Origin of the sequence: Bacillus sp. 22190 (assembly GCF_052045575.1) — a bacterium.
In the GTDB taxonomy this organism is placed as follows: Bacteria; Bacillota; Bacilli; order Bacillales; family Bacillaceae; genus Bacillus; species Bacillus altitudinis.
Window position 1 is genome coordinate 1 of the sequence record NZ_JBQEPF010000005.1, and the last position, 230,686, is coordinate 230,686.

A 230,686-nucleotide genomic window follows, 5' to 3' on the forward strand; every position below is an offset into this window, starting at 1 on the left:
CAAATTTTTTCTCTAATGGTCCGGTAGTTCAGTTGGTTAGAATGCCTGCCTGTCACGCAGGAGGTCGCGGGTTCGAGTCCCGTCCGGACCGCCATTTTCAAATGAATACTTGGCTCGGTAGCTCAGTTGGTAGAGCAACGGACTGAAAATCCGTGTGTCGGCGGTTCGATTCCGTCCCGAGCCACTTTTACAAATAAATATCAGTATGGCGGTTGTGGCGAAGTGGTTAACGCACCAGATTGTGGCTCTGGCACTCGTGGGTTCGATTCCCATCAATCGCCCCATACATATAATTGCGGGTGTAGTTTAGTGGTAAAACCTCAGCCTTCCAAGCTGATGTCGTGGGTTCGATTCCCATCACCCGCTCCATTTGCATATCGTTCATGGGCCTGTAGCTCAGCTGGTTAGAGCGCACGCCTGATAAGCGTGAGGTCGGTGGTTCGAGTCCACTCAGGCCCACCATGACTTTCCGCAGTAGCTCAGTGGTAGAGCTATCGGCTGTTAACCGATCGGTCGTAGGTTCGAATCCTACCTGCGGAGCCAAATGGAGAAGTACTCAAGTGGCTGAAGAGGCGCCCCTGCTAAGGGTGTAGGTCGCGCAAGCGGCGCGAGGGTTCAAATCCCTCCTTCTCCGCCATTTTTCTGGCCCGTTGGTCAAGCGGTTAAGACACCGCCCTTTCACGGCGGTAACACGGGTTCGAATCCCGTACGGGTCATTTTTTTAAAGAGGTCTAATAAAGACCTCTTTTTTATTTTCCGCAAAACGAAAGACCGCCATCATAGCGGTCTTTTCTTACATATTCATGGAATAGATCGTATAAGACAAGTATGTCGCAAAGAATCCCCATAAAACATAGGGAATCAATAAAATTGGAACAACATTGCTTAGTTTACGTGAGACGATGACAAGCGCGAGTGCTGTCAGTGCTACAAGCAGGCAGTCGATCGTAGCTGCAAATAAATCTTTTTGTGTAAACTGAAAAAAGCTAAAGGCTTGATTGAATACATAATTTAAAAGAAACAGAATCCAAAATGGTAATGTGATTTTTTGAAAACCATACTTTGCATAAATGATGGCGGCAGATAACGAAATGAGGGCGAATAAGACAGCCCAGACCGCACCGATGACACCACCACTAGGTGTCCATTCAGGTTTATTTAGTGCGTCATACCATTCTCTGTCGATAGGGAACAGGAACCCTGCAATAGAAAATAATGCGTATGTAATAAAGAAGACGATAACCGCCCAAATGATACTTTTTTTAGCCATCCAGAAATCTCCTCCCAATCAATTCACTCTTCAACTTATTTCCCAATTATTACATGATATAAACATCAAGCCCCCAATATGTGGGGACTAATGATTTTTTTTAGTATAAGGATCTTCTTCGTAAGGCTTCAAGTCACCAAACACCGTCATGACGCCTTCTTCATCTAATGCTTCTTCATAAGCTTCGTGTGCTTTATTTGGATAGACCTTGCTTGCTTTTCCTTCAATATCAGCAGCTGCAAACCCTTCGTAGTCTTCCACATAATCTTCATCTTCTGATTGTGTATACACATCATCGTATGTCAATGGAGGAAATTCCATATCGGACGGGGTATCAGAGTTCCCATAGCGTTCTACATCTTGGTAGGCATCTTCGCCATCATATGCAGCACTTTCTTCATTTTCAAATTGCCCTGAGGGCGGACTTAATAAGTCCTCTTCAATGGGTCGGTTTTGTGAAACGGTCTGTTCTTTTGAATGCTCTGTGCATGTGATGGCGGTGGGAAGGGCTTCTAAGCGTTCTTTAGGAATAGGGGCTTTACACACTTTACACAAACCATAAGAGCCGTCTGCCATTGCTTGGAGTGCTTCATTGATATCGGACAGATGCTCATGTTCCAAACTGTTTAAGGCAATGTCTTTTCCGCGTTCGAATAGTTCTGTCCCTTGGTCGCCAGGGTGGTTATCATAGGCTGACAGTTCGCCCACTGAATCATAAGGAAATGATACTTTCTGTTCATCGTCATGGCTTTTGGCTTCAATTTCTTGTTTTTCATCGAGAAGTCGCTGCTTCAACAGATGTAATTCGTTTTTAGACAACAAAGCGATCATCCTTTCATATCAAACATATTGTTAGTATGAGCAAATTTTTATGTAAGACTTGTGCCAATTTGAAGCAATTTTTCAATAAAAAACGCCTGCGGCTGCAGGCGTTTCGTGTTATGCGAGATAGTATTGTAAGATCAATGCGATCGTTAACAGGAAACCAAAAAACGTATTGGTTTGTGCTGTCGACTTCATAGCATTCATTAATTCAATTGGTTTTTCTTTTTGCTTAAATTCTTTAATGGCTGTATAAGCTTTTGGCACACTGAGTAAGACAAGAAGACTCCAAAGACCCACGATATCCATAAAGATATAAACAAAAATGAGTACATATGAGATCACAAACATGGAAAGTAGGATGTTGACGGCCGCTTTACGTCCAGCTAGGATAGCAAGTGTCTTTCGTCCATTCTCTTTATCACCGTCTAAATCACGGATATTGTTCGACAGTAAGATGGCACCAACTAAAATAGAGATGGGTAATGAAATGAGCACAGCTTTTGATGTCAATGTTCCTGTTTGGATATAGAAACTAATTAAAATGATGCCTAGTCCCATAAAAGCACCTGATACAAGTTCTCCAAATGGTGTATAAGCAATTGGTACAGGGCCGCCGGTATAAAAATAGCCTGCTGCCATACAAATTAGTCCTATGAGTGCAATCCACCAGCTAGACATCATGCAAATATAGATCCCAAGTAATAAAGAAAGCGCGAATAAGGCATAAGCGAGGCCTAAAACTGTTTTTGGTTTTACACCGTTTCTCACGATCGCTCCGCCGATACCGACAGATTTCTCATTGTCCAATCCGCGAACATAATCAAAGTACTCATTAAACATGTTTGTTGCAATTTGGATAAACATCGATGCAAATAGCATAGCTAAAAATAGCCCAACATGTATTTGACCACTCGGAAGTGCTAGGACAGTTCCTAAAGTAACGGGAATAAATGCCGCTGTTAATGTATGCGGTCGTAGTAAATTCCACCAAATCCGCCAGTTCTTATCAGGCTTAATTGGTGAAAGCTGATCTGATATCGATTGATGCTGCATAAAATATACTCCTTTAAATAAAAAAATACGTACACGTCCAAATTCCAGTTTAGCAAAGTTCAAAAAGGTGTCAATATATTGATGCGATGAAACAAGAAAAAGATGTTTGCTAATCGTTCCCATATAGAGAGAAAGCTTGATCTTCGAACAGGTCTTACCATTTTTTAAGAGATGTTCTCATTTCAATAAGCGGGAGCGAAAAAATCTTGAAAGCGTGATATAATAAGGATTCGAGGTTTTAAAAGCTGTTTTCTTTACTAAGTTCATCTGTTAAGGTTTATAATAGAAAAGCAGGTCATTCGACATACTCGAATGTTCATGTATTTTTTACATGATGGTTTTATTTTTATATGTTATTTCATGGATTTTGGAGGAATGTATCATGGTGACAACAGTGCAAAGTACTTTCCGGCAGGAAGCGCTTGCGACATTAGAAGAAGCGAATAACGTCAACCATGCTGTTTTGATAAGCTACTCCAGAAGAGTTGACGATCTGGATCCTCTTGCCTTTTTCCAAAGCGGCGAAGCGGATTTTTTAGGCGAGCGGTTTTTTTGGTCTGATCCAGAAAGCCAAATGATATTTTCTGGACTTGGCAGAGCGGCCGTGATTAAATCATCAGAGCAAGGCAAAGAACGATTCAATATCGTCCATCAAGAATGGGAGCAGCTGAAACAGCATATGTTCCATTTTCATGATGAGAAGGAGTTAAAGCAAGCGGCAGTTGGTCCGCTTTTATTTGGAGGATTTTCATTTGATCCATATGAAGAGAAGGCGCGTCACTGGGAAGCATTTGGCGAGGCTCATTTTTTTGTGCCATCGATGATGCTGACTGTTTCCAAAGAAGGCACGTTTCTAACGATCAATGAATGGAACGAGGTGGACGGGAATGTTCATCAGCTCATTCAAGAGTTAGAACAGAAAGCTTCTAATTTTGATGCATTGCCTGTCAGAAATCATGGACAAGCTGAGCTTGTGCATATGGAAGAGTTAGATGTCCAGGAATGGATGAAAGCAATCCATGAAGCGACAGAACACATTCGTGTGAACGAATATGAAAAGGTTGTTATAGCAAGAGAAGTCTTGCTTCACTATAAAAATCAAATAGAACTCGCTCCACTATTAGCAGAATTACTAAAACATCAAACAACGAGTTATGTATTTGCTATAGAGCAGGGAAGACAAGCATTTGTCGGGGCGACGCCTGAACGTTTAGTGAAAAAAAGCGGTGGTGAAGTCTTTTCATCGTGTTTGGCAGGTTCCATTGTTCGTGGTCAAGATGAAGTAGAAGATCAGGCACTAGGTGAGGAACTGCTTTGTGATGAGAAAAATTTGATTGAACATCAAATTGTCGTGAATATGATTGAGCAGGCATTTGAAGCAAACTGCCATCATGTGCATAAGCCAAATCAACCAAGTCTTTATAAAACGAAAAACATTCAGCATTTATTTACACCCATTGTGGGAGAAATTAAAAGCAGCTGTTCACTCTTTTCATTAATTGAACAGCTTCATCCAACACCAGCGCTTGGAGGATATCCTAAGGAAAAAGCGGTAGAGGTGATTCGTGAAATCGAACCGTTGAAACGCGGTTGGTATGCGGCGCCAGTGGGATGGATTGACTCTAAGGACAATGGGGAATTTGCTGTAGCCATTCGATCAGGTCTTATTGAGGAAGACCAAGTTCGTTTGTTTGCTGGATGTGGAATTGTAGAGGATTCCCTTGCAAAACAGGAGTATGAAGAAACGCAAGTGAAATTAAGACCAATGCTGTCTGCTCTTGGAGGTCGTCCTATTGAATAATCAAATCATGACAAGATATATTGGCAGATTAATGGATGAATTTGTGCAAAGTGGTGTGAAGGAGGCAGTTGTTTGTCCTGGCTCCCGTTCAACACCGCTTGCGATGCTCGCTCTTGCTCATCGAGAAATCAATGTCCATGTGTTAGTGGATGAACGGTCTGCTGCTTTTTATGCACTGGGTCTTGCGAAAGCGAGCCAAACACCAGTGCTACTCATTTGTACATCAGGTACGGCAGCAGCTAACTTTTACCCAGCTGTTGTCGAGGCACATTATTCTCGGGTACCACTGATTGTTTTAACTGCTGATCGGCCGCACGAATTGAGGGAGGTTGGGGCACCTCAAGCGATTGATCAGCAATTCTTATTCGGTAAGTTTGTTAAATGGTTCACAGACTTAGCTTTGCCAGAAGAAAGCCAAACGATGCTGCGGTATGTCCAGACTGCTGCTGCTAGGGCAAGTCATGTGTCAACGCAGGAGCCAAAGGGACCAGTTCAAGTGAATGTGCCGCTGAGAGAACCATTGCTACCTGACTTGTCTATCGATCCTTTTGATAGAGAAGAAGGAGCTGCGAACAAAGTTTTAGCAGCAGGTCAAGCTCGTCCTGATGATCGGGTTATGTCAGAATTAGTGTCTATCATGAACAAAGCGGCAAAAGGAATCATTGTTGCTGGTGAACTTCACTCGGCGGAAGAGCAGGCGTCAGTGTTACGTCTTGCAAAAGCTTTGCATCTGCCAATTTTAGCTGACCCGCTTTCTCTTTTGCGAAATGGACATGAAAGTGAAGAATACATTATAGATGCATACGATTCTTTGTTAAAAGATGAGGCATTGCAGCAGCATCTCTTGCCTGAAATGGTCATTCGTTTTGGACCGATGCCTGTGTCTAAGCCTTTATTTAAGTGGCTGGAAAAGCATGCGGAAGTGAAGCAGATTGTCGTCGATGCTGCGGGTGGTTATCGAGATCCTGGTTTAAGCGCATCATACATGATTGAAAGTCATGCAGCCTCTTTTGTAGAAGAAGTCTTGATGAGAGCGGAAAAGCGTCAGGATACATCTAATTTACGACGCTGGCAGAGTGTCAATTCTTCTTTTAGAATGCATGCAAATCAATACAATGATGAGGACCTGACATTTGAGGGAAATGTGTATCGTCAGCTGCAGCACCTTTTGCCAAAAGAGAGTGTGCTCTTTATCGGAAATAGTATGCCTATTCGAGATGTCGATACCTTTTTTGAAACGCAGTCAAAACCGTTTCGGATGATGGCGAATCGCGGAGCAAATGGTATTGATGGTGTTGTGTCCACAGCTCTTGGAACATATGCAGCCTTGAAACAACCCATCACTTTAGTCATCGGCGATTTGTCTTTTTACCATGATATGAACGGTCTTCTTGCAGCTAAGCTAATGGGCATTCCGCTCACGGTTGTGTTGTTAAACAATGATGGTGGAGGAATCTTTTCTTTCCTTCCGCAGGCATCCGATGAACCGTATTATGAAAAGCTCTTTGGTACGCCGACTGGGTTGAATTTTGAGTATGCATCAAAGCTATATGGGGGAACCTATTCGAAGCCGACAACGAAAGAAGAGTTAAAAGATGTGTACTTGGCGCATATCCAAGAACCAGGGCTTCATTTAATTGAGATTGAAACTGACCGGCATTCTCGCGTGGGCAAACATCGCCAAATGATGGACGAGATATTGAGGGAAGTGAAAAAAGAATGCCTTCACTCATAATACGAATGCACGATGGTGTGGCGTATGAGGTGATAGACCATAACCCATCTGCTGAAAATGCCACGTTATGTTTACATGGCTTTACAGGGAGTGCAGCTTCTTGGGCTTTTTTGAATACTTATACAGAAAAACATACGAGATTGATTCAGGTCAGCTTGCTTGGACATGGCCGCACAGACTCACCAAAGAGTATAAGAAGATATGCAATGTCCCAGCAGCTGGCAGATCTTGCTGAGATTTTAGATCAATTAAAGCTTCACAAAGTGAACATTCTCGGATATTCTATGGGAGGGCGTATTGCTTTATCATTTGCCTCCCGTTATCCAGAACGTGTAAACAAACTGATTCTTGAGAGTACATCTCCAGGGCTGAACTCTTTTAAAGAGCGGATGGCGAGGCTGAATCATGATCATCAGCTAGCTCAAAAGATCAGACATGAAGGATTAGCACAGTTTGTGGATTTTTGGGAGAACATTCCGCTGTTTGCTTCGCAGAAATCCTTGCCAGCGGACAGGCTAACGCAACTGAGAGAGGGAAGGCTAAAAGCCGATCCTAACGGGCTTGCTCGCAGCTTAGAAGGTATAGGAACCGGCTCACAGCCGTCTATGTGGGAAGCATTAAAGCAGATAAAACAGCCTGTTTTACTCATTTGCGGAACACTTGATAAAAAGTTCTGTCACATCGCCAAACGTATGCAGCAGGCGCTTGAATACAGTCAATTCACAGTAGTAGAGCATGCCGGGCATACAGTTCATGTGGAACAACCACATTTTTTTGGTAAAATAGTAAGTGAGTTTATTTTATCGCAAGATTAGAGGAGGAAATATTGATGGCTATTGAATGGCAAACTGAGCGTCAGTATGACGAAATTTTATATGAAACATATAATGGGATTGCAAAAATTACCATTAACCGTCCGCATGTACATAATGCATTTACACCAAAGACTGTAAGTGAATTAATTGATGCATTCTCACGTGCTCGCGACAATTCAGATGTTGGTGTCATTGTCCTTGCAGGTGCTGGAGGAAAAGCATTCTGTTCAGGTGGAGACCAAAAAGTACGCGGTCATGGCGGCTATGTAGGAGACGATCAAATTCCACGTCTAAACGTCCTAGACTTACAGCGTTTAATTCGTGTCATTCCAAAACCAGTTATTGCGATGGTTGCGGGCTATGCGATTGGCGGCGGGCATGTGCTTCATGTCGTGTGTGACCTCACGATTGCAGCAGACAATGCGATTTTTGGACAAACAGGACCAAAAGTGGGCAGCTTTGATGCTGGTTATGGATCTGGCTATCTTGCACGTATTGTGGGTCATAAGAAAGCAAGAGAGATCTGGTACTTATGCCGTCAATACAATGCACAAGAAGCGCTTGATATGGGACTTGTCAACACAGTTGTACCATTAGAGCAGCTGGAAGAAGAAACAGTGAAGTGGTGTGAGGACATGCTAGAAAAGAGCCCGACTGCTTTACGATTCTTGAAAGCTGCATTTAATGCGGACACAGATGGATTAGCTGGTATTCAGCAATTTGCAGGAGATGCGACCCTTCTTTATTACACAACAGATGAAGCAAAAGAAGGACGCGATTCCTTTAAGGAAAAACGGAAGCCAGACTTCGGTCAGTTCCCTCGTTTCCCTTGATTCAATGATATGGATGAAAACAGCTTAGTGCATCAGACTGAGCTGTTTTCTTTTATGAAAAGGAGGTGTCATGATGAAGCAACCGAATTGGCTGCTGCACCGTGCGTATTTAACGCCAGACCGGGTCGCACTCATTTATCAAGACAACGAGTGGACATTTCGTGATTTAGCGAATGATGTAGACCAACTTGCAAATCGACTGACACGTGCATCTTTTAAAAAAGGGGATACGGTTGCGATTTTAATGAACAACCATCCTCACATGGTCATGCTTGTTCACGCTTGTTTTTTATTAGGCTTCAAGATTGTGTTATTGAACAATAAGTTAACAAAAGCAGAGAGACGTTTTCAGCTGAAAGATGCGAAAGTCATGGCTTTATTAACAGAGCCTGCATATGCAAATGAGCATCATGGTGATTTACCTGTTTATACAATAGAGACTTTACCTGATGCAGATCATGATATGGAAAAGAAGGTCGTACATGATATTGATTTAAATGAGACGGCGACGATTATGTATACATCTGGAACGACAGGACGCCCTAAAGGGGTGGAGCAAACGTTTGGCAATCATTTTCATAGTGCTGTTTCCTCGGCATTGAATTTAGGGATCAGGGAGGACGACCGCTGGCTCATTGCCTTGCCTCTTTTTCATATAAGCGGTTTATCCGCTATATTTAAATCTGTCATATACGGTATGACTGTCGTGCTTCATCAAAAGTTTGATGTCGATGAAGTCAAGGATGCTATTGAACAGCATCGAGTGACGATGGTGTCAGTTGTACAAACCATGCTGTCCCGTTTATTAAGTGGACTTGAAGAATGTCCGTCATCTTTGCGCTGCCTGCTGTTAGGCGGAGGCCCTGCGCCTTATGCGATGCTTCAAGAGAGTAAGGAGAAAGGATTTCCTGTGTTTCAATCGTACGGTATGACGGAGACCTGCTCACAAATTGTGACACTTGCGCCCGAATTTAGTGTGGAAAAGCTTGGATCAGCGGGAAAGCCCCTTTTTGGGTGTGAATTAAAGATTCAAGATGAGAACCGTCCGTGTCGTCCTTTTGAGCATGGTGAAATCATGGTAAAAGGTGCAAATGTCATGAAAGGCTACCTTTATCGTCAAGAGGCAACAGCTGCTGCATTTGAGCAGGGCTGGCTGAAAACGGGTGATATTGGCTATGTAGATGAGGACGGATTCTTATTTGTGCTTGATCGGCGGTCAGACTTAATTATTTCTGGCGGAGAAAATATTTATCCAGCAGAAATTGAAGCAGTTCTTTTAACACATCCAAATGTAAAGGAAGCCGGAGTGACGGGTATGTATGATAAAAAATGGGGAGAGGTACCTGCTGCCTTCCTTGTGACAGATGAGCAGATTCCGGAGAATGAGCTCTATGCTTTATGTCAGTCGCAATTAGCCAAGTATAAATGGCCCGCCGCTTTTCACTTTGTGGATGAGCTGCCAAGGAATGCGTCGAATAAATTGCAGAGGCACAGACTCAAATCAAAGGGGTTTTTAGATGATTCAAATTGAACGTGTGATCTTATATCATGTCACGATGAAACTCAAACAGCCGTTTACAACGAGCCTTGGGACCATTTCAGAGCGTGAGTTTATTATTGTCGAGGTCAAAGATCAAACAGGATTAACTGGATGGGGAGAGGTATCTGCCTTCTCTTCTCCGTGGTATACAGAAGAAACCATCGAGACCTGCTATCACATGCTGAGGGCTTTCTTTATCCCGAACGTGCTGACCCGATCTTTTACACATCCTTCGGACATACCAGACAGCTTGTACCATTTTAAAGGCAATAGAATGGCCAAAGCGGGAATTGAGGCAGCTGTGTGGGATATTTATGCGAAGCGAGAAAATAAGTCCTTACGTGACGTCTTAGGCGGTACTAGAGATAGAATTCCATCTGGTGTCGTTGCGGGGTTAGGACCAATAGATGATATGATTCAGCAAATAGAGCAGTTTGTTGATCAAGGCTATCAGCGTGTGAAAGTGAAGATTAAGCCTGGACAAGATATTGGACTTCTACAAAAGATAAGAGAGTCTTTCCCTCACCTTCCGTTAATGGCGGATGCAAACTCTGCGTATGAATTAAAGGATATTAGCAAACTGAAGCAGCTCGACGATATTCGTTTATTAATGATTGAACAGCCTTTAGCTGCAGATGACATTGTCGATCATCGGCATTTGCAAAAGCATTTAAAAACACCAATCTGTTTGGATGAAAGTATTTGTTCTTTAGATGATGCGAGAAAAGCTGTAGAACTTGGAAGCTGTCAGATTATTAATGTGAAGCCTTCACGAGTTGGAGGGCTGACTGAAGCTCTTAAGATTCATGCGTTCTGCAAGGAGCAGCAGATTCCGTTATGGTGCGGGGGAATGATTGAAACAGGCATTTCTCGCGCGCAAAACGTGGCACTTGCATCACTTCCGCAATTTACGATTCCTGGGGATATTTCAGCATCGTCGAAATATTGGGAGCAGGATATCATTTTTCCTGAAATCAAAGTTGAAAATGGGTTTATTGAGGTGCCTCGTTCTCCAGGTATGGGCGTAGAAGTTGATTATCAAGCGCTTCGTTCTTTCTCAGATAAAATTGATGTGTTTACAAAACATGATTTTGTGAAATGAAAACAAATGAATCGCCATTTGCACCATCCATAGAACCACTGTATAGTTGAGGAAAGTTTTTCCTTCCTGTCTGAACAAAAAGAAAGAGCGGTCATCCGCTCTTTCTTACTCTTCTACAAGCCCGCTGTCGTAAGCAAGCTGTCCAATATACTGATACATGTCATTGGGCATGTCGGAAACATGTCCGTATTCATAATCCCAAAGATTTAAAAAGGAGTGAGCTGCTTGATAAAATGCAGCCTCGTCCGCGTCCTGAATTTCTTCAAGAAACGTTTGAGCAAGCCGATCGTTTTTCAAAGCGAAGCGCCTCCTTTAATGAGACTTAAAGGTCTTGAGGTTTAAACGTTTTACAGTCAGTTTCTTCACTTTTCTCAGCCGTATTTCCTGTATGGCTGACGACATAAATTGCATCTGCACCACAACGATTTCCAGTATTCCAGTAGGAACAGTTGTTTACTTCACAAAGGATTTTTTGACTCATACAGATGACCTCCTTTTGAGTATGTCTTTCATCTATAATGTAACCGAAGCACGGGTCGTTCATTCATGTTAATCTTCCTGACGAATATAACGCTTATCTTTCATAAACAATTTCCAGAAGAAGTAGAACCCAGGGAATAGGATGATAAACCCTACAATATACGTAATAAATAATGCCCTAAATGTGACGGGATCTGTAAATCCAGACATAATGGTAATATCAGGATAGGCCATATAGGGCAAATGCGCATGTCCATACACATAGCTTGCTAAGAAATATTGAATTGTAATGGCGATAACCGCTAAACGTGGTCTCCCTTTCCGATGTTTAAAGCGGCTGTTTGGTAAAAATAGAGCCAAACCTGCAAGCAAAAACATGAGCAGAGAAACAAGCAGGATCGGGATGTTCTGCATCATTTTTGTGAACAGCCAATTGGCCTCACTTCTCAGTGTGAGCATGATAAAGAAAGCCATCATGAGAGAAAGCGGACCTGTAATCAGTGCTCCTCTTCTATAAATGTTATAAGCCTCATCTTCGTTTGCAACATTAGAAAAATCAGCTAAAAGTAAAGATGAGAGGAAAAGGGTACTGAAAATCGCAAAACCTACGAAAGAATAGACATTTGCGCTTGTAAAGACCAATCCTAAATCTAATGAGTAGACATTATTCTCCTGAAAGATGAATCCACCATGTGTAATGGGGAGAACCATGATGAGGATGGACGGAATAATAAAGCCGCTAATTCCTGAAATATATGTCACGGCTTTTCTATATTTTTTAGGCAGTGAATGAGAGAAGACGAGAAATCCGCTTCGCAGTGCAAGAAGCAACAAAATAATGCTGCCGGGTATTAATAGAACAGTGCCTAGCACAAATGTTGCACCTGGAAACAGGCTAAACAAGGCAACGACGATGGCTACAATGAAGACGTTTGTTACTTCCCAAGTTGGAGAAAGATACTTATTTGCGATATTTGCGGCCTTTGTCTGCTCTTTGTTCATGTAAATCATTGACCAAAATCCTGCACCGAAATCCATTGATGCCATCACTGCATAGATAAACACGAATCCCCATAAGATGGTGATTGCAATGAGTGCATCAGTTGTTACATCCATTTGCATCAAGATCGCTCCCTTTTTAAGATTCTGTTAACCGTAAGTCTTCTTCAATTGAATGTTTTCTAAAGTAGTACGTCAGTACAATCACAGTTGCGATGCCTAAAATGAGATAGACAATGGCAAAAAGGATGAAAAGTGTACCGATAGATCCTGATGATGTGACGACTTCAGAGGTTTTGAGCATTCGATAAATCACCCATGGCTGACGGCCTGTACAGGCAAAGATCCAGCCAAATTCAATCGCCAAGAGACTAAGGGGCCCGCCAAATAAATAAAGGACAAGCAGCCATTTTGGATAATGTTCGCGTTTTAAAATTTTGCGGTAAAACAGTGCTAACACAGCAAAGAAAATGAGCAATGAGCCGATAATGACCATTCCATTAAATAATGTGTGAATAAATAAAGGCGGCCACTCGTCCCTAGGAAAATCATTTAACCCTTTAACCACAGTATCAAAGCTATTTCCTGCAAGAAAACTAAGCGCCCAAGGGATTTCGATAGCTCCTTTGATTTCTTGCGTATTGGCATCAGTAAAACCGCCAATGGCAAGAGGCGCATGCGATTGCGTTTCAAATAAACCTTCAGCACCCGCTAATTTTTCAGGCTGATATTCATACAGAAGCTGAGCTGATTCGTGACCGTTTAAGGCTGTGAGAAAAGAGAAAAGTCCACCAACAATCAGTCCAAGAAAAAGGGCTTTTCGATGAAAGGTATAGAGCTTTTCGTTTTTTCTTGTTTTCAACATTTTAAATGCAGCGACAGAAGCAATGACAAAAGCGCCTGTTGTAAAAGCAGACAGTACTACATGTGTAGCAGTGACAACAAAACTTGGATTGAAAAAGGCCTTCCAAGGTTCGATATTCGTTATTTCTCCATTGACCATTTGAAAGCCAGCGGGTGTTCCTTCAAAAGCATGTACGTTTGTAATGAGAATCGCTGAAGCTGCTGCACCAATGACAACGAAAATAACGGTAATGATGCGCATGGCTGGTGATAAACGATCTGCTGCGTACACATAAATAGACATAAATAATGCTTCAATAAAGAAAGCATAAATTTCTATTTGAAATGGCAGTGACATGACCTTTCCGATGACCTCCATAAAACCAGGCCATAGAAGGGCAAGCTGCGTACCAGCAATGGTACCGGTTGGAATGGCGACCCCTAACAGAACAGCCTGCGCTTTTGTCCATCGTTTGGCCATGATGGCATAATGCGGGTCCTTCGTTTTTTGAAAGATGAGTTCAGCTAACAAAATCATTAGCGGGATGCCTACGCCAAGCGAGGCATAAATAATATGGAAGCCCATTGTTGTGCCGAACAGACTTCTAGCTAAAACGAGATCAGTCAATTTTTTCTCCGCCTTTCTTATCGCATCTCTTTTGATGGTGTTTATTATTCTCCACCATTTTTAGATTATTCTTCCTGATTAAGAAAGCTTGTTTTTTGACAAGTTGTAAAAGAGGGAGTAGAATATAATTATAAAACGTAATCGTTACGTTTTAATGATGAAGGGAGTTTTGACATTGAAAAGAGATATTCATCCAACCTCACATGAAGTTGTATTTATGGACGTAAACAGCGGTTACCGCTTCTTAAGTAGATCAACAAAGACATCACATGAGACCGTAGAGTGGGAAGATGGGAAGGCTTATCCTGTCATTAAAGTAGAGACAAGCTCAGATACGCATCCATTTTATACAGGACGCCAGAAATTCGGAGAAAAAGGCGGCAGAGCGGAGCAGTTTAAGAAAAAATATCAAATGTAAACAAAGAAACACACCTGATCATGGTGTGTTTTTTTGTGCAGTAAAAAACCCCGGCTGATCGCACAGGGTTCATGAATTCATTCAACATTTAAAGCTGTTTTTAATGTGTTTAAATTTTGTTTCATTAAGCTGACATAGCTTTCGCCATTTTTAGCATCATCTTCTGTAATGGATTCTAGATTTTTCAGTGTAAGGCTTTTTGCTCCAATTTCACTGCGAATCGTATCTGATACTTTACTGCTGACGTTATTTTCAAAAATGACATACTTGATGTGATGCTTTTCTGCCTGTTGTACGATATTTTCAAGCTGTTTTTGGGAAGGCTCTTCAGAAGCAGAGAGTCCTAGTACACTGATTTGCTCAATGCCATAGCGTTTTTCCCAGTAGCCGTATGCTGCGTGAGAAACAAGAATTTCTTTATGTTTTGCTTTAGATAACGTTGTTTTGAATTCCTGATCTAACGATTGTAATTCTTTTTTTAGTGATTCATAGTTTTTTGTGTATTCGTCTTTATGATCTGGATCTAGTGAAACGAGTGTGTCTTTAATATTTTTTGCCATTTGCTGTGCATAAACAGGGTCTAGCCATGCATGGGGATCTTTATCTCCGTGGTCGTGTCCATCATGGTCATGATCTTCACCTTCATGATCGTGATCATGGTCCTCACCTTCTTCATGAGCATGTTCTTCTTGTGTTGATAATAGCTTGATGCCTTCGGCTGCTTTCACTGTTTTCACGCCTTGGTCTTTTAACGTAGAAGCCGTTTTATCAGCAAATGCTTCAGCACCTGTTCCGCTGTAAATAAAGGCATCTCCTTCAGCCATTTCAACCATCGTTTTTGAACTTGGTTCAAAGCTGTGTGCATCTGCATTGGCAGGGTACACACTTTGAGCGTTCACGTGAGAGCCGCCAATTTTTTCAGTGAAATTTTGAATAGGGAAGATCGTCGTGTAAATGGTTAATTTCCCGTCTGCTTTTCCTTTTGAAGCATTTGTCCCCGCACTGCTTGAGCAAGCGGCAAGACCGACTGCTAATAAAGCAGCTGTTAAAATAAAAAAGATTTTTTTCATCTAAGAATGTCTCCTCTCAACCTATTAGATAGAAATGATTACGATTTAATGTCCTGAGTTATTGTATCGTAATAATTACGATTTGAAAAGAGGAAAATAAAAAATTTTCATCAGAAGATGTTTCCTCTAAAAAAATAGACGTCAAAACGTGACGAAATTTAAAACATTGTGCTATATTTATTTTTAAAAAAAGAAAAAGGAATGGACAAACTTATGAAACTTTTAGACGAAATCATCGAATATAACCAACAATTTATTGAAGAGAAGCGATATGAAGAGTTTACAACAACGAAGTTTCCACAGAAAAAAGCTGTCATTCTATCATGTATGGATACAAGACTTGTTGAACTGCTTCCGCGCGCCATGAACATGAAAAATGGCGATATTAAAATTGTCAAAAGTGCTGGCGCTCTTGTTTCTCACCCATTTGGAAGTATTATGCGAAGCATTTTAGTGGCTGTTTATGAATTGAATGCTGACGAGGTGTACGTCATTGGGCATCACGATTGTGGTATGAGTAAAATAGACAGCGAAACACTCTTAAATAAAGCCATTGAGCGTGGTATTCCAGAAAAACGAATTGAAGTACTGGAATACTCAGGAATCGATTTTAAACAGTGGCTCAAAAGCTTTAGCTCAGTTGAAGAAAGTGTGAAAGACAGTGTATCTGTCGTTAAGAATCATCCGCTTCTTCCATCTAATGTGCCTGTACATGGTCTTGTCATTGATCCTGGAACAGGTAAGCTTGACTTAGTTGTCAATGGTTATGAAGAAAAGTAAGTTATTTTTCCTTTTTAGGTGGGACTGGATCCATGCCTCCAGGATGCAGCGGGTGACATTTTAAAATTCGCTTGATTGTGAGCCAGCCGCCTTTTAAAGCGCCATGCGTTTTGATCGCCTCTAGCCCATAGTTTGAACAGGTGGGATAAAACCTGCAGCTCGGCGGTGTCAGAGGGGAAATGCATTTTTGATAAAAGCGAATGATGCCGATAAAAATTTGTTTCATAGAGGTTCCTCCTTGTCTGTCTTTTCACAGTATAAGAAAAAAGGACAAGGAAGGGAAGTTTTATAAACTAAACTGGTCGGAGCAATATGTTATAATATAGGAAATTGCAATTATAGGAGTGGTGATTAATGCCTTCAGTTGAAAGCTTTGAACTTGACCATAATGCTGTAAAAGCACCTTACGTTCGTCATTGCGGCGTTCATAAAGTGGGATCAGATGGGGAAGTGAACAAATTTGATATCCGTTTTTGTCAGCCGAACAAGCAGGCAATGAAACCTGATACGATTCATACATTAGAGCATTTACTTGCGTTTAATATTAGAACACACTCAGAGAAATACGATCATTTTGATATCATTGATATTTCTCCAATGGGTTGCCAGACTGGCTACTATTTAGTTGTCAGCGGTGCACCGACACCAAGAGAGATCGTTGAACTGCTTGATGCAACATTCAAAGATGCAGTGGAGGTAACAGAAATTCCTGCTGCAAATGAAGAGCAGTGCGGTCAAGCGAAGCTTCATGATCTTGAAGGAGCAAAACGTTTAATGCGTTTCTGGCTGTCTCAGGATCAAGAAGAGCTATTAAAAGTATTTGGATAATCAGTAATATGATGAACCGGACATATTGAATGTCCGGTTTTTTATATGAAATGAAACGAGAGCTGTTAAAATAGGGGATATTTGTTAAAATGGACATGTCAGTAAAAAAAGGGGGATACACGAATGCGGAAAATGGTAGGAATCATTTTGATGCTCGCATTACTTAGTGCATGTGGAAACTCGGCAGCGAGCAATGACAAGGGAGAAGTGCCTGAGCTATTAGAAGTCAAACTAACAGGGCCGGAGCAAGTGGAGAAAAATGAAAACGTTATCGTAAAAGCAGCTGTCACATATGGTGATACGCCTGTTGATGATGCAGATGATGTTGAATTTGAAGTGTGGAAAGATGGCGACAAGGATAACAGCAAGATGATTCAGCCAAAGAAAAAGGAGAAAGGTGTATATGAATTGCATACAGCTTTCAAACAAGATGGCCTTTATATCATACAAGTCCATGTGACAGCTAAACAGCAGCATAATATGCCGAAGACAAACATCCATGTAGGTGATGTGAAAAAAGAGAGTTCATCTACTGAAGAAGAAGATACCTCACATCATTGAAAGCGGTTTTATTTTGGGTTAGGACGTTGGTTTGGTTCAGCATCCTGTGGTGAATCGACTTTATGCTTGTAATCATAAGCCTTTGATGTCGTCCACAGTGATAAAAAGACAACGATTGAGATAATGATAAAGCTGATAATCCCAAGTAACAGCATCTAACTCCCTCCTTATTTCCATATTAACATATATTTCATGCGGTCAAAATAGAAGAAAATGATGGCAGGTTTCAGTATAATAAAAAAAGGGTAATCCCATACTAAACGCAACTACATAAGGAGGAATCAACATGTCTGAAAAATTATTAAACGTCGTCAATAAACAAGTAGCAGATTGGACTGTGCTTTACGTAAAATTACATAACTATCACTGGTATGTAAAGGGAAAAGACTTCTTTACACTCCATGAAAAATTCGAGGAATTATATACAGAAACAGCCACTTATATCGATGATTTGGCTGAACGTATGCTCGCATTAAATGGACAACCTGTTGCGACAATGAAAGAGTGCTTAGAAATTTCTAGCATTCAAGAAGCGGAAGGCAATGAATCAGCCGAGCAAATGGTGAAAAATCTGTATGATGATTTCTCTAATATTGCAGAAGAACTTAAGCAAGGCATGGAGCTGGCTGCAGAAGTTGGCGATGAAACAACAGGTGATATGCTGCTTGCGATTCATCAATCCATTGAAAAACACAACTGGATGCTCAAAGCATACTTAGGATAAGCGAATGTGAAAGGAATGTCGATCATCAAACAGATCGGCATTCTTTTTTTGTGGATTTGTGACAGACAGCCCATTGAATTGATGGGTCTTTTAGCCGAAGAGAAAAGGGAAGGGAGGGGAGAAGATGTCCTCAATTGCAGGAATGATGAGTCAGCAAGTGGCGAGTATTCAAAAAACACTCAATATCAGTTTATTGAATTCACAGCTTGCCACGAACACAGCCCAAGCTATGGTGATGCTCGATCAAGTGCAGCAGCAGCCTCAAGCTGTTCAGCCCAAAGATTCAGACGCTACGTTTATTGATGTCAGAGTTTAACCAAGAAAGCCGCCGTCACAGGCGGCTCTTTTTATGCGCTTCACGAGTTTTTTGAGCAGCTGACCATGCCTTTATTTTTTGTCGTCCAAGCTATTCATCAAATGCGGCATATACTATTGAGGTAAGAAGTTCCACTATGAAAGGATGTTGATGCCAAGTGAGCAAGGATTTAGGCATCTTTTCGTTGTTTACAGTCAGTTTGTCGGCAATGGGCTTTCTGTTTGGTGGAGCAGGATATTTACTCATGATATTAGTGACACTCATGGCTATAGAATTAATTTGTTCAAGCCTAAGAGAATCTGTGACTGGACAACTTACGATGAAGCGTTTTTTGACCAGGCTTGTTCGAAAGGTTGTGACGATTTCTTTAATATCCATGGCACATTTCTTCGATGTCATGCTGAAGACTGGGGGGACAATTAAGGATTTAGCGCTCATCTTTTATATTATTTATGAATCGTACCAGATTGTCTCAACAGCCAGAGCTCTCGGAATTCCTATTCCACAGTTGTTTATTGATGTGTTAGACATGATGAAAAATAAATTGCGCAAAAAGCCGTAATTTCTTCATATCTGGTCATACTAAAGGAAAAAGGATGAATCAGATGGCGACACACACATACTATGTATCCGTTCAAGACGGATCAATCTCACAGCACAGAGACGCGGCTGCTTGGCAATTTCAGATAGAAGCAGATGATGACCAAATCTTGCAGTTAAGAGAGTATTTTGATGAACAGTATATGACAGATTGGAAAGGTTTCTTTCGGGCGCATGTTCCATTTCTTGAATATCATTATGATAGTCCAAACGACGAAATGGACAGGAAAAGAAAAGAGATTTACTCGATGATTCATGATCTCGGTAACGAAGAGACAAAGAACTTTATTGAGACCAATGGACTGATGAATTGAAAAAGCATGTAGACAAACCCTCGCATCCTTTGTCAGGTGCTCATGAATGTCAAATTCGCTCTGCGCCAGTACTCGTCCTTCCTAGACTGCAAAGGTTTTCTATCACGCTGAAAAGAAGACAAAAGGCTAAAAGAAAGTTCATTTTAGCCTTTTGTCAACGATCTGAAAGTATGTAGAGACATTCTACATGCTTTTATTTTCGAGGCTGTAAGATACCCCCGATTAGATCACTGATTCCGCCTCTATTTTCCTGCTGTGAGTTGGTGATTTCGTGTGAGGTACTCTGACTCTGGGGTTTGTACCGGTTATCATCTATCCCGACCCGCATTCCAGATGTTCGTTCAGATGGCTGGATAATCACAATTTGGTCCTGTTCATGAAATTCAAACAAGTAGGATTCGCCCGATGTTTGTCCAATGAACGTTTTCCAGTTCACATCTAATTTGACTTTCGGTGCTTTGCCCGTCCAAGCGACAATAGCGTCAGGATCTACACGGCAAGGTGCTTTTAAAATCAGCGGGTTTCCATTTGTTTTGATGGCAACCTGCGCCCCGTGACCTTGATACGAGAGCTTTGAAGTAAATAGCCCTTTCTGTGATAAGATCCCAACGCCTACTGGTGTCACGCCATAGTGACATTCTTCAGTAAAGGCAAGTAAATCTTCACTTTCCACGCTAACATGTTGCCAAGGACCGTTCGGCTCAAGATTGATGACGGTCACATGCTCGCTAGAATCAGCCAAGTAGCAAGTGCCTTGTCCACTCACTTCCATCATCTCAAGGTTTTCACCTGTTAATTTTCTGCTAATATGATTAAATACTTGGCTGACCACATTTCCTTTATTCGTCCCAAGTAATCGTTTACGGTATTGAAATGTACCTTGATCGGCAATCATAGCGCCTTTTTTAGCAAAAAAGATCCCGTTGCCTTCTGCTTGTAAGGTCAGTTCTTCGATCGTGTTGAAATGAAATCCCATTTGTGCCAGCTCCTTTTCTTTGTCAAGATGTGAATCCGTAGATGCGGCATAGGTCGTTTAAATCAAGGGTCGTACCTTGTCCGGTAGCGGTGATTTTCCATTCGTTCTCAACTCTCGTTAGTTCAGCACAAATGATGGAGGTACAAAATGAATAATCTTCTGTTAACTGAAAGGTACAAATCTCCTGTTGTGTGATTTGATCTGAAAGGCGCAAGTAGGCATTGGTCACCTGTCCGAAATGATGTGCCCGCTCGTGTGCATCATGTATGGTGGCAGTTACGACGATTTTATGAATATCGGGTGAGACTCTGCTTAGCTGCATAATGATGATCTCATTGTCCCGATGGCCTCCGCCGACCTGATGATCACCTAGATGGCGAACAGCTCCATCTAAGCTTTGCTGCTGATGATAATAGATGAGGTGTTTTGGAGACAGAAGCTTGTCCTCTTCATTTAAGAGAAACACTTGCGTATCTAAATCAATTGGCTGACCACATAAGTCCCAGCCAAGTCCGATATGAACTTGATCTACATTTGGATTGTCTTTTGTTAAATCTAACTTTTGTCCTTTCATGAGGTGTTTCTTAACTGCCTCAAGAGAAGCGTCTTCTTTCTCATGTTGCCTCATTGGCCATGCTTTGTTATTTTCTTGTTTTGATCCATTTGTGATGCTCATGCTGGTTTCCTCCTCGTCTGTGTAGGACAAACACTTATTGATTTACGTCATCATGGGCAAAAGGTTTCATGATTAAAATGGGATGAGGATGGAGATGATAAAAAGGTTTTAGCAAGAATACTTATTTTACATACAGACGAGATAGAAGCACTCGTTTGTTTCACTTTTCATAAAAATTCTTCAGAGAAATGTGATCTGTGGTATGATGTTTTACAAGAAGCAAGGACAGGATATGAGGGATTTCACATGCATGTATTTAAAGACTATTATCATAATACGGTCAAGCTCTCTTTTGAAGAGCAGCCTTTTTCAAGTCATCCTAAGCATGTTTGGGCTATTTGCCGCTATCAAGGAAAATGGCTACTTACTGAACATGAGGATCGTGGCTACGAATTTCCAGGAGGGAAAGTAGAGCCAAATGAAGAAGCAGATCAAGCCGCTATACGAGAGATTCACGAAGAGACGGGTGCTGTTGTTCGTGAATTAACGTATATTGGTCAATATCAGGTGCTTGGCAGAGAGAAAGTCATTGTCAAAAATATTTATTTCGCTGATATTGAAAGGCTCGTCAAGCAGGACACGTATTTTGAAACGAAAGGACCCGTTCTTTTCGCAGACTTACCAAGATCCATCGCAAAAAATAAAAATTTCAGTTTTATTATGAAAGATGATGTTTTAAGACAAAGTCTGGCTTATTTAGAAAAGAACGGTTTGATTCGTTAAAAAAAGCGCAGGGAAATGACCCTGCGCTTTTTATTTTTGCAGAAAACGGCGCTCCAGCCATTCAACAAGCTGATACATGATGGTGGCGAAGACAGCGATAATGAAAAGACTTAAGAACACGAGTGTAAAGTTGAAGACTTGAAAGCCATAGATGATCATATAGCCGAGTCCTTTTGAGGAAACAAGGAATTCTCCCACAATGACCCCAACCCAAGAAAGACCAACATTGACCTTAATGGCAGAGATCATCGTTGGAATACTTGCTGGCAAAATGACCTCACGGAAGACCGTTCTTTTTTTCGCGCCAAAGGTTTTCATGACTTTTAAATAATTCTCATCGACTTCTTGAAAGGCTGTATAAATGACGATGGTGGTAATGATCACACTGATAATGGCACCCATCGCGACAATGCTGATCATGCCTGGTCCAAGGGCAACAATTAAAATGGGGGCGAGAGCGACTTTCGGCATCGCATTTAAAATAACCAAATAAGGATCAAGTACATTTGCAAGACGGGTGGACCACCATAAGGCGGCGGCTAATAAAATGCCGCAAAAAGTACCAAGTAGAAAGCCGAGCACTGTTTCAAACAGCGTAATGCTCATATGATTAATTAATGAACCATCTGATAATTTTTGTACAAACAATTGGCAGACGGCAGATGGTGAACTGAAAATGAGCGGGTCAATCAGTCTGAAATGGCTCGCAAGCTCCCAAAGTGAAAAGAAACTGGCGAAAATGATCAACTGGTAGACTCGCGTCATGCGTTTTTCCATTCGAACTTTTTTTCGATAGGCTTCATGTAAAAGATCACTGTGTTTCAACTGTCTTCAGCTCCTTCCAAATCGTTTGAAAGAGCTCTTGGAAACTTGCTGTCTGTCTCGCTTCAAAAGGAGAGAGCGTCCTCAGATCATCTGGAACGGTAAACATTCGCTGGATAGAGCCGGGATGCTTTGAGAATAAGAAAATGCGATCACTCATCGCAATGGCTTCGCCGATGTCATGCGTGACAAGAACAGCCGTTTTTTGATAGTTTTTTAATGTGTGAAAGACGAGGTCTTCTAATGTCAGTTTCGTCTGGTAATCTAGTGCTGAAAATGGCTCATCTAGCAGAAGCAGGCCGGGATCAACTGCAAGCGTTCGGGCGAGAGCCGCACGCTGCCTCATCCCACCTGACAGCTCTTTCGGGTATTTTTCTTCGACATCATTGAGTCCAAGCTTTGGCAGTAAGCTAAGGGCGGCTGAGGTGGCTTCATGTGAATCTTGTTTTGCAATTTTTAACCCGAGAATGACATTTTCCTTGATCGTTTTCCATGGGAACAAATAATCTTGCTGGAGCATATAACCGATTTGATGCTCCTGTTGATTCGGTTCTTTTCCTTCGATTAAAATTCGACCTTCAGAGGGTGGCGTAATGCCTGCGATGATGGAAAGCAAGGTTGTTTTCCCGCAGCCGCTAGGACCAATAAATGAGATGAATTCACCTTGAGTGATCTCCATATTGATGTGCTGTATGGCCGTTGTTTTTTCTTTTAAAGAGAAGTATGTGTGGGTCACATGGTCAATTTGAAGGAAAGACATGTGCTACCTCCTGTTCTATTTGTGATCTGTGACCTTCTTGGCAATGGATGAATCGACAAGTTGTTTGTACGGGATAAATTCCGGTAGTTCACCACTTGCCTTCATGATTTCCTGTAATTTGTTCCATTCCTCTTCATTTAGAAGGGGATCTGTTGCATAGGAGTTCTGCTGTTTGTAGCGTTTGATAGCTGTTGATAAGACATCAAGGTCTGTATCAGGAAATTGAGATTGGATTGTCTCGGCAATCTCCTCTGGGCTCTTTGCTTTGACCCATTTTTGCGCTTTGTAAATGGCACGAGTAAAGGCTTCAGCTGTCTCTTTGTTTTCTTCTAAGTAACTCTTCTTTGCCATAAAGGTGGTATAAGGCACCTTGCCGGAAGCCTCACCAAAGGAGGCGGTAATGTACCCTTTGCCTTCTTTTTCGATTAAGGAAGCTGTCGGTTCGAATAACTGCACAAAATCGCCAGTTCCAGAGGAAAAAGCACCTGAAATGTTGGCAAAATCAATATTTTGAATCATGCGAAGATCCTGTTTCAAATCAATGCCTTCTTTTTTCAGGACATATTCACCGACCATTTGCGGCATGCCGCCTTTCCGTTGTCCGAGAAAGTCCTTTCCTTTCAATTGATCCCAAGAGAATTGATTGATTTTCTCCCTTGAAACAAGAAATGTACCGTCTGTTTGTGTCAGCTGTGCAAAGTTCATGACAGAGTCTTTCGTGTCTTGTGCTTCCACATAAATAGAAGATTCAGATCCGGTCAGAGCGATATCAGCGCCGCCGGATAAGAGAGCTGTCATTGTTTTATCGCCGCCCCAAGTGGTTTTTAATTCAACCTCTAAGCCTTCATCTTTGAAAAATCCTTCGGATAGGGCGACATAAAGCGGTGCATAAAAGACCGAATGGGTCACCTCGGCTACTTGTACGGTCTGCTCTTGGTCTTTTTTACAGGCGACAAATGGAATAAAGAGCAGGACAACGAATATGAATGCCAGTCTGACTTTAATGGAACGATTCAAGAGTAATTCGCCTCCTTTGTTCTAGGTCACTAATTAAAGTATGTCAAAAGGGATTTTTGGTGAGTGCCTAGATGAAATAAGAAGCGCATTGTTTATTTATAGAACGTGTCTTTTTTTCTATACTAGAAGCATGAATGCTTTCTTGTATTTGGAAGAAATAAAGGAGCGGTTTCGTGTATAGATTGAGTTGGGTATTTGTTGGTTGGTATGTAGTGGGTCTTATTTTAATGGTCTTTTTTGAAGTGCCGGCATGGCTTCAGTTTGCGAATGGTATCTTTCTTGTGCTTTACGCCTGCTGCGTCATTGAGATTGGCCGAAATATTTACGGGACATGGAGCTTTGTGATCGTAAGAGCAGCCATTGTGGGTGTGTTGACGTTTACGGTTGAATGGGTGGGGATCACAACTGATTTTCCATTTGGGGCTTATGATTATTATCCGACGCTTGGATTTCTTGTGGCGGGAGTGCCTTTGACGATCGCTTTTGCATGGGTTGGTGTGTTTTTAAATAGTCTTTTTTTATCAAGACAACAATCGAAGTGGAAACGAGCCGTCGAAACCGGTATATGGATTGTGCTGCTTGATCTCATATTAGATCCGGTAGCGGCTGAACGAAAGTTTTGGGTGTGGTATGACGGCGGAGGTTTCTTTGGTATCCCTTTTGAGAATTTTGTCAGCTGGGGTATCATTGGAGCAGGACTTTCATTTCTGTTCCCGCTCGTCTCCATTGATCAGCAGGCATTGCGCTGGAATGGGCGTATTTATCAGGCCATGGTGTTCTTCTTTGGTCTTTTAGCATTAAAGGGCGGGCTGGATGTCATTTTTTATTTAGCACTGATCATTGTCATCTTGTGTGAAGGAAGGGTTCGATTTGAAAGAAAGCGACAAAAACCGATCGTTTAGACGACTCTTTTATTTTTATCTTAAACGATATTTACTGAACAAACATTTTCGCTGTGTCATGATGAAAGGTACGGTTGACCCAAAGGAGAAGCATCCTGTTCTTTATCTTGCTAATCACAGTTCATGGTGGGATGGACTGATCATTTTTCTTTTAATAGAACAAATGTCTGAGCTGGATCATGCCATGATGATGGAAGAGAAGCAGTTGAAGCAATATGCTTTTTTTCAAAAACTTGGTGCATTTCCAGTTCATAAAGAGAAGCTGAAAAGTGTCAAGCAGGCATTAATGACTGCAAAGGAGAAGATGGAGGCTGGCGGGGCTGTGTGGCTCTTCCCGCAGGGGAAAATTATGCACCAAGACACACGGCCGCTTGAACTGGAAGGCGGAGCTTCTTTTTTAGTCAGGCAATTTGAGCAGGTCGTCATCAAACCTGTGACGCTGCATTATACATTTAATCAATTTCAAAAACCGACGGTATCGGTTGAGTTTGGAGAAGATGTCCTAGTAGCTGGCGGATCACTTCGCAGTAAGGAAGTAACAAGTTTACTCGGAGACCTGCTTGAAACACAGTTAAACGCACATCAAGCACAGGTTATTGCTGATCCAGATTTTTCAACAAACGAACAATTTAGGCAGGTGACAAGGACAAGCCGGTCAACTAGTGATGCGTTTGATTCCTTTAAAAAGTGGGTGAAAACATGGCGGTCTTCTTAATTGTCATCAGCGTTTTGCTGCTCTGCCAATTGATGTTTACGATTTGGAATATGAAGCAATTTCCTGTACTCAAGCCGGCATCTCTTTCACCTGATGAACCCATTTCATTATCGATCCTCATTCCAGCGAGAAATGAAGAAAAACGGCTGGAAGCCTGCCTTCAGTCGATTGTTGATCAGCGTCTCCATCCGAAAGAGCTGATCGTGCTGGATGATCACTCGACAGATCAGACGAGAATGATTGCAGAGGGCTTCGCAGAGACATATCCATGGATTCGTGTGCAGTCAGGTCAAGTATTGAAGCGCGGCTGGCTTGGAAAATCATATGCTTGTTCCCAGCTTGCTGAGGCAGCATCTTCTGATTGGCTGTTATTTTTAGATGCAGATGTCCGCTTAAAACAAGGTGCTATTGAAGCGGTGTACAAGCAGTTATGCATACAAAAAACGGGCATGCTTTCAGGTTTCCCAGAGCAAAAAACGGGAACGCCTTTTGAGCATCTTGTCGTTCCTATGATGATGTTTACGATTGGCTGTCATCTGCCAGTGAAGTGGGTCAGAACATCTCAACATCCTGCTTTTGCCGCAGCACATGGCGGTTTTATTGCCATTGAAAAGAACTGTTATCACGAAATAGGTGGTCATGAAGCGATCAAGGATTCTCTTGTGGATGATATGGCTTTGGCTAAACGAGTGAAAGCGAAGGGCTTTCCGTTCACACTGGCAAGTATTCATTCTTTTGTCTACATGAGAATGTATGAGAGTGGACAGGAAGTATGGGAAGGATATCGGAAAAATTTGTTCCCGGGAGTGAATCGAAACATTGCTTTGTTAAGCAGTGTCTTTTGTTTATACTCCGTCCTTTATGTAGTTCCTGTTATTTGCTTTATGATCGCACTGATTCATTTTGATGTGGTCAATCTCTGTTTAGCCCTTCTCTGCTACGGGCTGGGTGTATCCATTAAAGCGGTCATTGATATCGAAAATGGAAGAACGTCTACGATGGCCTTTTTATTGCCGGTCAGTATTATAAGCCTGATGGCCATTGGTTTTGCTTCTATGAAAATTGGGCTGAAAAAAGAAGGCTATGAATGGAAAGGAAGAAGGTACGAATGAAAAAAGTGATCATTATTGGCGGCGGACTTGGCGGGTTATCGGCTGCGATTCGCTTACAGTCACGCGGTTTCCAGGTCACCATTTTAGAAAAAGAAGCTTCTTTAGGCGGGAAATTACAACGCCATCAAGCGTCTGGCTACTCTTTTGATTTAGGGCCGAGTACCATTACAATGAAGGCGTATTTTGAGGAAGTATTTACCTCCTGTCATAGACGAATGGAGGATTATGTGACGTTTTATCCGATTTTCCCGCTTACTAAAAACGTTTTTTCAGATGGACATACGGTCGAGTTTACGCCAGATATTGAGCAAATGGAATCACAAATTGCAGTTTTTAGTCCAGAGGATGCAAAGCGATACCGGGCATTTTTACAGGAATCGAAGAAGCTTTTTCAAATGGCAGAGGATCAGTTTTTAAATCGTTTATTATTGAGCTGGAAGGATAAAGCGGATATCAAGTTAATGAAAGCCCTTCTTGCAGTCAAACCTTTTACATCCGTTCAGCGCTTGCTGCGTCAATATTTTCGTCATCCTCATACATTGGCGATGTTTGGCCGGTATGCGACTTACATTGGCTCTTCTCCATACGAGGCACCTGCTATTTTTAATATGATGGCTTATTTAGAAGGAGAAAAAGGCATTTACGGTATTAAGGGCGGTACGTATCGTTTAGTTGAGGCATTTGAGACACTAGCAAAGGAATTGGGTGTCCAAATTCATCTTAATGAATCAGTCAAAAAGATTCATGTAAAGAATAAGCGAATCCAAGGAGTTGAAACGGATCAACAGTTATATGAAGCAGATCAAGTCATTGCGGGGGCAGATGCACTGACTGTTTATCGCCAATTAATTGATGAAGAAGACCGCCCGAGCTTTGGAAATCAAAAACTGGCAAACATTGAGCCATCGTTATCAGGTTTTGTTCTTTTGTTGGGCGTCCCTAAAGTCTATGAACAATTGTCTCATCACAACGTGTTTTTTCCAGAGAATTATGAACAAGAATTCAAGGATATTTTTCAGAAAAAACAGCTTCCTCATGATCCGACGCTTTACATCTGTTATTCAGGTCATTCAGAGCCAGCTTTAAGCGGAGGGCCAGGAAGAAGTAACTTGTTTGTATTGGCCAATGCGCCATATGTGACAAAAGAGCAAAATTGGGACATGCTAAAGGAGACATATGGCCAGCATATGAAAACAAAACTAAAGGAAAAGGGTCTCTTTGATCTTGACCAGCTTGTAGAATTTGAAGCGGTACAAACCCCGCTTGATTTACAGCAAAAAACGGGAGCGTATCATGGGGCCATTTATGGCATGTCGTCAAACTCATTCAAGCAGGCATTTTTTCGCATCAATAATCAATCAAAGGATATTGAAGGACTTTGGTTTGTTGGCGGCACAAGTCATCCAGGCGGCGGCACTCCGATGGTGACAAAATCAGGACAGCTCGTCGCAGAGGCCATTATCAAGCATTTGACGTAACACCGAATGAAAAGGAGAGAATTCAAGTGATTGTGGAAAAGAGAAGGTTCCCGTCGCCACATCCGCATATTCACTTATATACAGTGACATATGAGGCCGATGGACTTCGGATGAAGGGGCTGCTCGCTGAACCGGCCGGAGAAGGTCTCTATGACGGTTTTTTATATTTACGGGGCGGCATTAAAAATGTGGGAATGGTTAGACCTGGCCGAATTGTGCAATTTGCTGCGCAAGGGTTTGTCGTCTTTGCGCCCTTCTACCGAGGGAATCAAGGAGGCGAAGGGAACGAGGATTTTGCCGGAGAAGACCGGAAAGATGCATTTGCTGCATTTCAGCTGTTGAAACATCATCAAAAGGTGAAGCAGGAGCGCATTCATATCTTTGGTTTTTCCCGCGGCGGAATTATGGGCATATGGACCGCTGTTGAAATGAAGCATGAGGCCGCTTCCTTTGTGACATGGGGAGGCGTAAGTGATATGAAGCTCACCTATGAAGAACGTGTGGATATGAGAAGAATGATGAAGCGTGTGATAGGAGGTCCTCCGCATAAGATACCAGAAGCATATGAGGCTAGAACGCCTTTGAATCATGTGCACCAAATTGAAGCACCTGTCCTAATCATTCATGGGGAGCTGGATGAGAATGTATCCATTGAGCATGCGTATTTATTAGAAGATGCCCTGCGTCAGCATGGCAAGTCTGTGGAAACATGGTATTTTCACGGATATCATCATTATTTCCCGCCACAGCATAACCGGGAGATTGTCAGACGGTTGACGACATGGATGCACAGCCGAAAAGGCGGAAATGTGGTAAAATAAACGGTAGAAAGAAATATAGAAAGTAGGGGGATTTTCATTATGGGAATGCCTGTTGAATTTAATACAATGATTGTCACAAAAGGAAAAGAGACAAGAATTGAAGAAAATGTGTTTGAGCTCATGAAGGAAGGGTACCGCATTTATCCATTAAATATTCCGCTTGAGGTGCGTAAAACGAAAGACGGAGAAAAAACGGGAACAGCACATGTTGAAAAGCTGGAGCTCACAGACAATATCACGAAGGTGACATACCGTCTTATGTCATTGCATTCAACGAACTAAAAAAGCTGAGGGATTCATTCCCTCAGCTTTTTCCTTTTGATTAGACGAGTGGTCCGCCTTTTGCTTCAATATCACTTGCTGCATGGCTGAATTTTTTAAAGTTCTTTTTAAATTCATTTGCAAGGAAGTTTGCTTTTTCTTTGTAAGCCTCTTGATCGTCCCATGTTTTAGCAGGCTGAAGCACTTCATCTGGCACTCCCGGAATATGAAGCGGGATGTGTAATCCGAAGATGTCGTCAGTGATCATTTCAGCGTTGTCAAGATCGCCTTCGATCGCTGCCTGCACCATTGCTCTTGTATGAGCAAGATTCATTCGTTTGCCCGTACCGTAGCCGCCGCCAGTCCAGCCTGTATTCACAAGGAATACTTTTGCGCCGTGCTCATCGATTTTTTTACCAAGCATTTCAGCATAGACATGAGCAGGAAGTGGCAAGAATGGTGAACCAAAGCAAGTAGAGAACGTTGTTTCTGGTGACGTCACGCCACGCTCAGTTCCCGCTAATTTACTTGTGTAACCGCTCAAGAAGTGGTACATCGCTTGTTCTTTCGTTAAACGGCTGATTGGAGGTAAAACGCCGAATGCATCAGCTGTTAAAAAGACGATAGCAGATGGGTGACCTGCAATACTTGGTTTCACGATGTTATCAATCATTTCGATTGGGTAAGCCGCACGTGTATTTTCAGTAAAGAATGTGTCATCATAATCTGCTTCACGTGTTTCTTCATCAAGTACTACATTTTCAAGCACTGATCCGAAGCTGATGGCTTTGTAAATTTGGGGTTCTTTTTCTTCACTTAAGTTCACGCATTTTGCATAGCATCCGCCTTCAATATTGAAGACACCTGTGTTAGACCAGCCGTGCTCATCGTCTCCAATCAGCTTACGGCTTGCACTTGCAGAAAGCGTCGTTTTTCCAGTACCTGAAAGGCCGAAAAATAAAGCAACATCGCCTTCTTGACCGACGTTAGCAGAGCAGTGCATTGATAAAATATCTTGTTCAGGAAGCAGGTAGTTCATAACAGAGAAAATGGATTTTTTCATCTCTCCTGCATATTCTGTTCCACCGATCAGAATCGTCCGTTTTTCAAAAGAAACGATAATAAACGTTTCAGAGTTTGTGCCATCTGTTTCAGGATCTGCTTTAAAGTGAGGTGCAGATAAGATGGTGAAAGGTTTTTCGTTTGATGATGGTGTTGATCCATCAGGTCTGATGAATAGCTGCTTTGCAAAAAGATTGTGCCAAGCGAATTCATTTACAACTGTAATTGGCATACGGTATTTTTCGTCAGCACCGGCAAAACCATCAAAGACAAATAGTTCATCACGTTCTTTTAAGTATGACACAACCTTTGTATATAAACGATCAAATGCCTCTTTTGAGATCGGCTGATTGACTTGACCCCAATCAATTTTATGTTCAGAGTTTTCTTCTTTTACGATGAATTTATCTTTAGGCGAACGTCCAGTGTAGGCACCCGTTGTGGCGCGGACAGCACCAGTTGAAGTTAAAACGCCTTCATTACGTGCCAAAATCTTTTCAACAAGTTTCGGAACAGATAAATTTTGGTGCGTATTTTCTAATGAGAGCAATGACTGCAAATCTTCTTTTAAATCCACTGAGTTCATAAAAAAACCCTTCCTTTACCGTTGAATTTGTTTGTTTCGATTAGTATAACACATTGATAATAATAGTCTATACTATTTAAACATTTTTGTGTGTGTTTTTTCATTTCTGCTATGAAAATATGCTTTTTGGTGATGCTAATGATGAGGTGAAAAAAAGGGGAGATAATTCCTATGAACCATTGACATGACGCAAGGGTTTAAGATAAGATATCTTATTGAACGGATACTCTTATCCCGAGTTGGTGGAGGGACAGGCCCGATGAAGCCCAGCAACCGGTTTCTTATGAAAAAGGCATGAACATGCTGAGAAACCAAGGTGCTAACCTGATGCAAGGTACAAGAACACCTTGAGCGATAAGAGTGAAAGGCATGCGATCTCAGACCCTTTCCTCGCAATGAAGGAAATGGTTTTTTTATTTTTGGGATATCATATGAACAAATTGCCAATAACATCTCTAATATAAACATGTTGAAATATAAGAGGGAACGAGTTCCGTATCATATTGGAGGCCTCATCTTGGGATGATGTGGTCTTGTACAGGAGGAAATAGCCATTATGAGTCAAAATCGTCGTTTATTTACTTCAGAATCAGTGACCGAAGGACATCCAGATAAAATCTGTGATCAAATTTCAGACAGCATTTTGGATGAAATTTTAAAGAAAGATCCAAATGCACGTGTTGCCTGTGAAACTTCTGTAACAACCGGTCTCGTATTAGTAAGCGGTGAGATTACAACGTCTACTTATGTTGACATTCCAAAGACGGTGCGTGACACGATTAAGGAAATTGGCTACACACGTGCGAAATATGGTTTTGATGCGGAAACATGTGCGGTTCTTACATCAATTGATGAACAGTCTGCTGATATTGCGCAAGGTGTAGACAAAGCGCTTGAAGCACGTGAAGGAACAATGACTGAAGAAGAAATTGATGCGATCGGTGCAGGTGACCAAGGTCTGATGTTTGGTTTTGCAAATAACGAAACTGAAGAGCTTATGCCACTGCCGATTTCTCTTGCACATAAATTATCTCGCCGTTTAACAGAAGTACGCAAGAATGAAACACTTGCATACCTTCGTCCAGACGGAAAAACTCAAGTAACAGTTGAATATGATGAACAAAACAAACCAGTTCGTATTGATACGGTGGTTATTTCTACACAGCATGCACCAGAAGTGACGCTTGAACAAATTCAAAGCGACTTAAAAGAGCATGTCATCCGCCCTGTCGTTCCAAGTGAACTGATCGATGAAGAAACAAAATACTTCATCAACCCAACAGGCCGCTTTGTTATCGGTGGACCTCAAGGGGATGCTGGTTTAACTGGACGTAAAATCATCGTTGACACTTATGGCGGGTATGCTCGTCACGGTGGCGGTGCTTTCTCTGGTAAGGATGCAACGAAGGTTGACCGTTCTGCAGCATATGCGGCTCGCTATGTAGCGAAAAACATCGTAGCAGCTGGTCTTGCAGATTCATGTGAAGTGCAGCTTGCTTATGCAATTGGTGTTGCACAGCCTGTCTCCATTTCAATTGATACATTTGGAACAGGAAAAGCCTCTGAAGAGAAATTAATTGAAGTGGTACGTGCAAACTTTGATCTTCGTCCAGCTGGCATTATTAAAATGCTTGACTTACGTCGTCCGATCTATAAACAAACCGCTGCATACGGACATTTTGGCCGTCATGACTTGGATCTTCCGTGGGAAAAAACGGATAAAGCCGACACGCTTCGCAAGGAAGCATTAGGAGAATAACAACATACAAAACCGCTTATTTTAAGCGGTTTTCCTTTTGATTAAAAAAAAATCTACAAAAAGCGTAAAAATGTGAAACAAAATTGGACAAAATACTGTCTAATTATAGGTCTACTTTTAAGAAATAACATAACGTGGAGGCAATAATATGTGTGGGTTTGTTGGTGTATTTAATCACCGTCCATTGTCCGAAACTACTGAGCAGGAAGAGTTAATTAAGCAAATGAATCGTCTCATCGTTCATCGAGGTCCGGATGATGAGGGGTACTTTCATGATGAGCATGTAGGATTTGGATTTAGACGTTTAAGTATTATAGATGTTGAACACGGAAAGCAGCCGCTTTCTTATGAAGATGAAAAATATTGGATTATTTTCAACGGAGAAATTTATAACTATGTGGAGCTGAAAGAAGAGCTTGTGAAAAAAGGCTATACGTTCAGCACAGATTCTGATACGGAAGTCCTTCTTGCCACATATCGTCACTATAAAGAAGAAGCGGCATCGAAGCTTCGCGGCATGTTTGCCTTTTTAATTTGGGATAAAGAAGCGCAGTTATTATATGGCGCAAGAGATCCTTTCGGCATTAAACCGCTCTATTTTACACAAATGGATGACCAAGTGTACTTTGCTTCTGAACGCAAAAGTTTAATGGCTGTGAATGAGAACATTTTATTTGATGAGACTGCTTTGCAGCAGTACATGTCTTTTCAGTTCGTTCCTGAGCCAAATACACTTGATCAAAAAGTGCACAAAGTCGAGCCAGGTCATCAGTTTACACTGCGTCCAGGCCAAGACATTGCATTTAAGACTTACTGGAAAGTTCAATTCAAGCCTGAACAAACACAAGAGCAGAAATTAGTAGAAGAAGTACGTGATGCTATCTATGATTCTGTAAAAGTCCACATGAGAAGTGATGTGCCTGTTGGTTCATTCCTATCAGGCGGGATCGATTCTTCTTTCATCGTGTCGGTCGCAAAGGAATTTCACCCTGAACTGAAGACATTCTCTGTTGGTTTCCAGCAGGATGGATTCAGTGAGGTAGATGTAGCAAAAGAAACAGCTGATAAGCTGGGATTGCAAAACTTTAGTGCTGTGATTTCTCCTGAGGAATATATGAATGAGCTTCCGAAGATCGTCTGGCATTTAGATGATCCTTTGGCTGATCCAGCGGCGATTCCATTGTATTTCGTAGCAAAAGAAGCGAAAAAACAAGTCACAGTTGTTCTTTCAGGTGAGGGAGCAGACGAGCTATTCGGTGGATATAATATTTACCGTGAACCGCTATCTCTAAAGCCTTTTGAATCTGTACCATCCATGCTGAAAAAGCTTCTTCTTCGTCTGGCTCGTTTAATGCCAGAAGGAATGAAAGGGAAGAGCTTTATCGTTCGCGGCTGTACGCCATTAGAGGAACGTTATATCGGCAATGCGAAAATCTTTGAAGAGCCAGTGAAGAAAAACCTCTTAAAGCAGTATGATCCGAACATCACGTATCGTGACGTGACGAAAACATACTTCGAGGAAAGCGCAGGCTACAGTGATATTAACAAAATGCAATATGTTGATATACATACGTGGATGCGCGGGGATATCCTGCTGAAAGCAGATAAGATGACAATGGCGAATTCTCTTGAGCTTCGTGTTCCATTCCTTGATAAGGTCGTATTTGAAGCAGCTTCTAAAATTCCAGAAGAGCTGAAAACGAAAGACGGCACAACGAAATATTTATTGCGTAAAGCAGCAGAAGGCATTGTGCCGGACCATGTGTTAAACCGTAAAAAACTAGGTTTCCCTGTGCCAATTCGTCATTGGCTGAAAAATGAGATGAACGCTTGGGCGAAAGATATCATTAAAAACAGTCAAACAGATGAATACATTAACAAGGCATATGTTCTTGATTTATTAAATGATCATTGTGCTGGAAAAGCCGATCATAGCCGTAAGATTTGGACTGTCCTGATCTTTATGATCTGGCATAGCATCTATGTAGAGCGCAGCATTGATCCAGAGCAGTTGAATCACCAGCCGAAAGAAGTTATTTTTAGCTAATGAAAAAGGTTTTCAGCTTTGTGCTGAAAACCTTTTTTGTCATGATAGAAAGTGGTGGAAAAGGGTAAAATAACAAGTGGTACACAGTTATTGCTTAATATCCTGAAAAAAACATGATAAAGTGAAGATACATGTATGATGTTAACGCGATAAAAGGGAACGATAGTATTGTCCTTTTTCTACATATTCTCTGCGGATACGATCCATGTCTTGGATATCTTCATCTGTTAACTGGCGAACGACTTTGGCTGGGCGGCCAAAAGCGAGTGAACCTTTTGGGATGACTTTTCCTTGCGGGACAAGGCTACCTGCACCAATAAAGGCTCCTTCGCCAATTTCCGCACCATCGAGAATGATGGATCCCATGCCAATGAGGGCATTTTTTCGAATGATAGAGCTATGTAATGTGACTTGGTGTCCAATGGTAGCACCATCTTCAATCAGAAGTGTTTTTCCAGGACTTTGATGCAGACAGGATAAGTCTTGAATGTTGACGTTTTTTCCAATTCTCACAGGAGCTACATCGCCTCTAATGACCGTTTGGAACCAAACGCTTGAATATTCTCCAATTGTGACATCACCTGTAATGGTGGCGTTTTCTGCAACAAAGACCGATTCATGAATCTCAGGTGTAAACTGATGATATGGATAAATCACTTTTTCGACTTCCTTTCTTAATACAACATTTGTGAGGTGTTTACTTTGTGGACTTGGCATGCTGAAAGACCGGTTGGTACAATTGTCATTGTACATGGTGCTAGTGAATATCATGGCCGATATAAATGGCTGATCGAAATGTGGCGAAATGCAGGCTATCACGTCGTCATGGGTGACCTGCCTGGGCAAGGGACATCGACACGTGCGAGAGGCCACATTCGTTCTTTTCAAGAATACATTGATACAGTCGATGAATGGATTGAACATGCGAAGTCGTTCAGACTTCCGACATTTTTACTTGGACATAGTATGGGGGGACTGATTTCGATTGAATGGTTCAAGCAGTATACCCATACGAAGATTGATGGCCTTATTTTATCATCACCTTGTTTAGGTCTGCAATTTAAACCGAAGAAGCTGATGGATTTTGCGTCAAAAGGGCTAAATGTGCTGGCGCCGTCTTTTAAAGTCGAATCTGGGCTGTCGATTGAACTTGCCACGCGGAATCAAGATGTGATAGAGGCAGATTCGAATGATTCGCTTTATGTGACGAAGGTGTCGGTTCGCTGGTATCGAGAACTGGTGAAAAATATCGATGCGGCGATGCAGCCTACGAATGTTTTTCGGTCGATTCCACTCCTGCTCATGCAGGCAGGCGATGACAAGATTGTAGATAAAACAAGAGTGATGAAATGGTTCAATGGCATTGAATCAACCAATAAATCATACCGTGAATGGGAAGGGCTTTATCATGAGATTTTTAATGAGCCCGAGCGAGAAGAAGTGTTTAAGGCGGCAAGAGCCTTTACTGATCAATATATTTGATTGTGAGCTTAAGTTGGGGGTGGATTGATTTGTCAGTACCAGAACGTCCTTTTGCACTGATGACGAAGGTGTATAAAGATATTTTTCCGTTAGTTCATCAGGAGCTAAAAAAGTGGCGGGCGCATGCAGAAATGATTGAAAACGAAGAACTGAGAACGCAGGCACTAGCGAGCATATCCAGTAAAACCTTTCACTGTGAAGGCGGGGGAATTTTATCTCTTCTTGCAGGTGAAGCGAAGGAAACGTGTATTGAATTCATTGTGGCGTACCAAACGATTAGCGATTACTTAGATAATTTGTGTGACCGCAGTACATCACTTGATCCAAAGGATTTTCATATGCTGCATCAGGCAATGAGAGATGCACTCGATATTCATGCGGAGCTTAAGCCGTATTATCAATTCCGTGATGATCAAGAGGATCATGGGTACCTGCATGCGCTAGTCAGGACGTGCCAAGATGTGCTGTCACGTCTAGCGCATTATCCGATCATTCAGCCCTATTTACATACGCTGTGTGATTATTATAGTGATTTACAAGTACATAAGCATGTGGTTCCTCATGAGCGTGAACCCCGATTAGAGTCATGGTTCCGCCAGTATGAAAAGGATTTACCGAAGATGGAGTGGTATGAGTTTTCCGCATGTGCAGGATCAACGCTGGGCATTTTCTGTCTTGTGGCTTATGCACTGCAGCCTGATTTTACAGAGAAGCAGGCGAAGCAAATTTACGAAAGTTATTTCCCTTATATCCAAGGTCTGCACATCTTACTGGACTATTTAATCGACCAAGAAGAGGACAGGCTGGAAGGCGATTTGAATTTTTGCTCGTACTACAACTCTCATCATGAGATGATGGATAGACTACAGCATTTTATTGAAAAAGCGGATGAACAGCTGAAAGGCATTCCACACGAGAACTTTCACAAACTAATCAATAGAGGGTTACTTGCGGTCTATTTGTCTGATGAAAAAGTGACAGCCCAAAAAGAGATGAACAAGCTGGCAAAGCGGTTGATCAAATCAAGCGGGAAAACATCGTTCTTTTTCTATATCAATGGCAGAGCCTATCGCACCTATCAGAAAATGCCTTGGATGAAATCTTCATAAAGGATAAAGTAAGCTCATCAGCTTGTAGAAAACAAAATGGTTTTCTACAAGCTTTTTTGTTTTGAACGGTTTTGCTTGGGCGATGTACCCTTTTTAAGGCGAACCATGATCAGACGTATCCTCTTTTTTCATTACAATCCTCTTATTTGCTGCCGATAATATTCTTAGTGTACGAAAAATAGGAGAAAAGTATGGATTGAATGAATCGTATCTACTCCTTATGACGTATATTTGTTGAAAAACTTAAAAAAGGGGAAGGTCGAATATGTCATTTTTTAAAAAGTTTGCAGCAAGTGTAGGAATCGGTGCAGCAAAAGTGGATACAATTTTGGAGAAAGATGCGTATGAACCGGGAGAAGAAGTAAAGGGAACAGTCCATGTGAAGGGCGGAAAAGTGCCTCAAGATATCCGCTATATTGATTTAAAGTTGAAAACATGGTACACCATTGTAAAAGATGATGAAGAGCAACGAAAACACACAACCATCCATTCTGTCCGAGTGACTGAATCATTCACGATTCAGCCTGGGGAAGCTCAGCAGTTTACATTCTCGTTTCACCTTCCTCTTGATACACCAATGACTGTAGGTAAAGTAGAGGTTGCTGTTGTGACAGACCTTGATATTCAAGGTGGTATTGATAAATTTGATCATGACCGCATTTTTGTAAACGCACACCCTTGGGTGAATCGTGTGCTTGAAGCTGTTGGAAACTTAGGCTTTCACCTTCATGAAGCAGACTGCGAAGAAGCACCTTATTTTAGGCGCCGCCTTCCCTTTGTTCAAGAATTTGAGTTCATACCGACTTCCGACTATTATCGTCAAATGCTTGATGAGTTAGAGGTGATTTTCTTCATTGATGAAGAGGGGTTAGATATCATTTTTGAAGTCGACCGTAGAGCAAGAGGGCTGCGTGGCTGGCTGGAAGAAATGTATAATGACGGAGAACAGCTTGTACGTGTCCGCTTTACTCAATCAGAGCTTGCAGATGTAGAAGAGCTGGAAGTAGTACTTGAAGAAATCATTGACCAATACGCTTATTAAATAAAAAAACTCAAATCCATTAAGAGGATTTGAGTTTTTTTTCGATGGCTACCACGAAGGGCGGATCGTTTTGAATATTCATGTATTGATAAGAGATCACCTGTACTTCTTCGTGATGGAGTGTTTTGCAATAATCAAGAAGGATGTCCTTCTCTTTTTTTCCTTCGGGGTGCCCGTGGTAAATCACAAGAACGATCAGACCTCCAGGCTTAAGCCAATCCATGAGCTGTTTGATCGCTTCAATGGTCGTAGGGGCATGAGTTGTGACGGTTTTATCGCCTCCTGGTAAGTACCCAAGATTGAACACTGCACCAGATATGTGACCATAAGCTTCGGCTGGCAGATGCTCAGCAAGTTGTTCATGTCCGTCATGGATAAGGTGAACGTAAGGGTAGTGCTCACCAAGTCTTTTGCTTGTTTGCTCGATGGCTTCCTTCTGTACATCGAATGCGAAAACTTGTCCATCCTTTCCGACAAGGTCAGCTAAATAGTGTGTATCATGGCCATTTCCCATCGTTGCATCAATGACAATATCTCCTTTTTGACAAGCACGCTCTAACAGCTCTTTACTAAAAGGGAGCATCCGTTTTAAAATCATTTTGCCGCTTCTTCCAATCTGACGAAGCGTTTGCCTTGGTAGCTGTTACGTCTTTCAAGCTCAGCATTAATGGCATTGAGCACTTCCCATTTATTCACACTCCACATTGGACCTACCATTAATTCAATGGGACCATCGCCTGTAATACGATGAATAATCATTTCTGGGGGCAGGATCTCCAGCTGATCACAGACAAGCTGGACATATTCCTCTTGGCTGAGAAATTCTAGTTTGCCTTTCTCATATTGCTTCACCATCGGTGTTCCTTTTAACAGGTGAAGTAGATGAATTTTAATTCCTTGCACATCTAAATCAGCGACAGCTTTTGCTGTTTCCATCATCATATCTCGGTTTTCAAGAGGAAGACCGTTGATGATATGTGAACAGACTCGAATGCCATGTTTTCGCAGTTTTTCTACACCTTCTACGTAGCATTCATAATCATGGGCACGGTTGATGAGCATCGCTGTCCGCTCATGTACAGTTTGTAGACCAAGTTCAACCCATAGATACGTCCGCTCATTTAACTCAGCTAAATATTCCACGACGTCATCTGGCAGACAATCAGGTCTTGTGGCAATCGATAAACCAACCACTCCATCCAGATTCATAACGGTTTCGTATTTTTCTTTTAAAACAGGAAGCGGCGCATGTGTATTTGTGTAAGCTTGGAAATACGCCATGTATTTTCCGTCTTTCCATTTTGTATGCATCCGGTCCTTGATTTCATTAAATTGAGTGATGAGATCATCCGCACGGTTCCCTGCAAAATCACCAGATCCTGCTGCGCTGCAAAATGTGCAACCTCCATGTGCGACAGTACCATCACGGTTTGGACAATCAAAGCCGCCGTCTAATGCGACTTTAAATACTTTATGACCAAAGTGCTCACGCAAATGATAATTCCATGTGTGATAACGTTTTTCGCTGTTTGAATATAAAAAAGGGTTATGCTGATCCAAGTCAGTAACCTCCTTGCATAATAATAGGCATCCTTAAAGTTTAACAAAAATCACGAAAGAGGACAATTGAATCTGTCCAACATTTTCTTTAGTGAAAAAGCTTTACGTGGGCAAAATAGGCGAGAGAAATGATGAAATGGAGGGATGGCTAGATGGCAACTAGAAAATCAATCGATGAATTTGTCCAAAAAAGCACTGAGACTCTTGAGTTTGCAAGCGAACAGTTTGATTTGAGCTCTCGCCAAGAACATTATAACGAGGAAGAATTTTCAAAAGCGCAGCTCATGCTAGAGGATGCAGTGAATGAATTAGAAAAGTTAAAAGATGTCGCCAATGATCAGCAAAGAGAACGTTTAGACAGAACGCGTGTACAAATTCAAAGTCTGCAAAACCAAATGATTTTAGGTATTTCATACGAGAACGAATGATGAACAGATCCTTCTTTTAAGGGTCTGTTTTATTTTTTGGCTGTTTTCGCAAAGATTGTTGTTTTTGGATATATATTTGTCATAGGTTTTTGTTCTGTTAAAGTATGTTATATATAGAAATTGCAAATATCTTCAAGGGGGTAGAAGAAATGTGGGAGACTCTTCCTGATTGGTTTTGGGCATTATATTACTTGTTTTTCTTAGCAACATTAGGAACCGCAATATTCAGTGTTGTGAAAAATAAACATAGGGGATTGTCTATTCTAACCATTGTATTTACTGTTACAATTCCGATGATTAGCCTGATAAATAGCATTGGTAGAGTAGAAGGAATGAATGAATTTGAACACTTATTTAGTCAATTGCGACAGGGTGCAGTTTGGTCTATCTTTACAGTTATAGGCTATATATTTTTATTAGTATGGTGGGTGCTAATCCTGTTCAAAAGCAAGTCCAAAAACAAAGTAATAGTATCTAATTAAAACATTGTAGAGACCTCAATATTCGGGGTCTTTTATTATGCATTTTGACAAGCTAAAACAAGCATTTGCTCTACTCGTTTTTCAAATGCTACATTCTTTTCCTTATCAAGCCATCGGAACCAGCAGAGGTAGTTTTCCAAATATTTTGTTGCAACTCCTTAAAACGCTCCATCCACTTTTTCAGGCGATTATGAAAGTTATGAACGTGTTGAACACCCTAAACCAGAAGAAAACCTGACTTCACGAATGCTTTTGAGTAGTTTCGTAAATTTTATCTGGTTCGTCTGCCTATTTTTTTCTAGAGTCCCTTGACTTTTCAATCAAGTGTCTATATTGTATTAAGTGTACTACATCAACTAATACACTATAGACACTTAAACGTGAAGAAAGGTGTTTAACCATGAAAAAAGAAAAAAAACCAATCAATTTAAAGTGGATGGTGCTGGCTGTTGCGTTAGCATGTACATTTTTTTTCGTTCTCGTTTTCATTGGTTTTGAAGTTCAAAAAGATTTTATTCCAAATTCGGTCCCTTTAATGCAAGGACATGATCAAGCGATAGGACTGCAAAAGCATGAATGAGAAAAGAGGGAGCCATCATGATTCAAATAGATCCAAGAAGCGCTGCACCAATATATGAACAAATCATTGAGCAGTTAAAAATTTTGTGCTTAAAAGGCGTGATGAAACCAGGTGACAAACTGCCCTCTGTGAGAGAGCTTGCCACCATTATTATTGCGAATCCAAACACCGTCAGCAAAGCGTATAAAGAGCTTGAACGGGAAGGAATTATTGAAACATTAAGAGGCCGTGGAACGTATGTGACAGAAGGTGCACAGTTAAAGCTGAATGAAGGGAAGGTGTTAGAGATGAAGGAGCAATTAAGGCAACTCATTATTGAAGCTCATTATGCCGGTATTGATATTCATCAACTCAAAGAGTGGTTGGAGGAGATCGGCTCAAGTCTAAAAGGAGGAAACCAAGTTGATTGAGGTCAGAAATGTATCAAAGAAATTAAATGGACGTGAAGTACTCAGCAACGTTTCCTTCAAGATAGGCGAAGGAGAGATCTTTGGTCTGCTTGGCCGGAATGGCTCTGGTAAAACAACACTTCTTCGCTTGATTCAGCAAATCCTTCTTCCAGATGAAGGAGAGATTTATTTTAAAGATGTACTCGTAAAAGACCACCCGTTAGTGAAGCAAAATATTGTGTATATGCCAGTCGTAAATCCCTACTTTGACCGGTACAATTATGGACAGCTTGTGAAGCTGTTAAAACAACTGTATCCAAAGTTTGACGTGACATATGCCAATGAGCTTGTGAACCGGTATGAGATTCCGGAAAAAGTGAAATACCGTGAATTGTCGACAGGTTTAAAGAAACAGCTGTCTCTCATTTTAAGTTTTGCCATCAAACCAGCAGTCATTTTGTTAGATGAGCCGACAGACGGGATTGATGCAGTCACAAGAAATGACGTTCTTCAGCTGATGATTGACGAGGTGGCAGAACGACAAACAACGATTTTAATTACATCACACCGTTTAGAGGATATTGAGCGTATGTGTAACCGAATCGGGTTTTTGGAAGGAAATCAGCTCACAAGTGTTATGGATTTAGATGAATTAAAGAATGACTACGTCAAAATCCAGATGGCATTTGAAGAGGATATGAACTTAAGTATTAGAAAAAAAGGCGTTGCCATCTTAGATCAAGCGGGTGTGTTCTATACAGCACTTGTACTCAAAACAGATGAAGAAGCAAAAGAGTATTTGAAATCGCTTGAACCAAAAGTCTGGCATGAACTGCCTGTAAATTTAGAAGAAGTATTCATTGCAAAGTTTGGAGGGAAACGCAGATGGTAAAGCGGCAATTGTTATATAAGGAATGGAAGCAGTCTGAGCTGACATTCATTTTAGTGATGCTTGTTGCGGTCTTTGCGACGCCATTATCCTTTTTAATGGGATACTCATCCTTTCAAACTTGTTTAAACGATCCGACTTGTACACCACTCGATAATTACTTTTATTATGATTTCGGTTCTGATATGTTTATCACCTTTTCATGGACGATGAGTTTAATTTTTGCAATTACCCAGTTGGGTTTTGAAAGAAATAAAGGGCAAATTGATTTTACTTTATCTTTGCCGTTTAGCAGAACGACCATTTATCACACAAAGTTTTTCCTAGGTGCCGGAATTATCACGCTTGTTCATGTATTGTCATATGTCTTTACTTATATACTCATTTTATGCATTCAACCACAATATACGATTGCGTTTAACAGTGGTTATTTGATTGCACTTGTGTCCACCTTAATGTTTTATAGTTTGTGTCTTGCAGCAGGTGCTTTAACAGGAAGCGCAATTAGTCAAGCCATTGTTACATTCAGTACATCAATTTTACCTTATTTATTAATTTGGCTACCGATGTTTCATTTAGACTATTTATTAAAAACGGATAGAAGTTGGGTTGATATCAGTTATGACTACTTTATTATGCCCATAGCTCCAATTACTTATATAACAGACCGTTTTCAATTTCGAAATTTAGTTGAAAATCCAATTTGGTTTACAGGTGTAGAATTCATCGTGCCAATTGTGATGCTAATCGTATTTTATCTCATTGGTTTGTTTAGTTTTATTAAACATCCAGTTGAACGAAATGGACGATTCTTTGTTTACCCTAAAATGGATAGGCCCATTCAGATATTGGTCATTGCCTTCGGTGTTCTAGGATTTGGCTGGGTTGGATTTTCTTCAGACAATTCCATTTTTGGTTATATCGCTGGCATGTTAATCGGTGGAGCTGTAGGCGCGCTGACGAGTTATTTCTTAATCTATCGAAAAAGATAAACAGAGAGCAGGGGAGTAGAGATGATTCAAATTCAATCGTTAGATCATGTGTTTAAAATTGGGAAAAAGGGCAGGGAGAACGAGATTCCTGTGCTCAAAGACATTGATTTGTCTATTAAAAGAGGCGAAATTGCATGTATCGTCGGACGAAGCGGTTCGGGGAAATCAACTTTACTGAATTTAATATCGGGATATATTACGCCAACAAGCGGACAAATTATGGTTGATGGCACCAATGTGACCGGCTTTAATGAGAAAGAATGGGCAGACTTTCGGTTAGATCATTTTGGCTTTATCTTTCAAAGCTTTCAATTGATCGGGAGTTTAACAACATATGAGAACGTTGAACTTCCGCTCACTTTAAAAGGTGTGAAGCCGTCTGAGCGAAAAGTGAAAGTAAAGGAAATGCTGAAACGAGTTGGTCTTGAACATCACGCAGGGCATTATCCTAATGAACTGTCAGGTGGACAGCAGCAGCGTGTGAGTATTGCAAGAGCCTTGATCCTTAATCCGTCAATTATTTTAGCAGATGAACCAACAGGCAGTCTGGATTCAGAAACTGAAGGCGAAATTCTAGCCTTTATCCAGCAGCTTAATCGTGAAAAAGGAATTACATTTGTCATCATTACACATGACGATGAAGTCGCTTCAATCGCAGACACAACGTTCCAGCTTCATGATGGTGTATTAAAGAAAGGGGATCAGTCCATTGAAATTTAGAGATCAGGTCAAATTCATCAGAAGAAATATGAAGAAAAATAGATTGCGTGTGTTTATGACCATACTTGCAACGACAATGGCATGCTCTTTCTTAATCGTTCTAGCGTCAGTTGGTTTTGGTCTGCAAAAATCGGCTCAAGATGAAATCATGAAACAACAAATTATCACAGAAATTAAAGTGTTAGGCAAAGAAAAAGGTGACGTCAAGGTTGACGATTTAAAGAAATATGATCATGCGAAATCTGTCGTTGCGAGAACGTCAATCATTCCATCGGTTCACGTCGAGCTCGATAATCGCTCAAGTGATACGCAGGCTGTACTGACAGATATGAAAGAAGAAAAAGAGGCAGGCCTTGAACTAGACCGTGGAAAAGTCCCAACATCGGCGAATGAAATTGTAGTTGGGTATCAAATGGCAGAACAACTTTGGACGGAAAAAGAACGAAAAGACTATGAAAAAGAAATGAATCAGACATCAAATGGTGAAGATACACCGGAAGAGCCAAAAGGCTATACGAAGGAAATTTTAAACAAAGTCATTCAAATCAAGGTGCCAAAACTGAATGAAGAAAATGAAGTGGTGAAAGAAAAGACGTTCGATTTCCGTGTCGTCGGTGTATTGAAGAAACCGAATTTGGAGTGGCAGCAGGATCATAAAATTCTTATTCCGAATGCTTATGAAAAAGAATTTAGTCAAGTGCTCGATCTGTCTCCTGATGCAGGAAATGTCGAAAAAATGACGTCTGTCTATGCTGATAAGTTCGACAATGTCGGTGCGCTCACAGATAAGCTGACAGATGACGGCTATCAAGTTATCTCTGTGACGAATCAGCTTGAAGGAATGGATATGTTCTTTACAGTCTTTAAAATTGGACTCATCTTTGTTGGATGTATTGCGGTGATTATTTCGGCGATCGGCATTTTCAATACGATGACAATGGCCGTAACAGAGCGGACACAAGAGATTGGGATCATGAAAGCCATCGGTGCGAATCCTTCCATTATTAAGCGAATGTTCCTCATGGAAAGTGCTTATATTGGGGTAATTGGATCGATCATCGGGATTATCATCTCGTACATCGTTAGTTTTGCAGTGAATTTAATCATTCCAGCAATTTTGTCTTCTATGTCTGAAGGGGGATCCAGTGATCAATTCTCGATCACCTTCTCCTATATTCCGCTAAGCCTTGTGGTCACAGCAACAGTGATTAGTGCAGGAGTCGCCATTATTTCTGGACTCAATCCAGCACGTAAGGCGACAAAAACGAATGTATTAACAGCATTAAGAAGAGAAATTTAAAGAAGAACCTCCTGTACCTATAGTGGGCTGACAGGAGGTTTTTTTATCGTCAAAAGATGTCTATTGCTTTGGTGCCCGGTACCCTGCACGCTCAGCTTCTTCTACGGAGCAGAACATTTTGGTCACGTTTTTTGTCCGTGAGTAGTATCTGCTGCTCGGTGTGTGATATATGCCGTTGACACTTCCTTTAATATTACAGGCGGCAGCTTCTTTTTTTGTTTCTTTTTGTGACTCATGACCGCCAGTATTCGACCCATCATCTTTAGGAGCAGATCGCTGGGCCGATGACGTGGTGTCTTTGTTTACTTTCTGGTGTTCTTTTTTGAGTGTTTCGTTTGTAGAGGTGAGCTTGTCTATTTTCTCTTCAAGCTCATGGATGGTTTTTTCTTGCTGTTTGACTGTCTTCTTTTCGGAGGTGATGGTTTCTAATTTCTTGGATAGCTTTTCTTTTTCTTTGGTCACGTCTTCTAAAGAGGCCGTCAGCGTTTCTTTGTCTTCCTTTAGACGAGAAATGTCAGATGCTAATTGTTTTTGCTCTTTCAGCAGCTGTTCAGAAGATGGATCTGCTTGTGCTTTCGGAGCACCTGTGCCGGCAAACGGTAATGACATAATAGAAAAAAGAAGACCAATGGTCAAAAAAGGATAGAAGAGTTTTTTTGAAAAGATTTGTTGATTTTGGTGTTTAAGTAATAAATAATTGACGGCATATCCTATGGCGAAACAAATACATAAAAGACCTATGATGAGTAACATCATCATCTGGCAGCCCCCCTATATCACTATTTACACCTATCATACCTCATTTTTCCATTTTGGGGAGCGGTTCAATTAAAAAAACCCTGTTTAAACAGGGTTTTCAGCGTGTAGACAAACCCTCGCATTCGGTGTCAGTCCTGTGTGCCGGTGCTCACGAATGTGAAATTCGCTCCGCTCCGGTACTCGTCCTTCCTAGACTGCAAAGGTTTTCTATCACGCTGAAAAGAAGACAAAGGGCTAAAATAAAGATCATTTTAGCCCTTTGTCAACAATCTGAAACCCTATTTATACAGGGTTTTCAGCTAATGGCAATCCTTTGATTGCTTCTTTTACCGTTAAATAAGTGATCGTATTCTGGAAGTCTGTATCTAAGTCTTTCATTTTCATCGCAAGCTGTGGTTTGATCCCAGTGATGATGAGTTCAGTTCCAGTTAAGTTCAGCAGGTGATGCAGTTTGAAAATTCGCGCTGCAACGGAATCATCGACATCGATTAAACCAGAAAGATCTACAATTAAATAATCATCCTTTGAATCTTCTAATATACAAGTTAACTTCGCGACGATGGCATCAAAGCGTTCTTCTGATAATTTTCCGATGAGTGGAAGAGCGGAAACACCATTTTTGATTGGGACAATTGGCGTCGACAGAGAGGTGACTTCCTGTAAGGAATCTTCTAGGAGTTGTTCATATTCTTTCTGCTTTGTAATGTCCTTTTGAAAGCCAATAAAAAATGTTTTGTCATCTTGTTCAATGTATAGAGGATCTATATTGAGTTCATTCCAAAAAAAAGTACCGTCTTTTTTATAATTTTTGAGCTGTGTGGTAATAGGTGTTTTGTTTTGAATTCCGTGACGTATTAAGGCAAGTTGCTCTTGATTTGTGTCTTTTCCTTGGAGGAATCGACAATTACGTCCAAGAATCTCATCTGGTTTGTATCCAGTCATTTGTGTAAAGCCATGATTCACATAAACAATAGGGTTATCCTCTAAAGAAGGGTCTGTAATGACAACACCAATCCGCGCATGATCCAGCGCTTTTTTTATGAGTTCAAGCTGTTTTTGCAAGCCGAAGATGTTCGAGCTGACCATATTACCCTCCTTTGCTGCTACTATCAGACATTTAAGATGGTTTTTTTAAAACCAAATGAATTCTTTTTAAACGTAACATAACATATGTTCTGTTTCAATGATTGCAATCGTTTTGTTAAATTTGTCATCATAGTTTGTCCTCCATTAGAATAGAGTAAGTAAGGAGACTTTTCATTAGAAAAAGAAGGGATCATTTGAGGAAAATTCATAAAATGACAAAAATAGTTAATATGGATTAGGTAAAAATGATTCCAATGCATCAAGATTGTTTTTGGGTCATTCACATATAATGGAAGAAACAAGCTTTTTTTCTTCGTTAGAGAGAATAGACCTTTTACATGGATTATGACGGAACAGCAGAATGGCATTACAGGGGGCTGGACAGCCTGAAGTCGCTTTACTATTCTAAGGGCTTTAGGAAGGTGATGAAAATGCTGCAACAAGTCATTATTGCTTGCGCCATTGGAGGGGTCATGGGCATTCTCGGTCACGTAAAGAAAAAAGGCAGGCTAGAGAAGCCCAGAATGACAAAGAAGTTTATTTATCTAGGGTTTATTGAAGATTGGCTCGTTGGGATGATTGCTGCTACACTGCTTGTCTTATCCTCAAATCCCGAATCTAGTCTGCACTTGATCATCTTATCCATTATTTCAGGTTACGGAGGAGAAGCAGTTCTGCGAAGCTTCGATTTTGTGAGAGAAGAACGTTCACAGGATGCAGGCTCCAACCGTCATAACCGATCTCCACACGAATAATATCCTCACTTTACCCTAGTCTAGGGTACATTCCCATTGTATACAAACCTGCTTGCACTTATGATCATAATTCTATAAAATACTACTTAGATGACGGTTACGATAAGAACAGTGAAGAGGAGTAGTAGGAAAGCAGTATTTGTCTTTAGAGAATTGACGGCTGGTGAAAGTCAATCAAATCTGCTTCTGAACTCGCCTCAGAGTTGCAGTTGCGTTAAAGCTTCTGTCGCATGTCTGCGTTAAAGATATTAAGTGAGCGTATGAACAGTTCATGACGCTAACAAGGGTGGTACCGCGGGAACCAAAAAATCTCTCGTCCCTTTCTAGGGATGAGGGTTTTTTGTTGATTTTAGAAAAATCTGAATTCTTGCAGTGGTCATCTGTGCAGATAAAGCCGTACACATTAAAGGAGGTTTTCACATTGAGTTTTCAGCATCGGGAAATTGAAAAGAAGTGGCAGGATTATTGGCTGACACATAAAACATTCGCCACATCTGACTCGGAAGATAAGCCAAAGTTTTATGCGCTAGATATGTTTCCTTATCCATCAGGAGCAGGGCTTCATGTAGGGCATCCTGAAGGATACACAGCAACGGATATTTTATCACGTATGAAACGTATGCAGGGATACGATGTTCTTCATCCAATGGGATGGGACGCATTTGGTCTTCCAGCGGAACAATATGCGCTGGATACAGGAAATGATCCAGCTGCATTTACAGAAGAGAACATTAATAATTTCCGCCGCCAAATTCAATCATTGGGCTTCTCGTATGATTGGGATCGAGAAATTAACACGACAGATCCGAATTATTATAAATGGACGCAGTGGATTTTCTTGAAATTGTACGAAAAAGGATTGGCGTATATTGATGAAGTACCTGTAAACTGGTGCCCAGCACTTGGTACAGTCCTTGCAAATGAAGAAGTCATTGATGGGAAAAGTGAGCGCGGAGGGCATCCTGTTGAAAGACGTCCAATGAAGCAATGGATGCTAAAAATTACAGCATATGCGGACAGGCTATTAGAAGATTTAGAAGACATTGATTGGCCTGAAAGCATCAAAGACATGCAGCGCAACTGGATTGGACGTTCTGAAGGTGCACATGTTCACTTCGAAGTAGAAGGACATGACGAACAGTTTACTGTGTTTACAACACGTCCTGATACACTATTTGGTGCAACATATGCCGTTCTTGCACCAGAGCATACACTAGTTGAAAAAATTACAACAGCTGCTCAAAAAGAAGCAGTTGAAGCATATATCAAAGAAATTCAATCTAAGAGTGACTTAGAGCGAACAGATCTTGCTAAAACGAAAACGGGCATTTTCACAGGTGCTTATGCCATCAATCCATTGAATGGGGAAAAGATGCCGATCTGGATTGCAGATTATGTGTTAGCCACATATGGCACTGGAGCGATTATGGCAGTTCCTGCTCATGATGAGCGTGATTATGAATTCGCCAAAACATTCGATCTTCCCATCAAAGAGGTTGTCGAAGGTGGAGACATTGACAAAGAAGCCTACACAGGTGATGGAAAGCACATCAACTCTGATTTCTTAAACGGCTTAGGGAAAGAAGAAGCAATTGAAAAAGCGATTGCATGGCTGGAAGAACATCAAAAAGGTGAAAAGAAAGTCACTTATCGTTTAAGAGACTGGCTGTTCAGCCGTCAGCGTTACTGGGGAGAGCCAATTCCAATTATTCATTGGGAGGACGGAACATCTTCAGCTGTTTCAGAGGAAGAGCTTCCACTGATTTTGCCTAAGACGACTGAGATTAAGCCAAGCGGAACAGGTGAATCACCTTTAGCCAATATTAAAGACTGGGTTGAGGTTGTAGATCCTGTAACAGGTAAGAAAGGCCGCCGTGAAACGAATACGATGCCACAATGGGCAGGTAGCTGCTGGTACTTCTTACGTTATATTGATCCACATAACACAGAAGAACTTGCATCGCCTGAAAAGCTGAAGAAATGGCTTCCTGTTGATGTGTATATTGGTGGAGCAGAACATGCTGTGCTTCATCTGCTATATGCACGATTCTGGCATAAATTCTTGTATGATATTGGTGTTGTTCCAACAAAAGAACCGTTCATGAAATTGTTCAACCAAGGAATGATTCTTGGTGAAAATAATGAAAAAATGAGTAAATCAAAAGGGAATGTTGTCAACCCAGATGATATCGTAGAATCTCATGGTGCAGATACATTAAGACTGTATGAAATGTTCATGGGGCCTTTAGATGCGTCAATTGCTTGGTCTGAAACAGGTCTTGATGGTGCTCGTCGTTTCCTAGATCGTGTATGGCGTCTGTTTACAAATGAAGATGGCTCCATCAGTGATAAAGTGACAGAGCAATCTGGCGGGCCATTAGAGCGAAGCTACCATGAAACCGTCATGAAGGTAACAGATCATTATGAAGGCTTACGTTTCAATACTGGGATTTCACAATTAATGGTGTTCATCAACGATGCATACAAGGCTGACACACTGCCGAAAGAATATGCAGAAGGCTTTGTGAAACTTCTTTCTCCAATTGCACCGCATGTAGCGGAAGAGCTTTGGAATAAACTTGGTCATGAAGGGTCTATTTCTTATGAAGCATGGCCGCAATATGATGAGTCAAAACTTGTCGATGATGAAGTGGAAATTGTCGTACAGTTAAATGGAAAAGTGAAAGCAAAATTAACGGTTCCTGCTGATGCAACAAAAGAGCAGCTAGAAGAGCTTGCGAAAAATGATGCACGGATAAAAGAACAGCTTGAAGGGAAAACAATCCGTAAAGTGATTGCGGTTCCTGGAAAACTTGTCAATATTGTCGCAAACTAATGAACGCACCCATCGGTATCAGCCGATGGGTGTTGTTTATTTCCCGGGACATAATTTTGTCGAAAACAAGGTAATTCCTCCATCAATCTCGTATTTAACAAGTTGATCAAGAAAATGAGGAGTGACGTCAATGGAAAAGGAAAGCAAACGTGAACAACTGCTCAGTTTATTAGGGGAAATGCCGGAGCGCCATCGTGTAGAGGCGTATACGTTAAAGATTGAGGAACGTGAATCGTACTTAGTAGAAACACTCATTCTCTCTATTCATGGGGTGGAGGAAGTTCCGGCTTATTTTGTGAAGCCGAAAGATACAGTGAAAAAAAGGCCTGTTGTCTTGTTCCAGCATTCTCATGGTGGGAATTATGTGGATGGGAAAGAAGAGTTATTGAAGGGGGCTCATTATTTGCAAGCGCCTTCATACGCAAAAGAATTCACTTCAAAAGGCTATAGTGTGTTGGCGATTGATCATGCGGGATTTGGTGAAAGAAGGGGGAGAACAGAAAGTGAAATTTTCAAAGAAATGCTGTTAACAGGAAAAGTGATGTGGGGCATGATGCTGTATGAGAGCATGTGTGCAATTGATTATTTGCTGTCCCGCTCTGATGTGCTTCCAGAGCGTTTAGCTGTTTTTGGGATGTCAATGGGCGGCCTTCTTTCATGGTGGACGGCAGCACTTGATGAGAGGGTCAGTGTGTGTGTGGATCTTTGCGCACAGGTTGATCATCACACATTGATTGAAACAAATCATTTAGATAGACACGGTTTTTACTATTATGTACCGAGCTTAGCTAAGCACTTTACAGCAGCTGACATCCAAGAAATGATTTTCCCAAGACCGCATTTAAGCTTAGTTGGAAAGCATGATCAGCTTACTCCTGCTGAAGGTGTTGGACGAATTCAACAGACATTAAGTCAAGCCTATCAAGCTGCTTCCTTAAAGGAACGTTATCAGCTTATAGGTCTACATGCAGGTCATTTTGAAACGGCTGCTATGCGCCACGAGGCTACACGTTTTTTGAAAAAGTGGCTGTAATCAATAGACGGCATGGACATACTACTCCGATAGAAGATGAAGGAGGAAACAGATGAAAAAAATCACCATGATTGGCGGATGTGGTGTCATCGGACGTTTATTAACTAAAGAGCTCTCTTCGGAGTATGACCTGACCATCATTGATCAAACAAGATGTGTAGAAGAAGTCATTTTTGCAAATGCGGCAAATGATGTTGAGTTGTTTCAAGCCATTCCAAGAGATACAGATGTGATCATTCATCTTTTAAACATAGACATGACGCATGATGTGATGAATGAAAAGGAGTTTGCAAAAATGAATGAGGTGTTTTGGATAAGCACGTATAATATGTTTCGTTCAGCGACCAGGTTAAGCATTCCAAAAGTCATTTTTGCAAGCAGTAATCATGTGACAGATCGCTATGAAAAAGATGGTCACTCCTTACTAGGGCGAGAAATTACGACTGATGATGTACCAGCAACGAAAAATGTGTATGGCATTTTAAAATTTGCTTCCGAACAGCTTGGGCGTTTGTTTCACGATCAAACAGGTATGTCTGTCATCAATTTGAGAATTGGAACCGTCGTGACAGATGAGATGGAAGGATTGCACACCAAAAAAAGAACGAAACGAACGCTTCTTTCACATGAAGACCTTTTCGGCATGATCAAGGCTGCCATCGAAACGGACGTTCCATTCGGGACTTATTATGCCGTATCAGAAAACGAAGGAAAACCTTGGTCTACTGAGAAAACGAAGCAGGAGTTAGGCTACAGGCCAGATGTCAATACGGCAGAAATTCTGAAAGAAAACGATCAGGCATAGGGCATAATCATGACATTAGCTCATGATCTTTTTCTTTTCATTGATGAGGCTAAAAGCACGAATGGCATGATCATCTCTGTGGTCTGTCATGATGATTATAGACGCTTTCTTCCCCCGTTTGTTACATTTTAATCACGATATCGTCAAAGGCTGCAGCTTATGTTCAGACGAAATGATAACGCTTACAAAGGAAGGGCGTGATGAACATAGATCGTTCTATTAAAGGCCGATTGTTCAATGTATTTAATTACTCTTTTCTACTCATGTTCGCATTAATATGTGTGCTCCCGTTCATCCATGTCATTGCCGCCTCTTTTGCGACAGTAGAAGAGGTCATCTCAAAGAAGTTTATTTTGTTTCCAACGACGTTTTCTCTAGAGGCCTATCGCTATATCTTTTCTACAGATATTGTGTATCGCAGCCTGATTGTATCCATTCTTGTGACACTCGTTGGAACAGCGGTCAGCATGTTTTTATCCTCACTCATGGCGTATGGGCTGTCTCGTCAAGAGCTAAAGGGCCGAAGAACCCTCATGTTTCTCGTTGTCTTCACGATGCTGTTTAGCGGAGGGATGATTCCGACGTTTATTGTCGTGAAAACACTAGGGCTGCTTGATACTTACTGGTCACTCATTCTGCCAGTGGCCATCAATGCATTCAATTTGATCATTTTGAAAAACTTCTTTCAAAACATTCCGGCAAGCCTTGAAGAATCAGCGAAGATGGACGGCTGTAACGATTTAGGGATCTTCTTTAAAATCGTGCTGCCACTTTCTTTGCCAGCTATTGCGACGATTTCACTTTTTTATGCCGTGACGTATTGGAATACGTACATGACAGCCATTTTATATTTAAACGATTCGGTGAAATGGCCAATTCAGGTCCTGTTAAGACAAATCGTCATTGTATCAAGCGGTATGCAGGGAGATATGTCAGATATGGGCTCATCAACACCGCCGCCAGACCAAACCATTAAAATGGCGGTCATCGTCGTGGCGACCATTCCCGTTCTGCTTGTCTATCCATTTATTCAAAAGCATTTCAACAAAGGGGCATTACTAGGTTCTGTAAAGGGTTAAAAAGATGGAATAACGGAGGGATCTTATGGGGAGAAAGAAATTATGGCTGATTGCCTTTGTTTTGTTATTTGCCGCAAGCGGTATTCTGTCAGCTTGTTCAAGTAAAGGAGCAAGCTCATCAGATGAAAAGGTTGATTTAGACAAAAAGGTGAAGCTGTCATGGATGGCGATTTTGTATCATCAGCAGCCGCCAAAAGAATCAGTGTTAGAAGAGATTGAGAAGCTCACAAATACAGAGCTTGATATTACGTGGGTGCCTGATGCGGTGAAAGAAGACCGTTTAAATTCAGCACTTGCCGCAGGGAACCTCCCGCAAATTGTGACGATTCAAGACATTAAGAATTCATCTGCTATCAATGCGTTTAGATCAGGCATGTTCTGGGAAATCGGTCCATACTTAAAGGATTATCCAAATTTAAGTAAGATGAACGAACTGATTAATAAAAATGCCTCTATCGATGGGAAGCTTTATGGCATTTATAGAGAGAGACCACTTTCAAGACAAGGGATTGTCATTCGAAAGGATTGGCTTGAAAATTTAAATTTGGATACACCAAAAACGCTGGATGACCTTTATGAAGTAGCCAAGGCATTTACTGAAAAAGATCCGAACAAAAATGGCAAGGACGATACAATTGGTTTTACAGACCGTAACGATTTGATTTACGGTGCATTTAAAACGCTCGGTTCTTATGAAGGAATGCCAACAGATTGGAAAGAAGAAAACGGCAAATTTACGCCAGACTTTATGACAGATGAGTATATGAATACAATGAAATATATGAAAAAGCTGCGTGACAATGGTTATATAAACAAAGACTTCCCAGTCACAAGCAAAACGCAGCAGCAAGAATTGTTTTCACAAGGAAAAGCGGGTATCTATGTTGGAAATATGGTAGATGCAGTGAACTTAAGAGATGATGCAACAGATAAAAACATGGAAGTGGATATTATCAACCGAATCAAAGGCCCAGATGGCAAAGAACGTGTATGGGCATCAGGCGGCCATAATGGCATCTTCGCCTTCCCAAAAACAAGCGTCAAATCAGAAGCAGAGTTAAAGAGAATTTTGGCTTTCTTTGACCGAATTGCAGAAGAAGACGTGTATGGTCTCATGACGTATGGGATTGATGGAAAGCACTATAACAAACAAGATGGAAATACATTTGTGAGGGAAGAAAGCCAAGTGAAAAGCTGGCAGACAGATGTACAGCCGCTTGTCAGCCTCGTAGGGATTGATAAACGTTACTTGAAAAATAAAGGCGATGCAGTTCGTACAAAATATGAAGAGCTAGAAGAAGACAATAAAAACATCATTGTCGCTAACCCTGCTGAAAGCCTGTATTCAGAAACAGCATCAGAGCGAGGAAATGAATTGAAGAAAATCATCGATGATGCGACCTATAAGTTCATTCTTGGTGATATCAACGAAGAACAATTTAAGAAAGATGTAGAGAAGTGGAAATCAAATGGTGGAAATAAAATCATAGAAGAATATGAAGCTTCCTTTAAAAAATCAAAATGATGAACATGAAGACCCCCGCTTAGTAAAAAGCGGGGGTGTTTTTATTAAAAGTCGAAGTTGTCTGGATCAGGACCAATTCGTTTATTTTCATTTAAGGCAGACAGGCGCTTCATATCCTCATCAGATAGGACAAAATCGAAAATATCGGCATTTTCTTTTAAACGATGAGCTTTCGTTGATTTAGGAATCGTAATGACGCCTTTTTGCACATCCCAGCGCAAAATAATTTGAGCAGGTGTTTTGCTGTATGTGCCCGCAAGCTCCGTGATCAGCGGGTGGTGCAGCAGCTCTCCCTGCATAAGTGGTGACCAGGCTTCCATTTGGATACCATGTGTTTTCAAATACGTAAACAGCGTTTCCTGCGTGAGTTTTGGATGAAACTCGACTTGATTAATTGCTGGAATGATGTCCGCATCTTTCAATAATTCGTCTAGATGATGCGGCTGAAAGTTACTCACACCGATGGCTCTGACTTTTCCTTCACGGTATAGCGTTTCAAGCGCGCGCCATGCTTCCTTGTATTTCCCTTCAACTGGCCAGTGAATTAAATACAGATCAAGGTAATCAAGCTGAAGTTTTTTCAGGCTGTCTTCGTATGCTTTTAGTGTCGCTTCATATCCTAAATCGGCATTCCACACTTTGGATGTCACAAAGATGTCTTCGCGGCGAAGGCCTGTTTCTGCTAGACCAAGTTGTATGCCTCGTCCAACGCCTTCTTCATTGCCGTAAATAGAAGCTGTATCAATACTGCGATATCCTAATTGAATGGCTGTTTTAACAGCTTCAATTAATTCCGTTCCCTCTTCAACCTGAAAGACCCCAAGACCAAATCCTGGCATGCGGACGCCGTTGTTTAATGTTTTTGTACTTTGTAAATCGTTCATATGAAAGTCTCCTTTAAATGGTTTGTTTGTATTCTTTTTGTTCGATTTGATGACTCACCATCGTGAGTATAGCCGCCATGAGCACCATGATGCCGCCAACCCAGCCGGTATGCACAAGCCCAAGGGTATCTGTCACGATGCCGCCTAAAAATGAACCAATGGCGATACCTGCATTAAAGGCAGCGATATTAAGAGCGGAAGCAACATCGACAGCTCCGGGTGTATACCTTTCTGCAAAATCAACGACGGCAACTTGAAGGCCGGGTACGTTCATGAAAGCAAACAGTCCCATCAGCATTACAGTTCCAATCCCGAGTGCCATAAATCCAGCAGTAAAGCTAAGGATAAACAAGATGAGACTTTGAATGATAAACATATAAATCAGTGCTTTCATTGGCTGTTTATTCGCTGCTTTTCCGCCAATGACATTCCCAGCGGCGATGGTCATCCCGTATAACAGCAGGATCAAGGCAACTGTTCCAGGCGCAAGACCTGTCACATGCTGTAAGAGAGGGGATAAATAGGTGAAGACGACAAAGGTTCCTCCATACCCTGTAGCAGTAATGACAAATAAAAGCAACATTCTTTTCGACTTTAATAAGGCTGCTTGATCCTTAAACGTTGTTTTCACGCCCTGTTTCAATTGAGACGGAACAAGGAAATAGTTAGAAATCAGTGCGATTAGGCCAATCATGACAATCACACCAAATGACGTCCGCCAGCCGAGCTCATGACCAAGAAACGTACCGAATGGCACACCGGTCACAGTAGCGACTGTTAAACCAGTGAACATAAAGGCAATAGCGCTTGCCCGCTTTTCTTTCACCACAAGGCTTGCGGCAATGGTCGAGCCAATCGACATAAATACGCCATGTGATAGGGCTGAAATCACTCGTCCGATTAAGAGTACAGAAAAAGTCGGGGCAATCGTGGCGAGTGTATTTCCGATCAAAAAGACGAGCATAATGAGCAGAAGCAATGTCTTTTTTTTCATTGTTGACGTAAGTGAGGTTAGAATTGGTGCGCCAAAGGTAACACCGAGCGCATATAAAGAAACGGTCCAGCCGGCCTGACTGACACTCACGCCAAAGTCTTCTGAGATCATCGGCAGAAGACCTACAGAGATAAATTCAGTTGTACCTATAGCAAATGCACTAATCGCTAGTGCGAGAAGGGCAAAGTGATTTTGTTTGTTTTGCATCGTGATTCACATCCTTCTTTCATGACATTTTGATAGACGAAGCCGATCGGCAAGAGTTATTATCTAACATAGATGACAGAAAAAAAAGTACGTACTTTTTTGTAATATAGGTACTAAAAAGTGCCTGTACAGCATCAAAAGGAGTGAAGAGACGTTGGAAAAGAAGAAATATAATATCTCTGTGGAGGCAACGCTTGAGGTGATCGGCGGGAAATGGAAGTGTGTCATCTTATGTCATTTAACACATGGGAAAAAGCGGACGAGTGAACTGAAGCGCCTCATGCCAAATATCACCCAAAAAATGCTCACACAGCAGCTGCGAGAGCTTGAAAATGACGGTGTGATTAACCGCATTGTATATGAACAAGTGCCGCCTAAAGTGGAGTATGAATTAAGTGAATACGGACAGTCACTTGAGCGAATTTTGAATGCGTTATGTGATTGGGGGGCAGCCCATATTGAACGAGTGTATGGCGAGCCGCTTTCAGTGCTGGAAGACAGTATTCTAAATGAACAGTTTAAATAAAAAAGTCCCGCTTCTTGTGAGAGCGGGACTTTGCTTTATGTGCCTTTTTTCTGATCACGGTATTTTCCAGGCGTCGTGCCTTCCAGCTTTTTAAAGGAGCGGATGAAATTTTGCGGATTTTTGTATTTTAGCTTTTCCGAAATTTCTTTCACCGACATATCCGTCTCTACCAACCAGTTTTTGGCGACATGATGTCTGTAAGACGAGAGATATTCACTAAAGGAGATATCCATTTCTTTTCTAAAAATACTACTTAAATAATTTGGATTGTAGTGCAGGCGTGTAGCGATTTCGTCCAATGTCAGATCTGAGTCAAATTCTTGATGAATGATATGAATGATTTTCTCTGAGATATTTTTATATTGAGAGTCTTCACGTGCGCCGAGCTGATCAATGATGGGTCGAATGATCTCATGTTTCAGCCACGCTTCTGTATCTTCAAACGTTTTAAACTCAAAGATCGTATCATAGAGCATTTTATTATCTTCGACTTCAAACAATTCAATGCCTAGCAAATGCATCAGCTCGATGAGATTGTTTAAAAAACGAGCGAGAGCAATCTGGTACTCATGTGGTCCAGCATTTTTAGAAAAAATGGATTGCAGAAGCACATGTAAATAGTGATCTGCCTTGCCTTGATCGCCTGCTTTAATGGCATCAAATAAATCATGCTGCAGCTGTTTTGGGAAGTGAGTCTTAAACGTCTTTCCTTGCTGAATATGCTCGTATAAAAGAATGGATTTTTTCTCTGCCTTGAGCCTGTATTTTAAGGCTTCTTTTCCCTCAATATAAGCATGTTTGGCCATAGAGAGCTCTTTAAATGAGCGACTGATCCCAATGCTGATCGACAAGCCCAGCTCTTCCTCAATTCGCTGCTGAATTGTTTCGGCTAATTGATTTAAATATTCAGTAAATTCCTCTTCTGACTTCGATTGATTGAGGACAATCGTCGTTTGATGCTGATTGACAACGGTTGGCTGAAGATGCTCCTCTAGCGGAATAATCTGCTCAATCAGTCCATTTATCGCAAATAAAAGCAAGTCTGCATCCTTTTTTTCATACGGCGTTCCTTTTAGTGTATCGATTTGGGTCACAAGCATGGACAAATGGGACCAGTCACGAGGAAAGCCTAGACTTTGAAATCGGTTGTGAATCTCTTCTTCCGTCAGCTTGCCAAGCAGCAGCCGCACCATAAAGTATTGCTGTAAGTGTGTCACTTGCTGTTCAATTCGTTCCTCTAGATCATTGTTTTGATCTTTCATTTGTTTAATGCTCGATTCGATGAGCTCAAATTCATTTTGGAAAGGCTGTTTATGCAAAAACGACTCATTACGTGCAAAGGATTCGTATAATAAGCGAATCGGTTTATAAAAGTGTCTAGAGCCAAACCATGAAAATAATAATGAAAGCGCTAACAAAATAAAGCAAATAATAAAGGTGATCCACCCAATTGATTTCGTTTGCTGCTTTAGTTCTGGAATGGAGACAAAGGATAAGTATGTCCATTCGTTATAATCTGATTTTTGAAACGTAATTTGATAGTTTAGTTCATCGATTTTCATATCAAATTGTCCGGATCGTTCTTCAAGTGACAGGACATGTTTGACGAAATCTTGATTTTTTAACGAGTCACCAATTTGTTCTTTTCGATTATGTAGCAGCACTTTTCCGTTTGTATCAATGACAAACATACTATCAGATTGAGAGAAATCAGGCATGTTGTCAGCAATCACGCAGCTTGGAATGCTGGCTACGGCGATCCCCTTTTTTTGGACACTATTCATCGGAAGCTGCTTGATTAAATTCACATTGTATTTGCAAAAGGATGTCTTTCCTTCTTTTGTTGAGACAAGTGGATTATTTTCTTCAAGTGCCCAGCTGGAATGACTCGGAATATTGAGGTAAGAGGTTAACGCTTTCTCTTGATCTCCGTTTGAGACATGATAAAGACCAGAATTGTTCATATACCAATCTTCCATTTTACTAACAAGTGTAATATTGGAGAGATCGGTGTCGAAGGTTTGCAGGTAATTCAGTTCTTGCTGGACTTGATTATAAAGTTGGAATTGGTCTGGATTTAAAGGTTCTGCCAGTGTTTGAAGGAGAGGCGGCGAACTGACATAGTGAGTGAGAGAATGATCTACTGTCTTTAGAATATGCTCAATATTGGATTGCGTTTGTTTGACGCTGTCCAGCTTTTCATTTGAAATATTTTCGAGTGCAGTTTTTTGCGAATGCTGATAAGAAAAAATACCGACAATAATAACAGGAATCGTACTAAGCACGAAAAAAAACGTCACCAGCTTGTAATAAAATTTATACTGCTTTCTTTTCATAAAACCCCCCATTTCAAACGAAACAATCTTTTCCCCTTAGTTTATTAATCCAAAAATCTGGTAGGTTTGTCAATAATCATTTTCTGAGATTAGGATCATTTTCTTATGTTTTATGTAACGTTTTGAGTAGCTTCCCCTGAGTAAATATGATCTGATGATATGATTGTAGACGGATTTTTCATCCTTAAGATACAGTTAACACATGCATCAGCATGAGGGGAGGCTTTATCTGTGAAAACACAGGATGTCACTGCCAAGGGTGTGCCTGCGGCAGCTTTGAAAAAAGAAAAGAGAAAGCGCTTACTTAACCAATTACTTAGTCAAAAATTTCTGTATTTAATGATTTTGCCAGGGCTCCTTTATTTTCTTGTCTTTAAATATGTCCCTATGTGGGGGCTGATCATTGCCTTTCAAGATTACCAGCCGTTTCTCGGAATTCTTGGCAGTGAGTGGGTTGGCTTCAAACACTTTATTCGCTTATTTACAGAACCAACATTTTTCATCTTATTAAAAAATACGCTCATTTTATTTGCCATGAATGTCGTGATTTTCTTTCCGATTCCGATCTTATTAGCCCTTCTTTTAAACGAGGTCAGATTGGCACTGTTTAAGAAATTTGTTCAGACAATGATTTATATTCCTCATTTCATGTCATGGGTGATTGTCGTGTCCTTATCTTTTGTTTTGTTAACGGTAGATGGCGGGTTGATCAATGAATTGATTGCTTTCTTTGGAGGAGAAAAGATTAACTTCCTTCTTAGTCAAGAATGGTTTAGACCCATGTACATTTTGCAGGTAATCTGGAGAGAAGCGGGTTGGTCAACCATTATTTATCTTGCTGCGATTACAGCAGTGGATCCGCAGCTATATGAAGCAGCAAAAATGGATGGAGCCGGCAGACTTAGACAAATGTGGCACATCACCCTTCCTGCGATTAAAAGTGTCATTGTTGTACTGCTCATTTTAAAAATTGGTGATACATTAGAGCTTGGATTTGAACATGTCTATTTATTACTCAATGCGACCAACAGGGAAGTCGCAGAGATTTTTGATACGTATGTGTATACAGCTGGTCTGAAGCAAGGACAATTCAGCTATAGTACCGCAGTTGGTTTATTTAAAGCAGCCGTTGGACTTATTTTGGTCATGATGGCGAACCGTTTAGCGAAGAAGTTTGGAGAAGAAGGGATTTATTAAAAGGGGAGATGAAGACCAATGACATTATCGATTGAAAAGGGATCACCGCTTGAGCATGCAGAGAAATTAGCACAAACAATAATGAAAGCGTATACACCGATTGAACTTCCGCCAGCTGGAAGGTGGCACTATCATCAAGGGGTTTTCCTTTGCGGAGTGATGAAGCTTTACGAAGCAACAGAAAACGAGGCGTACTTTGATTATGTGAAAAATTATGCTGACTCACTCATTGATGACCATGGGAATCTGTTATTCCGCAGAGACGAGCTTGATGCCATTCAAGCAGGGCTCATTTTATTCCCGCTGATTGAAAGAACGGGAGAGAAGCGGTATGTGAAGGCAGCAGAAAAGCTTCGGGGGCTTTATCGGACGCTGAATCGCACGTCTGAGGGCGGTTTCTGGCATAAAGACAATTATGCTTATCAAATGTGGCTAGATGGTCTTTATATGGGTGGACCTTTTGCTTTAAAGTATGCCCAGTTGACAGGAGAATTGGAGCTGGTGGACATGGTCATCCATCAAGAGCATCTCATGAGAAAGCATACCAAAGATGAAAAAACGGGCCTTTACTATCACGCATGGGATGAACGGAAAGTGATGCCATGGGCTGATCAACAGACGGGCTGTTCCCCAGAATTTTGGGCAAGATCCTTTGGCTGGTATGTCCTTGCGTTAGCCGATATGATCGAAGATTTACCAGAAGGACATGAAGGACGAAAAGTGTGGAAGGACACACTGACAGATATGCTGGAAAGTGTGGCAAAATATCAGGACGACGAAACGGGTCTATGGCATCAAATCATTGATAAAGGAAGTCATAGCGACAACTGGCTTGAAAGCTCAGGGTCATGTCTATTCATGTATGCGATGGCAAAAGCCATGAATGAAGGATATGTCAGTCTTCGATATGTTGATCACGTGGTCAAAGCGTATCAAGGATTGATTCAGTATAAAACGGAGGAAAAAGACAACGGCGATTTTACAGTGAACGATATTTGTATTGGAACATCTGCGGGATTTTATGACTATTACGTTGGCCGAGAGCGGAGCACGAATGATTTGCATGGAGCAGGCGCTTTTATTATGGCGTTAACTGAACTAGAAAAGCTGTCTGTGTTTCAAAAGGTATGAGGCGGCATCAAAGGGCTGCGGCATGGCTCCTCAGCTTCATCGCTGCCTTTTATTTGTCCGCCTGTCAGGGGAAAACAGAGGGGATTGATGTCCTTATTTTTTCTGACATGTCAAAAGCAATGAAAGACCAATTAGTGGAGAAAGCTTTTCAACCAAATCAAGAGACATACGACGTTCACATCTTCCCTGCAATTCCTGAAAAACTTCTTGTTGAAATAACTGCAAAAGAGGGGGACGTGATGTTTGTCCCGGAAGAAATGTTTAGAACATATGATGATCCTGAAAGCTTTCAGCTGCTTGAAGAGATGCGGGTAGATGGCGAAGGGGCAGGACCATATACGGTGGAAGATGCAAAGACGGGAAATACAGTCGATTATGCGGTCCAAATCAAGAAAGGAACAAAGCAGCTAAATGGCTATACCTTTCGATTACACCGAGATATGGTCGCCTTCATACCTGTGTATGCGGAGAAATCTAAAGAGGCACTGTCTCTCATGAAGCAGCTTCGTGAAAACCAATAGAAAAAGGGGTGGGGGAATGTGAAAAGGGTCGCCGTTTGCGGGCTCAGTCACCGTGCTTTTAATATGTTTATCAAACCGCTCACCGAGGATTTCAACGAGCATTACAGGATTACAGGGCTCTTAGATGTAGATGAGAAGCGGTATACACTTTGTCAGGAACGTTTTCCATCACTAAGGGGCGTCTCATTTTTTCATGAGGATGCATTTGATCAGATGGTGAAGGAAGCAAGGCCAGACATCGTCATTGTGGCGGGGCGAGATGATACACATGTCACATATATCCTGCAGGCACTGGATCATGATCTGGATGTCATAACGGAAAAGCCGATGGTCACAACAGCAAAAGACGCCAAACAGGTGATGGAAAAAGAAGCAGAAAGCAAAGGGAAGGTCACCGTCACCTTTAATTATCGCTACAATCCATTCCATCGAAAGATAAAAGAGCTCATTTTAGATGGAAAGATTGGAAGGGTCACGTCTGTTGAGTTAAGCTGGCTCATTGATACGTATCACGGAGCCAGTTATTTTAAAAGGTGGAACCGCTCGCGTCAATATTCAGGCGGTCTGTCTATTCATAAATCGACCCATCACTTTGACTTGGTCAACTGGTGGATTGATCAAAAGCCGAAGCAAGTATTTGCTTATGGGGCACTGAATTATTATGGGGATGAAAGTACTTGGAATCCTTTGCAGGGTGAAGAGAATCGATATTGTGGAACCTGCCATGTAAGAGATACCTGTCATTATGAAGCAAGGTGGAATCCGCGGGTAGAGCGCACAAAGGTGGAGGATGACCATATTGAATCAGGTGAGCAGCAGTCAAAGCAATACTCGAATTATCGCCCGGATGCCTGTATTTTTGATCAAGAAATTGATATTGAGGATACATACGTGGCGTCAGTGGCTTATGATCAGGGGGCTTTGTTAAGTTACTCGATTCAATTTTCAGCGCCATATGAAGGCTACCGGCTTGCGATTAACGGGACGAAGGGACGGATTGAAACAAATGAGTTTCATGTGCCATCGAGAATCCCTTTTCAATTCCCTGAACAGACAATTGCATACTACCCGATGTTTGGTGGAAAAGAAACGATTGAAGTTGTGAAGCAATCAGGTGGTCATGGAGGTGGAGATCCGCTATTATTAGCAGATTTATTTTTAGGAAAAGATCCGCTCATTCCTTATGACATTTCAGCAGGAGCAGAGGCGGGTGCTTATTCCATTGCACTTGGCGAAGGCATGTGGCGCTCAGTTGCAGAAAAACGCCCGATTGAAATAGAAGAATTGTTTCAAAAAGAGACGGTGTAACGAGAAAGAGAGGAGGGACGAGAGATGGATCATGATGGATCAATGAGCAGAATGCTGCGTATGTGTGAGTGGGTGATGAGACTCGCCTATACGAATTTGTTATGGCTTTTGTTCACTTTACTTGGGCTTGGAATCTTTGGCTTCATGCCTGCAACAACAGCGTTATTTTCTGTGATGAGAAAGTGGATACAAGGGCATGAGCAAGTCAGCGTCTTTCAAACCTTTTGGAAAGTATACCGCGAAGAATTTGTACGCTCTAATGTCATTGGAGTGGTGCTGGTCACCATCGGGACGATTATTTATGTAGACCTTGCTTATATTTATCCAACGAGTTGGTTTTTACACGTGCTTCGCTTTGCGATCTATATCTTTGGTTTTCTGTTTATTGTCAGCTTGTTTTATATCTTTCCGCTGCTGGCTCATTATGATTGGAAAAAGCGTCTTTATTTGAAATTTTCCCTTCTGCTTGGCATCTCGTATTTGCAATATACGCTCTCTATGCTCGTTTTCTCGGCTATTCTCTTTATCCTATTTGCTTATTTGCCAGGGATCGTGCCGTTTTTTAGCATCAGCATTCTCGCATATGGCCACATGTGGCTAGCCTATCAAGTGTTTAAAAAGATAGAGTTTGAAAGCGAACAGCCGGCAGTTGATGTGAAGAAACGATTCCCGTCTTTCCTTCAATCCAAGCGGGTGAATACGCAGTGACGTGTATGATTTGCTATAATGGTGTCACCGTGATTAAAAGGAGAGATGAGAGTCGTGTCTGTAAAAGAAATTTCAATAGAAGAATTAAAGCAAAAGCTAGAGCAAGAAGAAGCCATTCAACTCGTCGATGTGCGTGAGGATGAAGAGGTAGCAGAAGGCATGATTCCAGAGGCAGTCCATATTCGAATGGGCGATATTCCTGAGAAGCTAGATGCGTTTGATAAGACGCAAGAGTATTATATTATTTGCCGTTCTGGTAAACGCAGTGAGAATGTCTGCTATTTCTTAGAAGACCAAGGCTATCAAGCAACCAATGTCGTTGGCGGCATGCTTGCATGGACAGGAGAAACAAAACCGAAGCTGTAAAAAGAAGTCCTTTCATCGACAAGATGGAAGGCTTTTTTTGTTCATATGTCCGTCTCTATTTGCATAAAAATAGAGTAGCAAGAGAAGGGAGAGTGGCATATGTGCTGAAGGTAGCTGTATTTGATGAAGAACACGAGAAAGATTTGCAAAGCGAAATCAATCTTTTTTTAAAAGGAATGGACGACGACCAAATTATTGACATCAAATACAATGTGGCGGTGATCTGTGAGCAAGGAGGAGAGCAACTCTACTGTTTTTCAGCGCTCATTTTATATAAAAAATAAAAGGACCTGCTGAAGGTCCTTTTGACATGATCAACTAGCGTCAATATGTAAACGATGCTTTTTGCAGTGAACGCATTGAAAGAGATAGCCTTGCAAGTCTCCTCCGTTCACGAGCCATTGTTTCAGGTTCTCTTTTGTGAAATGTCCACCACTGCAAATCTCTTCAATATCCTCTGAGAGTTCTTCCTCTAAATGCTCAATTTCTTTCCAACCAACATACTGCACAATCGCGCAAAAATCCCCGCAATGGCTTAACCAATATTCCTGCTGCCATCCGCGGTAACCCGGCGTTCTGTAGATCAGTTCATCTATATATTCTTCATGATCGACGTCATCACAACTCACATCGTCTTGAAACATTCCATTATATGTTTGAGCAGCTGATCCATCTTTAATGCACCAAGGACAAATGCCAGAAACGTTTTCAACAGAATAAAAAGGACCATGATATACATAATCTCGTTCTTTCTCACAAACGGGGCATATCGTCTGCTCTTTTTTAATCACATGTAATGAAACTGGGTCTGGGTTGTACTTGAACGTAGGTAACGTCATATAAACCTCCATTATGTAGAAAAGTGATGATTCAACACTATTTTATCGGAATACGCGATGTCATGACAATCTTCAATTATTTCAACGAGAAAAAAAGCCGTTCGGATGAGGAACGACTTTTCTCTTGTGATGATTATGCTTTTTTTACTCTTGGACTTCTTGGTTTATTGTACTTATTTGCTTGTTTAATCGCTCTTCGTTCTTCATTTAATGATTTGTACAGAGATACAATCATTAAAATGATGACAACAGAGAACGGTAAAGCAGCAAGTTTGGCTGTGTTTTGTAAGGCTTCAAGACCGCCTGAAAATAAGAGCACTGCCGCAACTGCTGACTGGATAATACCCCAGCTGATCTTTACACTATTCGCTGGATTTAATGATCCATAGGTTGTCTGCATTCCGAGAACGAATGTAGCTGAGTCTGCTGATGTGATAAAGAATACCGCAATTAAAATAAGAGCTAGAATCGATGTGATCATTGCCAGCGGATATTCATTTAGTACTCCAAATAGCATGGTTTCCGTAGAAAGGCCTGCAACATCGACAATATTCTTTTGCTGTAAGTCCATCGCAGAAACACCGAAAATAGAGAACCAAAGAAATACAAGGATAGATGGAGCAACTAACACACCAACTAAAAACTCTCGAATGGTTCGTCCACGTGATACACGTGCAATAAAGATCCCGACAAATGGTGCCCAAGAGATCCACCATGCCCAATAAAAGATCGTCCATCCGTTAATCCATTCTCTCTTTTCAGGGTCATTTGGAGATAAGCGAAAGCTCATTTGAACGATGTTGGATAAGTATTGTCCAATAGAGTCAGTAAATGAATTTAAAATATAAACTGTTGGACCTACCAAAAGTAAGAAAAACATCAGAACAGCTGCTAATACCATGTTGATATTACTTAAATATTTAATCCCTTTACCAATACCGCTAAGAGCAGATGCAAGGAAGAGCACCGTCACAATGATGATAATAATCAATTGTGTGCTAAAGGCATTTGGAATGTTAAATAGATAATCCAATCCACCATTGATTTGTGCTGCGCCTAATCCTAAGCTCGTTGCAACACCAACAACTGTCGCAAACACAGCAATACAATCGATGGTTTTTCCGATCCATCCGTGCGTTTTATCTCCTAAAACTGGCTGCAGTGTTGCACTGATTAAGCCAGGCGCATCTTTTCTAAATTTAAAGTATGCAATGCAAAGCGCAACAATGGCATAGATCGCCCATGCATGAAGTCCCCAGTGGAAAAAAGTATAACGAAGGGAATCACGGAAGGCTTGTGCAGTTTCAGTGTCACCCGTTGGTGATTGAATCGCATAATGACTGATCGGTTCAGCTGCTCCGTAAAAAACAAGCCCAATGCCCATTCCAGCACTAAATAGCATGGCAAACCAAGAAAAAAGACCAAATTCAGGCTCTTCACCTGGCTTTCCTAACGTAATTTTTCCGATAGGGCTGAAGATAAAGAATAGACAAAAGCCGACTAGCAGTGATACAACTAATAAATAATACCAGCCAAAGTCATTTGTAATGTATGTTTGAATTTGATCTGTCACATTTTGCAGTGATTCTGGAGAAAAGGCTCCCCATAGAACGGCAATAAATGTGATTGCAATCACAATCCAAAATACACTTGATACGTTTTTCACACCATCTCACTCTCCTGTTGTTCTACACGTTTAAGCAGAGGATTTTGTTTAATATCCCCTGTCTCAACTATTTTCAAACAAAAAGAGGCGAGTTTCTCACTCGACCTCTATTTTACCGTAACATGTTTTGCTTCCATTTATCAACCATCGATATGTGAAGATGACTTTTCTTCAATTCGTTTGCGCAGACGGTAGACATATTCTTTTAAACAAACTGCGAAAATCGTAAACGCTAAAACAATGGCGATTTTTAACGGGGTAATGGACAGCTTCATAAAGAAAGCGGCTGTCAAACTAATGACAACTGCAAGGACAATCGGAAGTGCGCGTCTAATCATTGAAATCTCTCCTTTAGTTCTAGTGCGGCATTCATGCCAGCTAACCTGCCTGTCACAAGTGCTGACGTAATATTGTAACCACCTGTGTAACCGTGAATATCTAAAATTTCTCCGCAGAAATAAAGACCGGCCATTTTTTTGGATGCCATTTTCTTCGGTTCAATTTCTTTGACAGAAACGCCGCCACCTGTAACAAAGGCTTTATCTAAAGAAAGCGTCCCATTTGCATGGACGATGAAATGTTTACAATCATGAGCAAAAGCGCGCAGTTTCTCTTTAGCGAGACCAGAAAATGTCTCCTGCGGATCAATGCCATTTCGTTCTAAAAGGAACAATAAATAGCGCTCTTGCATCCAAGATTTCAGGACATTTTTAATGGCTTTTTTTGGTTCATCTTTTAAATCACGATGAAGTTTTTGGAAAAGCTCCTCGTCATTGAGCTTTGGGTATAAGTCAATTTGAAGACGGACGGTCTGTTGCTTTTTTAGTTCCTTCACAACAAATCCGCTGCATCTCAGAACGGCAGGACCTGATAAGCCAAAGTGTGTAAAGATCATATCCATGACATGAGTGACGACGGGTTTTCCTTTTTTATTTAAAACACTCACGGCCACACTTCTTAATGAAAGGCCTTGAAGCACTTTGTCCTTAATAAAACGCTCGTCTGACGTGACGGGTACTTCTGTTGGGAAGAGCTCTGTAATGGTATGGCCAGCGGCTTCTGCCCATGCATAGCCATCGCCAGTAGAGCCTGTATGAGGCACACTTTTCCCGCCAACAGCAATGACAACGGCATGACTTGAAATTTTTTCATCATTATTTGTAACAATTCCAGCTGCTTGTCCGTCTTGATACAGAACGGTTTTAATCTTTTCATTCGTTCGAATGGTCACATTGAGCACGCGGAGCCTATCTAATAGGGCATCCACAACAGATTGTGCTTTGTTTGAGACAGGGAACATACGTCCATGGTCTTCTTCTTTTAGTTCAATACCTAGATTTTCAAAGAACGAAATAATATCCTCGTTATTGAACTCAGAAAATGCACTATATAGAAAACGGCCGTTTCCGGGAATATGCTTGATGATTTCTTCTACTGGAAGGCGATTGGTCACATTGCAGCGTCCACCGCCAGAAATGGCGAGCTTTCTGCCAAGTTTGTTTCCTTTGTCAATTAACAGAACCGATGCACCGTGTTCTGCCGATGCAATCGCGGCCATCAGTCCAGAAGGTCCACCGCCAATGACAATGACATCATAATGTTTCATGTTACATTCCTCTTTCTACTTTCAGTCATTTCTCTATTATAACGAAGATTGGGGAAGGCTGAAATATGAATTGATTGGTTTTGTGACTTCTGTATTGGATTTGTTACCTGTGCGATGAAATGATGTGTTAAAATAGTTAAGTTGAATATTCATTAGAAAAATGGTGGTTAAGCGCATGTCTAATAAACTGCTTCGTGGTACGTTGGTTTTAACGATTGGGACTTATCTCTCTCGTATTCTTGGTATGATTTACTTAATTCCATTTAGCGCAATGGTCGGAGCGACTGGTGGTGCGCTATTCCAATATGGGTACAATCAGTTTACGATTTTCATTAGCATTGCTACTCTGGGTTTTCCAGCAGCGGTGTCTAAATTTGTTTCAAAATATAACGCGATTGGTGACTTTGAGACAACAAGAAAAATGTTTAGAGCCGGCATGTCTGTTATGCTTGTTTCAGGTATCATTGCTTTTAGTATTTTATATTTATCAGCCCCAATTTTTGCTGAGATACAGCTTGGCGGATCAACCGAAACTGGTGGACTAACGGTTGACCAGGTGACATATGTAATTAGAATGGTGAGTTTGGCTCTCTTAGTTGTCCCGATTATGGGTCTTATACGTGGTTTTTTTCAAGGGCATCAAATGATGGGACCAACAGCAGTTTCACAAGTTGTTGAACAGATAGTCCGAATTATCTTCTTGTTGACGGCAACTTATGTCATTTTAAAGGTGCTTAACGGGGGTCTTGTCATCGCAGTAGGATATGCTACTTTTGCTGCTCTGATTGGTTCTTTTGGAGGTTTATTCACGTTATATGTATATTGGATCAAGCGGAAAGATAAATTACTTGCGATGCAGCCTAATTCTGGACCAAATCTAGGTCTTGGATATAAAAAAATATTTATTGAGTTATTTAGTTATGCTGCTCCTTATGTTTTTGTTGGATTAGCTATTCCTCTATACTCTTACATTGATACTAATACTATTAATAAAGCAATGATTAATGCTGGTTTTAAAGATATAAGTACTGCAGTACTTTCTATAGTTACTTTATATTTACCTAAGCTTGTAATGATTCCAGTATCATTAGCGACGGCATTTGGTTTAACATTAATTCCAACTATCACAGAATCTTTTACATCACGAAATTATAAATTATTAAACAGACAAATTGACCAGACGATGCAAGGTGTTCTATTTTTCGTGCTGCCTGCTTCATTTGGTATTTCGGCATTGGCTGGACCAGTTTATTGGTTTTTCTATCCGTCTGTGCATCCTGAGATTGGGACTTCTATTTTGTTTTGGTATGCACCTGTTGCGTTACTGTTTTCTTTATTCACCATTAACGCAGCGATTTTACAAGGGATTAACAAACAAAAATTTGCGATCGTCAGTCTTTTGTTAGGGATTATCATTAAAACGGTTCTCAATATCCCGCTGATTAGCTGGCTGCAAGGAAACGGTTCTGTGCTTGCAACGGCATTAGGCTACAGTGCCTCGATTTTGTATATGTTCATCATGATCAAGCGCCATGCAGGCTATTCGTTCCGCAGGATTTTCAAACGGTTTATTTTAATTGGTATTTTAACGGCAATCATGGCTGTAGTGGCTTATGTGACATGTCAGCTTGTGAGTCAAGTCATTTCATATGAAGGCGGAATCATACAAGCTGGTATTGTTATTTTGATTTCAATGATCACTGGCGGCGGTGTGTATATGTTCTTATCTTATAAAGTTGGATTGTTAGAGCGTGTACTTGGCAGCCGGATGCCATCATTTTTAAGAAAAAAGAGTTAAGAAGAGGTGGAGAAGCATGAGGCTTGATAAATTGCTGGCCAATACCGGCTTTGGTTCAAGGAAAGATGTAAAGAAGCTGGTCAAGGCCCGGGCTGTCACAGTGAATGGAGAAGTGGCGAAGCAGGTGAAAGATCATGTCGATCCAACAAATGATGAAGTGCTCGTGCATGGAGAGCGTGTAGAGTATAAAGAATTCATTTATCTCATGATGAACAAGCCAGACGGTGTCATTTCAGCAACGGAGGATCTGCGAGATGAGACGGTTGTCGATTTACTAGAGCCAGAGGATATGGCAAGGGAGCCATTCCCTGTGGGGAGACTGGATAAGGATACAGTCGGTCTCCTCCTCCTTACAAATGACGGCCAGCTTGCTCATCAATTGTTATCTCCGAAAAAACATGTCCCGAAAACGTATGAAGTTCATCTAAAATACCCGCTTGGAGATCAAGACATCACTCGTCTTGAAGAGGGAGTTGTGATTTTAGACGACTACCGAACGAAGCCGGCGAAGGTTGAAGTAGATGCCAACCAAGAGGCAGATACACGAATCCGTTTAACGATTACTGAAGGGAAGTACCATCAAGTGAAGCTGATGGCACAAGCAGTGGGCAATGAAGTGATCTTTTTAAAACGGCTCTCGATGGGGGCTGTTTCATTAGACGAAGATTTGGCGTCAGGAGAATACCGTGAATTGACGGAAGAAGAGTTAGACAGCTTAATCAATCGTGATTAATATAGAGAAAAAGAAAAGAACCGGCATCCGCCGGTTCTTTTTGTTATATGGAAGTTCATTATTCGCTTATGATGATATTTTTACTTTTTTTCTCGTTGTTTCCCATTTGCCTCTGCTTGGACTATGAACAAGATCGTTATAGGCAAGCACGTTTAAGTCTCTTTGGATGGTTCTAGGTGTGATCCCGAATTCATCAACCAGCTCTTGTGTCGTCACAAGACCTTTCTCTTGAATGAACATATAAACTGATTTTATTCGAGTCATCATACGGTTTGTTGAAGGTTTCAAAAAACCACTCCCTATCAATAAGATCGGATGGACTTGACTAACCACAACTTACTACACTAAAACTGCGAAATAAGGACATGCAACAATGGTAAATGTTCGTGTTTCTTAATGTTTTATTCTATTATACACGTTATTATGCATCTAGTTCCACCAAAAAGTCAACTTTACGTGTTTTTAAACTTGTCTTCATGAATTGAAATATGTTATATATCATGATTTGAATCCGGTTACAACCCAATAAACACAAGGCATATAAAGAAAATTGCCACTTAAGAAAGATCAAAAAATAAACACAGAAAATTTACAAAATAAAAAATCATTCATACAAAAAAGACACATTCAAATGAGAAATGTGTCTTTTTATTTTGGTTATCCTTCTAAGAAAAAGAGCTGCATGAAAAATAAGACGGCGAAAATGAGCACAAGAATATGCACTTCTTTCCATTTTCCTTTTGCCAGCTTCACAAGTGGATATGAAATAAATCCTAGTGAAATTCCTGTAGAGATGCTAGATGTCAGCGGCATGGAAAGAATCACAAGAAAAGCAGGAAATGCTTCGTCAAGCTCATTCCAGCGAATACGTGACACTGAATTCATCATCAAACAGCCGACAATGATTAAGACAGGTGAAGTGATGGACGGCAAAGACGAAATGGCTTGAACGAGCGGACCAAAAAACAAAGCCACAATAAACAATGCAGCAACGGTTAAAGAGGTCAGTCCAGTTCTTCCGCCAGCAGCCACTCCTGATGAGGATTCAATGTAAGCTGTGGTTGGGCTTGTTCCAAACATTGAGCCAATTGTTGTCGCAGCAGAGTCAGCAAGTAAGGCTCTGCGTACTTTTGGGAGCTGACCATTTTTCATTAAACCTGCTTGTTCCGCAACCCCGATCATTGTTCCTGTTGTATCAAAAATCGTCACAAGTAAAAAGGAGAAGACAACAGCATACAAGTGATGGGAAAATACATCGCCAAACGCAGCGAATGGATTTGTAATCAGCATTCCTTCAGGCAGTTCTGGGGTATCCACTAGCACTTTAGGAAAATAAAGCTGGCCTGTTGCAAGTGCAATTAATGTGGTTGCTAACATGCCGATAAACAGCGCTCCATTCACTTGAAGAACCATTAATATGACAGAAATCATTAAACCAACGAGTGTCAAAATGACAACAGGTGAGCTTAAATTGCCAAGCTTCACAAGATTTTGTGGATCAGCAGTGATGATTCCAGACTGTCTTAGCCCAATGAATGCAATAAATAATCCGATACCTGCTGTAATCCCGTACTTTAAATTATCTGGAATCGCCTCAATGAGTTGTTTTCTAAGGGATGTTAACGATAAAATAATAAAGAGTATTCCAGCAACAAATACCGCACTAAATGCTGTTTGATAGCTGAGGCCCCCACCACCGACAACAGTGACGGTGAAATAGACATTCAGCCCCATACCTGGTGCAATGGCAATTGGATAGTTTGCAAAGAGTGCCATCCAGAGTGTACCGACAACAGCAGCGATAATGGTTGCAGTAAAGACTTGGTCAAAAGGAATGCCTGCATCTGAAAGGATTCCTGGATTGACGGCTACAATATATACCATCGTAAAGAATGTCGTCATACCAGCGAGTAATTCTTTCTTTATGTTGGTTTGGTTCTCTTTTAACTGAAACATAAAATCCTCCATTTACGAACATTATTACAAAACACTTAATATAATATTCGTTTTAAGGGTGGATTGCAACCTTTTTTCAAGGAGGAATGGAAAAATGAATTGGGAAGCAGAAGTCATACGAAAAAAAGACAATTTGATTCAGGATACACAATCTTTTTTACAAATTGAAAGTGTCTTGGATGAAGAAGGCGGCACAGCAGGAAAACCGTTCGGTGAAAAAGTGGATGAGGCTCTTCAGTATATGCTCAAAAAAGGGCAGGACGAGGGCTTCAAAGTGAAAAATGTTGATGGTTATGCTGGTCATATTGAATATGGAGAAGGCGAAGATATCGTCGGTGTGCTATGCCATGTGGATGTCGTGCCTGCGGGAGACGACTGGACAACCCCGCCATTTTCAGCGGACATAAGAGAAAATAAAATCTTTGCAAGAGGAGCCATTGATGATAAAGGGCCGACCATGGCGGCGTTTTACGCATTGAAAATGTTAAAAGATGCCGGTCTGCCGCTGTCGAAAAAGATTCGAATCATCATTGGCACAGATGAAGAAAGCGATTGGAGATGCGTCGATCACTATTTCAAGCATGAGGCGATGCCGCAAATTGGCTTTGCACCAGATGCTGATTTTCCAATTATTCATGCTGAAAAAGGGATCATAGATGCCATCGTATCCTTTACATACGAACAATCAGAAGAAAACAAGCGTTACATCCTCAAGCAATTCACATCAGGCATGCGTCTCAATATGGTCCCAGATGAGGCTCGCGCGATTGTGGCAGCAGCAAACGATCACGATGCTGAAGCCTTAAAAACGGCTTTTGCAGCCTATCTTGCGGAAAATCAGTTAACCGGTGAGACAAACCATACAGCAGATGGACTGACATTCACATTAAAAGGTGTATCAGTTCATGCAATGGAGCCGGCGAATGGCACAAATGCGGGCATTCATATGGCGAATTTCTTATGTGCGCATGAATTAGATGAAAGAGGGCTCGCTTTTACATCACAAATTAATGCCTTATTTGATCAAGACACAAGAGGACAAAAACTCGGCATCGCTTGTAAAGATGATATTAGTGGTGACTTGACCTTGAATGTTGGCACAATCCGCTATTCGCAAAACGAAGAAGCGAAGCTTGGACTGAATGTCCGCTATCCCGTAACCGCGGACGGTGAGGAAGTCAAAAAAGGGATTGAACGAATAAAAGGGGCAACGATTGAGAAATTTGATAACAGTCCTCCTCATCACGTCTCAAAAGACCATCCACTTGTGAAAACATTACAGCGTGTCTACGAAGAACAAACAGGAGATCCTGCCCATCTTATTGCGATTGGGGGAGGAACGTATGCAAGGTCATTAGAAGCAGGTGTTGCCTTTGGCCCTCTATTCCCTGGAAGACCTGATTGCGCACACCAAAAGGATGAATATATCGAAATCGATGATTTACTACGAGCAACTGCTCTATATGCACAAGCCATGTATGAATTGGCGAAATAAAAAAGGAAAGAGAAGAGGGGATTCACCGTGAAAAAAATGTTCTTATGCTCTTCATTCAAAGACAGCTATTCTCTCTTGTCTGACTTTGCAGGCGACACCTTAAAAGGAAAAAGTGTGACATTCATTCCGGTAGCCAGTGAAGTGGAAGAAGTCACGCACTATGTCGATGCAGCAAAAGAAGCCTTTCATCAATTAGAAATGCGTGTAGAGACTGTTCAACTGACCGGGCAAACGGTTCAGGAGATCACACAGATCATTAGGAAGAATGATGTCATGTATGTATCTGGCGGCAATACCTTTTATTTGCTGCAAGAATTAAGAAAGCACGGGCTCGATCGTGTATTGAAAGAAGAGATCGGCAAAGGCAAGCTGTATATCGGAGAATCTGCGGGGAGTATTATCATGGCGCCAAGCATTGAATACATCTCACTGATGGATGATCAGGAGAAAGCGCTAGAATTATCTTCCTTTGAAGGATTCAATGAGATCAGCAGCTATCCGGTACCGCATATAAACAATCCTTATTTAGGTGAAGCCGCGCAGCACATCATAGAGAAAGATCAAAATACGCTCTCTTTATGCCCGCTCACTGATGAACAAGTTTTACTTGTGACAGGCGAACAGACTGAGGTCAAGACGGTCTTGTAGGAGTTGTTCATATGAAACGAAGAAAAAGGAACAGGAGCATACGCCCTGTTCCTTTTTTAATCTTGAAACACATCACTTGATAAATAACGTTCACCCGTGTCTGCTGTCATACAAATGACAATGTGATCCTTTGGCATTTGCTTGGCTGCTTCAATCGCTGCATAGCATGCCGCACCAGATGATGGACCGACTAAAATACCTTCAAGACGGGCGAGCTTTCGTGTGATGTCGTAAGCATCTTCATCACTCACTTGCACAATCTCATCATACACCTGTTCGTTTAAAATATGTGGGATAAATCCTGGACTTGTGCCAACAAGCTTATGTTTGCCAGGTTTCCCGCCTGATAAAACAGGAGACCCCTTTGGCTCTGCCACATGTATCGTCAATTCCGGGAATGCTTTTTTGAGTTCCTCTCCAGTGCCTGTAATGGTTCCGCCCGTTCCAGCAGTTGCGACAAAAGCGGCAAGCGGCTGCCCGATCTGTTGCACTGCATCGATAATTTCTACAGCCGTTGTCCCTCTATGAGCATCGGGGTTCGCACCGTTGTCAAATTGCATGGGAATAAAGCTGTTAGGAATTTGAGCAGCTAATTCTTCTGCCTTGCGAATACAGCCTGGCATTTTTTCCTCCCCTGGGGTTAAAACGACCTGTGCGCCGTATGCCTTTAAAATATTGATTCTTTCTTGGGTCATCGTATCAGGCATGATCAGAATGGCTTTGTAGCCTCTTGCAGCAGCGTTCATCGCTAAGCCAATTCCTGTATTCCCGCTCGTTGGTTCAATAATCGTTGCCCCTTTTGTGAGCTTTCCTTGTTTTTCTGCCTCAAGGATCATATTGTAAGCAGCCCGATCTTTTACACTTCCGCTAGGATTAAATGATTCCAGTTTTAAATAAACAGCAGCGCCATGTTCTGGCTGAAGGCGCTGTAATTTTACAAGTGGTGTATGACCTATTAATTCAGCTATATTTTGTGCAACCTTCATCATGTGACACCCTTTCTTCTCATTCCGCATTACTTTAGTTATACTATCATCAATGGGGATTCGTAAAGTTTGTTAAAAAGGACAGGTGAAAATATGGCCGAAAGCCGTCATTATTTTATCGGGATTCCAATCCCTGAACAACTCGCGTATCAATTGAAAGCGGATATAGACAAGAGGAGCGGACTTTCCTTTCAAAAATGGACAGCACCCATTGATTATCATGTCACCCTTGTGTTTTTAGGCGCGATTCCAGAGGACCGTTTAAATAAGATATCTGAGCTGCTTGAACAGCTGTCTCATGAGGTGTCTGCTTTCCCGCTGAAGCTGAATGAGATAGGGGTATTTGGTCAAAAGGAGCGGCCGAGAGTCTTTTTTGCAAAGCCTATTGAAAGTAAGCCTTTGATGGATCTAAGAGAAAAGGTAAAAACAGCCGTTTTGACAGCAGGTCATCCTGTCGAAAAAAGACCCTTTCATCCACATATGACGATTGCGCGCAAATGGAATAGAGAACAGTCCTATATAGAACAAGCGCCCTTACGGAAAGAACCATATTCGATGGAGGTTTCTAGTATCGCTTTATTTGAAATTCGTCTAAAAGAAACCCCACGTTATCACGCGATCAAACAATTTACACTACATAAATGATTCTAGAGGTTGGAGTGAGCAGCAGATGGCGCAAATTATTAAAATCCAAGATTATATATCACGATATGAACAAGACCCGCATCATTACATCAATCAGTTTATTCGGTTGAAAAAACAAAGGTGGGACGAGTTAAAAAAGGCTTCAAAAGAGCAGGTGCAAAAGCAGGCTGACCAAGCCACCGAGCAAGCACCTGAGCAAGAGGAAGAAAAGAGAAAGAAATTCTCCTTAAAAAGAAAGCAAAAAGAAGCCGATATGAAAAAGGAACGTGACCTGAGTCTTTTTAACGAGCCAACAGATATAGAACAAGGTGTTTTTACAAACGTTCCTACCGATGAAACGAAGCTGATTCACTTTTTTAAGGATCATCTTTACGATGTTCAATTAAAATGGGCCAGCTCGACGATCTCTCATATTTCAACTGTCTCTCACCACATTCGATATGATGAAAAGCTGCGGATGCTTGCAAGGCAGCTGCCAGATTCTTATTTTGTGATGTACAAGCCGGTGCTGCTCATTCAAAAAGCTGAGATGGAATTGTGTCCAGTGCTCATTACGCCGCTTGAAGTCATCTGTTTATCTTTCTTAGAAGCAGAGCCAGACAGCGTATATATTGGATCGAAGGAACGTTTTTGGGAAAAGCGGGCGACTGGAAAAGCTGTTCAATCCGTCTTGAACCCTTGCGCAAGCCTTCTTCGCTCTGGAACTGTTGTGTCAAAAATTTTACAGCAAAGTGGTGTAGAGCTTCCTGTGAAAAAAATCCTCATCAGCCGCACCTCGTATATTGATTTGCCCGAAGTTCCATTCGGGATGGAGGTTGTCGATAAGAAGAAAGCGGAGGATTGGTTTGATAAGCAGCGGAAAAACACCGCGCCGACAAAGCATCAGCAATTCAAAGCGACAAAGGCATTGCTCGCTTATGGTGAATCAGACAGCAAAAGAAGGCAGGAATGGCTCGATTAAAGGCATATCAAGGTCACCAAAAAATGAGACCTGAGTGGAGCTAATATATGAATGAATGGTACTTTATCGTCAATCCAGCAGCAGGACAAGGAAAAGGACTCCGCACTTGGAGAAGCATAGAGAAAGAATTACAAAAGGTAGAGATCTCATACAGATCGTTTCTTACCCAGCATGAAGGACATGCCGAAGTTTTGGCGAGACAGATTAGCGCTATGCAAGACGACAGATTGAAACGGCTGATCGTCATTGGCGGTGACGGCACATTTCATGAAGTACTGAATGGTTTAAAAGAAATTGATCATGTGCAGCTAAGCTTTGTCCCAGCAGGTCATTGGAATGATGCTGCGAAGGGGCTGGGCATCCAGCGTCATGATGTGATCAAAGAAGTGAGAAAACAAAAGAGGATGCTGACGAAAACATTTTCTCTCGGTTCCTTTCAAGATCATGCAGAAAGTCCGCAATCTGTTCTTTTTCTCAATCATATTGGTGTTGGGTTTGATGCGCATGTCTTGAAGAGAACGGTACATTTTAGAGGGAAAAAGTGGCTCAACCGACTCAAACTCGGGTTTATCATCTACCCGCTGTCTTTTCTACATTCGTTATGGTCATTCAAACCGTTTGACCTTGCTCTTTTTATTGAAAATGAGAGAAAAGTTTTTCGCCAAGTGTGGTTTGTGATCGTATGTAATCACCCTTACTATGGGGGCGGGCTGGAAGCAGCGCCGGAAGCGAGTGCGAGGCAATCAGGATTTCAAACGCTCGTTGTCACGGATTTGAATCCATTGAAAGTTCTCTTATTTTTAAGTGCAATGGTTTTTAAAAAGCACCTTGTAATGGAAGGAGTCACCCTTTTTCAGCATGAAGAAGCCTACTTGGAGGCAGATGAAAAAATTTTATTTCACGCCGATGGAGAAGTGATTGGCGCCACTCCAGTGTTTGTTAAGGCTAGTGAGCGATCGTTAAAATTACGTGGCTAAGAAGCAGCCAGTGTGCGCACGAGCAAAAGAAACATGAAAAAAGACTTCCTTTTTCATAAGGTTCTTGTCCTGATTTTCTAGTTTTGCTTGACGAGTATAAGAAGGTAGCGATAAAATCTATAGGACGGCTATTGTTTAGCATCTCATTCTCAATAGCTGTCCTTTTTGTTTTTATGATCATATAAATAAAAAATAAACAGCCAATTGATCTCAATCGGCTGAATTTTGTCGACTAAAAAAGCATGATTTAAAATATTTTAAGAAATGATGGGTTGAAAATTGATATGAACTGGTTGGGACAAATATTAGGTAGCGAATGGCACATCTCTCCTGCTGGAGGCGCTACGGGAGATGCGTACTTCGCAACACACAATGACCAAAAGCTATTTTTAAAACGCAATACGTCACCGTTTCTTGCGGTTTTGTCAGCTGAAGGCATTGTGCCGAAGCTTGTCTGGACAAAACGGATGGAAAATGGGGATGTCATTACTGCGCAGCACTGGCTGAGCGGCAGAGAGCTGAAGCCAAAGGACATGAATGACCGTCCTGTAGCGGAGCAGCTAAGAAAAATTCATACATCAAAAGAGCTGCTCGATATGCTGAAACGATTAGAAAAGCACTCGCTTGACCCGGCATCGATCTTGATGCATCTCAAGGCATCGATCTTAAAAGAGCAGATTGACTCACATGATATCACGCGCGCCATCCAGTATTTAGAGAAACATGTGGACGCAGTTCATTTCGAGGATAAGGTCGTATGCCATTGTGACCTCAACCATAATAATTGGCTGCTGACAGATGAAAATCAGCTCTATTTAATTGATTGGGACGGGGCAATGATTGCAGATCCAGCGATTGATCTTGGACCGCTCTTATACCATTATGTTGAAGAAGAGAACTGGGAAAGCTGGCTCTCTATGTATGGTGCTCCGCTGACCGACAACTTGCGAAAACGCATGGCATGGTATGTGCTGGCTGAAACCGTCTCGTTTGTCGTTTGGCATAAAAGAAAAGGAAATGAAAAGGCGCAAAAAGAAGTGCAAGCCGAGCTACATGCACTCTTAAAACGGTTAAACATCCATTAAGACAGTGGAATGTTCTCGACCCAGTCAGATAGATGCGATTGATGCGCTTCGATATGTGCATCAATTGAACTGACAGAGGTACCTTTTTGGCTGTAATCATAAATATCGGATAGTAGCTGACGAACGTCAGCATCCAAATCTTCTTTTGCCAGCATTAATTGAATCACGCGTCCCACCTGTTCATATTCTGCAACAGTCCCGCAGCAATCCAGCTGGTGATCAGTTAAAATATCTTTGATTAATTGAAGCTGATGTTGGCGGTTTAATCCCATACGTATGCTCCTTTCAAGGCGTGTCATTTATGTGGTTAAACTGTGCATTCAGCTTTGATTTTATACATGAAGCAGACCAGCCCAAATAGCAGCTGGTCTTTTTCATATGTGCGGATAAGTTGCTGTCTTGCGGCTCTTTATGTTTCATGGTATCTTGATAAAATGTAAAGAAAATAGAGGTGTATCAAATTGAGAATGCGACATAAACCGTGGGCGGATGATTACTTAGCTGAAAATGCTCATATTGCTTTAGCCAACCCTGAACAATACAAAGGGAAATGGCATGAGCTGTTTGGAAATGATCATCCAATCCATATCGAAGTCGGTACAGGAAAAGGGAGTTTTATTGCCGGAATGGGCAAGCTTCATCCTGAGATAAACTATATCGGCATTGAATTATTTAAAAGTGTCATTGTGACGGCAGTCGATAAAATCAAAGAAACAGATGTAGAAAACGTAAAGCTTCTGAACATCAACGCAGAGACACTGACAGATGTCTTTGCGGAAAATGAGATTGACCGGGTGTATTTAAACTTCTCTGATCCGTGGCCAAAATCAAGGCATGAAAAACGTAGGTTGACGTTTAAAGCCTTTTTAAAGCGATATGAACAGATCCTCCGTCCAGGCGGTGAATTACATTTCAAAACCGATAACCGCGGACTATTTGAATATTCCTTGAAAAGCTTTTCGTCTTACGGACTCCTTTTAACGTATGTGAGCCTTGATTTACATGAGGATGGCCTCGAAGGAAATGTCATGACAGAATATGAAGAGAAATTCTCTTCCATGGGACAACCGATCTATCGATCAGAAGTGAAATTCCCTGAATAACAAGCGAACAAAGCTGGCTGCAACGAACGATTGCGGTCAGCTTTTTTTGATAAAAAGATTAGCACATGCGATTTTCCTTTGTATTTGCTACGATAGAAAAAGGAGGGATGACAGCAATGGAGACAATGAAAATAGGTGAAATGGAACTGTTCTGGTTAAATGGGGGAGATACACACATGGATGGCGGTGCCATGTTTGGCGTGGTGCCAAAGCCATTATGGTCAAAAAAATACCCTGTGAATGATCGAAATCAAATTGAATTACGGTGTGATCCAATGCTCATACGGTGGAACGGTCTTCATCTGTTAGTAGATTCCGGCATCGGATCAGGGAAGCTGACAGAGAAACAAAAACGCAATTATGGCGTCACAGAGGAAACGAAAATAGAAGAATCACTTGCGGCTCTCGGTTTGCGCCCATCTGATATAGATTACGTCTTAATGACTCATTTGCATTTTGATCATGCAAGCGGGCTGACAAAACGTGAAGGCGATGAGCTCGTGTCTGTTTTTCAGCAGGCAAAAATCATCACGTCCAAAATTGAATGGGACGAAATGAGAGCACCGAACATCCGCTCAAGAAATACATATTGGAAAGAAAACTGGGAGCCTGTTGCCGATCAAGTCATGACATTTGAAGATAGCATCGAAGTAACAGAAGGCATTCGCCTGCATCATACAGGTGGACATAGCAATGGGCATAGCATCTTAACGCTCACAAGTCAGGGAGAAACAGCTATTCATTTAGCGGATATCATGCCGACACACGCTCATAAAAACCCGCTTTGGGTCTTGGCATATGATGATTATCCAATGACCTCGATCCCAGCGAAACAAAAATGGCAGGCATTTGCCGAAGAAAACAATGCATGGTACTTGTTTTATCATGATGCCATCTACCGTGCTGTAAAGTGGGATGAAGACGGGGCAATGACCCATGAGGTCAAAAGAGAAACCGGAAGATAAAAGATCATCTGTATGTTTTTTCGCCTTTCACACAAAATAACGACAAAATGAACTTGTGAAAGGAAGAGTGCAGGTGAATCAATTTTATCGTGTACATGGTGATGTCATCGAGACACCGTTAAGAGGGATCGAAGTCATGTCTGTCCCTTATTTAAACAAAGGAGTCGCATTTACAAAGGAAGAGCGGGAAGAGCTTGGGTTAAAGGGATTTCTGCCGCCGAAGGTGTTAACACTAGAAGATCAAGCAAAGCGTGCATATGAACAGTTCAAAGCACAGCCAGATGCACTTGGGAAAAATGTCTATTTAACTGCGCTTCATGACAGAAATGAAGTGCTCTTTTATAAATTATTAAATGAGCATTTGGCAGAAATGCTGCCGATTGTTTACACACCGACCGTAGGAACAGCGATTCAGCGTTACAGCCACGAGTATAGAAAGCCAAGAGGAATTTATTTATCCATTGATGACCTAGAAGGAATGGAAGAAATTTTTGCATCTTACGGAGTGGATGAATCAATTGATCTCATTGTCGCAACAGATGCAGAAGGAATTTTAGGCATCGGTGACTGGGGTGTTGGCGGAATCGCCATTTCAGTCGGAAAACTGGCTGTTTATACAGCTGCAGCAGGTATTGATCCTAGCCGTGTGCTGGCAGTGGTGCTTGATGCTGGGACCAACCAGGAAAGCCTTTTAAATGATCCGCTTTATGTGGGAAATCAGCACTCCCGCGTTCGAGGAGAGCGCTATGATCAGTTTATTGATCAATATGTTGAGCTTGCCCGTGCGACTTTTCCAAATGCACTTCTTCACTGGGAAGACTTCGGTACAAAAAATGCGCGCGCCATTTTGGAAAAATATAAGGACCGTATTTGTACGTTTAATGATGATATTCAAGGAACTGGAGCCGTCTCACTTGCTGCCGTTCTTGCTTGTGCAAAAGCATCGAAGGTTCCGCTGAAAGATCACCGAATCGTGATCTTTGGAGCAGGTACAGCAGGGATTGGTATAGCCGAGCAAATTCGTGATGCCATCGTGCGAGATGGTGTCAAAGAAGAGGAATCATATGATCATTTCTGGTGTATTGATAAAACGGGATTGCTCACAGATGATTCACCTGACATTCAGCCATTCCAAAAGCCGTATGCAAGACGTTCTGATGAAGTGAAGGATTATGCACGTAATGGTCCAAAGCATTCAATTGATTTGTTAGAGGTCGTGAAGCAGGCGAAACCTACGATCTTAATTGGTACCTCAACTGTAGGTGGGGCATTTACAGAGGAAATTGTGAAAGAAATGGCGTCACATGTAGAGCGACCAGCGATTTTACCGATGTCTAACCCAACACCTCTTTCAGAGGCAAAGCCGGAAGATCTCATTGAGTGGACAGAAGGACGTGCGCTTGTCACAACGGGAAGCCCGTTTGATCCAGTTGAATATGGCGGTGTGACATATGAAATTGGGCAGGCAAATAATGCCCTTGTGTTTCCAGGGCTTGGTCTTGGAACGATTGTGTGTAAAGCCCGCCTCATGACAGACAGCATGTTTGTTGCGAGTGCTGAAGCGATTGCGAGCATGGTCAATGTCGGAAAACCGGGTGCTGCGATGCTTCCAAGTGTTGATCAGCTTCGAACAGTTTCAGCGACAGTGGCTGTCCGTGTGGCACAAGCAGCGATTGACGAAGGAATTGCGGAAGAAACCCCTGATGATCTCATTCAGGCTGTGCAAGACGCCATGTGGCACCCTGTATACAAAAAAATCAAAGCCATCTAAAAAAAGCTTCGCAAGGACTTGTCTTTGCGAAGCTTTCTTATTAAGCAACAGAATCAATGACATCAACGATCATGCCTGTTTTTGCATCAATCATGACTTCATACTGTTCAAGCTCGCCAAAGGCGGAGCGTGTAATGCCAGATTTGTACACATCAATCGTTTCACCATTTACGGTATACGGTTCTGGTACAGTATAAATCCAAGAGCCATCAATCGGGCCGCGCTGTTTAAAAGCAGATTTCACAATTTTTAACGCTTTTTCAGACGAGATATACGTAGGGAAAAAGACTTTCTTTGCAACAATTGCAGCGGCTACGCCTATACTCGCACCAATCAGAACATGTTTTAACTTCAACGTGCTGCACCTCCGTATTGCTGTTTTTTCCATTATACAAAACTTGTCCAGCGATGTTAAGAAATCCGAATACTTGAAAGCATATTCAAAATTTCTGGAGAGATACTTGGAAAACCGAAAGAATTCTTATAGTATAAAGTGAGTGTTATTTTTATAGGAATTTATATGGTCATTACATAGAAATGAGGGTAACTGTCAAATGAACGAAGAAACAATGTCGCTTTTCCGAAATTTAACAGAACTACAGGGAACTCCAGGTAATGAGCACCATGTGCGTGCTTTTATGAAAAAGGAACTTGAGAAATATTCCGATGAACTCATACAGGATCGTCTTGGCGGAGTGTTTGGTGTCCGCAAAGGTCCAGAGAACGCGCCGAAGATTATGGTGGCTGGTCATATGGATGAAGTCGGCTTTATGGTGTCATCCATTACGAAAAACGGAATGATTCGTTTTCAAACACTTGGCGGCTGGTGGAGTCAAGTGATGCTTGCGCAGCGCGTGGATGTTCATACGGATCACGGGCCAATTCCGGGCGTTGTATCGAGCACACCTCCTCACCTTCTGACACCAGAACAAAAAAGCAAACCAGTAAAACCGTCAGATATGCTGATTGATATTGGTGCAGACAGTGAAGAAGAAGCGAAAGAGCTTGGCGTTCGCCCAGGGCAGCAAATCGTTCCTGCAACGGTCTTTACCCCAATGGCCAATCCGAAAAAGATTTTAGCCAAAGCTTGGGATAACCGCTATGGGTGCGGACTTGCCATTGAATTATTGAAAGAATTAAAAGACGAAACCCTCTCATGTCAGCTATATTCAGGTGCAACCGTCCAAGAGGAAGTAGGGCTCAGAGGGGCTGAGGTAGCTGCGAATATGATTCAGCCGGATCTGTTCTTTGCTCTAGATGCGAGTCCCGCAAATGATGTGACGGGAGACAAATCACAATTTGGCCAGCTTGGAAAAGGTGCACTTCTTCGTATTTATGATCGCACGATGATTACGCACCGAGGCATGAGAGAATTTGTCCTCGATACAGCCGAAACAAACAATATTCCATACCAATATTTCGTATCGCCAGGCGGTACGGATGCTGGACGTGTCCATATCTCAAATCAAGGTGTACCGTCTGCTGTTATTGGTGTATGCGCGCGTTACATTCATACAAGTCACTCTGTCTTGCATGTGGATGATTATGCAGCGGCAAAAGAATTAATTGTTCGTCTTGTGAAAAATTGTGATCAAAGCACGGTGGATTCGATTTATCAACAAGTGTAAACGATAAGAAAAAGGCTGCCTCATTAAGAGCACAGCCTTTTTCTTATTCCTGTTCAAACACGTATGACAACGCCTTAATTGCTTGATTCACTGTTTCGACAGTGATATTTGCTTTGTTTGATAGTTCCTTTAGGGGATGATGTAATTCTTTAGGACGAATCAAAATAAGGGGTTTTCCTTTGGCGATGGCAGAAGAAGCATCCATTGCCGTGTTCCACTGTTTATATTTCTCACCAAAGCGGGCGATGACAACGTCTGCCTTATTTAATAATAGTTCGGTGCGGAAATTGTTCAAATCAGAAGCCGCATCGTCTTTCAAGATGGCATTTGGCTGCCCGCCTAAAATATCTTCTCCGATGTTATCTGATCGGTCATGATTCTCCATTGGACCAACAAACGTCACTGGTAGTTTCAACGACTGGCTTTTTTCCTTAATTTCATCGCGCCACTGGCTATGAATTTCTCCAGCTAAATAAACCGTTAATTGCATAACAATCTCCTCCTTGTGCACAAACTTAGTAAAGGTTTGCCCTGTTTCTTTTCATGTTACACAAGAAGTGCTTGATAAAGCAAAAAAAATATGATTATGATATTCATGGTAGAGACTATTTTTCATCGTAAGAAGACTACATATAATGGGAAGGACAGGCCTCTTCGTCTTTCCTATGAGAAAGCAGGAAGACGACGTTGATGACTTATTTAAAAAGAAAGGGTATTTCCCTTTCGCCAAAGGTGTATTTTATTGATGCACTCTCTTATATGGCTTTAGGTCTATTTGCTACATTAGTGGTAGGGCTGATTTTAAAAACAGCAGGCGGCCTGTTATCATTTCCTCTCATCGTGGAAATGGGAACGCTCGCAATGGGGCTGATGGGACCAGCAATTGGCGTAGCGGTTGCTTATCGCTTAAACGCTTCTCCTTTAATTATTTTCGCAAGTGTTGTTTCAGGTGCCGCTGGAGCAGAGCTTGGGGGACCTGCTGGAAGCTTCGTGGCTGCTCTCATTGGTGTGGAATTAGGCAAACTGATCAGTGGTGAGACAAGAATTGATATTATTTTAACGCCGCTTGTTACGATTATCACAGGTTTTCTCACCGCTGCTTTCATCGGCCCTGGAATTCAGGCGGTGATGACAGGGCTCGGCAGGCTGATCGTATGGGGGACTGACCAAAGTCCACTCATCATGGGCATGCTGGTTGCAACCATTGTTGGACTTGCTCTTAGCTCACCGATTTCAAGTGCTGCGCTTGCGCTGATGCTTGATTTAAGCGGTCTTGCTGCTGGTGCGGCAACGATTGGCTGCTGCGCGCAGATGGTCGGCTTTGCTGCTGCAGGATTTAGGGAAAATCGTTTTGGCGGTCTTGCTGCGGTAGGCATTGGAACATCAAAACTACAGCTGCCGAACATTGTGAAAAATCCACTCATTCTCATTCCGCCGACGATTGCAGGACTGATTCTTGCGCCAATTGGTATCATTGGCTTTGGGATGGTCAATAATGCGGCAGGAGCGGGTATGGGAACGAGCGGTCTTGTCGGCCAGCTCATGACTCTCACAGTCATGGGATTTCATCCTTCCGTTTTCCTCGCAATTGCTCTCTTGCATATCGTTGGCCCGGCAGTGATTAGTTTGGTAGTATCAGAATGGATGAGAAAGAAAGGCTATATACAATTCGGAGATTTAAGTATACAAACTGGAGGAATCAAACATGAAAAAAATTGAATCAAACGAAGAATTACAAAAAGTGATTCAAGAAGACTTAACCGTATTACTATTTTCAGCTGACTGGTGCCCGGACTGCACATTTATTGAGCCGTTTTTGCCAGAGCTTGAAGCAAACTATCCAGAATTTGAATACTTCTATGTGGATAGAGATCAGTTCATCGACACTTGTGCAGAGTGGGAAATTTACGGAATTCCAAGCTTTTTAGTCTTTAAAAACGGACAAGAGATCAACCGTTTTGTCAGCAAAGATCGTAAGACAAAGGAAGAGATTGAAGCATTTTTAACAGATTCTCTTTCTAAATAACGAAAGGAGGGTCTTATCATGGCGAAAATGACATCAAGACAGCTTGCCAATCAATTGAAAAGCCGTCTGACGAACGACAGCTGGACCCACCAGTTTGACAGGGAAAAAGATACGCTTCGTGTGGAAGATAAACATACAGGAAAGGGCATCACGCTTGAGCTCCCGCCGATTATTGCAAAGTGGGAAGTAAAGCCTGATGAAACACTGGATGAGATCGTTTATTATGTGAAAGAGGCGCTCAGCGCTATGAAAGGTGAAGCGCAGCATATCTCAGGTAAAGAGAAGCACATTTATCCGGTCATTCGTTCAACGTCCTTTCCAGAAACATCGAGTGATGAGATTCCGCTCGTTTTTGATGAGCATACAGCAGAGACAAGAATCTACTATGCACTTGACCTTGGAAGCACCTACAGATTAATTGACGAGAAGATGCTGCAAAAGGAAAACTGGACAAAAGAACGAATCAGAGAAACCGCAAGTTTTAACGTCCGTTCACTAAAGACTGTCGTGAAAATGGATGAAGTGGCGGGCAACCGTTTTTATTTCTTCCGTGCAAACGACGGGTACGATGCAAGCAGAATATTAAATGAATCGATTTTACAAGAATACGCGCAAAAAGTAGAGGGGCAAATGGCTATTTCCGTTCCCCATCAAGATGTGTTCATCATTGCAGATGTACGCAATGAATCAGGCTATGATATTTTAGGGCAAATGTCGATGAGCTTCTTCGCCAGCGGCACGGTTCCGATTACCGCCTTGTCATTTTTATATGACGAAGGCAAGCTTGAACCGATCTTTATTCTTGCAAAAAGCAGACCAAAACAGCAGTAGAAGGGAATTTTGAAGAATGAACGTTTTTTATAATGCAGAAGGTGTCGGCGACACACTCCTTATTTCATTGAAAGATGTAACAAGAGAAGAAGTAGGTCATGAAACGTTTGGAGATGTCGTAAGAATCTTCAATCAAGACACAAAAGAAACAACAGGTTTTAATATTTTCAATGCATCTACTTACATGAAAATTGAAGAAAACGGATCTGTACCGCTTTCTGAAACGCTTGTTCAAGATATCAATGAAATTTTGAACCGCAACGGTGTCAGTGAAACATTAACAGTTGATCTATCACCTAATTTTGTGGTCGGTTATGTGAAGGAAAAAGAAAAACATCCGAATGCAGATAAACTGAACATTTGCCAAGTAGATGTTGGCGATGAAACCTTACAAATCGTGTGCGGTGCACCAAACGTTGATCAAGGTCAATATGTTGTGGTTGCAAAGGTCGGTGCTGTGATGCCGAGCGGTTTGGTGATCAAAGATGCTGAACTAAGAGGTGTTCCTTCAAGCGGAATGATTTGTTCTGCAAAAGAATTAGATCTTCCGAATGCGCCTGCTGAAAAAGGAATCCTTGTTCTAGAAGGAAGTCACCAAGCTGGCGAACCATTTGAAGCGTAACCTCCCATAAACGGGTACAAATGAGCGAAGAATGTGTTATACCAAAAGTCACTAAGTACGTACTTAGTGACTTTTTTTCATCTACAGACAGCATGAACAGCAAAGCGTAGCACTTTTCTCGCTTTTCTGCATGAAAAAGCAATGGTATACTAAAAATCGCCCAAGAAAACGTAAGGGGAGTTAAAGTGAGTGATAAATGATGAGTTGGTTAGATAAATTTTTTAGTGTATTTTTAGGAGAAGAAAAAAAAGAAGAAAAAGCTGAGAGGCCTGAAACAGGTCCGATTGCACCAAAGCAGCCAGCTGTTGAACAGCATAAAGAATATAAAAAAGTTGAAGATACGAAAGTGTATTATGAATATCCAAAAGGCAATTTCCGCTTTCCTCTCGTTCCAGATGAACCTGCACGTGAGGCAGCAAAGCAGCAAGAAAGAAGGCGCACGCGGCCAAGTCAGCCAAAGGCAAAGCAGACGACCTATCAGCCAAAACAAACGGTGCAGCCTGATCTCAATAAAAAGCCTTTTAAACCAGAGCAAATCCCTTCACCCATCTATGGCTACCACCAGGATATGCGTCCAAAACATGCAGCAGCCAAAGAAGACACATCTTCTGTCAAAATGAAATCGGCAGAAGAAACGTCACAGCGTGTCACACTGTTATCAGAAGAAGCAGAGCGTGAACGGAATGTAAGACAGCAAATGAACATCCCGTCTATACGAAAAGAACAACGGTTGGAAGACATGATGTCAGCCCAAACAGAAGAACAAGTACAGAAGCAACCTGTCACGACGCCGCTTACTTTGCAAGAGGAACTCGCTTATCAAGATCACGTTCAATCAACGATGGAACGTTTATATGACGAGCCTTTCAGTGAGACAGAGGATCAAGATCAAGCTTTGTCACAGACCAAAGACGATCGGGAAGCATTCTTACATATGGAGCAAGCTGAAGCATCTAACGAGCCTCTAGAGATGGAGCAAGAACAGGCAGTCACCATTGAACAAGAAGAGCCGATGATTCCGCTTGAAGATGATGCTGAGAAAAAAGAGAGCTTTACATTTGAAACAGCTGAAAGCGCATCACCAGCTCTCGACATGGAGATAGAAAGCCCAGTAGAAGAAACTGCGATGCTGGAAGAGAAGAACATAGAGGCTATGGAGGAAACAACAGAGTCTGCATGGATAGAAGAAAGTCAAGCAGACGTGTCAGCGGCAGCATTTGAACATGAAGAACCGGTGATCATACAGGATTCGCAAGATGATGATTCTATGCCGGAAGAAGAAATAACAGATGATGAAGTCATGCCAGTTGAAGAAGCATCAGATGAATTCGCTGACTCTGGACAAGCAGAGATCGCCGGGGATATGGCAGAGCAGCATGAAGAAACGCCCGAAGTAAAACGAGAAGCACCGAATCGTGAAGAACCAAAACCGTCTTCTCCACAGCCAAAGCGCTCAAGCGGTCAAACCTCCACCGTTCCTTTTAACGTCATGATGTTAAAAAGTGATCAGCGCGTGCAAGGACAGAAGAAAACGGCAGATGCACAAGGATATGTATTTCCGAGTTTAGCCCTTCTAGACGTTCCGCCAGCACAAAAAGAAGAGGACGGAACATGGGTGAAAGAACGGGCAGAACTGCTCAATGCCACACTGAAAAATTTCAATGTCAGAGCAAGTGTTGTTCATGTGACGCAAGGTCCTTCTGTTACAAGATTTGAAGTGCATCCTGAACCAGGCGTGAAAGTGAACAAAATTACAAACCTGTCAGATGATATCAAACTCAGTTTGTCTGCAAAAGATATTCGAATCGAAGCGCCGATTCCTGGGAAGAACACGATTGGAATCGAAGTGCCGAACCTTCACAGTAAAATGGTTTTCTTGAGAGAAATGATCAGAAGCAGTGCTTTTAGAGACAACCCATCTCCATTAACGGCAGCGCTCGGATTGGATATTTCCGGTCAGCCCGTTGTGGTTGATTTGCAAAAAATGCCGCACGGCTTAATTGCCGGAGCAACAGGTTCAGGGAAAAGTGTCTGTATTAATACCATTCTCGTAAGCCTGATGTTTAAAGCCTCACCTGATGAAGTGAAAATGCTGTTAATCGACCCTAAAATGGTCGAACTGGCGCCGTATAATCACATTCCGCATCTTGTGAGCCCAGTTATTACCGATGCCAAGACAGCAACAGCTGCTTTGAAATGGGTAGTAGATGAAATGGAAAGACGCTATGAACTGTTTGCACACTCTGGTGTGAGAGAAATCAAACGATTTAACGAACTGGTGAAAGAAAAACAAATGGGTGAAAAACTGCCATATCTCGTCGTTGTCATTGATGAGCTGGCTGATTTAATGATGGTCGCACCAAATGAAGTCGAAGAAAGCATTTGCCGAATTGCCCAAAAAGCAAGAGCATGCGGGATTCACTTACTCATTGCGACGCAAAGACCTTCTGTTGATGTCATTACAGGCCTCATTAAAGCAAACATCCCAACAAGAATTGCTTTCTCTGTTTCAAGCCAAGTGGATTCAAGAACGATCATTGATATGGCAGGTGCTGAAAAGCTTCTCGGAAAAGGAGACATGCTGTTCTTAGAAAATGGCTCTGGCAAACCGACAAGGCTACAAGGGAACTTTGTATCAGATCGAGAGATTGATGAAGTGGTAGCGCATGTGAGAAAACAGCGCAAACCTGTGTTCCTTTTTGAACAGGAAGAATTGATGCTCCAAGGCTCTGCCATTACAGACGAAGATGAATTGTTTATGGACGCATGCAGGTTCGCCATCGAGCAAAATAGTGCAAGTACATCCAGTTTGCAAAGAAGATTTAGAATTGGCTACAATCGAGCAGCAAGATTAATTGATATGATGGAACGTGAAGGAATGATCTCTGGTGCAAAAGGCAGTAAGCCAAGAGAGGTCCTCATGACACTGAGTGACTTAGAACAATTGATCTAAACAAACCACTTCATTTTTTTGATAAACATGGTATGATAGCACATAGGTGCAATTTTTGAATTGGACGCTTTTCGCATGCCTGTCTGAACGCTTTTTAATGAAAATGAGCGAAAGCAGGTGTTAGAAATGGGAAAGTTGTCGGATACTAATCATAGTTAATATTGATTAGAATAGGAAGATCGGAAAAAAATCTTTATTTGGAGCTGCGATTTGTGATCAGCTAGAGACAAAAATCACAAGTTGCAAATTGAAATGAGCGTCATATACTGTAAGTCAGATAGACGTTTGTTGGAGGTACAATTATGACTGTTTATCATTTTGTTGGAATAAAAGGGACAGGTATGAGTCCACTGGCCCAAATTCTTCATGATACTGGGTATACTGTCCAAGGATCGGATATCGAAAAACATATCTTTACACAAAAAGCATTAGAAGAACGAAATATTAAAATTCTTCCATTTGACCCAGATAATATTCAGCCAGGGATGACGGTGATTGCAGGAAATGCATTCCCAGATACACACCCTGAGATTGAGCGTGCTCTTTCTGAAGGGATTCCTGTCATTCGTTATCATAAATTTCTTGGAGAATACATGGATTCATTCACAAACGTTGCAATTACTGGTGCTCATGGTAAAACATCGACAACAGGTCTACTTGCACATGTGATGCAAGCGGCAAAACCAACTTCCTACTTAATCGGTGATGGATCTGGAATGGGGAAAGAAAACAGCGAGTATTTTGTATTTGAAGCGTGCGAATACCGCAGACATTTCCTCAGCTACCATCCAGACTATGCGATCATGACCAATATTGATTTTGATCACCCTGATTATTTCACGGATATTGATGACGTGTTCGATGCGTTTCAAAACATGGCACTTCAAGTGAAAAAAGCCATCATCGCTTGCGGTGATGACGAGCATCTGCTCAAGATCCAAGCAAAAGTACCTGTTGTGTACTACGGATTCAATGAAGAAAATGATTTCCAAGCACGAAATGTTGTGAAAAACACAGAAGGCACCACATTTGATGTATTTGTACGTAATACGTTTTATGATACCTTCTACATTCCTGCTTACGGAAACCACAATGTCCTTAACTCATTAGCGGTCATTGCATTATGCCACTATGAAGCCATTGATGTAGAGCTCATCAAAGGTGCTTTAACGACATTTGGCGGTGTGAAACGACGCTTTAATGAAAAAGTAGTCGGTGAACAAGTCTTAATTGACGATTATGCTCACCATCCGACTGAAATTGAAGTCACGATCGAAGCAGCCCGCCAGAAGTATCCAGACCGTGATATTGTAGCAGTCTTCCAGCCGCACACTTTCACTCGTACACAGCAATTTTTAAGTGAATTTGCGGACAGTCTGAAAAAAGCAGACTATGTATACCTCTGTGATATTTTCGGTTCAGCTCGTGAAAACATTGGGAAACTAAGCATTGAAGATTTGCGGGAAAAAATTCCGCAAGCCCAATTGATTGAAGAAGAAGAGACATCTGTGCTAAAAGCACATGAAAATGCGATCGTGGTCTTTATGGGGGCAGGAGATATTCAAAAGTATCTTCGTGCTTATGAGAAAGTCGCAGTATAATTGCCTGTCAAAAAGTGCCGATTCAATCGGCACTTTTTTATTTTGAATAAAATGTGACAAAGGGGCTAAATGTGACAAGATGTGCCGCTTTTTTTCGTTCGCTGTGGACAGGAATTGGCGAATAAGTGTAGAATTATTATTCAATCGGTCATTCTAGGCGATGTTTGAATGATACAACGAGAGGGTATTGAATTGAATATGCCCGCAGCAAAGGAGGTATCAGATGATTATTATTCTCTATTTAAGCGTTGCACTCATCGCAATTGCTTTCCTCATTCTTGTCATCTACTTGTCCAAAACATTGAAATCCTTACAGCTGACATTAAAGAATGTTGCATCAACTTTAGAAGGTCTTGAAGGACAGATGCAAGGCATCACCACAGAGACAGCACAGTTGCTACATAAGACCAATCAGCTTGCTGAAGATATTCAAGACAAATCGGCAAAACTTAACACAGTTGTGGATGCGGTGCAGGGAATTGGCGGCTCGATCAACCAATTTAATACAAGCATAAAGCAGGCAGCTGGTGCGGTTACTTCATCCGTTGAACGAAATCAGGAGAAAGTCACGGATGTGGTAAGCTGGAGTAACGCAGCACTTGAAATCTATAAAAAATGGAAACAGCGTAAACAACAATAATCAACCATTTTCGCATAGGAGGAATAATCATGAGCAAAGACGGAATCAATAGCAAAGACTTTTTGATCGGAACACTTATCGGTGGCATTATCGGTGCAACAACGGCATTATTTTTAGCACCAAAGTCAGGGAAAGAGCTTCGCGATGATTTGAACACCCAAGCGAATGCCCTAAAAGAAAAAACAGATCGTCTTACAACAGATGCAAAGGAAAAAGGCACTGAATATGTGACGATTGCGAAAGACAAAACATCTGAATTGTCTCAGCTCGTAGCAGAGCAGTCAAACCAGATTTTAGACAAAGTAAAAGACATAAAAGATCGTACAGCTGGAAAAGCTAAACAAGTAAAAAGCGAAGCAGAAGATGCTGCAGCAAATATTGCAAATGAAGCTTCAGATGTAGCAGATGAAGCAAAAGTAAGAGCACAAGAAGCAAAAGCAGACATTGAAGACGGCATCAAAGATGTCAAAGAAAAAGTAGAACAATCTACGAAAGGCTAACTCGCTGCTTAAGTTAGGAAGGAGCACATCATGTCTAAACAACTCATAGAAACAGAAGAACAGTTTGACCAACTAACAAATCAAGACGGAACCTTTGTCTTTTTTAAGCACAGTTTGACATGTCCAATCAGCCAAGCTGCTTTTCAAGAGTTTGAAGCGTTTGCGTCAGAACATGAGGATGTTCCTGCTTATTTCTTGCAAATTCAAAACACAAGAGAGCTTTCATCCTATGTGACTGAAAAGTCAGGGATCAAGCACGAAAGCCCGCAGGCACTCATCTTTAGCGGTGGCAAAGTAAAGTGGCATGCTTCTCACTCAAGCATTACAAAAGAAGCGCTTGAACATAACATGTAGAAAAACGTCAGCGATTGCTGACGTTTTTTTTATAAAAAAGGTTTACTTGCATCAAAAGTATGCTATAATCTTACACATAATACTTTATCGCTTAAAAGCGTTTGGGTAATAAAGAATTTTTTCGTGACAATTCCGAAATCTTTGTTTATAATAAACCCTATTATAAGAGATCAAAAATAAAAAGCGAGAGCGGGCAGAGGAAAGGATGACAAAAATGAGCAACAATGAATTGGAACAATTGAGACAGCAAGCAGATGAACTAAATCTTCAAATCTTAAAACTGATCAATGAAAGAGGAAACATTGTAAAAGAAATTGGAAAGGCAAAAGAAGCGCAAGGTGTCAACCGTTATGACCCTGTCAGAGAGCGCACAATGCTTAATCAAATTCTTGAAGAAAATGATGGCCCATTTGAAAATTCAACGATTCAACATATTTTCAAAGAAATTTTCAAAGCAGGTTTAGAGCTTCAAGAAGATGACCACAGCAAAGCACTTCTTGTTTCTCGTAAGAAAAAACCTGAAAATACAATTGTAAATATCAATGGAGAAGCGATCGGTGACGGAAAACAACGTTTCATCGTTGGACCATGTGCCGTTGAAAGCTACGAGCAAGTTGCAGAAGTAGCGGCAGCAGCGAAACAGCAGGGACTAAAACTTCTTCGTGGCGGCGCATTTAAGCCTCGCACAAGTCCATACGACTTCCAAGGACTTGGCGTAGACGGTCTAAAAATTCTAAAACGTGTAGCAGATGAATACGGTCTTGCAGTTATTAGTGAAATCGTGAATCCTGCTCATATTGAAGAAGCGATTGAGCATATCGATGTCATCCAAATTGGAGCACGTAACATGCAAAACTTCGAGCTTTTAAAAGAAGCTGGATCAGTGAATAAACCAGTTCTTTTAAAACGCGGTCTAGCAGCAACAATTTCAGAATTCATCAATGCAGCTGAATACATCATCGCACAAGGAAATGACCAAATCATCCTTTGCGAGCGAGGCATCCGCACATACGAAACAGCCACAAGAAATACACTAGATATCTCGGCTGTGCCAATCTTGAAACAAGAGACACATTTACCAGTCTTTGTTGACGTGACACACTCAACTGGACGAAGAGATCTACTTCTTCCAACAGCTAAAGCAGCTCTTGCGATTGGAGCAGACGGTGTGATGGCAGAAGTGCATCCAGATCCATCTGTTGCCCTATCTGATTCAGCGCAGCAAATGGACATTCCACAATTCGAAAAATGGTTAGATGCATTAAGACCACTTGTCAACATTCATGCGTAATCATAAATAGAAAAGCCGCCGGATGACAGCCCGGCGGTTTTTTCATGAAAAAATACGATCAAGATTGGGAATGAAAGGAAGAGAGCACATTGCAAGCTAAAAATATGCTTGTTCACAATGTTTTCATTTTTAAAATTCGATAGAATCTGCTAAGATCATTGTCATAGCTGACGTTCGCGACGATTTTTGGTGAAATATGATTCAATTTACAGGTAACAAGCTCATTAAAGTTTGTTTAATTTAATTATAAAAAGAAAGGGAACGTTTTCATATGAAGAAAAAACGTGTATAATTTCATAAAAGAATGTCATTTTGATGTAGATTGAAAAATTATGTGTCTCTTTTCATCGTTTTAATGACAAATAGGATATTATTTTCCTCGTATCTGACATGTCTCTATCCAATTGGTGAATGCTATAGATATGAAGTGTATTTGAAGGAGTGATTTATGTGAATAATGTTACAATATATGATGTAGCAAGAGAAGCAAACGTAAGTATGGCAACGGTATCACGCGTTGTTAATGGTAATCCAAACGTAAAACCAACAACAAGAAAAAAGGTACTTGAAGCAATTGATCGTCTCGGCTACCGTCCAAACGCAGTCGCACGAGGCCTTGCAAGTAAAAAGACCACAACAGTTGGGGTCATCATCCCTGATATTTCAAGTATCTTCTATTCAGAGCTTGCACGAGGAATTGAAGATATTGCGACGATGTACAAGTACAACATTATTTTGAGCAACTCAGACCAAAATACTGATAAAGAACTTCATTTGTTAAACACAATGCTTGGCAAACAAGTAGATGGAATCGTTTTTATGGGCGGAAACATTACAGATGTGCATGTGGAAGAATTTAAGCGCTCTCCTGTACCCATTGTACTTGCAGCATCTGTTGAAGAGCAGGCACAAACACCATCAGTCAACATTAACTATGAACAAGCCATTTATGATTCAGTTCAGCTATTAGTTGAAAAAGGACATAAACGAATTGCGTTTGTATCTGGACCAATGTCAGAACCAATTAACTCTATGAGAAAGCTTGCTGGTTATAAGCGTGCGCTTGAAGAAGCTGGTATCGCGTTTGACGAAGCGCTTGTTGCTGAAGGAGACTACTCATATGACTCTGGTATTGAAGCGCTCGCTAATCTGCTTGAGCAATCTGACAAGCCGACGGCTGTGATTGCAGCGACTGACGAAATGGCGCTAGGTGTCATTCATGGAGCGCAGGACAGAGGCGTATCAATTCCTGAAGATTTAGAAGTGATTGGCTTTGATAACACAAGACTATCCCTCATGGTGCGCCCTCAATTGACAACAGTTGTTCAGCCGACTTACGATATTGGAGCTGTTGCGATGAGACTTTTGACAAAGCTCATGAACAAAGAACAAGTAGAAGATCAAATTGTTGAATTGCCACATAGAATCGAAGAAAGACAATCGACGAAATAAAAAAGAAAGCAGGCTCACTTGATCAGTGGACGCCTGCTTTTTTTTATGCCTTTTTCTTTTCTCGTCGCACAGGCATGAGTGCTTTTTCTACCGTTTGTGCATTTTTTTCTGTAATTTCTGCTCTTCTTGGAATCGGTGGATATAAATCGTCAGGATCTAGCCAAGTGGATGGAAGCGGAACAGGCGATTGTTTTTCCCATGCCCGAATCCATTCCTGAGGAAGCGCATCTGGTGGTGTGAGGCCTTTCATCTCAAGCCAAATGCGGCTCCATGCTCTTGGAACGACACGCCAAATATCATAGCCGCCTCCGCCCACAGCGATCCATTTTCCATCACAATATTGATGCGCCAGCTCATGGGCAATTCTAGGAATTTCCTCATATATTTTCATAGTAGCAGATAAATGCGTCAAAGGGTCATAATAGTGGGCATCTGCTCCATTTTGCGTCAAAATGACATCTGGTTTAAAAAAAGCAGCAATCTCTGTCACTGCTGTTCGATAGGCTTCTAAAAATGATTCGTCTTCTGTAAATGCGTCAAGCGGGATATTATATGCATAGCCATAGCCTTTATCATGACCCCTTTCCTGTACTTGTCCAGTTCCAGGGAACAAATAGCGTCCTGTTTCATGAATGGAAACAGTACATACCTCTGGATCATCATAGAAGCTAAACTGGACACCATCGCCATGATGAGCATCTGTATCAATATATAAAATTCTAGCGCCATATGTCTTTTGAATATACTGAATGGCCACAGAGCTGTCATTATAAATACAAAAGCCAGAAGCACGCCCTTTAAATCCATGGTGAAGCCCGCCGCCAAGATTGAGCGCATGCTGCGAATGTCCAAGCATCACTTGATCAACTGCTGTTAATGTCCCGCCAACAAGGAGAGAAGCTGCCTCATGCATCCCTGCAAACATCGGGGTATCCTCAGTGCCAAGACCATAACGTTCCCCCTCTGTGGTGGACAGTTTTCCTTCACTTGCCCGCTGCACTGCTTGAATGTAGTCTGCTGTATGGACAAGCTTTAACTCCTCCAGCGTCGCCATACGAGGTGCGACAATCTCATCATCCATTAACGCCTTCATTTTTTGAAGAAGATCATAAGTTAAGTAGACGCGAAGCTGATTGAAGGGATGATCTTGATGAAACTGGTACGTTTGAAAAGATGGTGAAAAAACAAAGGTCGCTTCCTTCATTTGATCGTCTGCTCCATAGGCCATAGCACCTTATAGCCTTTTGCACGAATTAGCTTCGTCACATGATCAGCATGCATCGTTTGAAGGCGGAAGACGAGCACTTTAGAGGATTCATTGGCATGTGGGTACACGAGTACACTCAGCATTTGAATATGCTGCTCTTTTAAAATGGACGTAATGTCTGCAAGACCCTCTGTCACTTGCGCTACTTCAACCTCTAAATGTGATCCAGGCTGATCTGCACCTGTTAGTCTTACAAACGTACGAAGTAAATCTGTTTTTGTGATGATCCCTACAAGCTTGCCGCGTCTCACAACGGGAAGACAGCCAATTCCGTGTTCAAAAAAGACACTTGAAATCTCCTCAACGAAATCAAGCGGATGAGCGGTAATCGTCTCTAGCACCATGATGTCTTCAACCGGCCGCTGAATAAAAAGCTGCCTTTTCTCTGTTTCAAAAATACTTGGACTGGCATTTTTAATATCCCGATCTGTCACCATCCCAATGACAGATCCCTGCTCAGATACGATGGGAATATGCCGAATGTGATGTGCACTCATTTTTTGAATGGCTTCTTCAATCGTATCGGTTTTTCGCAGCGTGATCACATCACGCTCCATAATTTGTTCAATCATCATGTTTACCAATCCCCTTTGCCAAAAAAACGAATTGAACGTTAATACATAAAGCGCTGATGGAAGCGAAGACGATCGAAACGCTCGATCGAATCAGGACTCACATTTTTTCCGATCCGTGCCATTAAACAATTGGCTGGATGTGAGCTAATCTCTGGCTCGTCTGTTGCAAACCAGACAAGACCGCCGGCGTTCATCATTTTCTCCATCATTTTGCGGTACTCCCACACGTTTTTCTTCGTCCCCTTTAAATCCCAATGCCAGTAATATTCAGTTGTAATGATAATGTAACTCTCCATTTGCTCATCCATCATGCTCACATCCAGTAAATGCTTGCCAAGTGAACAGCCTCTGAATGGAGGAGCGACTTCAATGGCACCGAGCTCAATTAAATTGTCCATGTTGCCTTCTGACCAGCGTTCAAGCGGATCAGGGTACAAATACGTGACATAGCCTACGACAAGCTCATCCACCCTAGCAATGATAATACGTCCTTCAGGAAGATCTGCTATTTCAACAAGTGCTTGTTTCTGTTCCTCAGGCGTGCGAAATGCCGTTAGTCCTTCATGAAATGTATAGTTCGCAAGCTCTGATGCAGGTACCGGTCCTTCAATCAGGATGGTGCCTGTTTCTCTCGTAATTGTTTTTGAATAATAAGTTTTAGGATGCTCCACGTATCCACCGCCTCAAATTCTAGTGAGTCGTCTCTATTTTATCTTAAATCTGACAATAATTAAAACGGTTTCATCAGAAGTTTTTTAAAAATTGAGAAAAAAAGTCATCTATACTATAATGGTCATTGTAAACGTATGCAAAGGGGGACTGTTTGATGAAAGTGGAAACGCTACCATCAGTAAAAGGGGACTATCATTTAAATGATTATGAGCAAGCATACAAAGAATTTTCATGGGAGGAAGCGAGAAAAAATTTCTCTTGGTATGAAACAGGAAAAGTAAATGCAGCTTATGAAGCGATTGACAGACATGCGGACTCGTTTCGTAAAAACAAGGTGGCGCTTCACTACAAAGATTCACAGCGGGATGAAAAGTATACGTTCAGGGATATGAAAATCAAGACAAACAAAGCAGGAAATCTATTAAGAGAACAGGCACATGTGCAAAAAGGGGATCGCGTGTTTATCTTTATGCCAAGATCACCTGAGCTCTATTTTCTACTGCTTGGTGCTGTCAAAATTGGTGCGATCGTCGGTCCGTTATTTGAGGCATTTATGGAAGGTGCCGTCAAAGATCGTTTAGAAAATAGTGAGGCAAAAGTGATTGTGACAACGCCTGATCTGCTTGAGCGGATTCCGTTTGCAGAACTTCCAAAGCTTGAATCCGTCATCATTGTCGGTGGTGAAAAAGAGGATGCAGGTGGTGTGCGGACGATTCACTTTGAAGAAGCATTTGAGCAGGCAGCGAAGGAACTTGAAATCGAGTGGATGGATGAAAAAGATGGATACTTGCTTCATTACACGTCAGGGTCCACTGGTACGCCAAAAGGTGTGCTCCATGTTCATGGCGCAATGGTGCAGCAAGGCCAGACGGGTAAATGGGTACTTGATTTGAAAGAAGAAGATGTCTACTGGTGTACAGCTGATCCAGGCTGGGTAACAGGGACGGTGTACGGTATTTTTTCTCCGTGGTTGAATGGAGCGACGAATGTGATTTTAGGCGGCAGGTTCAATCCTGATACGTGGTACGAAACCATTGAATCGCTTGGTGTGACCGTTTGGTACAGTGCACCGACAGCCTTCAGAATGCTGATGGGAGCAGGAGACGATCTCATTCAAAAATATGATCTCAGCTCACTCCGTCATGTGTTAAGTGTAGGAGAGCCACTTAATCCAGAAGTGATCCGCTGGGGAGACGCTGTATTCGGTAAACGAATTCATGATACTTGGTGGATGACAGAAACAGGTGCACAGCTGATTTGTAACTATCCATCCATGGATATCAAACCAGGTTCGATGGGGAAACCAATTCCAGGCGTTGAAGCTGCGATTGTGGATAATGCCGGAAATGAACTTCCGCCATACCGGATGGGGAACCTTGCCATCAAAAAAGGTTGGCCGTCTATGATGCATACGATCTGGAACAATCCTGAAAAATATGAATCTTACTTTATGCCGGGAGATTGGTATGTTTCAGGAGATTCAGCTTATATGGATGAAGACGGATACTTCTGGTTCCAGGGACGTGTCGACGATGTCATTATGACGTCAGGAGAGCGGGTCGGTCCATTTGAGGTAGAAAGTAAACTGGTGGAACATCCGGCCATTGCAGAGGCTGGTGTCATCGGAAAACCAGATCCTGTGCGCGGTGAAATTATTAAAGCATTTATAGCGCTTAGAAGCGGATACGAACCGACAGATGAGCTGAAAGAAGAGATTCGTACGTTTGTGAAAAAAGGACTCGCTGCACATGCAGCACCGAGAGAAATTGAGTTTAAAGACAAACTGCCAAAAACACGCAGCGGTAAAATTATGAGACGTGTGCTAAAAGCGTGGGAACTGAATTTACCTGCTGGCGATCTCTCGACAATGGAAGATTAATCACTTCCGTCAGTTGACTTGATATCAAAAGTATGTTAAAAATGACTTTAGTTGAATATGAAAAGGTTTTGACTGAGATTCAGTAGAATCATCTTTCCCTGTCCAAGAGAGCTGACGGCTGGTGCGAGTCAGTACACAGAGATATTCGAATTACCCTCACGAACCGCTTTTACGAAAAGGAGCATATGCTATCTGATTAGTGAAAGAACGGATCTGTCCGTTATCAGTGTAAGTGAAAAGACGTGTTGTTTTGTCTTTTAAGCAGGGTGGTACCGCGATATATATCGTCCCTTCGTTCATTCGAAGGGGCGTTTTTTATGTTGAATTGTAAAAAAAGGAGATTTGGATATGAGTCAATTGATGGAAGATTTATCATTCAGAGGATTAATTCAGCAACAAACAGATGAAGAAGGTTTAACAAAACTATTAGCAGAAGAAAAAATCAAGCTATACTCCGGCTTTGATCCAACAGCTGACAGCTTGCACATTGGTCACTTACTGCCAATTTTAACATTGCGCAGATTCCAAGAAGCAGGCCATCATCCGATTGCACTTGTTGGCGGCGCAACTGGACTGATTGGTGACCCAAGTTTTAAAAAAGCAGAACGTTCACTAAACCCAGCAGAAATCGTCGAACAGTGGTCAGAGAAAATCAAAGGCCAGCTCTCTCAATTCCTTGATTTTGAAGCAGGTGACAACCCAGCTGTCATCGTCAATAACTATGACTGGATCAGTCAAATGAATGTCATCACGTTCCTTCGTGATATTGGAAAGAACTTCGGTGTCAACTTCATGCTCGCAAAAGATATCGTCAGCTCCCGTATTGAAACAGGGATTTCGTACACAGAATTCAGCTACGTGATTCTGCAATCGTTAGACTTCTTGAACCTTTACAGAAATGAAAACTGTAAGCTGCAAATCGGCGGAAGTGACCAGTGGGGAAATATCACATCTGGACTTGAGTTGATCCGTAAGTCAGAAGCAGAAGGGGCTAAAGCATTCGGTCTCACCATGCCGCTTGTCACAAAAGCAGACGGCACGAAGTTTGGGAAAACAGAAGGCGGTGCCATCTGGTTAGATAAAGAAAAAACATCACCATATGAATTCTACCAATTCTGGATTAACACAGATGACCGTGATGTCGTGAAATACTTAAAATACTTTACGTTCTTATCAAAAGAAGAGATCGCATCGTACGAAGAAAAAGTGCAAACAGCCCCTGAAAAGCGTGAAGCACAGCGCCGTTTGGCAGAAGAAGTCACAACACTTGTGCATGGCCGTGAATCACTAGAACAGGCAGTCAACATCTCAAATGCGCTATTTAAAGGCGAGATCAAATCTCTTACAGCAGAAGAAGTGAAAGTCGGCTTTAAAGATGTGCCATCAATGGAGAAAGACAGTGCAGAAGAATTAACACTTGTTGATGTTCTTGTCGAATCAAAACTGTCTCCATCAAAACGTCAAGCACGTGAAGATATCACAAACGGTGCCGTCTACATCAACGGAGAGAGACAAACCGACAAAGACTATGTCCTTTCAGCTGAAGACCGAATTGAAAACCAATTTACAGTCTTAAGAAGAGGGAAAAAGAAATACTTCCTTGTAACGTATAAATAAATCCTTATGAAACAGTAAGTATCATGAAAAGCACCTCAAATGTTCATATACATTGAGGTGCTTTTCTTTTTTATTCAGAAGTAGGAATTAAGCTTTTACAGAGCGGTTTTCTCTCATTTGTCTGTTTCTTATTCAAGAAGTGAATCTTCGTTTGTATAAGCATGTTCTACCTTACAAATTCGGGTTGTATAGGATTCATACCAATCTTTTTTTCCTTTTTTTTGAACACGCTGATGTGCTGTATGTGCTTTCCATTCTTTGATGGCTGCTAATGAATCCCAGTAAGAGACAGTGATTCCAACACCATGTTCATCTCGTGCACTTTCTATTCCAAGAAACCCGTCTAGTTCTTTCGCTAATTGTTCCATTTTTTGAGCAGCAGCAGCGTATTCTTTCTGCTCAACATTCGTTCGTTTTGATGTGAAAATCACTGCATAGTAAGGTGGTGCAGGTGTTTGAGTAAATAGCATCTAGTAGAACCTCCTTTTGTCTATTCACATTATATATGAAAGATAGAGTGGCTCGTAGTCTTTTTGTTTTAGTTTCAAAAAGACCATGGTGCTTTTTCATTAGGTATTGTGCTGTAAAATCATCTCATAAAACATTACCTTGTTCACTTTTCTGACATATTTTTCTTGTATAAAATAGAGTCGAATAAGATGAATAAGGGGGAATGAAAGTGATTCGATTTAAGAAAAAGAGTTTGCAAATTCTTGTTGCCCTTGCCTTAGTGCTAGGTTCAATGGCCATCATCCAGCCGAAAGAAGTCAAAGCGGCTGCGCATAATCCGGTTGTGATGGTGCATGGTATGGGCGGTGCGTCTTATAACTTTGCTTCGATCAAACGATACTTAGTATCACAGGGCTGGGATCAAAACCAACTTTTTGCAATCGATTTCATAGACAAAACAGGCAATAACCTGAACAATGGCCCGAGGCTCTCTAGATTCGTGAAAGATGTACTAGCCAAAACGGGCGCCAAAAAAGTAGATATTGTGGCTCATAGTATGGGTGGTGCGAACACGTTATACTATATTAAAAACCTAGACGGCGGAGATAAAATTGAAAACGTCGTCACACTTGGTGGAGCGAATGGACTCGTATCACTCAGAGCATTACCAGGCACCGATCCAAATCAAAAAATTCTTTACACATCTGTCTATAGTTCAGCCGATCTCATTGTCGTCAACAGCCTCTCACGTTTAATTGGCGCGAGAAACGTCCTCATCCACGGCGTTGGACATATCGGTCTATTAACCTCAAGCCAAGTCAAAGGCTATGTGAAAGAAGGATTGAATGGCGGAGGACAGAATACGAATTAAAAAATGAAAAAGACAGCGATTTGTGCTGTCTTTTTTGATGTCATGGTTATATAGGGTCTACTAGGTGTTGCAGAAGGTTTTTAGGAGGATAAAAGATGACGCAAAAACTCAAACAATATTTCTTAGGCTACTTTCTCTATTTCCCATGTTCATTTCTGATTATCTATATGATCTGGATGGCAATCGTCAAATCAGTGCAATGGGCAGAAGTCATATCTAATTGTACATCCATCATTGGTATCTATTACTTAATAGCCAGTGTGTGGTTTGTCTTTTTACTGCAAAAACAGACAAAACATCGTACATAGCCAAATAAAAACATGTACAAATCAACCACCATTCCTTACACTACAAGTAATGATTCAGATTCTTTGGAGGTGGGGATTTGTGCAACAACATCAAAAGGCTTTGATTATGGTTGATGTACAGAAAGCATTCGAGCACGAAAAATGGGGAGAACGGAATAACCTAGATGCAGAGAAGAATATCAGTCGTCTATTGACGTTTTGGAGAGAAAAAGGCTGGACAGTCATTCATATTCAGCATACATCGGATCAGCCGCACTCCTTATTTCATCCAGCAAATGAAGGGCACTCCTTCAAAGAGATCGCCAAACCGCTAGATGAAGAAACGGTCATACAAAAGAAAGTCAACAGTAGCTTTATAGGTACAAACTTAGAGGAACAACTAAGATCAAACGAGATCGACACTGTTGTGATCGCTGGACTCACAACACCGCACTGCGTATCTACCACAACAAGAATGAGTGGAAACCTAGGCTTTGATACATACCTCATTTCGGATGCGACAGCCGCCTTTGGACTCGCAGATCAAACCGGTACATATTATGACGCAGAAACGATCCATCGCCTCTCACTTGCAACACTGCATGATGAATTTGCGACTGTCCTGACAACAGAGCAGCTGATCACAAATTGGGCAAGCAAAAGCTCCTAGAATCATCTCTAGGAGCTTTTTGCTTGTTCATCCAGCGGCTGTTTTCGTTGTTCAATACTTGAGTAGATGAGATCAATTCCAATAAATAAGAAGCTGACAAAGAAAGATAAAATGAGTGTGCCGTGCTCCCAAATGGAGACATTGACTAGTTTTATGTAAAGGACATACTTAATCGAGAGGTGTAGAACGATCCAAGAACTGATCCACTCCAAAGCAAAAGTCAGCCATGAAGGGAATTTGAGTAAATAAGCCAGCCCTTTGCCTATGAAAAGAAGAAAAGGCGACCAAAAAACCACGATTCCACTCACCAATAAAGAGAACGAGATGAAAGAAAAAAATGAATCATATGTGATGTAATCTCCAAAAAGATAGTTTATCCCTAAAGCGACGATGCACAGCATGACACTTGGAACAGCGATCACGAGACACAGAGAAAAATAAAGCAGTAATATGAACGATATCGTAGCCAGTAGGTTTGGTGGTGCATCTATGACCTGCTTTTTTCTTAAAAGAGAATAGGCGAAAATAGATAAGAAAAAGAGAACGAAAATCATGATTATGGTAAAAAACATGGAATTCCTCCAGCTTAGTACGTTAGAAAAAAATCTCTATCATCATTGTACCAATAGACAAACGGCAGCTAAATGATATTTTTTTCCTATAGTTGCATGTGGGAATGACAATCACGTCATGAAGCGTGAAGGTGTTTATGCTGCAAAGAAAGGGTTTTGAATATGGAAGGTAACTTCCAATGTTTTCATGTATAATAGAGAGCGTACAAATGTACGGCGTACTCAAAGGTGGTCTTGGCTAAATCCCCTTGAAAGGGGGTGCCGCCTATGTCAACTTTTCAAGCGTTGTCCCTTATGTTTTTATTTGGGATGTTTATTCTTGCTTTGTTGACGTATATAGACAAAAAGAAATAGACCACCCTTTGAGCCTAGACAACTTGTAGGGTAGGTCCATTTATTGTGTACCTTCTAGCCAGCTCACTTTGAGCCAAGCATTTGTGCATTGCCGGGATGTGACAGCATCCTGGCTTCTTTTAATTTACGCTACATCTATTTGTATTATAACATAAAAAAGATTTTGTTAAACACTGTCATACATCCACTCTCATCTAGTTAGGTGTTAGAACATGATAGAATACGAACAAAAAACCCTAGAAATCCTTGAACAATCAAGGTCTCTAGGGTTTGTTTGATCACTCTCTGAGAGAGTCATGAAATTAACGAGAGTAGAACTCAACGATTAGTTGTTCGCTGATTTCAGGCGCTAATTCAGAACGCTCTGGAAGACGAGTGAAAGTTCCTTCAAGCTTTTCAGCATCGAAAGTAAGGTATTCAGGTACGAAGTTGTTCACTTCAACTGATTCTTTCACAACTGCAAGGTTTTGAGATTTCTCACGAAGAGCAATCGTTTGACCTGGTTTCACAGAGAAAGATGGGATGTCTACACGGCTTCCATCAACAAGGATGTGACCATGGTTTACTAGCTGACGAGCTTGGCGGCGCGTACGAGCAAGGCCAAGGCGGTATACTAGGTTGTCAAGGCGAGTTTCAAGAAGGATCATGAAGTTTTCACCTTGTTTACCAGGAAGTTTAGCAGCTCTGTCAAATAGTGTACGGAATTGACGTTCGTTGACACCGTACATGTGACGAAGCTTTTGCTTCTCTTGTAATTGTAAACCGTATTCAGATAGTTTTTTGCGTTGTCCTGGACCATGTGGGCCTGGAGCGTAAGGGCGTTTTTCAAGTTCCTTACCTGTTCCGCTTAATGAAATGCCTAAACGGCGGGAAATCTTCCAACTTGGACCTGTATAGCGAGCCATAATGTGACTCCTCCTTATTGTTTTTATTTGTGAAAAATAAAAACCGTCTGTTCTTTGTCTTTTCCGTCATTATGTTTTCATGCATCCTCGCTCCAGCAGCAGGGAGTTACAAGATGCACCTCCATATAGAAGGAACAAAATGATACAAAAAAGCCGAACAAAAAGGCTGCCATATTTCACACAAACTCTATTATATGACGCCAGATAGGAGAAGTCAACCTATTTAAAGAGGAGAATGTCAAACGTGGTCGGCATTCATCCGGGAAGAAAGCAAAACAAAAAAGCAGACACATTGTCTGCTTTATCAAGCATCATGACGCATCAGTAGAGGCTGATAACGCATTTTGGACAACCTCTGTAAATTGAACTAAGTACGTTTCATCTATTTCATTGAAACGATCTTTCACTGGACTGTCAATATCGAGTACCCCAATGATTTGTCCATTTACTTTAAGTGGGATCACAATTTCAGACTGCGATGCGGCATCACATGCAATATGACCAGGGAATGCATGGACATCAGCGATACGCTGTACATCACCTGTCGCAAATGCTGTACCGCAAACCCCTTTTCCAGAAGGAATGCGTACACATGCGGGCAGTCCATTGAATGGACCAAGCACAAGTTCTCCGCCTTTTGCTAAATAAAATCCTGCCCAATTGACTTCAGGAAGCGAGTGATAAAGTAGCGCCGCAGCATTGGCTAGGTTGGCAATGAGATCAGGTTCACCATCCGTAATCGCTTCTACTTGCTTGATGAGTAATTGATAGTCTTTCGATGGATCGCCAGACTGTTTTTCGACATGAAACATGAAAATCTCCTACTTTCTATCTCAAAAATACATAACTTGCGTTTCGCATGTGGGATTTGTCGAGCAATGATTAAAGGAACTTCCGCCTTCACCTTGAAGTATGTACACATGAAGAGGGGTGAGCGGATGAAAACATCAACAACCGTGCAAACAAAAGACCGTATTATTGAAGCTGCCATCAGACTTTTTAACCAAAAAGGATTTTCTGGAACCTCTGTCCGTGAGATTGCGAAGGAAGCAAACGTCAACGTTGCCCATATATCTTATTACTTTCAAGGAAAAGGAGGGCTGCTCGAGCAGCTCGTATCCGATTTTTATGAAGGCTATATTCAGATGATTGAATCGCACATCCAGCACATGGAAACCCGTCATGCAAAAGAATGTTTACTTCATGTGGTTTTTGATATTTTATCTTATCAGCATGAAAATCGTCAATTAACCCGTTTCGTTTATCGAGAAGTGACCATTGATTCAACGCTGATCAGGGAAATCATGTCCACCTATTTAACAAAGGAAAAATACTTGTTTCAGCTCATCATTGAAAAAGGAAAAAGCACCCATGTGATTTGTAAGCAGCTGTCACTCTCATCATTTATGATCCAGCTAAAATCACTTCTGATGATGCCATATCTGCAGCCGCAATATTTAACAGAGGTGCTTTATATCAACCCAAACGAGCCTTACTTTTATCAAACGTACTATAAGGAACTGAGCCGGTCGCTTCATCATCTGTTAGAACCAAATGAACCCGCACTTGATCCTCACCTGAAACTCATGATGTCTTCAAATTGATCATACGCATATCCGAGATCTTCCGCTTGATGGGCATCAGACCCGAATATGAGCGGAATTTTTTTCTGTTTTGCAAGATCAATCATCCATTGATCTAAATAGATACTTCTGGCATATGTTTTACGAAGACCTGATGTATTAAAATCTAAGGACATGCCTTTTTTTGCCGTTTCTTCAAGACAAAGGGTGACCCTTTGACATAGTTCTGGCGACATTTCGTATGGGAAAAGTTGTTTGAATTTCTGGACAAGGGTGATATGACCGATTCTCTTTGGCTTATATGGACCTAAAGATGATAGAATAGAAGAATGAATTTGGTCATAGTAGCTTTGATAGACGTGTTCGGTGCTGCCATAGATACTGATCAGCTGCTTGAAGGCGTGCTCATCAAAATCAAGACAAATATAATTATTGCCAGCAGGAAGAAAGTGAACAGATAAAATGCTATCGTCTAGTTCAGGGCCGTAGCAGTCTAAAAAGGCACTTGTTTCCTCTTCATACTCTTTGATATAGTCGACCTCAAGCCCAGTTTTTACTATTAACTGTCCTTTGTATTCCTGTTTCAGCTGATCCAGCTTCGTCAAATACGCTTCAAGGTCTTGAAGCTTCATGGCACTATCCTGCTCAGGCGTTGGATCTCGAAACGAAGGAGGCAGCGGGGCATGCTCGGTAAAGGTGATGGAATCAAATCCCTTTTTCATTGCTTTTTCAATATAAGAATGAAAAGGATCAAGCGTACCGTGCGGGCAAAATGGCGTATGTAAATGTGCATCTTGTTTCAACATGTCGTCACCTCTTGTCGATATTTTGAAAAACGTCATGTTTATCAGCGAAAATAATGAAAAATCATGACCAAAAATGCTGGTTACATGGTATCATAATAACAATGAAAACGACAGCTTCCGCATACATAAAAACAGGTCACATCAATACATGTGGCCAAATGATAGAAAGCCTGAATGACTTTCTTGAAAAAACATACATAAAACGGTGAATGGATCGTATTGGAAAAAATACAATCCTGCTTATAAAAAACAAATGCAAAGCGGACACGAAAGGGTTCTCAGGTCTACTCGGGACACTACCCTGACATCACTTAGATCACAACAAGGGGGCTCATTATGGAGTTTATCATCGGTTTAATTGTCATTTTGCTTGCTTTGTTTTCAGTCGGTTATTTCCTCAGAAAAAATATATATAAAGAGATTGACCGATTGGAAGCATGGAAAATTGAAATTTTAAACAGATCAATTGTAGAAGAAATTTCAAAAATCAAACATTTAAAAATGACCGGAGAAACAGAGCAGTTTTTTGAAAGATGGCGTGCAGAGTGGGACGATATCGTCACAGCCCATCTTCCAAAGGTAGAGGAGCTATTATATGATGCAGAGGAGTATTCTGATAAATATCGATTCTCCAAAGCAAAGCAAGTTCTTGCACATATAGGAGATCTGCTCACCGCTGCTGATTCAAACATCGAAGACATTTTAAAAGAGATTGCAGACCTTGTCACAAGTGAAGAGCAAAACCGAAAAGACATCGAGAAGGTCAAAGAGCAATATCAAACGGTACGAAAAAATCTACTTGCTTACAGCCATTTATACGGCACCCTTTATGACAAAATGGAGCAGGACTTGGACGAGGCCTGGGAAGGGATTAAGCAGTACGAGGAAGAGACAGAAAACGGAAACTACATGACAGCAAGGAAAATTTTGCTTGAGCAAGACCGCAGACTCGATCAGCTACAATTATATATCAATGATGTACCGAAGCTCATCGCAGACTGCAAACAAACGGTGCCAGGTCAGCTGACGAAGCTGAAAGACGGTTATAAAGAAATGACAGACAAAGGCTACAAGCTAGAGCACATCCAGATCACAAAAGAGCTGGAGAACTTGAATAAACAGCTGACCCGGGCGGAGAAACTGCTGATTGATGAACTCAATTTAGATGAAGCATCAAGCATTCTGCAAATGATTGATGATGCGATTCAGACGCTGTATGATCAGCTAGAAGCAGAAGTAGAAGCAGGTCAGGAAATCAAGAGCAAAATGCCTGAGCTGACCGAGGCATTTGAAAAACTTGAACAAGACCACACGAAGACTAAGGCAGAAACGGCTCTTGTGAAAGAAAGCTACAAGCTGACAGCAGGAGAACTGGATCAGCAGAAAGCCTTCGAAAAACGATTAGAAGAAATTGAAAAGCTCATGAAGCAAATACGAGAGAAGCTTGATCGTGACCATGTCGCATACACATTATTAATGGATGAAATCAATCAGCTTGAGAACTTTATTGAGGATGCCAAAACGCTTCATGAAGCGTTTAAAGATCACCTTCAATCGTTACGAAAAGAAGAATTACAGGCAAGAGAAACATTGGCTGAACTTAAAACCATGCTGACAGATACAGTGCGCCAGCTGCACAAAAGCAACATTCCAGGTGTACCTGCTGACATCAAAGACCGTGCTGAAAAAGCGCAGGAGATGATTCAGCAAGTGCAGGAGCAGCTAGAAGATTTGCCGCTGAATATGCCAGCAGTGAACCAGCAATTAAAAGAAGCCTCTGAAACAGTCAGACATGTCGTTGATGAAACACATGATATGCTTCGTAAAGTGGATCAAATTGAACGGATTATACAATACGGCAACCGGTTTAGAAGTCAAAACCACATTCTTTCAGAGCAATTAAAAGAGGCAGAACGAAGATTTTATGCCTATGATTATAACGATTCATTTGAAGTGGCAGCAGCTGCTGTCGAAAAAGCATCACCTGGAGCCGTCCAGAAGCTTTTAACTCAGCAAGAAAAAGAATATCAGCATCAATAAAAAAGCTGAAGTCCATTTTAGGACTTCAGCTTTTTCCATGTTATGAAACTTGTTTTTGGCGTTCTTCTGAAGCAGAAGAAGTGAATAGAGAGATAACAAATCCAATCACGATTCCGAGTATGGCAGGTACAATCCAGCCAATGCCAAGGTCATATAGCGGCAAGATCGTTTGAAAGAGATCTTTCACAGGACCGATAGGCAGTTTAGCCGCTGCTAAACCGTCAAACAGACTGACGCAGCCAGTTAAAATCAAAGTAAGGACATACACAGGTCTTCTATGACCAAGCCATTTGTCAGCAAGTGATAAAACGATAATCACAATTGCTAACGGGTAAATCGCAGTTAACACAGGTACTGAAAAAGCGATAATATGAGCAAGTCCAAAATTTGAAATGATAAAACTGAATAATGTGACGAGTGTAACGACCATTTTATAAGAAAGTTTAGGTAATAAATTTGAGAAATACTCTCCGCACGATGTCACGAGACCGATACTTGTGGTTAAACAGGCAACCGTAATCGCCGCGCCTAACACAATATTACCTAAACTGCCAAAAAGAAATTGCGAGGACTGAGCCAAGATTTTACTACCATCTCCAACAAAACCAATGGCGTGTGTACTTGAAGCACCTAAATAAGCAAGTGATAGATAAACAAATGTTAATCCGCAAGCTGCAATTAGACCTGCTTTGATACAAGCAGAAGTGAGTGCCTTTTTACTTGTTATACCACGTCCTTTAATGGCGTTGATGACAACAACCCCAAACACAATAGATGCAAGAGCATCCATGGTTTTATAGCCTTCTAAAAACCCTTTGAAAAATGATCCATTGCTATAGGACACATCAGGTGTGCCAATGACGCCCATCGGTGTCAAAATGGCTTTGACGATAATAATCAAAATGATCGTAAATTTAATCGGTGTTAACACTTTCCCTACACGATCCACAATTTTCGTTGGATTGAGCGCAAGATAATAGGTAATACCAAAAAAGGCCAGTGTAAATAAAAAAAGTGAGAGCCAAGCTGGTACACCAGCTAAAAAGGGTAGTGCACCAATTTCATATGAAACCGTTCCTGTACGAGGAATAGCGAAAAGTGGCCCGATAGATAAATATAAAATGACGGTAAACGCTGTTCCAAAAGCTGGGTGAGCTTTATCAGCTAATCCTTTCGCATCTCGACCTGTCAAAGCGATTGCAATAATCCCTAGAAGAGGTAAACCGACACCTGTTAATAAAAATCCGCCCATTGCTTTCCACACATTTTGCCCAGCATATTGCCCAAGCTCTGGTGGATAAATCATATTACCGGCGCCGAAGAATAGAGCAAACAGCATAAAACCTATGATAACCGTATCTTTCGTCGATAAAGTTGCCTTCATTGCATTTAAAGCCTCCATTATTATGTTGAAATATTCTGTTAATTAGTTGCTAGGTAACCGTTCATCATTAACAATCACTAATTATAAAGGATGTACGCCTGATGTCAACATGTGTTTTCGTACAAAAGTCATGAATTTTTCTATTTTAGTATATGGAGGACAATAAAAAAACATCCCCTTCACTTTGGAAGAGGATGTTTAAAGAATGATTAGGATGCAAGCTGTTTAGGCGGGCCAGTCAACATAGAGATGAGTACGCCAATCCCTGCGCCGATGATCGCTGGTACAACCCACCCAATGCCTAAATCGTAAAATGGAATAAATGAATCTAAGAAGTTAGGTAAACCCCCTAGATTGAATTTGGCAGCAAGTAAGCCGTCAATAATGGCAAAAAATCCAGTGAAGATCAAGGATACGACATAAATCACTCGTCTGCCGTTAATCCAGCGGTCAAGGAACGATAATAAAATAATGACAATGGCCAGTGGATATATCGCTACGAGTACAGGCACCGATAGAGAAATGATTTGTGCCAGTCCGAGGTTTGCAACGAATGTGCTAAATAAAGAAACAATTAGAACGACGGTACGATAAGAAAGTGCTGGGAAAAGCTTTGAAAAATATTCCCCGCATGACGAGACAAGTCCAACACTTGTTGTGAGACAAGCGAATAAAATGGCTGCGCCAAGAACAATGTTACCAGCAGAACCGAATAAAAAGTTTGCAGAAAGTGAAAGTAGTTTTCCTCCTTCATTTGCTCCGACCATTCCAGTTGCATCAGGGCTTGAAGCACCAACATAAGCAAGTGAAATATACACGAGTGCTAGTCCCACTGCTGCAACAAGACCAGCTTTTATACAAGCCGATGCAAGTGATTTTCGTTCTGTGATCCCTCTATCTTTCACAGCTGTTACGACCACGATTCCAAAAACGATAGAAGCAAGAGCATCCATTGTTTTATAACCTTCTAAAAACCCAGTAAAGAGAGGGTTTGCTTTATATGTCGCATCAGGCGCACCGATCATTCCCATCGGTGTAGCAATGGCTTTAAACACAATAATGGCAATAACCGCTAATAAGATTGGTGTCAGCACTTTACCAATTCGATCAACCAGCTTTGAAGGGTTTAAAGCAAGAAGATACGTAATGGTGAAAAACACCAGAGTAAAGATGAATAATGGAATCCATGATTCAGCCTGTCCTTCAGAAAGAAATGGAGCTAATCCAATTTCATAAGAAACCGTACCAGTTCGCGGAATGGCGAAAAATGGTCCAATGGATAAATACAGAATCACGGTGAAGATAGTCCCGAATTTAGGGTGTGCTTTATCGGCAAGGCCTTTGGCTCCGGTACCTGTAAGGGCGACAGCAATAACCCCTAATAGTGGAAGACCTACGCCTGTAAGTAGGAATCCGCCGATGGCAAGCCATACGTTTTCACCAGCATATTGTCCAAGAACAGGCGGGAAAATCATATTTCCTGCGCCAAAGAATAATGCAAAAAGCATTAGTCCAATAGCCAATGTTTCTTTTATACTTAAACTATTTTTCAAAATAGTCCCTCCTCAATCAGTGTATTGTGTCAAATTTAAATATTCTGACAATTTAGGTGTTTATATGACAATTGCACTATGGATGATATAGTGAAAATGAAAAGTTGTCAACTGCCATTTTCAGAAAATTCTCTGTCTGACTTCATTATGGTAACATATAAATGCATTTATTTTTTAAGTTTTTTTGTAAGGAGTTTAAGATATGATTTATCTTGATAATAGTGCCACAACAAAGCCTTATCCAGAGGTTTTACAAGTACATCAGCAAGTGAGTGAGCGTTTTTTTGGGAATCCGTCTTCGCTGCATCAACTTGGAATTGATGCGAGCCGTCTATTAAGTGAAACGCGAAAACAAATCCTTCACTATACAGGCTTTACACAATATGAGATTATTTTTACTTCAGGTGCAACAGAAGCAAATAACATTGCCATCAAAGGGGCTGCTCTTGCCAAGATGAACCGAGGCAGACATATTGTCACAACAGCGATTGAGCATCCATCTGTCATCGAATCGTTTGAACAGATGAAAACATTATTTGGCTTTGATATTTCCTATATTCAAGTAAATGAGCATGGCCGTGCAGATATGACGCATTTAAAAGAAGTGCTTCGCCCTGATACAGTGCTTGTCAGTCTCATGCATGTAAACAATGAAACAGGCGCGATTCAGCCGATAGAGGAAGCGGCAAGCATCATTCGGACGTATGCCAAAGAGGCGATTTTTCATGTCGATGGCGTACAAGGAATTGGCAAGGTTCCGCTGCCTAAAGAGATGGATATTGATCTTTTAACGATGTCAGGCCACAAGATTCACGGCTTGAAGGGAACTGGTGCCCTCTTTTTAAAGAAAGAGATCGTGCTTGCGCCTTTTATCACAGGAGGAGAGCAAGAACTTGGCCTTCGCTCAGGGACTGAGAACCCTGCTGGAGCTGTCAGCTTAGCAAAAGCCATCAAGCAATCATTTGAACATTTAAACAAGCATCATGATGAGATGGTCGCTTTAAAAACGGAGCTAGAGCAGCAGCTTGGAAAGATAGAAGGCGTCGTCATAAACACACCGCTGACGCATAGTGCACCGCACATTGTGAATTTTTCAGTGCCAGGTATTCAAATTGAAGTCCTTCTGCATATGCTCGAAAAAGAAGGCATTTACGTTTCGACAACGTCTGCTTGTTCTGCTAAGAAAAAGGAACCAAGCCGTGTCCTGCTGGCGATGGGAAAATCAGAAGAAGCAGCCAAAAGCAGCATGAGAATCAGTTTGACATATGGACAAGGACCAGAGCTAGCGCCGCAAATCATCACATCGATCGCACAAAGTGTGAAAAAATTAAAAGGAATGAGATAACAACATGAAGTATGACCATATTTTAGTCCGTTTTGGTGAGATTTCAACAAAAGGGAAAAATAGAAAGAAATTTATCGAAAAACTAAGACAGCATATCCGGTTTGTATTAAAAGACTTTGAAGCATTAAAGTATGCATCTGATAGAGACCGCATTACGATCATGCTAAACGGAGAAGACCCTGAACCGATTTCAGAACAGCTTAAAGGTGTATTTGGCATTCAAAGCTTTAGCCTGGCTGTAAAATGTGAGACAAATCTTGATGCCATCAAAGAAGCGGCACTCTCAGCGGTTCAGGAAGTGTATGAACAAGGAAATACATTTAAGGTCTCAACGAAACGCTCTTATAAACAATTTGAGCTTGATTCAAATGAAATGAACCGAGAAATTGGTGGACATGTTTTAAGGAATACAGACAACTTAACCGTTAATGTGAAACAGCCTGATGTTCACTTGCGAATTGAAATAAGAGAACATGCGACGTACATTACATTTAAAGATGTAAAAGGTGCAGGCGGACTGCCAGTTGGTTCAAGCGGAAGAGCGATGCTAATGCTCTCTGGCGGCTTTGACAGCCCAGTGGCCGGCTATCAGGCAATGAAACGAGGCATTCAAATTGAAGCGGTTCATTTCTTTAGCCCACCTTATACAAGTGAACGTGCCAAGCAAAAGGTCATTGATCTAGCGGAATGCTTAGCTGCCTATGGAGGCGAAGTCAAGCTTCACATCGTTCCTTTTACGAAAATCCAAGAGCTCATTCACAAACAAGTACCAGAAAACTATACGATGACTTCAACGAGAAGAATGATGCTCAAAATTGCAGATAAAATAAGAGCCAAGCGTGATGCGCTTGCCATTATTACAGGGGAAAGCCTTGGTCAAGTGGCAAGTCAGACACTTGAAAGCATGTATGCCATTAATCATGTCACAAACACACCGATCATTCGCCCGCTGATTGCCGTGGATAAGAATGACATTATCGAAGAAGCGAGACGAATTGGCACATATGAGACAAGCATTCAGCCATTTGAAGATTGCTGCACGATCTTTACGCCGCCATCTCCAAAAACAAAACCAAAGCTTGAAAAAGTAGAACGCTACGAAAGCTTTGCTGAATTCGAGCCAATGCTTGATGAGGCAGTGGAGCAGATCGAAACAATCGTTGTCACAAATGAAAAGAAAGCAGCTGACAAATTCGCTGATTTATTCTAAATAAAAAATTTCATAATAATTACCATAAAATCAATCGCATGAAGTCATGTGTTTCTACACATTCTATATTCACAAGGAGGTGAGAACACATGGCTCAACAAAACAGACAAAGCAGTTCTAATCAATTAGTCGTTCCAGGCGCTGCACAAGCGATCGACCAAATGAAGTACGAAATCGCTTCAGAATTTGGCGTAAACCTTGGACCAGAAACAACAGCTCGCGCTAACGGATCAGTTGGTGGAGAAATCACTAAGCGTCTTGTATCTTACGCTCAACAACATATGGGTGGCGGATCTTTCTAAGACACACAATTAAAAAGCTATGGCTTATGAGCGGGTTCATTCCCGCTCTTTTTTTGTACATAAATTGTTAGAATATTTTTAAAAAAGAAGACGAAATGAAAAAATTATGGCATAATACTAGGAGTAGGTCCTAATTCAAGCATTTTTCAGTTATGAGTGTTAGAATAGGTAAATTGAAACATGATTCGTTTCATAGAAAGAGGCTAAAAGGAGCTGTACCATGAAAAGAGAAGACTTAATTGCACCAGAACAATATAACTTAGTCAGTGAGATTGAAGCGTTCAGTCATGACCAGGAGAAAAACGCCCTGCACTGGCAGGACGGAAATGGCCATGAAGCACATGTGACATATGCAGCATTAGTGGAAGAGGCGAATAAAATTGGTCATGTTCTATTAAATGCAGGCTTTAAAAAAGGCGATAAAATCATTGTGATGGTGCCTCGTATGCTAGAGGCATACAGCATTTATTTAGCCATTTTAAAAACAGGAATGGTTGTGATTCCTTGTTCAGAAATGCTTCGCGCTAAAGATATAGATTACCGAATTGAACATGCAGAAGCAAAAGGAGCGATTGTTTACGCATCATTCATTCAATCGTTTGAAGGAACCAACCAGCCAAAAGATTTCAAAACATTCTCGATTGGTGAGAATGATCATGGCTGGACAAACATTGTTGCGCAAAAGGAAGAGCAGTCAAGCGAGTTGAAATTGGCAGACACAACACGTACAGACATGGCGTTTCTCTCTTATACATCAGGCACAACAGGTAACCCAAAAGGGGTTGTTCATACACATGGCTGGGCGTATGCACATTTACGTACTGCGGCCAAAGCATGGCTCTCCATTAATGAAGGGGATAAAGTATGGGCAACAGCAGGACCAGGCTGGCAAAAATGGGTGTGGAGTCCTCTCTTATCTGTTTTAGGAAGCGGAGCAGAAGGTTTTGTTTATGGAGGGAAATTTAATCCGAATACGTACTTAGAACTGCTTCAAAAAAATGAAATCAATGTTCTATGCTGTACACCAACAGAATATCGATTTATGGCAAAAGTGGATGACCTCAGTCAGTACGAGCTACCCAAATTGCATAGTGCTGTTTCTGCGGGAGAGCCGCTCAACCGTGAAGTCATCGATACGTTCAAAAAACATTTCGATATCGAAGTGCGAGATGGTTACGGGCAAACAGAAAGCACACTGCTAGTCGGGGTGCTGAAAGGAATGGACATCAAGCCAGGCAGCATGGGCAAACCAACACCTGGAAATGAAGTAGAGATCATTGATGAGAATGGCCAGATCTGTGCTCCAGGAGAAATAGGTGACATTGCCGTTCATCTTGAAACGCCGGCTTTATTCAAGGAATACTACAAAGATGCAGAGCGTACAAAGGCGCAGCGCCGCGGGGATTACTTTATTACCGGTGACCGTGCGAAAAAAGATGAAGACGGGTATTTTTGGTTTGAAAGCCGCAGGGATGACATCATCGTCAGCTCAGGTTATACAATTGGTCCATTTGAAGTCGAAGATGCACTGATTAAACACCCAGCAGTGAAAGAATGTGCGGTTGTGGCAAGTCCAGATGAAATCAGAGGATCAATCGTGAAAGCATACGTCGTCTTGCGTGATGCATCTGCACAAAGCGATGAGCTGATTAAAGAACTGCAAACACACGTGAAAAATACAACAGCACCGTACAAATATCCAAGAGAAATCGAATTCATTGACGAGCTACCAAAAACTCCGTCAGCGAAAATTCGACGTGTTGAGCTGAGAGAAAGAGAGCTTGCACGAAAATCATCATAACAGTAGAAACAATAAGCGTCTGGATGGAAAATCATCCAGCGCTTTTTTTATTGGACAAATCAAATATGTAAAATTCGTTCATGATGTTTTATGTTAAAATGTGTAAGGATGACTTGAAAAGGAGAATGTTCTGAAAATGTCGATTGCGATAATTCATGGGATTGTGCTTGCCTTTGGTCTTATTTTACCTTTGGGCGCACAAAATGTATTTGTATTTCAGCAAGGAGCCCTTCAGCCTCGATTATATCGCGTACTGCCTGTGGTCATTACAGCTGCTCTCTGCGACACACTTTTAATTACTTTAGCTGTCATTGGGGTTTCGGTTGTTGTACTCACCATTCCTATCTTGCAAATGGGTCTTTTTATCATTGGATTTTTCTTTTTACTTTATATGGGTTGGTCGGTTTGGAACACGAGCTCCGCAACAGGTAATCAAGAAACGATAGACCTGATGCCTGTGAGAAAACAAATCATATTTGCCTGTTCCGTTTCACTTTTAAATCCTCACGCGATTCTCGATACAATAGGAGTGATAGGAACGAACTCTCTTCAATATCATGGGGCGGAAAAGGTGGCATTTACCGCAGCCTGTATCATTGTCTCGTGGTTATGGTTTATGGGTCTTGCCCTTCTCGGGAAAATGTTAGGAAAGCTAGATACAAACGGCAAGTGGATGAACCGGATCAATAAAGCCTCTGCGGTCATGATCTGGCTAGTTGCATTATATATCGCCTATCAGCTTATTGGATAAAGGATACATAGAGCAAAAGAGACGTGATGTTGAACATGTCATTTGAAGAAGCGTTGGATGGAAAACATCCGGCGCTTTTTTGTTGTCTACTGTCTCGGGGCAAGCATCAGTTACACACCGTTCATTTATCTCAGACATACTGACGATTCAATTACCTGAAGGAAATGATATCAAGTAGGAGATATGCTACATTATTTATAGTGGTTTTTTTTGGTAAATAAGCCTCTTATGCCATTTTCCATAAAAAGGTATAATTTTTATGGAATTTATTAAAGGAGGCTACATAATGAAAGTAAGGAAGATGCTTGTTGTTTTATTATTCATTTCACTTCTATGCGGACAATATCCTGTGGGGAAAGCTGTTAGCATAGAAGAGGATATGCCTTTTGAAAAGATACAAAACAATAAAGTGGCTGAAAGGCTCATAAAAAAAACAAAAAAGAGCTTTCAATTTTTACAGGCAAAAGAAATAGCCTACAAAAAAGGGTATCAATTAAATGGAGAAAGTGTAGCAGTTCATTTGAATGATGCTAAAGCGAATGTTGTTTATTTTTATCTAACAAAGAAGAAAGCAGATAATCAGCTAGTAAGCACAGCATCATTTATTTCAATTTCACTAAGTCAGATAAAGTCCTATTATATTCAACTTGCGGAATACGATGAGCAAGGTAATTTACACTCATATTTCATTAAAAATGGAAAGTTGAAGAATGAGTTTCATATCAATCCAAATGGGGAGTTTTTAAAAGGATCTTTTACCTATGGTGAAAACGGTGCGAAAAAAGATATGATGGAATTAAATAGAAAAATTATGAATGCTGAAGATTCGGAAATTCAAACGAGCTTTAATTGGAACAAATTTTGGAGTTGTTTAAAAAAGAAAAGTGGCCCGAATGAATCTCTTCCGCTTCGTTCAATGGTTCTTGGGGCTTGTTATTATGTTTGTTTAACAGGACCTGTTGGTTGTATAGCATGTACAGTCATTAATGCAGGAATATCGGCTGGGATAGCAGGTTATTGTGTGAAAAAAGTTTGGTGAATTGGAGGTTTTCAAATGGCTCATAAAGAACAGCGTAAAGGGGCAGTGCTTGCTGTCTTTGATACATTGACGTTTGGTGTACCAGTCTTGTTGTGGAATTTATATAAGAATACGAATAAAACATTGAAGCTGATGATCCCGATTATTCCAATAGTAGGTTTCATCACGTATCTTTTAGCATCTCTTTACTAATGTGTTCAAAAATCATTTGCATGAGCGATACGCTCATGCTTTTTTCATTCGATCATTTTTTGAAGATGGTTTGATTTAATAGACGGAGAGCTTGTACGATATCATCCATTTGATTTTGGTCAGAGGAAGAAAGGCTGTCCATGAGCATGGATTCAATTTGTTGAAATGCTTTGTCCATACACGCACGGCCTTTTTTAGACAGCATAATGACATGTTTTCGCTTGTCATCTTTATCTTCTTGTCTATCAATGAATTGTTTTTCGTGAAGCTTTTTCAATTCTCTGCTGACATTCGGAAGAGACATGTGCTGACAATCGGCGATTTCGCTAGGTGTTAGCGGCTCACTGACGGCTAACTGCTCCAGAATCAAATATTGTAGAGTGGTTAGATCAGATGGTTTGACCTTGCTCATCATAGCATGTTTCAGCTCAGAAAAAGTAGAAGCAAATGTGACAAACTCTTTGAAAAAATGGGGGTTTTTCATCATTTTCACCTCCTACGTACCATACCAAATTTATTATCAAAAAACAATTATCATTTGACAACTAAAAAAGAGAGGTGTATGCTTTTTGTTATCAAATGATAACTAAAGGAGATAAGCCATGAATGTACTCATTATTTATACTCACCCTCATCACAATAGTTTAAATGGTGTTTTTTTTAAAGAAATCCTAAAGGGCAGTGAAGAAAATCCAAACGTTCAAGAAGTGAGAATCATAGATTTATACCAAGACAAATTTGATCCTGTACTTATTTTTAATGAAGAGAAAAAAAGACGTGATATGCATAAGGACCCTGAGATTCAAGAATATCAAGAGAAAATCAAATGGGCAGACAACATCGTGTTTGTTTATCCGATTTGGTGGGGTAGGCCGCCAGCTATGTTGCTTGGTTTTATTGATCGCATGTTTGCAGCGAATTTTGCTTACCGTCAAACTGGCGGTCTGCTTCCAGAAGGCTTGTTAAAAGGAAAGAGGGCTGTATGTGTATCGACAATGCAAGGACCGACCCACTACCCTTTCTTCTTTTTGCAGAATGCCCACAAGGTGTTAATGAAACGAGCTCTTTTACAATATGTCGGGATTAAACCGGTGAAGTTCTTTGAATTTGGCATGATGGAAAGTCCAAAAGGGAAGCATGACGTGAAATTAAAACGGATATACAACTATTTTCGGAATATCAGCTCATAAAACCACATTCCTTGAGTCACTTTTCTTCTAATTTGAACCTGTTATGTCTTAAAATGACAGAGAGGGTGAGTGACTCATTCTCTTTATCTGAAAAGGGGGATATGGATGAAGAAAACATTGTTTAAAGATGCGGCTCTTATCACACTTGATCCATCTTTAGGTTTTCTGGAGAAGGGAGATCTATTAATTGAAGGGGCACATATTGTAGAAGTCGGACCTTCGATTGAAGCAAGCGGTGCTGATGTTGTGGATGCGTCTGACATGGTCATCATGCCAGGGCTTGTGGATACCCATCGTCATGTGTGGCAGTCTGTCATACGGGGGATCGGAACAGATTGGTCTTTGCAAACGTATTTGAGCAAAATTTATTATGGCAACTATGGGGCGATGAGACGTCCATCAGATGATCGAATTGCTAATTATTTAGGCGCATTAGAGGCATTAGATGCAGGAGTGACAACGTTTTTCGACTGGACGATGATCAATTCTATGGATCATACAGAAGAACTCATTGGAGGTTTAAAAGATGCGGGTATTCGAGCGGTCTTTGGTTTTGGTACCTCTGGAGATGCAGCGTATTGGGACAGAGAGAGTACGCTCACGAATATGGAAGACGCAGCCCGCGTGAAACAAAAATATTTTCAATCATCGGATCAGCTGTTGACGATGGGACTTGCCATTCGTGGACCTGAATTTTCTTCATGGGAGACGACCGTCTTTGAAATTGAAACAGCGAGATCACTAGATGCATTATGCAGTATGCACATTGGCTTTGGAAATTGGGGAGCGGCGGATCGATCGATTGAGCGGCTTCATCAAGCAGGGCTGCTCGGGCCTGATTTGAATATGGTGCATATCAATGCAATTGATGCAGATCAAATGAAGATGTTAGCTGACAGCGGAAGCTCCATCTCGATTACACCTGAGATTGAAATGATGATGGGACACGGATATCCTGTCACAGGGCTCGCCATTGAAAATGGCGTTCTGCCAACGCTTGGTGTAGATGTGGTGACAGCGACAAGCGGAGATTTATTTACCCAAATGAAATTCGGACTACAGGCGGAGCGGGCGATTCAAAATCAATCTTTATTGATGGAAGGGACGATGCCAGGGCCTGAACTTGGATTGTCTGCACAGCAAATGCTTGAAGCAGCCACAATAAACGGGGCTCGTGCCTTGAAGCTTGATGACAAAATCGGCTCGCTCACACCTAGAAAAGAAGCTGATTTTATCTTGATCGATCGGACAAGCATGAATCTTCTTCCGATGACAGATCCAGCTGGGGCAGTTGTGCAAACGGCACACCCTTCAAATGTTGATTCTGTCTATGTGGCTGGAAAAGCAGTGAAACAAAATGGGAAGCTAGTTGGAGTGAACTTAGAAGAGATCAAACAAAAAGCTTATGCGGCAAGAGATCATATTTTATCGCACAAGTTTGAATCAACGCCATCATAAACAAACAATCCCCATAGGCAGCTGCCTATGGGGATGAGATTACAAGGATTCTTTAATGACTTTTTTGTAATACTGGACAGATAGGAATCCGAAGATAGAATATAGCACCGTATAAATCGACATGACGATGAGCATTGGTGTCCACAGTTCACCGCCGAAGAAAAACCAGCCTGACTGTACTGCAAAGTAGCTGTGAAGCAACCCGACAACGAGCGGAATCCCAAAGTTAAATAGCTGCTTGAGCCGAATACCTTTTAATAGATCCTTCTCAGTAAAACCAAGCTTACGCAAGATCGTGTAAGAGCTTTGTTCTTCTTCACTTTCATTCATCTGCTTAAAGTATAAAATACAGCCTGATGTGACAAGGAAGCTGAGACCTAAAAATCCGACTATAAACATCATCAGTCCGATGGTTTGTTTTTGTTGCTGAGTGGTAGCCAATTGAGACATGCTGTTGTCACCTAGTTTTAAAGAGGTAAACACATCACTCGCTTGTTCAAGGTTTTGATCATCTTTTATATTGACTGCGTGATATTGATTATTCTCAATCTGAAGTTTAGGGTCTTTCTGCTGGTCAAGCTGCTCAAAGACACTTTGACTGACGACAGCAACAGGTAGACCACCAAACGTAAAGTTGTAAGAAATGAGGTAATCTTTCTTCATATCAATGACCTTTAAATCAAGGGGTTTCTTAATAAGTAGTTTCACATCACCTGAACTTTGAATCGGCATGAATTTCTTCAATAAATCACTGTAGCCGCTTAAGATGACTTCGTTGCTTTTCACATGAATATTTGGTGCGTTTTTCTCACTGATCACAGGTAGAGTTAAGACACCTGGATCATTATTCATATTTTTAATCTCTGAATCCATGATCTTTTTTGCGTCAAACTTCGCTTGAATGACCTTGAACTGCTTTGTTTCATACGCAATATGTTTGTCAGAAAGTGCACGAGTGAAGGTATCGGTATCTTTCTCAGAACCCATGACGAAATGTGATGGGATCTGTTGTTCAGCGGTTTTTTCTGCTGAGTAATAGGAAATGTAGCTTAAAGATAACAACCCGATGGCAAGCGCAGATACCGTTGTAATAATCGTTAAAAGCAGTGCGTTTGATTTTAACCGGAACATAATAGATGACAGAGACAGGACTTCATGAATGGCGAGATAGCCATTTTTCCGTTTGCGTACGATATTGGCAATGAACGAAACAGAGCCTTTATAGAAAAGAAAGGTACCGATAATGACAGAGGCTAGAATATAAATCATCGCTAAAAGTAACGCAAGCATGGACGTATATGTGCCGGTAAAAAGCTGAGAAGAAATATAATAGCCTGAGCTGATGAATGCAATGCCTAGAACCCCAATGATGATTTCAAACACAGAGATTTTTTTCACACGCTGTTCTGTAGAAGACGTGGTTCTAAATAAAGATAAAATCGTCTGTCTATTAATAAACCATCGATTTCTTAACATAATTAATCCATAGATGACGAAAAAGACGATCAGTGTCTGCAAAAGGGCCATGCCTGAAAAATGCAGGTTGGCGATGGCGTTCACGCCGGTTACTTTAAATAGCACCATCAGCATGAGTTTTGAACCGATAAATCCAGCTATGATACCAATAGCCATGGAGACCACGTATAGGATAAAGTTTTCTGCATTGAGTAGTTTGGCAATTTTTTGTTTCGTCATGCCAATGAGCTGCAGGAGACCTATTTCTCTCCCTCTTCGTTTAATAAAAATGCTGTTCGCATATAACAGGAAGATTCCAACAATGGCAATGAGTAGTACTGAAGCGGCTTTAATCGACGCACCGCCCTTAATGGACCCCTTTACATCATCAAGTGCTGGTGAATACTGCAAGGTGACAAAGGAAAAATAGAGCGCCACACTAAATACAAGTGCAAACACGTATAAATAGTAATTTTTTAAGTTTTTCTTCAGATTGCGGAAGACGAGCTGATTAATGTTCATGCTTCACACCGCCTAAAACACCTTGCGTTTTCATAATATCCTCGAAAAACATCTTTCTCTCTAATGCGCCTTTATTCAATTGTGTATAGATCTGTCCATCTTTGATAAAAATCACTCGTCTTGAATAACTGGCTGCAACAGGGTCATGCGTCACCATGACAATGGTTGCTTTGCGCTTGTGATTGAATTCTTGCAGCTTGTTCAGTAAGTCAGACGCAGATTTGGAATCAAGTGCTCCGGTTGGTTCATCAGCAAAAATGAGGCTTGGTTCATGAATAAAGGCACGTACCGCAGATGTCCGTTGCTTTTGTCCACCAGACAGTTCATTTGGATATTTGTCTCTTAGTTCATAAATCCCCATATCCTCTGCAAGCTGTTGAAAGCGTTCAAAAGCTTCTTTTTTAGGCGTTTTAGAGATGGATAATGGCAAGAGGATGTTCTCTTTAACCGTGAGTGTATCAAGTAAGTTATAATCCTGAAAAACAAAGCCAAGCTGTTTCTTTCTAAATTCAGCGAGCTGCTGATCTTTCATTTGCGTCATTTCTGCATCTGCGATCCGAATCGATCCGCTGGACACATGATCAATCGATGACAATACGTTCAAAAGGGTCGTTTTCCCCGAGCCTGATGGCCCCATGATGCTGACAAATTCTCCAGCTTCTATCGTCAAATCAATGCCTTTCAGCACCTCTTGTTTATTGAATTTATTTCCATAGCTTTTATATAACTTGCGAGCTTCTAAAATGTTCATCTGTCGAACCCCTTTTTTATTTAATTGATATCTCTAGTATAAAAAGAAGCCGATCAGACTTCCTGCGATTTGGCGAACAAAACAGACGAGCATGTGACATTGTTGTCACATGCTTGTTTTATATGTCAAAGCCTTATGTAGAATTCAGATTGTTATTCAATTATTTTATCTGTTTTTCGCTATGATGTATCAAATTTCTTGTTTTTTTCTGATGAACCTTTACAGAGTATGTGATTTCATGTAAGATATGCATATTAAATATATGCATAGTAAATCTATGTATTAGAGGTGACGATGGATGAAAGTGAGTAAAGAGCTTCTAAAGGGGAGTACTGCTACCCTTATTTTAAGCTTGCTAAATGAAAAGCCAATGTATGGATATGAAATGATTAAGCAATTAGAGTCGAAATCCGAAGGAATTTTTAGCTTTAAAGAGGGGACGATATATCCTATTTTGCACACTTTGGAGGGGAAAGGATTCATTGTGTCTTACTGGGGCGAAGGGAATGGCAATCGAAAAAGAAAGTATTACAAGATTAATGAACAGGGCAAAGCGTTTATGAAAGAAAAGAAGGAAGAATGGAATGTCTTCAAAGATGCAGTAGATGGCGTTTTGAATGGGGAGAAAGTCGTATGGGACTAGAGAAAAAGTTTGAACAATATATCAAAAATGTGTGTAAACGAATCAAAAATAAAGACGTACATGCAAGTATAAAGCTTGAGCTTCGTGATCATTTATACACGCTGAAAGAGGAAGCGGTCAGTGCGGGCATGTCAGAAGAAGAGGCGGTAAATCAAGCGCTCGATCAAATTGGAGATGCAGCCATACTCGGAATGCAGCTCCATGAAACACACAAAACTCAAGTGGACTTTAAAACGATACTTCTTGTACTAGCTACTTGTTCATTTGGGCTGTTTGTGATGTATTATTTTCAGTTTCATTCTCATTTACTGCATTTTCAAGACACGAATATCTTTTATAAAAGTCTCATTTACTATGTATTTGGTCTTGCGTTGATGCTTGGACTGTTTGCTCTTGATTATCGGCGCTTTTTACCCTATTCATGGCATTTATACATAGGAACGATTGGAATGCTGATTCTTACAATGATGATTGGGACAAGAGTGAACGGTATTCTCTTTTTAAGCTTAAATAATGGATCGATCAATCTGACTGAAATTTTCCCATTTCTGATGATTATTTCGTTAGCTGGCATTTATCAATCTTGGAATTGGAAGAATGGTTTCAAGTCTTGGTTAGGGTTAGCGATTGTCACTTTACCTATTATTTTATTACATATAGTCGGATCTCTTTCTGCAACCATCACCTTTATGGTCATATGCATAACGATGATGTATGTATCTCATGCAAGAATGAGACAGCTTATTCCGTTTACAGCAGCAGGTATTGTCTATCTCATTGTTCAATTATTTTCTCTTTATCAAGCTGATATGTCCCACTTTTACCAATACTCACTTCATGAATTTAGCTCAAATGGTTTTCAGATAAATCCGTACGCATTGTATGATGTTCACACTGATTGGATGTTGACGTATATCATTTATTCATTCGGATGGTTCGCAGGATTGGCCGTTTTTATTTTGTTTGTGACTTTGATTTATAGAGTAGTTCATACAGCGAAACGAGTTCAATCTGCTTATGGCAAAATATTAATGATTGGTTTGGCAACCACATTTGCAGCAAAATTTATCTTAAGTATTTTTACAAACTTTGGATTATTGCCTATATCAGGAGTTTCCATGCCTTTTATGAGCTATGGGGGATCTCATATTCTTCTAGAAATGATGTCAGTCGGGCTACTAATGAGTATTTATAGAAGGAAACAGCTAGGAGAAATATGCCGTGAAGTAGCATGATATGGCTGTATAAAATCACCCAATCTCTTCAATGCATCGTTGGATGAAGAGATTGGGTTTCTTGAACTGCATGTTCACATGCTCGCAATATGCACAAAATCATTCTTTTTCGGAAAGATAAAGGTAAAAGTGGTCCCTTGATCTAATGTGGAGTTGACCTTGATCGTGATATGAAGAGCGTCAGCTCCCTTTTTTGTTAAATAGAGCCCCATGCCTGTGGAGGCCGTGTCATTGTGATGTCTTGTGGAGGTAAAGCCTTTTTCAAAAATACGGGACACGTCTCTTGGGTCAATTCCTCTGCCTTGATCTGTGATGGTGAGCACCACTTGTTCGTTCATTTGTTTGCTTTCGATGATAATGTCAGATGATTGGCTGTACTTGACGGCGTTTGTCAGCACTTGTCTGATCATAAAGGATAACCATTTTGTGTCACTTAATACGTCTCGCTCTTCTAATAAAAGGTCAAAGCCAATTCCTTTTTGCATACACCACGATTGGAGCGCTTTGATTTCTTTCGTTAGCATGTTTTGGAGATCCAGTTTTTCAATAAATAAATCATTTTCAATATGTTGGATCCTGCTTTGATGTAGCTGTGCATCAAGGAGTAAATGTATTCTAAGCCATTCATATGTCATATTTGATTTGAGCGGCTGTTCTGTTATGCGGTCAATCATTAAGTGCATCGCCGTGAGCGGCGTTTTCACCTCATGTATCCATGAGAGCAGTTCATCTTTTTCTTCTTCCAGCGCAGTCTTTTGCTTAGCCGTCATCTGGCGGTATCGGTCAATTTGCTCTGACGCTGCCTCCTGTACAATTTGTTCAAAGGGGGAAGAGGGTTTGAGACGCATTTGATGGTCTATATTTTCGTCCCATTCTTTCAGTTGCATGTAATAAGCAGTTTCTTTCCGGTAACGAAAAAAAAGAAAAATAATGAAGAGTAATGTAGACAAAAGCACGATATAAAAAAGAGAAGCGAGTGGAATAGTTGTATCCAAATATGCAACAAAGAGAATGAGAAGCTGCAAACTAAGAAAGAACAAGATCCAGCTTCTTCGTTCTTTTAGAAATGCTTGCAGCATCATTGATCATCCTTTTCTTTTGCAAGATAACCTTGACCCACCTTTGTTTCAATGAAGGTGCCAAGGGAGATTTCGTCTAGTTTTTTTCTAAGGCGGTTGACGTTTACAGTGAGTGTATTGTCACTCACGAATCGTTCATCGTCCCATAAAGCTTGGATGAGTGATTCCCTTTTGACGATATGGTTTTTATGCTGAATCAATTCTTTGAGAATAAAAAACTCATTTTTTGTTAATTCAATCTCACCGTTTTCATTTGTCACTGTATTATTTTCGAGGTCAAGGGTAGCGCCGCACCAGACTTTTAAGTTGGCTGGTTCCGCATTGTAATCATGGACTCGGCGAAGAACAGCACTTACTTTGGCGATGAGAACGTCAAAGTGAAAGGGCTTTTGTACAAAATCATCAGCTCCAAGCTGCATCGACATGACCATATCAGCAGGGTGATCACGAGAGGAAAGAAAGATGATGGGCACATTAGAATGATGCCGAATCATGCGGCACCAATGAAAGCCATCATACTTTGGCAGCTGAATATCAATAATGACTAAATCAGGCTGGATGGAAGTGAACTCCTGCATGACCTGTTGAAAATTGTTGATCCCATACACATCATAAGACCAGTTGACTAAACGTTCTTTGATTTCTTGGAAGAGGGTTGTATCATCCTCAATCAGCAAAATTTTAAACAAAACGAGCACCACACTTTTTGAATTACTTGTACATCATTGTAGCGGAAAATAGGCACTCCCGCTAGAAGCAGACAGCAAAAAAGCAAGGGAAGAGATCCCTTGCTTCGGTTTATTTACCTAAAAAGTGCTTTTTAAAGAATGATAATTGATATTCAAGTGTGAGCGGGTCATTAAAGTAAAACTCTTCCGCATTTGCTTCATACACACGATGTTTTTTCACAGCAGGAATGGACTTATAGATTTCACTGTTTTGATAGGAATTGTCCATCTCGCTGTTTTTGCTAATGATCATATAGTCTCCGGCAAATTCAGGGATGACTTCTTGTGATACCGCATAATAACCAGCTTTTAATGCTTTTTCTTTTACTTTTTCAGGCATTTTTAGTTTCATTGCTTGGTAGAGGATTTCTGTTCCGCGACCCCATGCATCTCCAAAGACGTAAAGATCTTTTGTGCCGCTTTCAAAGACAGATACGGTTGCATCTTCACCGATTTTTGCTTTGATTTCTTTGCCAGCTTCAGCTGCGCGCTGTTTGAAATCCTTGACCCATGCTTCTGCTTCTTTTTCTTTGTTTAAGACTTTTCCAATTTCAATATGCTGCTGAAGGTAATCGACTTTGTTATACGTGAATAAGACGGTAGGGGCGATTTTTTTCAGTTTTTCTACATTTTTTGCACCGCTTAAACCGATGATGACATCAGGCTTTAGCTTCATGATTTTTTCCACATTTTCATCGGATACTTCTTCCACATTTTTTAATTTCTTTTTGAAACGTGGATTCTTTTTTGACCATGAGTCAACACCCACAAGGTTCACACCAAGTGACAAGACATTTCCTGTATAAGAGGCGAGAACAACAACACGTTTTGGATTTGCTGGCAGCTTCACAGGTCCATTTTCAGATTGATATGTAATCGTGTCTGACGTTGATTGATTTTTTCCTTTATTTGAGGAAGAGTTGCTGCTATTGCCACATGCGCTCAACGCAAGTACGAAGATGAGCATCAGAGGGAACAATATTTTCTTCATGAATGTAGACTCCTTTGAAATCGGCACATCAGCCGTGTATTTGGTTGTATGAGTGATAATGATAATTATTATCACTCAAGTATCATACCATAGAAGTGAGGTTTGTTGTCAATGATATTTTAGCAGTGGATAGAGGAATAATGATAGAAAGAAAAAAAGATCAAGGCAGTGGTATGACCTGATCTTTTTTCTTATTTAAACCAGCCTTTTTCTTTGGAACGAGTGATGGCTTCAATTCGGTTTTTGACTTCTAGTTTATCTAAAATAACGGATATGTAGTTTCGGACAGTGCCGCTTTTAATGCTGAGTTCCTTGGCGATTTCTTTTGTGTTTTTTCCGTCTGCGACGAGTTCTAGAACAGACTTTTCTCGTTCAGTTAAAGGATTTTCGTCGCTGTACAAGTCTTCCATTAATTCAGGGGCGTACACCTTTTTCCCTTTCATCACGCTTCGGATGGCACTTGCCAAATCCTCGCTTGGGCTGTCCTTCAGCATGTAGCCGCTAACGCCAGCTTTCAGTGCTCTTTGAAAATAGCCAGAACGAGCAAAGGTTGTTAAAATGATGATCTTCACATCAGACTTTTTAAGTTCTTCAGCGGCATCGAGCCCAGATTTCCCGGGCATTTCAATATCCATTAAACAAATGTCGACCGGGTGTTTTTTAGCAAAATCTATGGCATCCTGGCCGTTTGTACCTTTTCCAACAACCGTCATATCGTCTTCTAAATCGAGAAGCGATCCAAGAGCACCGAGCAGCATTTGCTGATCCTCTGCGATAAAGATGTTAATCATTTTATTTCCTCCTTATCTTTCGCTGCTGAATCATTTGGAATGCTCATGATCAGCTTCGTCCCGTTTTTTGTCTCAATGTGCAGGCGTCCATTTGCAAATTCCAATCTTTCTCTAATCCCTGCAAGGCCATGTCCCTTCGTTTGAGAGGATGGATGACTGCCTTTAAATGTGCCGTTATCCTCAACTGTAATGACAGCTTCCTTTGACTTTTGATGAATCGTGATTTGACAGACAGTGGCGTCGCTATGCTTGACGACATTCGTCACGGCCTCTTTGATGCACATGCTCACAATGTTTTCGTTTAGAAGAGAGATGTGTTTCGGCGCTTCTTTTTCATCATAAATCATGTCAATATCGGCGGCTTCAAGTATTTGCTTGATGTTCAATATTTCATCTTTGATCCGAATGCCTTTCATGGAAGAAACAATTTTTCGCACTTCATTTAGAGACGTTCTAGCTGTCTGCTGGACGCTTTTTAGTTCGGCACGAGCCTGTTCAGGGTCTTTATACACGAGCTTACGGGCAAGGTCACTTTTTAATCCAATGAGAGAGAGTTTTTGTCCAAGTGTGTCATGCAGATCGCGAGCAATTCGCTGTCTTTCTTCAAGTTTGACAAGATCGGCGATCCGTTCATTGGCATATTCTAATTTCTCTTCTAGCCGTTCACGTTCCTTCCTGCTTCTAATGCTAAGAGGGAGGAGGATGGCGCTGATCAGTGTAATCACGACAAACGGAATTTGTGTGAGAAACCATCCCTTTTTTAAAATCAAGCTAAAGTTCACTGCTACGGCGGCGCTCCCTAGATGAATATAGTATAAGATATAGAAAGGGACTTTTCTTTTGATATGCCCGTTGAAATAGGCGATACAAAAAGCAAAATAAATGTAGCTATAGAGCATCACATAACCAGTCGAAATGGCGATTAATAGAAGGCCGAATACATATAACGACCAGCCCTTTGAGACAAAGGCAAAACGGTAGACCGCAAAAAAAACGACGTTTAAAATAATGCCGATCACAATGCCTAAAGTCGAAGGGGTCTTAAAGATAAAATAAAAGGGCAGGATGAAAAAAATCGCCCAAATATATGGGGAAATCCCATGCAGTTTTTGAATTTTCAGTTGTTTTTTCATCCGTGATTCACCTTTTTCATTTTTTCAGTCTTTTTCACTACTTTATCAAATTGAACAGATGAGCGCATCCTGCAAATACAACAAGCTCCTTCTATTGTAAGAAAGAGCTTGCACCAATTATGCATTTTTCTTCAGAATGTCTCCTTTTATGACAGGTGCGGGCATCTTTTTAGATTGCTGTGCTTCTTTAAAGGTAACGAATGCTTTCGTTTCTTCATCCCAAAGTCTAAATTTCATTGATTCGATACTTGTTTTTAAAGTGATGGTTGGCACATTTTGAAGCGGCTCACTATGATCATGTGCATGCTCCAAGTGATAATTCGGTACCCTCGGACTTAAATGATGAACATGGTGATAGCCGATATTGCCAGTTAACCATTGAAGAAGCTTTGGCAATTTGTAAAAAGAACTGCCTTCTACAGCTGCCTGCACATAATTCCAATGTTCATCTGCTTCAAAGTAAGAATCTTCAAATGTGTGCTGCACGTAAAACAGCCATACGCCGATTGATCCTGAGATCAGGAAGATTGGACCTTGGACAAGCAGGAACTCCTGCCAGCCAAAAAGAAGACACGTTGCAGTTGCTAGCGCAATGATGCTCACGTTTGTGAAATACGTGTTCCAGCGCTCTTTTTTACGAGCATTTTTGACGTTAAAACGGTTTTTTAAGAGAAAAACAAAGATCGGTCCTAAAATAAACATCACAAAAGGATTACGGTAAAATCTGTAGCGAAATTTCGTCCAAGCTGATGCCTCTTGATATTCTTTGACTGTCAGTAGCCAAATGTCGCCAGTACCTCGTTTGTCTAGATTACTGCTTGTGGCATGGTGAATTGAATGATCTCTTTGCCATTGAAGATAAGGGAAAAGGGTGAGTACGCCCGTTACAAAACCGAACAGGTGATTCAGCGGCTTTTGTTTAAAAAAGGATTGATGGCAGCAGTCGTGAAAAATAATAAAGACACGTACTAAAAAACCAGCTGCAATCACCGCAAAGAAGAGGGTTAAAAGGTAGGAGGTGTTCAGGCTATAATAGGCAAGAAACCAAAGCCCCAAAAATGGAATGAATGTATTAAAGAGTTGAATGATACTTTTTTTCGAATTAGCACCAGAGAATTGGCCAACTTGTTTTCTTAAAGTGGCTTGCTGCTGTGTGTTTGTTGAAGTCGTCATGAACGTTCAAGTCCTTTCCGTTTCTTTCTACTTCAAAGTATAGAAGGAAAGGTGTCATGTTCATAGTAGCACCCATCATGTATTCAATATGACATTTGTCATGTTGGACGAGGGAAAGGCTGATGGTTCAAGGGTTGTAAGCTTATTTTATTTTAAATAAAAAAAGTAAAGGCGCTTAGCCTTCACTTTTTATTGACGTGCTTCATGTACTTTTAACTGCTTGCCTTTAATCGTTGTGTGGCGCATGGCATTTAGCACAAGAGGGCCTTTGCCATTTAAAATATCTACATATGTTTTCGTTTCCTGAATGGTAATAATCCCAATGTCATCAAACGCAACGCCGTCTATTTTGGCGATCGTTCCAACGAAATCAACTGCCCGGAGTTTCTTTTTCTTCCCGCCGTTAAAATACAGCTTCATAATATCTTTCTCTATGCCGGCCTGCTTATTTTCCTTTTGAATCGGTGTTTCAATTTTTTCTTCAAAGCTTGCCACATGCTGTTCTGCTTCTTCTTTTGTAGGATAAGGCTGAATTTGAAAATGAATACCAGCTTCCTCTTTTAATTCTTCAATAAGCGGCTGCCCGTGCCTTGTCATAAACGCAATCGTTTTTCCGCTTTTCCCCGCTCTGCCAGTTCTTCCGGTCCGGTGAATATAGCGATCTTTTTCATATGGCAAGTCGTAATGAATGACATGTGTCATATCACTGACATCAATTCCTCGGGCTGCAATATCTGTTGCGATCAAATAACGGAATTCCCCGTTTTTGAATTCATCCATGACAGCAAAGCGGTCTTCCTGCCTCATCCCACCATGAATCTTATCGCAAGGAACATCCCACTCATCCAGCTTCATCGTCAGCTCATTCACTCGCTCCTGCGTATTGCAAAAAATGATACAGCTATCTGGATTTTCAATGACAATCGTTCGTTGAAGTAATGAAAACTTGCCTTCTTCCTCGGTTTCAATCAACGTGTGGGTGATTTGCTGCTTCGTCGTTTCCTCCCGAGCAATCTCTATCACTTTTGGCGATTGTAAAAACTGCTCACTCAAATCCTTCATTTCATCCGACATCGTCGCTGAAAATAACATCGACATGCGCTTTGGCGGCAGATACTGAATTATAGAAGAGACTTGATCAATAAATCCCATGTTCAGCATTTCGTCTGCTTCATCTAACACGAAAAATGACAGATTGTCTAAAGAAAGTGTCCCTTTTTCAAGGTGATCCAATATTCGTCCTGGCGTTCCGCACACAATGTGGTTCTTTTGTGCAAGCTCTATTTTTTGTGCTTGAAATGGAGCTTTCCCGTAAATGGCGGCCGCTTTGATTCGTTTAAATCGTCCGAGGCTGGTCAGATCCTGTTTGACCTGCATGGCAAGTTCTCTTGTTGGGACGAGGATGAGGGCTTGAGGTTTATTCTCAGCCCAATCCACCATTTCACAAATTGGCAGACCGTAGGCTGCTGTTTTGCCACTGCCTGTCTGAGATTTGACAATGAGGTCCTGCTTTGAAAAAGCAACGGATAATGTCTCGTGCTGGACGGGTGTAGGTGTATGGAAATGAAGCGCTTCTAGCGCTTGTTTCAATTCATCGCTTAATGGATATTGATCAAAATGTTGTAATGGCATCGTGTTCTCCTTTTCGTACATGTATACTTGTGACATCATACCATATCTTTTCAAAGACACCATGACCTTGAATGAAAAGGCATGAAAAAAAGCCCCGTAAAGGAGCTTTCAGCGTGTAGACAAACCCTCGCATTCGGTGTCAGATTTGCGCTCCGGTACTCACGAATGTCAAATTCGCTCCGTTCCGGTGCTCACTCTTCCTAGACTTCAAAGGTTTTCTATCACGCTGAAAAGAAAACAAAAGCCCCTTAAAGGAGCTTTTTGATTAAAGGAATCTGCGTTTTACTTTTTCCCAATAGGAGTTATCTTTTAATTTGACCGTTTTGATCACTTTACCAGAAAGGCCAATGTCAATTTGTTTGACATGTTTTGTACCTAGCGCTTCGTTATCAAGACCGATAATCGGATGGTCGTTACCGTCCTGAACAACCTTTAGTGTCAGCTTGCGATCACTGCTTAAAATGAAAGGAGCTCCAAGTGTACGGTATGAGTTGTTATTCAGCGATGCCAGCTCGGTTACTTGCATACACGGAAGCATCGGATCCACCACGGCGCCGTTGACAGATTTATTGTAGGCCGTTGAACCGGTCGGAGTGGAAATAATCATCCCGTCGCCTCTAAAGGTTTCAAAATGGAAATCATCTATATACACATCGATGACAAATGTTTTAATGATGCTAGAGCGGATCGACAGTTCGTTTAAACAATGGAACTGGTTTGTACTGTCAACGCTTACATCGATGATCGGATATTTTCTCACTTCAATTTGTTCAGTGTTCATGGCATCAATCATTTGATCAAAATGTTCTAACGAAAAATCGCAGTATAGGTGCGAATTCTCTGTTTTTGATACCCCTACATACAAGCAGTCATCCCGGAAGTTCGTTTTGCGGACCGCTTGAAGAAATGTACCATCTCCACCAATTGAAGCAATGATATGGGCATCTTCTGCACGCTTTACGACGTGAAAGCCTTGATCGGTAGCGAGCTTCTCCAGAGAAGAAATGTGTCCATCCAATTCATGATCTTTTTTGTAAAAGAAAAATACATTGCGACGATTGTCTGTCATTGACGTTCTCCCCTTTGTTGTCAAAAATAGATTTCGAGTAGTAAAGGGCTTACATAAAAACCCTTGTTCACATTTTACACTTTTTTCATATGAAAGTAAAAATATTAGAAAGACGCTTCATCATGATAGAGGCTTCCATTTGAGAAATGAGTCATTGTAAGTGATTAGACAACGCTGACTTTGAGCATAATTTAATAGCTCATTTTGGAGGCTAGAGAGGTCTGGGCGTTTCGTTGTGGAGATGATCTGATCTATTAGATGTAGGAAGAGGATAAAATAGCCAATTTTTCGTCATGATGAGCAAATGATAGAAGATGTAAAGTTGATCGTCATTTCACATCGGTGCTATCATATGTTGAAATGAAATGTAAAAAAACCACAGTTCCTGTGAAACATTTCATGTGTGTATTCGTATGAACGAAGTGAGACAAAAAGGAGGAGAAAGAAATGAATGCGAAAAGATGGGTAGCCTTAATCATTGCACTTGGTGTTTTCGGCTTTTCGATTGTGATTAGTATCACGACGGCCTTGTTTGAAAGCTTCAATGATAATAAGATGAGCTATCAATTCGGGGACGAAATCGAAGAAAAGGTACTAGAAGATGGCAGCGGAGCGAGTAAAATTGCTGTACTTGAGATTAATGGTACGATTCAAGATAACGGTGGTGCATCCAGCCTTTTAGGCGGGGAAGCATATGATCATCGTGCGTTCTTAAAAGAATTAGATAAAGCAAAAGACGATGCGTCTGTGAAAGGAGTCTTGCTGCGTGTCAACTCTCCTGGCGGCGGTGTCTATGAAAGTGCTGAAATACATAAAAAATTAGAAGAAGTAAAGAAAGCGAAAAAGCCAATTTATGTTTCCATGGGTTCAATGGCGGCTTCTGGCGGCTATTATGTATCCACTCCAGCGAAAAAAATCTTTGCTTCACCTGAAACGTTAACAGGGTCTCTAGGGGTCATCATGCAAAGTTTGAATTATGCAAAGCTGGCAGATAATTTAGGCATTAAATATGAAACCATTAAAAGTGGAAAATTCAAAGACATCATGTCTCCAAATCGTGATATGACAAAAGATGAGCGAGACATCATGCAAAGCATGGTTGACAACTCCTATGAAGGCTTTGTGAAAGTCATCTCAGAAGGACGCGGCATGTCTAAGCAGGACGTCAAGAAAATTGCTGACGGCCGAGTATATGACGGAACACAGGCGAAATCGAACGGATTAGTGGATGAGCTTGGGTACTATGAAGATGCACTAAAAGCAATGAAGAAAAATGAAAAAGGCTTAAAAGGAGCGACAGTGATCAGCTATTCTCAAAGCTTCGGCTGGAACTCTCTCTTCAATATGAGTGCAAGCAAGCTCTTTAAAAGCGAAATTGATTTTCTGAACTTAAAAGAAACACTGGCTGGCTCAAATGGGTCTAAACCGATGTATCTCTATTCAAAATAAAGGAGGGATCATAGATGGATTCTACATTCGATGAAGTAACGGAAAGTCGCAGCCAAGAGGGAGAAGCAAGGCCGACTCTTGCGAAGCGCACTTCAATTGAAGCGCAGGCCTTTGCAGGTTTCTGGATTAGATTCTGGGCATTTATCCTAGATTGGCTCGTCGTATGGGGTGTTAACCATTTGACGGTTTCTCCAATCTTTAGTCTCTTTGGCTGGTCAAAAGGTGGAGGCTGGTTTTCCCCATTTTCCGTCACAACCACAATTGTCTTTCTGCTTTATTTTGCGATCATGACGAAGATTTTCCAACAAACACTTGGAAAGATGGTGTTTGGAATCAAAGTCGTCTCACTTCAGCCGGAGAAGAAGCTGTCATGGGATGTCATTTTCTTTAGAGAAATTGTGGGGCGATATATTAATACGCTTTTTGTTCTCTATGCTGTGGTTGGGTTCACGCCGAAAAAGCAAGGGGTTCATGACTACTTTGCAGATACGGTGGTTGTTCATGAACATTTATATGAAAAAACAGAATCAAACGCATAATCAAAGAGAGTTTGGCCGGGTACCGGTCAAACTCTTTTTTTGGGTGATTGGGTATAAAATCCAGAAGGAGAGCCATAATCGTAGAGGAAGCATCATTTGTTATGGAGGAAGTGAGCACAGTGCTGTACGTTTGGATTGCCGCTTTTTTGTTCCTTGTGATCTTATTGATCTTTATGAAAGTGACCATTTCACTGGACTATTCACATGCAAATGACAATGACCATATTGCGGTGAAGATCATCACCTTATATGGAATCGTCAGACTGAAGAAAGACATTCCGATGGTGAAAGTGAATACGGAAGATCAAACGATTGATATTCGTGAAAAGAAAATGGCCAGCACCAAAACGCCTAATCAAGAAAAAGAAACCATGCATAAAAAAGTGGGAAAACGTGATGTAAAGGAAATCCTTCATCAAATGGAGCGTATTACAAAAGAGATTGTCGATCTAAACCGGATCATGCGAAAGTTCTTCATTCATATAAAAATCGTCTCATTTCACTGGTCCACCTGGATTGGTTTTCATGACGCAGCTTTAACAGGTGTAGCAGCCGGCGGTGTGTGGTCAGTCAAAGGAGCACTTCTTGCCTTTATGCAGGAGCATCTCACCTTTAAGCACAAACCCGTCTATGAAGTGATTCCCGCTTTTCAGCACAATGTGTCACAGACACACTTTGCATGTATAGCTTATTTTCGGATTGGACATGCTATGCTTGCAGCCATTCGATTACTTGTCCATTGGTTAAAAGGGAGAAAGGCGAGAAAAAATGCCTCTCTTCAAGCAACGAAGAATGAATCATCTGTTTAAGGAGGAACCCGAAAATGGCAGATCATCCAATCCAAGGTCTGATGAAGACAGCGATGGAAAACTTAAAAGAAATGATTGATGTGAACACGATCATCGGCGATCCAGTCGAAACCCCTGACGGCAGTGTCATTCTCACTGTGTCAAAGGTTGGTTTTGGATTTGCAGCCGGCGGCAGTGAATTCAACGGTAACCAAAAGAAAGAAAAACGGTCTGATGAACAAGAACGAAAAGAACCGAGACTCCCATTTGGAGGCGGAAGCGGTGGGGGAGTATCGATTACACCAATCGCCTTTTTAATTGTGGGAACAAATGGCGTACGAATGCTTCATTTGGATGAACACACACATCTGCTCGATAAAATATTGGATTCTGCTCCTCAAGCAATTGAACGTCTTCAGCACATGTTTAAGAAGGATGAACGGGAGCATCGTCACAAAGAACGAAAACTAGATGACATAGACCTTTAAAAAGTTAGCTGCCCTGCAGTTAACTTTTTTTTCAAAATGGACGATTAGGCTTTGCAGTTTTTTGCTTTCTCTACTATGATAGAACCATACATTTGATAAGGGAGGAATTGTTTTGGCATCGATCACATTTAAAGGGAGCCCAGTAACGCTTGTAGGAAATGAAGTGAAAGTAGGCGAGCAGGCTCCAGATTTCACGGTATTAACGAACTCACTAGGGGAAGTTTCACTTTCTGATTTAACAGGAAAAGTGACGATTATCTCAGTGATTCCTTCTATTGATACAGGTGTGTGTGACGCACAAACAAGACGTTTCAATGAAGAGGCAGCCGGCTTAGGTCCGGTCAATATTTATACCATTAGTGCAGACCTACCATTTGCACAAGCACGCTGGTGCGGAGCAAACGGAATTGAAAATGTCGAAACATTATCTGATCATAGAGATATGTCATTTGGTGAAGCGTTTGGTTTATATATGAAAGAATTGCGTTTATTGGCGCGTGCGGTCTTCGTATTAGACCCAAGCGGAAAAGTGGTTTACACTGAGTATGTAAGCGAAGCAACCAATCATCCAAATTATGAAAAAGCCATTGAGGCTGCGAAATCACTGTTATAAAAGCAGCATCGACAAGAGCTCCGGCTTCATACTGGGGCTCTTTTCAATGAGAACATATAGCTTTTAACAAAGCGAGGAGAGAAAAGCATTGCAGAAAGATCAAGTGAGTACGATTTTTGAGCTGCTCGATACAGCTTCAATTCGTTTAAAAAAGGAACAGAACATTTCCTATATTGAAGCATTGGCAGAAGCAGGAGAAGCCTTTTTCCAGTCAAATGATCGAAACGGTTTACTAAAAGATTTAATAGAGAAAGCAGATTTCGCCTCTTATGATCATGAGCAGATTCGTAAAGCGTTTCAGCTCGCCGTACTGAAAGGACAAAAAGATATTTCACATCCAAACCGGCAGATGACACCTGATACAATTGGTCTGTTTGTCAGCTATTTGGTCAATAAATTTTTAGAAGGACAAAAAGAGCTGGTTGTCTTTGATCCAGCAGCGGGAACAGGGAATTTACTGCTTGCGGTCCTCAACAATGTAACAGCAGAAACAAAACGTGGTTTTGCCTCTGAAATTGATGACGTGCTCATTAAAATTGCGTGGGCACAAGCGAACTTAGAAGAAAAAGAAGTAGAGCTTTTCCACCAGGACAGCCTTGAGCCGCTTCTTATCTCACCAGCAGATGTTGCTGTATGCAGTCTTCCTGTCGGGTATTATCCAAATGATGAGCGCGCTAAAGACTATGAATTAAAGGCAAAAGAAGGTCATTCCTTTGCGCATTATTTATTCATTGAGCAAAGTCTTCGTTACACGAAAGAAGGCGGCTTCTTATTCTTCATTATTCCAAACGATTTGTTTGAAGGAAAAGAAAGCGTACAATTAAAGGATTTCATCAAAGAACATGCATATATGAATGCGTTAATTCAGCTGCCAGTCTCTATGTTCAAAGACAAAAAGCATGCAAAAAGCTTATTTGTGATGCAAAAGAAAAAAGAGGGGCTCGAAGCACCGAAACGTATGCTATTTGCCAATCTGCCATCTTTCTCACAGAAAGAAGCAATGGTTGGCGTCATGAGAAAATTAGACCAATGGTTTATAGAAGAAAAAGAAACGAAAGAATAGCCAGAGTGATGTCTGGCTATTTTATTATTCAGAAAATAACGACTTATTGATGTAAGCGGTAACAGTTCGAAGGTGTACTTGAAATGCAAAGTTTTCAATGTTTAAATGAAAAAGTCAGATATTTTTCGGACTTATCGTTAAACTATAAAAGACCCGTTCAAACAGGTTGAATATAGCACCGAAAAAACGTGAAACCTTATATAACAACTGAGTAAAAGGAGCGACAGTAATGTCCAAAATTATTGCAATCAACGCAGGAAGCTCATCTCTTAAATTCCAATTGTTCGACATGCCAGAAGAAACCGTTTTAACAAAAGGTCTTGTTGAAAGAATCGGAATGGACAACAGTATCTTCACGATTTCTGTAGATGGAGAAAAGAAAACAGAAGTCACAGATATTCCAGATCATGCAGTAGCGGTTAAAATGCTACTTGAAAAACTAATTGAATTTAACATCATCAAAGACTTTAATGAAATTGATGGCGTAGGACACCGCGTCGTTCACGGCGGAGAAAAATTCAGCGATTCTGTTGTTTTAACAGATGAAGTCATCAATGACATTGATCAGCTTTCAGAGCTTGCACCACTTCACAACCCTGCAAACGTTGTAGGAATCAAAGCATTCAAACAAATTCTGCCTGACGTACCAGCGATTGCTGTGTTCGATACAGCGTTCCACCAAACAATGCCAGAGCAGTCTTACCTATACAGCCTTCCGTACGACTACTACAAAAACTTTGGTATTCGTAAATACGGATTCCACGGGACAAGCCATAAGTTCGTAACAGAGCGTGCAGCAGAGCTATTAGGCCGTCCTCTTGAAGAGCTTCGTTTGATTTCTTGCCACCTTGGAAATGGTGCAAGTATCGCAGCAGTTGAAGGCGGAAAATCAATCGATACGTCAATGGGCTTCACACCACTTGCGGGTGTTGCAATGGGAACACGTTCAGGTAACATTGACCCTGCCCTTATTCCATTTATTATGGAGAAAACAGGACATACAGCTGAAGAAGTACTTTCTACTTTGAATAAGAAGAGTGGTCTTTTAGGTGTGTCTGGTCTTTCAAGTGATCTTCGTGATATCGAAGAAGCGACAGAAGAAGGAAACGACCGTGCAGAAGTAGCACTAGATATTTTTGCAAGCCGTATCCATAAATACATCGGTTCTTATGCAGCGAGAATGAATGGTGTAGATGCCATCATCTTCACAGCTGGAATCGGTGAAAACAGCTCAGAAGTGAGAGCACGTGTACTTCGTGGTCTAGAATTCATGGGCGTATATTGGGATCCATCTCTTAACAACATGAGAGGCGAAGAAGCATTCATCAGCTACCCTCACTCTCCTGTAAAAGTCATCGTGATTCCAACGAACGAAGAAGTTATGATTGCAAGAGACGTTATGCGTTTAGCGTAACATCCTTTTAAAGCTCTTTTCCTCAGCGGAAAAGGGCTTTTTTCTATTGAAATCAGCATGCTATAATGTGAGGCAATATGAAAGGAGCGGTGTGAAGAGATGAGCGTCGAAGAACATAAACGCGAAGCGAAAACGAGGCTTCATGTAAAAGTCATTACCGTCAGTGATACAAGGACAAAAGAAACAGATAAAAGCGGCCGTCTGATGATTGATTTGCTCAAAGAACAAGGGCATCTTATTCTTGCATACGATATTGTGAAAGATCATATTGGGGCGATTCAAGACGCCGTTTTAGAAGGAACAAGCGAAGCGAAGATTGATGCCGTCTTGTTAAACGGGGGAACTGGTATTGCAGCAAGGGACGTCACGATTGAATCCATTACACCTCTTTTCTCAAAAGAGCTGCCGGGCTTTGGAGAAATTTTTCGCATGCTGAGCTATACAGAAGATATTGGATCAGCCGCTATCTTATCTAGAGCGACGGCAGGGGTGATTAACCAAAAAGCCGTTTTTGCCACACCAGGCTCTACCGGAGCAGTTCGGTTAGCCATGACCAAACTCATTATTCCAGAGCTTCCTCATGTCTTGCGAGAGCTTGAAAAAGATCAAAAATAGCCCAAAATGACTCTGCCAAGAAAATTTGGCAGAGTTTTTTTCATAAAGGGGTTGAAAAAACAATTTTTCCTTGTTACAGTGTATACATACTAAATGCATGTTTATAAATTAAAACTTATTTTTATGCAAAAAACATTCACAGAATCAAAACAAGCGAGAGGAGCTTTTCAAACATGTCACAAAATAAAAAAGTCGTATTAGCATATTCCGGAGGTCTTGATACCTCTGTTGCAGTTAAATGGTTACAGGAGCAAGGTTACGAAGTTGTTGCTTGCTGCCTGGACGTAGGTGAAGGAAAAGATTTAGCATTCGTTCAACAAAAAGCACTTCAAGTCGGAGCTGTTCAATCTTACATGATCGACGCAAAAGAAGAGTTTGCTGAAGAATTTGCACTTGCAGCACTGCAAGCACACACGATGTATGAAGGGAAATACCCGTTAGTATCTGCACTATCTCGTCCGCTCATTGCCAAAAAATTAGTGGAAGTCGCAGAGAAAGAAAATGCCGTAGCCGTTGCACACGGATGTACAGGGAAAGGAAACGACCAAGTTCGTTTTGAAGTATCAATCAAAGCATTGAATCCAGACCTAGAAGTTCTTGCACCAGTGCGTGAATGGAAATGGTCTCGTGATGAAGAAATCGACTATGCACAAAAGCACGGTATTCCAATTCCGATTAACCTAGACAGCCCGTATTCAATCGACCAAAACCTTTGGGGCAGAAGTAACGAATGTGGTATTTTAGAAGATCCTTGGGCAGCGCCGCCAGAAGGTGCTTATGATCTGACAAATCCACTTGAAAAAACACCTGACACTCCTGAAATCATTGAAATCACGTTTGAAAAAGGAAAACCAACAGCGATTGACGGAATCCAGTATTCATTATCTGATCTCATCCTTCATTTAAATGAAGTTGCTGGCCAGCATGGTGTAGGCAGAATCGATCATGTTGAAAACCGTCTTGTTGGAATCAAATCTCGTGAAGTATATGAGTGCCCAGGTGCAGTTACCCTATTAAAAGCACACAAAGAACTTGAAGACTTAACGCTTGTCAAAGAAGTAGCACACTTTAAGCCAATCGTTGAACAAAAAATGGCTGAATTAATATACAACGGCTTATGGTTCTCACCACTTAAATCAGCACTAGATGCATTCTTACAAGAAACGCAAAAGAACGTAACAGGTGTTGTACGTGTGAAACTATTTAAAGGCCATGCCATTGTAGAAGGACGTAAATCACCATATTCACTTTATGATGAAAATCTAGCAACTTACACAAAAGCAGATGAATTCGATCATGATGCAGCTGTAGGATTTATTAACCTTTGGGGTTTACCAACAAAAGTAAACAGCATCGTGAACAAAAAGGAGCAGGTTAAAGCATGAAAAAGCTTTGGGGAGGCCGATTTCAAAAAACACCAGAAAAATGGGTCGATGAGTTTGGTGCATCCATTCATTTCGACAAACAATTAGTCAAAGAAGATCTGACCGGCTCCCTTGCCCATGCAAGTATGCTGAATAAATGCGGTATCATCGGTGATGAGGAGGCCGCTGCAATCAAAGACGGACTGAATACGCTCATGAAAAAGGCAGAGGCGGATGAACTCGATTTCTCAGTGGATTATGAGGACATTCATTTAAACCTTGAAAAAATGCTCATTGATGAGATTGGTCCGCTTGGCGGCAAATTGCACACAGCGAGAAGCCGGAATGATCAGGTCGCAACCGATATGCATTTATATTTGAATAACCAAGTAGAGCATATCATTGAGCTGATCTCTTCTTTTCAAACAGTGCTTGTAGAAAAAGCTGAACAGCACGTTGAAACGATTTTTCCAGGATATACGCACTTACAGCGTGCACAGCCTATTTCCTTTGCCCATCATATGCTTGCCTACTTTTGGATGCTTGAGCGGGACAAAGCACGTTTTCAAGATTCATTGAAGCGGATTAATGTGTCACCACTTGGATGCGGGGCGTTAGCAGGAACGACATTCCCAATTGATCGTGAATATACAGCAGAGCTTCTTGGCTTTGACCATATTTACGAGAACAGCCTTGATGGCGTGAGTGATCGTGATTTCATTTTAGAGTTCTTGTCTAATAGCAGCCTTGTGATGATGCACCTCTCACGTCTTTGTGAAGAAATCATTTTATGGTGCTCTCAAGAATTCAAATTTATTGAGCTTGATGACACGTACGCAACAGGCAGCAGCATGATGCCGCAAAAGAAAAACCCAGATATGGCTGAATTGATCCGCGGAAAAACAGGGCGGGTATATGGCAACCTGATGGGGCTGCTCACGATTATGAAAGGCTTGCCGCTTACGTATAACAAAGACTTGCAAGAAGATAAAGAAGGCATGTTTGATACGGTGAAAACGATCGCTGGCAGCCTGCAAATCTTCACAGGCATGATTCAAACAATGACAGTGAACGAAGACGTTATGAAAAAAGCAACAAAAGAAGATTTCTCAAATGCGACCGAAGTGGCAGACTACCTTGCGAAAAAAGGCATGCCATTCCGTGAAGCACACGAAATCGTTGGGAAGCTTGTGTATACATGCATTCAAAAAGGCATCTATTTAAGTGACCTTCCATTTGAAACATTTACAGAAGCAAGCGGCCTCTTTGAACAAGACATTTACACTGTTCTTGATCCGTATGTTGCGGTTGAAAAAAGAACAAGTGCAGGTGGAACTGGATTCAAACAAATTCAGCTCGCTTTAGAAAAAGCAAAAGCCTGCCTAGCATAATTCGCCAAAACCATTCGTTTATACGGATGGTTTTTTTTCATGGGAAAAAGGAGATTGATCTTCACTGGAGAAAATGAAAGCATACCAGTGTCAAGCTGAATAAGGAGTGACAACAGTTCATGAAGAAAACGCTTCAGGCTTTGTTTGATCAGCCTATCGTATCAGTGAAAACGTTAGGAGAACCATACGACGGCCGGGCTAATGATGTGTGGCTGATTTCCTTGCAAGATCAGACGGAATATGTAGTGAAATCTCCAAAAACTGCAAGAGAAGAAAGTGAATTTGTATATGGGATCAACATGATTTATGGAGTAGATGCCCGTACTGTACAGGAGCATCTTGATGAAATCAATGAAAAGTTGGCTCATACGAATTCCTTTCATATTCCGAAAGTTGTTCGTAAAGTGAAGAAGGCGGGGAAACACTTTTATGTCATGGAAAAAGTAGAAGGAATCCCTTTAACATCTTTTGAGGGCCGTTCAGCACAATTCTATAGGGATTACGGGAGGAAACTAGCGCATCTTCATTCATATCAAACAACCTTTTTCGGTGCAGTATACGGGGGAGAAAAGAGACATTTGAGAGAATTCCATGCGCTGTTAAAAAAGACAGTCTCCAAACTCATCAGCCGCTATTACGCTGATCAGCCTGAATATCAGGATTATGCAGAAAAGGTGCAGCAAAAGCTTGAAACGCTAAGTCCTCCTGATGCAGCCAGTCTCATTTTAATTGATTTAGACCCATCGCAATATATTGAAGACGATGATCAAGTGGCGAGTCTAGTTGATACGGAATATGTGGTATTTGGACCAGCTGCGTTTGATTTTATTGCACTCGAATACCTTTTGACGAAAGAAGCTGCACAAGCGGTTCAATTAGGATATGAAGAGATTTGCCCGCTTCCTCGTCAGCTTCATGAGGTGAGAGAATGCTATCGGTTTGTTTCGCTGCTTCTCGATATCCATGGTTCATGGGATATGAAAAAGTGGATGAATCACCCTATACGGTTTTCCCCTCATTGTTAAAGGGTTCAAAAGTGCGAAGGGAGCCGGTTTATAGTAAAGTAAAGATAATAAAAGAAACACATGAACTTGCAACCTTTGCTTTAGGAGGAGATTGTGTGCGACACGCATTAATAACAGCGGGTTCTAAAGGACTTGGCAGGAAAGTCACCGAGTCTTTACTGAATATGGGGTATTCTGTGACAGTGAATTATCGAAGTGATGATGAAGCTGTCCGGCAGATGAAAGAAGAACTGCAAGAATACGAAGAAAAGCTTCAATTTGTCCAAGGCGATGTGACAAACAAAGAAGATTTAAAAAACATGGTCGAGCTGGCAGCAGAGCGATTTGGGCGGATTGATGCCTTGATCAATAATGCTGGACCTTATATTTTTGAACGAAAAAAACTCGCGGATTACTCTGAAGACGAATGGTATCAAATGATGGAAGGTAACCTATCCGCAGTGTTCCATTTGTTCCGAATGGTGATCCCTATGATGAGAAAACAAGGCTTTGGCCGGATTATCACATATGGCTTCCAAGGAGCAGACCATGCGCCAGGCTGGATGCACAGATCAGCTTTCGGAGCGGCAAAAGTGGGCCTTGCGTCATTGACGAAAACCATTGCGATTGAAGAAGCCGAAAACGGCATCACCGCTAATATGGTGTGTCCAGGCAAAATCGTTGGAGTCATGAAAGAATCGACAATAGAGGAAGCCCGCCAAATCAAAGACGATGAAACGCCAATAGGCAGGTCTGGTACTGGAGAGGATATAGGGCGTATCATTTCATTTCTATGTGATGACCGTTCAGACCTCATTACAGGAACCGTCATTGAAGCAACAGGTGGTCTTAATGTCATTCACAGGCACTAAGTTTTTCAGCTTTTTATAGAGGGAATAGAAAAAAATGAGATCAAATTCGAAAGGTGGATATATTTACATGAAAGCTACATATCATGGACATTCAGTCGTACACATTGAAACAAACGGATACCATATTTGGATTGATCCATTTTTAAATGGAAATAAGCACACGGAAATCAAACCGCAAGATGTCAAAGCCGATGTCATTTTGCTCACGCACGGGCATGGAGATCACGTCGGAGACACGATTGAAATCGCTAAAAACAATGACGCACTCGTGATTGCGCCATTCGAACTCGCCATTTATTTAGGCTGGCAAGGGGTGAAAACGCACCCGCTTTCTATAGGCGGCGGACGTGAATTTGAATTTGGTAAAGTCAAGCTGACGCAAGCGTTCCATGGCTCAGCAGTCATTGATGAAGAATCCAAAACGATTACGTATACAGGGATGCCATCCGGTATTTTATTTACTGCTGAAGGCAAAACAATTTATCATGCTGGAGACACGGCTCTCTTCTCGGATATGAAACTCATTGGGGAGCTGAATCATATTGAGCTCGCCTTCCTGCCAATAGGTGATAACTTCACAATGGGACCAGACGATGCGAGAATCGCAGCAGAATGGCTTCGTGCGAAACAAGTCGTACCGATTCATTACAGTACATTCCCGCCGATTGAGCAAGATCCTCATGCGTTTGCAGACAGCTTGCATGGCGGCGTGGGTCACGTATTAAACAGCGGAGAATCCATCGATATTTAATAATAGGAAGAAAAGCCGGCATCCTACCGGCTTTTTTATTTGCCTGTATCATGCTCGTGTAAAAGACAAATTGCTATTAAAAGCCTCCTGCCTTTATAATGAAATATAGATGAAAACGCTGAAAACAAAAAGGGTGAACGGGATTGGCGACAAAGCATGAGCAAATTTTATCGTATATTGATTCATTAGATGTCGGAGAGAAAATTTCTGTCCGGCGTATAGCGAAAGAAATGAAAGTCAGTGAAGGCACGGCTTACCGGGCTATTAAGGATGCTGAAAATAAAGGGTTCGTGAGCACTATTGAACGAGTCGGTACCATTCGAATTGAACAGAAGAAAAAAGAAAATATTGAAAAGCTGACATATGCGGAAGTAGTCAATGTCATTGATGGTCAGGTGCTTGGCGGACGAGCCGGCTTACATAAAACGTTAAATAAATTTGTCATCGGTGCAATGGAACTGGATGCGATGATGCGATACACAGCAGCAGGCAACCTGTTGATCGTCGGAAACCGAATCAATGCTCACCGGCAAGCATTAGAGGCGGGAGCGGCTGTGCTGGTCACGGGCGGATTCTCAACAGATGATGAAATTATTCAGCTCGCAGATGAGCTTGAGCTGCCCATTTTATCAACAAGCTACGATACATTTACCGTAGCGGCTCTCATTAACCGGGCCATTTATGACCAGTTGATTAAAAAAGAAATTGTGCTTGTGGAGGATATTTTAACGCCGATAGAACGGACCGTCTATTTATCGCCAGAAGACAAACTTGAGAAATGGTATGAAAAGAATTATGAAACTGGGCACGGCCGGTTCCCGGTAGCAGACGATCAAATGAAAATTCACGGCATTTTGACCTCAAAAGATATTGCAGGCCATGACCGTTCTACACCGATTGAAAAGGTGATGACAAAAAATCCGCTGACCGTTATTGGCAAAACATCTGTCGCTTCAGCTGCACAAATGATGGTGTGGGAAGGTATTGAGGTGCTGCCAGTTGTAAATGATCATGCGAAGCTGATTGGGATGATTAGCCGTCAGGACGTGCTGAAGGCGCTGCAAATGATTCAAAAGCAGCCGCAGGTCGGTGAAAAGCTGGATGATGTCGTGTCACGAGGATTTAAGGAGACTGAGACAGAAAAACCAAAAACAGATGCGGTGTACCAATATGAAGTCTCACCACAAATGACAAATCAGCTCGGTAATATTTCGTACGGTGTGTTTACACAAATTTTAATCGAATCAGCCAACCGCTTCTTAAAGTCTCATAAAAAAGGCGAACTAATTGTAGAAAGTCTTTCTGTCTATTTCTTAAAACCAGTTCAAATGGAATCCACGATACAGATCAAACCGAATATTTTAGAAGTTGGGCGCAAGTTTGGAAAGCTGGAAGTGGAAGTTTACCATCAGTCAAATATTGTAGGCAAAGCGATGTTGATGGTGCAACTGATGGAGAGAGGATAAATGGCAAAAAAGGGCGGCATGAATGCGCCCTTTCTCTATTATGCATGGTCTTTTTCGCCTTCCTTTAAAAAGAGCGGAAGATAGTGCTTATACGCTTTATACCCGGCCCATGTACTGCCGATACCAACTGCAACAAAAACAAACCCAATGACAAATGCGAGTGACGAGCGGTTTAAAAATAATTGATTCACACCGAAGAGCAGGACAAAGCAGCCAAGTGCCATACTTGATTTAGCAGACCAGAATTTCTTTTCGACCGGCCGGTTCGTACGGACATTCTTTGCTTTGTAGTATAAATAAAACATGGCAGAACAAATAATAAACACAATCAAAACAAGCATGTGCCAAGCCTCCATTGTAAGTGGTTACAACCCTATTTTAAACGTAAATAGGCTTGCTTACTAGAATAAATTGTCTATTCCTCACTTTTCTGTCTGGGTAGATTATGATTTAATAATAAAAAGAGTATCGCATAAGAAGGAGTATTTATGAAAAAAGAACTGATTAGAACCATATCATTATATGACACCATCATCATTCATAGACATGTAAGACCTGATCCAGACGCCTATGGATCACAGTGCGGCCTTACGGAAATCTTGCGTGCCACCTATCCAGAAAAAAATATTTATGCAACAGGAACCCCTGAGCCATCCCTTTCATTTTTATATGAATTAGATGACGTGCCGGATGAAGTGTACAAAGGTGCCCTTGTCATTGTCTGTGACACTGCGAATCAAGCAAGAATTGATGATCAGCGTTATTCAATGGGCGATAAGCTGATGAAAATTGATCATCATCCGAATGAAGATCCGTATGGTGATTTGCTTTGGGTTGATACAGAAGCAAGCTCTGTCAGTGAAATGATTTATGAGCTGTATTTAGAGGGGAAAGAAGAAGGATATCAGCTGAATACAAAGGCGGCAGAACTCATTTATGCCGGCATTGTAGGAGACACAGGCCGTTTCCTTTTCCCAAACACAACGAAAAAGACACTCAAATATGCGGGTGAACTCATCGAATATCCGTTTTCATCATCAGACCTTTTCAATCAATTGTATGAGACAGATTTGAATGTGGTGAAATTAAATGGCTATATTTTTCAACATATCTCTTTATCAGAGAATGGCGTAGCCTCTGTTTTTATTAAACGTGACATTTTGGAGTCATTCCAAACAACAGCGCAGCAAGCCTCACAGCTTGTTGGGACACTTGGAAATATTGCAGGGATTAAGGCATGGGTCTTTTTTGTGGAAGAGAACGATCAGATTCGTGTGAGATTCCGCTCAAAAGGCGTTGTCATTAACACCATTGCTAAAAAATATCATGGCGGAGGTCACCCGCTTGCAGCCGGTGCGTCCATATATGATTGGGCAGTTGCAGATGAGATTTTGCGTGATTTAGAAGAAGTATGTAAATCATCATCGTGAGAGAGGGGCTTCAAGTCCCCCTCTCTTTTTTTGAGCTTTGAGAAAAGGGTTACTTGGATACAGGGATAAACCAGCAGCCGATGTCAGTTGAATCTTCATAGGCTTGGAGATTTTGATGCTTTAATTCTTTTTTAATTAAATGGGCCATCATTTCTGTCTCAGCATAAGCACACATGCCGTCTTTAATCCGGCTTGCTTTGTCTCGTGCCATTTGACGATAGCTGTAAACCTCCATTGTTCTCACCTCTTTCTTTGATCATCTCGTTCTTCTTTTAGTGTATAAAAATAACAAGTGAAAAGCGATCATTGAGTGCAGAAATTCATAAAAATTCCACATCATCTATTATTCAGCAAAGGAAATACGCACTTCAAGCGAAAGTTTTGTATAGATGGTCAGCTCTGTGACTTTGGCGCGGTATGCCTTTTCTCTAATCGTATATTCTTTATTTTCCACGGTCCGTTTTAAGAGCTCTTTTGTTTTATAGACACTTTCAATATCCTTTGTGATCACCTCTGAGATATCCTCTTTCACCTGATCTTCAAATTTCAAGGTATCTGGCTCCGGGATTTTGTACTGCTCACGGTTGACGAGGTGAACGTCTACGCTCTGAATAAGCAGACGCTGCTTATTGTCTTCATTTAATTTATGCAAATCTTCCCGATAGAGTGTGATTTGTTCTTTCAGACTGTCCATATGGTGCTGCTGGCTTCTGAGCAGTGTCACTTGCTTCTCTTGAAAGGTGCCATACGTAAAGAGAAAAATCAGCCAGCTGATAATTGCGCCGAACATCATCCCAGCAAAAAAACGCTGCCAGCCTGGACGTTTATACAGCTCAGGCACCCTCATGATGATACATGCTCCTGAGTGAGCCACGTAATCAGGAGATACCCCGTTTGCGCACCGCCCATAGCAGAGATAATGAGCAAGATCTGCTTGAAAATATCACGTGTGTTCCCTTCGAAAATCCCTCTTTCAAAACTATAGACCGCATCAAAAGTTCCACCGATTGCCGCAACAAGTGCCCAAATTTTTAAGCGGTTGGCAAGACTTGAAATAATTGATAGCGGTGGCTGACCAGATAAATATGCACCTACCCCGCCTATAATGGCACCGCCCAAAATAACCCCTAGTGCGATAAAATAACAGCTAATAAAGTTTGGAATAAAGGCTTCCTTCACATCCATTTTTCCCACCTCACTCTATTCAATATATGGCGAATGCTGGACAAGTATGAACGAGCGGAAAAGAAAGAACATTTGTTTCTCACCGCATCGCGTTTTATAATGAAAGAATGAATTTAGACGAAAGGAGTGGATTAAGCATGTCCTATGTTCATCTTCAGGTCCACAGTGGATACAGCTTATTGAGCAGTGCAGCGAAGGTCAAGGAGCTCGTATTAAAGGCGAAAGAACTTGGCTATCAAGCGCTTGCTCTTACCGATGACCATGTGATGTATGGAACGGTTGAATTTTATAAGGAATGTAAAACACATGGCATCAAGCCGATTATCGGTTTAACAGCTTCTGTCTTCATAGATGAACAAGAGACAGAGGCTTATCCTTTGATCCTCCTTGCTAAAAACAATGAAGGCTATCAAAACTTGATCAAAATTAGCAGTGTCTTGAAATCAAAGTCAAAAACCGGCCTGAAAGAGAAATGGCTGAAAGCCTATCATCATGGCCTTATTGCCATCACACCAGGCGTATCCGGCTATATTGAAACGCTGCTGCAACATGATCAGCTAGATGAAGCAAGGGATGCAGCGATCCATTTAAAAGATCTTTTTGGTGAGGAACATGTGTATTTAGCCGTTCAGCCGTTCCAGCAGGACGAAGAGCTGTCTCATAAGCTCAGGGAACTCTCAAAAAGGGCGAACATCCCGCTTGTGGCAACAGGTGACGTCCACTATATCCATCAAGAGGACAAAACCGCATATACATGTTTAAAAGCCATTAAAGCAGGCCAGCAGTTATCAGAAATTGAGGAAGACCAAGGAGACAAGCATTTCAGATCGATCGAAGAAATGATGAAGTGGTATGGTGATGATCCAAAATTGCTGGCAAGAACGGTTGAGATTGCAAACCGCTGCGAGGTCGATTTAAATCTTGGCCAGACGAAACTGCCAACCTATCCGACACCTGATCAATCAACAGCTGATCAGTTTTTACGAAGAGTGTGCCAAGAAGGCATGAAACGAAGACAGATTGCTTCAAATGACACATATATCAAAAGGCTTGAGTATGAGCTGAGCATCATTCAAAAAATGAATTTCAGTGATTATTTCCTCATTGTGTGGGATTTTATGAAGTATGCTCATGATCATGGCATTGTCACAGGTCCTGGCAGGGGATCAGCAGCAGGCTCTTTAGTTGCGTATGTTCTGTTTATTACAGATGTCGATCCGATCCGTCACGGGCTTTTATTTGAGCGTTTTTTAAATCCTGAACGAATCAGTATGCCGGATATAGATATCGATTTTCCTGACACGAGAAGAGATGAAATCATTTCATACGTAAAAGACAAATATGGGGATATGCATGTGGCGCAAATTGTCACGTTTGGAACACTTGCCGCAAAGGCAGCTTTAAGAGATGTCGGACGTGTGATGGGAATTGATTCAAAAGCAGCAGACCGCCTTGCAAAGCTCATCCCATCAAAGCCAGGGACGACACTGAAAGAAGCGGTGACGATCTCCTCAGAATTAAAAACACTGCTCCAGCAATCTGAAGAGCTGCAAAGAGTGTTTCAAACCGCTTTAAAGGTAGAAGGATTACCAAGACATACGTCAACACATGCAGCCGGCGTTGTTCTAAGTGAGGAGCCGCTCACACAAGTCGTGCCTATTCAAGAAGGCCATGATGGAGTGTATTTGACGCAATATGCGATGAATTATTTAGAAGATCTCGGTCTTTTAAAAATGGATTTTTTAGGTTTGAGAAACTTAACATTAATTGAATCCATTAAAAACCAGATTGAAAGACAGGAAAACGTCCACATTAACTTTAGTGACATTTCATATGAAGATCAGAAAACGTTTGATTTGTTATCAGCGGGAGATACAACGGGGATTTTCCAGCTCGAATCACAAGGTATGCGTCAGGTGCTGAGACGACTGAAACCTTCTAGTCTAGAAGATATCGTGGCTGTCAATGCCTTATACCGCCCGGGTCCGATGGAGAATATCCCGCTCTTTATCGACCGAAAGCATGGCAGAGTGAAAGTCTCCTACCCGCATCCAGATTTGTATGACATCTTAAAGGATACATATGGGGTCATCGTCTATCAGGAGCAAATCATGCTGATTGCAGCAAAGATGGCAGGCTTTAAGCTGGGCGAGGCCGATCTATTAAGAAGAGCCGTTTCAAAGAAGGATAAAAAGGTGCTTGATGAAGAGCGAAGCCATTTTGTTGAAGGATGCCTAAAAAAGGAGTATCCTGTTAACATTGCAAATGACGTTTATGACCTAATCGTCAAATTTGCAAACTATGGTTTTAATAGAAGCCATGCTGTTGCATATAGCATGATCGGCTTTCAGCTTGCTTATTTAAAAGCGCATTATCCGTTATATTTTATGTGCGGTCTTTTAACGAGTGTGATTGGAAATGAAGACAAAGTGGCTCAATATTTCTATGAGGCAAAGGAAAAAGGGATATCTGTGTTGAAGCCTTCTATTAATAAGAGCGAATTTCCATTCACGGTTGAAAAAGGGGAGATCCGCTACAGCTTAAGAGCGATCAAAAATGTCGGAGTGTCAGCTGTAAAGGATATATACAGAGCAAGACAGGAAAAGCCATTTGAAGATTTATTTGATTTTTGCGCAAGGGTATCAACAAAGAGTGTCAACCGAAAAACGATTGAAGCCCTCATTTTCTCAGGGGCAATGGATGAGCTTCATCCAAATCGTGCTTCGTTATTAGCATCGATAGATATTGCGTTAGACCATGTGTCATTTTTAACACCTGAGGATCAATTGGACTTTCTTGGGGATACAACGTTCTCCATTAAGCCAAAATATGCGGAGATAGACGAACTGCCGCTTGTCGATCTCTTGCAATTTGAGAAAGAGGCACTCGGGTTATATTTATCAAATCACCCAGTACAAGCGTATCGAGATCGTTTGAGAGAGAATGGTGCAGTGGAAATCATCAGACTTTCTTCCTATATAAAGCGAAAGGTCTCAATGGGTGGTCTTTTGACAAAGGTGAAATCGATTCGGACAAAAAATGGACAATCGATGGCATTTGTCACATTCGGGGATGAAACGGGAGAAATGGAAGGTGTCGTCTTTCCAGAGCAATTTAGAAAGCTGTCCCCCTTACTTGAGGAGGGCGCAATGCTTTATGTTGAAGGCAGAATAGATGTCAGAAATGAGAGCAGTCAAATCATCGTGCAAGAAGCTGTTCTACTGGAAGAGATGGGCTCTAAAAGAAAAGAATCTGTCTACATTCGAGTCAAAGAAGAGAACCATACGCAGGAACTGCTAGAACAAGTGAAGCGAGTGATCTCCATGCACAGCGGAGAAGCAGATGTCTATTTGTATTATGAAAAGCAAAAAAAGACGATGAGACTTCCAGATGCATACAAAGTTCATGCAGATCATGCGGTCATTTTCCAGTTAAAAGAGCTGCTAGGTGAACAAAACGTTGTGATTAAATGATGACAAATCGTCTGAATATGTTTTACAATTTCACCTATTGTGTTATCATTTTAAAGATTCTGTGTATTTAAACTGCCAAGTATGTGCTTATCAACTTAGCAATTCATTAAATCATTTTCCACTTGAAGGAGTGTTCATCACATGTCATTAAGAGAAGAAGCATTACATATGCACAAAGAGAATCAAGGCAAACTCGAATCAAAATCAAAGGTACAAGTGAAAAATGCGAAAGACTTGAGCTTGGCTTACTCACCAGGTGTAGCAGAGCCATGTAAAGATATTTATGACGACACAAGCAAAGTGTATGATTATACAATGAAAGGCAATATGGTCGCTGTTGTCACAGACGGAAGTGCTGTGTTAGGGCTTGGAAACATTGGGGCAGAAGCATCTCTTCCAGTAATGGAAGGAAAAGCCGTCTTATTCAAAAGCTTTGCAGGTGTTGATGCATTCCCAATCGCACTTGCAACAAACGATGTAGACAAAATTGTTGAAACAGTGAAGCTTCTTGAGCCGACGTTTGGCGGCGTGAACCTTGAAGATATTGCAGCACCAAACTGCTTTATCATTGAAGAGCGTTTGAAAAAAGAGACAAACATTCCTGTTTTCCACGATGATCAGCACGGGACAGCGATTGTAACAGTGGCAGGACTTGTGAATGCACTGAAGCTGTCTGGAAAATCAATGTCTTCAATTAAAGTGGTTGCAAACGGCGCTGGAGCAGCAGGAATTGCGATTATCAAACTTCTTTATCATTTCGGTGTACGTGATATCATCATGTGTGATACAAAAGGCGCTATTTATGAAGGCCGTCCGAATGGTATGAATGCAGTGAAAAATGAAGTAGCTAAATTCACGAACCAAGATCGTAAAGAAGGTTCTTTAGAAGAAGTGATTGAAGGCGCAGATGTCTTTATCGGCGTTTCAGTAGCAGGTGCTTTAACAAAAGAAATGGTTGGGAAAATGGCAAAAGATCCTGTCATCTTCGCAATGGCGAATCCAAACCCAGAGATCATGCCAGAAGATGCACATGCAGCAGGTGCAAGTGTTGTAGGAACTGGCCGTTCTGACTTCCCGAACCAAGTGAACAACGTCCTTGCATTCCCTGGTATTTTCCGTGGAGCGCTTGATGTACGTGCGACACACATTAACGAAGAAATGAAAATTGCAGCTGTTGAAGCGATTGCTTCCCTTGTATCAGATGAAGAGTTGTCAGCGGAATACGTTATCCCTGCACCATTTGATGCACGAGTAGCGCCAGCGGTAGCCAAAGCAGTGGCAAAAGCAGCAATGGAAACGGGCGTTTCAAGAATCAAAGTAGACCCAGAAGCTGTTGCAGAAAAAACAAGAAAATTAACGATTATCGGCGAGTAATCGAATTGGAAAAGTGTGCACGTTCTTTCTGAATTTGGAGGAAAAACGTGCACCATTTCCTCTCTTACACGAAATTTTTTTCATCCTAAATGAGATTTTTTTGTAGACGTTCACAATTCACATATACCAACTACTCAGCGCCCCAAACCTATACTCATTTCTCCTCAATTCCCCACTGAAAAAATTGAATGAAGGATGACAGCGTTTGACAAAAAAAGTACAATAGTTTCGGTACAGTTATGACATGTCCTATAATAGTGGATGTGCGTGTAAAGAAAAAACCCTTCAAAAAGGGAGGTAGTCATTTGTCAATCAAGAATATTTTCAGTAAAAAGAAAAAATATGCATCTGTACCCTCTGAACAGGCAAGTCAAGATGTGCCTGAAGGCATCATGACCAAATGTCCGCAATGTAAAAAAATAATGCTCACCAAAGAACTAGATAAAAATTTACGTGTTTGCATGAATTGCGGCAGACATTTGCAAATGAATGCAAATCAACGTATTGAAAGCCTTGTAGACGAAGGCACATTTGAAGAATTTAACGGTCACCTCATTTCTGAGAACCCGCTCGGTTTCCCAGGCTACGAAGAAAAGCTTCAGAAAGACAGAGAAAAAACATCTTTGAATGAAGCCATCGTAACAGGAAAAGGTGAAATTAAAGGTCAAAGTGCTGTCATTGCTGTCATGGATGCCACGTTCCGTATGGGCAGCATGGGCTCAGTTGTTGGTGAAAAGATTACATTAGCTATTGAGAAAGCAAAAGCGGACAAGGTGCCATTTATCATCTTCACTGCATCTGGAGGAGCAAGAATGCAAGAGGGGATTCTTAGTCTAATGCAGATGGCAAAAACAAGTTCAGCATTAAAGCTGTTCAGCGAGGATCAAGGTCTGATTATCTCTGTGATGACCAATCCGACAACTGGCGGTGTATCAGCTAGTTTTGCGTCTCTCGGTGATTACAACTTTGCAGAGCCTGGTGCATTAATTGGTTTTGCTGGTCGCAGAATCATTGAACAAACCATTCGTGAAGACCTACCAGAGGACTTCCAAACGGCTGAATTTTTAATGAAGCATGGTCAGCTAGATGCTGTGATTCACCGTGCAGAAATGAAAGAAACATTAGGCCAAATCTTAGCATTACACAGCACAGGAGGTGAACGAGAGTGGCTGGAGAACTAGAATTTGAAAAACCTGTCATTGAACTTCGAGCGAAAATTGATGAATTGAAAAAGTTCACACAAAACTCAGAGATGGATTTAAGTGCGGAAATTGAGCGCCTTGAAACGCGTCTGAGTAAGCTTGAAACAGACATTTATACAAATTTAAAGCCGTGGGACAGAGTGCAAATTGCTCGTCATGCGATGCGCCCAACAACTCTCGATTACATTCAAGAGCTGTTTGATCACTTTTTCGAATGTCACGGTGATCGTTTTTATGGCGACGATGAAGCCATCGTTGGAGGAATTGCCACGTTTAAAGGACTTCCTGTCACAGTCATTGGCCATCAGCGCGGAAAAGACACAAAAGAAAACTTGCGCCGTAATTTCGGGATGCCGCATCCAGAAGGTTACCGTAAAGCATTGCGCTTGATGAAACAAGCAGATAAATTTAATCGTCCAATCATTTGCTTTATTGATACAAAAGGAGCTTATCCTGGTAAAGCAGCTGAAGAACGCGGGCAAAGTGAAGCAATTGCGAAAAACCTTTTCGAAATGGCAGGACTTCGTGTACCGGTTGTCTGTATTGTCATTGGAGAAGGCGGAAGTGGCGGAGCACTAGGCTTAGGCGTAGGAAACCACCTATTTATGCTAGAGAACTCAACATATTCAGTGATTTCACCTGAAGGTGCAGCAGCACTGCTCTGGAAGGACTCATCACTTGCGAAAAAAGCTGCAGAATCAATGAAAATTACCGCTCCAGACCTAAAAGAATTAGATATTATAGATGATGTTATTAAAGAAGTGCAAGGTGGAGCACACCGAGACGTGAAACAACAAGCAGCCTACATTGAAAAAACATTAAAACAGTCACTTACATCTTTGCTCAAACAATCGCCTGAAGAATTAGTCGAACAAAGATATCAAAAATACAAAGCAATCGGCAAAGTATCGATTGAAAATCAATATATTGGGGTAAACTAAATAAACGTACAGCCTTTTGGCTGGCGTTTATTTTTTTCGTCTTTTTTCATCAAAACGATCTGATGTAAGCGCTATTTGAAAATAATTTTCTTTTGTTTTCATAAAATTTGAAACGTCTGAAAACGTTGATTTGACAAGGTTTAGAGGACTTGAAACAACTGTTTTTTGAACAAAGTGCTTTCATGACTTTCTTAACTTTTGTTTAAAAACATTTTATTTAATTGTATAATAAGTACGGTTTTAGAAATTCGTATTGAAAACATCCGGTTTTGCTCATGATTGTTTTCAAGCAGTGGAAATGGTATGTTTAATTCATATATGGTCTCTGAGGTGAAAAAGATGAAGCGTATAGGAGTTTTAACGAGCGGTGGGGATTCCCCAGGAATGAATGCAGCTGTGCGCGCAGTTGTAAGGAAAGCAATTTACCATAATGTAGAAGTTTACGGTATTTATAATGGATATTCAGGTCTAATTAACGGTAAAATTGAGAAACTCGAAATAGGTTCAGTAGGCGATATCATTCATCGTGGAGGAACAAAACTTTACACGGCAAGATGTCCTGAATTCAAGACAGTTGAAGGTCGTGAAAAAGGGATTGAGAACTTAAAAAAATTCGGTATTGAAGGACTTGTTGTCATCGGTGGAGATGGCTCATTCATGGGAGCGAAAAAATTAACAGAGCTCGGTTTTCCATGTGTAGGTGTTCCCGGCACGATTGACAATGACATTCCAGGTACTGATTTCACTATTGGCTTTGATACAGCACTAAATACAGTCATTGATGCCATTGATAAAATTCGTGATACAGCCACATCTCATGAACGTACATACGTAGTGGAAGTAATGGGAAGACATGCGGGGGATATTGCCCTTTGGTCAGGTCTTGCAGGCGGAGCTGAATCGATTTTGATTCCTGAAGCAGACTATGACATGGACGAAATTATTGCCAGATTGAGAAGAGGACATGAGCGCGGCAAGAAGCACAGTATCATCATCGTCGCAGAAGGCGTAGGCAGCGGTGTCGAATTTGGTAAGAGAATTGAAGAGGAGACAAGCCTTGAAACGCGTGTATCTGTCTTAGGACATATTCAGCGTGGAGGTTCTCCAAGTGCGTTTGACCGAGTGCTCGCAAGTCGCTTAGGAGCGTATGCAGTAGAACTTCTTCTTGAAGGAAGAGGCGGACGCTGTGTAGGCATTCAAAGCAACGAACTCGTTCATCACGATATTTTAGACATCTTAGATAAAAAGCATACAGTCGATCAAAATATGTACCGACTTTCACAAGAGCTCTCTATATAAAACGAGAAGACCTTAGGAGGAACAGTAATGAGAAAGACAAAAATCGTTTGTACAATCGGTCCAGCAAGTGAAAGCATTGAAAAGCTGACTGAATTGATTGAAGCAGGAATGAATGTAGCCAGACTAAACTTCTCTCATGGAGATTTTGAAGAGCATGGTGCACGTATTGAAAACATTCGCAAAGCAGGTAAAACTTTAGGCAAGGACATTGCGATCCTTCTTGATACAAAAGGTCCAGAGATCCGTACACGTACAGTTGAAAACGGCTCAATTGAGTTAGTTGCTGGTGCTGATCTTATCGTGAGTATGGAAGACATTGTGGGAAACACTGAAAAAATCAGTGTGACGTACGAAGATTTAATTCATGATGTAGAAGTGGGCTCAACCATTTTATTAGATGATGGTCTGATTGGTCTAGAAGTAAAAGAGTTAAATAAGGACCGAAAAGAAATCGTCACAAAAGTAATGAATACAGGCACACTGAAAAACAAAAAAGGTGTCAACGTACCGGGTGTGAGTGTGAACTTGCCGGGTATTACAGAAAAGGATGCCAATGATATTCTGTTCGGAATTGAACAAGGTGTCGATTTCATCGCAGCTTCTTTTGTGAGACGAGCTTCTGATGTTCTTGAAATTCGTGAGCTGCTTGAAAAGAACAACGCAGCTGACATTCAAATCATTCCGAAGATTGAAAACCAAGAGGGCGTTGATAACATCGATGAAATCCTTGAGGTATCAGATGGACTGATGGTCGCGCGTGGAGATCTTGGTGTAGAGATTCCGGCAGAAGAAGTACCACTTGTTCAAAAAATGCTAATCAAAAAATGCAACCGTTTAGGCAAGCCTGTCATCACAGCAACTCAAATGCTGGACAGCATGCAGCGTAACCCGCGTCCAACTCGTGCAGAAGCAAGTGACGTGGCAAATGCTATTTTTGATGGTACAGATGCGATCATGCTATCTGGTGAAACAGCAGCAGGAACATATCCAGTTGAAGCTGTGCAAACAATGCACAACATTGCCTCACGTTCAGAGGAAGCACTTAACTATAAAGCAATCCTTTCTCGCAGAAGCGAAGAGGTAGAGGTCAGCATTACAGATGCGATCGGTCAATCTGTTGCGCACACAGCTATGAAGCTTGATGTGGCAGCGATTGTGACACCTACTGAGAGTGGTCATACAGCAAGAATGATTTCAAAATATAGACCTAAAGCACCAATCGTTGCAGTCACAGCAAACGAATCAGTGGCAAGAAAACTTTCACTCGTATTCGGTGTATTTGCGAAGAGTGGATCAAATACATCATCTACTGATGAAATGCTAGAGAATGCAGTAGAAAAATCTATTGAATCTGGCTATGTAAGACATGGCGACTTGATTGTCATTACAGCTGGTGTACCGGTTGGAGAAGCTGGTACAACGAACTTAATGAAAGTGTATGTTGTCGGTGACATCATTGCGAAGGGTCAAGGAATTGGCCGCAAATCTGCATTTGGACCGGTTGTTATTGCACAAAGCGGAAAAGAAGCAGAGGAAAAAATGTATGATGGTGCTATTCTTGTCGCAAACTGCACAGATCGTGATATGATGGGTGCTTTAGAAAAAGCGTCTGCCCTTATCACAGAAGAAGGCGGTCTAACAAGCCATGCAGCAGTCGTTGGGCTTAGTCTTGGAATTCCAGTGATTGTCGGTCTTGACAGTGCCACAACACTTCTAAAAGAAGGCGAAGAGATTACAGTAGATCCAGCACGCGGAGCGATCTACAAAGGCCGTGCAAGCGTCCTTTAAATCACACACGAGGGGAGTTATCTGACTCCTCTCTTTTTTTATGTTACACTAAAAAAAGTAAACAGCTTTCGATGAAAGAGACCCCATGAGGTGATATGGCTTGAAAAAATATTTTCTACTATTATTGATTCTGTTTCCGGCAGTGGAAATTAGTTTATTTTTAATCTCAAGTAACATCATTGGTATTTTACCAACGATGCTATTCATTGTGCTAACAAGCGCATTAGGTGCTTACTTTGCAAGAAAACAAGGAATAGAAGCATTTCAGAAAGTGCAGCGAGATTTACAGTATGGCAAAATGCCAGGGGCCACCATTGTCGATGGCTTCTGCATTCTGATTGGCGGGTTGCTGCTGCTCATACCTGGATTCCTTTCTGATCTGATTGGGGCTGTGCTGCTCATTCCCATGACAAGAAAACGGATCAAACCGCTCTTTGAGCGCTGGCTTAGAAACATGTCCAATCGCAAACGCTATACGATTATACGCTAAAGAGACCTTCGCATCAGGTCTCTTTTACTTTTGCGCACCATACCGAATGTACTGATAAAGGTCTCTGAAAACCCCTGCATTACGAAACGCCTGCCAAACGACAAGAGAAGCGGGACCGAGTGCAAGTCCAAGAAAACCAAAGCATTTTAACCCGACAAACAGCGCCACAAGTGTTGCTAAAGGATTAAGACCAATTGATTTACTTAAGACTTTTGGCTCTGATATTTGTCTTTGAATGAGCACCACAATATACAAAATGCCTAGTCCAATGGCGAGTGAAAGATTTCCTGTCATGGCGGAGTAAATGATCCACGGAAGAAAAACCGTGCCACTCCCGATGTAAGGAAGTAAATCAACTAGACCAATACATAGAGCAATCACAATCGCATGCTCGACCTTTAAGATGAAAAGTCCAATCAGCACGATCCCAATGGTCATGGCAACAAGGAGAAGCTGGGCTTTCATAAAGCCAGAAATGGCTTTTTTGATTTCAGATAAAATGGCACGTGTATGAAGCATCCATTTGGCGGGAAAGATACGAGAACCATATTTTTTTAACGTAAACCAATCTTTTGTGATAAAAAAAGTCGCTAGTGCGGAAAATAAAAGCGTCGCTGCTGCATCAGGCAAAAGACCTAAAAAAGCTGGAATGAATTCAAGAGTTTTTGAAAGGAAAGTCCCGATTTTTGCCGCTGCTTCGTCACCAAGTGCTTGGATTTGTCCTAAAATCGATTCCTTTTGACCTGCTTGAAGTGTATTAAATTGAGCAGTCAAATCATGATATAAAGGCAAAATCTGATCTGTGAAAAAACGTTCCACGATCCCAATCAGTTGATCAAGATGACCTGGCAGGACCTTTGCTAAATAAGCACTTCCTGAAATGATTTCAGCCACTAAAAGTGTCATGAATCCGGCTGCTACCACTAAAAAGAGTAATAGCACAATGATGACAACAAAACCTCTTGGCATCCCGGTCATGTTTTCGATTTTGCATACGGCTGGATGAATCAAACACGACACGGCAAATGCAATCCAAAATGGATATAAAAACGGAAAAGACTGATATAAAAAAACAACCGCACAAACGGCGATGCTGAAAATCATCAAACTTCGCAAAAAAATGGCCACATACGTGTGATTCACACAATCCCCTCCAAAAAACAAGCATGTCCGATACTTCATTTTATTCAAAAAGATTAGTAATATGAAAAGGTCGCAATAAAAAGAAAGAAAGGAGCGGCGTATGTTTACTCAAGCAAATTTGTTTTTGGTTCTTTTACTCGTTATTGCACTTATTGCAAAAAACAATTCGTTAATTTTAGCGGTCTCTGTGCTGATTGCCATTAAGCTGATTGGCCTGGATCAAAAAATATTCCCGGTTCTGCAATCAAAAGGTATCAATTGGGGTGTGACGGTCATCACGATCGCTGTGCTTGTTCCGATCGCAACAGGGGACATTGGATTTAAACAGCTTGGAGAAGCAATGAAATCTTCCTATGCTTGGATAGCTCTTGGAGCGGGTATATTAGTAGCATTAATTGCAAAAAACGGCATTGTGCTACTCGAAAACGATCCGCATATCACAGCGGCACTTGTATTCGGTACGATTTTGGCAGTCAGCTTATTCAAAGGTGTGGCTGTTGGCCCGCTGATTGGTGCTGGAATTGCCTATTTAGCGATGCAAGCAGTGAAATTTTTCAGCGGTTAAAAAGAGAGTGGCTCATGCCACTTTCTTTTGATTTTTTTTCTGGCGTGAGCTTTTGCAAAAAAACATAATTAAATATATTAAAAGAAGCAAAATCCCTTTATTCCATGCCCGAACCGGAAGGCTGGAAAAAAAAATATCAAAAAAAATTATAGTTAAACATTTAACAAATGTCTGATTATTGTTTATAATGGGAATAGGCTTAATTTTGAACTCATTGATCAAACACGAGATATGAGGCTAAAAGCGCTCTAACCGTATAGGTAAATGTAAGCATTTTCTTTTCTAAACCTGCCAGCCTATTTTGGTTGGATAGCGCTTTCAAAAAGCGAGAATTTTGCAACGAAGGGGAATCTTTTTAAAAAGGGGAGATTGAACATGACAGCAACAAGAGGTCTTGAAGGTATCGTGGCAACAACTTCATCCGTAAGCTCAATTATTGATGATACTCTTACTTATGTAGGGTACAATATCGATGATTTAACTGAAAAAGCGACTTTCGAAGAAATTGTCTACCTGTTATGGCACTTAAAGCTGCCGAATGAGCAGGAGCTAAGCGAGTTAAAGCAGCAGCTCAATGAAAATGCTCATATTCCGCAAGAGATCATTGAGCACTTTAAATCTTATTCGCTGGATGGGGTTCATCCAATGTCTGCGATTCGTACAGCGGTATCCTTATTAGGTTTACTTGATGACGAATCAGAGATTATGGACAAAGAAGCGAATTACAGAAAAGCCATTCGCTTACAAGCGAAAATTTCTGGACTTGTCGCTGCATTCTCACGTATTCGAAAGGGACTTGAGCCTGTACAGCCAAAAGAAGAATACAGCTATGCTGCAAACTTCTTATATATGCTAAACGGCGAAGAGCCTTCACCAGTAGAAATTGAAGCGATTGATAAAGCGCTCATTCTACATGCGGATCACGAATTAAACGCATCGACATTTACAGCACGTGTATGTGTTGCTACACTATCAGATATCTACTCTGGTGTAACAGCGGCTATCGGCGCATTGAAAGGACCACTTCATGGCGGCGCAAATGAAGGCGTAATGAAGATGCTGTCAGAAATTGGCGAAGTTGAAAACGTAGATTCCTATATTCATGGTAAGCTAGAGAAGAAAGAGAAAATTATGGGCTTTGGCCACCGCGTTTACCGCCAGGGTGACCCGCGTGCAAAACATTTAAAAGAAATGAGCCAGCGCTTAACAAATCTCACAGGCGAGCCAAAATGGTATGAAATGTCTGTACGCGCAGAGGAAATCGTGACATCAGAGAAAAATCTTCCACCAAATGTTGATTTTTATTCTGCTTCTGTCTATCACAGTCTTGGGATTGATCATGACTTGTTTACACCAATTTTCGTGATCAGCCGATTCTCTGGATGGATTGCTCACATTTTAGAGCAATATGACAACAACCGTCTGATCCGTCCAAGAGCTGACTATATTGGACCTGATCTTCAAACGTTTGTTCCGATCAGTGAAAGAGACTAATGTTTATAGAATAGCGGAGGCTGATCCATCTAAACCAATCAGCCTCCATATCAACAAAAAACGAATCACGTGAAAAACTTCTTGGCTTGCAGACATCAAGCTTGGAAGTTTCAAATATTCACTACATAACCTGGGAGGTAATATCATTGTCACAAGGCGAAAAAATTACAGTTACTGGCGGCGTATTGAATGTACCAAATAATCCAATTATCCCGTTTATCGAAGGGGACGGAATCGGTCCTGACATTTGGAAAGCAGCATCAAGAGTTCTTGAAGCAGCTGTAGAAAAAGCATATAAAGGTGAAAAGCAAATCACTTGGAAAGAAGTATATGCAGGTGAAAAAGCTTATAATAAAACGGGCGAATGGCTTCCAGAGCAAACACTTGAAGACATTCGTGAATATTTAATCGCGATCAAAGGACCACTGACAACACCAATTGGCGGAGGAATCCGTTCATTGAACGTGGCACTAAGACAAGAGCTTGATTTATTCACATGCTTACGTCCAGTTCGCTGGTTCCAAGGCGTACCATCTCCTGTGAAACGTCCAGAAGACACAGACATGGTCATCTTTCGTGAAAACACTGAAGATATCTATGCAGGAATCGAGTATGCAAAAGGATCAGACGAAGTGAAGAAGTTAATCGACTTCTTGAAAAACGAATTAGGTGTGAATAAAATCCGTTTCCCAGAAACATCAGGTATCGGAATCAAACCAGTTTCTGAAGAAGGAACATCTCGTCTTGTCAGAGCAGCGATCCAATATGCGATTGACCAAGGCCGTAAATCTGTGACACTTGTTCACAAAGGAAACATCATGAAATTTACAGAAGGAGCCTTCAAAAACTGGGGCTACGAAGTGGCTGAAAAAGAGTTTGGCGACAAAGTCTTTACATGGGCACAATATGATCGTATTGTAGAACAAGATGGAAAAGATGCGGCAAACAAAGCGCAAAGTGAAGCAGAAGCTGCTGGCAAAATCATTGTCAAAGACAGCATTGCAGATATTTTCCTTCAACAAATTTTAACTCGTCCAGCTGAGTTCGATGTTGTCGCAACAATGAACTTAAACGGAGACTACATCTCTGATGCACTTGCAGCACAAGTTGGTGGAATTGGTATCGCACCTGGTGCAAACATCAACTACGAAACAGGACACGCTATTTTTGAAGCGACTCACGGAACAGCACCGAAATATGCTGGTCTTGATAAAGTGAATCCATCTTCTGTTCTTCTATCAGGCGTGCTTTTACTTGAGCACCTTGGATGGCAAGAAGCTGCTGATCTAGTGATTCAATCTGTTGAAAAAACAATTGCATCTAAAGTCGTCACGTACGATTTTGCTAGATTAATGGACGGTGCAACAGAAGTGAAATGTTCTGAGTTTGCTGACGAGCTCATCAAAAACTTGTCTTGATTCTTAAACTTTAAAGTTAAAGGGGAAAAAGGAAATGGCAAACAAGCGTAAAAAAGTATCTGTCATCGGAGCAGGCTTTACTGGAGCAACTACAGCATTTCTAACAGCTCAAAAAGAATTAGCGGATGTCGTATTAGTGGATATCCCTCAGCTTGAGAACCCGACAAAAGGGAAGGCACTTGACATGCTGGAAGCAAGCCCTGTTCAAGGCTTCGATGCGAATATTACAGGAACTTCTAACTACGAAGATACAGCCGGTTCTGATGTCGTGGTCATTACGGCAGGAATTGCAAGAAAGCCGGGAATGAGCCGTGACGACCTCGTGTCAACAAATGAAAAAATCATGCGCAGTGTGACACGTGAAATCGTTAAATATTCTCCAGAAGCGATCATTGTTGTGTTAACAAACCCTGTTGATGCAATGACATATGCAGTTTATAAAGAATCAGGATTACCAAAAGAAAGAGTCATCGGACAATCAGGAATTCTTGATACAGCACGTTTCCGTACGTTCGTTGCTCAAGAATTAAACCTATCTGTGAAAGATGTGACGGGCTTTGTTCTTGGCGGACATGGGGACGACATGGTTCCTCTTGTACGTTACTCTTATGCAGGCGGTATCCCGCTGGAAACATTAATTCCTAAAGAGCGAATTGATGCAATTGTTGAAAGAACAAGAAAAGGCGGCGGTGAAATCGTCAACCTATTAGGTAACGGTAGTGCATATTATGCACCTGCTGCTTCACTCGTTGAAATGGTTGAGGCGATCTTAAAAGATCAACGCCGCGTCATGCCGACGATTGCATACCTTGAAGGTGAATATGGCTACGAAGGCATTTACCTTGGAGTTCCAACAATCGTAGGTGGAAACGGCCTTGAGCAGATCATCGAGCTTGAGCTGACAGAAGAAGAAAGAAGTCAGCTTGACCGTTCTGTTGAATCTGTAAAGAACGTCATGAAAGTATTGTCTTAATATGAATAAAAAAGAAGGCTTCTCGTAAGAGAAGTCTTCTTTCAGATTGTTGACAAAGGGCTAAAATGTTGTTTATTTTAGCCCTTTGTCTTCTTTTCAGCGTGATAGAAAACCTTTGCAGTCTAGGAAGGGCGAGTACTGGCGCGGAGCGAATTTGACATTCGTGAGCACCAGCGCGCAGGACTGACACCGAATGCGAGGGTTTGTCTACACGCTGAGAAGGCTTCTCGTATGAGGAGTCTTCTTTTTATTTACAAAACCAATCTTGTCGAAATTTTAAATTGTTCTCTTGTTAAGCTTTCGTTAAAATGAAAGAGAAAGCATGACTTCTCGCTTTTCACATAAGATACAAAAAACCGGATGCAGGGGAAATCACTAATTGGAGGCACAACATGAATAAAAAAATATTAGTTGTGGATGATGAAGAATCAATTGTAACACTTCTAAGCTATAACCTTGAAAGGGCGGGCTACGATGTCGTCACAGCAAAAGACGGAGAAGAAGCGCTTGAAAAAGCAGCAAGTGAACAGCCTGATCTGATTGTGCTTGATTTAATGCTTCCGAAAATGGACGGCATTGAAGTGTGCAAACAACTGAGAATTCAAAAAATGATGTTCCCTATTTTAATGCTGACAGCAAAGGACGATGAATTTGATAAGGTGCTCGGTCTTGAACTTGGAGCCGATGATTACATGACAAAACCTTTCAGTCCTAGAGAAGTGGGTGCTCGGGTAAAAGCCATTTTGAGAAGAGCACAGCAATCTCAGCCGGCTCCCGTGCAAGAAGAGAAGGAAGAGATCATTGCAGACCAAATCAAAATTGGAGACCTGCGCATTTTACCTGAACATTACGAAGTCTATTTCCAAGAAGAACGTCTAGAGCTCACGCCAAAGGAGTTTGAACTGCTTCTTTATTTGGCTAAGCATAAAGGCCGTGTCTTGACGCGTGATCTATTGTTAAGTGCGGTTTGGAATTATGACTTTGCAGGTGATACTCGTATTGTGGATGTGCATATCAGCCACTTGCGGGACAAAATTGAAAAGAACACGAAAAAACCAACATATATTAAAACCATTCGAGGCTTAGGCTACAAATTGGAGGAGCCAAAGCCAAATGAGTAAAGTGAGAACCCGCCTTTTTTCTGGGCTCATTTTTCTCCTGTTTATTGTGTTTGTTGCGCTTGGTCTTTTCTTGGATCATATGTTTCATATTTTCTATGAAACAAAATTAACCGAACGAATGGAAAAGGAATCGAGTTTTCTCCTTTCTTCAATGAATGTTGAAGATTTGAACGCGGAGCAAAACAAGAAGATTCTCAATCAAGCAAAGCAGCATCTCGATATGAATGCGTCGATTGTGGACGTGAAGGGGAATATCATACATACAACGGGTCAAGCAGAACAAAGGGCTGTCATTTTAAACACACTGAAAAGTGAGCAGCTCCAAACAAAAGGAACGTTCATTGAGGATGAGAAGGATGCGCTGTTTCATTATGCAGTTCCAATGATGAAACAAAACGAACCGGCGGGATATTTATTTCTTCATGCTTCATTCCAGCCTTTGAATGAGATTGATGGTCAGCTCTGGCTTGCATTAGCCTTTTGTCTTGGTTCAGCCATCATTATCATCGTCTTTTTTGGCTATCGCATGTCGATGAAGTATGTAAAGCCGATTGATTATGCCACAAAGGTGGCCAAACAGCTTGAACGAGGGAACTATGATACAAATAACTATGAAGAGCTGATCATTGAAACAAGTGAACTCAATACATCAATGAAGCGTCTGGCAGAAAGTCTTCAAGACATGACAAGCGCTGGCGAAATGCAGCGAGATCGTCTGCAAACAGTCATTGAAAACATTGGAGCGGGGATTATTTTGATTGATAAAATGGGCTATATCCACTTAGTCAATCGAACATTCCGCAAGCAATTCAAAGTGCAAAAACACATTTACATGCACAAGCTGTATCATGAAGCCTTTACCCATGAAGAGATTATTGAATTAATAGACGAAATTTTCATGACAGAAACCAAGGTCCGAAAGTTCTTACGTCTCGCTGTTGACATCGAGCGGCGTTATTTCCAAGTCGATGGTGTTCCGATCTTAAGTACGGACGATGAATGGAAAGGAATTGTTCTTGTCTTTCATGATGTGACAGAAACAAAGCAGCTAGAACAGATGCGAAAAGACTTTGTCGCTAACGTGTCACATGAATTAAAGACACCGATCACGTCAATTAAAGGCTTTTCTGAAACACTTCTTGATGGTGCCATTGACGACAAAGAAGCGCTGACACAATTTTTGTCTATCATCCTAAAAGAGAGTATTCGTTTAGAAACGCTCATCCAAGACTTACTTGATCTCTCGAAAATTGAACAGCAGCATTTTAAGCTGAATATTCAAGAAGCCAATGCGACAGAAATCATTCAAGAGATTGAAGTGCTGCTAAAACAAAAGGCTGCTGAAAAAGGCATTGACCTACAAGTGCGTGTCCCGAAAGAGCCGGTCTATGTCATGGCAGATCCGCTGAGATTAAAACAAATTTTCCTCAACCTGATCAATAATGCCCTCACCTATACACCAGAGGGAGGAAATGTCACGATCACAGCAAGACAGAGGAAAGGCAGCTATGAATTTGATGTAGCAGATACAGGGATCGGTATGAAAAAGAGTGAAATTCCAAGAATATTCGAGAGATTTTATCGAATTGATAAAGATCGAAGTAGAAACTCAGGCGGTACAGGGCTGGGTCTTGCCATTGTCAAACACCTTGTCGAAGCACATGAAGGAACGATTTCTGTTCATAGCAAACAAGGCAAAGGGACGACGTTTACCGTGAGTTTAAAGTCAAAATAGAGAAGAATGGAAAGTGGCGTTAAAATTTACATGATCTTTACAATGAATTCATGTTTTGTTAATCAATCATTGGTAGGATGAATAGGAACCCCTTCATCCAAGGAGCCAATTTTGGAAGGACGAAAACACTTGTTGTTTTCGTCCCTTTTTTATGCAGGCTCGTCTATTTTCTTTTCAAAATAAACTTTGATAAAATGAACATACAATGTGCGAAAGAGACGGCTGAGCCGGCTCAGTCGATGGAGGATTAAAAGATGACAGATCAAAAGAAATTAGTACTTGTGGATGGAAACAGTCTCGCTTATCGAGCCTTTTTTGCTTTGCCGCTATTATCCAATGATAAAGGCGTACATACAAATGCCATTTATGGCTTTGCGATGATCTTAATGAAGATGCTGGAAGACGAGAAGCCGACTCATATGCTCGTAGCATTTGATGCGGGTAAAACCACCTTCCGTCACGAGACCTTTAAGGAATATAAAGGCGGAAGACAAAAAACTCCGCCAGAACTATCAGAACAAATGCCGTTCATCCGTGAGCTATTAGATGCTTATCAAGTGAAAAGGTACGAGCTTCCGCAATACGAGGCGGATGACATTATCGGCACATTGGCTGTAGAGGCAGAAAAGGACGGCTTCGAGGTCAAGATCTTCTCAGGAGATAAAGACTTAACGCAGCTTTCAACAGACCATACAACAGTAGCCATTACGAAAAAAGGGATCACAGAAGTAGAATATTACACACCAGCCCATATTGAAGAGAAATACGGCCTCAGACCAGATCAAATCATCGACATGAAAGGGCTGATGGGAGACTCATCAGACAATATCCCAGGCGTGCCTGGTGTCGGTGAAAAAACAGCGATCAAATTACTAAAGCAGTTTGAAACGGTTGAAAATCTGCTTGATCATATTGACGAAGTCAGCGGGAAAAAGCTAAAAGAAAAGCTTGAAGAATATAAAGAACAAGCGGTGATGAGTAAAAAGCTGGCGACGATTCTCGTAGAAGCACCAATAGATGTGTCAAGCAAAGAGCTCGCCTATGAAGGTCCTCACATGGAGCAGGTCATCTCTCTTTATAAAGAACTGGGCTTTCAAACGCTGCTAGAGCGTTTAGGAGAAGCGCCAGAATCAGATGAACCAGTAGAAATAGACGAACTAGACGTGAAGAAAATGACAGATGTCACGGAGGACATGCTGACAGATCACGCTGCACTTGTGGTAGAACAGCTAGGAGACAATTATCACGAAGCCGATTTGATAGGGTTTGCGATCCATAATGAGAACGGTGCATTTTTTATGACAAAAGAAGATGCTCTGCAATCTGAAGCGTTTAAACAATGGGTACAGGATGAAACGAAGAAGAAATGGGTCTTTGATTCCAAAAGAGCGGTTGTTGCGCTCAGATGGCATGGTGTTGATCTTAAAGGTGTCGATAACGATGTCCTGCTCGCTTCCTATGTGGTCAATCCGCAGAAATCTTATGAGGACGTTGCAAGTGTGGCGAAGGAATATGGCCTAAATATTGCCCTTTCCGATGAAAAAGTATACGGAAAAGGAGCGAAACAGGCGATTCCACCTGAAGAAGAGCTAAAAGACCATCTTGGAAGAAAAGCAGCAGCGATCTCTGCGCTGCATGATTTGACCCTTGAAGCGTTAGAAAAAAATGATCAGCATGAGCTGTATGAAGATTTAGAGCTGCCACTTGCCCTCATCTTAGGTGAAATGGAATCTCTTGGGGTAAAAGTGGATGTTGAACGTCTTCAGAAAATGGGTGAAGAACTCACGAAGAAGCTGAAGGAATATGAAGAAACCATTCATCGGTTAGCAGGAGAAACATTTAACATCAATTCACCGAAGCAACTTGGTGTGATTTTATTTGAAAAATTAGGACTGCCGGTTATCAAAAAGACCAAAACAGGCTACTCTACGTCTGCGGATGTCCTTGAAAAGCTTGAAGACAAGCACGAAATTATTCGGTCCATTCTGCATTACCGTCAAATAGGAAAGCTGCAATCCACTTATGTGGAAGGCTTAATGAAAGTGACGCGCAAAGATACGCATAAAGTGCACACAAGATTTAATCAGGCACTTACACAAACAGGAAGACTAAGCTCAACAGACCCAAACCTTCAAAACATCCCGATTCGTTTAGAAGAAGGCCGAAAGATTCGTCAAGCGTTCGTCCCGTCAAAAGAAGGCTGGCTCATGTTTGCGGCTGATTATTCTCAAATTGAGCTGCGTGTACTCGCGCACATTTCTCAAGATGAGAACTTGATTGAAGCCTTTACGCAAGATATGGATATTCACACGAAAACAGCCATGGATGTGTTCCATGTGTCAGAAGAAGAAGTGACTTCCTCTATGAGAAGACAGGCCAAAGCTGTCAACTTCGGAATCGTGTATGGAATTAGTGATTATGGACTGTCTCAAAACCTTGGGATTACAAGAAAAGAAGCAGCGGCCTTCATTGAACGTTATTTAACAAGCTTTAAAGGCGTGAAAACCTATATGGAGGACATCGTGCAGGAAGCAAAACAAAAAGGGTATGTGACCACGCTTCTTAAACGTAGACGATATATTCCAGATATCACAAGCCGTAATTTTAATGTGAAAAGCTTTGCGGAAAGAACGGCAATGAACACACCGATCCAAGGCAGTGCCGCCGATATCATCAAAAAAGCGATGATTGATATGGCACGAAAGTTAAAAGAAGAGAACCTGCAGGCAAATCTGTTATTGCAAGTGCACGATGAACTGATCTTTGAAGCGCCAAAAGAAGAAATCGCCATATTAGAAAAAATCGTCCCTGAAGTCATGGAAAGCGCACTTCAGCTCGATGTGCCGCTAAAAGTCGATTTCGCTTCAGGTCCATCTTGGTACGACGCAAAATAAAGAGAGAGAAAAAGGAGCGAGGAGCATGCCGGAATTACCAGAGGTAGAAACCGTCCGGCGCACTCTTCAGCGGTTAGTCAAAGGAAAAACGATTGAAACGGTCGATATCAAATGGCCAAATATCATCAAACGTCCTGGGGAACCGGAAGAGTTCGCTAGAAGGATGGTAGGAGAAACCATTCAAGCCATTGAAAGAAGAGGAAAGTTTCTACTCTTTCATTTAGACCACTATGTGATGGTCTCCCATTTAAGAATGGAAGGGAAATACCGTGTACATGAAACTGGTGAGCCTTATGATAAACATGTACACGTCGTCTTTACGTTCACAGATCGTACCGAACTTCGGTACCATGATGTCCGTAAATTTGGGACGATGCATCTATTTCAGCCAGGCGAAGAAGAAAAAGAACTTCCGCTATCACAGCTGGGATATGAACCTTTTTCAGACTCATTTACACCAGAATATTTATGGGAGCAATTAAAGAAAACCTCCCGCGTGGTCAAAACGGCTTTACTTGATCAAAAGATTGTGGTTGGCCTTGGTAATATTTATGTAGATGAAGTGCTGTTTAAATCAGGCATTCATCCAGAAACAAAAGCGAATCAGCTAAGTCTTGAATCTTGCAAGGTGCTCCACAAACATATTATTGACACGCTTCAAGTGGCTGTTGATGCAGGAGGTAGCACCATTCGTTCCTACATCAATTCACAAGGTGATATTGGGACTTTTCAATTACAGCTTCTTGTATATGACCGGCGGGGAGAACCTTGCCAGACGTGCGGAAGTATCATAGAAAAAACAGTGGTGGGAGGGCGCGGCACTCATTTTTGTGTGACCTGCCAAAAACGCCCTTCATAAAAGTAAGCCGTCAGCATGCTTCCTTTTTGCCATGCATACGATAAAAAACATTCTTTTTTCAGCAAGGTGTAGACTGACACACAGCCCACCTGCTCTTCATATAGTGAAGAAGAGTCTAAGGACGCCTAGAGACTCTTGATCATCGTTGCATGAACAGAAAGGAAGAGTACAGGTATGATTTCGTTTTCGCTTCTGTTTTTAGCTATTGCCGTCAGCATTGACAGCTTTTCTGTAGGTTTTACGTATGGTCTTCGCAAGATGAGGATTCCATTTAAAGCCATCGTTATTATTGCTTGCTGTTCAGGAATTGTGTTGCTCATTTCCATGCTGATTGGCAGCCTGCTCACAACATTCCTCCCTGTCTCAGTGACAGATAAACTGGGTGGAGGCATCTTAATTGCCATCGGACTTTGGGTTCTGTATCAATTTTATAAACCAGCGAAAGAGCGTGATTTGCTCCTTCATGAAAAAACACTTCTCAATGTAGAAGTGCAGTCTCTTGGGCTTGTCATTCATATTTTGCGAAAGCCTACAAGTGCAGATATTGACCGCTCTGGCACCATTAATGGAATGGAAGCGGTGCTTCTTGGAATTGCTTTATCCATCGATGCATTTGGTGCAGGGATTGGTGCAGCGATTCTTGGTTTTTCTCCAATTGTCATGAGCATCACGGTCGCTGTGATGAGTTCTCTTTTTGTATGCATCGGACTGCGTGCAGGTCATTATTTGGCCAATTGGCGCTGGATCGATAAACTCGCATGCTTACCAGGGCTGTTGCTCATTTTAATTGGGGTGTGGAAGCTGTAAAGGAGGAAACGAATTGACGCTCGTCATTGGATTAACAGGCGGGATTGCTAGCGGAAAAAGCACAGTCTCGCAGATGATAAAAGAGAAAGGCATTCGGGTGGTGGATGCTGATATCATTGCAAAAGAAGCGGTTTCTAAAGGATCGGCTGCCCTTCATCAAATCGTTCAAACTTTTGGTGAAGAGGTTCTTCTGCCAAATGGTGAACTGAACCGGCAGCAGCTTGGAGCGATCATTTTTTCTGATGAAGAGAAAAGAAAAAAGCTCAATGCCATCGTTCATCCTGAAGTCAGAAAAGAAATGCTCGAGCAGCGTGATGAAGGGGTGAGCAACAATGAAACATTTGTTGTGCTTGATATCCCGCTCCTATTCGAGAGCAAGCTGGAAGGGCTAGTCGACCGCATCATCGTTGTGTACACGACGCCTGAATTGCAGCTGTCGCGGCTCATGAATCGAAACGACCTGAGCGAGGAAGAAGCACTGAATCGCATTCACTCCCAGCAGCCTCTTGAGGAAAAATGCCAAAAAGCAGACTGTGTGATAGAAAACACAAAAGATCTTGCTTTTATGAGAAAGCAATTAGAGAACATATTAAACGAATGGGAACATACAGATAAGTAAGAGTACATACAGTACTCTTCTTTTTTTATGCTTTTTTCGTCAATTTCATTGCAAAGAACAGCCCTTTTTTGAAAATATACGTTTATATACTGGCAATTACATTCTAATGTGATATACTAATTTCATAAATAAATTTATTGAGTATAACACATAATAGAGGAGTGACCTGTTCATGAAGGTAAAAGCAGCGATCAATGGGTTTGGCAGAATTGGACGCATGGTCTTCAGAAAAGCAATGCTTGATGATCAAATTCAAATTGTAGCGGTGAACGCAAGCTATCCTGCCGAAACGCTAGCACATTTAATTAAATATGACACAAATCATGGACGTTACGAATGCGATGTGACAGCAGAAGATGACGCGTTGATTGTCAATGGCAAAAGAGTGCTTTTGCTCAATAATAGAGAGCCAAAGCAGCTTCCATGGGGAGAGCTTGGGATTGATATCGTGATCGAAGCAACAGGGAAATTTAATTCAAAAGATCAAGCGATGGGCCATATAGATGCCGGAGCGAAAAAGGTCGTACTTACAGCTCCAGGTAAAAATGAAGACGTTACAATTGTAATGGGTGTCAATGAGGATGATCTTGATCCTGAAAAGCACGTCGTTATTTCAAACGCATCTTGTACAACAAACTGCTTAGCACCAGTTGTCAAGCTGTTAGATGATGAATTTGGCATCGACAACGGCTTAATGACAACGGTTCATGCTTATACAAATGATCAAAAAAATATCGACAACCCCCACAAGGATTTGCGCCGGGCAAGAGCATGTGCCCAGTCCATCATTCCAACGACGACGGGTGCCGCTAAAGCGCTTTCTTTAGTGCTGCCGCACATGAAAGGGAAATTACATGGACTTGCACTTCGCGTACCGGTTTCAAATGTGTCGATGGTTGATCTTGTGGTCGACTTGAAAAAAGATGTCACGGCAGAAGAGGTCAATGCTGCCTTTGCAACGGCTTCAAAAACATCTCTTGCTGGCATATTAGATTACACCGATGAACCACTTGTCTCCACAGACTTTAACACAAACCCTTATTCTGCTGTCGTTGATGGACTCACAACGATGGTGATGGAAGGCAGAAAAGTAAAAGTTCTTGCATGGTATGACAATGAATGGGGCTATTCTTGCAGAGTGGTTGATCTTGTAAAGTTTGTTGGTTCACAGATGAAAGAGCTTTCAGCTGTTTGAAATGAAGAAGACTGAACGTCCCTTTTCAAGAAATGAGAGAAAATCCCACTAAAAACACAGCTTGCAAAATGGGTCTAAACAAAGTATACTATTTTTCGTGAACTTCTTGTTCGCAGACTCATTCGGGTATACTTAAAGGGTTAGGACCTCTTTGGACTAACTTTCCCCCGTGGTATATGTCCGGTCCGGCTGCTTAGAACTTCACTCTTTCATTCTTGTTTAAGGGGGGTCCATGATGGAAACAATCGGACGTCACGTTATCTCCGAGTTATGGGGATGCGACTGTGATAAACTGAACGACATGGATTTTATTGAAAAAACGTTTGTAAATGCAGCTTTGAAATCAGGAGCTGAAGTAAGAGAGGTTGCTTTTCACAAATTTGCACCTCAAGGAGTAAGTGGAGTTGTCATTATTTCTGAATCTCATCTGACAATTCACAGCTTTCCTGAACATGGTTATGCGAGCATAGATGTTTATACTTGCGGCGATCTAGATCCGAATATTGCAGCAGATCATATCGGAGATGAACTAGGTGCTGAAACAAGAGAAAACATCGAAATTCCTCGAGGCATGGGACCTGTACAAGTGAAACAGGCGCAAGCCAAAGCACTGTAAACATAAAAAAGATTGCAATGGGAGCTGGCCAAAAGCATTAAATGCCTTTGTGTTATGCTCCTTTTTATATTTGTTCCATACACGGGCATTCAGCATGATCCAACCTGTCTATACTTTTGTTCTAGGAAAACAAAGGTTTTTTTTATAAAATAAAGAAGAGGGTTTATGACAAAGGGGATACGTGTATGACTTTAGGACAAAAGCTCAAACGATTCATTTCAAATCATACAGAAACATCTGACCATCATCCAGTGTCAGAGCTGAAAAGCCATTACTACAAATCGACACAAACTCAAGTTTTTCAAGCGGTAGAAGCCGTTCTTTCAAGAAACGATTCCTATCAAGTGACATCTGTTTCAGCAGAACGAGGTGAAATCAGCGCAAACATACGAACGCCGAAAAAAGCTTTTCTCGTGGCGACTGTCATTTCAATTCGTCCTTTTGAAACAGCTGTCGATTTTAATGTGACAACAGAAACAGCACTGCCAACAGACTTTGGCTACAGTCAAAAGGCTGTTTTGTCCCTCTATAAAGAACTAGACAAACAACTTCCAAGAAGAGATCGGAGCTGATGAAATGAAATGTCCCACATGTCAGCACCTTGGCACAAGGGTGCTTGATTCAAGACCAGTAGATGAAGGGAAGTCCATCCGTCGGAGAAGAGAGTGTGAAAGCTGTCAATATCGCTTCACGACGTTTGAAAAATTAGAAGAATTGCCATTGATTGTCGTGAAAAAAGAAGGAATTCGAGAAGAATTCAGCCGGGAAAAGATGCTAAGAGGCCTCATCAAAGCGTGTGAAAAACGTCCTGTCGCTTTAAAACAGCTCGAGGATGTCTGCTTTAACATCGAGAAGGAATTGCGTAACCAAGGCATGTCAGAGGTGAAAAGCGAGCTTGTTGGGGAAATGGTGATGGACGAGCTGGCGAAAATTGATGAAGTGTCTTACGTCAGGTTTGCGTCGGTATACCGTCAATTTAAAGATATCAATGTATTTATTGATGAATTAAAAGATTTATTAAAGAAAGAACGCTAAAAAAGAGCTGAAGATTCTTCATGCTCTTTTTCCTGCGTAAAGCGTAAAACGCAAAAAGAGTGTACAATGAAGACAACCGTATTAAGGGAGGATCAGCATATGACAGAGCATTGGAAGGAAGTGCTAGCCGTCGATCCGTATGTCGTCAAAAGCGCTTCATTGCTCGGTGACATCGATAGACAGCTTATTACTCTTTTATATCAGCCGCTTATTGGCATGTCCGCTTTCAGTTTATACATGACGCTGTGGGGAGAGCTGGAACAAAATCGAATGTGGGGGAAACCCGCACCTCACCGTCAGCTGATGGTGATGCTGCAAACGAATTTAAATGATATTTTTGAGGAGCGCTTAAAGCTTGAAGCGATCGGATTACTCCGCACATATGAACAGGAAACGGAAGAAGGCAGACTGTTTACATATGAGCTCGTGCCGCCGCTGAGACCGGATGAATTTTTCCAAGACGGTATGCTGAATGTCCTTTTGTATCATCGGGTAGAGAAAGCAAAATATATGCAGCTTCGTGATTATTTTTCTTATCCAGGAGTTCCTGCTGATGCAAAGAACATCTCCCGATCGTTTGAAGAAGTGTTTCACGTCTTGCAGCCAGGAGAGCGCAAGATGACAGAGGAAATCAATCAGGCGTCATCGCTTGACGAGGGCTACGAATATGTGACAGTTGGCTCAAGTCAGCCTGCACCGCTTTCAGATGAATCTTTTGATTTTGATCTCCTGTTAGCAGGCATGTCGGACATGATGATTCCGAGAAAAGCTTTGACAAAGCAAGTGAAAGAGACAATTAAGAAGTTAGCGGTCGTCTATGGCATCACCCCGCTGCAAATGCAAAATATTGTCGCAGGTGCATGTGGTTCAGATCAGATGATATCAACTGAGGATCTGCGAAAAGCAGCGAGAGACTGGTATCAAATTGAATACAGAGGCGAACAGCCGAAGCTGATTGATCAAAAACAGCCAAGACATTTACGTCACAATGTCACGCAAAATTCAGGTGCAGATGCACCTGATGCGAAATTGATTGAAAAGCTTGATCATATTTCGCCTAGAGAGCTTCTAAAAGATATGGCAGATGGCATTGAGCCGACGTATGCAGACTTAAGAATTGTTGAAGATATTATGCTTGAGCAGCAGCTAGAGCCTGGGGTCATGAATGTCCTGATCTACTATACACTGCTAAAAACGGATATGAAACTGTCCAAAACATATATGCAGAAAATCGCCGCCCACTGGGTGCGAAAGAAAATCAAAACCGTGGCAGCTGCTATGAAAATTGCCAAAGAAGAGAATAGGCAAATGACAGAATGGGCGCAGCAAAAAAATAAGCGTCAATCCTATGGATCAGGAAAAGTGATCCGCGAGGAGAAACTGCCTGACTGGATGAAGGAAGCTGAAACGAAAGAACAGCCAAAAGAACAGACAGATAACTTGTCTACAGAGGACCTCGAACGAGAAAAAGAAAAATTGTTAGATCAGTTTAATAATATGAAAAAGTACAATGCACATTAATGTGAGGTGAGATGGAGATGAAACCGATCGGTCGTTCATTTGATCAGCTAAAAGGGCGGGTAGATTTTCGCGTGAGATACAATCAGATTAAAGAAAGTGTCCTAGCTGATGAAGATGTAAAAGCTTTTTTAAAGGAGCATCAAGAGGACATCCAAGAAGACATGATCAATCGCAGCTTGAACAGGCTCTTTGAATATGTACAACAATCAAAGGGCTGTTCTTACTGCTTAGAGGAAGAGAATGTAAATGTCATTTTAGACGGGTATCACCCGAAGCTTGTGATCAAAGGTCAGAGCATTGATATTGAATATTCCCCTTGTCCTGTCAAACTGCGGCTTGATAGACAGAAAAAACAGCAAGAACTCATGAAAAGCATGTACATTCCGCAGAATGTTCTTCAAGCGACGTTTGCTGATTTAAATGTGGTTGGAAGACAAGAAGTCATTCAAAAAGTAGGTCAATTCCTGCAAAGTTATGATGAAACAGGTAAGGGAAAAGGCCTCTATTTACATGGAAAGTTTGGGGTCGGAAAAACATTTATTCTGGCAGCAATTGCGCAGCAGCTAGCGGTAAAAGAGTATCCATCTCTCCTTGTATACGTGCCTGAATTTGTGAGAGAGTTAAAAAATTCATTAGCTGATCATACACTCGAAGAAAAGCTGAATATGGTCAAATCTACACCAATTTTAATGCTTGATGATATCGGAGCAGAGTCGATGACAAGCTGGGTACGAGATGAACTTTTAGGAACAATCTTGCAATACCGCATGGCAGAGCAGCTGCCGACTTTTTTCTCTTCTAATTTCTCACCGAATGAGTTAAAGCATCACTTTACGTACTCACAGCGCGGGGAAAAAGAAGAGGTGAAGGCAGCTCGATTAATGGAACGTATTCTCTACCTAGCTGAACCAGTTCTGCTTGAAGGGGAAAATCGCCGTCATTTATAAAAAGATAGGTCACGTGAAGGGGAGCGGATGCAATGAATAAAAGAAAATGGCTGCTTTTCCTCGTGATTGGGGTTGTAGCTGCTGTGCTATGGTGGCTCAACAAACAGCATCTTCAACTGTCGCCGAAAGATGTGAAGAATTGGATTCTTCAATTTGGGATGCTGGCTCCCTTTGTCTTTCTTTTCTTATCACTTTTTCGTCCATTTGTGCTTGTCCCTCTCACCGTCTTTTCGCTAGCAGCAGGTTTGGCATTCGGCAGTGTCCTTGGGACCATTTATGCCTTAGCTGGTGCGACAGCAGGTGCAACAGGATCTTTCCTGCTTGCCTCAACCTTCCGTTCAAACAAGCAGGAAACCGAATCAAGCAATCGGAAGCTAAAAGCGGTGACGTCCCGTATTCAAGAGCATGGATTTCTTTATATCCTCTTATTACGCATTGCACCCATTCACTTTGATTTTGTCAGTTATGCCGCAGCAGCTTCACGTGCGAATTATCGTGCATTTGCGGCAGCGACTTTTTTAGGGTTAATACCTGGTACTGTGGCGTTAAATGTCCTTGGATCAAGCTTTGTAAGCGGAAATTATGCCGCCTTAGCGATTGTTTGTTTGATTTATTTGATCTTTATCTCAGTGCCACTGATTTTAAAAAGAAAGATGCCTGATTTATTTTAGGCGTCTATTTTTTATGTTCCCCCCATATATATGTAACAGATGTCGTTAGGGGGGACAAACATGCTTGAAATAATCTTTGAAGATGAATATGATACCGCCGCTTTTTTACATCTTGCTGAACACTTGGACAGTCGGCATCACATTTCGATTCAACAAGGGAAAGATCGGCTTCTCATAGAAGCGAAAAAATCAGGAGAAGCCATAGAGCACATTGTGCGGACATTACTGATTCACTTTTTTTTGGAATGCAAAGAAAATGAACGCATGCGCAGCATCCTTGAAAACACATACTTATTTAAAGATCCAGAAGAGCAGCACCAAATTCTTTCAATCGCACATAGCATCATGAAAGGGGATCTAGATGATATCCCTGGAATTCATCAAGACCCACCGAGGGAGGATCTGTTAAAAAAAGAGCTTGAGACGATTTCTTTACAGAAAGGTGTTTTTTCCATTGGTTCATTTATGACATTTAGGCTCTCAGCGTATGACAGAAGGCTGAAGAACTATGTTGAAGTATCCATCGAAGAGTATAAGATGGAACAAGAATATCAAAACTTTATTCAATCCCTTCGAGACTATGTGATGTCAAGAGAACCTAAGCTTGAAAAAGTACATGTTGTGCATCAGGACCGCCTGATGATTTGGGAATTTCGGTACGCTTCTGAGCGTGATCAAAAACAATACATAGACAGACAGTTTGTAAGAGAGCATCCAATGTATATTGATTCGCAGTTGATTGCACCGCTTGTATCCATTGCGCCACAAAAAATTGACCTATTTACAGATGATACAGGTCACTCGATGGTGCAAACCATTCAAAATATTTTTCAAGAAAGAGTTGAGGTATTCCCTCCTCATTCGTTTCAGGAACAGCATGTTCAATTTGTTCCTAGTCATTTGGAAAAGAAAAGTGAAAAGCTTTCTTGATTTTCACGAAAAAACGTTTTATAATACGGTGTAACTTCATACAGAGACCGTATTGATAAGGACATGAACAAATGAACACCCGCTTAAAGAGAGGGAAGCCGTGGCTGAAAGCTTCCTAGCGTAGGACCATTTGCTTTACCACCTTTGAACATCAGCTGTGAACTGTTTAGTAATAGCTGACGGGAATTCCCGTTATTGAACCACAAGCCGTATTTGCTTTTGACAAAGCAAGCTGCAAATACGGGAAAAAGGGTGGAACCACGATTCCGTTTATTCAACCTCGTCCCTTTCCAGGGGGCGGGGTTTTTATATTGCCAAAAAAAGGAGTGACTAGAGATGTCAGAACAAATTCAACTTACATTTCCAGATGGAGCAGTCAAGGAGTTTGACAAAACAGCTACAACAGAAGACATCGCGGCATCAATTAGCCCAGGCCTAAAGAAAAAAGCGCTTGCCGGTAAATTGAACGGCAAAGAAATAGATCTGCGTACGCCGCTGTTAGAAAGTGGAACAATCGAGATCATCACAGATAAGAGTGAAGAAGCGCTCGATATTATGCGACACAGTACAGCGCATTTACTAGCACAGGCAATCAAACGCATTTATGGAAAAGAGCATCACGTCCAGTTTGGCGTAGGCCCTGTCATCGAAAATGGCTTTTACTATGATGTTGACATCGATGTAGCGATTACACCTGAAGATTTACCAAAGATTGAAAAAGAAATGAAAAAAATCATTAACAGCAATTTGCCGATTGAGCGCATTGAAGTTTCTAGAGAAGAAGCAAAAGCACGCTTTGAAGCAATTGGCGATGAATTGAAGCTAGAGCTGTTAGAAGCAATCCCAGAAGGCGAAGCCGTCACAATTTATGAGCAAGGTGAATTCTTCGATCTATGCCGTGGTATTCACTTGCCGTCTACAGGGAAAATCAAAGAATTCAAGCTGTTAAGCCTTGCAGGTGCTTACTGGAGAGGCGACAGTAACAACCAAATGCTTCAGCGTATTTACGGAACAGCTTTCTTCAGCAAAGAAGAATTAAACGAGCATTTACGTCTGCTTGAAGAAGCAAAAGAGCGCGATCACCGTAAACTAGGAAAAGAATTGAAACTGTTTGCGAACTCTCAAAAGGTGGGCCAAGGTCTTCCGCTCTGGCTGCCAAAAGGGGCAACAATCCGCCGCGTCATTGAGCGTTATATTGTTGATAAAGAAGTACGCCTTGGTTATGAGCATGTGTATACACCCGTTCTTGCGAGTGTAGAATTGTATAAAACATCAGGCCACTGGGCGCATTATCAAGAAGATATGTTCCCAGTCATGGAAATGGACAACGAAGATCTTGTCCTCCGTCCAATGAACTGTCCGCACCATATGATGATTTATAAAAATGAACCTCATAGCTATCGTGAACTGCCAATTCGGATTGCAGAGCTTGGAACAATGCACCGCTATGAAATGTCAGGCGCTTTATCTGGCCTTCAGCGTGTTCGCGGGATGACATTAAACGATGCCCATATCTTTGTTCGTCCAGATCAAATCAAAGACGAATTCATTCGTACAGTTCGCCTAATTGAAGAAGTGTATCAAGACTTTGGCTTGAATGACTACACATTCCGCTTATCTTACCGTGATCCAGAGGATACTGAGAAGTATTTCGACGATGATGCGATGTGGAATAAAGCACAGTCTATGCTGAAAGATGCAATGGACGAGCTTGGACATGACTACTATGAAGCAGAAGGTGAAGCGGCATTTTATGGTCCGAAGCTTGACGTCCAAGTAAAGACAGCTCTTGGAAAAGAAGAGACTTTGTCTACTGTACAGCTAGACTTCTTACTTCCAGAGCGTTTCGATCTCACATATATCGGAGAAGATGGAAAACACCATCGTCCAGTTGTCATTCATAGAGGAGTTGTATCCACAATGGAACGCTTCGTTGCCTTCTTAATTGAAGAATACAAAGGAGCTCTTCCAACATGGCTGGCACCTGTACAATTCCAAGTCATCCCGGTTTCACCATCTGTCCATTTAGACTATGCGAAAAAAGTGCAAGAACGTTTGCAGCTTGAAGGACTGCGTGTAGAACTAGACAGTCGTGATGAAAAAATAGGATACAAAATTAGAGAAGCGCAAATGCAAAAGATTCCGTACATGCTGGTTGTCGGTGATCAAGAAGCAGAAAATGGCGCGGTCAATGTAAGAAAATATGGGGAACAAGATTCAGAAACAATGGACCTCGAAGCTTTTGTGAAACATGCAGTCGCAGAAGCAAAAAAATAATGAAGGCGCACGAAACAGTCAGTGATCTCATCTATTGAGGTTGCTGGCTTTTTTCTTATGGAAAAAATTCTCCACTAGTGATCCATTTGCGCAAATGATACGTTTAGATAGTACGAAAGTATGGGTAAGTATGTACTATTAGAGAGAGGCAAATTGGGGGAATGAAAGTGATGATTCAAACAACAAACACTTCATCAACACAAGTATTGGAGCAATCAGCTGTGCTTCGTGCGTTAGAGCACTCACTGGCGATGATTGAATTTGATGTCACAGGTAAGGTCCTATGGGTCAATGATATTTTTGCAAAAGCCATGAAATATTCAAAGGAAGAAATGATTGGTTTAAAGCATAGACAGTTTTGTCCTCCACATATTGCAGAAGACGCAAGTTATCAAATGTTTTGGAAGCGTTTGAAGAATGGTCAAGTGTTTCAGGAAAAGGTGCAGCGGATCACGAAGTACGGTGACACCTTATGGCTTGAAGCGACGTATACACCAGTGCTCAATGAAGAGGGGAACGTAGTGGCTGTCGTGAAAGTGGCAACAGATATTACGGAGAGAGAAAACACAATGAAGCAGGTAGTAGAAGACCTAAAAGATATGTCTGCAAAATTAATGGAGCGAGCGGAAATCGGCATCCAGCATAGTCAAAGTGTAAATGCTTCTTTTGAACATATTGCGAATGAAACGGATCAAAACATGAGTTTGCTAGAAGGGTTAACAGAGCAGGTGGAGTCGATTAGCTCAATTGCTACAACGATTAACAGTATCGCTTCCCAAACGCAGCTGCTCGCATTGAACGCGGCCATAGAAGCTGCGCATGCGGGTTCCTATGGAAATGGCTTTAGTGTCGTCGCGGCAGAAATCCGTAAGCTTGCGACAGATTCAAAGGAAGCGATCGTAAAGGTAGATCGTTATGTGAAGGCGATCCATTTAGAAGTTGAAAAGGTCAGCAACGGAACAAGCCGTGCAAAGACAAGCGTGTTTACAAACCGGGATCTTGTCAAGCAAGCAAGCGAGGAATTCATGAATGTAGGAGATGCAGCACGCGGCTTAGATCGTCAAGCACAAAGTCTAGCAGCAATTGTATAGCCGAAAACGAAAAAACACCCAATCTCGATCAGGAGAAGGGTGTTTTTCCTATGGTTTATTTTAAAATATCAAACAATTCGTGTAAGTCTTGAATTTCATAATCTGGTGTCACATCTGTTTCATTTTTCTTGCCATGACGATTGATCCAAACGGTTTGGATGCCAGCGCGAGAAGCGCCGAGAATATCTGTTTTTGGATTATCTCCTACCATGATGACATCATCTTTTGTGAGATTTAACAACTGAAGGCAGTGCTCAAAGATGCCAGGATCAGGCTTTCCTTTTCCGTAATCTCCTGAAATCACAATTTCATTAAAGTAAGGGGCAAGTTCCGGAACACCTGCAAGTTTTTCTTTTTGCAGACTAGGATCTCCATTTGTTAAAAGGAGTAATTCATAGGTGCCCTTCAGGCGCTCTAAAACAGGATACGTTTCTTCATAGACATATGGGCGTTTTCTACGCTCTGCTGCAAAGAAGTCTGCTAAGTATTGACCAAATGCTTCATCGTCAATTCCTGCCTCTTTTAAGCCGTTCGTCCAAGCATTTTTGCGATACTCTGGTGCAAGGGCGTTTAGCTTTTGAAAGCCTTCGCTAATCGGCTCACTAAAATTAGACCACAGTCCTTCAAAAGGGTTAATGCCAATCATAACAGTATAATCATATGTTTCATAAGAAGAGTACAGCTTTCTTGCTTCTTCACGCACGATCTGTTCAAACGATTCTGGATCAAGTCCATATTTCTTTTCCGCTTCCCTGCATGTTTCCTGAAAAGTGGTATGAATGCTTTTTTCATCCCAAAGCAAAGTATCATCTAAATCGAAAAATACGGCTTTCATGATCTTCTCCCTTGTTATGTATGTAGTTACCCTCAATTGCATGTGACAGGCTCATGTTCATTTTACAATAGAAGTTTTAGAGTTTAAATAGCTTATTTAGTAATAAAAAAAGTGCACAAAAATGTGCACTCTTACATTATTTTGATAAATCAATGGTCTTATACTTACCGCCAGTCCATCCTAATCCTGATGAGACTTGAAGCGAGAATTTCTTTTCGTTTGGAACTTCAAAAGCAATTCTACCTTTTTTAGATAATTTAGGATTTATTTGTTTTAAGAAGAAACTTGAATCGGTATCATTTACATACATATTATTTGTTGCAAGTGATTTGTATTCTGTGCCGTCTTTGCCAATTAATCTGAACATCTCAGTATCTACCATTCTACCTTTTTTACCTGTATTTGTGACCGTTACTTCAACAATCACAAATTTGCCGTCTGTCGTTACATCGCTCATATACTGTTTTTGTAAAGATTTCGCTTCTGTTACGCTGTTTACTTGATAAGTAAAGTCTTCGACTGCTACTTTATCTCCAATTTTATGCGTTTTTTCTTTATCATTTTTCTTTTCGCTACTCGTTACTGCATTTTTAGAACCAGTGTTTGATGTATTATCTTTTTTGTTGCCGCCCCCAGCCATACAAGATACAAAGATAATAATCAAAATGAGAATAATGATACTAAGACACCCAATCTTAAAAAACTTTTTCAAATAAATCCCCTACTTTTCCTTATTTTATTAAATGAATTTGAATACTTCTCCAATGATAAGTCTAAAGGATTATAAAATCAATCATTTTTTTGAAAAAATAGATATAATATCCTTTTTTATATGGGATATGATTTATATTTTTGTTTATTTATGTATACAACTTGATTTATATCGGTGTGTTAATGAAAAATTGAAGGATTTGAAGAGACTTTATTTCTTTTTAAATAAGGCTTGCCCAAAACGTTTCGTCATGCTAAAATGAAAAAGTTGTTTCAAGAGTTCAGTTACTTGACGGACAAATGAAAATTGTGTAGAATAGTTAACGAATTGAATAGATATCACAAGCAGAAGCACCCGCTTCTCACCTGATTGACACATGTTTGTAGTTGACAGGTTGACCGTACATTTATTTTTTCATGCAAATGTTCGCAGTGTGGGTGTTTTATATGCCCACACTTTTTGTTTGCCTGTAAAACATACAACGAAATGGTCAAAATGAATTGTGAACTCAATTCAAAATCTCATGGAGGTGGCTCACTATTAGCAAAGATCAATTAGTTAATGAAGGTATTCGTGCGCGTGAAGTTCGTTTGATCGGACAAAATGGCGATCAGCTTGGGATTAAAACCCGCCAGGAAGCTCTGGAAATTGCTACGAAAGCCAATCTTGACCTTGTGTTAGTTGCTGCAAATGCAAAACCACCTGTTTGCCGAATCATGGACTACGGTAAGTTCCGATTCGAACAACAGAAGAAGGAAAAAGAGGCACGTAAGAATCAAAAAATCATTAGCTTAAAAGAAGTTCGGTTGAGCCCGACAATCGATGAACATGATTTTAACACGAAGCTCCGTAATGCAATCAAATTCCTTGAAAAGGGAGATAAAGTGAAAGCTTCTATCCGCTTTAAAGGCCGTGCGATTACGCATAAAGAAATCGGACAGCGCGTGTTAGACCGTTTCTCTGAAGCTTGCGCTGAAGTAGCAACAGTAGAAACAAAACCTAAGATGGACGGACGCAGCATGTTCCTCATGCTTGCACCAAAAGTCGAAAAGTAAAAGTAACAGAGGGAGGAAACATCCAATGCCAAAAATGAAAACTCACCGCGGATCTGCTAAACGTTTCAAAAAAACAGGTTCTGGTAAACTTAAACGTTCTCATGCGTACACAAGTCACTTGTTCGCTAACAAATCTACAAAGCAAAAACGTAAATTGCGTAAGAGCGCAATCGTAAGTGCTGGAGATTTCAAACGTATCAAACAACAACTTGCAAACATCAAGTAATCTGGAATAGGAAACATAGGAGGGAATTACAATGCCAAGAGTAAAAGGCGGAACTGTGTCGCGTCAGCGTCGTAAAAAGGTTCTTAAATTAGCAAAAGGTTATTTCGGTTCAAAACATAGATTATATAAAGTAGCAAACCAACAGGTGATGAAATCTGGAAACTACGCTTTCCGTGACCGTCGTCAGAAAAAACGTGACTTCCGTAAACTATGGATCACTCGTATCAATGCTGCAGCTCGTATGAACGGTCTTTCTTACAGCCGTTTAATGCATGGCTTAAAGCTTTCTGGTATCGAAGTAAACCGCAAAATGCTTGCTGATCTTGCTGTGAATGACCTAAACGCATTCAACCAGCTTGCTGATGCTGCAAAAGCACAACTAGACAAGTAAGTCATATAAAAGATCATTCCGCCAAGGAGTGGTCTTTTTTTCTCATCATGTGAGGTGAAATCAATGAATATCGCTCTGATCGTGCTGCTCATCTTGGTCAATGTCTATGGTTTTTTTCTCATGGGAGAGGATAAACGCCGGGCGAAAGCACACAAATGGAGAATATCAGAAGCGCACTTATGGAGTGCCGCAGTACTTTTTGGTGCTGCTGGGTCATTTCTTGGCATGCAGTATTTCCGCCATAAAACGAAGCATCCTGCCTTTCAAATGGGTATGCCTGCTTTAATTGTTGTCCAATTGGTGATATTGGTCTATCTCAATCTCATCTGAAAAGGAGCAGACGCCGTTAAGTCGGCGTGTCTGCTCCCTTTTTTTGTTTGATTTTTTTGATGGGCTGATCCCAATCAATTTTTGTTTGAGGATACCGTTCAATGATGTTTTCCTCAAGTTTTTCAAAGTCTTCTAATGTGAATTCATTTAGCTTCTCAGGTGACTCCGTCCAAACGTAAATGGAGTGGACAAACAGAGGATGATCCTTAGAAGGAACATGCTTCTCCCCTTCAAACAAGACACCTTTATAGACGAAATTAAAATTTTTGCGGGCATTTTGCTGTTCGTCCATAAAATAAAAGCCTTCTTTTAATTGTGCTTGTTTCAGCTTTCTTCTCGGGTTTGAGAAGAATTTTACCGCCATGTAAAAAATATAGACAAGCAATGCAACAAGAGCAAGTCTAATGAGGATGACAAACATGACAGGATGCACCTCCAATACCGTTATCTGATGTACTACGAATGAGAAAGACAAAAGGTTTCAACTTTTTTTAAAAAATATTTCGATTAACGAAAAAATATTCATAAAAAGATCGTATTGAACGAAAGAGGTTTTGTATAATAAGAATGCACCATGAAGAAAAAGGAGGATACACAGAATGACAAAACTAGATCAAACATTAACTATGCTGAAAGACCTAACGGATGCAAAAGGGATTCCAGGAAATGAACGTGATGTAAAAAAAGTCATGCAGTCATACATAGAAACATATGCGGATGAAGTCTCTACAGACCGCCTTGGTAGCATAATTGCTAAGAAGGAAGGAAATGCAAATGGGCCTAAAGTGATGCTTGCTGGTCACTTAGATGAAGTAGGATTCATGGTGACAAAAATCGATGACAAAGGCTATATTCGTTTTCAAACGGTCGGTGGCTGGTGGTCTCAAGTGATGTTGGCGCAGCGTGTCACCATTGTGACGAAAAAAGGAGACATTACAGGTGTGATTGGTTCTAAACCGCCACATGTCTTATCACCAGAAGCACGAAAGAAATCAATCGAAATCACAGATATGTTCATTGATATTGGAGCTTCGAGCAAAGAACAGGCAATGGAATGGGGCGTCCTCCCTGGAGATCAAATCGTACCTTACTTTGAGTTTACGGTAATGAATGACGAAAAAATGCTTCTTGCAAAAGCCTGGGACAACCGTATCGGCTGTGCAGTAGCGATTGATGTCATGAAGAATTTAAAGGATACTCAGCATGAAAATATTGCATACAGTGTAGCAACTGTCCAAGAGGAAGTTGGCTTGCGCGGAGCTAAAACAGCTGCAGCTACCATCCAGCCTGATATTGGATTTGCTATTGATGTTGGAGTAGCAGGTGATACACCAGGTATTACTGAAAAAGAAGCAACAAGCAAACTTGGCAAAGGACCAACGATTGTTGTGTTCGACGCTTCCATGGTTTCTCATAAAGGGCTTCGCGATTTTGTTGTCCAAACTGCAGATGAATTAAACATTCCTTATCAATATGATTCCATGCCAGGTGGAGGAACAGATGCTGGAGGTATTCACTTAACAGGTCATGGCGTTCCATCACTATCCATCGGGATTCCAAGCAGATATATTCATACCCATGCAGCCATGATTCATCGAGATGATTATGAAAATGCGGTGAAGCTTTTAACAGAAGTCATCAAAAGACTTGATCAAAAAACGGTCGAACAAATTACGTACGGTTCTTAATGATAAAACCTTTCCTCAGTATGGGGAAAGGTTTTTTAATTGCGTTGAATTTCCCAGGAAATGAACTTTGGAATGTAAGTTGTGTCAAAAGAACTGTTTTCAGTAAATGAAGTGATATTTTTCTAGTGAGGAAGGCACATGTGATCTATCTTGTATTTATGTAAGATGAAATCAATAAAAAGGACAGAGCCAATTGAGGCTCTGTCAAAAGAGAGTTTATGGAAGTAGGTGAAGCTTATTTTAGATTAAATCAATTATTCCTATTTGTCAACTAGGTTTTAAAAGAAAGAAAAATCACTCAATTTATGTTATATTTGTAACAAATTGTTTATACAAAGGGGATGGTTAAATGAATGCGGTTTCAATTGTGATAGGATCGATGTGTATTTTAGCGATTGCCTATCGCCTCTATGGCACGTTTATGATGGTGAAGGTACTAAAGGTCACAGATGATCATCCTACACCGGCTCATGCACTCGAGGATGGGAAAGATTATGTGCCAACAAACAAATGGGTCACATTTGGGCATCACTTTGCTGCAATTGCCGCTGCTGGTCCATTAGTTGGTCCGATTTTAGCCGCACAATTTGGGTATTTACCTGGTCTCCTTTGGCTCTTAATTGGAGCGGTGATTGGCGGAGCTGTTCATGATCTTGTGGTCTTGTTTGCTTCGATGCGAAAAAAGGGGAAATCACTATCCGAGGTAGCGAAAGAGGAGCTTGGTCCTGTTGCAGGATTTTGCACAGGGCTCGCCATGTTATTTATTATTACAATTACAATGGCAGGACTGTCCATGGTTGTGCTTCATGCTTTAGAACGAAATCCTTGGGGAACCTTTGCAGTTGGTATTACCATTCCAATAGCGATGGGAGTCGGCCTTTATTATAAAAAGACAGGCAATTTAAAGCTGGCGACATCTGCGGGATTCATATTACTGATGTTGGGGGTATTCCTTGGACCGAATATTCAAGGAACAGCACTTGGAGATTTGTTAACACTTGATACAAAAACGCTTGCTCTTGCCCTGCCAATCTATGCGTTCTTTGCTGCGGCCCTGCCGGTTTGGTTGCTTTTGGCACCAAGAGACTATTTAAGCAGTTTTATGAAAATTGGTGTTTTCATCGCGCTGATTGCGGGAATCTTTGTGGTTAATCCAACCATCCAATTTCCGGCGTTTACGGAGTTTGTAAATGGAGGAGGGCCTGTCTTAGCTGGACCTGTATGGCCTTTTATTTCGATTACCATTGCTTGTGGTGCGATTTCTGGTTTTCATGCATTTGTTGGCTCTGGCACAACGCCAAAAATGCTAGATCGTTGGAGTGATATGAAGCCGGTGGCGTTTGGCGCGATGCTCGTAGAATGTTTAGTGGGAATCATGGCGTTAATTGCCGCTACTGCGCTTCATCCGGGAGATTATTTTGCAATTAATAGTACACCTGAAGTGTTCCGTACGCTTGGTATGAGTGTCGAGAATCTTCCTCAACTAAGCAAAGAAATCGGTCTTGACTTAGAAGGAAGAACAGGTGGAGCTGTTACATTAGCTGTAGGGATGGCGTACATCTTTACGGGTATTCCGTTCTTTAGTCATTTGGCCTCTTATTTCTTCCAATTCGTGATTATGTTTGAAGCCGTCTTTATTTTAACGGCGATTGACGCAGGAACCCGTGTCGCGCGATATTTGATCCAAGACTTCTTTGGAGAAGCATATAAACCGCTGAAACGAAATGACTGGGTACCAGGGTCAGTCTTTGCAAGTGCACTTGCTTGTTTTATGTGGGGATACTTGCTTTACTCTGGAGACATTGGGTCCATTTGGGCACTCTTTGGCGTGTCAAACCAGCTAATGGCCTCGGTCGGATTAATCATTGGGGCGACGGTTGTGTTAAAAATTGCGGATAAAAGACGGTATATGTTGACTTGTTTAATTCCACTTGCTTACTTATATGTGACGGTGAATTATGCGGGTTATTGGATGGTTGCGAATGTCTATCTCAATCCTGAAGCATCTGGCTACAGTGTACTGAACGCCGTGCTTTCGATGATTATGCTGATTTTAGGTTTTGTCATTATCGTGTTCGCTATTAAAAAATGGATCGAGATTTGGCGCGATCCAGCTCTTCGAATGGAGACACCAATCACTGGCTAAATGAACAAAGCCGGCTTGCTCATAGATAAGCAAACCGGCTTCTTGTTATTGCTGATGCTCAGGCTTTAAGCCCTGCTCCAATGTTTCAAGAATTTCATTTTTTTCATCTTCTGATGCCTCTTGCCATAACACCTCAAACAAAACGCCAAGACCTGGCAGCATTTTTTCCTCGCCACTTTGAATCGCATCTAAAATCGTATGCTCAAGCTGCTCTTGATTATGGCCAGTGATGTTTTGAATGACTGCGCCTCTTAAATTAAAATCCATTGCCCACACTCCTTTTTTGATGGTGATAGCCCTATTCTGTCTCAAAGACAGGTTTATTATGTAGTGTGCTTGAGATATAATAAATTCATGATATTTAAAGGAGTTAAAGTCGCTTGAAATATATAGAATCAGCTAAAAACGCACACATTAAACAATGGAAAAAGCTCCATACAAAAAAAGAACGAACGAAAACAGGGCTGTTCCTTGTTGAAGGAAAACACTTAGTAGAAGAAGCATTAAAGAGCGGGGTTGTGAAAGAGTTAATGATCACAACACCTGACATGCTCCCTGCTGACATCGAGCCTGACATTGAGCTGTATGAATTAAGTGAAGAGGCTTTTACTGCGATGACGGAAACGGAAACACCTCAGCAAATCGCAGCGGTTTGTACAATTCCTGTATTTGAGGAGAAAAAGTATGAACGAATGCTTCTGTTAGATGCAGTGCAGGATCCGGGGAATTTAGGCACACTCATTCGGACAGCAGATGCAGCGGGGCTTGATGCTGTGATTCTAGGGGATGGAACCGTTGATGCGTTTAACGGAAAAACGCTCCGTTCAGCACAAGGGTCTCATTTTCACCTGCCTATCTTAAAACAAACGCTACAACAGACAATTCCAGCATTAAAGGCGCAAGGTATACCTGTATATGGCACTGCTTTAAAAAATGCGAAAGAGTATAAACACATAGCATCAGAAGGTCCATTTGCGTTAATTGTAGGCAACGAGGGAGCAGGTATTGATCCAGAGATTCTTCAAATCACAGATCAAAATTTATATGTACCGATGTACGGACAAGCGGAATCATTAAATGTGGCTGTGGCAGCAGCGGTTCTTGTCTATCATTTGCGCGGATAGTGTTGCATCACGTCCTATTTTTCACTATAATGAAACTAATATTTAAAAACCATGATAGAGGAAGATTGTTTCACGGAGCGTCCTATTAGGGAGAATGCATCGTAGACTGAAAGTGCATTTAAGGAATGCTGAAACAGGAATTCACCTCTGGAGTTGTCACCGGGACCGCAGGTTTTGCGTAAAGGTGGACCGGATTCGTTTGATTCCGTTATGTCAATGAAGCTTATTCGCACATATATTTGTGCTTAACAAGGGTGGTACCGCGACCACAACTCGTCCCTTCTTTTTTGGAGGGGCGGGTTTTTTTATTGTCTTCAAACAATCAAACACCCGTTTATTCAGACGGTTTTGTATATTAAAAGGAGGATGACACTCATGCAAGAAACGTTAAAACAGCTTGAAACAGAAGCGATAGCGAAGGTAGAAGCAGCCAGCTCGCTCAAAGAAGTCAATGACATTCGTGTTCAATATTTAGGGAAAAAAGGTCCGATTACAGAAGTGCTGCGCGGAATGGGCAAGCTTTCCGCTGAAGAAAGACCAAAAATGGGCGCACTTGCAAATGAAGTGAGAGAGCAGATTGCTGGTGCCATTGCTGAAAAAAATGAGCAGCTAGAAGCAGAAGAAGTGAAAAAGAAACTGGCTTCTCAAACCATTGATGTCACATTACCAGCAAGTCCGATCAAAATCGGGGCAAGACATCCATTAACGATTGTCGTAGAAGATATTGAAGATTTATTTATCGGCATGGGCTATACCGTTGAAGAGGGCCCTGAGGTGGAAACAGATTACTATAACTTTGAAGCGCTCAATCTTCCAAAAGAACATCCGGCACGTGATATGCAGGACAGCTTCTATATTACTGAAGACACACTCATGAGAACACAAACATCACCCGTTCAAGCACGTACACTTGAGAAATATAAAGGCCAAGGCCCTGTGAAAATCATCTGCCCTGGTAAGGTATATAGACGTGACAGCGATGATGCCACTCACTCCCATCAATTCATGCAAATTGAAGGACTTGTGGTCGATCACAATATTAGCATGAGTGACCTCAAAGGGACGCTTGAGACAGTCGCAAGAAAAATGTTTGGTGAGGATCGTGAAATTAGACTGCGCCCAAGCTTTTTCCCATTCACAGAACCTTCCGTTGAAGTTGATGTGTCATGCTTTAAATGCGGCGGGAAAGGCTGTTCCGTATGTAAAGGAACAGGCTGGATTGAAATTTTAGGTGCAGGAATGGTTCACCCGAATGTATTGAAAATGAGCGAATTTGATCCAGATACTTATCAAGGCTTTGCTTTTGGAATGGGTGTTGAACGTATTGCGATGCTGAAATACGGCATAGATGACATTCGTCATTTCTACACAAATGATATTAGATTCACGAAGCAATTTAAGCAGGACTAAGAGGAGGAAATCAACATGTTTGTTTCATATAAATGGTTAGAGGACTATGTCGATTTAGAAGGCATTCAGCCGGATGAATTAGCAGAGAAAATCACAAGAAGCGGAATTGAAGTGGAAGCCGTTGAGTATAAAGGCGAAGGCATCAAAGGTGTTGTCGTTGGACACGTCATTGAACGTGAACAGCATCCGAATGCGGATAAATTAAACAAATGTCTTGTTGATATCGGCGAAGACGCACCGGTGCAAATTATATGCGGGGCTCCAAATGTGGATAAAGGACAGCATGTGGCTGTCGCAACGGTTGGTGCAGTCCTTCCTGGAAACTTTAAAATTAAAAAAGCAAAACTGCGCGGTGAAGAGTCTCATGGCATGATTTGTTCTCTGCAAGAATTAGGCGTAGAGAGTAAGCTCGTACCAAAAGAATATGCAGAAGGTATCTTTGTTTTCCCGAATGACGTGAAACCAGGAGATGATGCCCTTCAAGCGCTTCAATTAGATGACGCGGTACTTGAGCTTGGCTTAACACCAAACCGTGCTGATGCCCTTAATATGCTAGGAGTGGCTTATGAGGTTGCCGCCATTTTAGGGAGAGACATCAAGCTTCCTGATACAGCGCATGACACTTCTTCTGAAAAAGCAGCAGACTATATTTCTGTTAAAATTGAGGATCAAGAAGCGAATCCACTTTATGCAGCGAAGATCATTAAAAATGTAAAGATTGGACCAGCACCACTTTGGATGCAAACAAGATTGATGAATGCAGGTATCCGCCCAATTAACAACGTCGTGGATATTACGAATTTTGTCTTACTTGAATACGGTCAACCACTACATGCCTTTGATTATGACCGGTTTGGTTCAAAGCAGGTGGTTGTACGAAAAGCGGCTGAAAATGAAATGATTCAAACTCTGGATGAACAAGAACGTACATTGTCTTCGAAGCATCTTGTCATTACAAATGGCACAAAAGCGCATGCTGTTGCAGGCGTCATGGGCGGTTTTGAATCAGAGGTGCGTGATGAGACGACAACGATTCTTTTAGAAGCGGCATATTTCAACGGTCAAACCGTCCGTCAAGCATCTAGAGATTTAGGGCTTCGCAGTGAATCAAGCACAAGATTTGAAAAAGGGCTCGATCCGCAGCGGACGAAATCAGCAGCCGAAAGAGCAGCGCAATTGATCAGCACCTATGCAGGCGGTGAAGTGCTAAGTGGTACAGTTGAGGAAAACCACCTTGAAACAAGTATGAATGTCATCCACGTATCAACTGAGCGTGTGAACAAGGTGCTTGGTATGAGCATTTCAAAAGAAGATATGATTCAGATTTTCAACAAACTAGGCTTTACTGTGGGCGAATCAAATGATGTGCTTGTCGTAACGGTTCCTTCCCGCAGAATGGATATTACGATTGAAGAAGACCTCATTGAAGAAGTCGCGAGATTGTACGGCTACGACAATATTCCATCTACACTCCCTGCGACAGCTGGTACCGTTGGTGGTCTTACGCCATACCAAGTGAAGCGCAGAAAGGTGAGACGTTTCTTAGAGGGCGCAGGGCTTTCTCAAGCGATTACGTATTCATTAACGAATCAGCATAAGTCCACAGCCTTTGCTTTAAATCCAGCTTATCAAACAAGACTTTCCTTGCCGATGAGTGAGGAACGAAGTGTGCTGAGACAAAGCCTTCTGCCAAACTTACTTGATTCTGTCGCATATAACTTAGCAAGACAAGCTGATTCTTTTGCCTTTTACGAAACAGGTTCTGTTTTCTTAGCGGAAACGGAAGGCGCAAAACCAGTAGAGAAAGAGCATGTGGCAGGTGCGTTAACAGGTCTTTGGCATAAAAATCTTTGGCAGGGCGAGAAAAAAGCTGTCGATTTTTATGTTGCGAAGGGTATTGCAGAAGGGCTGTTTGAAAAGCTTGGTGTATCAGAAGAGATCACGTATGTTCAAGCAGAGCGTGAGGGCCTTCACCCAGGACGTACAGCCGATGTTCATTTAAATGGAAAAGTGATTGGCTTTGTAGCTGCACTTCATCCAGTAGTGGAAAAGGAATTAGATTTAAAAGAAACGTATGTATTTGAATTTGATTTAACAGATGTGATGACGTCTGAAGCAGAGGATATGAAATATACGGCAATTCCAAGATTCCCAGCAGTGACAAGAGACATCGCACTTGTCGTCGATCAGCATATTTCAAGCGGACAGCTGGAGCAAGTCATTTATGAAGCTGGCGGCCAATTGCTCACAGACCTTTCCGTCTTTGATGTGTATGAGGGGGAGCATATGGAAGAAGGCAAGAAATCTGTTGCATTCTCTCTGCAATATTTAAACCCAGAACAAACGTTGACCGAGGAAGAAGTCACGGCTGTTCATACAAACGTATTGAAAGCATTAGAAGATACGTATCAAGCCGTCTTGCGCGGATAATCAAAAGAGCTATCGCTTTATGGGCGATAGCTCTTAGCGTGTAGACAAACCCTCGCATTCGTTGTCAGTCCCGCGCGCTGGTACTCACGAATGTCAAATTCGCTCTGTGCCAGTGCTCGTCCTTCCTAGGGCTGCAAAGGTTTTCTATCACGCTGAAAAGAAGACAAAGGGCTAAAATCAAGTTCATTTTAGCCCTTTGTCAACAATCTGAGAGCTATCGCTTTATGGGCGATAGCTCTTTTTTGATTATAACCATTTTTTCGCTTTTTGGGTGTTGGCAAAATGAAGTTTTGTAAATTGGCGTAAAGCCTCTTCGCCGTGCTGTTTCATCAGCTTTGCTGCCGCTTTGTCAACATGCGGACCGGCCCCTTTTGGAATGTCAAAGCCCGCTGCTTTTGATAATTTATCCATTTCAATTAAAAAAGCATATCTTGCAATAATAGAAGCTGCAGCAACTGATAAGTGAATGCCTTCTGCTTTCGTACTAAAATATGTACGCTCCCGAATGATCTTTTTCCCCGCAAGGTGCCTGAAATAAATGCCTGGTTCGGCAAATTGGTCAATGAGAATGGCTTCTGGTTTCTTGCCATCCAGTTTTTCTAGCACGGAGGTGATGACTTGGTTATGAAGCAGTGCCTTCATTTTCCCTTGGCTCATGCCCTTTTCCTGCATCGCATTGTATTTTTCATTCCGAAGCACGAGAAGGCTGAACGGGATGGTTTTGATCAAGTCTTTGGCAATGTTGATAATCTGCGGATCTTTGAGTCCTTTTGAGTCTTTCACCCCGAGCTCTTTCATGAGAGCAAGCTGACTGGAATCAACATAAGCCGCACAGACCGTAATGGGTCCAAAATAATCGCCAGTACCGACCTCATCTGAGCCAATAACCGACATGGAAGCGATGCCGGGTGGTGGGCTGTACGGTGTGATGGATGGTGTTTTTTTGCTTTTTGTTTCAGCTGCTTGTAAATGGTTGAACTGACTTGCTTCAGCTTCTGCCTTTTGTCCTTGGAACAGTACTTTTCCAGATTTGTAGGCTGTAATCGTACAGCCGGGAACCTTTGCTTGAAAAAGAGCGCCTGGTGGCAAAGTGTCAGTTAAATGCTGAGCGTACACGCTCTTCATTTTTTTCATGTCTTCTGATGTTGCTTTTAAGACGGATTGGGGCACAGTGGATAACTCCTTTTTACCTTGATATCATTGATTTCTAAAGTGTACCATAACAGGGAAGGGCTCGTCTTTCCATTCAATGTCTAAACATGTTATGATAGAGACTAGGATTCTCGTGGAATGGAGGAGAAACGTTGTCTGACGGCGGTAAAACGAAAACAACAGTTGAGATTTACGGACAGTCCTATACGATCATCGGTCAAGAAACGAAGATGCATATGCGACATGTTGCTTCAATTGTTGATGATAAAATGAGAGAAATCAATGAAAAAAATCCATACCTTGATATAAACAAATTAGCTGTACTGACAGCAGTCAATGTCGTCCACGACTACTTGAAATTAAAAGAGCAATACGAAAAACTAGAGCTTCATCTAAAAGAAAAGGAATGAAATTACCGTGATCGATATCATCATTTTGTTTTTGCTTCTTATGGGAACGCTTGTCGGTCTAAAACGCGGGTTTATTCTTCAATTTATTAAATTGATTAGCTTTGTTGTTTCTATTTTAGTGGCTTCTATGTTTTATCAGTCACTTGCACCACAGCTTACGTGGATTCCAGCACCTAATTTTAGCGGCGGTCAAGCGCAGCTTGCTTTCTTTAGTGGGAATCTAGAAACAGCTTATTATAATACCATTGCGTTTATCATTCTGTTTATCTTGACCAAAATCCTGCTCGCTATCATCGGCGGATTGCTCACAACCATTGCAAGTATCCCTGTGATTAAACAGGTCAACAAACTGCTTGGCGCTGTTTTAGGATTTCTTGAAACCTATCTATTTGTGTTTATTCTATTGTTTGTGGCTGCATTACTTCCAGTCGATGCGCTTCAAACCATGATGAGCAAATCAATGTTAGCAGATGCGATCGTAAGCAACACCCCTTACTTGTCCGGTCTTGTCAAAGACCTCTGGTCGACGTATGGAGTTTAAGAACTTCTCCTTTCCTGGAGAAGTTCTTTCTCATTCCATGACAGAAAGTTGTCGGATGAAGGGAAAGTTTGTATATTTATATAGGAAGATGCCAAAGCGGCTGGAGGATGAGAGATGAATAAAAAAGATATTATCAAACTTCTTGAAACAATTGCAGTCTATATGGAGCTAAAAGGAGATAATCCTTTTAAAATTTCTGCCTTTCGTAAAGCAGCTGCGGCACTAGAACAAGATGACCGCAGTCTTTCTCAAATAGATGACCTATTAGCATTACCCGGCATTGGAAAAGGAACCTTTGCTGTGATCACAGAGTATATCGAAAAAGGACAGTCTGAAACACTCGAACAATTAAAAAAAGAAGTGCCTGAAGGACTTGTCCCGCTCTTAAAATTGCAAGGACTCGGCGGGAAGAAGATTGCTAAGCTCTACCAAGAGCTTGGTGTTCACGATGCACAGTCTTTAAAAGAAGCATGTGAAGCGGAAAAAGTACAAACGCTTGCTGGGTTTGGCAAAAAAACAGAAGAAAAGATTCTTGCCGCTCTTGAGGAGGCAGGAAAGCAGCCAGAACGACTACCAATTGGCTTTGCATTAGATGTGGCAGAGCGAATTGATCATGCACTGGAACAGATGGAGGGAATCATCCGTTTTTCAAGAGCGGGTAGTTTAAGACGTGCGCGTGAAACGGTCAAAGATTTAGATTACATCATTGCGACTGACAACCCTGAACAAGTGAGGAAGCAGCTTGTTGCTCTTGATGATGTCAAAGATGTCATTGCGAGCGGTGATACGAAGGTATCGGTCATTCTTGCACTTGATTTTGAAATCAGTGTAGATTTCCGGCTTGTGACAACAGACCAATTTGCAACAACGCTGCACCATTTCACTGGCTCAAAAGATCATAACATTCGTATGCGACAACTTGCGAAGGAGCGCGGTGAGCGTATTAGTGAATATGGGGTTGAAACGATCGAAACTGGGGATGTGAAAACATTTGAAGACGAAAGCGCTTTTTATGCACATTTCCAACTTCCGCTCATTCCGCCAGAAATTCGTGAAACCGGAGCAGAGATTGATACGTATAAAGAAAGTATGCAATTTGTAGAACGAAAAGATATCAAAGGCGATCTTCATATGCACTCGACATGGAGTGATGGCGCTTTTTCTATTCGCGAAATGGCAGAGGCATGTATCGCAAAAGGCTATGAATACATGGCGATCACAGACCACTCACAATATTTAAAAGTAGCAAACGGTTTAACAAAAGAACGTTTGCGTTTGCAAGCAAAAGAAATTGACAAGCTGAATCAAGAATTCGAGCATTTTTACATTTTCAAAGGGGTCGAAATGGACATTCTGCCGGATGGATCGTTAGATTATGATGATGACTTTCTAGCAGACATGGATTTTGTCATTGCGTCTATTCATTCTAGCTTCTCTCAGCCGGAGGAAGTCATTATGGAGCGCCTAGAAAATGCCTTGAATAATCAGCATGTGGATTTAATTGCCCATCCAACAGGCCGTTTGATTGGTAGACGAGATGGCTATGCCTTAAATATTGATCAGCTAATAGAGCTTGCGAAGAAAACGGGCACTGCACTGGAACTCAACAGCAACCCGTCAAGACTTGATTTAAAAACAGAGCATTTAATGAAAGCAAATGAAGCGGGTGTGAACATCATGATCAACACAGATGCGCACAACATCGCCATGCTCGATCATATGGAAGTCGGTGTCACAGCTGCAAGAAAGGGCTGGACACCAAAAGCAAATGTCGTGAATACATTTTCTCTCGATGAGATGAAAAAGTTTTTAACGCGTGACAGGTAGTCGTTAGGAGGCTGGACCATGCTGCAACAAAAAGTGTTAGCATCATTAGAATTTCATAAAGTAAAAGAAAAAGTCATGTCCTATACTGCATCGACTTTAGGGAAAGAAAAAGCGCAGGACTTAATACCACTCACAGATATCGAGAGCATTCAGCATCTGCTAGAAGAGGTAGCAGAAGCGCAAGATGTGATTCGTTTAAAAGGATCTGCGCCGTTTGGCGGGTTAACGGATATTAGACGAGGAGTCAAACGAGCAGAAATAGGCAGTATATTAAGCCCTGCTGAGCTGATGGAAATTGCGGCGCTGTTATATACCACAAAAAACATGAAGCACTTTCTCGCCTCTATGTATGAGGACGGAGTAGAGATACCGCGTCTTCATACATATGCAGAATCGCTGATTTTACTGCCAGACGTGAGAAAAGAAATCGAAAGCTGTATTGGTGATAATGGAGAAGTGCTTGATCACGCAACGCCAGCCCTCCGCACCATACGAACGCAGTTACGATCACTAGAATCAAAAGTACGAGATAAATTAGAATCAATGATTCGTTCACAATCTGCCTCGAAAATGCTGTCAGACACCATTGTGACTATTCGTAATGATCGGTTTGTCATTCCCGTAAAACAAGAGTACCGCTCGAATTATGGGGGGATTGTTCACGATCAATCTTCTTCAGGCGCAACTCTTTTTATTGAGCCGCAGGTGGTCGTAGATTTAAATAACACCTTGCAGCAAACTCGCCTAAAAGAAAAGCAAGAGATTGAAAAGATTTTGCAAATGCTGACAGCGAGTGTGTCAGAGCACATTGATGAATTGCTTCATAATGTGAATGAACTTCAGACATTAGATTTTATTTTCGCCAAAGCCAAATATGCAAAAGCAGAAAAAGCCACAAAACCTACTGTGAATAACCAAGGGGAGATTTATTTAAAACGGGCAAGACATCCCCTATTGCCCCGAGATCAGGTTGTGGCAAATGATATTGAGCTAGGCAAAGATTTTTCTACGATCGTCATCACAGGTCCAAATACAGGCGGTAAGACCGTCACTTTAAAAACACTTGGACTTCTTACGCTGATGACGCAGGCAGGTCTTCATATTCCAGTCGAAGAAGGATCAGAAGTGGCTGTATTCGATCAAGTCTTTGCTGATATTGGAGACGAGCAGTCTATTGAACAGAGCTTGAGTACATTCTCATCTCATATGGTCAATATTGTGGATATTTTAAAGCATTTGACGTCTAATTCACTTGTGTTATTTGATGAATTAGGTGCGGGGACAGATCCTGCTGAAGGTGCAGCACTTGCGATGAGCATCTTAGATGAAGTTCATCAAACAAATGCGCGCGTCATCGCAACGACTCACTATCCTGAGCTGAAGGCATACGGATATAACCGAGAAGGCGTCACAAATGCGAGTGTAGAGTTTGATATTGAAACCTTATCCCCTACATATCGCTTGCTCATTGGGGTGCCGGGACGAAGTAATGCATTTGAAATTTCCAAGCGTCTAGGACTGCCTCATCATTTAATTGACCGTGCAAAAGCAGATATGCATGCGGAACATAATGAAGTCGATCAGATGATTGCTTCATTAGAAGACAGCAAAAAACAAGCAGAAGAAGAACTGCATGAGACGGAATTCTATAGAAAAGAAGCAGAGAAGCTCCATAAAGAATTGCAAAAACAAATCCTTGAATGGAATGAACAAAAGGACAAACTGCTTGAAGAAGCCGAACAAAAAGCGGCAGAAAAAATTGAACAAGCAACAAAAGAAGCAGAAGAGATTATTCAAGAGCTTCGGTCCATTAAAAGTGAGCATCGCTCGTTCAAAGAACATGAACTCATTGATGCGAGGAAGCGTCTTGAAGAAGCTGTCCCTGAGTTTGACCGTAAGAAAAAACCAGAGCCAGTGAAAAAAGCAGCAAGACAGCTAAAACCAGGCGATGAAGTCAAAGTGCTGACGTTTGGCCAAAAAGGAACGCTCATCGAACAAACGGGTAACAAAGAATGGAGTGTCCAAATGGGCATTCTGAAAATGAAAGTAAAAGAAAAAGATATGGAATTTATCAAATCAGCACCGGAATTTAAACAAGAGAAAGCCATCACGGCGGTCAAAGGAAAAGACTATCATGTATCACTTGAGCTTGATTTAAGAGGAGAGCGTTATGAGAATGCCTTAAGCAGAGTCGAGAAATACTTAGATGATGCCGTCTTAGCTGGCTATCCGCGTGTGTCGATCATTCACGGTAAAGGCACTGGCGCCTTGAGAAAAGGGGTCCAGGAATTATTAAAGCAGCACCGTAGTGTAAAAAATGCTCGTTTTGGAGAACAAGGCGAGGGAGGATCAGGCGTCACCATCGTCGAATTAAAGTAAAAAGGAGAAAACGCATGAAAGCCTTTTGGGAAAATGAACTTGTGGAAATTGCCGCCTATTACAGCGTGGCCGTCCTATGTCTTGTCTTATTTCTTACCATATTTGAACTCGTGACCTCCTATAAAAACTGGGAAGAGATTCAGCGGGGGAACTTAGCTGTTGCTATGGCAACCGGCGGGAAGATTTTTGGGATTGCCAATGTCTTTCAGCATTCCATCGCTCAGCACAACTCCCTTCTTCAAATGATCGGATGGGGCGTATACGGCTTTGTGATGCTGCTTGTCAGCTATTTCATTTTTGAATTTTTAACACCACGATTTAAAGTAGACAAAGAGATTGAGAATGATAATAGAGCGGTCGGGTTTATTTCACTCATTATTTCTGTTGGGCTGTCTTATGTAGTAGCAGCCGGCATTTAAGGAGACGACATGGAAAAACTAGCCAAAGTATTAATTGTAGTTGCCTGCACTTTTGCGGTTATTGGTGCCGTTTACATGTTCCTGTAAAATGAAGAATACATTCTAGAAAGCTGTCAGGGAAAACCTTGACAGCTTTTCACTCATCAAAGGCGGCGAATCAGAATGAATCAAATCTTGCAAAAAGACGAACTCATAAAGCGCATTGACAGTTGTCTCAAAAAGACATCTCTTCCCCAAGACATATATGAACCGTATGTTGCGCGTCCTTTTCAAACGACTGGTTTTTTTGATGATTTGAGTCCATATATCGACATTGATCCATCCGGCTATATTCTTATTCAATATGAACGAGGGATTAAAGTGCTTCATAAAAGAACAAAAGAGGCGGATGAAGTCGTATATTGGATTTTAGAAGACACCATCTTTCTAACTGTGTATCTAGACATGATGAGACAATATCAAGTGGACAACATCCAAACACATTTACCTAATGACCCTAGTATCCATAAACAGATTGTGGAGAGAGTCCATGAGTCATTTCGTGCGATCGGTGGATTATACGAAAAGTGGCATCATGAAGGGAAAAGAGCCTCTATAGAAACACCGGCGAAAAAATGAAGATGTGCCATAGAACGAGCTCGATTTGAAAAAAGCAAACTGCCATAAGGAAAAGTTTGCTATAATAAAATAGTACGAAAGTTCAGGAAGGAGGGTTTTTATGCAGTCAGATAAACGATGGCTTCTGCATTACCCGAATCAAATTCCCCACGAACTCACCATCCCAAATGAAACATTGCAATCTTACTTATTCAGCTCCGCAGAGGCAGCACCTGAGCATACAGCCATTCATTTTTTAGGAAAAAACATCACCTACCAGCAGTTACAAGAAGATGCGCTGAAATTAGCCAGTCACTTGATTGACATCGGTGTCAAAAAAGGCGACAGAGTAGCGATTATGCTGCCAAACTGCCCGCAATCGGTGATTTCTTATTATGCGGTTTTAATAGCAGGCGGCATTGTCGTTCAAACCAATCCGCTTTATACGGAGAAAGAACTGGAATATCAAATGGAGGACAGCGGCTCTAAGGTGCTGATCACTCTCGATCTACTGTATCCAAAGGCCTATAAAATGAAAGCGCTGACAAGTATGGAACATTTGATCATCACAAAATTACAAGATTACTTGCCATTTCCGAAAAACATATTGTTTCCGATTGTCCAGCGAAGGAAAAACAACATGGTCATCCAAGTGGAGAAGAGTGATTCCATTCATCATTTCTCACAGATCATGAAAGAGTCGTCAGGAGAACAGATTCCGCAAATATCCTTTCAACCGAAAGAGGATGTCGCAGTTTTGCAATATACAGGCGGAACGACCGGTTTACCAAAAGGAGTCATGCTCACACACGAAAATATAGTAGCCAATACAGAAATGTGTGCATCCTGGATGTATAAAACGAACCGTGGAAAAGAACGGATTCTAGGGATCATTCCGTTCTTTCATGTATACGGCATGACGACCGTGCTAAACCTTGCAGTCAAAGAAGGTCATCAAATGATTCTTCTTCCGCGTTTTGATGCAGCGGATGCCTTGAAGACTATTGAAAAACAGAAACCGACGCTGTTCCCAGGAGCACCAACGATGTATATTGCCCTGCTTCATCATCCGAATATTGAGAAGTATGACCTATCATCCATCACGGCATGCTTAAGCGGATCGGCCGCTCTTCCTGTTGAAGTCAAACAGAGTTTTGAAAAACTAACAGGAGGAAGGCTGGTGGAGGGATATGGACTTTCAGAAACTTCTCCTGTCACTCATGCCAATTTCTTATGGGGAGCGAACAAAATAGGAAGTATCGGGTGCCCTTGGCCGAATACGGATGCCGGTATTTATTGTGAAGAAACGGGTGGACTCAAAGCGCCATATGAGCATGGAGAGATTATCGTCAAAGGTCCTCAAATCATGAAAGGGTACTGGAATCAGCCGGATGAGACAGCGGCAGTGTTAAGAGACGGCTGGTTTTTCACAGGAGACATTGGGTATATGGATGAGGATGGTTTTTTCTATATCGTAGACCGGAAAAAAGATGTCATCATCGCGAGCGGCTATAATATTTACCCAAGAGAGGTTGAAGAAGCCCTTTATGAGCATGAGCTTGTACAAGAAGTGGTTGTGGCGGGTATTCCAGATCCGTATAGAGGGGAAACAGTAAAAGCCTTTGTTGTCCCGAAAAAGGATGCCTATGTAACAGAGGATGAACTGGATCGTTTTGTTAGAACAAGAATTGCCTCATTTAAAGTGCCGCGTGTCTACGAATTTAAGGAATCACTGCCTAAAACGGCTGTAGGGAAAATCTTGCGCAGAGTGTTAATTGAAGAAGAAAAAAGAAAGCAATCATCTTCAACAGAAGAACCAGTCGATCAATGAGAGAATGAACCAGCATCATCCGGTCAAGCGGCCGGATGATTTGAATTGTACGTGTCTGCTCTGGTATGCTAAAGGTTGAAAAGAAAGAAGAACATCACTTGACAAATCACTCGTTTCTTTTTAACATAAAGTTATGAATGAATGCTCATTCAATTTAGAAAGGGACGAAGCACATTGAAGCAGAAAAGACCGAAGTACATGCAAATTATTGATGCAGCCGTTGTGGTGATTGCAGAGAACGGCTACCATCAATCACAAGTTTCAAAGATTGCCAAACAAGCAGGAGTAGCAGACGGAACCATTTATCTCTATTTCAAAAACAAAGAGGATATTCTGATCTCGTTGTTTAAAGAAAAAATGGGACAATTCATCGAACGGATGGAAAACGATATTCAAAAGAAACCGTCTGCGAAAGAAAAGCTTCTTCTCCTCATTCGAGAACACTTTCGCCTGCTATCGCAAGACCATCATTTGGCCCTTGTGACACAGCTTGAACTCAGGCAGTCAAACCTTGAACTGCGCCAAAAAATCAATGAGGTGCTGAAAGGGTATTTAAATATGCTAGACTCCATTTTAACCGAGGGAAAGAAGACAGGAGAATTTAGACAAAATCTAGATGTCCGCTTAGCGAGACAAATGGTATTTGGGACGATTGATGAAACCGCTACAACATGGGTCATGAATGATCAAAAGTATGACCTGCCAGCACTCGCAGAAAGTGTACATGATCTTCTCTTAAACGGAATACATCAATCTTAAAGACAATTGAAAAAGGATGATTGACATGGAAAAAATACTTAGCTTACACCAAGACGAACAGACAGCACTCATCACGATTCAACACCCGCCTGCAAATGCCTTATCCTCTCAGCTTCTCACTGAACTCAACGACATGTTTGATCAGCTTGAACAAAACAGTGAAGTGAGAGCTATTGTCATTCATGGAGAAGGTAGATTTTTCTCAGCAGGTGCTGATATTAAAGAATTTACGACCTTGCAGGAAGAATCTGATTATGCCAGCCTTGCAGACAGAGGACAGCAAGTGTTTGAACGAATTGAACAATGTCCAAAACCGGTGATTGCTTCCATTCACGGGGCAGCATTAGGCGGCGGGCTTGAGCTGGCGATGTCGTGTGATATTCGAATCGCAACAAAAGATGCAAAGCTGGGACTGCCGGAATTAAATCTCGGTATTATCCCAGGATTCGGCGGAACGCAGCGCCTGCCTCGCTACGTTGGATCAGCTAAAGCACTTGAAATGATGGGAACAGCTGAGCCAATTACAGGAGAAGAAGCATTTGCCTGCGGACTTGTTTCAAAACTTGCGGAAACAGAGGAAGAAGCGCTGGAAACAGCGAAAACATTGGCGGCGAAATTTGCAGCGAAAAGCCCTAAAACGCTTGAGTATGTGCTTGAGTTATTGAATGCGACAAAAGTGTACTCATATGATGGCGGAATGAAGCTGGAAGCCAAAAAGTTTGCTGAGGTGTTCCAGTCGAATGATGCCAAAGAAGGCATCCAAGCTTTTATTGAAAAGCGTAAACCGAATTTTAAAGGGGAATAAGGGATTAGTACGACACAAGGGGGAGAAATGAATGAATATTTTTGTTTTAATGAAGCGTACGTTTGACACGGAAGAGAAAATCTCTATTCAGTCTGGTGCTATTCAAGAAGATGGGGCAGAGTTCATTATTAATCCTTATGATGAGTACGCAATTGAAGAAGCGATTCAGCTTCGGGATGAGCACGGGGGAGAAGTAACGGTCGTGACAGTTGGCAATGAAGATACGGAGAAGCAGCTTAGAACAGCACTTGCAATGGGCTGCGATCAAGCCGTTTTATTAAATGTTGAAGATGATTTGGAGGAGTGGGATCAGTTTTCCGCTTCTACGATTCTATATCACTATCTCAAGGATAAAGAAGCTTCCTTGATCTTAGCAGGGAATGTAGCGATTGACGGCGGGTCTGGACAGGTGGCCCCGCGTCTTGCTGAATTACTCGGTTTTCCATATGTCACAACCATTACAAGTATTCAAATCGACGGCGGCTCAGCTTCAATTGAGCGAGATGCAGAGGGTGATGTGGAAGTGATTTCTGCCGAGCTCCCGCTAGTGGTCACCGCGCAGCAAGGTCTCAATGAGCCTCGTTATCCATCGTTACCAGGCATCATGAAGGCAAAGAAAAAGCCTTTAGAAGAACTGGAATTAGACGATCTAGATCTAGATGAAGACGATGTGCCATTTAAAATCAAAACAATCGAACGTTTCTTACCGGAGAAAAAAGAGGGTGGCAAGGTGTTGAGCGGAGAGCTTCAGGATCAGGTCAAGGAACTGACAGACCTGCTAAGAAATGAAGCAAAAGTCATCTAAACATCCACTTTACGATATCACGAGAACAAGGGGGAGCTTATAGGATGAGTAAAAAAGTTGTTGTACTTGGAGAAAGTCGTGACGGTAAATTAAGAAATGTGACATTTGAAGCGATTGCTGCCGCTCACGAGGTGGCTGATGGCGGTGAAGTGATTGGCGTTTTAATAGGGGATCACGTCAAAGACCAAGCGGATGAACTGCTTTATTATGGAGCGGATCATGTGATGATCGTCGAGCACCCGCATCTTTCTTATTATACGTCTGATGGTTTTGCGCAGGCGCTTCAAGCAATATTAGATCAAGTCAATCCTGATGCAGTGCTCTTCGGTCATACATCAATCGGAAAAGACTTGTCACCAAAAATAGCTGCACGCCTGCAAACTGGCTTAATTTCAGATGCAATAGATGTAAGCGTTACCGGTGAACACCTTGTTTTCACTAGACCGATTTATTCAGGAAAAGCTTTTGAAAAAGTCATTTCAACAGATCGTCTGCTTTTGGCTACTATCCGTCCAAACAACGTGGCACCGCTGGAGCGTGATGCGTCACGCAGCGGAGAAGTGACGCCAGTTTCTGTCGATATTCAAAACCTAAGAACGATCGTGAAGGAAGTCATTAAAAAAACATCAGAAGGTGTAGATTTATCTGAAGCGAAGGTTATTGTCGCAGGAGGCAGGGGGGTCAAGAGCAAAGAAGGCTTTGAACCGCTGAAAGAACTTGCCCAAACACTTGGCGCAGCAGTCGGTGCCTCGCGTGGTGCATGTGACGCTGACTACTGCGATTATGCCCTGCAAATTGGTCAAACCGGTAAAGTGGTCACACCTGACCTTTACATTGCCTGCGGGATTTCAGGAGCTATTCAGCATTTAGCCGGTATGTCCAACAGTAAAGTCATTGTTGCAATCAACAAAGACCCAGAAGCTGAAATCTTCAAAATCGCTGATTACGGAATAGTTGGTGACTTATTCGAAGTCGTTCCGCTTTTAAATGAAGAGTTAAAAAAGATGAATATCCATTCTTAACGCTCATACACTCAGAATGCCTAGGTATTCTGGGTTTTTTTGTATGTTATCACGAAACAAAGGAGCGGTTTACAAGTGAATGGGACAGTAAAAGTCAATGAAGTGATTGGACGCATTTCTAAACACATCTATGGACACTTTCAAGAGCATTTAGGAAGAGGAATTTATGACGGAATTTGGGTAGGGAAAGATTCAGAGATTGATCATGTTGAAGGGATTCGTACTGATGTGCTAAAGGCCCTTCAAGCCTTACATATCCCGGTGCTGAGGTGGTCGGGGGGCTGTTTTGCAGACGAGTATCATTGGGCAAACGGCGTCGGTGATCTGAGTGAACGAAAGCCGATGGTGAATACTCATTGGGGTGGCACCGTTGAATCAAATGCGTTTGGTACACATGAATTTATGAGACTGTGTGAATTACTTGAATGTGAGCCTTATATTTGTGGAAACGTTGGAAGCGGTTCTGTTCAAGAATTAGCAGAATGGATTGAATATATCACATTTCCTAAAGGGACACCTATGTCGGATTGGCGCATTCAAAATGGAAAACAAGAACCGTGGGAGCTGACGTATGTTGGTGTAGGTAATGAAAGCTGGGGATGTGGTGGAAATATGACGCCAGAGTATTATGCAGACTTATATAAACGCTACCAAACGTATGTGAGAGAATTTGCTGGTCAGCGCATTTACAAAATCGCATGCGGTGCGAATTCAAATGATGTGAATTGGACAAAAGTATTAATGGAGCGTGCAGCGCCTTGGATGGATGGGCTCAGTTTGCATTACTATACGGTCCCAGGAACATGGGAGAAAAAAGGGTCTGCGACTGATTTTGATGAGGATGAGTGGTTTACAACGCTGAAAAAGGCGTCTGAAATGGAGCGGCTTGTCGTGGAACACGGAAAAATCATGGATCGTTATGATCCAGACAAGCGAATTGGGATGATTATTGATGAATGGGGGACATGGTATGATCCAGAACCGGGGACAAATCCAGGTTTTTTGTATCAGCAAAACACATTAAGAGATGCCCTAGTCTGTGCCTTGCATTTTCATATTTTTCATCGCCATTGCCAGCGGATTCATATGGCGAATATTGCCCAGACCGTCAATGTGCTGCAAGCGATGGTGTTGACGCAGGACGAAAAGATGCTTCTGACACCTACCTATCATGTATTTCACATGTTTCAAGTGCATCAAGAAGAAGAAGCGCTTGAAGTAGAATTGAATGCTCCTTCGTATGAACGCCGGGGTGAAAAAATCCCTCAAGTCAGTGTGTCAGCCTCGCGGTCATCTGACAAGATGCATATTAGTTTATGTCATGTGAATCCCCATGAAAAAGCAGACGTATCTCTTGCGATAGAGGGAATCGATGCAAAAACGAAGGTCACTGGCCGTGTACTGACTGCTGATCGGATGAATGCGCACAATACGTTCGATGACCCTCATTCCGTTCAGCCTGCGGACTTTCGGCAATTTGCTGTTAAGCACGGCGAGCTGACTATTGATCTGCCGTCTATGTCGGTTGTCATGTTGACCGTCGATCTGGCTTGATCGCATATTTCAATGTTTGATGAGAAGAATGTTGGGGCATCATACATTGTAAATGAAGCGGAAAGGGTGTCATGTCATATGCTTAGAACCATTCTAATGATCATCGGTGCGATTGTTGTTATTGGTGCGATTATACGGTTTGTTTTTTAATTCATTTCATAAAAAATGATTCGTAAGCATTTCATTCGCAAGTCACATTGGTAGATGCTATACTAAAAAGCATAATTTACATTGGAGGAATGAATAATGGCAATCGTAAAAGCTACTGACGCAACATTTTCACAAGAAACTGCAGAAGGTGTTGTTCTTGCAGACTTTTGGGCACCTTGGTGCGGACCTTGTAAAATGATTGCTCCAGTTCTTGAAGAACTTGATCAAGAAATGGGCGATAAAATGAAAATTGTTAAAATTGATGTGGATGATAACCAAGAAACTGCTGGTAAATACGGCGTTATGAGTATCCCAACACTTCTTGTTTTAAAAGACGGTGAAGTCGTCGAAACGTCTGTTGGTTTCAAACCAAAAGAAGCACTAGCTGAGCTTGTAAACAAACATCTATAAACCGATCTATGCCCGCGTGGCATGATCTCAAAAAGCGGTTCTCGTATAGTCGAGAGCCGCTTTTCTTTCATCATGGTATAAAACAAATGTTCGTGATACACTAGAAGGAGTGAAAGCGGAAAACAAGGACGGATGAAAATATGAACAAATTGATCAAAGAAAAGCTGTCAGTCTTACCTGATCAACCAGGCTGTTACTTAATGAAAGATAGACAAAATACGATCATTTATGTGGGAAAGGCAAAGGTATTAAAAAATAGGGTCCGCTCTTATTTTACAGGATCTCATGATGCCAAAACGCAGCGGCTTGTCAGTGAAATCGAAGACTTTGAATACATTGTCACCTCTTCAAATATTGAGGCACTTATTTTAGAGCTGAATTTAATCAAAAAATATGACCCGAAATACAATGTCATGCTCAAGGATGATAAAACGTACCCTTTTATTAAAATTACGAATGAACGTCACCCTAAGCTGATTGTCACTCGCAATGTGAAAAAGGATAAAGGGAAATACTTCGGTCCATATCCGAACGTACAAGCAGCAAGAGAAACGAAAAAGCTGCTCGACCGTTTATATCCACTTAGAAAATGTGCGACACTCCCTGACCGAGTCTGTCTTTATTATCATCTTGGACAATGTCTTGCTCCGTGTGTGTATGACATTTCTGAAGAAACGAATAAACAGCTCGTCGACGAAATCACAAGATTTCTAAACGGAGGACATCAGCAAATCAAGAAAGAATTAACAGAGAAGATGCAAGAAGCGGCCGAACAATTAGAGTTTGAGCGGGCAAAAGAGCTGAGAGATCAAATCGCATACATTGACTCAACGATGGAAAAGCAAAAGATGACGATGAGTGACTTATCTGATCGTGATGTGTTTGCCTATGCTTATGATAAGGGCTGGATGTGTGTCCAAGTCTTCTTCATCAGACAGGGAAAATTAATCGAACGTGATGTCAGCCTATTTCCGATGTATCAAGACCCTGAGGAAGAATTTCTCACGTTTATGGGGCAGTTTTATGAAAAAAACAACCACTTTTTGCCGAAGGAAATTTTGGTGCCAGACAGCGTCGATCAAGAGATGATTGAGCAATTGCTTGAAACGAATGTTCATCAGCCGAAAAAAGGAAAGAAGAAGGATTTGCTTTTACTTGCCCACCAAAATGCCAAAATTGCTCTCAAAGAAAAGTTCTCGCTTATAGAGCGTGATGAAGAACGGACAATTGGTGCAGTGAAGCAGCTTGGAGATGCACTCAATATTTATATGCCATACCGGATTGAGGCTTTTGATAACTCCAATATCCAAGGAGCAGACCCCGTTTCCGCTATGGTTGTCTTCCAAGACGGGAAGCCGTATAAAAAGGAATACCGAAAATACAAAATTAAAACCGTTGAGGGGCCTGATGATTATGCTTCCATGCGTGAAGTCATTAGAAGGCGGTATACCCGTGTGTTAAAAGATGAACTGCCGCTTCCTGACTTGATTTTAATCGACGGAGGAAAAGGACAAATCAACGCAGCCATAGATGTGCTCGAAAATGAATTAAATCTGTCTGTTCCTGTGGCAGGTCTTGTGAAAGATGAAAAACACAGGACATCGAATCTGATGATGGGTGATACGCTTGAAATTGTTGCGCTGGAACGGAATAGTCAGGCCTTTTATTTATTGCAGCGTATTCAAGATGAAGTGCACCGATTTGCGATTAGTTTTCACCGGCAGCTGCGCGGGAAGAATGCTTTTCAGTCTATTCTAGACGATGTCCCAGGTATCGGAGAAAAGCGTAAAAAGCAGTTGCTTAAACATTTTGGCTCTGTGAAAAAGATGAAAGAAGCCTCTATCCAGGATTTTCAGGACGCTGGTATTCCGAAACAAACGGCTGAACTTTTAATGGAGGCATTAAAAAAATAGATTGTACTTTTTCCAAAAGTCTGTTAAGATGTGACTAATTTAATAAATGAACGTGTTGTTTGTTGAAGATAGAGGTGCGAACTTCAAGAGTAAGCCTTCAGAGATCGAGGGGATCTAGGAAGAGGGCTGAAAGGGGAGCGTCGCCGAAGTGAATAAAATCCACTCATTTTATTCGCTGGCTGTACATTGAAGAAATGTAGGGCTGTCAAGAATGTATTTCTTGGAGGGCTATCTCATTGTTTGCATCGTTTGATGATGATTTTAAAGCAATGGGAGATTTGTTCTCTCATTGCTTTTTTATTTGCAGTGCAGAGAGCAGTCTCCGCAGCCTCTTCTCTCACACGTGATCTTTTGAAAAAGGGTGGTAGACATGGGACTAATTGTACAAAAATTTGGTGGAACATCTGTTGGATCGACAGAAAAAATTCGCAATGCCGCAGAGAGAGTCATCGCTGAACGCGAGGCAGGAAATGATGTGGTCGTGGTTGTGTCTGCGATGGGCAAATCAACGGATGTTCTAGTAGACCTAGCGAAAGAACTCACAGATGATCCAAGCAAAAGAGAAATGGATATGCTACTGACAACTGGTGAGCAGGTGACCATTTCATTATTAGCGATGGCGCTGCAAGCAAAAGGTTATGATGCCATTTCCTTTACAGGCTGGCAAGCTGGGATGAAAACAGAGAAGGTGCACGGAAATGCAAGAATCGTGGACATCGATGAAGCAAGAATCCAAGAAGAACTGAGTGCTGGAAAAGTCGTCGTTGTAGCAGGTTTCCAAGGAATTGCGGATGATCTACATATTACAACACTTGGGCGTGGTGGATCAGATACGACAGCAGTGGCACTAGCTGCGGCACTCAAAGCGGACAAATGTGATATTTATACGGACGTACCAGGTGTGTTTACAACAGATCCTCGTTATGTGCCGTCTGCGCGAAAACTTGCAGGAATTTCATACGATGAAATGCTTGAGTTAGCCAATTTAGGAGCAGGTGTGCTGCATCCGAGAGCGGTCGAATTTGCGAAAAATTATCAAATCCCACTAGAAGTCCGTTCTAGTATTGAGAATGAATCGGGTACGTTAATTGAGGAGGAATCATCCATGGAACAAAATTTAGTTGTAAGAGGCATTGCATTTGAAGATCAGATGACACGCGTAACGGTATGCGGCCTTTCAAGCGGTTTAACAACGCTATCGACGATTTTTACGACACTTGCAAAGCAAAATATCAATGTCGATATCATCATTCAGTCTGTCACAAGCACCAATCAGACCTCCATCTCTTTCTCTGTGAAAACGGATGATTTGTCTAAAACAGTTGAAGTATTAGAAGAATACAAAGGTGCGCTTGGTTATGAGCAGATTGAGACAGAAAGCAAATTAGCCAAAGTATCCATCGTTGGCTCTGGTATGGTCTCAAACCCAGGCGTTGCGGCTGAAATGTTCGCTGTGTTAGCTCAAAAAGACATTCAAGTGAAAATGGTCAGTACGTCTGAGATCAAGGTCTCAACAGTCGTTGATCGTGAAGATATGGTGAAAGCTGTAGAAGCCCTTCATGATGCGTTTGAATTATCAAAGGTGAGCGCCGCTGCTCATTCTTAAATCTTCAAAAGAGGTGTATCCCATGAAAAGATACACCTCTTTTTTATATTGGAAATCATCAGCATATGAAGAAAGGAAAACGTGCGTAAACCGGTACGCCAAGTGTGCTATGATAGAAGGACATATAAAAAAGGCGTGACACGAAGTCCACGCCTTTCATAAACATTGTTAGCTAGGGTCTCTTAAATCCCATTTAACGGTCAAAATGACTTTATCAGCACGCTTTTTTACTTGTTCATAGGATTCAGCCACATGCTCATTGAGCAGCTGAATCTGTTCAGCGATAAAACCTGCTTCCATTTGAAAGCATGGCTCCTTTTGATAGCTGAGTCGATTCGATACAAGTGGACCTTCGAGCTCAAACTCAATTTCCTGTTTTTTCGAATGGACCATCGTGAGAGTTCCCCATCCGGCATCATGGAAAAATTCGGGGATCTTCTCCCATGACTCTTGAGGAAATTTACGAGCAAGCAGTTTACCCGCAAAATACATCATAGATGAATGATCCTGACCAAGAATGTCAGGCAGCAGAACTTCGCGTATCAGCTCGTAGGCAAATCCATTGACTTCAATTTCTTTTAGCTGTTCTAAGTTAGATTCGAATTTATTCATTGTATGGCTCCCCTCTTTCAACAATTTATTATAGCTTATGTGGGCATATGATGACAGAGTTTTCCCTGAAGTCTAAGAAATTCTTATTGTAGTAAAACGAATTTTGATTTAAAACTTTTAAATTTCGGAAAATTTTAATTTATGTACGCGGTTTCTTGACGCTTTTTTGACATAGGAGTAAAATGAAATTGTCAATAAATTTGAATAAAGTGCTTACAATTGAAAGAAGCGGGGGTAAGACAATTTTCAAGCAATTGCACTTTTTTTACTAGGGGGTAAAGTAATGTCGGGGAACAAAGAATTTTTTTATCGGAGATTGCATTCTTTGCTTGGCGTCATTCCGGTCGGTCTATTTTTAGTACAGCACTTAGTGATTAACCACTTTGCGACGAATGGACCAGAGGCGTTTAACAAAGCTGCACACTTTATGGAACAGCTTCCATTCAGATATGCACTTGAGCTGTTCGTGATTTTCTTACCACTGATCTATCATGCTGTTTATGGGGTGTACATAGCCTTTACGGCACAAAACAACACGTCTCGCTTCAGTTACTTAAGAAACTGGTTGTTCAGACTGCAACGGATTACAGGTATCATCACATTGATTTTTGTCACTTGGCACGTATGGGAAACACGCATTCAAGCGCAGCTTGGTGCTGAAGTAAACTATGACATGATGGCGAATATTTTAAGCTCTCCATTTATGCTAGGTTTCTATATTGTCGGCGTTTTATCTACTATTTTCCACTTTGCTAATGGCTTGTGGTCATTTGCTGTCAGCTGGGGAATTACAGTTTCACCACGCTCACAAAGAATCTCCACATATGTGACATTAGGTATATTTATAGCGCTTTCATATGTAGGGCTAAGAGCAATTTTCGCTTTTGTTTAAGAGGAAATAGATTAGTAGAAGAGGGAGAGGGGCTACAATGAGTAATTCTAGCATCATCGTTGTCGGAGGCGGCTTAGCTGGTCTCATGGCAACTATCAAAGCAGCAGAAGCGGGAACAGCTGTTAAACTATTTTCAATCGTACCTGTAAAACGTTCGCATTCTGTTTGTGCACAGGGCGGAATTAACGGAGCGGTCAATACAAAAGGTGAAGGAGATTCACCTTATGAGCATTTTGATGACACGGTATATGGCGGAGACTTTTTAGCTAACCAGCCGCCAGTAAAGGCAATGTGTGAAGCAGCGCCGTCCATTATCCACTTACTTGATCGTATGGGTGTAATGTTTAACAGAACACCAGAAGGATTACTGGACTTCCGCCGTTTCGGGGGAACACAGCACCACCGTACAGCATTTGCTGGTGCGACAACAGGTCAGCAGTTATTATACGCACTAGATGAGCAGGTTCGCCGCTATGAAGTAGCGGGGCTTGTGACGAAATATGAAGGCTGGGAATTCCTTGGCGCTGTCTTAGATGACGAAGAAGTATGCCGAGGCATTGTCGCACAGAACTTGACGACAATGGAAATCGAATCCTTCCGTTCAGATGCTGTCATCATGGCAACAGGTGGCCCTGGTATCGTATTCGGTAAATCAACGAACTCCATGATTAATACCGGATCAGCTGCATCGATCGTTTATCAGCAAGGTGCTCATTATGCTAATGGAGAATTCATTCAAATTCACCCAACAGCGATCCCAGGAGATGACAAGCTGCGTCTCATGAGTGAATCAGCTCGTGGTGAAGGTGGACGTGTTTGGACATATAAAGACGGAAAACCTTGGTACTTCCTTGAAGAAAAGTACCCAGCATACGGGAACCTTGTACCGCGTGACATTGCAACGCGTGAAATTTTCGACGTATGTGTCGAGCAAAAGCTTGGCATCAACGGAGAGAACATGGTATACCTTGATCTTTCTCACAAAGATCCGAAAGAGCTAGATATTAAGCTTGGCGGAATCATTGAAATCTATGAGAAATTCATGGGTGATGACCCGCGTAAGCTTCCGATGAAAATTTTCCCGGCTGTTCATTATTCAATGGGCGGATTATGGGTTGATTATGATCAAATGACGAATATCAAGGGCTTGTTTGCTGCAGGAGAATGTGATTACTCTATGCACGGCGGAAACAGACTTGGTGCAAACTCACTGCTTTCTGCGATTTACGGCGGAATGGTTGCTGGACCAAATGCTGTGAAATACATTAGCGGTCTTGAAAAGTCTGCAGAAGATTTATCATCTGCAACATTCGACAGTGCCGTGAAGAAAGAGCAGGAGAAATGGGACAACATCCTTAGCATGGATGGCACAGAAAATGCATATGTGCTTCATAAAGAGCTTGGAGAATGGATGACGGACAACGTGACAGTGGTTCGTTACAACGAGAAGCTCTTAAAAACAGATGAGAAGATTGAAGAACTGATGGAGCGCTATAAGCATATTAACATCAACGATACAGCTTCATGGAGCAACCAAGGCGCTGCCTTCACGCGTCAGCTTGACAACATGCTTCAGCTAGCACGCGTGATTACGATTGGGGCTTACAACCGGAATGAAAGCCGAGGCGCACACTATAAACCGGAATTCCCAGAAAGAAACGATGAAGAATTCCTAAAAACAACGATGGCTACGTTCAAAGGGAAAAACCAAAAACCTGCATTCCACTATGAGGACGTCGATGTATCGTTAATTGCACCTCGTAAACGAGATTACTCGAAGAAAAAGGTGGAGAAATAAGATGAGTGAAAAAAACACGATTCAATTTATTATCACACGTCAAGATACAGCAGATGGCAAGCCTTATGATGAGGAATTCGAAATCCCTTACCGTCCGAATATGAACGTCATTTCTGCTCTCATGGAAATCAGACGTAATCCGGTCAATAAAAAAGGTGAAAAAACAACGGCGATCAACTGGGACATGAACTGTCTTGAAGAAGTATGTGGCGCTTGTTCCATGGTCATTAATGGAACGCCTCGCCAGTCATGTACAGCACTAATTGACAAGCTAGAGCAACCGATTCGTCTTCAGCCGATGAAAACTTTCCCGGTTGTGAGAGACTTGCAGGTTGATCGAAGCCGTATGTTCAATTCATTGAAAAAAGTCAAAGCATGGGTGCCGATCGATGGCACATATGATCTTGGACCTGGACCAAGAATGCCTGAGAAAAAGCGTCAATGGGCGTATGAGCTTTCGAAGTGTATGACATGTGGTGTCTGCCTTGAAGCTTGTCCAAACGTGAATGATAAGTCTTCCTTTATGGGCCCTGCACCGCTTTCACAAGTTCGTCTATTTAACGCACATCCGACAGGTGCAATGAATAAGTCTGACCGTTTAGAAGAAATTATGGGTGATGGCGGTCTTGCAAACTGCGGGAACTCTCAAAACTGTGTGCAGGCTTGTCCGAAAGGAATCCCGCTCACAACATCAATTGCAGCACTTAACCGAGATACAACTTTACAAGCTTTCCGTAACTTCTTCGGAAGCGATCACGCAGAATAACATCACATTCAGTCCTCCTTGCCAATCATGATGAGTGTTTACAAGAGGCTGGATGCAAAACATAACAAACGCCTCTTCCAATACGGGAGAGGCGTTTTGTTTGCGAATAAGGAGTGGATCAAATGAGGCTGCCGTCATATATTGAAGAACCGTTTGAAGAGTGGAGGGCATCGTTTCGATTTTATGTGGAAACAACCGTCCGTTTTTCAGAAACGGATATGTTTGGTCACATGAACAATGTCACCCCGTTTGTGTATTTTGAAGAGGCGCGGATTGCCTTCTTTCAAAAAACAGGAATTGTGGATAAACGAATGAAGCGCGCGAGAGAGACGATTACGGTCGTGGCAAACCTTCAATGTGATTACATCAAGCAAGTGGAGATCGGTGAGAGGCTGCGTGTGTACGTAAAGCCAGAAAAGGTTGGATCAAGCTCCCTCATCCTTCATTATTTAGGAGAAAATGAGCAGCAAGAACCGTGTTTTACAGGCTCTGTCACGATGGTGCAAATAAGTAAAGACACCGGTGCCCCTGTACAGTTTACAGAAGAGGAAAAAGAAACTTTTCAAGCCCAGCGACATTAAAGAATCACGGGTAGATGCTTCATTTTGTTATAATAAAAAAATCAGATGAAGAAGAAACAAAAGGAGATCACATGAAGATTTTTCAATACGACACCATTGATAGTACAAATAATGAAGCGAAAAGGCTCATTCAGCAAGGAGAAACCCCTTCATTTGCTGTGTATGCCCGGCAGCAGACAGCGGGAAGAGGCAGGCTTGGCAGACCGTGGGAAACGCCTACAGGGAATGTGGCTGTCACGATGACAGTAAAACCTCCAGTAGATATCTCCACCCAATCAACGATTGCCCCGCTGACGGCACTCGCCATTTATGATGTACTCAAACCACTCATGAGAGCAGAGGATCAGCTGACAATCAAATGGCCAAATGATCTATTGATTAATGAAGCGAAAGTATCTGGCACATTAATTGAAGCAGATCGCAGCGCCATTTACATCGGTGTGGGCATCAATGTAGTGACAAAGCCAGAGCACGTTCCGTATAAAACCGTTTGCCTATCAGAACTGACTGAGGTGAAAGCGGACCAGCTAGTGAAAGATTTGGCAGAGGCCTTTGAAAAATACCATGCACGCTGGCAAATGGAAGGATTTGAAGCCCTCACTGCCCTTTATAACAAACGATTATATCGGCTGAATCAACCGCTTCGTATTTCATTAGATCGTGAAAAGCAAACATGGCAGGAAGGGATTTGCTGTGGTGTGAACCGTTATGGTCATATTCAGTTAAAAGATGATCAAGGACATATAAAAGCCCATTCAGCAGGAGATATTGATGCACCGCCCAAGTAGACAATTTCTCGTTCGATGAGTGTGTAGAAAACCGTTGCATTCGATGTTAGAACGGAGTGCTTTAAGATCTTTACACTGAAAAAAAGACAAAGAGCTAAAATCAGTTCATTTTAGCTCTTTGTCGACAAGATGACGTCTCATTTATGCTTCTCTTTTTATTTGAGGTTGAACCATGTAGTCTTTTTTTGTAAAGACCACTCCATCTAGGATTTCTCTTGCGGTTCGAATGACTTTCACTCTGTTTTGTGAGATATCAATTTCAGTTTGCATAATACCAGCAGGATGACCAATTCGAAGTGTATCATCTTGACCTTGAAACAGCTGTGCCGGAAGCGTTTGATCCATGAAACAGCTGGCTGACACACAGACAGATCCGGTGATGGCAAGTGCTTGGTGCGGTCTTTGCATCGATAGCATCCGAACAATGATGTCCATATCTGCTGCTCTTCTCAATATTCCATTTGTATCTACATAATCAGCAGGCTCGCTGATGATCGCAAGCTTTGGAACAGCTGGAGACTGTAATGTGGCCAGTTCTTTTGGTGCAAAATGGCACATTTCAGCAGCGATGGAACGAATCTCTTCTAAATCATCCAGCAATTCGTCTGTAAACTCCTCAGGCAATTCAGTTCCTTTTAATTGAATATCTTTGGCACGGACAAAGGCGATTGGATTTGCAATGTCAACGATTGAGATCGGAATCTCTCCAAACTTTGTCTGGATCGTATCCATTTTGTTTCCAGTCGGAAAGGTTTTACCTGTGACAGCGCCTTCAGGTTTCTCAAAGGATAAATAAATGGGAGAACCTGTTCCTTTCACTCCTGGAATTTCTGCCTGTCCTTCAAATTTCACTTCTCCGTTCTCGACTTCTACCTCTGCCACAATGATTTTATTCGTGTTGGTATTCAGAATACGTACCGTTGTGACAGGCTCAACTGCTTGGACAAGTCCTTTAATGATGGCATACGGTCCAACTGCTGATGAGATATTCCCACAGTTTCCTTTAAAGTCGACAAATCTTTCATTGATGCTGACTTGTGCAAACGTATAGTTCACATCCACATCTGGACGAGTGGCTTTATCGATAATGGCCACCTTACTTGTTAAAGAATTACCGCCCCCGATTCCATCAACTTGCAGCCGGTCAGGGCTGCCCATAATGTCTAATAGAAATGCTTCGAGCTCATCGTGTTCGTAAGGTGCATCATTTGCTTGAATGAAGACCCCTTTGCTTGTACCGCCTCGCATGATTGTGATTGGAACTTTTCTCATTGCTCTCACCCTCAATTGTTTAGTTACTATTTATCTAATCAAAATGGTAAAGTAAAATAAGAAATAAGTTAAATACATTATTTTAAGAGAAACCGATAAAATATTTTTATAACAAGGTCAAAAGGAGGGCACACAATGGATGAGAAAGATTGGCGGTTTTTAAAGGTGCTATATGAAGAGAAGAACATCACAAAAGCGGCAGAAAAATTATTTGTATCGCAGCCTGCCTTAAGTTATCGATTGAAACAGCTTGAAGAGGAATTTGACATGAAGCTTTTCTTTAAAAGAAAAAGAGGCATTGAATTTACATCAGAGGGCGAATACTTGGCTAAATACGCAAATGACATGCTCAAGCAGCTCCAGCAAACGAAAGATGGCATGCTCAATATGCAAAAAAAGGTCAAAGGAACGATCAGGTTAGGGGTGTCGAGTAACTTTGCTCAATATAAACTGCCGGAAATTTTAAGAGAGTTTTCTAAGCAGTATCCACATGTTCAATTTATGGTGAACACAGGGTGGAGCACAAAAGTCATGGATTTATTAGGTACATCAAGTGTACATTTAGGGATTTTAAGAGGAGATTACGACTGGAATGGAGAGCGATTCTTGCTTGATAAAGAACGCCTTTGTATCATTTCAAAATCAGAAATACAGCTAAAGGACCTTCCGAAGCTGCCGCTCATTGACTATCACACGGATAGTTCATTAAAACGATTGATTAACAGATGGTGGCAGGAGACGTTCACGATGCCTCCGCTTGTGACAATGGAGACAGACAGGCAAGATACATCAAAAGAGATGGTGAAGCATGGTTTAGGTTATGCCATTGTCCCGGAAATTTGCCTCAGACCAAGTGATGAGCTATTTGTAAAAGGTCTTTCGTATAAAGATGGACAGCCTGTTTTAAGAGATACATGGCTCATGTACCAGCCGGATTCCCTTCATTTGTCTGTTGTGAAAGCATTCATTGAGTTTTTAAGAAGTCAGCAAGGCTAATTATAAAAAAAATTTATTGAATAGACGAAAAAATCGATATTTTCATTATAAAAAAAGCTATTATATCCTTGAAATAGAAAGCGCTAACATTTCGGGCCGCAAGTGCAAAAGGGGCGCTTGTGGATCGTGTAAAGAAGAGGATGGAGGGATATGAAGTGCTAGCTATTTTAGGGATCTTGATGGTCGTGACTTTTACATTTCTTATTATGACAAAACGTATGCATCCGGTGGTGGCTCTAACCGTTGTGCCAATCATCTTTGCATTAATCGGTGGATTTTACAGCGGATTAGGGGACATGATGCTTGATGGACTCAAGACCGTTGCACCATCTGCTGCTTTATTGTTATTTGCCATCTTATTCTTCGGTGTCATGCTGGATGCTGGATTGTTTGACCCATTGATTAAACTGATTTTACGTCTTGTGAAAGGCGATCCGGTGAAAATTGCTTTTGGGGTAGCGATTTTGTCTATGCTTGTTGCATTAGATGGTGATGGGACCACAACGTACATGATTACCGTATCAGCTATGCTGCCACTTTTCTTAAGAATTGGGATGAACCCACTGATTTTAGGGACGATTTCATTATTATCACTAGGCATTATGAGTGGAATGACGCCTTGGGGCGGTCCAGCCACTCGGGCGATTGCTGCACTTGGTTTAGATGCAGCGGAATTCTTCATTCCATTACTCCCGACGATGATAGGGGGCGGTCTTTTTATCCTTTTTACAGCGTATGTTCTTGGAAAAAAAGAACGGAAGCGCATTGGGGTTGCCGAGATTCAGTATAAAGAAGAGGTCTCGATCTCTCCTGAATTGGCGGCATCAATCGAAGATGGCGTTGCAGATATGAAGAGACCAAACCTGATTTGGGTTAACTTCTTCCTGACGATTGCTGTCATGGTGACACTTGTATTGGATATCGTACCGATTCCTGTACTCTTTCTCATTGGCTTTGTCATTGCGCTTATGATCAACTATCCAAAAGTTGAAGATCAGCGTGAGCGGATTTTATCTCATGCAGGAAATGCCTTAACGGTCATTACCCTTGTGTTTGCAGCAGGAATTTTCACAGGCATTTTTTCTGGAACAAAAATGGTGGAGTCCATTGCTAACTTGGTCATTTACATGATTCCGGATTCATACAGCTCATTTTTTCCACTCATTGTCGCTTTGACGAGTATGCCATTTACATTTGTTCTTTCAAATGATGCGTATTATTTCGGGGTGCTGCCAATCTTAGCTGAAGCCGGCGCAGCTTACGGAATTGATCCAGTAGAAATTGCGCGCGCTTCTATTATCGGACAGCCTGTCCATTTACTGAGTCCGCTTGTGGCTTCCACATTACTACTTGTGAGTATGCTGAATAAAGATATAGGTGATTTGCAAAAGTACGCACTGTTATGGACCGTACTCACAGCCCTGTTTACAACACTTATTGCTCTTTTAACAGGAGCCATTTCGATATTTTAAAAGCTTGTTTGATCAAGGACGCTGTCTCTATAGGGGACTCGTCCTTTTTTGTGCGGTTTGAAGGGGAGGAAATTGGACGCTCATCTGCGGGAATTCTCGATTTTAACGTCACCTACCTCAAGTACCCGGCATATGATATCTCGACTATACAGAATCCCATTCTATAGAGACTAGAGCTCTCACCTTAGCAAGGAGGGTTACAATACTTGAAGGAGAAAGAGTTTCAATCCAAGCCGCTATTAACCAAAAGAGAAAGAGAAGTATTCGAATTGCTCGTCCAAGATAAAACAACAAAAGAAATTGCAAGCGAGCTTTTTATTAGCGAAAAGACTGTTCGAAATCATATTTCGAATGCTAAGCATACCTTTTGAAAAAAAGCATTGTTTAACAAATAGCTCCAAAAGTCGTATGTAAACCTATGCCACAAATGGATTATAATACAATTAATTAGCGTGACAAATTTTATTGAAATTTTATACTTATTCGACATTTTATGACAGTATTTTCAGCTTTAGAGTGCTAAATTGATTTTGAAAGGTGAGCATATGCACAGTACAGTTAAAAATGATGATATAAGAGACGTTCTGAAAAAACACCTGGATAAAATGGAGAAATCCCAAAATAGTATCGCCAAAGCAATCGGGATTACAAAAGGTTATATGAGTAAATTTTTTTCGGGGAAA

Annotated in this window: 232 protein-coding genes, 8 tRNA genes, 1 pseudogene, 2 riboswitches and 4 other annotated features (1 of these 247 cut by a window edge); of the genes and pseudogenes, 173 read left to right on the forward strand and 68 right to left on the reverse strand. The window is 41.5% G+C overall.

The window, feature by feature from the left end:
• Window positions 1–17: 17 nt before the first annotated feature.
• The 8 genes from ACTJKA_RS08290 to ACTJKA_RS08325 all read left to right on the forward strand — a co-directional run bounded on the left by ACTJKA_RS08290 (window position 18) and on the right by ACTJKA_RS08325 (window position 716).
• A tRNA-Asp gene (locus tag ACTJKA_RS08290) sits at window positions 18–94 on the forward strand.
• Window positions 95–111: 17 nt separating this feature from the next.
• A tRNA-Phe gene (locus ACTJKA_RS08295) sits at window positions 112–184 on the forward strand.
• A gap of 24 nt (window positions 185–208) precedes the next feature.
• Window positions 209–284: transfer RNA gene (locus ACTJKA_RS08300), tRNA-His, on the forward strand.
• Window positions 285–295: 11 nt separating this feature from the next.
• Window positions 296–369: transfer RNA gene (locus ACTJKA_RS08305), tRNA-Gly, on the forward strand.
• A 16-nt stretch (window positions 370–385) separates the two neighbouring features.
• Window positions 386–462 (forward strand) — tRNA-Ile (locus tag ACTJKA_RS08310).
• 6 nt (window positions 463–468) lie between these two features.
• Window positions 469–543, forward strand: a tRNA-Asn gene (locus ACTJKA_RS08315).
• Window positions 544–546: 3 nt separating this feature from the next.
• Window positions 547–637, forward strand: a tRNA-Ser gene (locus tag ACTJKA_RS08320).
• Between the two features lie 7 nt (window positions 638–644).
• Window positions 645–716 (forward strand) — tRNA-Glu (locus tag ACTJKA_RS08325).
• Between the two features lie 77 nt (window positions 717–793).
• On the opposite strand, the gene ACTJKA_RS08330 is transcribed toward ACTJKA_RS08325, so the two are convergent.
• The 3 genes from ACTJKA_RS08330 to ACTJKA_RS08340 all read right to left on the reverse strand — a co-directional run bounded on the left by ACTJKA_RS08330 (window position 794) and on the right by ACTJKA_RS08340 (window position 3,148).
• Window positions 794–1,270, reverse strand: coding sequence for a TspO/MBR family protein (locus ACTJKA_RS08330; RefSeq protein WP_008342900.1), 477 nt, complete (start codon window positions 1,268–1,270; stop codon window positions 794–796).
• Between the two features lie 87 nt (window positions 1,271–1,357).
• Complete coding sequence (locus tag ACTJKA_RS08335; RefSeq protein ID WP_345911068.1) at window positions 1,358–2,092, reverse strand: TraR/DksA C4-type zinc finger protein; 735 nt, start codon at window positions 2,090–2,092, stop codon at window positions 1,358–1,360.
• 117 nt (window positions 2,093–2,209) lie between these two features.
• The gene (locus ACTJKA_RS08340) at window positions 2,210–3,148 is read right to left on the reverse strand and encodes a 1,4-dihydroxy-2-naphthoate polyprenyltransferase (protein ID WP_017358382.1); all 939 of its coding nucleotides are present in this window, start codon (window positions 3,146–3,148) and stop codon (window positions 2,210–2,212) included.
• 382 nt (window positions 3,149–3,530) lie between these two features.
• On the opposite strand from ACTJKA_RS08340, the gene ACTJKA_RS08345 reads away from it, so the two are divergent.
• The 6 genes from ACTJKA_RS08345 to menC all read left to right on the forward strand — a co-directional run bounded on the left by ACTJKA_RS08345 (window position 3,531) and on the right by menC (window position 10,974).
• Complete coding sequence (locus ACTJKA_RS08345; protein ID WP_440607688.1) at window positions 3,531–4,949, forward strand: isochorismate synthase; 1,419 nt, start codon at window positions 3,531–3,533, stop codon at window positions 4,947–4,949.
• A complete protein-coding gene (menD, locus tag ACTJKA_RS08350; protein ID WP_440607689.1) occupies window positions 4,942–6,684 on the forward strand; it encodes a 2-succinyl-5-enolpyruvyl-6-hydroxy-3-cyclohexene-1-carboxylic-acid synthase in 1,743 nt (580 codons plus the stop codon). The genes ACTJKA_RS08345 and menD overlap by 8 nt, the downstream gene beginning before the upstream one ends.
• Complete coding sequence (gene menH, locus ACTJKA_RS08355; protein WP_206114021.1) at window positions 6,669–7,499, forward strand: 2-succinyl-6-hydroxy-2,4-cyclohexadiene-1-carboxylate synthase; 831 nt, start codon at window positions 6,669–6,671, stop codon at window positions 7,497–7,499. Before menD ends, menH begins: the two co-directional genes overlap by 16 nt.
• Before the next feature lie 14 nt (window positions 7,500–7,513).
• Window positions 7,514–8,332 (forward strand): 1,4-dihydroxy-2-naphthoyl-CoA synthase, encoded by an 819-nt coding sequence (menB, locus tag ACTJKA_RS08360; RefSeq protein WP_008342913.1) that lies wholly within the window; start codon window positions 7,514–7,516, stop codon window positions 8,330–8,332.
• Window positions 8,333–8,402: 70 nt separating this feature from the next.
• The gene (locus tag ACTJKA_RS08365; RefSeq protein ID WP_035391033.1) at window positions 8,403–9,863 is read left to right on the forward strand and encodes an o-succinylbenzoate--CoA ligase; all 1,461 of its coding nucleotides are present in this window, start codon (window positions 8,403–8,405) and stop codon (window positions 9,861–9,863) included.
• The gene (menC, locus tag ACTJKA_RS08370) at window positions 9,850–10,974 is read left to right on the forward strand and encodes an o-succinylbenzoate synthase (RefSeq protein WP_008342917.1); all 1,125 of its coding nucleotides are present in this window, start codon (window positions 9,850–9,852) and stop codon (window positions 10,972–10,974) included. Before ACTJKA_RS08365 ends, menC begins: the two co-directional genes overlap by 14 nt.
• Window positions 10,975–11,079: 105 nt before the next feature.
• Here the strand turns inward: menC and ACTJKA_RS08375 are convergent, their stop codons facing one another.
• From ACTJKA_RS08375 to ACTJKA_RS08390, 4 genes are all read right to left on the reverse strand, one after another.
• Entirely contained in the window at window positions 11,080–11,271 is a 192-nt protein-coding gene (locus ACTJKA_RS08375; protein ID WP_008342920.1) for a hypothetical protein, read from the reverse strand.
• Window positions 11,272–11,296: 25 nt separating this feature from the next.
• Window positions 11,297–11,455, reverse strand: a complete 159-nt coding sequence (locus tag ACTJKA_RS08380; RefSeq protein ID WP_008342921.1) for a DUF1540 domain-containing protein — start codon at window positions 11,453–11,455, stop codon at window positions 11,297–11,299.
• Between the two features lie 68 nt (window positions 11,456–11,523).
• Window positions 11,524–12,570, reverse strand: a complete 1,047-nt coding sequence (locus ACTJKA_RS08385) for a cytochrome d ubiquinol oxidase subunit II (RefSeq protein WP_169476099.1) — start codon at window positions 12,568–12,570, stop codon at window positions 11,524–11,526.
• A 22-nt stretch (window positions 12,571–12,592) separates the two neighbouring features.
• Window positions 12,593–13,924 (reverse strand): cytochrome ubiquinol oxidase subunit I, encoded by a 1,332-nt coding sequence (locus ACTJKA_RS08390; RefSeq protein ID WP_035391038.1) that lies wholly within the window; start codon window positions 13,922–13,924, stop codon window positions 12,593–12,595.
• A gap of 175 nt (window positions 13,925–14,099) precedes the next feature.
• Here ACTJKA_RS08390 and ACTJKA_RS08395 point away from each other — a divergent pair, with 175 nt between their 5' ends.
• Window positions 14,100–14,342, forward strand: coding sequence for a type B 50S ribosomal protein L31 (locus ACTJKA_RS08395; RefSeq protein ID WP_212339517.1), 243 nt, complete (start codon window positions 14,100–14,102; stop codon window positions 14,340–14,342).
• A 77-nt stretch (window positions 14,343–14,419) separates the two neighbouring features.
• On the opposite strand, the gene ACTJKA_RS08400 is transcribed toward ACTJKA_RS08395, so the two are convergent.
• Window positions 14,420–15,412, reverse strand: coding sequence for a metal ABC transporter solute-binding protein, Zn/Mn family (locus ACTJKA_RS08400; RefSeq protein WP_008342929.1), 993 nt, complete (start codon window positions 15,410–15,412; stop codon window positions 14,420–14,422).
• A 213-nt stretch (window positions 15,413–15,625) separates the two neighbouring features.
• On the opposite strand from ACTJKA_RS08400, the gene ACTJKA_RS08405 reads away from it, so the two are divergent.
• The gene (locus tag ACTJKA_RS08405) at window positions 15,626–16,192 is read left to right on the forward strand and encodes a beta-class carbonic anhydrase (protein ID WP_017367908.1); all 567 of its coding nucleotides are present in this window, start codon (window positions 15,626–15,628) and stop codon (window positions 16,190–16,192) included.
• A 1-nt stretch (window position 16,193) separates the two neighbouring features.
• On the opposite strand, the gene yidD is transcribed toward ACTJKA_RS08405, so the two are convergent.
• Window positions 16,194–16,418, reverse strand: a complete 225-nt coding sequence (yidD, locus tag ACTJKA_RS08410) for a membrane protein insertion efficiency factor YidD (RefSeq protein ID WP_008342933.1) — start codon at window positions 16,416–16,418, stop codon at window positions 16,194–16,196.
• Between the two features lie 128 nt (window positions 16,419–16,546).
• Between yidD and ACTJKA_RS08415 the strand changes: the two genes are divergently transcribed.
• A complete protein-coding gene (locus ACTJKA_RS08415) occupies window positions 16,547–17,020 on the forward strand; it encodes an S-ribosylhomocysteine lyase (protein ID WP_008342935.1) in 474 nt (157 codons plus the stop codon).
• Window positions 17,021–17,143: 123 nt separating this feature from the next.
• Window positions 17,144–17,581 (forward strand): FixH family protein, encoded by a 438-nt coding sequence (locus ACTJKA_RS08420; protein ID WP_008342936.1) that lies wholly within the window; start codon window positions 17,144–17,146, stop codon window positions 17,579–17,581.
• A gap of 8 nt (window positions 17,582–17,589) precedes the next feature.
• Here the strand turns inward: ACTJKA_RS08420 and ytzI are convergent, their stop codons facing one another.
• Window positions 17,590–17,736, reverse strand: a complete 147-nt coding sequence (gene ytzI, locus ACTJKA_RS08425) for a YtzI protein (protein ID WP_017358370.1) — start codon at window positions 17,734–17,736, stop codon at window positions 17,590–17,592.
• Between the two features lie 131 nt (window positions 17,737–17,867).
• Between ytzI and ACTJKA_RS08430 the strand changes: the two genes are divergently transcribed.
• The 4 genes from ACTJKA_RS08430 (at window position 17,868) to ACTJKA_RS08445 (ending at window position 19,535) form a co-directional block, all read left to right on the forward strand.
• Complete coding sequence (locus ACTJKA_RS08430) at window positions 17,868–18,305, forward strand: Dps family protein (RefSeq protein WP_025207844.1); 438 nt, start codon at window positions 17,868–17,870, stop codon at window positions 18,303–18,305.
• Window positions 18,306–18,429: 124 nt separating this feature from the next.
• Window positions 18,430–18,621: a hypothetical protein gene (locus ACTJKA_RS08435; RefSeq protein ID WP_008342942.1), complete on the forward strand. Its 192-nt coding sequence runs from the start codon at window positions 18,430–18,432 to the stop codon at window positions 18,619–18,621.
• A 157-nt stretch (window positions 18,622–18,778) separates the two neighbouring features.
• Window positions 18,779–19,183 carry a phage holin family protein gene (locus ACTJKA_RS08440; protein WP_039964161.1) on the forward strand — a complete coding sequence of 135 codons (405 nt, stop codon included), beginning with the start codon at window positions 18,779–18,781 and terminating at the stop codon, window positions 19,181–19,183.
• A 43-nt stretch (window positions 19,184–19,226) separates the two neighbouring features.
• Complete coding sequence (locus ACTJKA_RS08445) at window positions 19,227–19,535, forward strand: hypothetical protein (RefSeq protein ID WP_017358369.1); 309 nt, start codon at window positions 19,227–19,229, stop codon at window positions 19,533–19,535.
• A gap of 193 nt (window positions 19,536–19,728) precedes the next feature.
• Here ACTJKA_RS08445 and ACTJKA_RS08450 read toward each other — a convergent pair whose 3' ends face one another.
• Both ACTJKA_RS08450 and ACTJKA_RS08455 read right to left on the reverse strand, forming a co-directional pair.
• On the reverse strand, window positions 19,729–20,511 hold the full coding sequence (locus ACTJKA_RS08450; protein WP_019743674.1) for an AIM24 family protein: 783 nt from the start codon (window positions 20,509–20,511) through the stop codon (window positions 19,729–19,731).
• A gap of 22 nt (window positions 20,512–20,533) precedes the next feature.
• Window positions 20,534–21,187: a TerD family protein gene (locus tag ACTJKA_RS08455; RefSeq protein ID WP_440607690.1), complete on the reverse strand. Its 654-nt coding sequence runs from the start codon at window positions 21,185–21,187 to the stop codon at window positions 20,534–20,536.
• A 246-nt stretch (window positions 21,188–21,433) separates the two neighbouring features.
• Between ACTJKA_RS08455 and ytkD the strand changes: the two genes are divergently transcribed.
• The gene (gene ytkD / locus ACTJKA_RS08460) at window positions 21,434–21,910 is read left to right on the forward strand and encodes an RNA deprotection pyrophosphohydrolase (RefSeq protein WP_008342951.1); all 477 of its coding nucleotides are present in this window, start codon (window positions 21,434–21,436) and stop codon (window positions 21,908–21,910) included.
• Between the two features lie 30 nt (window positions 21,911–21,940).
• On the opposite strand, the gene ACTJKA_RS08465 is transcribed toward ytkD, so the two are convergent.
• From ACTJKA_RS08465 to ACTJKA_RS08475, 3 genes are read right to left on the reverse strand one after another with little or no spacing between them, the layout of a single operon-like run.
• Window positions 21,941–22,687, reverse strand: a complete 747-nt coding sequence (locus ACTJKA_RS08465) for an ABC transporter permease (RefSeq protein ID WP_370529235.1) — start codon at window positions 22,685–22,687, stop codon at window positions 21,941–21,943.
• A 34-nt stretch (window positions 22,688–22,721) separates the two neighbouring features.
• Complete coding sequence (locus ACTJKA_RS08470) at window positions 22,722–23,492, reverse strand: ABC transporter ATP-binding protein (protein ID WP_008342956.1); 771 nt, start codon at window positions 23,490–23,492, stop codon at window positions 22,722–22,724.
• Between the two features lie 15 nt (window positions 23,493–23,507).
• Complete coding sequence (locus ACTJKA_RS08475; RefSeq protein WP_144610514.1) at window positions 23,508–24,509, reverse strand: ABC transporter substrate-binding protein; 1,002 nt, start codon at window positions 24,507–24,509, stop codon at window positions 23,508–23,510.
• A gap of 173 nt (window positions 24,510–24,682) precedes the next feature.
• Here ACTJKA_RS08475 and ACTJKA_RS08480 point away from each other — a divergent pair, with 173 nt between their 5' ends.
• The 6 genes from ACTJKA_RS08480 to ACTJKA_RS08505 are packed head-to-tail and all read left to right on the forward strand — an operon-like array spanning window position 24,683 to window position 29,819.
• Window positions 24,683–25,411 carry a carotenoid biosynthesis protein gene (locus ACTJKA_RS08480; protein WP_224563990.1) on the forward strand — a complete coding sequence of 243 codons (729 nt, stop codon included), beginning with the start codon at window positions 24,683–24,685 and terminating at the stop codon, window positions 25,409–25,411.
• Complete coding sequence (locus ACTJKA_RS08485; RefSeq protein ID WP_224563988.1) at window positions 25,380–26,126, forward strand: lysophospholipid acyltransferase family protein; 747 nt, start codon at window positions 25,380–25,382, stop codon at window positions 26,124–26,126. The genes ACTJKA_RS08480 and ACTJKA_RS08485 overlap by 32 nt, the downstream gene beginning before the upstream one ends.
• Window positions 26,111–27,238, forward strand: coding sequence for a glycosyltransferase (locus ACTJKA_RS08490; protein ID WP_052320822.1), 1,128 nt, complete (start codon window positions 26,111–26,113; stop codon window positions 27,236–27,238). Before ACTJKA_RS08485 ends, ACTJKA_RS08490 begins: the two co-directional genes overlap by 16 nt.
• Window positions 27,235–28,716, forward strand: a complete 1,482-nt coding sequence (locus ACTJKA_RS08495) for a phytoene desaturase family protein (RefSeq protein ID WP_268359193.1) — start codon at window positions 27,235–27,237, stop codon at window positions 28,714–28,716. Before ACTJKA_RS08490 ends, ACTJKA_RS08495 begins: the two co-directional genes overlap by 4 nt.
• 26 nt (window positions 28,717–28,742) lie before the next feature.
• The gene (locus ACTJKA_RS08500; RefSeq protein WP_048003413.1) at window positions 28,743–29,537 is read left to right on the forward strand and encodes an alpha/beta hydrolase family protein; all 795 of its coding nucleotides are present in this window, start codon (window positions 28,743–28,745) and stop codon (window positions 29,535–29,537) included.
• 39 nt (window positions 29,538–29,576) lie between these two features.
• A complete protein-coding gene (locus ACTJKA_RS08505; protein ID WP_048003412.1) occupies window positions 29,577–29,819 on the forward strand; it encodes a DUF2584 domain-containing protein in 243 nt (80 codons plus the stop codon).
• Window positions 29,820–29,859: 40 nt separating this feature from the next.
• On the opposite strand, the gene pckA is transcribed toward ACTJKA_RS08505, so the two are convergent.
• On the reverse strand, window positions 29,860–31,446 hold the full coding sequence (pckA, locus tag ACTJKA_RS08510) for a phosphoenolpyruvate carboxykinase (ATP) (protein ID WP_007501908.1): 1,587 nt from the start codon (window positions 31,444–31,446) through the stop codon (window positions 29,860–29,862).
• 226 nt (window positions 31,447–31,672) lie between these two features.
• Window positions 31,673–31,807, forward strand: a riboswitch (SAM riboswitch).
• Between the two features lie 195 nt (window positions 31,808–32,002).
• Here pckA and metK point away from each other — a divergent pair.
• Both metK and asnB read left to right on the forward strand, forming a co-directional pair.
• Window positions 32,003–33,205, forward strand: a complete 1,203-nt coding sequence (gene metK / locus ACTJKA_RS08515; protein WP_008342973.1) for a methionine adenosyltransferase — start codon at window positions 32,003–32,005, stop codon at window positions 33,203–33,205.
• 148 nt (window positions 33,206–33,353) lie between these two features.
• The gene (gene asnB, locus ACTJKA_RS08520) at window positions 33,354–35,252 is read left to right on the forward strand and encodes an asparagine synthase (glutamine-hydrolyzing) (protein ID WP_008342976.1); all 1,899 of its coding nucleotides are present in this window, start codon (window positions 33,354–33,356) and stop codon (window positions 35,250–35,252) included.
• A 141-nt stretch (window positions 35,253–35,393) separates the two neighbouring features.
• Here the strand turns inward: asnB and ACTJKA_RS08525 are convergent, their stop codons facing one another.
• Window positions 35,394–35,909 (reverse strand): gamma carbonic anhydrase, encoded by a 516-nt coding sequence (locus ACTJKA_RS08525; RefSeq protein WP_008342977.1) that lies wholly within the window; start codon window positions 35,907–35,909, stop codon window positions 35,394–35,396.
• A gap of 45 nt (window positions 35,910–35,954) precedes the next feature.
• Between ACTJKA_RS08525 and ACTJKA_RS08530 the strand changes: the two genes are divergently transcribed.
• The 3 genes from ACTJKA_RS08530 to ACTJKA_RS08540 all read left to right on the forward strand — a co-directional run bounded on the left by ACTJKA_RS08530 (window position 35,955) and on the right by ACTJKA_RS08540 (window position 38,885).
• Entirely contained in the window at window positions 35,955–36,734 is a 780-nt protein-coding gene (locus ACTJKA_RS08530) for an alpha/beta hydrolase (RefSeq protein WP_007501904.1), read from the forward strand.
• Between the two features lie 29 nt (window positions 36,735–36,763).
• Window positions 36,764–37,843: a tetraprenyl-beta-curcumene synthase family protein gene (locus ACTJKA_RS08535; protein WP_017358359.1), complete on the forward strand. Its 1,080-nt coding sequence runs from the start codon at window positions 36,764–36,766 to the stop codon at window positions 37,841–37,843.
• Between the two features lie 265 nt (window positions 37,844–38,108).
• Window positions 38,109–38,885: a sporulation protein gene (locus ACTJKA_RS08540; protein ID WP_035702113.1), complete on the forward strand. Its 777-nt coding sequence runs from the start codon at window positions 38,109–38,111 to the stop codon at window positions 38,883–38,885.
• A 19-nt stretch (window positions 38,886–38,904) separates the two neighbouring features.
• Here the strand turns inward: ACTJKA_RS08540 and ACTJKA_RS08545 are convergent, their stop codons facing one another.
• Complete coding sequence (locus tag ACTJKA_RS08545) at window positions 38,905–39,483, reverse strand: tRNA (mnm(5)s(2)U34)-methyltransferase (RefSeq protein WP_251185813.1); 579 nt, start codon at window positions 39,481–39,483, stop codon at window positions 38,905–38,907.
• The gene (locus tag ACTJKA_RS08550) at window positions 39,480–40,445 is read right to left on the reverse strand and encodes a TIGR01212 family radical SAM protein (protein ID WP_017358356.1); all 966 of its coding nucleotides are present in this window, start codon (window positions 40,443–40,445) and stop codon (window positions 39,480–39,482) included. Before ACTJKA_RS08550 ends, ACTJKA_RS08545 begins: the two co-directional genes overlap by 4 nt.
• A 152-nt stretch (window positions 40,446–40,597) precedes the next feature.
• On the opposite strand from ACTJKA_RS08550, the gene ACTJKA_RS08555 reads away from it, so the two are divergent.
• Both ACTJKA_RS08555 and ACTJKA_RS08560 read left to right on the forward strand, forming a co-directional pair.
• Entirely contained in the window at window positions 40,598–40,873 is a 276-nt protein-coding gene (locus ACTJKA_RS08555; RefSeq protein ID WP_019743687.1) for a YtzC family protein, read from the forward strand.
• A 149-nt stretch (window positions 40,874–41,022) separates the two neighbouring features.
• On the forward strand, window positions 41,023–41,355 hold the full coding sequence (locus ACTJKA_RS08560) for a hypothetical protein (protein WP_251185812.1): 333 nt from the start codon (window positions 41,023–41,025) through the stop codon (window positions 41,353–41,355).
• A gap of 35 nt (window positions 41,356–41,390) precedes the next feature.
• On the opposite strand, the pseudogene ACTJKA_RS08565 reads toward ACTJKA_RS08560, so the two are convergent.
• Window positions 41,391–41,551, reverse strand: a pseudogene (locus ACTJKA_RS08565) (IS1595 family transposase); the annotation flags it as partial.
• 204 nt (window positions 41,552–41,755) lie between these two features.
• Between ACTJKA_RS08565 and ACTJKA_RS08570 the strand changes: the two are divergent.
• The 6 genes from ACTJKA_RS08570 to ACTJKA_RS08595 are packed head-to-tail and all read left to right on the forward strand — an operon-like array spanning window position 41,756 to window position 46,225.
• On the forward strand, window positions 41,756–41,935 hold the full coding sequence (locus ACTJKA_RS08570; protein WP_008342991.1) for a hypothetical protein: 180 nt from the start codon (window positions 41,756–41,758) through the stop codon (window positions 41,933–41,935).
• 17 nt (window positions 41,936–41,952) lie between these two features.
• The gene (locus tag ACTJKA_RS08575) at window positions 41,953–42,345 is read left to right on the forward strand and encodes a GntR family transcriptional regulator (protein ID WP_017358353.1); all 393 of its coding nucleotides are present in this window, start codon (window positions 41,953–41,955) and stop codon (window positions 42,343–42,345) included.
• Complete coding sequence (locus ACTJKA_RS08580; protein WP_007501894.1) at window positions 42,338–43,216, forward strand: ATP-binding cassette domain-containing protein; 879 nt, start codon at window positions 42,338–42,340, stop codon at window positions 43,214–43,216. Before ACTJKA_RS08575 ends, ACTJKA_RS08580 begins: the two co-directional genes overlap by 8 nt.
• Window positions 43,210–44,205, forward strand: coding sequence for an ABC-2 transporter permease (locus ACTJKA_RS08585; RefSeq protein WP_017358352.1), 996 nt, complete (start codon window positions 43,210–43,212; stop codon window positions 44,203–44,205). The genes ACTJKA_RS08580 and ACTJKA_RS08585 overlap by 7 nt, the downstream gene beginning before the upstream one ends.
• A gap of 21 nt (window positions 44,206–44,226) precedes the next feature.
• Window positions 44,227–44,925, forward strand: coding sequence for an ABC transporter ATP-binding protein (locus ACTJKA_RS08590; RefSeq protein ID WP_007501890.1), 699 nt, complete (start codon window positions 44,227–44,229; stop codon window positions 44,923–44,925).
• Entirely contained in the window at window positions 44,915–46,225 is a 1,311-nt protein-coding gene (locus ACTJKA_RS08595) for an ABC transporter permease (RefSeq protein ID WP_113747076.1), read from the forward strand. The genes ACTJKA_RS08590 and ACTJKA_RS08595 overlap by 11 nt, the downstream gene beginning before the upstream one ends.
• Window positions 46,226–46,285: 60 nt before the next feature.
• On the opposite strand, the gene ACTJKA_RS08600 is transcribed toward ACTJKA_RS08595, so the two are convergent.
• Both ACTJKA_RS08600 and ACTJKA_RS08605 read right to left on the reverse strand, forming a co-directional pair.
• On the reverse strand, window positions 46,286–46,984 hold the full coding sequence (locus ACTJKA_RS08600; protein WP_440607691.1) for a sunset domain-containing protein: 699 nt from the start codon (window positions 46,982–46,984) through the stop codon (window positions 46,286–46,288).
• 282 nt (window positions 46,985–47,266) lie between these two features.
• Window positions 47,267–48,070 (reverse strand): PAS domain-containing protein, encoded by an 804-nt coding sequence (locus ACTJKA_RS08605; RefSeq protein WP_007501884.1) that lies wholly within the window; start codon window positions 48,068–48,070, stop codon window positions 47,267–47,269.
• 425 nt (window positions 48,071–48,495) lie between these two features.
• On the opposite strand from ACTJKA_RS08605, the gene ACTJKA_RS08610 reads away from it, so the two are divergent.
• The 6 genes from ACTJKA_RS08610 to ACTJKA_RS08635 all read left to right on the forward strand — a co-directional run bounded on the left by ACTJKA_RS08610 (window position 48,496) and on the right by ACTJKA_RS08635 (window position 56,103).
• Window positions 48,496–48,825: a DUF4257 domain-containing protein gene (locus ACTJKA_RS08610; RefSeq protein WP_008343006.1), complete on the forward strand. Its 330-nt coding sequence runs from the start codon at window positions 48,496–48,498 to the stop codon at window positions 48,823–48,825.
• Window positions 48,826–48,927: 102 nt separating this feature from the next.
• Window positions 48,928–49,149 (forward strand) — a binding site (T-box leader).
• Between the two features lie 97 nt (window positions 49,150–49,246).
• Window positions 49,247–51,661, forward strand: a complete 2,415-nt coding sequence (gene leuS / locus ACTJKA_RS08615) for a leucine--tRNA ligase (protein WP_048001444.1) — start codon at window positions 49,247–49,249, stop codon at window positions 51,659–51,661.
• Between the two features lie 130 nt (window positions 51,662–51,791).
• Window positions 51,792–52,694, forward strand: a complete 903-nt coding sequence (locus ACTJKA_RS08620) for a dienelactone hydrolase family protein (protein ID WP_047945261.1) — start codon at window positions 51,792–51,794, stop codon at window positions 52,692–52,694.
• 52 nt (window positions 52,695–52,746) lie between these two features.
• A complete protein-coding gene (locus ACTJKA_RS08625; RefSeq protein ID WP_411230103.1) occupies window positions 52,747–53,499 on the forward strand; it encodes an NAD-dependent epimerase/dehydratase family protein in 753 nt (250 codons plus the stop codon).
• A gap of 218 nt (window positions 53,500–53,717) precedes the next feature.
• Window positions 53,718–54,578: a carbohydrate ABC transporter permease gene (locus tag ACTJKA_RS08630; protein WP_098680761.1), complete on the forward strand. Its 861-nt coding sequence runs from the start codon at window positions 53,718–53,720 to the stop codon at window positions 54,576–54,578.
• 25 nt (window positions 54,579–54,603) lie between these two features.
• Window positions 54,604–56,103 (forward strand): extracellular solute-binding protein, encoded by a 1,500-nt coding sequence (locus ACTJKA_RS08635; protein WP_440607692.1) that lies wholly within the window; start codon window positions 54,604–54,606, stop codon window positions 56,101–56,103.
• A gap of 44 nt (window positions 56,104–56,147) precedes the next feature.
• On the opposite strand, the gene ACTJKA_RS08640 is transcribed toward ACTJKA_RS08635, so the two are convergent.
• Together ACTJKA_RS08640 and ACTJKA_RS08645 are read right to left on the reverse strand one after the other, a co-directional pair.
• Window positions 56,148–56,987: an aldo/keto reductase gene (locus ACTJKA_RS08640; protein ID WP_039168372.1), complete on the reverse strand. Its 840-nt coding sequence runs from the start codon at window positions 56,985–56,987 to the stop codon at window positions 56,148–56,150.
• A gap of 13 nt (window positions 56,988–57,000) precedes the next feature.
• A complete protein-coding gene (locus ACTJKA_RS08645) occupies window positions 57,001–58,188 on the reverse strand; it encodes an MFS transporter (RefSeq protein WP_008343016.1) in 1,188 nt (395 codons plus the stop codon).
• Window positions 58,189–58,342: 154 nt separating this feature from the next.
• On the opposite strand from ACTJKA_RS08645, the gene ACTJKA_RS08650 reads away from it, so the two are divergent.
• Window positions 58,343–58,714, forward strand: a complete 372-nt coding sequence (locus ACTJKA_RS08650) for a winged helix-turn-helix transcriptional regulator (protein ID WP_008343017.1) — start codon at window positions 58,343–58,345, stop codon at window positions 58,712–58,714.
• 35 nt (window positions 58,715–58,749) lie between these two features.
• Here ACTJKA_RS08650 and ACTJKA_RS08655 read toward each other — a convergent pair whose 3' ends face one another.
• On the reverse strand, window positions 58,750–61,050 hold the full coding sequence (locus tag ACTJKA_RS08655; protein ID WP_019743703.1) for a helix-turn-helix domain-containing protein: 2,301 nt from the start codon (window positions 61,048–61,050) through the stop codon (window positions 58,750–58,752).
• Between the two features lie 231 nt (window positions 61,051–61,281).
• Between ACTJKA_RS08655 and ACTJKA_RS08660 the strand changes: the two genes are divergently transcribed.
• The 7 genes from ACTJKA_RS08660 to ACTJKA_RS08690 all read left to right on the forward strand — a co-directional run bounded on the left by ACTJKA_RS08660 (window position 61,282) and on the right by ACTJKA_RS08690 (window position 66,565).
• The gene (locus tag ACTJKA_RS08660; RefSeq protein WP_008343019.1) at window positions 61,282–62,247 is read left to right on the forward strand and encodes an ABC transporter permease; all 966 of its coding nucleotides are present in this window, start codon (window positions 61,282–61,284) and stop codon (window positions 62,245–62,247) included.
• A gap of 18 nt (window positions 62,248–62,265) precedes the next feature.
• Window positions 62,266–63,378 carry a glycoside hydrolase family 88/105 protein gene (locus ACTJKA_RS08665; RefSeq protein ID WP_216099465.1) on the forward strand — a complete coding sequence of 371 codons (1,113 nt, stop codon included), beginning with the start codon at window positions 62,266–62,268 and terminating at the stop codon, window positions 63,376–63,378.
• Window positions 63,375–63,899 (forward strand): hypothetical protein, encoded by a 525-nt coding sequence (locus tag ACTJKA_RS08670; RefSeq protein ID WP_025207829.1) that lies wholly within the window; start codon window positions 63,375–63,377, stop codon window positions 63,897–63,899. The genes ACTJKA_RS08665 and ACTJKA_RS08670 overlap by 4 nt, the downstream gene beginning before the upstream one ends.
• Before the next feature lie 18 nt (window positions 63,900–63,917).
• Complete coding sequence (locus tag ACTJKA_RS08675; protein ID WP_182489244.1) at window positions 63,918–65,207, forward strand: Gfo/Idh/MocA family protein; 1,290 nt, start codon at window positions 63,918–63,920, stop codon at window positions 65,205–65,207.
• Between the two features lie 24 nt (window positions 65,208–65,231).
• Window positions 65,232–65,915 (forward strand): YesL family protein, encoded by a 684-nt coding sequence (locus ACTJKA_RS08680; protein ID WP_046527550.1) that lies wholly within the window; start codon window positions 65,232–65,234, stop codon window positions 65,913–65,915.
• A gap of 54 nt (window positions 65,916–65,969) precedes the next feature.
• Window positions 65,970–66,281 (forward strand): rhodanese-like domain-containing protein, encoded by a 312-nt coding sequence (locus tag ACTJKA_RS08685; RefSeq protein ID WP_017358336.1) that lies wholly within the window; start codon window positions 65,970–65,972, stop codon window positions 66,279–66,281.
• A gap of 101 nt (window positions 66,282–66,382) precedes the next feature.
• A complete protein-coding gene (locus ACTJKA_RS08690) occupies window positions 66,383–66,565 on the forward strand; it encodes a sporulation protein Cse60 (RefSeq protein ID WP_003217582.1) in 183 nt (60 codons plus the stop codon).
• Window positions 66,566–66,595: 30 nt separating this feature from the next.
• Here the strand turns inward: ACTJKA_RS08690 and ACTJKA_RS08695 are convergent, their stop codons facing one another.
• From ACTJKA_RS08695 to ACTJKA_RS08710, 4 genes are all read right to left on the reverse strand, one after another.
• On the reverse strand, window positions 66,596–67,120 hold the full coding sequence (locus ACTJKA_RS08695) for a CbrC family protein (RefSeq protein ID WP_099496688.1): 525 nt from the start codon (window positions 67,118–67,120) through the stop codon (window positions 66,596–66,598).
• Between the two features lie 133 nt (window positions 67,121–67,253).
• Window positions 67,254–68,786, reverse strand: a complete 1,533-nt coding sequence (gene opuD / locus ACTJKA_RS08700) for a glycine betaine transporter OpuD (protein ID WP_017358333.1) — start codon at window positions 68,784–68,786, stop codon at window positions 67,254–67,256.
• A 140-nt stretch (window positions 68,787–68,926) separates the two neighbouring features.
• Entirely contained in the window at window positions 68,927–69,124 is a 198-nt protein-coding gene (locus tag ACTJKA_RS08705) for a hypothetical protein (RefSeq protein ID WP_073415768.1), read from the reverse strand.
• A complete protein-coding gene (locus tag ACTJKA_RS08710; RefSeq protein WP_159145015.1) occupies window positions 69,121–70,392 on the reverse strand; it encodes an NAD(P)/FAD-dependent oxidoreductase in 1,272 nt (423 codons plus the stop codon). Before ACTJKA_RS08710 ends, ACTJKA_RS08705 begins: the two co-directional genes overlap by 4 nt.
• 175 nt (window positions 70,393–70,567) lie before the next feature.
• On the opposite strand from ACTJKA_RS08710, the gene ACTJKA_RS08715 reads away from it, so the two are divergent.
• Window positions 70,568–72,190, forward strand: a complete 1,623-nt coding sequence (locus ACTJKA_RS08715; protein ID WP_144667095.1) for a putative polysaccharide biosynthesis protein — start codon at window positions 70,568–70,570, stop codon at window positions 72,188–72,190.
• Window positions 72,191–72,206: 16 nt separating this feature from the next.
• The gene (locus ACTJKA_RS08720; protein ID WP_046344247.1) at window positions 72,207–72,923 is read left to right on the forward strand and encodes a pseudouridine synthase; all 717 of its coding nucleotides are present in this window, start codon (window positions 72,207–72,209) and stop codon (window positions 72,921–72,923) included.
• 66 nt (window positions 72,924–72,989) lie between these two features.
• Here ACTJKA_RS08720 and ACTJKA_RS08725 read toward each other — a convergent pair whose 3' ends face one another.
• Both ACTJKA_RS08725 and ACTJKA_RS08730 read right to left on the reverse strand, forming a co-directional pair.
• Window positions 72,990–73,211 (reverse strand): DeoR family transcriptional regulator, encoded by a 222-nt coding sequence (locus ACTJKA_RS08725; RefSeq protein WP_008356419.1) that lies wholly within the window; start codon window positions 73,209–73,211, stop codon window positions 72,990–72,992.
• A 369-nt stretch (window positions 73,212–73,580) separates the two neighbouring features.
• Complete coding sequence (locus ACTJKA_RS08730; RefSeq protein WP_345911058.1) at window positions 73,581–74,879, reverse strand: NCS2 family permease; 1,299 nt, start codon at window positions 74,877–74,879, stop codon at window positions 73,581–73,583.
• A 94-nt stretch (window positions 74,880–74,973) separates the two neighbouring features.
• Between ACTJKA_RS08730 and pepV the strand changes: the two genes are divergently transcribed.
• Window positions 74,974–76,374 (forward strand): dipeptidase PepV, encoded by a 1,401-nt coding sequence (gene pepV / locus ACTJKA_RS08735; RefSeq protein ID WP_017358328.1) that lies wholly within the window; start codon window positions 74,974–74,976, stop codon window positions 76,372–76,374.
• Window positions 76,375–76,401: 27 nt separating this feature from the next.
• The gene (locus tag ACTJKA_RS08740; protein WP_046344245.1) at window positions 76,402–77,022 is read left to right on the forward strand and encodes a Type 1 glutamine amidotransferase-like domain-containing protein; all 621 of its coding nucleotides are present in this window, start codon (window positions 76,402–76,404) and stop codon (window positions 77,020–77,022) included.
• A gap of 56 nt (window positions 77,023–77,078) precedes the next feature.
• Here the strand turns inward: ACTJKA_RS08740 and cysK are convergent, their stop codons facing one another.
• Window positions 77,079–78,008: a cysteine synthase A gene (cysK, locus tag ACTJKA_RS08745; RefSeq protein WP_056705481.1), complete on the reverse strand. Its 930-nt coding sequence runs from the start codon at window positions 78,006–78,008 to the stop codon at window positions 77,079–77,081.
• Window positions 78,009–78,101: 93 nt separating this feature from the next.
• Between cysK and thpR the strand changes: the two genes are divergently transcribed.
• From thpR to ACTJKA_RS08765, 4 genes are all read left to right on the forward strand, one after another.
• A complete protein-coding gene (thpR, locus tag ACTJKA_RS08750) occupies window positions 78,102–78,653 on the forward strand; it encodes an RNA 2',3'-cyclic phosphodiesterase (protein ID WP_008343035.1) in 552 nt (183 codons plus the stop codon).
• 25 nt (window positions 78,654–78,678) lie between these two features.
• A complete protein-coding gene (locus ACTJKA_RS08755; RefSeq protein ID WP_017367870.1) occupies window positions 78,679–79,614 on the forward strand; it encodes a hypothetical protein in 936 nt (311 codons plus the stop codon).
• Between the two features lie 47 nt (window positions 79,615–79,661).
• Window positions 79,662–80,591, forward strand: a complete 930-nt coding sequence (locus tag ACTJKA_RS08760; RefSeq protein ID WP_017367869.1) for a YegS/Rv2252/BmrU family lipid kinase — start codon at window positions 79,662–79,664, stop codon at window positions 80,589–80,591.
• Window positions 80,592–80,875: 284 nt separating this feature from the next.
• Window positions 80,876–81,676, forward strand: coding sequence for a phosphotransferase family protein (locus ACTJKA_RS08765; RefSeq protein WP_026050132.1), 801 nt, complete (start codon window positions 80,876–80,878; stop codon window positions 81,674–81,676).
• On the opposite strand, the gene ACTJKA_RS08770 is transcribed toward ACTJKA_RS08765, so the two are convergent.
• Window positions 81,673–81,948, reverse strand: coding sequence for a YtzH-like family protein (locus ACTJKA_RS08770; RefSeq protein ID WP_019743713.1), 276 nt, complete (start codon window positions 81,946–81,948; stop codon window positions 81,673–81,675). The two genes, ACTJKA_RS08765 and ACTJKA_RS08770, sit on opposite strands and share 4 nt — an antisense overlap.
• A gap of 189 nt (window positions 81,949–82,137) precedes the next feature.
• Between ACTJKA_RS08770 and trmB the strand changes: the two genes are divergently transcribed.
• From trmB to ACTJKA_RS08785, 3 genes are all read left to right on the forward strand, one after another.
• Window positions 82,138–82,779, forward strand: coding sequence for a tRNA (guanosine(46)-N7)-methyltransferase TrmB (gene trmB / locus ACTJKA_RS08775; protein ID WP_025207815.1), 642 nt, complete (start codon window positions 82,138–82,140; stop codon window positions 82,777–82,779).
• Between the two features lie 116 nt (window positions 82,780–82,895).
• Window positions 82,896–83,744 (forward strand): YtnP family quorum-quenching lactonase, encoded by an 849-nt coding sequence (locus tag ACTJKA_RS08780; RefSeq protein WP_035391091.1) that lies wholly within the window; start codon window positions 82,896–82,898, stop codon window positions 83,742–83,744.
• Window positions 83,745–83,817: 73 nt separating this feature from the next.
• Window positions 83,818–85,515, forward strand: coding sequence for an NAD-dependent malic enzyme (locus ACTJKA_RS08785; protein WP_035391093.1), 1,698 nt, complete (start codon window positions 83,818–83,820; stop codon window positions 85,513–85,515).
• A gap of 40 nt (window positions 85,516–85,555) precedes the next feature.
• Here ACTJKA_RS08785 and ACTJKA_RS08790 read toward each other — a convergent pair whose 3' ends face one another.
• A complete protein-coding gene (locus tag ACTJKA_RS08790) occupies window positions 85,556–85,870 on the reverse strand; it encodes a PepSY domain-containing protein (protein WP_003217759.1) in 315 nt (104 codons plus the stop codon).
• Between the two features lie 199 nt (window positions 85,871–86,069).
• On the opposite strand from ACTJKA_RS08790, the gene ACTJKA_RS08795 reads away from it, so the two are divergent.
• Window positions 86,070–87,143: a M42 family metallopeptidase gene (locus tag ACTJKA_RS08795; RefSeq protein ID WP_008343043.1), complete on the forward strand. Its 1,074-nt coding sequence runs from the start codon at window positions 86,070–86,072 to the stop codon at window positions 87,141–87,143.
• Window positions 87,144–87,186: 43 nt separating this feature from the next.
• Here ACTJKA_RS08795 and ACTJKA_RS08800 read toward each other — a convergent pair whose 3' ends face one another.
• Window positions 87,187–87,633: a YtoQ family protein gene (locus ACTJKA_RS08800; protein ID WP_007501817.1), complete on the reverse strand. Its 447-nt coding sequence runs from the start codon at window positions 87,631–87,633 to the stop codon at window positions 87,187–87,189.
• 200 nt (window positions 87,634–87,833) lie between these two features.
• Here ACTJKA_RS08800 and ACTJKA_RS08805 point away from each other — a divergent pair, with 200 nt between their 5' ends.
• The 11 genes from ACTJKA_RS08805 to ccpA all read left to right on the forward strand — a co-directional run bounded on the left by ACTJKA_RS08805 (window position 87,834) and on the right by ccpA (window position 99,413).
• The gene (locus ACTJKA_RS08805) at window positions 87,834–88,862 is read left to right on the forward strand and encodes a PTS transporter subunit IIC (protein ID WP_019743715.1); all 1,029 of its coding nucleotides are present in this window, start codon (window positions 87,834–87,836) and stop codon (window positions 88,860–88,862) included.
• On the forward strand, window positions 88,849–89,169 hold the full coding sequence (locus tag ACTJKA_RS08810; protein ID WP_003217665.1) for a thioredoxin family protein: 321 nt from the start codon (window positions 88,849–88,851) through the stop codon (window positions 89,167–89,169). The genes ACTJKA_RS08805 and ACTJKA_RS08810 overlap by 14 nt, the downstream gene beginning before the upstream one ends.
• An 18-nt stretch (window positions 89,170–89,187) precedes the next feature.
• Window positions 89,188–90,000: a DUF1444 domain-containing protein gene (locus ACTJKA_RS08815; protein ID WP_008343044.1), complete on the forward strand. Its 813-nt coding sequence runs from the start codon at window positions 89,188–89,190 to the stop codon at window positions 89,998–90,000.
• A gap of 16 nt (window positions 90,001–90,016) precedes the next feature.
• Window positions 90,017–90,622, forward strand: a complete 606-nt coding sequence (ytpR, locus tag ACTJKA_RS08820; RefSeq protein WP_440607693.1) for a YtpR family tRNA-binding protein — start codon at window positions 90,017–90,019, stop codon at window positions 90,620–90,622.
• A 196-nt stretch (window positions 90,623–90,818) separates the two neighbouring features.
• A complete protein-coding gene (locus ACTJKA_RS08825; protein WP_440607694.1) occupies window positions 90,819–93,575 on the forward strand; it encodes a DNA translocase FtsK in 2,757 nt (918 codons plus the stop codon).
• A gap of 302 nt (window positions 93,576–93,877) precedes the next feature.
• A complete protein-coding gene (gene murC / locus ACTJKA_RS08830; RefSeq protein ID WP_440607695.1) occupies window positions 93,878–95,176 on the forward strand; it encodes a UDP-N-acetylmuramate--L-alanine ligase in 1,299 nt (432 codons plus the stop codon).
• A 223-nt stretch (window positions 95,177–95,399) separates the two neighbouring features.
• Window positions 95,400–95,816 (forward strand): DUF948 domain-containing protein, encoded by a 417-nt coding sequence (locus tag ACTJKA_RS08835; protein WP_008343048.1) that lies wholly within the window; start codon window positions 95,400–95,402, stop codon window positions 95,814–95,816.
• A gap of 29 nt (window positions 95,817–95,845) precedes the next feature.
• Window positions 95,846–96,316, forward strand: coding sequence for a YtxH domain-containing protein (locus tag ACTJKA_RS08840; protein ID WP_007501807.1), 471 nt, complete (start codon window positions 95,846–95,848; stop codon window positions 96,314–96,316).
• Window positions 96,317–96,346: 30 nt separating this feature from the next.
• On the forward strand, window positions 96,347–96,670 hold the full coding sequence (gene ytxJ, locus ACTJKA_RS08845) for a bacillithiol system redox-active protein YtxJ (protein ID WP_007501805.1): 324 nt from the start codon (window positions 96,347–96,349) through the stop codon (window positions 96,668–96,670).
• Between the two features lie 214 nt (window positions 96,671–96,884).
• On the forward strand, window positions 96,885–97,961 hold the full coding sequence (locus ACTJKA_RS08850; protein WP_017358315.1) for a bifunctional 3-deoxy-7-phosphoheptulonate synthase/chorismate mutase: 1,077 nt from the start codon (window positions 96,885–96,887) through the stop codon (window positions 97,959–97,961).
• A 450-nt stretch (window positions 97,962–98,411) separates the two neighbouring features.
• The gene (ccpA, locus tag ACTJKA_RS08855) at window positions 98,412–99,413 is read left to right on the forward strand and encodes a catabolite control protein A (RefSeq protein ID WP_008343056.1); all 1,002 of its coding nucleotides are present in this window, start codon (window positions 98,412–98,414) and stop codon (window positions 99,411–99,413) included.
• A gap of 43 nt (window positions 99,414–99,456) precedes the next feature.
• Here ccpA and ACTJKA_RS08860 read toward each other — a convergent pair whose 3' ends face one another.
• Genes ACTJKA_RS08860 through ACTJKA_RS08870 form a run of 3 tightly spaced genes read right to left on the reverse strand, consistent with a single transcriptional unit; the run spans window position 99,457 to window position 101,926 of the window.
• The gene (locus tag ACTJKA_RS08860; RefSeq protein WP_268390307.1) at window positions 99,457–100,617 is read right to left on the reverse strand and encodes an acetoin utilization protein AcuC; all 1,161 of its coding nucleotides are present in this window, start codon (window positions 100,615–100,617) and stop codon (window positions 99,457–99,459) included.
• Window positions 100,614–101,255 carry a CBS and ACT domain-containing protein gene (locus ACTJKA_RS08865; RefSeq protein WP_008343059.1) on the reverse strand — a complete coding sequence of 214 codons (642 nt, stop codon included), beginning with the start codon at window positions 101,253–101,255 and terminating at the stop codon, window positions 100,614–100,616. Before ACTJKA_RS08865 ends, ACTJKA_RS08860 begins: the two co-directional genes overlap by 4 nt.
• A 38-nt stretch (window positions 101,256–101,293) precedes the next feature.
• Window positions 101,294–101,926, reverse strand: a complete 633-nt coding sequence (locus ACTJKA_RS08870; protein ID WP_268390306.1) for a GNAT family N-acetyltransferase — start codon at window positions 101,924–101,926, stop codon at window positions 101,294–101,296.
• Window positions 101,927–102,081: 155 nt separating this feature from the next.
• Here ACTJKA_RS08870 and acsA point away from each other — a divergent pair, with 155 nt between their 5' ends.
• Both acsA and tyrS read left to right on the forward strand, forming a co-directional pair.
• Window positions 102,082–103,806 carry an acetate--CoA ligase gene (gene acsA / locus ACTJKA_RS08875; RefSeq protein ID WP_268390304.1) on the forward strand — a complete coding sequence of 575 codons (1,725 nt, stop codon included), beginning with the start codon at window positions 102,082–102,084 and terminating at the stop codon, window positions 103,804–103,806.
• A 59-nt stretch (window positions 103,807–103,865) separates the two neighbouring features.
• Window positions 103,866–104,101: a binding site (T-box leader), on the forward strand.
• A gap of 53 nt (window positions 104,102–104,154) precedes the next feature.
• Entirely contained in the window at window positions 104,155–105,423 is a 1,269-nt protein-coding gene (gene tyrS / locus ACTJKA_RS08880) for a tyrosine--tRNA ligase (protein ID WP_039964123.1), read from the forward strand.
• Window positions 105,424–105,551: 128 nt separating this feature from the next.
• Here tyrS and ACTJKA_RS08885 read toward each other — a convergent pair whose 3' ends face one another.
• On the reverse strand, window positions 105,552–105,893 hold the full coding sequence (locus tag ACTJKA_RS08885) for an antibiotic biosynthesis monooxygenase family protein (protein WP_007501790.1): 342 nt from the start codon (window positions 105,891–105,893) through the stop codon (window positions 105,552–105,554).
• A 272-nt stretch (window positions 105,894–106,165) separates the two neighbouring features.
• Here ACTJKA_RS08885 and ACTJKA_RS08890 point away from each other — a divergent pair, with 272 nt between their 5' ends.
• The 3 genes from ACTJKA_RS08890 to ACTJKA_RS08900 all read left to right on the forward strand — a co-directional run bounded on the left by ACTJKA_RS08890 (window position 106,166) and on the right by ACTJKA_RS08900 (window position 107,701).
• Window positions 106,166–106,744 (forward strand): esterase/lipase family protein, encoded by a 579-nt coding sequence (locus ACTJKA_RS08890; RefSeq protein ID WP_440607743.1) that lies wholly within the window; start codon window positions 106,166–106,168, stop codon window positions 106,742–106,744.
• A 95-nt stretch (window positions 106,745–106,839) separates the two neighbouring features.
• Window positions 106,840–107,052, forward strand: a complete 213-nt coding sequence (locus ACTJKA_RS08895; protein WP_035702043.1) for a hypothetical protein — start codon at window positions 106,840–106,842, stop codon at window positions 107,050–107,052.
• Between the two features lie 49 nt (window positions 107,053–107,101).
• The gene (locus ACTJKA_RS08900; RefSeq protein ID WP_123766734.1) at window positions 107,102–107,701 is read left to right on the forward strand and encodes a cysteine hydrolase family protein; all 600 of its coding nucleotides are present in this window, start codon (window positions 107,102–107,104) and stop codon (window positions 107,699–107,701) included.
• An 8-nt stretch (window positions 107,702–107,709) separates the two neighbouring features.
• Here ACTJKA_RS08900 and ACTJKA_RS08905 read toward each other — a convergent pair whose 3' ends face one another.
• The gene (locus ACTJKA_RS08905; RefSeq protein WP_336750263.1) at window positions 107,710–108,273 is read right to left on the reverse strand and encodes a hypothetical protein; all 564 of its coding nucleotides are present in this window, start codon (window positions 108,271–108,273) and stop codon (window positions 107,710–107,712) included.
• Between the two features lie 294 nt (window positions 108,274–108,567).
• Between ACTJKA_RS08905 and ACTJKA_RS08910 the strand changes: the two genes are divergently transcribed.
• Window positions 108,568–108,627, forward strand: coding sequence for a putative holin-like toxin (locus ACTJKA_RS08910; protein WP_231493310.1), 60 nt, complete (start codon window positions 108,568–108,570; stop codon window positions 108,625–108,627).
• Window positions 108,628–108,929: 302 nt separating this feature from the next.
• Here the strand turns inward: ACTJKA_RS08910 and rpsD are convergent, their stop codons facing one another.
• Together rpsD and ACTJKA_RS08920 are read right to left on the reverse strand one after the other, a co-directional pair.
• Window positions 108,930–109,532: a 30S ribosomal protein S4 gene (rpsD, locus tag ACTJKA_RS08915; protein WP_007501777.1), complete on the reverse strand. Its 603-nt coding sequence runs from the start codon at window positions 109,530–109,532 to the stop codon at window positions 108,930–108,932.
• Between the two features lie 311 nt (window positions 109,533–109,843).
• On the reverse strand, window positions 109,844–110,344 hold the full coding sequence (locus tag ACTJKA_RS08920) for a GAF domain-containing protein (protein ID WP_046344223.1): 501 nt from the start codon (window positions 110,342–110,344) through the stop codon (window positions 109,844–109,846).
• 126 nt (window positions 110,345–110,470) lie between these two features.
• Between ACTJKA_RS08920 and refZ the strand changes: the two genes are divergently transcribed.
• A complete protein-coding gene (refZ, locus tag ACTJKA_RS08925) occupies window positions 110,471–111,136 on the forward strand; it encodes a forespore capture DNA-binding protein RefZ (RefSeq protein ID WP_008343081.1) in 666 nt (221 codons plus the stop codon).
• Here the strand turns inward: refZ and hisJ are convergent.
• The gene (gene hisJ, locus ACTJKA_RS08930) at window positions 111,106–111,921 is read right to left on the reverse strand and encodes a histidinol-phosphatase HisJ (RefSeq protein ID WP_129547763.1); all 816 of its coding nucleotides are present in this window, start codon (window positions 111,919–111,921) and stop codon (window positions 111,106–111,108) included. The genes refZ and hisJ overlap by 31 nt on opposite strands.
• Before the next feature lie 336 nt (window positions 111,922–112,257).
• Between hisJ and ezrA the strand changes: the two genes are divergently transcribed.
• Window positions 112,258–113,961 carry a septation ring formation regulator EzrA gene (gene ezrA, locus ACTJKA_RS08935; protein ID WP_345911055.1) on the forward strand — a complete coding sequence of 568 codons (1,704 nt, stop codon included), beginning with the start codon at window positions 112,258–112,260 and terminating at the stop codon, window positions 113,959–113,961.
• A gap of 40 nt (window positions 113,962–114,001) precedes the next feature.
• On the opposite strand, the gene brnQ (ACTJKA_RS08940) is transcribed toward ezrA, so the two are convergent.
• Window positions 114,002–115,345 (reverse strand): branched-chain amino acid transport system II carrier protein, encoded by a 1,344-nt coding sequence (gene brnQ / locus ACTJKA_RS08940; RefSeq protein ID WP_008343085.1) that lies wholly within the window; start codon window positions 115,343–115,345, stop codon window positions 114,002–114,004.
• Window positions 115,346–115,554: 209 nt separating this feature from the next.
• Window positions 115,555–116,898 (reverse strand): branched-chain amino acid transport system II carrier protein, encoded by a 1,344-nt coding sequence (gene brnQ / locus ACTJKA_RS08945; protein ID WP_057079202.1) that lies wholly within the window; start codon window positions 116,896–116,898, stop codon window positions 115,555–115,557.
• Between the two features lie 202 nt (window positions 116,899–117,100).
• Between brnQ (ACTJKA_RS08945) and ACTJKA_RS08950 the strand changes: the two genes are divergently transcribed.
• The 7 genes from ACTJKA_RS08950 (at window position 117,101) to ACTJKA_RS08980 (ending at window position 123,538) form a co-directional block, all read left to right on the forward strand.
• Window positions 117,101–118,243: a cysteine desulfurase family protein gene (locus ACTJKA_RS08950; RefSeq protein ID WP_440607696.1), complete on the forward strand. Its 1,143-nt coding sequence runs from the start codon at window positions 117,101–117,103 to the stop codon at window positions 118,241–118,243.
• 4 nt (window positions 118,244–118,247) lie between these two features.
• Window positions 118,248–119,453, forward strand: a complete 1,206-nt coding sequence (gene thiI / locus ACTJKA_RS08955; RefSeq protein ID WP_007501769.1) for a tRNA uracil 4-sulfurtransferase ThiI — start codon at window positions 118,248–118,250, stop codon at window positions 119,451–119,453.
• 89 nt (window positions 119,454–119,542) lie between these two features.
• The gene (locus ACTJKA_RS08960) at window positions 119,543–119,755 is read left to right on the forward strand and encodes an alpha/beta-type small acid-soluble spore protein (protein ID WP_003216385.1); all 213 of its coding nucleotides are present in this window, start codon (window positions 119,543–119,545) and stop codon (window positions 119,753–119,755) included.
• Window positions 119,756–119,975: 220 nt separating this feature from the next.
• Window positions 119,976–121,556, forward strand: coding sequence for an acyl-CoA synthetase MbcS (mbcS, locus tag ACTJKA_RS08965; protein ID WP_265153713.1), 1,581 nt, complete (start codon window positions 119,976–119,978; stop codon window positions 121,554–121,556).
• A gap of 136 nt (window positions 121,557–121,692) precedes the next feature.
• Window positions 121,693–122,307, forward strand: a complete 615-nt coding sequence (locus tag ACTJKA_RS08970) for a LysE/ArgO family amino acid transporter (protein WP_025207793.1) — start codon at window positions 121,693–121,695, stop codon at window positions 122,305–122,307.
• 286 nt (window positions 122,308–122,593) lie between these two features.
• On the forward strand, window positions 122,594–123,346 hold the full coding sequence (locus tag ACTJKA_RS08975) for a hypothetical protein (RefSeq protein WP_171465671.1): 753 nt from the start codon (window positions 122,594–122,596) through the stop codon (window positions 123,344–123,346).
• A gap of 15 nt (window positions 123,347–123,361) precedes the next feature.
• Window positions 123,362–123,538 carry a hypothetical protein gene (locus ACTJKA_RS08980; protein ID WP_008356320.1) on the forward strand — a complete coding sequence of 59 codons (177 nt, stop codon included), beginning with the start codon at window positions 123,362–123,364 and terminating at the stop codon, window positions 123,536–123,538.
• 52 nt (window positions 123,539–123,590) lie between these two features.
• Here ACTJKA_RS08980 and ACTJKA_RS08985 read toward each other — a convergent pair whose 3' ends face one another.
• Window positions 123,591–124,022, reverse strand: a complete 432-nt coding sequence (locus ACTJKA_RS08985) for a MarR family winged helix-turn-helix transcriptional regulator (RefSeq protein WP_144667388.1) — start codon at window positions 124,020–124,022, stop codon at window positions 123,591–123,593.
• A gap of 118 nt (window positions 124,023–124,140) precedes the next feature.
• Between ACTJKA_RS08985 and ACTJKA_RS08990 the strand changes: the two genes are divergently transcribed.
• Both ACTJKA_RS08990 and ACTJKA_RS08995 read left to right on the forward strand, forming a co-directional pair.
• The gene (locus ACTJKA_RS08990; protein WP_268359593.1) at window positions 124,141–124,728 is read left to right on the forward strand and encodes an NAD(P)H-dependent oxidoreductase; all 588 of its coding nucleotides are present in this window, start codon (window positions 124,141–124,143) and stop codon (window positions 124,726–124,728) included.
• Window positions 124,729–124,833: 105 nt separating this feature from the next.
• Window positions 124,834–126,186, forward strand: coding sequence for an amidohydrolase family protein (locus tag ACTJKA_RS08995; protein WP_268359595.1), 1,353 nt, complete (start codon window positions 124,834–124,836; stop codon window positions 126,184–126,186).
• A 39-nt stretch (window positions 126,187–126,225) separates the two neighbouring features.
• Here the strand turns inward: ACTJKA_RS08995 and ACTJKA_RS09000 are convergent, their stop codons facing one another.
• Window positions 126,226–128,163 (reverse strand): ABC transporter permease, encoded by a 1,938-nt coding sequence (locus ACTJKA_RS09000; protein WP_322535966.1) that lies wholly within the window; start codon window positions 128,161–128,163, stop codon window positions 126,226–126,228.
• The gene (locus ACTJKA_RS09005; RefSeq protein WP_007501759.1) at window positions 128,153–128,914 is read right to left on the reverse strand and encodes an ABC transporter ATP-binding protein; all 762 of its coding nucleotides are present in this window, start codon (window positions 128,912–128,914) and stop codon (window positions 128,153–128,155) included. The genes ACTJKA_RS09000 and ACTJKA_RS09005 overlap by 11 nt, the downstream gene beginning before the upstream one ends.
• Before the next feature lie 298 nt (window positions 128,915–129,212).
• On the opposite strand from ACTJKA_RS09005, the gene ACTJKA_RS09010 reads away from it, so the two are divergent.
• Window positions 129,213–129,557, forward strand: coding sequence for a PadR family transcriptional regulator (locus ACTJKA_RS09010; RefSeq protein WP_047945291.1), 345 nt, complete (start codon window positions 129,213–129,215; stop codon window positions 129,555–129,557).
• Window positions 129,548–130,792, forward strand: a complete 1,245-nt coding sequence (locus tag ACTJKA_RS09015; protein ID WP_322535965.1) for an FtsW/RodA/SpoVE family cell cycle protein — start codon at window positions 129,548–129,550, stop codon at window positions 130,790–130,792. The genes ACTJKA_RS09010 and ACTJKA_RS09015 overlap by 10 nt, the downstream gene beginning before the upstream one ends.
• Window positions 130,793–130,866: 74 nt before the next feature.
• Here ACTJKA_RS09015 and ACTJKA_RS09020 read toward each other — a convergent pair whose 3' ends face one another.
• The 8 genes from ACTJKA_RS09020 to ACTJKA_RS09055 all read right to left on the reverse strand — a co-directional run bounded on the left by ACTJKA_RS09020 (window position 130,867) and on the right by ACTJKA_RS09055 (window position 139,388).
• Window positions 130,867–131,871: a sensor histidine kinase gene (locus tag ACTJKA_RS09020; RefSeq protein ID WP_440607697.1), complete on the reverse strand. Its 1,005-nt coding sequence runs from the start codon at window positions 131,869–131,871 to the stop codon at window positions 130,867–130,869.
• A complete protein-coding gene (locus ACTJKA_RS09025; protein ID WP_017358287.1) occupies window positions 131,871–132,560 on the reverse strand; it encodes a response regulator transcription factor in 690 nt (229 codons plus the stop codon). The genes ACTJKA_RS09020 and ACTJKA_RS09025 overlap by 1 nt, the downstream gene beginning before the upstream one ends.
• Window positions 132,561–132,669: 109 nt before the next feature.
• Window positions 132,670–133,590 carry an iron-hydroxamate ABC transporter substrate-binding protein gene (locus tag ACTJKA_RS09030; protein ID WP_060781282.1) on the reverse strand — a complete coding sequence of 307 codons (921 nt, stop codon included), beginning with the start codon at window positions 133,588–133,590 and terminating at the stop codon, window positions 132,670–132,672.
• 191 nt (window positions 133,591–133,781) lie between these two features.
• Complete coding sequence (locus ACTJKA_RS09035) at window positions 133,782–134,381, reverse strand: response regulator transcription factor (RefSeq protein ID WP_035391139.1); 600 nt, start codon at window positions 134,379–134,381, stop codon at window positions 133,782–133,784.
• Window positions 134,378–135,514 carry a sensor histidine kinase gene (locus tag ACTJKA_RS09040; protein WP_057079210.1) on the reverse strand — a complete coding sequence of 379 codons (1,137 nt, stop codon included), beginning with the start codon at window positions 135,512–135,514 and terminating at the stop codon, window positions 134,378–134,380. The genes ACTJKA_RS09035 and ACTJKA_RS09040 overlap by 4 nt, the downstream gene beginning before the upstream one ends.
• A 117-nt stretch (window positions 135,515–135,631) precedes the next feature.
• On the reverse strand, window positions 135,632–136,687 hold the full coding sequence (locus tag ACTJKA_RS09045; protein WP_322535964.1) for a fatty acid desaturase: 1,056 nt from the start codon (window positions 136,685–136,687) through the stop codon (window positions 135,632–135,634).
• Window positions 136,688–136,876: 189 nt separating this feature from the next.
• The gene (locus ACTJKA_RS09050; RefSeq protein ID WP_322535963.1) at window positions 136,877–138,319 is read right to left on the reverse strand and encodes a DEAD/DEAH box helicase; all 1,443 of its coding nucleotides are present in this window, start codon (window positions 138,317–138,319) and stop codon (window positions 136,877–136,879) included.
• A 265-nt stretch (window positions 138,320–138,584) separates the two neighbouring features.
• Window positions 138,585–139,388: an NAD kinase gene (locus tag ACTJKA_RS09055; protein WP_017358281.1), complete on the reverse strand. Its 804-nt coding sequence runs from the start codon at window positions 139,386–139,388 to the stop codon at window positions 138,585–138,587.
• A gap of 447 nt (window positions 139,389–139,835) precedes the next feature.
• Between ACTJKA_RS09055 and sppA the strand changes: the two genes are divergently transcribed.
• The 14 genes from sppA to ACTJKA_RS09125 all read left to right on the forward strand — a co-directional run bounded on the left by sppA (window position 139,836) and on the right by ACTJKA_RS09125 (window position 153,205).
• A complete protein-coding gene (sppA, locus tag ACTJKA_RS09060) occupies window positions 139,836–140,837 on the forward strand; it encodes a signal peptide peptidase SppA (RefSeq protein ID WP_035391144.1) in 1,002 nt (333 codons plus the stop codon).
• A 14-nt stretch (window positions 140,838–140,851) separates the two neighbouring features.
• Window positions 140,852–141,376, forward strand: coding sequence for an RDD family protein (locus ACTJKA_RS09065; RefSeq protein ID WP_440607698.1), 525 nt, complete (start codon window positions 140,852–140,854; stop codon window positions 141,374–141,376).
• Between the two features lie 101 nt (window positions 141,377–141,477).
• On the forward strand, window positions 141,478–142,185 hold the full coding sequence (locus ACTJKA_RS09070; protein WP_008343138.1) for a DUF2953 domain-containing protein: 708 nt from the start codon (window positions 141,478–141,480) through the stop codon (window positions 142,183–142,185).
• 14 nt (window positions 142,186–142,199) lie between these two features.
• Window positions 142,200–142,652: a GerW family sporulation protein gene (gene ytfJ / locus ACTJKA_RS09075; protein WP_007501733.1), complete on the forward strand. Its 453-nt coding sequence runs from the start codon at window positions 142,200–142,202 to the stop codon at window positions 142,650–142,652.
• Window positions 142,653–142,764: 112 nt separating this feature from the next.
• Complete coding sequence (tpx, locus tag ACTJKA_RS09080) at window positions 142,765–143,265, forward strand: thiol peroxidase (protein WP_007501731.1); 501 nt, start codon at window positions 142,765–142,767, stop codon at window positions 143,263–143,265.
• An 88-nt stretch (window positions 143,266–143,353) separates the two neighbouring features.
• Window positions 143,354–144,328, forward strand: coding sequence for a class I SAM-dependent methyltransferase (locus tag ACTJKA_RS09085; RefSeq protein ID WP_008343142.1), 975 nt, complete (start codon window positions 143,354–143,356; stop codon window positions 144,326–144,328).
• Between the two features lie 229 nt (window positions 144,329–144,557).
• Window positions 144,558–145,742: an acetate kinase gene (locus tag ACTJKA_RS09090; RefSeq protein WP_007501728.1), complete on the forward strand. Its 1,185-nt coding sequence runs from the start codon at window positions 144,558–144,560 to the stop codon at window positions 145,740–145,742.
• Between the two features lie 99 nt (window positions 145,743–145,841).
• Window positions 145,842–146,357: a MogA/MoaB family molybdenum cofactor biosynthesis protein gene (locus ACTJKA_RS09095; RefSeq protein ID WP_024718668.1), complete on the forward strand. Its 516-nt coding sequence runs from the start codon at window positions 145,842–145,844 to the stop codon at window positions 146,355–146,357.
• A gap of 173 nt (window positions 146,358–146,530) precedes the next feature.
• Window positions 146,531–147,742, forward strand: a complete 1,212-nt coding sequence (locus tag ACTJKA_RS09100) for an argininosuccinate synthase (protein ID WP_008343148.1) — start codon at window positions 146,531–146,533, stop codon at window positions 147,740–147,742.
• Window positions 147,739–149,112, forward strand: coding sequence for an argininosuccinate lyase (argH, locus tag ACTJKA_RS09105; protein WP_008343150.1), 1,374 nt, complete (start codon window positions 147,739–147,741; stop codon window positions 149,110–149,112). The genes ACTJKA_RS09100 and argH overlap by 4 nt, the downstream gene beginning before the upstream one ends.
• A 119-nt stretch (window positions 149,113–149,231) precedes the next feature.
• A complete protein-coding gene (locus ACTJKA_RS09110) occupies window positions 149,232–150,137 on the forward strand; it encodes a phosphotransferase (protein WP_017358277.1) in 906 nt (301 codons plus the stop codon).
• 95 nt (window positions 150,138–150,232) lie between these two features.
• On the forward strand, window positions 150,233–150,988 hold the full coding sequence (locus ACTJKA_RS09115) for an SDR family oxidoreductase (protein WP_414834402.1): 756 nt from the start codon (window positions 150,233–150,235) through the stop codon (window positions 150,986–150,988).
• 67 nt (window positions 150,989–151,055) lie between these two features.
• Window positions 151,056–151,739, forward strand: coding sequence for a metal-dependent hydrolase (locus tag ACTJKA_RS09120; RefSeq protein ID WP_414834401.1), 684 nt, complete (start codon window positions 151,056–151,058; stop codon window positions 151,737–151,739).
• Between the two features lie 143 nt (window positions 151,740–151,882).
• The gene (locus ACTJKA_RS09125) at window positions 151,883–153,205 is read left to right on the forward strand and encodes a CBS domain-containing protein (protein WP_017358275.1); all 1,323 of its coding nucleotides are present in this window, start codon (window positions 151,883–151,885) and stop codon (window positions 153,203–153,205) included.
• Between the two features lie 38 nt (window positions 153,206–153,243).
• Here the strand turns inward: ACTJKA_RS09125 and ACTJKA_RS09130 are convergent, their stop codons facing one another.
• The gene (locus ACTJKA_RS09130) at window positions 153,244–153,546 is read right to left on the reverse strand and encodes a YtpI family protein (protein WP_008343164.1); all 303 of its coding nucleotides are present in this window, start codon (window positions 153,544–153,546) and stop codon (window positions 153,244–153,246) included.
• Between the two features lie 147 nt (window positions 153,547–153,693).
• Here ACTJKA_RS09130 and ACTJKA_RS09135 point away from each other — a divergent pair, with 147 nt between their 5' ends.
• Window positions 153,694–154,635 (forward strand): DHH family phosphoesterase, encoded by a 942-nt coding sequence (locus ACTJKA_RS09135; protein WP_025207776.1) that lies wholly within the window; start codon window positions 153,694–153,696, stop codon window positions 154,633–154,635.
• 49 nt (window positions 154,636–154,684) lie between these two features.
• On the opposite strand, the gene ACTJKA_RS09140 is transcribed toward ACTJKA_RS09135, so the two are convergent.
• From ACTJKA_RS09140 to ACTJKA_RS09150, 3 genes are all read right to left on the reverse strand, one after another.
• Window positions 154,685–154,870 carry a hypothetical protein gene (locus ACTJKA_RS09140; protein ID WP_008346082.1) on the reverse strand — a complete coding sequence of 62 codons (186 nt, stop codon included), beginning with the start codon at window positions 154,868–154,870 and terminating at the stop codon, window positions 154,685–154,687.
• A 108-nt stretch (window positions 154,871–154,978) separates the two neighbouring features.
• A complete protein-coding gene (ytrI, locus tag ACTJKA_RS09145; RefSeq protein ID WP_007501718.1) occupies window positions 154,979–155,482 on the reverse strand; it encodes a sporulation membrane protein YtrI in 504 nt (167 codons plus the stop codon).
• Window positions 155,479–155,820, reverse strand: a complete 342-nt coding sequence (locus ACTJKA_RS09150; RefSeq protein ID WP_007501717.1) for a YtrH family sporulation protein — start codon at window positions 155,818–155,820, stop codon at window positions 155,479–155,481. The genes ytrI and ACTJKA_RS09150 overlap by 4 nt, the downstream gene beginning before the upstream one ends.
• A gap of 137 nt (window positions 155,821–155,957) precedes the next feature.
• Here ACTJKA_RS09150 and dnaE point away from each other — a divergent pair, with 137 nt between their 5' ends.
• From dnaE to ACTJKA_RS09185, 7 genes are all read left to right on the forward strand, one after another.
• Window positions 155,958–159,293 (forward strand): DNA polymerase III subunit alpha, encoded by a 3,336-nt coding sequence (gene dnaE, locus ACTJKA_RS09155; RefSeq protein WP_440607699.1) that lies wholly within the window; start codon window positions 155,958–155,960, stop codon window positions 159,291–159,293.
• 141 nt (window positions 159,294–159,434) lie between these two features.
• A complete protein-coding gene (locus tag ACTJKA_RS09160; protein ID WP_007501712.1) occupies window positions 159,435–160,667 on the forward strand; it encodes an NAD(P)-dependent malic enzyme in 1,233 nt (410 codons plus the stop codon).
• Between the two features lie 305 nt (window positions 160,668–160,972).
• Entirely contained in the window at window positions 160,973–161,848 is an 876-nt protein-coding gene (gene accD, locus ACTJKA_RS09165) for an acetyl-CoA carboxylase, carboxyltransferase subunit beta (protein WP_336750251.1), read from the forward strand.
• Window positions 161,833–162,810 carry an acetyl-CoA carboxylase carboxyl transferase subunit alpha gene (accA, locus tag ACTJKA_RS09170; RefSeq protein ID WP_017358272.1) on the forward strand — a complete coding sequence of 326 codons (978 nt, stop codon included), beginning with the start codon at window positions 161,833–161,835 and terminating at the stop codon, window positions 162,808–162,810. Before accD ends, accA begins: the two co-directional genes overlap by 16 nt.
• 339 nt (window positions 162,811–163,149) lie before the next feature.
• Window positions 163,150–164,109, forward strand: coding sequence for a 6-phosphofructokinase (gene pfkA / locus ACTJKA_RS09175; RefSeq protein ID WP_017358271.1), 960 nt, complete (start codon window positions 163,150–163,152; stop codon window positions 164,107–164,109).
• Window positions 164,110–164,136: 27 nt separating this feature from the next.
• Window positions 164,137–165,897 carry a pyruvate kinase gene (gene pyk, locus ACTJKA_RS09180; RefSeq protein ID WP_024718661.1) on the forward strand — a complete coding sequence of 587 codons (1,761 nt, stop codon included), beginning with the start codon at window positions 164,137–164,139 and terminating at the stop codon, window positions 165,895–165,897.
• 100 nt (window positions 165,898–165,997) lie between these two features.
• Window positions 165,998–166,387, forward strand: a complete 390-nt coding sequence (locus tag ACTJKA_RS09185) for an FxsA family protein (RefSeq protein WP_061419875.1) — start codon at window positions 165,998–166,000, stop codon at window positions 166,385–166,387.
• Between the two features lie 24 nt (window positions 166,388–166,411).
• Here the strand turns inward: ACTJKA_RS09185 and ytvI are convergent, their stop codons facing one another.
• Complete coding sequence (gene ytvI / locus ACTJKA_RS09190) at window positions 166,412–167,530, reverse strand: sporulation integral membrane protein YtvI (RefSeq protein ID WP_254000718.1); 1,119 nt, start codon at window positions 167,528–167,530, stop codon at window positions 166,412–166,414.
• A 100-nt stretch (window positions 167,531–167,630) separates the two neighbouring features.
• Between ytvI and ACTJKA_RS09195 the strand changes: the two genes are divergently transcribed.
• The 20 genes from ACTJKA_RS09195 (at window position 167,631) to ACTJKA_RS09290 (ending at window position 190,298) form a co-directional block, all read left to right on the forward strand.
• Complete coding sequence (locus tag ACTJKA_RS09195; protein ID WP_007501699.1) at window positions 167,631–168,095, forward strand: DUF441 domain-containing protein; 465 nt, start codon at window positions 167,631–167,633, stop codon at window positions 168,093–168,095.
• 375 nt (window positions 168,096–168,470) lie between these two features.
• Window positions 168,471–169,589 (forward strand): citrate synthase, encoded by a 1,119-nt coding sequence (citZ, locus tag ACTJKA_RS09200; RefSeq protein WP_008346063.1) that lies wholly within the window; start codon window positions 168,471–168,473, stop codon window positions 169,587–169,589.
• A 146-nt stretch (window positions 169,590–169,735) separates the two neighbouring features.
• On the forward strand, window positions 169,736–171,007 hold the full coding sequence (gene icd / locus ACTJKA_RS09205) for an NADP-dependent isocitrate dehydrogenase (protein ID WP_008346060.1): 1,272 nt from the start codon (window positions 169,736–169,738) through the stop codon (window positions 171,005–171,007).
• 34 nt (window positions 171,008–171,041) lie between these two features.
• Window positions 171,042–171,980 (forward strand): malate dehydrogenase, encoded by a 939-nt coding sequence (mdh, locus tag ACTJKA_RS09210; RefSeq protein WP_008346058.1) that lies wholly within the window; start codon window positions 171,042–171,044, stop codon window positions 171,978–171,980.
• A 392-nt stretch (window positions 171,981–172,372) separates the two neighbouring features.
• A complete protein-coding gene (locus ACTJKA_RS09215) occupies window positions 172,373–173,101 on the forward strand; it encodes a response regulator transcription factor (protein WP_017358269.1) in 729 nt (242 codons plus the stop codon).
• A complete protein-coding gene (gene pnpS / locus ACTJKA_RS09220) occupies window positions 173,094–174,836 on the forward strand; it encodes a two-component system histidine kinase PnpS (protein WP_213406935.1) in 1,743 nt (580 codons plus the stop codon). Before ACTJKA_RS09215 ends, pnpS begins: the two co-directional genes overlap by 8 nt.
• A 254-nt stretch (window positions 174,837–175,090) precedes the next feature.
• Entirely contained in the window at window positions 175,091–177,730 is a 2,640-nt protein-coding gene (polA, locus tag ACTJKA_RS09225; protein ID WP_440607700.1) for a DNA polymerase I, read from the forward strand.
• 25 nt (window positions 177,731–177,755) lie between these two features.
• Window positions 177,756–178,589 (forward strand): DNA-formamidopyrimidine glycosylase, encoded by an 834-nt coding sequence (mutM, locus tag ACTJKA_RS09230; RefSeq protein WP_046344190.1) that lies wholly within the window; start codon window positions 177,756–177,758, stop codon window positions 178,587–178,589.
• 174 nt (window positions 178,590–178,763) lie between these two features.
• On the forward strand, window positions 178,764–179,396 hold the full coding sequence (gene ytaF, locus ACTJKA_RS09235) for a sporulation membrane protein YtaF (RefSeq protein WP_007501684.1): 633 nt from the start codon (window positions 178,764–178,766) through the stop codon (window positions 179,394–179,396).
• Window positions 179,397–179,409: 13 nt separating this feature from the next.
• Window positions 179,410–180,015, forward strand: coding sequence for a dephospho-CoA kinase (gene coaE / locus ACTJKA_RS09240; protein ID WP_440607701.1), 606 nt, complete (start codon window positions 179,410–179,412; stop codon window positions 180,013–180,015).
• 172 nt (window positions 180,016–180,187) lie between these two features.
• Window positions 180,188–181,210, forward strand: a complete 1,023-nt coding sequence (locus ACTJKA_RS09245; RefSeq protein ID WP_440607702.1) for a glyceraldehyde-3-phosphate dehydrogenase — start codon at window positions 180,188–180,190, stop codon at window positions 181,208–181,210.
• Between the two features lie 235 nt (window positions 181,211–181,445).
• Entirely contained in the window at window positions 181,446–181,826 is a 381-nt protein-coding gene (gene speD, locus ACTJKA_RS09250) for an adenosylmethionine decarboxylase (protein WP_003216492.1), read from the forward strand.
• Between the two features lie 185 nt (window positions 181,827–182,011).
• Window positions 182,012–182,398 (forward strand): hypothetical protein, encoded by a 387-nt coding sequence (locus ACTJKA_RS09255; protein WP_017358264.1) that lies wholly within the window; start codon window positions 182,012–182,014, stop codon window positions 182,396–182,398.
• A gap of 4 nt (window positions 182,399–182,402) precedes the next feature.
• Complete coding sequence (gene nrdR / locus ACTJKA_RS09260; RefSeq protein ID WP_003216720.1) at window positions 182,403–182,861, forward strand: transcriptional regulator NrdR; 459 nt, start codon at window positions 182,403–182,405, stop codon at window positions 182,859–182,861.
• Between the two features lie 99 nt (window positions 182,862–182,960).
• Window positions 182,961–184,382, forward strand: a complete 1,422-nt coding sequence (locus tag ACTJKA_RS09265) for a replication initiation and membrane attachment family protein (RefSeq protein WP_017367826.1) — start codon at window positions 182,961–182,963, stop codon at window positions 184,380–184,382.
• A 17-nt stretch (window positions 184,383–184,399) separates the two neighbouring features.
• Window positions 184,400–185,329, forward strand: coding sequence for a primosomal protein DnaI (gene dnaI / locus ACTJKA_RS09270; protein ID WP_008346034.1), 930 nt, complete (start codon window positions 184,400–184,402; stop codon window positions 185,327–185,329).
• A gap of 32 nt (window positions 185,330–185,361) precedes the next feature.
• On the forward strand, window positions 185,362–186,000 hold the full coding sequence (locus tag ACTJKA_RS09275; RefSeq protein ID WP_017358261.1) for a TVP38/TMEM64 family protein: 639 nt from the start codon (window positions 185,362–185,364) through the stop codon (window positions 185,998–186,000).
• A gap of 60 nt (window positions 186,001–186,060) precedes the next feature.
• On the forward strand, window positions 186,061–186,930 hold the full coding sequence (gene ytxC, locus ACTJKA_RS09280) for a putative sporulation protein YtxC (RefSeq protein WP_008346029.1): 870 nt from the start codon (window positions 186,061–186,063) through the stop codon (window positions 186,928–186,930).
• Window positions 186,931–186,973: 43 nt separating this feature from the next.
• Window positions 186,974–187,221, forward strand: a binding site (T-box leader).
• Between the two features lie 45 nt (window positions 187,222–187,266).
• Window positions 187,267–189,207, forward strand: coding sequence for a threonine--tRNA ligase (gene thrS / locus ACTJKA_RS09285; protein WP_007501674.1), 1,941 nt, complete (start codon window positions 187,267–187,269; stop codon window positions 189,205–189,207).
• A 170-nt stretch (window positions 189,208–189,377) separates the two neighbouring features.
• Complete coding sequence (locus tag ACTJKA_RS09290; protein WP_224558564.1) at window positions 189,378–190,298, forward strand: methyl-accepting chemotaxis protein; 921 nt, start codon at window positions 189,378–189,380, stop codon at window positions 190,296–190,298.
• 55 nt (window positions 190,299–190,353) lie between these two features.
• On the opposite strand, the gene ACTJKA_RS09295 is transcribed toward ACTJKA_RS09290, so the two are convergent.
• Both ACTJKA_RS09295 and ACTJKA_RS09300 read right to left on the reverse strand, forming a co-directional pair.
• A complete protein-coding gene (locus ACTJKA_RS09295; protein ID WP_243173049.1) occupies window positions 190,354–191,133 on the reverse strand; it encodes an HAD family hydrolase in 780 nt (259 codons plus the stop codon).
• Window positions 191,134–191,269: 136 nt separating this feature from the next.
• On the reverse strand, window positions 191,270–191,845 hold the full coding sequence (locus tag ACTJKA_RS09300) for a DUF4352 domain-containing protein (RefSeq protein WP_336750249.1): 576 nt from the start codon (window positions 191,843–191,845) through the stop codon (window positions 191,270–191,272).
• 336 nt (window positions 191,846–192,181) lie between these two features.
• Window positions 192,182–192,313 (forward strand) — a sequence feature (ribosomal protein L20 leader region).
• Window positions 192,314–192,384: 71 nt separating this feature from the next.
• On the opposite strand from ACTJKA_RS09300, the gene infC reads away from it, so the two are divergent.
• The 4 genes from infC (at window position 192,385) to ACTJKA_RS09320 (ending at window position 193,847) form a co-directional block, all read left to right on the forward strand.
• On the forward strand, window positions 192,385–192,900 hold the full coding sequence (infC, locus tag ACTJKA_RS09305) for a translation initiation factor IF-3 (protein WP_024718649.1): 516 nt from the start codon (window positions 192,385–192,387) through the stop codon (window positions 192,898–192,900).
• A 25-nt stretch (window positions 192,901–192,925) separates the two neighbouring features.
• Window positions 192,926–193,126 (forward strand): 50S ribosomal protein L35, encoded by a 201-nt coding sequence (gene rpmI, locus ACTJKA_RS09310; RefSeq protein WP_003216324.1) that lies wholly within the window; start codon window positions 192,926–192,928, stop codon window positions 193,124–193,126.
• 31 nt (window positions 193,127–193,157) lie between these two features.
• Window positions 193,158–193,517, forward strand: a complete 360-nt coding sequence (rplT, locus tag ACTJKA_RS09315) for a 50S ribosomal protein L20 (protein WP_007501659.1) — start codon at window positions 193,158–193,160, stop codon at window positions 193,515–193,517.
• A 63-nt stretch (window positions 193,518–193,580) separates the two neighbouring features.
• Window positions 193,581–193,847, forward strand: a complete 267-nt coding sequence (locus ACTJKA_RS09320) for a DUF1294 domain-containing protein (RefSeq protein ID WP_250026756.1) — start codon at window positions 193,581–193,583, stop codon at window positions 193,845–193,847.
• 16 nt (window positions 193,848–193,863) lie between these two features.
• Here ACTJKA_RS09320 and ACTJKA_RS09325 read toward each other — a convergent pair whose 3' ends face one another.
• A complete protein-coding gene (locus ACTJKA_RS09325) occupies window positions 193,864–194,268 on the reverse strand; it encodes a hypothetical protein (protein WP_008346017.1) in 405 nt (134 codons plus the stop codon).
• A 178-nt stretch (window positions 194,269–194,446) separates the two neighbouring features.
• Here ACTJKA_RS09325 and ACTJKA_RS09330 point away from each other — a divergent pair, with 178 nt between their 5' ends.
• Both ACTJKA_RS09330 and cstA read left to right on the forward strand, forming a co-directional pair.
• Window positions 194,447–195,535: a M42 family metallopeptidase gene (locus ACTJKA_RS09330; RefSeq protein ID WP_286108446.1), complete on the forward strand. Its 1,089-nt coding sequence runs from the start codon at window positions 194,447–194,449 to the stop codon at window positions 195,533–195,535.
• Window positions 195,536–195,884: 349 nt separating this feature from the next.
• Complete coding sequence (gene cstA, locus ACTJKA_RS09335) at window positions 195,885–197,681, forward strand: carbon starvation protein CstA (RefSeq protein ID WP_039168858.1); 1,797 nt, start codon at window positions 195,885–195,887, stop codon at window positions 197,679–197,681.
• Window positions 197,682–197,726: 45 nt separating this feature from the next.
• Here cstA and sspI read toward each other — a convergent pair whose 3' ends face one another.
• On the reverse strand, window positions 197,727–197,948 hold the full coding sequence (sspI, locus tag ACTJKA_RS09340; RefSeq protein ID WP_008346010.1) for a small acid-soluble spore protein SspI: 222 nt from the start codon (window positions 197,946–197,948) through the stop codon (window positions 197,727–197,729).
• 113 nt (window positions 197,949–198,061) lie between these two features.
• On the opposite strand from sspI, the gene ACTJKA_RS09345 reads away from it, so the two are divergent.
• From ACTJKA_RS09345 to pheT, 3 genes are all read left to right on the forward strand, one after another.
• The gene (locus ACTJKA_RS09345) at window positions 198,062–198,805 is read left to right on the forward strand and encodes a TrmH family RNA methyltransferase (RefSeq protein WP_440607703.1); all 744 of its coding nucleotides are present in this window, start codon (window positions 198,062–198,064) and stop codon (window positions 198,803–198,805) included.
• Between the two features lie 375 nt (window positions 198,806–199,180).
• On the forward strand, window positions 199,181–200,215 hold the full coding sequence (gene pheS / locus ACTJKA_RS09350) for a phenylalanine--tRNA ligase subunit alpha (protein WP_440607704.1): 1,035 nt from the start codon (window positions 199,181–199,183) through the stop codon (window positions 200,213–200,215).
• Window positions 200,216–200,230: 15 nt separating this feature from the next.
• Window positions 200,231–202,645 carry a phenylalanine--tRNA ligase subunit beta gene (pheT, locus tag ACTJKA_RS09355; RefSeq protein ID WP_440607705.1) on the forward strand — a complete coding sequence of 805 codons (2,415 nt, stop codon included), beginning with the start codon at window positions 200,231–200,233 and terminating at the stop codon, window positions 202,643–202,645.
• A gap of 246 nt (window positions 202,646–202,891) precedes the next feature.
• Here the strand turns inward: pheT and rnhC are convergent, their stop codons facing one another.
• Entirely contained in the window at window positions 202,892–203,815 is a 924-nt protein-coding gene (gene rnhC / locus ACTJKA_RS09360; protein WP_110487335.1) for a ribonuclease HIII, read from the reverse strand.
• A 134-nt stretch (window positions 203,816–203,949) separates the two neighbouring features.
• Between rnhC and zapA the strand changes: the two genes are divergently transcribed.
• From zapA to ACTJKA_RS09435, 15 genes are all read left to right on the forward strand, one after another.
• The gene (zapA, locus tag ACTJKA_RS09365; RefSeq protein WP_008345998.1) at window positions 203,950–204,207 is read left to right on the forward strand and encodes a cell division protein ZapA; all 258 of its coding nucleotides are present in this window, start codon (window positions 203,950–203,952) and stop codon (window positions 204,205–204,207) included.
• Between the two features lie 7 nt (window positions 204,208–204,214).
• Window positions 204,215–204,748 carry a CvpA family protein gene (locus ACTJKA_RS09370; protein WP_366968039.1) on the forward strand — a complete coding sequence of 178 codons (534 nt, stop codon included), beginning with the start codon at window positions 204,215–204,217 and terminating at the stop codon, window positions 204,746–204,748.
• Window positions 204,749–204,862: 114 nt separating this feature from the next.
• Window positions 204,863–206,575, forward strand: a complete 1,713-nt coding sequence (gene polX / locus ACTJKA_RS09375) for a DNA polymerase/3'-5' exonuclease PolX (RefSeq protein WP_110487333.1) — start codon at window positions 204,863–204,865, stop codon at window positions 206,573–206,575.
• 21 nt (window positions 206,576–206,596) lie between these two features.
• Window positions 206,597–208,954: an endonuclease MutS2 gene (locus tag ACTJKA_RS09380; RefSeq protein WP_110487358.1), complete on the forward strand. Its 2,358-nt coding sequence runs from the start codon at window positions 206,597–206,599 to the stop codon at window positions 208,952–208,954.
• 14 nt (window positions 208,955–208,968) lie between these two features.
• Window positions 208,969–209,373 carry a DUF350 domain-containing protein gene (locus tag ACTJKA_RS09385; RefSeq protein ID WP_008345990.1) on the forward strand — a complete coding sequence of 135 codons (405 nt, stop codon included), beginning with the start codon at window positions 208,969–208,971 and terminating at the stop codon, window positions 209,371–209,373.
• Between the two features lie 162 nt (window positions 209,374–209,535).
• Window positions 209,536–209,991, forward strand: a complete 456-nt coding sequence (locus ACTJKA_RS09390; RefSeq protein ID WP_035701944.1) for an Imm63 family immunity protein — start codon at window positions 209,536–209,538, stop codon at window positions 209,989–209,991.
• Window positions 209,992–210,091: 100 nt separating this feature from the next.
• Window positions 210,092–211,801 (forward strand): AMP-binding protein, encoded by a 1,710-nt coding sequence (locus ACTJKA_RS09395; RefSeq protein WP_008345988.1) that lies wholly within the window; start codon window positions 210,092–210,094, stop codon window positions 211,799–211,801.
• 174 nt (window positions 211,802–211,975) lie between these two features.
• On the forward strand, window positions 211,976–212,560 hold the full coding sequence (locus ACTJKA_RS09400; RefSeq protein ID WP_017367816.1) for a TetR/AcrR family transcriptional regulator: 585 nt from the start codon (window positions 211,976–211,978) through the stop codon (window positions 212,558–212,560).
• Window positions 212,561–212,585: 25 nt separating this feature from the next.
• Complete coding sequence (locus tag ACTJKA_RS09405) at window positions 212,586–213,365, forward strand: enoyl-CoA hydratase (protein WP_017358245.1); 780 nt, start codon at window positions 212,586–212,588, stop codon at window positions 213,363–213,365.
• Window positions 213,366–213,396: 31 nt separating this feature from the next.
• Window positions 213,397–214,170: an electron transfer flavoprotein subunit beta/FixA family protein gene (locus ACTJKA_RS09410; RefSeq protein WP_210552158.1), complete on the forward strand. Its 774-nt coding sequence runs from the start codon at window positions 213,397–213,399 to the stop codon at window positions 214,168–214,170.
• Between the two features lie 44 nt (window positions 214,171–214,214).
• The gene (locus ACTJKA_RS09415; protein WP_017358243.1) at window positions 214,215–215,192 is read left to right on the forward strand and encodes an electron transfer flavoprotein subunit alpha/FixB family protein; all 978 of its coding nucleotides are present in this window, start codon (window positions 214,215–214,217) and stop codon (window positions 215,190–215,192) included.
• A 75-nt stretch (window positions 215,193–215,267) separates the two neighbouring features.
• The gene (locus tag ACTJKA_RS09420; RefSeq protein WP_440607706.1) at window positions 215,268–216,746 is read left to right on the forward strand and encodes an alpha-N-arabinofuranosidase; all 1,479 of its coding nucleotides are present in this window, start codon (window positions 215,268–215,270) and stop codon (window positions 216,744–216,746) included.
• Between the two features lie 246 nt (window positions 216,747–216,992).
• Window positions 216,993–217,307 (forward strand): thioredoxin, encoded by a 315-nt coding sequence (gene trxA / locus ACTJKA_RS09425; protein ID WP_007501629.1) that lies wholly within the window; start codon window positions 216,993–216,995, stop codon window positions 217,305–217,307.
• A 140-nt stretch (window positions 217,308–217,447) separates the two neighbouring features.
• Complete coding sequence (gene uvrC, locus ACTJKA_RS09430; RefSeq protein WP_007501627.1) at window positions 217,448–219,220, forward strand: excinuclease ABC subunit UvrC; 1,773 nt, start codon at window positions 217,448–217,450, stop codon at window positions 219,218–219,220.
• Between the two features lie 61 nt (window positions 219,221–219,281).
• A riboswitch (Lysine riboswitch) is annotated at window positions 219,282–219,459 on the forward strand.
• A 131-nt stretch (window positions 219,460–219,590) separates the two neighbouring features.
• Window positions 219,591–220,826, forward strand: a complete 1,236-nt coding sequence (locus ACTJKA_RS09435; protein WP_113747106.1) for an aspartate kinase — start codon at window positions 219,591–219,593, stop codon at window positions 220,824–220,826.
• 168 nt (window positions 220,827–220,994) lie between these two features.
• Here ACTJKA_RS09435 and ACTJKA_RS09440 read toward each other — a convergent pair whose 3' ends face one another.
• Entirely contained in the window at window positions 220,995–221,438 is a 444-nt protein-coding gene (locus ACTJKA_RS09440) for a YslB family protein (protein WP_008345974.1), read from the reverse strand.
• A gap of 283 nt (window positions 221,439–221,721) precedes the next feature.
• Here ACTJKA_RS09440 and ACTJKA_RS09445 point away from each other — a divergent pair, with 283 nt between their 5' ends.
• The 5 genes from ACTJKA_RS09445 (at window position 221,722) to ACTJKA_RS09465 (ending at window position 226,263) form a co-directional block, all read left to right on the forward strand.
• Window positions 221,722–222,330 carry a succinate dehydrogenase cytochrome b558 subunit gene (locus tag ACTJKA_RS09445; protein ID WP_007501622.1) on the forward strand — a complete coding sequence of 203 codons (609 nt, stop codon included), beginning with the start codon at window positions 221,722–221,724 and terminating at the stop codon, window positions 222,328–222,330.
• 37 nt (window positions 222,331–222,367) lie between these two features.
• Window positions 222,368–224,128: a succinate dehydrogenase flavoprotein subunit gene (gene sdhA, locus ACTJKA_RS09450; RefSeq protein WP_007501620.1), complete on the forward strand. Its 1,761-nt coding sequence runs from the start codon at window positions 222,368–222,370 to the stop codon at window positions 224,126–224,128.
• Window position 224,129: 1 nt separating this feature from the next.
• Complete coding sequence (sdhB, locus tag ACTJKA_RS09455; protein WP_008345969.1) at window positions 224,130–224,894, forward strand: succinate dehydrogenase iron-sulfur subunit; 765 nt, start codon at window positions 224,130–224,132, stop codon at window positions 224,892–224,894.
• Window positions 224,895–225,016: 122 nt separating this feature from the next.
• Entirely contained in the window at window positions 225,017–225,475 is a 459-nt protein-coding gene (locus ACTJKA_RS09460; protein ID WP_265153678.1) for an acyl-CoA thioesterase, read from the forward strand.
• A 71-nt stretch (window positions 225,476–225,546) separates the two neighbouring features.
• Window positions 225,547–226,263, forward strand: a complete 717-nt coding sequence (locus ACTJKA_RS09465; protein WP_440607707.1) for a biotin--[acetyl-CoA-carboxylase] ligase — start codon at window positions 225,547–225,549, stop codon at window positions 226,261–226,263.
• 141 nt (window positions 226,264–226,404) lie between these two features.
• Here ACTJKA_RS09465 and ACTJKA_RS09470 read toward each other — a convergent pair whose 3' ends face one another.
• Window positions 226,405–227,535 (reverse strand): 2-methylaconitate cis-trans isomerase PrpF family protein, encoded by a 1,131-nt coding sequence (locus ACTJKA_RS09470; protein WP_017367811.1) that lies wholly within the window; start codon window positions 227,533–227,535, stop codon window positions 226,405–226,407.
• A gap of 135 nt (window positions 227,536–227,670) precedes the next feature.
• Between ACTJKA_RS09470 and ACTJKA_RS09475 the strand changes: the two genes are divergently transcribed.
• From ACTJKA_RS09475 to ACTJKA_RS09490, 4 genes are all read left to right on the forward strand, one after another.
• A complete protein-coding gene (locus tag ACTJKA_RS09475; RefSeq protein WP_007501609.1) occupies window positions 227,671–228,531 on the forward strand; it encodes a LysR family transcriptional regulator in 861 nt (286 codons plus the stop codon).
• A 155-nt stretch (window positions 228,532–228,686) separates the two neighbouring features.
• Window positions 228,687–230,003 carry a CitMHS family transporter gene (locus ACTJKA_RS09480; RefSeq protein ID WP_017358236.1) on the forward strand — a complete coding sequence of 439 codons (1,317 nt, stop codon included), beginning with the start codon at window positions 228,687–228,689 and terminating at the stop codon, window positions 230,001–230,003.
• A gap of 206 nt (window positions 230,004–230,209) precedes the next feature.
• Window positions 230,210–230,374: a spore germination transcription factor GerE gene (locus tag ACTJKA_RS09485; RefSeq protein WP_326254545.1), complete on the forward strand. Its 165-nt coding sequence runs from the start codon at window positions 230,210–230,212 to the stop codon at window positions 230,372–230,374.
• Window positions 230,375–230,527: 153 nt separating this feature from the next.
• Window positions 230,528–230,686, forward strand: partial view of an AimR family lysis-lysogeny pheromone receptor gene (locus ACTJKA_RS09490; protein ID WP_440607708.1) — the start only. Its footprint extends 957 nt past the window's final position; 159 of the gene's 1,116 nt are visible here — the first part of the coding sequence; it begins with the start codon at window positions 230,528–230,530; its stop codon lies off the right edge, out of view.

Coding starts and splice junctions, on each gene's coding strand:
- ACTJKA_RS09100 (WP_008343148.1), top strand. CDS start 146,531: ATGTCACAAAATAAAAAAGTCGTATTAGCATATTCCGGAGGTCTTGAT.
- ACTJKA_RS08905 (WP_336750263.1), bottom strand. CDS start 108,273: ATGTTTTTTACCATAATCATGATTTTCGTTCTCTTTTTCTTATCTATT.
- ACTJKA_RS08405 (WP_017367908.1), top strand. CDS start 15,626: ATGAAACTTTTAGACGAAATCATCGAATATAACCAACAATTTATTGAA.
- mutM (WP_046344190.1), top strand. CDS start 177,756: ATGCCGGAATTACCAGAGGTAGAAACCGTCCGGCGCACTCTTCAGCGG.
- ACTJKA_RS09010 (WP_047945291.1), top strand. CDS start 129,213: ATGAAAGTGAGTAAAGAGCTTCTAAAGGGGAGTACTGCTACCCTTATT.
- ACTJKA_RS08770 (WP_019743713.1), bottom strand. CDS start 81,948: ATGGGATTAAACCGCCAACATCAGCTTCAATTAATCAAAGATATTTTA.
- ACTJKA_RS08665 (WP_216099465.1), top strand. CDS start 62,266: ATGACATTATCGATTGAAAAGGGATCACCGCTTGAGCATGCAGAGAAA.
- pyk (WP_024718661.1), top strand. CDS start 164,137: ATGAGAAAGACAAAAATCGTTTGTACAATCGGTCCAGCAAGTGAAAGC.
- pepV (WP_017358328.1), top strand. CDS start 74,974: ATGAATTGGGAAGCAGAAGTCATACGAAAAAAAGACAATTTGATTCAG.
- citZ (WP_008346063.1), top strand. CDS start 168,471: ATGACAGCAACAAGAGGTCTTGAAGGTATCGTGGCAACAACTTCATCC.
- ACTJKA_RS08540 (WP_035702113.1), top strand. CDS start 38,109: ATGTCATTTTTTAAAAAGTTTGCAGCAAGTGTAGGAATCGGTGCAGCA.
- ACTJKA_RS08895 (WP_035702043.1), top strand. CDS start 106,840: ATGACGCAAAAACTCAAACAATATTTCTTAGGCTACTTTCTCTATTTC.
- ACTJKA_RS08695 (WP_099496688.1), bottom strand. CDS start 67,120: ATGACGTTACCTACGTTCAAGTACAACCCAGACCCAGTTTCATTACAT.
- ACTJKA_RS09015 (WP_322535965.1), top strand. CDS start 129,548: ATGGGACTAGAGAAAAAGTTTGAACAATATATCAAAAATGTGTGTAAA.
- asnB (WP_008342976.1), top strand. CDS start 33,354: ATGTGTGGGTTTGTTGGTGTATTTAATCACCGTCCATTGTCCGAAACT.
- ACTJKA_RS08655 (WP_019743703.1), bottom strand. CDS start 61,050: ATGAAAAGAAAGCAGTATAAATTTTATTACAAGCTGGTGACGTTTTTT.
- dnaI (WP_008346034.1), top strand. CDS start 184,400: ATGAAACCGATCGGTCGTTCATTTGATCAGCTAAAAGGGCGGGTAGAT.
- thiI (WP_007501769.1), top strand. CDS start 118,248: ATGAAGTATGACCATATTTTAGTCCGTTTTGGTGAGATTTCAACAAAA.
- refZ (WP_008343081.1), top strand. CDS start 110,471: ATGAAAACATCAACAACCGTGCAAACAAAAGACCGTATTATTGAAGCT.
- ytkD (WP_008342951.1), top strand. CDS start 21,434: ATGCATGTATTTAAAGACTATTATCATAATACGGTCAAGCTCTCTTTT.
- ACTJKA_RS09290 (WP_224558564.1), top strand. CDS start 189,378: ATGATTCAAACAACAAACACTTCATCAACACAAGTATTGGAGCAATCA.
- polX (WP_110487333.1), top strand. CDS start 204,863: ATGAATAAAAAAGATATTATCAAACTTCTTGAAACAATTGCAGTCTAT.
- ACTJKA_RS09275 (WP_017358261.1), top strand. CDS start 185,362: ATGAATAAAAGAAAATGGCTGCTTTTCCTCGTGATTGGGGTTGTAGCT.
- yidD (WP_008342933.1), bottom strand. CDS start 16,418: ATGAAACAAATTTTTATCGGCATCATTCGCTTTTATCAAAAATGCATT.
- uvrC (WP_007501627.1), top strand. CDS start 217,448: ATGAACAAATTGATCAAAGAAAAGCTGTCAGTCTTACCTGATCAACCA.
- menB (WP_008342913.1), top strand. CDS start 7,514: ATGGCTATTGAATGGCAAACTGAGCGTCAGTATGACGAAATTTTATAT.
- ACTJKA_RS09045 (WP_322535964.1), bottom strand. CDS start 136,687: ATGACGACTTCAACAAACACACAGCAGCAAGCCACTTTAAGAAAACAA.
- thpR (WP_008343035.1), top strand. CDS start 78,102: ATGGCCGAAAGCCGTCATTATTTTATCGGGATTCCAATCCCTGAACAA.
- mbcS (WP_265153713.1), top strand. CDS start 119,976: ATGAAAAGAGAAGACTTAATTGCACCAGAACAATATAACTTAGTCAGT.
- ACTJKA_RS08560 (WP_251185812.1), top strand. CDS start 41,023: ATGTGGGAGACTCTTCCTGATTGGTTTTGGGCATTATATTACTTGTTT.
- ACTJKA_RS09065 (WP_440607698.1), top strand. CDS start 140,852: ATGGATTCTACATTCGATGAAGTAACGGAAAGTCGCAGCCAAGAGGGA.
- ACTJKA_RS09325 (WP_008346017.1), bottom strand. CDS start 194,268: ATGTTTGTCATCCTCATTAGACTTGCTCTTGTTGCATTGCTTGTCTAT.
- ACTJKA_RS09465 (WP_440607707.1), top strand. CDS start 225,547: ATGAAGATTTTTCAATACGACACCATTGATAGTACAAATAATGAAGCG.
- ACTJKA_RS09000 (WP_322535966.1), bottom strand. CDS start 128,163: ATGAACATTAATCAGCTCGTCTTCCGCAATCTGAAGAAAAACTTAAAA.
- acsA (WP_268390304.1), top strand. CDS start 102,082: ATGAAAGTGGAAACGCTACCATCAGTAAAAGGGGACTATCATTTAAAT.
- tyrS (WP_039964123.1), top strand. CDS start 104,155: ATGAGTCAATTGATGGAAGATTTATCATTCAGAGGATTAATTCAGCAA.
- ytxJ (WP_007501805.1), top strand. CDS start 96,347: ATGTCTAAACAACTCATAGAAACAGAAGAACAGTTTGACCAACTAACA.
- ACTJKA_RS08600 (WP_440607691.1), bottom strand. CDS start 46,984: ATGATGATGTTACTCATCATAGGTCTTTTATGTATTTGTTTCGCCATA.
- ACTJKA_RS08635 (WP_440607692.1), top strand. CDS start 54,604: ATGGGGAGAAAGAAATTATGGCTGATTGCCTTTGTTTTGTTATTTGCC.
- menC (WP_008342917.1), top strand. CDS start 9,850: ATGATTCAAATTGAACGTGTGATCTTATATCATGTCACGATGAAACTC.
- ACTJKA_RS09415 (WP_017358243.1), top strand. CDS start 214,215: ATGAGTAAAAAAGTTGTTGTACTTGGAGAAAGTCGTGACGGTAAATTA.
- pheS (WP_440607704.1), top strand. CDS start 199,181: ATGCAAGAAACGTTAAAACAGCTTGAAACAGAAGCGATAGCGAAGGTA.
- ACTJKA_RS09130 (WP_008343164.1), bottom strand. CDS start 153,546: ATGCTTGTTTTGATTGTGTTTATTATTTGTTCTGCCATGTTTTATTTA.
- ACTJKA_RS08720 (WP_046344247.1), top strand. CDS start 72,207: ATGAGGCTTGATAAATTGCTGGCCAATACCGGCTTTGGTTCAAGGAAA.
- ACTJKA_RS08755 (WP_017367870.1), top strand. CDS start 78,679: ATGGCGCAAATTATTAAAATCCAAGATTATATATCACGATATGAACAA.
- ACTJKA_RS08780 (WP_035391091.1), top strand. CDS start 82,896: ATGGAGACAATGAAAATAGGTGAAATGGAACTGTTCTGGTTAAATGGG.
- ACTJKA_RS08505 (WP_048003412.1), top strand. CDS start 29,577: ATGGGAATGCCTGTTGAATTTAATACAATGATTGTCACAAAAGGAAAA.
- ACTJKA_RS08585 (WP_017358352.1), top strand. CDS start 43,210: ATGGTAAAGCGGCAATTGTTATATAAGGAATGGAAGCAGTCTGAGCTG.
- ACTJKA_RS08415 (WP_008342935.1), top strand. CDS start 16,547: ATGCCTTCAGTTGAAAGCTTTGAACTTGACCATAATGCTGTAAAAGCA.
- ACTJKA_RS08365 (WP_035391033.1), top strand. CDS start 8,403: ATGATGAAGCAACCGAATTGGCTGCTGCACCGTGCGTATTTAACGCCA.
- sdhB (WP_008345969.1), top strand. CDS start 224,130: ATGAGTGAAAAAAACACGATTCAATTTATTATCACACGTCAAGATACA.
- ACTJKA_RS08495 (WP_268359193.1), top strand. CDS start 27,235: ATGAAAAAAGTGATCATTATTGGCGGCGGACTTGGCGGGTTATCGGCT.
- ACTJKA_RS08490 (WP_052320822.1), top strand. CDS start 26,111: ATGGCGGTCTTCTTAATTGTCATCAGCGTTTTGCTGCTCTGCCAATTG.
- rplT (WP_007501659.1), top strand. CDS start 193,158: ATGCCAAGAGTAAAAGGCGGAACTGTGTCGCGTCAGCGTCGTAAAAAG.
- ACTJKA_RS08900 (WP_123766734.1), top strand. CDS start 107,102: ATGATTCAGATTCTTTGGAGGTGGGGATTTGTGCAACAACATCAAAAG.
- ACTJKA_RS08800 (WP_007501817.1), bottom strand. CDS start 87,633: ATGCAATTAACGGTTTATTTAGCTGGAGAAATTCATAGCCAGTGGCGC.
- ACTJKA_RS09330 (WP_286108446.1), top strand. CDS start 194,447: ATGACAAAACTAGATCAAACATTAACTATGCTGAAAGACCTAACGGAT.
- ACTJKA_RS09160 (WP_007501712.1), top strand. CDS start 159,435: ATGTCATTAAGAGAAGAAGCATTACATATGCACAAAGAGAATCAAGGC.
- ACTJKA_RS09410 (WP_210552158.1), top strand. CDS start 213,397: ATGAATATTTTTGTTTTAATGAAGCGTACGTTTGACACGGAAGAGAAA.
- ACTJKA_RS08850 (WP_017358315.1), top strand. CDS start 96,885: ATGAGCAACAATGAATTGGAACAATTGAGACAGCAAGCAGATGAACTA.
- pheT (WP_440607705.1), top strand. CDS start 200,231: ATGTTTGTTTCATATAAATGGTTAGAGGACTATGTCGATTTAGAAGGC.
- thrS (WP_007501674.1), top strand. CDS start 187,267: ATGTCAGAACAAATTCAACTTACATTTCCAGATGGAGCAGTCAAGGAG.
- ACTJKA_RS08825 (WP_440607694.1), top strand. CDS start 90,819: ATGATGAGTTGGTTAGATAAATTTTTTAGTGTATTTTTAGGAGAAGAA.
- ytfJ (WP_007501733.1), top strand. CDS start 142,200: ATGGCAGATCATCCAATCCAAGGTCTGATGAAGACAGCGATGGAAAAC.
- ACTJKA_RS09005 (WP_007501759.1), bottom strand. CDS start 128,914: ATGAACATTTTAGAAGCTCGCAAGTTATATAAAAGCTATGGAAATAAA.
- polA (WP_440607700.1), top strand. CDS start 175,091: ATGACAGATCAAAAGAAATTAGTACTTGTGGATGGAAACAGTCTCGCT.
- ACTJKA_RS08610 (WP_008343006.1), top strand. CDS start 48,496: ATGAAAATGCTGCAACAAGTCATTATTGCTTGCGCCATTGGAGGGGTC.
- metK (WP_008342973.1), top strand. CDS start 32,003: ATGAGTCAAAATCGTCGTTTATTTACTTCAGAATCAGTGACCGAAGGA.
- rpsD (WP_007501777.1), bottom strand. CDS start 109,532: ATGGCTCGCTATACAGGTCCAAGTTGGAAGATTTCCCGCCGTTTAGGC.
- ACTJKA_RS09265 (WP_017367826.1), top strand. CDS start 182,961: ATGACAGAGCATTGGAAGGAAGTGCTAGCCGTCGATCCGTATGTCGTC.
- ACTJKA_RS09215 (WP_017358269.1), top strand. CDS start 172,373: ATGAATAAAAAAATATTAGTTGTGGATGATGAAGAATCAATTGTAACA.
- ACTJKA_RS08400 (WP_008342929.1), bottom strand. CDS start 15,412: ATGAAAAAAATCTTTTTTATTTTAACAGCTGCTTTATTAGCAGTCGGT.
- ACTJKA_RS08970 (WP_025207793.1), top strand. CDS start 121,693: ATGTCGATTGCGATAATTCATGGGATTGTGCTTGCCTTTGGTCTTATT.
- ACTJKA_RS08865 (WP_008343059.1), bottom strand. CDS start 101,255: ATGATGATTGAACAAATTATGGAGCGTGATGTGATCACGCTGCGAAAA.
- ACTJKA_RS08960 (WP_003216385.1), top strand. CDS start 119,543: ATGGCTCAACAAAACAGACAAAGCAGTTCTAATCAATTAGTCGTTCCA.
- ACTJKA_RS08795 (WP_008343043.1), top strand. CDS start 86,070: ATGAACGAAGAAACAATGTCGCTTTTCCGAAATTTAACAGAACTACAG.
- ACTJKA_RS08810 (WP_003217665.1), top strand. CDS start 88,849: ATGAAAAAAATTGAATCAAACGAAGAATTACAAAAAGTGATTCAAGAA.
- ACTJKA_RS09390 (WP_035701944.1), top strand. CDS start 209,536: ATGAATCAAATCTTGCAAAAAGACGAACTCATAAAGCGCATTGACAGT.
- ACTJKA_RS08465 (WP_370529235.1), bottom strand. CDS start 22,687: ATGGAAAAACGCATGACGCGAGTCTACCAGTTGATCATTTTCGCCAGT.
- ACTJKA_RS09255 (WP_017358264.1), top strand. CDS start 182,012: ATGACTTTAGGACAAAAGCTCAAACGATTCATTTCAAATCATACAGAA.
- ACTJKA_RS08435 (WP_008342942.1), top strand. CDS start 18,430: ATGTCCTCAATTGCAGGAATGATGAGTCAGCAAGTGGCGAGTATTCAA.
- ytaF (WP_007501684.1), top strand. CDS start 178,764: ATGATTTCGTTTTCGCTTCTGTTTTTAGCTATTGCCGTCAGCATTGAC.
- ACTJKA_RS08590 (WP_007501890.1), top strand. CDS start 44,227: ATGATTCAAATTCAATCGTTAGATCATGTGTTTAAAATTGGGAAAAAG.
- pnpS (WP_213406935.1), top strand. CDS start 173,094: ATGAGTAAAGTGAGAACCCGCCTTTTTTCTGGGCTCATTTTTCTCCTG.
- ACTJKA_RS08455 (WP_440607690.1), bottom strand. CDS start 21,187: ATGAGCATCACAAATGGATCAAAACAAGAAAATAACAAAGCATGGCCA.
- ACTJKA_RS09395 (WP_008345988.1), top strand. CDS start 210,092: ATGCAGTCAGATAAACGATGGCTTCTGCATTACCCGAATCAAATTCCC.
- pckA (WP_007501908.1), bottom strand. CDS start 31,446: ATGAACTCAGTGGATTTAAAAGAAGATTTGCAGTCATTGCTCTCATTA.
- ACTJKA_RS09090 (WP_007501728.1), top strand. CDS start 144,558: ATGTCCAAAATTATTGCAATCAACGCAGGAAGCTCATCTCTTAAATTC.
- ACTJKA_RS09405 (WP_017358245.1), top strand. CDS start 212,586: ATGGAAAAAATACTTAGCTTACACCAAGACGAACAGACAGCACTCATC.
- ACTJKA_RS08980 (WP_008356320.1), top strand. CDS start 123,362: ATGGCTCATAAAGAACAGCGTAAAGGGGCAGTGCTTGCTGTCTTTGAT.
- hisJ (WP_129547763.1), bottom strand. CDS start 111,921: ATGTTGAAACAAGATGCACATTTACATACGCCATTTTGCCCGCACGGT.
- ACTJKA_RS08345 (WP_440607688.1), top strand. CDS start 3,531: ATGGTGACAACAGTGCAAAGTACTTTCCGGCAGGAAGCGCTTGCGACA.
- ACTJKA_RS09440 (WP_008345974.1), bottom strand. CDS start 221,438: ATGAATAAATTCGAATCTAACTTAGAACAGCTAAAAGAAATTGAAGTC.
- dnaE (WP_440607699.1), top strand. CDS start 155,958: ATGTCCTATGTTCATCTTCAGGTCCACAGTGGATACAGCTTATTGAGC.
- pfkA (WP_017358271.1), top strand. CDS start 163,150: ATGAAGCGTATAGGAGTTTTAACGAGCGGTGGGGATTCCCCAGGAATG.
- ACTJKA_RS09035 (WP_035391139.1), bottom strand. CDS start 134,381: ATGATTAACATCTTTATCGCAGAGGATCAGCAAATGCTGCTCGGTGCT.
- ACTJKA_RS09140 (WP_008346082.1), bottom strand. CDS start 154,870: ATGGAGGTTTACAGCTATCGTCAAATGGCACGAGACAAAGCAAGCCGG.
- ACTJKA_RS08995 (WP_268359595.1), top strand. CDS start 124,834: ATGAAGAAAACATTGTTTAAAGATGCGGCTCTTATCACACTTGATCCA.
- ACTJKA_RS08575 (WP_017358353.1), top strand. CDS start 41,953: ATGATTCAAATAGATCCAAGAAGCGCTGCACCAATATATGAACAAATC.
- ACTJKA_RS08985 (WP_144667388.1), bottom strand. CDS start 124,022: ATGAAAAACCCCCATTTTTTCAAAGAGTTTGTCACATTTGCTTCTACT.
- ACTJKA_RS09245 (WP_440607702.1), top strand. CDS start 180,188: ATGAAGGTAAAAGCAGCGATCAATGGGTTTGGCAGAATTGGACGCATG.
- ACTJKA_RS08715 (WP_144667095.1), top strand. CDS start 70,568: ATGTCTAATAAACTGCTTCGTGGTACGTTGGTTTTAACGATTGGGACT.
- ACTJKA_RS09050 (WP_322535963.1), bottom strand. CDS start 138,319: ATGCCATTACAACATTTTGATCAATATCCATTAAGCGATGAATTGAAA.
- ACTJKA_RS08625 (WP_411230103.1), top strand. CDS start 52,747: ATGAAAAAAATCACCATGATTGGCGGATGTGGTGTCATCGGACGTTTA.
- ezrA (WP_345911055.1), top strand. CDS start 112,258: ATGGAGTTTATCATCGGTTTAATTGTCATTTTGCTTGCTTTGTTTTCA.
- ACTJKA_RS09475 (WP_007501609.1), top strand. CDS start 227,671: ATGGATGAGAAAGATTGGCGGTTTTTAAAGGTGCTATATGAAGAGAAG.
- ACTJKA_RS08805 (WP_019743715.1), top strand. CDS start 87,834: ATGACTTATTTAAAAAGAAAGGGTATTTCCCTTTCGCCAAAGGTGTAT.
- ACTJKA_RS09445 (WP_007501622.1), top strand. CDS start 221,722: ATGTCGGGGAACAAAGAATTTTTTTATCGGAGATTGCATTCTTTGCTT.
- ACTJKA_RS09070 (WP_008343138.1), top strand. CDS start 141,478: ATGGAGGAAGTGAGCACAGTGCTGTACGTTTGGATTGCCGCTTTTTTG.
- ACTJKA_RS09040 (WP_057079210.1), bottom strand. CDS start 135,514: ATGAAAAAACAACTGAAAATTCAAAAACTGCATGGGATTTCCCCATAT.
- speD (WP_003216492.1), top strand. CDS start 181,446: ATGGAAACAATCGGACGTCACGTTATCTCCGAGTTATGGGGATGCGAC.
- ACTJKA_RS08645 (WP_008343016.1), bottom strand. CDS start 58,188: ATGCAAAACAAACAAAATCACTTTGCCCTTCTCGCACTAGCGATTAGT.
- ACTJKA_RS09120 (WP_414834401.1), top strand. CDS start 151,056: ATGAAAGCTACATATCATGGACATTCAGTCGTACACATTGAAACAAAC.
- ACTJKA_RS08555 (WP_019743687.1), top strand. CDS start 40,598: ATGGCAACTAGAAAATCAATCGATGAATTTGTCCAAAAAAGCACTGAG.
- ACTJKA_RS08835 (WP_008343048.1), top strand. CDS start 95,400: ATGATTATTATTCTCTATTTAAGCGTTGCACTCATCGCAATTGCTTTC.
- ACTJKA_RS08570 (WP_008342991.1), top strand. CDS start 41,756: ATGAAAAAAGAAAAAAAACCAATCAATTTAAAGTGGATGGTGCTGGCT.
- ACTJKA_RS09295 (WP_243173049.1), bottom strand. CDS start 191,133: ATGAAAGCCGTATTTTTCGATTTAGATGATACTTTGCTTTGGGATGAA.
- ACTJKA_RS08975 (WP_171465671.1), top strand. CDS start 122,594: ATGAAAGTAAGGAAGATGCTTGTTGTTTTATTATTCATTTCACTTCTA.
- ACTJKA_RS08710 (WP_159145015.1), bottom strand. CDS start 70,392: ATGAAACATTATGATGTCATTGTCATTGGCGGTGGACCTTCTGGACTG.
- ACTJKA_RS09055 (WP_017358281.1), bottom strand. CDS start 139,388: ATGACAGACAATCGTCGCAATGTATTTTTCTTTTACAAAAAAGATCAT.
- menH (WP_206114021.1), top strand. CDS start 6,669: ATGCCTTCACTCATAATACGAATGCACGATGGTGTGGCGTATGAGGTG.
- argH (WP_008343150.1), top strand. CDS start 147,739: ATGAAAAAGCTTTGGGGAGGCCGATTTCAAAAAACACCAGAAAAATGG.
- ACTJKA_RS09110 (WP_017358277.1), top strand. CDS start 149,232: ATGAAGAAAACGCTTCAGGCTTTGTTTGATCAGCCTATCGTATCAGTG.
- sspI (WP_008346010.1), bottom strand. CDS start 197,948: ATGGATTTTAATTTAAGAGGCGCAGTCATTCAAAACATCACTGGCCAT.
- ACTJKA_RS08620 (WP_047945261.1), top strand. CDS start 51,792: ATGGAAAAGGAAAGCAAACGTGAACAACTGCTCAGTTTATTAGGGGAA.
- cysK (WP_056705481.1), bottom strand. CDS start 78,008: ATGAAGGTTGCACAAAATATAGCTGAATTAATAGGTCATACACCACTT.
- ACTJKA_RS08470 (WP_008342956.1), bottom strand. CDS start 23,492: ATGTCTTTCCTTCAAATTGACCATGTGACCCACACATACTTCTCTTTA.
- brnQ (WP_008343085.1), bottom strand. CDS start 115,345: ATGAAGGCAACTTTATCGACGAAAGATACGGTTATCATAGGTTTTATG.
- ACTJKA_RS08330 (WP_008342900.1), bottom strand. CDS start 1,270: ATGGCTAAAAAAAGTATCATTTGGGCGGTTATCGTCTTCTTTATTACA.
- mdh (WP_008346058.1), top strand. CDS start 171,042: ATGGCAAACAAGCGTAAAAAAGTATCTGTCATCGGAGCAGGCTTTACT.
- ACTJKA_RS08760 (WP_017367869.1), top strand. CDS start 79,662: ATGAATGAATGGTACTTTATCGTCAATCCAGCAGCAGGACAAGGAAAA.
- ACTJKA_RS08545 (WP_251185813.1), bottom strand. CDS start 39,483: ATGATTTTAAAACGGATGCTCCCTTTTAGTAAAGAGCTGTTAGAGCGT.
- ytpR (WP_440607693.1), top strand. CDS start 90,017: ATGAACGTTTTTTATAATGCAGAAGGTGTCGGCGACACACTCCTTATT.
- ACTJKA_RS09030 (WP_060781282.1), bottom strand. CDS start 133,590: ATGAAGAAAATATTGTTCCCTCTGATGCTCATCTTCGTACTTGCGTTG.
- murC (WP_440607695.1), top strand. CDS start 93,878: ATGACTGTTTATCATTTTGTTGGAATAAAAGGGACAGGTATGAGTCCA.
- ytrI (WP_007501718.1), bottom strand. CDS start 155,482: ATGAGGGTGCCTGAGCTGTATAAACGTCCAGGCTGGCAGCGTTTTTTT.
- ACTJKA_RS08680 (WP_046527550.1), top strand. CDS start 65,232: ATGGATCATGATGGATCAATGAGCAGAATGCTGCGTATGTGTGAGTGG.
- ACTJKA_RS08445 (WP_017358369.1), top strand. CDS start 19,227: ATGGCGACACACACATACTATGTATCCGTTCAAGACGGATCAATCTCA.
- ACTJKA_RS08340 (WP_017358382.1), bottom strand. CDS start 3,148: ATGCAGCATCAATCGATATCAGATCAGCTTTCACCAATTAAGCCTGAT.
- ACTJKA_RS09195 (WP_007501699.1), top strand. CDS start 167,631: ATGTTTACTCAAGCAAATTTGTTTTTGGTTCTTTTACTCGTTATTGCA.
- sdhA (WP_007501620.1), top strand. CDS start 222,368: ATGAGTAATTCTAGCATCATCGTTGTCGGAGGCGGCTTAGCTGGTCTC.
- ACTJKA_RS08730 (WP_345911058.1), bottom strand. CDS start 74,879: ATGTTTCAGTTAAAAGAGAACCAAACCAACATAAAGAAAGAATTACTC.
- ACTJKA_RS09435 (WP_113747106.1), top strand. CDS start 219,591: ATGGGACTAATTGTACAAAAATTTGGTGGAACATCTGTTGGATCGACA.
- ACTJKA_RS09135 (WP_025207776.1), top strand. CDS start 153,694: ATGAAAAAAGAACTGATTAGAACCATATCATTATATGACACCATCATC.
- ACTJKA_RS08450 (WP_019743674.1), bottom strand. CDS start 20,511: ATGGGATTTCATTTCAACACGATCGAAGAACTGACCTTACAAGCAGAA.
- ACTJKA_RS09460 (WP_265153678.1), top strand. CDS start 225,017: ATGAGGCTGCCGTCATATATTGAAGAACCGTTTGAAGAGTGGAGGGCA.
- ACTJKA_RS08640 (WP_039168372.1), bottom strand. CDS start 56,987: ATGAACGATTTACAAAGTACAAAAACATTAAACAACGGCGTCCGCATG.
- ACTJKA_RS09385 (WP_008345990.1), top strand. CDS start 208,969: ATGAAAGCCTTTTGGGAAAATGAACTTGTGGAAATTGCCGCCTATTAC.
- ACTJKA_RS08890 (WP_440607743.1), top strand. CDS start 106,166: ATGGCCATCATCCAGCCGAAAGAAGTCAAAGCGGCTGCGCATAATCCG.
- rpmI (WP_003216324.1), top strand. CDS start 192,926: ATGCCAAAAATGAAAACTCACCGCGGATCTGCTAAACGTTTCAAAAAA.
- ytxC (WP_008346029.1), top strand. CDS start 186,061: ATGCTTGAAATAATCTTTGAAGATGAATATGATACCGCCGCTTTTTTA.
- ACTJKA_RS08380 (WP_008342921.1), bottom strand. CDS start 11,455: ATGAGTCAAAAAATCCTTTGTGAAGTAAACAACTGTTCCTACTGGAAT.
- ACTJKA_RS08885 (WP_007501790.1), bottom strand. CDS start 105,893: ATGCTATTTACTCAAACACCTGCACCACCTTACTATGCAGTGATTTTC.
- sppA (WP_035391144.1), top strand. CDS start 139,836: ATGAATGCGAAAAGATGGGTAGCCTTAATCATTGCACTTGGTGTTTTC.
- ACTJKA_RS08860 (WP_268390307.1), bottom strand. CDS start 100,617: ATGAAGGAAGCGACCTTTGTTTTTTCACCATCTTTTCAAACGTACCAG.
- ACTJKA_RS08605 (WP_007501884.1), bottom strand. CDS start 48,070: ATGGTCAGCTCGAACATCTTCGGCTTGCAAAAACAGCTTGAACTCATA.
- trxA (WP_007501629.1), top strand. CDS start 216,993: ATGGCAATCGTAAAAGCTACTGACGCAACATTTTCACAAGAAACTGCA.
- ACTJKA_RS08840 (WP_007501807.1), top strand. CDS start 95,846: ATGAGCAAAGACGGAATCAATAGCAAAGACTTTTTGATCGGAACACTT.
- ACTJKA_RS09095 (WP_024718668.1), top strand. CDS start 145,842: ATGAGCGTCGAAGAACATAAACGCGAAGCGAAAACGAGGCTTCATGTA.
- ACTJKA_RS08950 (WP_440607696.1), top strand. CDS start 117,101: ATGATTTATCTTGATAATAGTGCCACAACAAAGCCTTATCCAGAGGTT.
- nrdR (WP_003216720.1), top strand. CDS start 182,403: ATGAAATGTCCCACATGTCAGCACCTTGGCACAAGGGTGCTTGATTCA.
- ACTJKA_RS09320 (WP_250026756.1), top strand. CDS start 193,581: ATGAATATCGCTCTGATCGTGCTGCTCATCTTGGTCAATGTCTATGGT.
- ACTJKA_RS08420 (WP_008342936.1), top strand. CDS start 17,144: ATGCGGAAAATGGTAGGAATCATTTTGATGCTCGCATTACTTAGTGCA.
- ACTJKA_RS09020 (WP_440607697.1), bottom strand. CDS start 131,871: ATGCTGCAAGCATTTCTAAAAGAACGAAGAAGCTGGATCTTGTTCTTT.
- ACTJKA_RS08990 (WP_268359593.1), top strand. CDS start 124,141: ATGAATGTACTCATTATTTATACTCACCCTCATCACAATAGTTTAAAT.
- ACTJKA_RS08430 (WP_025207844.1), top strand. CDS start 17,868: ATGTCTGAAAAATTATTAAACGTCGTCAATAAACAAGTAGCAGATTGG.
- ACTJKA_RS08385 (WP_169476099.1), bottom strand. CDS start 12,570: ATGGATGTAACAACTGATGCACTCATTGCAATCACCATCTTATGGGGA.
- ytzI (WP_017358370.1), bottom strand. CDS start 17,736: ATGCTGTTACTTGGGATTATCAGCTTTATCATTATCTCAATCGTTGTC.
- cstA (WP_039168858.1), top strand. CDS start 195,885: ATGAATGCGGTTTCAATTGTGATAGGATCGATGTGTATTTTAGCGATT.
- ACTJKA_RS08815 (WP_008343044.1), top strand. CDS start 89,188: ATGGCGAAAATGACATCAAGACAGCTTGCCAATCAATTGAAAAGCCGT.
- ACTJKA_RS09150 (WP_007501717.1), bottom strand. CDS start 155,820: ATGGATGTGAAGGAAGCCTTTATTCCAAACTTTATTAGCTGTTATTTT.
- ACTJKA_RS09470 (WP_017367811.1), bottom strand. CDS start 227,535: ATGAGAAAAGTTCCAATCACAATCATGCGAGGCGGTACAAGCAAAGGG.
- ACTJKA_RS08920 (WP_046344223.1), bottom strand. CDS start 110,344: ATGTTTCATGTCGAAAAACAGTCTGGCGATCCATCGAAAGACTATCAA.
- ACTJKA_RS08670 (WP_025207829.1), top strand. CDS start 63,375: ATGAGGCGGCATCAAAGGGCTGCGGCATGGCTCCTCAGCTTCATCGCT.
- ACTJKA_RS08705 (WP_073415768.1), bottom strand. CDS start 69,124: ATGATTAGACGCGCACTTCCGATTGTCCTTGCAGTTGTCATTAGTTTG.
- ACTJKA_RS08765 (WP_026050132.1), top strand. CDS start 80,876: ATGAACTGGTTGGGACAAATATTAGGTAGCGAATGGCACATCTCTCCT.